This is a genomic window from Adlercreutzia sp. ZJ304, assembly GCF_011039075.1.
Lineage (GTDB): Bacteria > Actinomycetota > Coriobacteriia > Coriobacteriales > Eggerthellaceae > Adlercreutzia_A.
Genome location: NZ_JAAKEG010000001.1, coordinates 1 through 230686 on the forward strand (window position 1 = coordinate 1; position 230686 = coordinate 230686).

212 protein-coding genes, 14 tRNA genes and 1 other RNA gene (1 of these 227 cut by a window edge) are annotated in these 230686 nt (G+C 46.5%); 182 read left to right on the top strand and 45 right to left on the bottom strand.

Translation table 11 applies throughout. The annotated features are described in order from the left end of the window. Positions 1 to 28 precede the first annotated feature (28 nt). Both G7Y46_RS00005 and G7Y46_RS09105 read right to left on the bottom strand, forming a co-directional pair. Complete coding sequence (locus G7Y46_RS00005; protein ID WP_241156980.1) at positions 29 to 973, bottom strand: IS110 family transposase; 945 nt, start codon at positions 971 to 973, stop codon at positions 29 to 31. Positions 974 to 982: 9 nt separating this feature from the next. Continuing rightward, positions 983 to 1144 carry a hypothetical protein gene (locus G7Y46_RS09105; RefSeq protein WP_241156981.1) on the bottom strand — a complete coding sequence of 54 codons (162 nt, stop codon included), beginning with the start codon at positions 1142 to 1144 and terminating at the stop codon, positions 983 to 985. Positions 1145 to 1633: 489 nt separating this feature from the next. On the opposite strand from G7Y46_RS09105, the gene G7Y46_RS00010 reads away from it, so the two are divergent. From G7Y46_RS00010 to G7Y46_RS00065, 12 genes are all read left to right on the top strand, one after another. Continuing rightward, a tRNA-Tyr gene (locus tag G7Y46_RS00010) sits at positions 1634 to 1718 on the top strand. Between the two features lie 73 nt (positions 1719 to 1791). After that, a tRNA-Thr gene (locus tag G7Y46_RS00015) sits at positions 1792 to 1867 on the top strand. Between the two features lie 30 nt (positions 1868 to 1897). Next, positions 1898 to 1974 (top strand) — tRNA-Met (locus G7Y46_RS00020). Between the two features lie 66 nt (positions 1975 to 2040). Further along, the gene (tuf, locus tag G7Y46_RS00025; RefSeq protein WP_165063029.1) at positions 2041 to 3243 is read left to right on the top strand and encodes an elongation factor Tu; all 1203 of its coding nucleotides are present in this window, start codon (positions 2041 to 2043) and stop codon (positions 3241 to 3243) included. A gap of 107 nt (positions 3244 to 3350) precedes the next feature. Next, positions 3351 to 3500, top strand: coding sequence for a 50S ribosomal protein L33 (rpmG, locus tag G7Y46_RS00030; protein WP_165063030.1), 150 nt, complete (start codon positions 3351 to 3353; stop codon positions 3498 to 3500). A gap of 29 nt (positions 3501 to 3529) precedes the next feature. Continuing rightward, positions 3530 to 3606 (top strand) — tRNA-Trp (locus G7Y46_RS00035). 108 nt (positions 3607 to 3714) lie between these two features. Further along, positions 3715 to 4389 carry a preprotein translocase subunit SecE gene (gene secE, locus G7Y46_RS00040; protein WP_165251535.1) on the top strand — a complete coding sequence of 225 codons (675 nt, stop codon included), beginning with the start codon at positions 3715 to 3717 and terminating at the stop codon, positions 4387 to 4389. 2 nt (positions 4390 to 4391) lie between these two features. After that, entirely contained in the window at positions 4392 to 4922 is a 531-nt protein-coding gene (nusG, locus tag G7Y46_RS00045; protein ID WP_165063032.1) for a transcription termination/antitermination protein NusG, read from the top strand. Positions 4923 to 5023: 101 nt separating this feature from the next. Beyond that, entirely contained in the window at positions 5024 to 5536 is a 513-nt protein-coding gene (rplK, locus tag G7Y46_RS00050; RefSeq protein ID WP_165063033.1) for a 50S ribosomal protein L11, read from the top strand. An 82-nt stretch (positions 5537 to 5618) separates the two neighbouring features. Further along, positions 5619 to 6329, top strand: coding sequence for a 50S ribosomal protein L1 (gene rplA / locus G7Y46_RS00055; protein WP_165063034.1), 711 nt, complete (start codon positions 5619 to 5621; stop codon positions 6327 to 6329). Between the two features lie 141 nt (positions 6330 to 6470). Continuing rightward, positions 6471 to 7505, top strand: a complete 1035-nt coding sequence (locus G7Y46_RS00060; RefSeq protein WP_165251537.1) for an NYN domain-containing protein — start codon at positions 6471 to 6473, stop codon at positions 7503 to 7505. A gap of 46 nt (positions 7506 to 7551) precedes the next feature. Then, positions 7552 to 9597 carry a Na+/H+ antiporter gene (locus G7Y46_RS00065; RefSeq protein WP_165251539.1) on the top strand — a complete coding sequence of 682 codons (2046 nt, stop codon included), beginning with the start codon at positions 7552 to 7554 and terminating at the stop codon, positions 9595 to 9597. Positions 9598 to 9653: 56 nt separating this feature from the next. On the opposite strand, the gene G7Y46_RS00070 is transcribed toward G7Y46_RS00065, so the two are convergent. Then, positions 9654 to 10952: an MFS transporter gene (locus G7Y46_RS00070; RefSeq protein WP_165251541.1), complete on the bottom strand. Its 1299-nt coding sequence runs from the start codon at positions 10950 to 10952 to the stop codon at positions 9654 to 9656. A gap of 252 nt (positions 10953 to 11204) precedes the next feature. Here G7Y46_RS00070 and G7Y46_RS00075 point away from each other — a divergent pair, with 252 nt between their 5' ends. Beyond that, on the top strand, positions 11205 to 12122 hold the full coding sequence (locus G7Y46_RS00075; RefSeq protein ID WP_165063038.1) for a DUF3320 domain-containing protein: 918 nt from the start codon (positions 11205 to 11207) through the stop codon (positions 12120 to 12122). Between the two features lie 22 nt (positions 12123 to 12144). Here G7Y46_RS00075 and ubiE read toward each other — a convergent pair whose 3' ends face one another. Both ubiE and G7Y46_RS00085 read right to left on the bottom strand, forming a co-directional pair. Beyond that, on the bottom strand, positions 12145 to 12888 hold the full coding sequence (gene ubiE / locus G7Y46_RS00080) for a bifunctional demethylmenaquinone methyltransferase/2-methoxy-6-polyprenyl-1,4-benzoquinol methylase UbiE (RefSeq protein ID WP_165251543.1): 744 nt from the start codon (positions 12886 to 12888) through the stop codon (positions 12145 to 12147). Further along, positions 12889 to 14229, bottom strand: a complete 1341-nt coding sequence (locus G7Y46_RS00085) for a coproporphyrinogen III oxidase family protein (RefSeq protein WP_165251545.1) — start codon at positions 14227 to 14229, stop codon at positions 12889 to 12891. A 148-nt stretch (positions 14230 to 14377) separates the two neighbouring features. On the opposite strand from G7Y46_RS00085, the gene G7Y46_RS00090 reads away from it, so the two are divergent. From G7Y46_RS00090 to G7Y46_RS00150, 13 genes are all read left to right on the top strand, one after another. Then, on the top strand, positions 14378 to 15346 hold the full coding sequence (locus tag G7Y46_RS00090) for a SurA N-terminal domain-containing protein (RefSeq protein ID WP_165251547.1): 969 nt from the start codon (positions 14378 to 14380) through the stop codon (positions 15344 to 15346). Positions 15347 to 15476: 130 nt separating this feature from the next. After that, positions 15477 to 16835, top strand: a complete 1359-nt coding sequence (locus G7Y46_RS00095; protein ID WP_165063042.1) for an amidohydrolase family protein — start codon at positions 15477 to 15479, stop codon at positions 16833 to 16835. Positions 16836 to 16838: 3 nt separating this feature from the next. Next, positions 16839 to 17039: a CASC3 protein CASC3 gene (locus tag G7Y46_RS00100; RefSeq protein ID WP_165063043.1), complete on the top strand. Its 201-nt coding sequence runs from the start codon at positions 16839 to 16841 to the stop codon at positions 17037 to 17039. A 9-nt stretch (positions 17040 to 17048) separates the two neighbouring features. Further along, positions 17049 to 17603, top strand: coding sequence for a twin-arginine translocase TatA/TatE family subunit (locus tag G7Y46_RS00105; RefSeq protein WP_165251549.1), 555 nt, complete (start codon positions 17049 to 17051; stop codon positions 17601 to 17603). A 2-nt stretch (positions 17604 to 17605) separates the two neighbouring features. Continuing rightward, positions 17606 to 18391 carry a twin-arginine translocase subunit TatC gene (tatC, locus tag G7Y46_RS00110; protein ID WP_165063045.1) on the top strand — a complete coding sequence of 262 codons (786 nt, stop codon included), beginning with the start codon at positions 17606 to 17608 and terminating at the stop codon, positions 18389 to 18391. Further along, positions 18392 to 18766, top strand: coding sequence for a hydrogenase maturation nickel metallochaperone HypA (locus G7Y46_RS00115; RefSeq protein ID WP_165063046.1), 375 nt, complete (start codon positions 18392 to 18394; stop codon positions 18764 to 18766). Between the two features lie 22 nt (positions 18767 to 18788). Further along, positions 18789 to 19439 carry a hydrogenase nickel incorporation protein HypB gene (gene hypB / locus G7Y46_RS00120; RefSeq protein ID WP_165063047.1) on the top strand — a complete coding sequence of 217 codons (651 nt, stop codon included), beginning with the start codon at positions 18789 to 18791 and terminating at the stop codon, positions 19437 to 19439. Positions 19440 to 19458: 19 nt separating this feature from the next. Then, positions 19459 to 20277: an NAD(+) synthase gene (nadE, locus tag G7Y46_RS00125; RefSeq protein ID WP_165251551.1), complete on the top strand. Its 819-nt coding sequence runs from the start codon at positions 19459 to 19461 to the stop codon at positions 20275 to 20277. Between the two features lie 34 nt (positions 20278 to 20311). Continuing rightward, a complete protein-coding gene (locus G7Y46_RS00130; RefSeq protein WP_165251553.1) occupies positions 20312 to 21496 on the top strand; it encodes a sensor histidine kinase in 1185 nt (394 codons plus the stop codon). Between the two features lie 9 nt (positions 21497 to 21505). Continuing rightward, a complete protein-coding gene (locus tag G7Y46_RS00135; RefSeq protein WP_165251555.1) occupies positions 21506 to 22198 on the top strand; it encodes a response regulator transcription factor in 693 nt (230 codons plus the stop codon). A 167-nt stretch (positions 22199 to 22365) separates the two neighbouring features. Continuing rightward, positions 22366 to 22653, top strand: a complete 288-nt coding sequence (locus G7Y46_RS00140) for a co-chaperone GroES (RefSeq protein WP_165063051.1) — start codon at positions 22366 to 22368, stop codon at positions 22651 to 22653. A 29-nt stretch (positions 22654 to 22682) separates the two neighbouring features. Next, positions 22683 to 24314 carry a chaperonin GroEL gene (gene groL, locus G7Y46_RS00145; RefSeq protein ID WP_165063052.1) on the top strand — a complete coding sequence of 544 codons (1632 nt, stop codon included), beginning with the start codon at positions 22683 to 22685 and terminating at the stop codon, positions 24312 to 24314. Between the two features lie 151 nt (positions 24315 to 24465). Then, positions 24466 to 25455: a putative manganese transporter gene (locus G7Y46_RS00150; RefSeq protein ID WP_165251557.1), complete on the top strand. Its 990-nt coding sequence runs from the start codon at positions 24466 to 24468 to the stop codon at positions 25453 to 25455. A gap of 907 nt (positions 25456 to 26362) precedes the next feature. Here the strand turns inward: G7Y46_RS00150 and G7Y46_RS00155 are convergent. Continuing rightward, a tRNA-Gln gene (locus tag G7Y46_RS00155) sits at positions 26363 to 26436 on the bottom strand. A 23-nt stretch (positions 26437 to 26459) separates the two neighbouring features. After that, a tRNA-Lys gene (locus tag G7Y46_RS00160) sits at positions 26460 to 26535 on the bottom strand. A 113-nt stretch (positions 26536 to 26648) separates the two neighbouring features. On the opposite strand from G7Y46_RS00160, the gene G7Y46_RS00165 reads away from it, so the two are divergent. The 35 genes from G7Y46_RS00165 to G7Y46_RS09115 all read left to right on the top strand — a co-directional run bounded on the left by G7Y46_RS00165 (position 26649) and on the right by G7Y46_RS09115 (position 64502). Further along, on the top strand, positions 26649 to 27074 hold the full coding sequence (locus G7Y46_RS00165; RefSeq protein WP_165060992.1) for a universal stress protein: 426 nt from the start codon (positions 26649 to 26651) through the stop codon (positions 27072 to 27074). A gap of 3 nt (positions 27075 to 27077) precedes the next feature. Next, positions 27078 to 28298, top strand: a complete 1221-nt coding sequence (locus tag G7Y46_RS00170; protein WP_165251559.1) for an MFS transporter — start codon at positions 27078 to 27080, stop codon at positions 28296 to 28298. Positions 28299 to 28344: 46 nt separating this feature from the next. Next, positions 28345 to 28788 (top strand): DUF4430 domain-containing protein, encoded by a 444-nt coding sequence (locus tag G7Y46_RS00175; protein ID WP_165251561.1) that lies wholly within the window; start codon positions 28345 to 28347, stop codon positions 28786 to 28788. A 359-nt stretch (positions 28789 to 29147) separates the two neighbouring features. Then, on the top strand, positions 29148 to 29384 hold the full coding sequence (gene infA / locus G7Y46_RS00180; protein ID WP_346773608.1) for a translation initiation factor IF-1: 237 nt from the start codon (positions 29148 to 29150) through the stop codon (positions 29382 to 29384). A gap of 70 nt (positions 29385 to 29454) precedes the next feature. Beyond that, positions 29455 to 29568, top strand: a complete 114-nt coding sequence (rpmJ, locus tag G7Y46_RS00185; protein WP_006363204.1) for a 50S ribosomal protein L36 — start codon at positions 29455 to 29457, stop codon at positions 29566 to 29568. 13 nt (positions 29569 to 29581) lie between these two features. Further along, complete coding sequence (gene rpsM / locus G7Y46_RS00190) at positions 29582 to 29953, top strand: 30S ribosomal protein S13 (RefSeq protein WP_165060980.1); 372 nt, start codon at positions 29582 to 29584, stop codon at positions 29951 to 29953. A 12-nt stretch (positions 29954 to 29965) separates the two neighbouring features. Continuing rightward, on the top strand, positions 29966 to 30361 hold the full coding sequence (gene rpsK / locus G7Y46_RS00195) for a 30S ribosomal protein S11 (protein ID WP_165060977.1): 396 nt from the start codon (positions 29966 to 29968) through the stop codon (positions 30359 to 30361). Between the two features lie 16 nt (positions 30362 to 30377). After that, complete coding sequence (gene rpsD / locus G7Y46_RS00200) at positions 30378 to 31004, top strand: 30S ribosomal protein S4 (protein ID WP_165060974.1); 627 nt, start codon at positions 30378 to 30380, stop codon at positions 31002 to 31004. A 29-nt stretch (positions 31005 to 31033) separates the two neighbouring features. Beyond that, a complete protein-coding gene (locus G7Y46_RS00205) occupies positions 31034 to 31984 on the top strand; it encodes a DNA-directed RNA polymerase subunit alpha (RefSeq protein WP_165060954.1) in 951 nt (316 codons plus the stop codon). A gap of 12 nt (positions 31985 to 31996) precedes the next feature. Further along, positions 31997 to 32578, top strand: coding sequence for a 50S ribosomal protein L17 (gene rplQ, locus G7Y46_RS09205; RefSeq protein WP_165251563.1), 582 nt, complete (start codon positions 31997 to 31999; stop codon positions 32576 to 32578). Positions 32579 to 32629: 51 nt separating this feature from the next. After that, on the top strand, positions 32630 to 33358 hold the full coding sequence (locus tag G7Y46_RS00215; RefSeq protein ID WP_241156994.1) for an energy-coupling factor transporter transmembrane protein EcfT: 729 nt from the start codon (positions 32630 to 32632) through the stop codon (positions 33356 to 33358). Positions 33359 to 33483: 125 nt separating this feature from the next. Continuing rightward, complete coding sequence (locus G7Y46_RS00220; protein ID WP_165251565.1) at positions 33484 to 35139, top strand: ABC transporter substrate-binding protein; 1656 nt, start codon at positions 33484 to 33486, stop codon at positions 35137 to 35139. A 23-nt stretch (positions 35140 to 35162) separates the two neighbouring features. Further along, the gene (locus G7Y46_RS00225; protein ID WP_241156982.1) at positions 35163 to 36146 is read left to right on the top strand and encodes an ABC transporter permease; all 984 of its coding nucleotides are present in this window, start codon (positions 35163 to 35165) and stop codon (positions 36144 to 36146) included. Next, positions 36139 to 37002, top strand: a complete 864-nt coding sequence (locus G7Y46_RS00230) for an ABC transporter permease (protein WP_165251567.1) — start codon at positions 36139 to 36141, stop codon at positions 37000 to 37002. The genes G7Y46_RS00225 and G7Y46_RS00230 overlap by 8 nt, the downstream gene beginning before the upstream one ends. A gap of 2 nt (positions 37003 to 37004) precedes the next feature. Then, positions 37005 to 37949, top strand: a complete 945-nt coding sequence (locus G7Y46_RS00235) for an ATP-binding cassette domain-containing protein (protein ID WP_165251569.1) — start codon at positions 37005 to 37007, stop codon at positions 37947 to 37949. Further along, complete coding sequence (locus tag G7Y46_RS00240; RefSeq protein ID WP_165251571.1) at positions 37942 to 38538, top strand: ATP-binding cassette domain-containing protein; 597 nt, start codon at positions 37942 to 37944, stop codon at positions 38536 to 38538. Before G7Y46_RS00235 ends, G7Y46_RS00240 begins: the two co-directional genes overlap by 8 nt. Positions 38539 to 38723: 185 nt before the next feature. Continuing rightward, positions 38724 to 41300, top strand: coding sequence for a leucine-rich repeat domain-containing protein (locus tag G7Y46_RS00245; protein WP_165251573.1), 2577 nt, complete (start codon positions 38724 to 38726; stop codon positions 41298 to 41300). 122 nt (positions 41301 to 41422) lie between these two features. Beyond that, complete coding sequence (locus G7Y46_RS00250; RefSeq protein ID WP_165251575.1) at positions 41423 to 43471, top strand: hypothetical protein; 2049 nt, start codon at positions 41423 to 41425, stop codon at positions 43469 to 43471. 87 nt (positions 43472 to 43558) lie between these two features. Next, positions 43559 to 45790 carry an InlB B-repeat-containing protein gene (locus tag G7Y46_RS00255; RefSeq protein ID WP_165251577.1) on the top strand — a complete coding sequence of 744 codons (2232 nt, stop codon included), beginning with the start codon at positions 43559 to 43561 and terminating at the stop codon, positions 45788 to 45790. A gap of 40 nt (positions 45791 to 45830) precedes the next feature. Continuing rightward, positions 45831 to 46454 (top strand): hypothetical protein, encoded by a 624-nt coding sequence (locus tag G7Y46_RS00260; protein ID WP_165251579.1) that lies wholly within the window; start codon positions 45831 to 45833, stop codon positions 46452 to 46454. 490 nt (positions 46455 to 46944) lie between these two features. Next, on the top strand, positions 46945 to 47853 hold the full coding sequence (locus G7Y46_RS00265) for a hypothetical protein (RefSeq protein ID WP_165251581.1): 909 nt from the start codon (positions 46945 to 46947) through the stop codon (positions 47851 to 47853). A 17-nt stretch (positions 47854 to 47870) separates the two neighbouring features. Then, positions 47871 to 48680 (top strand): hypothetical protein, encoded by an 810-nt coding sequence (locus G7Y46_RS00270; protein ID WP_165251583.1) that lies wholly within the window; start codon positions 47871 to 47873, stop codon positions 48678 to 48680. Positions 48681 to 48795: 115 nt separating this feature from the next. Continuing rightward, entirely contained in the window at positions 48796 to 52755 is a 3960-nt protein-coding gene (locus G7Y46_RS00275) for a DUF2089 domain-containing protein (RefSeq protein WP_165251585.1), read from the top strand. A 101-nt stretch (positions 52756 to 52856) separates the two neighbouring features. After that, a complete protein-coding gene (locus G7Y46_RS00280) occupies positions 52857 to 54014 on the top strand; it encodes an NADP-dependent malic enzyme (RefSeq protein WP_165251587.1) in 1158 nt (385 codons plus the stop codon). 11 nt (positions 54015 to 54025) lie between these two features. Beyond that, complete coding sequence (tmk, locus tag G7Y46_RS00285) at positions 54026 to 54718, top strand: dTMP kinase (RefSeq protein ID WP_165251589.1); 693 nt, start codon at positions 54026 to 54028, stop codon at positions 54716 to 54718. Next, entirely contained in the window at positions 54660 to 55868 is a 1209-nt protein-coding gene (locus G7Y46_RS00290) for a DNA polymerase III subunit delta' (protein ID WP_241156983.1), read from the top strand. The genes tmk and G7Y46_RS00290 overlap by 59 nt, the downstream gene beginning before the upstream one ends. Then, positions 55846 to 57261 carry a regulatory iron-sulfur-containing complex subunit RicT gene (ricT, locus tag G7Y46_RS00295; RefSeq protein WP_165251591.1) on the top strand — a complete coding sequence of 472 codons (1416 nt, stop codon included), beginning with the start codon at positions 55846 to 55848 and terminating at the stop codon, positions 57259 to 57261. Before G7Y46_RS00290 ends, ricT begins: the two co-directional genes overlap by 23 nt. Beyond that, positions 57261 to 58718 carry a nicotinate phosphoribosyltransferase gene (locus tag G7Y46_RS00300; protein ID WP_165251593.1) on the top strand — a complete coding sequence of 486 codons (1458 nt, stop codon included), beginning with the start codon at positions 57261 to 57263 and terminating at the stop codon, positions 58716 to 58718. Before ricT ends, G7Y46_RS00300 begins: the two co-directional genes overlap by 1 nt. 28 nt (positions 58719 to 58746) lie before the next feature. Further along, positions 58747 to 59649: a DegV family protein gene (locus G7Y46_RS00305; protein ID WP_165251595.1), complete on the top strand. Its 903-nt coding sequence runs from the start codon at positions 58747 to 58749 to the stop codon at positions 59647 to 59649. 20 nt (positions 59650 to 59669) lie between these two features. Beyond that, complete coding sequence (locus G7Y46_RS00310) at positions 59670 to 60596, top strand: DegV family protein (RefSeq protein WP_346773609.1); 927 nt, start codon at positions 59670 to 59672, stop codon at positions 60594 to 60596. 1 nt (position 60597) lies between these two features. Further along, on the top strand, positions 60598 to 61560 hold the full coding sequence (locus tag G7Y46_RS00315; RefSeq protein WP_165251597.1) for an NAD(P)-binding domain-containing protein: 963 nt from the start codon (positions 60598 to 60600) through the stop codon (positions 61558 to 61560). A 26-nt stretch (positions 61561 to 61586) separates the two neighbouring features. Continuing rightward, positions 61587 to 62543: a radical SAM protein gene (locus G7Y46_RS00320; RefSeq protein WP_165251599.1), complete on the top strand. Its 957-nt coding sequence runs from the start codon at positions 61587 to 61589 to the stop codon at positions 62541 to 62543. Positions 62544 to 62766: 223 nt separating this feature from the next. Further along, positions 62767 to 63330 (top strand): C40 family peptidase, encoded by a 564-nt coding sequence (locus G7Y46_RS00325; protein ID WP_241155965.1) that lies wholly within the window; start codon positions 62767 to 62769, stop codon positions 63328 to 63330. A 118-nt stretch (positions 63331 to 63448) separates the two neighbouring features. Continuing rightward, positions 63449 to 63523 (top strand) — tRNA-Thr (locus tag G7Y46_RS00330). A gap of 775 nt (positions 63524 to 64298) precedes the next feature. Further along, positions 64299 to 64502, top strand: coding sequence for a type II toxin-antitoxin system HicB family antitoxin (locus tag G7Y46_RS09115; protein WP_241156984.1), 204 nt, complete (start codon positions 64299 to 64301; stop codon positions 64500 to 64502). Between the two features lie 223 nt (positions 64503 to 64725). On the opposite strand, the gene G7Y46_RS00340 is transcribed toward G7Y46_RS09115, so the two are convergent. Beyond that, complete coding sequence (locus tag G7Y46_RS00340) at positions 64726 to 65316, bottom strand: TetR/AcrR family transcriptional regulator (RefSeq protein WP_165251601.1); 591 nt, start codon at positions 65314 to 65316, stop codon at positions 64726 to 64728. 120 nt (positions 65317 to 65436) lie between these two features. Here G7Y46_RS00340 and G7Y46_RS00345 point away from each other — a divergent pair, with 120 nt between their 5' ends. From G7Y46_RS00345 to pyrE, 7 genes are all read left to right on the top strand, one after another. Beyond that, a complete protein-coding gene (locus G7Y46_RS00345; RefSeq protein ID WP_165251603.1) occupies positions 65437 to 65850 on the top strand; it encodes a hypothetical protein in 414 nt (137 codons plus the stop codon). 32 nt (positions 65851 to 65882) lie between these two features. Then, a complete protein-coding gene (locus G7Y46_RS00350) occupies positions 65883 to 66503 on the top strand; it encodes an HXXEE domain-containing protein (RefSeq protein WP_165251605.1) in 621 nt (206 codons plus the stop codon). Positions 66504 to 66920: 417 nt separating this feature from the next. After that, positions 66921 to 68297, top strand: coding sequence for a putative DNA modification/repair radical SAM protein (locus G7Y46_RS00355; protein WP_165251607.1), 1377 nt, complete (start codon positions 66921 to 66923; stop codon positions 68295 to 68297). Further along, positions 68294 to 69127 (top strand): TIGR03915 family putative DNA repair protein, encoded by an 834-nt coding sequence (locus tag G7Y46_RS00360; protein WP_165251609.1) that lies wholly within the window; start codon positions 68294 to 68296, stop codon positions 69125 to 69127. The genes G7Y46_RS00355 and G7Y46_RS00360 overlap by 4 nt, the downstream gene beginning before the upstream one ends. Positions 69128 to 69273: 146 nt before the next feature. Continuing rightward, positions 69274 to 69651: a transfer-messenger RNA gene (gene ssrA, locus G7Y46_RS00365) on the top strand. Positions 69652 to 69716: 65 nt separating this feature from the next. Next, positions 69717 to 70154: a GNAT family N-acetyltransferase gene (locus G7Y46_RS00370; protein WP_165251611.1), complete on the top strand. Its 438-nt coding sequence runs from the start codon at positions 69717 to 69719 to the stop codon at positions 70152 to 70154. A 29-nt stretch (positions 70155 to 70183) separates the two neighbouring features. Then, positions 70184 to 70867 (top strand): orotate phosphoribosyltransferase, encoded by a 684-nt coding sequence (gene pyrE / locus G7Y46_RS00375; protein WP_165251613.1) that lies wholly within the window; start codon positions 70184 to 70186, stop codon positions 70865 to 70867. A 102-nt stretch (positions 70868 to 70969) separates the two neighbouring features. Here the strand turns inward: pyrE and G7Y46_RS00380 are convergent, their stop codons facing one another. Genes G7Y46_RS00380 through G7Y46_RS00395 form a run of 4 tightly spaced genes read right to left on the bottom strand, consistent with a single transcriptional unit; the run spans position 70970 to position 73711 of the window. Next, positions 70970 to 71386 (bottom strand): hypothetical protein, encoded by a 417-nt coding sequence (locus G7Y46_RS00380; protein ID WP_165251615.1) that lies wholly within the window; start codon positions 71384 to 71386, stop codon positions 70970 to 70972. 27 nt (positions 71387 to 71413) lie between these two features. Further along, on the bottom strand, positions 71414 to 71884 hold the full coding sequence (smpB, locus tag G7Y46_RS00385) for an SsrA-binding protein SmpB (RefSeq protein ID WP_165060873.1): 471 nt from the start codon (positions 71882 to 71884) through the stop codon (positions 71414 to 71416). Positions 71885 to 71894: 10 nt separating this feature from the next. Next, a complete protein-coding gene (locus tag G7Y46_RS00390) occupies positions 71895 to 73421 on the bottom strand; it encodes a M42 family metallopeptidase (RefSeq protein ID WP_165251617.1) in 1527 nt (508 codons plus the stop codon). Between the two features lie 8 nt (positions 73422 to 73429). Next, positions 73430 to 73711, bottom strand: a complete 282-nt coding sequence (locus G7Y46_RS00395; protein WP_165060868.1) for a hypothetical protein — start codon at positions 73709 to 73711, stop codon at positions 73430 to 73432. Positions 73712 to 73939: 228 nt separating this feature from the next. Between G7Y46_RS00395 and G7Y46_RS00400 the strand changes: the two genes are divergently transcribed. The 10 genes from G7Y46_RS00400 (at position 73940) to G7Y46_RS00445 (ending at position 81137) form a co-directional block, all read left to right on the top strand. Then, positions 73940 to 75730: a L,D-transpeptidase family protein gene (locus G7Y46_RS00400; RefSeq protein WP_165251619.1), complete on the top strand. Its 1791-nt coding sequence runs from the start codon at positions 73940 to 73942 to the stop codon at positions 75728 to 75730. Continuing rightward, the gene (gene murI / locus G7Y46_RS00405) at positions 75727 to 76611 is read left to right on the top strand and encodes a glutamate racemase (RefSeq protein ID WP_165251621.1); all 885 of its coding nucleotides are present in this window, start codon (positions 75727 to 75729) and stop codon (positions 76609 to 76611) included. The genes G7Y46_RS00400 and murI overlap by 4 nt, the downstream gene beginning before the upstream one ends. Before the next feature lie 33 nt (positions 76612 to 76644). Beyond that, positions 76645 to 77253: an RdgB/HAM1 family non-canonical purine NTP pyrophosphatase gene (rdgB, locus tag G7Y46_RS00410; RefSeq protein ID WP_165251623.1), complete on the top strand. Its 609-nt coding sequence runs from the start codon at positions 76645 to 76647 to the stop codon at positions 77251 to 77253. A gap of 43 nt (positions 77254 to 77296) precedes the next feature. Then, positions 77297 to 77372 (top strand) — tRNA-Arg (locus G7Y46_RS00415). A 29-nt stretch (positions 77373 to 77401) separates the two neighbouring features. Then, positions 77402 to 77478, top strand: a tRNA-Pro gene (locus G7Y46_RS00420). A gap of 95 nt (positions 77479 to 77573) precedes the next feature. Beyond that, positions 77574 to 78416, top strand: a complete 843-nt coding sequence (gene thiM / locus G7Y46_RS00425; protein ID WP_165060856.1) for a hydroxyethylthiazole kinase — start codon at positions 77574 to 77576, stop codon at positions 78414 to 78416. Next, a complete protein-coding gene (locus G7Y46_RS00430; RefSeq protein WP_165060854.1) occupies positions 78413 to 78715 on the top strand; it encodes an MTH1187 family thiamine-binding protein in 303 nt (100 codons plus the stop codon). Before thiM ends, G7Y46_RS00430 begins: the two co-directional genes overlap by 4 nt. 1 nt (position 78716) lies before the next feature. Then, positions 78717 to 79412, top strand: a complete 696-nt coding sequence (locus G7Y46_RS00435; protein WP_165060851.1) for a thiamine phosphate synthase — start codon at positions 78717 to 78719, stop codon at positions 79410 to 79412. 34 nt (positions 79413 to 79446) lie between these two features. Continuing rightward, entirely contained in the window at positions 79447 to 79650 is a 204-nt protein-coding gene (locus G7Y46_RS00440) for a DapH/DapD/GlmU-related protein (protein ID WP_165251625.1), read from the top strand. A gap of 179 nt (positions 79651 to 79829) precedes the next feature. After that, a complete protein-coding gene (locus tag G7Y46_RS00445) occupies positions 79830 to 81137 on the top strand; it encodes an MFS transporter (protein ID WP_165251626.1) in 1308 nt (435 codons plus the stop codon). On the opposite strand, the gene G7Y46_RS00450 is transcribed toward G7Y46_RS00445, so the two are convergent. Beyond that, the gene (locus G7Y46_RS00450; protein WP_165251628.1) at positions 81107 to 82057 is read right to left on the bottom strand and encodes a LysR family transcriptional regulator; all 951 of its coding nucleotides are present in this window, start codon (positions 82055 to 82057) and stop codon (positions 81107 to 81109) included. The two genes, G7Y46_RS00445 and G7Y46_RS00450, sit on opposite strands and share 31 nt — an antisense overlap. A 251-nt stretch (positions 82058 to 82308) precedes the next feature. Here G7Y46_RS00450 and G7Y46_RS00455 point away from each other — a divergent pair, with 251 nt between their 5' ends. From G7Y46_RS00455 to G7Y46_RS00465, 3 genes are all read left to right on the top strand, one after another. Continuing rightward, a complete protein-coding gene (locus tag G7Y46_RS00455; protein ID WP_165251630.1) occupies positions 82309 to 83592 on the top strand; it encodes an MFS transporter in 1284 nt (427 codons plus the stop codon). Between the two features lie 200 nt (positions 83593 to 83792). Beyond that, positions 83793 to 86102, top strand: a complete 2310-nt coding sequence (locus G7Y46_RS00460; protein ID WP_165251632.1) for a molybdopterin-dependent oxidoreductase — start codon at positions 83793 to 83795, stop codon at positions 86100 to 86102. A 15-nt stretch (positions 86103 to 86117) separates the two neighbouring features. Next, positions 86118 to 86465, top strand: coding sequence for a 4Fe-4S dicluster domain-containing protein (locus tag G7Y46_RS00465; protein WP_165060833.1), 348 nt, complete (start codon positions 86118 to 86120; stop codon positions 86463 to 86465). Between the two features lie 550 nt (positions 86466 to 87015). Here G7Y46_RS00465 and G7Y46_RS00470 read toward each other — a convergent pair. Further along, the gene (locus tag G7Y46_RS00470) at positions 87016 to 87933 is read right to left on the bottom strand and encodes a LysR family transcriptional regulator (RefSeq protein ID WP_165251633.1); all 918 of its coding nucleotides are present in this window, start codon (positions 87931 to 87933) and stop codon (positions 87016 to 87018) included. Positions 87934 to 88111: 178 nt separating this feature from the next. Here G7Y46_RS00470 and G7Y46_RS00475 point away from each other — a divergent pair, with 178 nt between their 5' ends. Both G7Y46_RS00475 and G7Y46_RS00480 read left to right on the top strand, forming a co-directional pair. Further along, the gene (locus tag G7Y46_RS00475) at positions 88112 to 90349 is read left to right on the top strand and encodes a molybdopterin-dependent oxidoreductase (protein WP_165251840.1); all 2238 of its coding nucleotides are present in this window, start codon (positions 88112 to 88114) and stop codon (positions 90347 to 90349) included. A gap of 2 nt (positions 90350 to 90351) precedes the next feature. Then, complete coding sequence (locus tag G7Y46_RS00480; RefSeq protein ID WP_165251635.1) at positions 90352 to 90690, top strand: oxidoreductase; 339 nt, start codon at positions 90352 to 90354, stop codon at positions 90688 to 90690. 156 nt (positions 90691 to 90846) lie between these two features. On the opposite strand, the gene G7Y46_RS00485 is transcribed toward G7Y46_RS00480, so the two are convergent. Continuing rightward, positions 90847 to 91104 (bottom strand): hypothetical protein, encoded by a 258-nt coding sequence (locus G7Y46_RS00485; protein ID WP_165251637.1) that lies wholly within the window; start codon positions 91102 to 91104, stop codon positions 90847 to 90849. A 217-nt stretch (positions 91105 to 91321) separates the two neighbouring features. Here G7Y46_RS00485 and G7Y46_RS00490 point away from each other — a divergent pair, with 217 nt between their 5' ends. The 12 genes from G7Y46_RS00490 (at position 91322) to G7Y46_RS00545 (ending at position 103561) form a co-directional block, all read left to right on the top strand. Then, positions 91322 to 91681, top strand: a complete 360-nt coding sequence (locus G7Y46_RS00490) for a thioredoxin domain-containing protein (RefSeq protein WP_165060823.1) — start codon at positions 91322 to 91324, stop codon at positions 91679 to 91681. A gap of 432 nt (positions 91682 to 92113) precedes the next feature. Next, on the top strand, positions 92114 to 93307 hold the full coding sequence (locus tag G7Y46_RS00495; RefSeq protein ID WP_165251639.1) for an ATP-binding protein: 1194 nt from the start codon (positions 92114 to 92116) through the stop codon (positions 93305 to 93307). A gap of 341 nt (positions 93308 to 93648) precedes the next feature. Next, on the top strand, positions 93649 to 95136 hold the full coding sequence (locus tag G7Y46_RS00500; RefSeq protein ID WP_165251641.1) for an ATP-binding cassette domain-containing protein: 1488 nt from the start codon (positions 93649 to 93651) through the stop codon (positions 95134 to 95136). Between the two features lie 166 nt (positions 95137 to 95302). Continuing rightward, positions 95303 to 95376: transfer RNA gene (locus tag G7Y46_RS00505), tRNA-Gly, on the top strand. Between the two features lie 315 nt (positions 95377 to 95691). Beyond that, a complete protein-coding gene (locus G7Y46_RS00510) occupies positions 95692 to 96867 on the top strand; it encodes an MFS transporter (protein WP_165251643.1) in 1176 nt (391 codons plus the stop codon). 196 nt (positions 96868 to 97063) lie between these two features. Next, positions 97064 to 97492: an MOSC domain-containing protein gene (locus G7Y46_RS00515; RefSeq protein ID WP_165251645.1), complete on the top strand. Its 429-nt coding sequence runs from the start codon at positions 97064 to 97066 to the stop codon at positions 97490 to 97492. A 195-nt stretch (positions 97493 to 97687) separates the two neighbouring features. After that, positions 97688 to 98611 (top strand): substrate-binding domain-containing protein, encoded by a 924-nt coding sequence (locus G7Y46_RS00520; RefSeq protein ID WP_241156985.1) that lies wholly within the window; start codon positions 97688 to 97690, stop codon positions 98609 to 98611. Further along, the gene (pstC, locus tag G7Y46_RS00525) at positions 98612 to 99472 is read left to right on the top strand and encodes a phosphate ABC transporter permease subunit PstC (RefSeq protein WP_165060808.1); all 861 of its coding nucleotides are present in this window, start codon (positions 98612 to 98614) and stop codon (positions 99470 to 99472) included. After that, on the top strand, positions 99469 to 100437 hold the full coding sequence (gene pstA, locus G7Y46_RS00530) for a phosphate ABC transporter permease PstA (RefSeq protein WP_241156986.1): 969 nt from the start codon (positions 99469 to 99471) through the stop codon (positions 100435 to 100437). The genes pstC and pstA overlap by 4 nt, the downstream gene beginning before the upstream one ends. Positions 100438 to 100556: 119 nt before the next feature. Then, complete coding sequence (gene pstB / locus G7Y46_RS00535) at positions 100557 to 101297, top strand: phosphate ABC transporter ATP-binding protein PstB (protein WP_241155964.1); 741 nt, start codon at positions 100557 to 100559, stop codon at positions 101295 to 101297. A gap of 168 nt (positions 101298 to 101465) precedes the next feature. Continuing rightward, complete coding sequence (locus G7Y46_RS00540; protein WP_165251647.1) at positions 101466 to 102167, top strand: response regulator transcription factor; 702 nt, start codon at positions 101466 to 101468, stop codon at positions 102165 to 102167. After that, positions 102164 to 103561 (top strand): ATP-binding protein, encoded by a 1398-nt coding sequence (locus G7Y46_RS00545; RefSeq protein ID WP_241156987.1) that lies wholly within the window; start codon positions 102164 to 102166, stop codon positions 103559 to 103561. The genes G7Y46_RS00540 and G7Y46_RS00545 overlap by 4 nt, the downstream gene beginning before the upstream one ends. Before the next feature lie 17 nt (positions 103562 to 103578). Here G7Y46_RS00545 and G7Y46_RS00550 read toward each other — a convergent pair whose 3' ends face one another. The 3 genes from G7Y46_RS00550 to G7Y46_RS00560 all read right to left on the bottom strand — a co-directional run bounded on the left by G7Y46_RS00550 (position 103579) and on the right by G7Y46_RS00560 (position 107841). Next, positions 103579 to 104436 (bottom strand): NAD(P)-dependent oxidoreductase, encoded by an 858-nt coding sequence (locus tag G7Y46_RS00550; RefSeq protein WP_165251649.1) that lies wholly within the window; start codon positions 104434 to 104436, stop codon positions 103579 to 103581. A gap of 32 nt (positions 104437 to 104468) precedes the next feature. Further along, on the bottom strand, positions 104469 to 106619 hold the full coding sequence (locus G7Y46_RS00555) for a TRAP transporter fused permease subunit (RefSeq protein WP_165251651.1): 2151 nt from the start codon (positions 106617 to 106619) through the stop codon (positions 104469 to 104471). Positions 106620 to 106830: 211 nt separating this feature from the next. Beyond that, positions 106831 to 107841, bottom strand: coding sequence for a TAXI family TRAP transporter solute-binding subunit (locus tag G7Y46_RS00560; protein ID WP_165060788.1), 1011 nt, complete (start codon positions 107839 to 107841; stop codon positions 106831 to 106833). A gap of 206 nt (positions 107842 to 108047) precedes the next feature. On the opposite strand from G7Y46_RS00560, the gene G7Y46_RS00565 reads away from it, so the two are divergent. Then, the gene (locus G7Y46_RS00565; RefSeq protein ID WP_165251653.1) at positions 108048 to 108971 is read left to right on the top strand and encodes a LysR family transcriptional regulator; all 924 of its coding nucleotides are present in this window, start codon (positions 108048 to 108050) and stop codon (positions 108969 to 108971) included. A 38-nt stretch (positions 108972 to 109009) separates the two neighbouring features. On the opposite strand, the gene G7Y46_RS00570 is transcribed toward G7Y46_RS00565, so the two are convergent. After that, positions 109010 to 109360: a rhodanese-like domain-containing protein gene (locus tag G7Y46_RS00570; protein WP_165060766.1), complete on the bottom strand. Its 351-nt coding sequence runs from the start codon at positions 109358 to 109360 to the stop codon at positions 109010 to 109012. 321 nt (positions 109361 to 109681) lie between these two features. Here G7Y46_RS00570 and argS point away from each other — a divergent pair, with 321 nt between their 5' ends. The 13 genes from argS (at position 109682) to G7Y46_RS00635 (ending at position 121811) form a co-directional block, all read left to right on the top strand. Then, positions 109682 to 111412 carry an arginine--tRNA ligase gene (gene argS, locus G7Y46_RS00575; RefSeq protein ID WP_165251655.1) on the top strand — a complete coding sequence of 577 codons (1731 nt, stop codon included), beginning with the start codon at positions 109682 to 109684 and terminating at the stop codon, positions 111410 to 111412. 62 nt (positions 111413 to 111474) lie between these two features. Beyond that, a tRNA-His gene (locus G7Y46_RS00580) sits at positions 111475 to 111551 on the top strand. Positions 111552 to 111696: 145 nt separating this feature from the next. Continuing rightward, positions 111697 to 111772 (top strand) — tRNA-Lys (locus G7Y46_RS00585). 20 nt (positions 111773 to 111792) lie between these two features. Continuing rightward, a tRNA-Ile gene (locus tag G7Y46_RS00590) sits at positions 111793 to 111867 on the top strand. Positions 111868 to 112076: 209 nt separating this feature from the next. Continuing rightward, the gene (rpsA, locus tag G7Y46_RS00595; RefSeq protein WP_165060760.1) at positions 112077 to 113381 is read left to right on the top strand and encodes a 30S ribosomal protein S1; all 1305 of its coding nucleotides are present in this window, start codon (positions 112077 to 112079) and stop codon (positions 113379 to 113381) included. 23 nt (positions 113382 to 113404) lie between these two features. Next, on the top strand, positions 113405 to 114001 hold the full coding sequence (gene coaE, locus G7Y46_RS00600) for a dephospho-CoA kinase (protein ID WP_165060758.1): 597 nt from the start codon (positions 113405 to 113407) through the stop codon (positions 113999 to 114001). A gap of 71 nt (positions 114002 to 114072) precedes the next feature. Then, positions 114073 to 116226, top strand: coding sequence for an excinuclease ABC subunit UvrB (gene uvrB, locus G7Y46_RS00605; protein ID WP_165060755.1), 2154 nt, complete (start codon positions 114073 to 114075; stop codon positions 116224 to 116226). A 38-nt stretch (positions 116227 to 116264) separates the two neighbouring features. After that, positions 116265 to 117884 carry a DNA repair protein RecN gene (recN, locus tag G7Y46_RS00610; RefSeq protein WP_165251657.1) on the top strand — a complete coding sequence of 540 codons (1620 nt, stop codon included), beginning with the start codon at positions 116265 to 116267 and terminating at the stop codon, positions 117882 to 117884. Positions 117885 to 118140: 256 nt separating this feature from the next. Further along, the gene (locus G7Y46_RS00615) at positions 118141 to 118758 is read left to right on the top strand and encodes a tryptophan transporter (RefSeq protein ID WP_241156988.1); all 618 of its coding nucleotides are present in this window, start codon (positions 118141 to 118143) and stop codon (positions 118756 to 118758) included. Between the two features lie 42 nt (positions 118759 to 118800). Then, on the top strand, positions 118801 to 119640 hold the full coding sequence (locus G7Y46_RS00620) for an ATP-binding cassette domain-containing protein (RefSeq protein ID WP_165251659.1): 840 nt from the start codon (positions 118801 to 118803) through the stop codon (positions 119638 to 119640). Next, complete coding sequence (locus G7Y46_RS00625) at positions 119637 to 120473, top strand: energy-coupling factor ABC transporter ATP-binding protein (RefSeq protein WP_165251661.1); 837 nt, start codon at positions 119637 to 119639, stop codon at positions 120471 to 120473. The genes G7Y46_RS00620 and G7Y46_RS00625 overlap by 4 nt, the downstream gene beginning before the upstream one ends. Then, the gene (locus G7Y46_RS00630; protein WP_165251663.1) at positions 120473 to 121279 is read left to right on the top strand and encodes an energy-coupling factor transporter transmembrane component T; all 807 of its coding nucleotides are present in this window, start codon (positions 120473 to 120475) and stop codon (positions 121277 to 121279) included. Before G7Y46_RS00625 ends, G7Y46_RS00630 begins: the two co-directional genes overlap by 1 nt. Positions 121280 to 121334: 55 nt before the next feature. Then, positions 121335 to 121811, top strand: a complete 477-nt coding sequence (locus G7Y46_RS00635) for a YbhB/YbcL family Raf kinase inhibitor-like protein (RefSeq protein WP_165251665.1) — start codon at positions 121335 to 121337, stop codon at positions 121809 to 121811. Between the two features lie 97 nt (positions 121812 to 121908). Here G7Y46_RS00635 and G7Y46_RS00640 read toward each other — a convergent pair whose 3' ends face one another. After that, a complete protein-coding gene (locus G7Y46_RS00640) occupies positions 121909 to 122328 on the bottom strand; it encodes a YjdF family protein (protein WP_165251667.1) in 420 nt (139 codons plus the stop codon). Positions 122329 to 122546: 218 nt separating this feature from the next. Beyond that, positions 122547 to 122816: a type II toxin-antitoxin system RelB/DinJ family antitoxin gene (locus tag G7Y46_RS00645; RefSeq protein ID WP_165060726.1), complete on the bottom strand. Its 270-nt coding sequence runs from the start codon at positions 122814 to 122816 to the stop codon at positions 122547 to 122549. Positions 122817 to 123188: 372 nt separating this feature from the next. On the opposite strand from G7Y46_RS00645, the gene G7Y46_RS00650 reads away from it, so the two are divergent. Then, complete coding sequence (locus G7Y46_RS00650) at positions 123189 to 123545, top strand: MmcQ/YjbR family DNA-binding protein (protein WP_165251669.1); 357 nt, start codon at positions 123189 to 123191, stop codon at positions 123543 to 123545. A 193-nt stretch (positions 123546 to 123738) separates the two neighbouring features. Here the strand turns inward: G7Y46_RS00650 and G7Y46_RS00655 are convergent, their stop codons facing one another. Beyond that, positions 123739 to 125130 (bottom strand): hypothetical protein, encoded by a 1392-nt coding sequence (locus tag G7Y46_RS00655; RefSeq protein WP_165251671.1) that lies wholly within the window; start codon positions 125128 to 125130, stop codon positions 123739 to 123741. Between the two features lie 496 nt (positions 125131 to 125626). Here G7Y46_RS00655 and G7Y46_RS00660 point away from each other — a divergent pair, with 496 nt between their 5' ends. From G7Y46_RS00660 to G7Y46_RS00670, 3 genes are all read left to right on the top strand, one after another. Then, positions 125627 to 126208 carry an ATP-binding protein gene (locus G7Y46_RS00660; RefSeq protein WP_165251673.1) on the top strand — a complete coding sequence of 194 codons (582 nt, stop codon included), beginning with the start codon at positions 125627 to 125629 and terminating at the stop codon, positions 126206 to 126208. Positions 126209 to 126515: 307 nt separating this feature from the next. Further along, complete coding sequence (locus tag G7Y46_RS00665) at positions 126516 to 127337, top strand: MerR family transcriptional regulator (RefSeq protein WP_165251675.1); 822 nt, start codon at positions 126516 to 126518, stop codon at positions 127335 to 127337. 147 nt (positions 127338 to 127484) lie between these two features. Beyond that, positions 127485 to 128723, top strand: a complete 1239-nt coding sequence (locus tag G7Y46_RS00670) for an acyltransferase family protein (protein WP_165251677.1) — start codon at positions 127485 to 127487, stop codon at positions 128721 to 128723. 254 nt (positions 128724 to 128977) lie between these two features. Here the strand turns inward: G7Y46_RS00670 and G7Y46_RS00675 are convergent, their stop codons facing one another. Next, entirely contained in the window at positions 128978 to 129547 is a 570-nt protein-coding gene (locus tag G7Y46_RS00675; RefSeq protein ID WP_165251679.1) for an effector binding domain-containing protein, read from the bottom strand. 75 nt (positions 129548 to 129622) lie between these two features. Beyond that, positions 129623 to 130222, bottom strand: a complete 600-nt coding sequence (locus tag G7Y46_RS00680; protein ID WP_165251681.1) for a TetR/AcrR family transcriptional regulator — start codon at positions 130220 to 130222, stop codon at positions 129623 to 129625. 299 nt (positions 130223 to 130521) lie between these two features. Here G7Y46_RS00680 and G7Y46_RS00685 point away from each other — a divergent pair, with 299 nt between their 5' ends. The 3 genes from G7Y46_RS00685 to G7Y46_RS00695 all read left to right on the top strand — a co-directional run bounded on the left by G7Y46_RS00685 (position 130522) and on the right by G7Y46_RS00695 (position 133234). Continuing rightward, positions 130522 to 131820, top strand: a complete 1299-nt coding sequence (locus G7Y46_RS00685; RefSeq protein ID WP_165251683.1) for an MFS transporter — start codon at positions 130522 to 130524, stop codon at positions 131818 to 131820. A 192-nt stretch (positions 131821 to 132012) separates the two neighbouring features. Beyond that, entirely contained in the window at positions 132013 to 132558 is a 546-nt protein-coding gene (locus G7Y46_RS00690) for an SMI1/KNR4 family protein (protein WP_165251684.1), read from the top strand. Between the two features lie 220 nt (positions 132559 to 132778). After that, complete coding sequence (locus tag G7Y46_RS00695) at positions 132779 to 133234, top strand: DUF6756 family protein (RefSeq protein ID WP_165251686.1); 456 nt, start codon at positions 132779 to 132781, stop codon at positions 133232 to 133234. Positions 133235 to 133403: 169 nt separating this feature from the next. On the opposite strand, the gene G7Y46_RS00700 is transcribed toward G7Y46_RS00695, so the two are convergent. The 7 genes from G7Y46_RS00700 to G7Y46_RS00730 form a co-directional block, all read right to left on the bottom strand. Next, on the bottom strand, positions 133404 to 133598 hold the full coding sequence (locus G7Y46_RS00700) for a hypothetical protein (protein ID WP_165251688.1): 195 nt from the start codon (positions 133596 to 133598) through the stop codon (positions 133404 to 133406). A 268-nt stretch (positions 133599 to 133866) separates the two neighbouring features. Next, on the bottom strand, positions 133867 to 134094 hold the full coding sequence (locus G7Y46_RS09060; RefSeq protein ID WP_206214150.1) for a hypothetical protein: 228 nt from the start codon (positions 134092 to 134094) through the stop codon (positions 133867 to 133869). Between the two features lie 198 nt (positions 134095 to 134292). Further along, positions 134293 to 134976: a hypothetical protein gene (locus G7Y46_RS00710; RefSeq protein ID WP_165251690.1), complete on the bottom strand. Its 684-nt coding sequence runs from the start codon at positions 134974 to 134976 to the stop codon at positions 134293 to 134295. 7 nt (positions 134977 to 134983) lie between these two features. Beyond that, positions 134984 to 137632, bottom strand: coding sequence for a DEAD/DEAH box helicase family protein (locus G7Y46_RS00715; protein WP_165251692.1), 2649 nt, complete (start codon positions 137630 to 137632; stop codon positions 134984 to 134986). 3 nt (positions 137633 to 137635) lie between these two features. Then, positions 137636 to 139372, bottom strand: coding sequence for a site-specific DNA-methyltransferase (locus G7Y46_RS00720; RefSeq protein WP_206214151.1), 1737 nt, complete (start codon positions 139370 to 139372; stop codon positions 137636 to 137638). A 12-nt stretch (positions 139373 to 139384) separates the two neighbouring features. Continuing rightward, entirely contained in the window at positions 139385 to 142234 is a 2850-nt protein-coding gene (locus G7Y46_RS00725) for an ATP-dependent DNA helicase (RefSeq protein WP_165251694.1), read from the bottom strand. A 777-nt stretch (positions 142235 to 143011) separates the two neighbouring features. After that, positions 143012 to 143086 (bottom strand) — tRNA-Val (locus G7Y46_RS00730). 147 nt (positions 143087 to 143233) lie between these two features. Here G7Y46_RS00730 and trpS point away from each other — a divergent pair. From trpS to G7Y46_RS00810, 16 genes are all read left to right on the top strand, one after another. Continuing rightward, positions 143234 to 144286 carry a tryptophan--tRNA ligase gene (trpS, locus tag G7Y46_RS00735; protein ID WP_165060679.1) on the top strand — a complete coding sequence of 351 codons (1053 nt, stop codon included), beginning with the start codon at positions 143234 to 143236 and terminating at the stop codon, positions 144284 to 144286. Next, complete coding sequence (locus tag G7Y46_RS00740) at positions 144286 to 145176, top strand: fumarate hydratase (RefSeq protein WP_165060676.1); 891 nt, start codon at positions 144286 to 144288, stop codon at positions 145174 to 145176. The genes trpS and G7Y46_RS00740 overlap by 1 nt, the downstream gene beginning before the upstream one ends. After that, positions 145173 to 145721, top strand: coding sequence for a FumA C-terminus/TtdB family hydratase beta subunit (locus G7Y46_RS00745; RefSeq protein WP_165251696.1), 549 nt, complete (start codon positions 145173 to 145175; stop codon positions 145719 to 145721). Before G7Y46_RS00740 ends, G7Y46_RS00745 begins: the two co-directional genes overlap by 4 nt. A 6-nt stretch (positions 145722 to 145727) precedes the next feature. After that, complete coding sequence (locus G7Y46_RS00750) at positions 145728 to 147752, top strand: ABC-F family ATP-binding cassette domain-containing protein (RefSeq protein ID WP_165251698.1); 2025 nt, start codon at positions 145728 to 145730, stop codon at positions 147750 to 147752. Between the two features lie 58 nt (positions 147753 to 147810). Beyond that, positions 147811 to 148491, top strand: a complete 681-nt coding sequence (locus G7Y46_RS00755; protein WP_165060668.1) for a site-2 protease family protein — start codon at positions 147811 to 147813, stop codon at positions 148489 to 148491. Between the two features lie 3 nt (positions 148492 to 148494). After that, positions 148495 to 149286: a segregation/condensation protein A gene (locus tag G7Y46_RS00760; protein ID WP_165251700.1), complete on the top strand. Its 792-nt coding sequence runs from the start codon at positions 148495 to 148497 to the stop codon at positions 149284 to 149286. Beyond that, positions 149286 to 150020: an SMC-Scp complex subunit ScpB gene (gene scpB / locus G7Y46_RS00765; RefSeq protein WP_165251702.1), complete on the top strand. Its 735-nt coding sequence runs from the start codon at positions 149286 to 149288 to the stop codon at positions 150018 to 150020. Before G7Y46_RS00760 ends, scpB begins: the two co-directional genes overlap by 1 nt. Beyond that, positions 150017 to 150733 carry a pseudouridine synthase gene (locus G7Y46_RS00770; RefSeq protein ID WP_165251704.1) on the top strand — a complete coding sequence of 239 codons (717 nt, stop codon included), beginning with the start codon at positions 150017 to 150019 and terminating at the stop codon, positions 150731 to 150733. Before scpB ends, G7Y46_RS00770 begins: the two co-directional genes overlap by 4 nt. Before the next feature lie 92 nt (positions 150734 to 150825). Continuing rightward, positions 150826 to 152001, top strand: a complete 1176-nt coding sequence (locus tag G7Y46_RS00775) for a prephenate dehydrogenase/arogenate dehydrogenase family protein (protein WP_241156989.1) — start codon at positions 150826 to 150828, stop codon at positions 151999 to 152001. Next, complete coding sequence (gene aroA / locus G7Y46_RS00780; protein ID WP_165251708.1) at positions 151991 to 153313, top strand: 3-phosphoshikimate 1-carboxyvinyltransferase; 1323 nt, start codon at positions 151991 to 151993, stop codon at positions 153311 to 153313. The genes G7Y46_RS00775 and aroA overlap by 11 nt, the downstream gene beginning before the upstream one ends. After that, entirely contained in the window at positions 153313 to 154005 is a 693-nt protein-coding gene (gene cmk, locus G7Y46_RS00785) for a (d)CMP kinase (protein WP_165251710.1), read from the top strand. Before aroA ends, cmk begins: the two co-directional genes overlap by 1 nt. Further along, the gene (locus G7Y46_RS00790) at positions 154006 to 154881 is read left to right on the top strand and encodes a lysophospholipid acyltransferase family protein (protein ID WP_165251712.1); all 876 of its coding nucleotides are present in this window, start codon (positions 154006 to 154008) and stop codon (positions 154879 to 154881) included. It begins immediately after the preceding gene. Further along, entirely contained in the window at positions 154878 to 155714 is an 837-nt protein-coding gene (gene ispH / locus G7Y46_RS00795) for a 4-hydroxy-3-methylbut-2-enyl diphosphate reductase (RefSeq protein WP_165251713.1), read from the top strand. Before G7Y46_RS00790 ends, ispH begins: the two co-directional genes overlap by 4 nt. 74 nt (positions 155715 to 155788) lie before the next feature. After that, complete coding sequence (der, locus tag G7Y46_RS00800) at positions 155789 to 157108, top strand: ribosome biogenesis GTPase Der (RefSeq protein ID WP_165251715.1); 1320 nt, start codon at positions 155789 to 155791, stop codon at positions 157106 to 157108. Between the two features lie 3 nt (positions 157109 to 157111). Next, the gene (gene plsY, locus G7Y46_RS00805) at positions 157112 to 157963 is read left to right on the top strand and encodes a glycerol-3-phosphate 1-O-acyltransferase PlsY (RefSeq protein ID WP_241155954.1); all 852 of its coding nucleotides are present in this window, start codon (positions 157112 to 157114) and stop codon (positions 157961 to 157963) included. Further along, entirely contained in the window at positions 157963 to 158967 is a 1005-nt protein-coding gene (locus G7Y46_RS00810) for an NAD(P)H-dependent glycerol-3-phosphate dehydrogenase (protein WP_165060638.1), read from the top strand. The genes plsY and G7Y46_RS00810 overlap by 1 nt, the downstream gene beginning before the upstream one ends. Positions 158968 to 159238: 271 nt before the next feature. Here G7Y46_RS00810 and G7Y46_RS00815 read toward each other — a convergent pair whose 3' ends face one another. Then, positions 159239 to 159715 carry a methylated-DNA--[protein]-cysteine S-methyltransferase gene (locus G7Y46_RS00815; protein ID WP_165251717.1) on the bottom strand — a complete coding sequence of 159 codons (477 nt, stop codon included), beginning with the start codon at positions 159713 to 159715 and terminating at the stop codon, positions 159239 to 159241. Positions 159716 to 159825: 110 nt separating this feature from the next. Here G7Y46_RS00815 and rpe point away from each other — a divergent pair, with 110 nt between their 5' ends. The 5 genes from rpe (at position 159826) to G7Y46_RS00840 (ending at position 164270) form a co-directional block, all read left to right on the top strand. Next, positions 159826 to 160521, top strand: coding sequence for a ribulose-phosphate 3-epimerase (gene rpe / locus G7Y46_RS00820; protein WP_165251719.1), 696 nt, complete (start codon positions 159826 to 159828; stop codon positions 160519 to 160521). Beyond that, a complete protein-coding gene (locus G7Y46_RS00825; RefSeq protein WP_165251721.1) occupies positions 160518 to 161723 on the top strand; it encodes a cysteine desulfurase family protein in 1206 nt (401 codons plus the stop codon). Before rpe ends, G7Y46_RS00825 begins: the two co-directional genes overlap by 4 nt. 11 nt (positions 161724 to 161734) lie before the next feature. After that, positions 161735 to 162550, top strand: coding sequence for a histidinol-phosphatase HisJ family protein (locus G7Y46_RS00830; RefSeq protein ID WP_165251723.1), 816 nt, complete (start codon positions 161735 to 161737; stop codon positions 162548 to 162550). Positions 162551 to 162584: 34 nt separating this feature from the next. After that, the gene (locus G7Y46_RS00835) at positions 162585 to 163478 is read left to right on the top strand and encodes a Nif3-like dinuclear metal center hexameric protein (protein ID WP_165251725.1); all 894 of its coding nucleotides are present in this window, start codon (positions 162585 to 162587) and stop codon (positions 163476 to 163478) included. A 72-nt stretch (positions 163479 to 163550) separates the two neighbouring features. Beyond that, positions 163551 to 164270, top strand: coding sequence for a hypothetical protein (locus G7Y46_RS00840; RefSeq protein ID WP_165251727.1), 720 nt, complete (start codon positions 163551 to 163553; stop codon positions 164268 to 164270). 845 nt (positions 164271 to 165115) lie between these two features. On the opposite strand, the gene rpmB is transcribed toward G7Y46_RS00840, so the two are convergent. Next, the gene (gene rpmB, locus G7Y46_RS00845; RefSeq protein ID WP_165060618.1) at positions 165116 to 165307 is read right to left on the bottom strand and encodes a 50S ribosomal protein L28; all 192 of its coding nucleotides are present in this window, start codon (positions 165305 to 165307) and stop codon (positions 165116 to 165118) included. Positions 165308 to 165466: 159 nt separating this feature from the next. On the opposite strand from rpmB, the gene G7Y46_RS00850 reads away from it, so the two are divergent. The 7 genes from G7Y46_RS00850 (at position 165467) to pheT (ending at position 175222) form a co-directional block, all read left to right on the top strand. Further along, positions 165467 to 165814: an Asp23/Gls24 family envelope stress response protein gene (locus G7Y46_RS00850; protein WP_165060615.1), complete on the top strand. Its 348-nt coding sequence runs from the start codon at positions 165467 to 165469 to the stop codon at positions 165812 to 165814. A gap of 39 nt (positions 165815 to 165853) precedes the next feature. Continuing rightward, positions 165854 to 167485, top strand: coding sequence for a DAK2 domain-containing protein (locus tag G7Y46_RS00855; RefSeq protein ID WP_165251728.1), 1632 nt, complete (start codon positions 165854 to 165856; stop codon positions 167483 to 167485). Next, the gene (locus tag G7Y46_RS00860) at positions 167478 to 169679 is read left to right on the top strand and encodes an ATP-dependent DNA helicase RecG (RefSeq protein ID WP_241156990.1); all 2202 of its coding nucleotides are present in this window, start codon (positions 167478 to 167480) and stop codon (positions 169677 to 169679) included. Before G7Y46_RS00855 ends, G7Y46_RS00860 begins: the two co-directional genes overlap by 8 nt. Before the next feature lie 22 nt (positions 169680 to 169701). Then, entirely contained in the window at positions 169702 to 170295 is a 594-nt protein-coding gene (gene rsmD / locus G7Y46_RS00865; RefSeq protein WP_165251732.1) for a 16S rRNA (guanine(966)-N(2))-methyltransferase RsmD, read from the top strand. A 149-nt stretch (positions 170296 to 170444) separates the two neighbouring features. After that, positions 170445 to 171533, top strand: coding sequence for a hypothetical protein (locus G7Y46_RS00870; protein WP_165251734.1), 1089 nt, complete (start codon positions 170445 to 170447; stop codon positions 171531 to 171533). Positions 171534 to 171664: 131 nt separating this feature from the next. Next, positions 171665 to 172726 carry a phenylalanine--tRNA ligase subunit alpha gene (gene pheS, locus G7Y46_RS00875; RefSeq protein WP_165251736.1) on the top strand — a complete coding sequence of 354 codons (1062 nt, stop codon included), beginning with the start codon at positions 171665 to 171667 and terminating at the stop codon, positions 172724 to 172726. A gap of 9 nt (positions 172727 to 172735) precedes the next feature. After that, positions 172736 to 175222 (top strand): phenylalanine--tRNA ligase subunit beta, encoded by a 2487-nt coding sequence (gene pheT, locus G7Y46_RS00880; protein ID WP_165251738.1) that lies wholly within the window; start codon positions 172736 to 172738, stop codon positions 175220 to 175222. A 99-nt stretch (positions 175223 to 175321) separates the two neighbouring features. On the opposite strand, the gene G7Y46_RS00885 is transcribed toward pheT, so the two are convergent. Next, the gene (locus G7Y46_RS00885; protein ID WP_165251740.1) at positions 175322 to 176134 is read right to left on the bottom strand and encodes an MBL fold metallo-hydrolase; all 813 of its coding nucleotides are present in this window, start codon (positions 176132 to 176134) and stop codon (positions 175322 to 175324) included. A gap of 159 nt (positions 176135 to 176293) precedes the next feature. On the opposite strand from G7Y46_RS00885, the gene G7Y46_RS00890 reads away from it, so the two are divergent. The 9 genes from G7Y46_RS00890 to G7Y46_RS00930 all read left to right on the top strand — a co-directional run bounded on the left by G7Y46_RS00890 (position 176294) and on the right by G7Y46_RS00930 (position 187829). Next, entirely contained in the window at positions 176294 to 179278 is a 2985-nt protein-coding gene (locus G7Y46_RS00890) for a molybdopterin-dependent oxidoreductase (RefSeq protein WP_165251742.1), read from the top strand. After that, a complete protein-coding gene (locus G7Y46_RS00895; RefSeq protein ID WP_165060558.1) occupies positions 179278 to 179859 on the top strand; it encodes a 4Fe-4S dicluster domain-containing protein in 582 nt (193 codons plus the stop codon). Before G7Y46_RS00890 ends, G7Y46_RS00895 begins: the two co-directional genes overlap by 1 nt. Then, entirely contained in the window at positions 179856 to 180857 is a 1002-nt protein-coding gene (nrfD, locus tag G7Y46_RS00900) for an NrfD/PsrC family molybdoenzyme membrane anchor subunit (RefSeq protein ID WP_165251744.1), read from the top strand. Before G7Y46_RS00895 ends, nrfD begins: the two co-directional genes overlap by 4 nt. Before the next feature lie 90 nt (positions 180858 to 180947). Continuing rightward, positions 180948 to 181919 carry a heterodisulfide reductase-related iron-sulfur binding cluster gene (locus tag G7Y46_RS00905; protein WP_165251746.1) on the top strand — a complete coding sequence of 324 codons (972 nt, stop codon included), beginning with the start codon at positions 180948 to 180950 and terminating at the stop codon, positions 181917 to 181919. A 12-nt stretch (positions 181920 to 181931) separates the two neighbouring features. Further along, positions 181932 to 184181 (top strand): molybdopterin-dependent oxidoreductase, encoded by a 2250-nt coding sequence (locus tag G7Y46_RS00910; protein ID WP_165251748.1) that lies wholly within the window; start codon positions 181932 to 181934, stop codon positions 184179 to 184181. A gap of 9 nt (positions 184182 to 184190) precedes the next feature. Next, a complete protein-coding gene (locus tag G7Y46_RS00915; protein WP_165060546.1) occupies positions 184191 to 185060 on the top strand; it encodes a DUF2064 domain-containing protein in 870 nt (289 codons plus the stop codon). A 53-nt stretch (positions 185061 to 185113) separates the two neighbouring features. Continuing rightward, entirely contained in the window at positions 185114 to 186424 is a 1311-nt protein-coding gene (locus tag G7Y46_RS00920) for a radical SAM protein (RefSeq protein WP_165251750.1), read from the top strand. Next, positions 186417 to 187391: a DUF169 domain-containing protein gene (locus tag G7Y46_RS00925; protein WP_165251752.1), complete on the top strand. Its 975-nt coding sequence runs from the start codon at positions 186417 to 186419 to the stop codon at positions 187389 to 187391. Before G7Y46_RS00920 ends, G7Y46_RS00925 begins: the two co-directional genes overlap by 8 nt. Positions 187392 to 187400: 9 nt before the next feature. After that, positions 187401 to 187829 (top strand): GNAT family N-acetyltransferase, encoded by a 429-nt coding sequence (locus tag G7Y46_RS00930; RefSeq protein WP_165251754.1) that lies wholly within the window; start codon positions 187401 to 187403, stop codon positions 187827 to 187829. Between the two features lie 43 nt (positions 187830 to 187872). On the opposite strand, the gene G7Y46_RS00935 is transcribed toward G7Y46_RS00930, so the two are convergent. Then, positions 187873 to 188319, bottom strand: coding sequence for a PadR family transcriptional regulator (locus G7Y46_RS00935; protein WP_165060538.1), 447 nt, complete (start codon positions 188317 to 188319; stop codon positions 187873 to 187875). 219 nt (positions 188320 to 188538) lie between these two features. Between G7Y46_RS00935 and glmS the strand changes: the two genes are divergently transcribed. The 12 genes from glmS to G7Y46_RS00995 all read left to right on the top strand — a co-directional run bounded on the left by glmS (position 188539) and on the right by G7Y46_RS00995 (position 202098). Continuing rightward, positions 188539 to 190404: a glutamine--fructose-6-phosphate transaminase (isomerizing) gene (gene glmS, locus G7Y46_RS00940; RefSeq protein WP_165251756.1), complete on the top strand. Its 1866-nt coding sequence runs from the start codon at positions 188539 to 188541 to the stop codon at positions 190402 to 190404. Further along, positions 190404 to 191000: a holo-ACP synthase gene (acpS, locus tag G7Y46_RS00945; RefSeq protein WP_165251758.1), complete on the top strand. Its 597-nt coding sequence runs from the start codon at positions 190404 to 190406 to the stop codon at positions 190998 to 191000. Before glmS ends, acpS begins: the two co-directional genes overlap by 1 nt. Positions 191001 to 191015: 15 nt before the next feature. After that, positions 191016 to 191921, top strand: a complete 906-nt coding sequence (locus G7Y46_RS00950) for an NAD(P)H-hydrate dehydratase (protein ID WP_165251760.1) — start codon at positions 191016 to 191018, stop codon at positions 191919 to 191921. 160 nt (positions 191922 to 192081) lie between these two features. Continuing rightward, positions 192082 to 194091, top strand: coding sequence for a hypothetical protein (locus G7Y46_RS00955; RefSeq protein WP_165251762.1), 2010 nt, complete (start codon positions 192082 to 192084; stop codon positions 194089 to 194091). 63 nt (positions 194092 to 194154) lie between these two features. Further along, positions 194155 to 194718 carry an elongation factor P gene (gene efp / locus G7Y46_RS00960; RefSeq protein WP_165060523.1) on the top strand — a complete coding sequence of 188 codons (564 nt, stop codon included), beginning with the start codon at positions 194155 to 194157 and terminating at the stop codon, positions 194716 to 194718. Positions 194719 to 194893: 175 nt separating this feature from the next. Beyond that, on the top strand, positions 194894 to 196780 hold the full coding sequence (gene accB / locus G7Y46_RS00965) for an acetyl-CoA carboxylase biotin carboxyl carrier protein (RefSeq protein ID WP_165251764.1): 1887 nt from the start codon (positions 194894 to 194896) through the stop codon (positions 196778 to 196780). Further along, positions 196781 to 198133, top strand: a complete 1353-nt coding sequence (gene accC / locus G7Y46_RS00970; protein ID WP_165251766.1) for an acetyl-CoA carboxylase biotin carboxylase subunit — start codon at positions 196781 to 196783, stop codon at positions 198131 to 198133. Further along, the gene (locus tag G7Y46_RS00975; protein WP_165060516.1) at positions 198130 to 198483 is read left to right on the top strand and encodes an Asp23/Gls24 family envelope stress response protein; all 354 of its coding nucleotides are present in this window, start codon (positions 198130 to 198132) and stop codon (positions 198481 to 198483) included. The genes accC and G7Y46_RS00975 overlap by 4 nt, the downstream gene beginning before the upstream one ends. A 3-nt stretch (positions 198484 to 198486) precedes the next feature. Further along, a complete protein-coding gene (nusB, locus tag G7Y46_RS00980; RefSeq protein WP_241155952.1) occupies positions 198487 to 198939 on the top strand; it encodes a transcription antitermination factor NusB in 453 nt (150 codons plus the stop codon). Beyond that, positions 198929 to 199201, top strand: a complete 273-nt coding sequence (locus G7Y46_RS00985; RefSeq protein ID WP_165251768.1) for an exodeoxyribonuclease VII small subunit — start codon at positions 198929 to 198931, stop codon at positions 199199 to 199201. Before nusB ends, G7Y46_RS00985 begins: the two co-directional genes overlap by 11 nt. Further along, complete coding sequence (gene dxs / locus G7Y46_RS00990; protein WP_165251770.1) at positions 199194 to 201077, top strand: 1-deoxy-D-xylulose-5-phosphate synthase; 1884 nt, start codon at positions 199194 to 199196, stop codon at positions 201075 to 201077. Before G7Y46_RS00985 ends, dxs begins: the two co-directional genes overlap by 8 nt. A gap of 301 nt (positions 201078 to 201378) precedes the next feature. Next, positions 201379 to 202098, top strand: a complete 720-nt coding sequence (locus tag G7Y46_RS00995) for an EcsC family protein (RefSeq protein ID WP_165060507.1) — start codon at positions 201379 to 201381, stop codon at positions 202096 to 202098. 110 nt (positions 202099 to 202208) lie between these two features. On the opposite strand, the gene G7Y46_RS01000 is transcribed toward G7Y46_RS00995, so the two are convergent. Both G7Y46_RS01000 and G7Y46_RS01005 read right to left on the bottom strand, forming a co-directional pair. Continuing rightward, positions 202209 to 202505, bottom strand: a complete 297-nt coding sequence (locus tag G7Y46_RS01000; protein WP_165251772.1) for a type II toxin-antitoxin system YafQ family toxin — start codon at positions 202503 to 202505, stop codon at positions 202209 to 202211. Beyond that, entirely contained in the window at positions 202502 to 202795 is a 294-nt protein-coding gene (locus tag G7Y46_RS01005) for a type II toxin-antitoxin system RelB/DinJ family antitoxin (protein ID WP_165060425.1), read from the bottom strand. The genes G7Y46_RS01000 and G7Y46_RS01005 overlap by 4 nt, the downstream gene beginning before the upstream one ends. Before the next feature lie 422 nt (positions 202796 to 203217). Between G7Y46_RS01005 and G7Y46_RS01010 the strand changes: the two genes are divergently transcribed. Next, positions 203218 to 204168: an Abi family protein gene (locus G7Y46_RS01010; protein ID WP_165251774.1), complete on the top strand. Its 951-nt coding sequence runs from the start codon at positions 203218 to 203220 to the stop codon at positions 204166 to 204168. Here G7Y46_RS01010 and G7Y46_RS01015 read toward each other — a convergent pair. Both G7Y46_RS01015 and G7Y46_RS01020 read right to left on the bottom strand, forming a co-directional pair. Continuing rightward, complete coding sequence (locus tag G7Y46_RS01015; RefSeq protein WP_165251776.1) at positions 204157 to 204453, bottom strand: type II toxin-antitoxin system YafQ family toxin; 297 nt, start codon at positions 204451 to 204453, stop codon at positions 204157 to 204159. The genes G7Y46_RS01010 and G7Y46_RS01015 overlap by 12 nt on opposite strands. Continuing rightward, a complete protein-coding gene (locus G7Y46_RS01020) occupies positions 204450 to 204743 on the bottom strand; it encodes a type II toxin-antitoxin system RelB/DinJ family antitoxin (RefSeq protein WP_165060425.1) in 294 nt (97 codons plus the stop codon). Before G7Y46_RS01020 ends, G7Y46_RS01015 begins: the two co-directional genes overlap by 4 nt. Positions 204744 to 205119: 376 nt before the next feature. Between G7Y46_RS01020 and G7Y46_RS01025 the strand changes: the two genes are divergently transcribed. Continuing rightward, positions 205120 to 206277: a Fic/DOC family N-terminal domain-containing protein gene (locus tag G7Y46_RS01025; RefSeq protein WP_165251778.1), complete on the top strand. Its 1158-nt coding sequence runs from the start codon at positions 205120 to 205122 to the stop codon at positions 206275 to 206277. 434 nt (positions 206278 to 206711) lie between these two features. Here G7Y46_RS01025 and G7Y46_RS01030 read toward each other — a convergent pair whose 3' ends face one another. The 3 genes from G7Y46_RS01030 to G7Y46_RS01040 all read right to left on the bottom strand — a co-directional run bounded on the left by G7Y46_RS01030 (position 206712) and on the right by G7Y46_RS01040 (position 208820). Beyond that, positions 206712 to 207005 carry a type II toxin-antitoxin system RelB/DinJ family antitoxin gene (locus tag G7Y46_RS01030; protein ID WP_165060425.1) on the bottom strand — a complete coding sequence of 98 codons (294 nt, stop codon included), beginning with the start codon at positions 207003 to 207005 and terminating at the stop codon, positions 206712 to 206714. A gap of 189 nt (positions 207006 to 207194) precedes the next feature. Then, on the bottom strand, positions 207195 to 207533 hold the full coding sequence (locus G7Y46_RS01035; protein ID WP_165060422.1) for a P-II family nitrogen regulator: 339 nt from the start codon (positions 207531 to 207533) through the stop codon (positions 207195 to 207197). 15 nt (positions 207534 to 207548) lie between these two features. Next, positions 207549 to 208820 carry an ammonium transporter gene (locus G7Y46_RS01040; protein ID WP_165251780.1) on the bottom strand — a complete coding sequence of 424 codons (1272 nt, stop codon included), beginning with the start codon at positions 208818 to 208820 and terminating at the stop codon, positions 207549 to 207551. 198 nt (positions 208821 to 209018) lie between these two features. On the opposite strand from G7Y46_RS01040, the gene G7Y46_RS01045 reads away from it, so the two are divergent. The 3 genes from G7Y46_RS01045 to G7Y46_RS01055 are packed head-to-tail and all read left to right on the top strand — an operon-like array spanning position 209019 to position 211774. Continuing rightward, positions 209019 to 209267: a TIGR03905 family TSCPD domain-containing protein gene (locus tag G7Y46_RS01045; RefSeq protein WP_165251782.1), complete on the top strand. Its 249-nt coding sequence runs from the start codon at positions 209019 to 209021 to the stop codon at positions 209265 to 209267. A 4-nt stretch (positions 209268 to 209271) separates the two neighbouring features. Beyond that, positions 209272 to 210573, top strand: a complete 1302-nt coding sequence (locus G7Y46_RS01050) for a threonine/serine exporter family protein (protein WP_165251784.1) — start codon at positions 209272 to 209274, stop codon at positions 210571 to 210573. Positions 210574 to 210583: 10 nt separating this feature from the next. Beyond that, positions 210584 to 211774, top strand: a complete 1191-nt coding sequence (locus tag G7Y46_RS01055) for a bifunctional 3,4-dihydroxy-2-butanone-4-phosphate synthase/GTP cyclohydrolase II (RefSeq protein WP_241156995.1) — start codon at positions 210584 to 210586, stop codon at positions 211772 to 211774. A gap of 55 nt (positions 211775 to 211829) precedes the next feature. On the opposite strand, the gene ahcY is transcribed toward G7Y46_RS01055, so the two are convergent. Next, a complete protein-coding gene (ahcY, locus tag G7Y46_RS01060) occupies positions 211830 to 213092 on the bottom strand; it encodes an adenosylhomocysteinase (RefSeq protein ID WP_165251787.1) in 1263 nt (420 codons plus the stop codon). A gap of 155 nt (positions 213093 to 213247) precedes the next feature. Here ahcY and G7Y46_RS01065 point away from each other — a divergent pair, with 155 nt between their 5' ends. Continuing rightward, positions 213248 to 214564, top strand: coding sequence for a glycosyltransferase family 2 protein (locus tag G7Y46_RS01065; RefSeq protein ID WP_241156991.1), 1317 nt, complete (start codon positions 213248 to 213250; stop codon positions 214562 to 214564). Between the two features lie 14 nt (positions 214565 to 214578). Here G7Y46_RS01065 and G7Y46_RS01070 read toward each other — a convergent pair whose 3' ends face one another. Further along, on the bottom strand, positions 214579 to 215319 hold the full coding sequence (locus G7Y46_RS01070; protein WP_165251789.1) for a phosphoribosyltransferase family protein: 741 nt from the start codon (positions 215317 to 215319) through the stop codon (positions 214579 to 214581). Between the two features lie 511 nt (positions 215320 to 215830). On the opposite strand from G7Y46_RS01070, the gene G7Y46_RS01075 reads away from it, so the two are divergent. The 9 genes from G7Y46_RS01075 to G7Y46_RS01115 all read left to right on the top strand — a co-directional run bounded on the left by G7Y46_RS01075 (position 215831) and on the right by G7Y46_RS01115 (position 226918). Continuing rightward, positions 215831 to 216754 carry a transporter substrate-binding domain-containing protein gene (locus tag G7Y46_RS01075; RefSeq protein ID WP_165251791.1) on the top strand — a complete coding sequence of 308 codons (924 nt, stop codon included), beginning with the start codon at positions 215831 to 215833 and terminating at the stop codon, positions 216752 to 216754. 105 nt (positions 216755 to 216859) lie between these two features. Then, the gene (locus G7Y46_RS01080) at positions 216860 to 219790 is read left to right on the top strand and encodes an insulinase family protein (protein WP_165251793.1); all 2931 of its coding nucleotides are present in this window, start codon (positions 216860 to 216862) and stop codon (positions 219788 to 219790) included. A gap of 55 nt (positions 219791 to 219845) precedes the next feature. Continuing rightward, a complete protein-coding gene (locus tag G7Y46_RS01085) occupies positions 219846 to 220178 on the top strand; it encodes a hypothetical protein (protein WP_165251795.1) in 333 nt (110 codons plus the stop codon). A 55-nt stretch (positions 220179 to 220233) separates the two neighbouring features. Beyond that, positions 220234 to 221208, top strand: a complete 975-nt coding sequence (locus tag G7Y46_RS01090; protein WP_165251797.1) for a histone-lysine N-methyltransferase — start codon at positions 220234 to 220236, stop codon at positions 221206 to 221208. Positions 221209 to 221226: 18 nt separating this feature from the next. Further along, positions 221227 to 222807, top strand: coding sequence for a methionine--tRNA ligase (gene metG, locus G7Y46_RS01095; protein WP_165251799.1), 1581 nt, complete (start codon positions 221227 to 221229; stop codon positions 222805 to 222807). Positions 222808 to 222810: 3 nt separating this feature from the next. Then, positions 222811 to 223809, top strand: a complete 999-nt coding sequence (locus tag G7Y46_RS01100) for a TatD family hydrolase (RefSeq protein WP_165251801.1) — start codon at positions 222811 to 222813, stop codon at positions 223807 to 223809. Beyond that, on the top strand, positions 223791 to 224414 hold the full coding sequence (locus G7Y46_RS01105) for a flavodoxin family protein (protein ID WP_165251803.1): 624 nt from the start codon (positions 223791 to 223793) through the stop codon (positions 224412 to 224414). The genes G7Y46_RS01100 and G7Y46_RS01105 overlap by 19 nt, the downstream gene beginning before the upstream one ends. Further along, positions 224404 to 225345, top strand: a complete 942-nt coding sequence (gene rsmA, locus G7Y46_RS01110) for a 16S rRNA (adenine(1518)-N(6)/adenine(1519)-N(6))-dimethyltransferase RsmA (protein WP_165251805.1) — start codon at positions 224404 to 224406, stop codon at positions 225343 to 225345. The genes G7Y46_RS01105 and rsmA overlap by 11 nt, the downstream gene beginning before the upstream one ends. 94 nt (positions 225346 to 225439) lie before the next feature. Next, entirely contained in the window at positions 225440 to 226918 is a 1479-nt protein-coding gene (locus G7Y46_RS01115) for a ribonucleotide reductase subunit alpha (protein WP_165060387.1), read from the top strand. Positions 226919 to 226962: 44 nt separating this feature from the next. Here G7Y46_RS01115 and pheA read toward each other — a convergent pair whose 3' ends face one another. Beyond that, positions 226963 to 227814: a prephenate dehydratase gene (pheA, locus tag G7Y46_RS01120; RefSeq protein WP_165251807.1), complete on the bottom strand. Its 852-nt coding sequence runs from the start codon at positions 227812 to 227814 to the stop codon at positions 226963 to 226965. Between the two features lie 275 nt (positions 227815 to 228089). On the opposite strand from pheA, the gene G7Y46_RS01125 reads away from it, so the two are divergent. Next, on the top strand, positions 228090 to 229412 hold the full coding sequence (locus G7Y46_RS01125) for a hydrogenase small subunit (protein ID WP_165251809.1): 1323 nt from the start codon (positions 228090 to 228092) through the stop codon (positions 229410 to 229412). After that, positions 229409 to 230686 carry the 5' portion of a nickel-dependent hydrogenase large subunit gene (locus G7Y46_RS01130; RefSeq protein ID WP_165060378.1) on the top strand. Its footprint extends 396 nt past the window's final position, so 1278 of the gene's 1674 nt are visible here — the first part of the coding sequence; its start codon is at positions 229409 to 229411; its stop codon lies beyond the right edge, outside the window. Before G7Y46_RS01125 ends, G7Y46_RS01130 begins: the two co-directional genes overlap by 4 nt.

Genomic DNA, 230686 nt, shown 5'->3' on the forward strand with positions numbered 1-230686 from the left:
TGATCGGTATTGAGCAGGTAGAATGCTCTTAGGTCAGCGTCCCTTCGCTCATGCGCCCGAGCGCCCATATCCAGCATGCCAACTCGCGCGCAGTGGCCACGTTGGCCACAACGGGACGCTTATGCAGATCGATGGTGAAGTGCTGCCTTCGATCGACCAGCCGCCTTACGCCTTGCGCCGCATGGTTCGATATCGAGGTCGGCACGGAATCGTCGTAGAGACCGCGCTTCCGCTCCTTGGTGGCACGCGTGTAGTGCCAGCTCGCATCCACGAGGAGCTTCCGCAGATGTGAATTGCCGGCCTTGGTAATGCCACCCCGGCACACATGCTCACCTGACGAGTGCTCCGAAGGGACGAGTCTTAACCATGAGGCGAATGCGCGGGCGGTTTCGAACCGTGAGAACACGCCCGTCTCGACCACCAGGAAAAAAGCGGTCATGGTCTCGATGCCCTTCATGCATCGAAGCGCCTCTACTCGCTCATGCCAGTGTGGCTTCTGCGTGTATTGGCAGATCCTCTTCTCGATCGCCTTCTTCTGAGCTTCTATGTGCCGAACTTGGGAGATGTAATAGTCAAGCGATTCCTGCGCTGCTGCATCAGGAAGCTCTATGCGCCTGATCCATTCCCAGTGGGCGCGTGTCCACGTGCCGCGACGTTTGCCTTCCTCTGTGCATTCGCTCCAGACCCATCCCCAGCGGATGAGCAGATGCGTCAGGCGATGTTTGGCGCGCGTGAGGTCGTCTCGGATATCTTCCAGCACGCGGGAGAGATTGCGGGCGCCTTCGGTCTCCATATCCGGCACGAACACTTCCACGATATTGTGCGCCATAAGCTGTCGCGCCAGAAACTCCGCATCACTGCGGTCGTTCTTCTTGCGCTTGTCGGATGCGGGTTTGTGCATCTTGGAAACTGCCCCGACGATACAATCAACCTCGAGTTCCCGAAGCGAGCGGACAAGGTGGAACCCCGTCACGCCGGACTCCTAAACTGCTTTCGGGGATTCGAACTGAAGTATCCAGCTTGCCACTTCCGCAGGTTCATAGCCGAACTTCTGCGAACGAACCTCGCCCGTGATGGAGTCAAGTGCGACCGCAGTGATAGAACGCGCGTGGACATCAAGACCGATTGAAGTAACATGGTTCATGGTGAGCCCCTCTCATATATGTGGCAACCTAGCTGGTTGCCGGTTTTGGTTAGACAGAACCATTATCAGCCTCGACCCACGGTTATATGAATAGACGATATGAAGCAGGGGCTCACAATGTTCTACTCATATCGTCTTATTTTTTGAATGCTGTTAGCGGAGACATTTTGTACGGTGAAAGGTATGGATACACCCGGGGGCGTGTTATGGCTTGACACCCGGTTTTCTCTAACGTATCATTCATTCGCTTGGTTTGTTGCTCAGTTGTAACTTTCCGGGCGGCAGCTTGAAAATTACACATGAATTTTCAAACGCTTTTTGCTTGTACGGCACAAGATGTGCTGTGCAGGATTAATTTTTTTGAACCTGCACAGTGCGGCTTGGGCAAGGAAAGCCAATGCGTATACGAGGGAGCAGCCTTGAGTGCTGTGACCGAGAATACGGCATTGAGCTTGACGAAGCACAAGATGTGCTGTGCAGGTTCAAAAAGGGCGTGTGCCCGAGTGGTTAAAGGGGACGGGCTGTAAACCCGTTGGCTATGCCTACCTAGGTTCGAATCCTAGCGCGCCCACCATTTTCTTTTGAGCCTTTTAGGTGCGCATGATGCAAAGTCTGACGCAACATGTGTGCATAAAAGCGGTCAAATTGCCTGTGTAGCTCAGTCGGTAGAGCACTTCGTTGGTAACGAAGAGGTCACCGGTTCAAGTCCGGTCGCAGGCTCCATTAAATCTGCAATTATAAAGAGATTAAAATGGCGGTGTAGCTCAGTTGGTCAGAGCACACGGTTCATACCCGTGGCGTCACTGGTTCAAATCCAGTCACCGCTACCAAGAAAGCCCGCGTCCGCTAAGGACGCGTTCCTATGTAAAGTACAGAATTTCCTACAAGGAGGAAAAATGTCAAAGGAAAAATTTGAGCGTTCCAAGCCGCATGTTAACATCGGCACGATTGGTCACGTCGACCACGGCAAGACCACGCTGACAGCAGCTATCTCCAAGACGCTTTCTTCCAATGATGGTAGCCATGGCACTGCTAAGGCTGACTTCACCGCATTTGAAGATATCGACAAGGCTCCTGAAGAGCGCGAGCGCGGCATAACCATTTCTATTGCTCACATCGAATACGAAACAGACACTCGTCACTATGCTCATGTTGACTGCCCCGGTCATGCTGACTATGTAAAGAACATGATTACCGGTGCTGCTCAGATGGACGGTGCAATACTTGTTATTGCTGCTACTGACGGTCCAATGGCTCAAACTCGTGAGCACATCCTGCTTGCTCGTCAGGTAGGCGTGCCTTACATCGTAGTCTTCCTGAACAAGTGCGATATGGTTGACGACGAAGAGCTTATCGAACTTGTTGAGATGGAAGTTCGTGAACTGCTTGACAGCTATGAATTCCCGGGAGACGACACCCCGATTATTCGCGGCTCTGCTCTTAAAGCTCTTGAGGGCGACAAGGACGCACAGGACAAAGTTTGGGAGCTTATGGATGCTGTAGATTCCTACATCCCCACTCCCGAGCGCGATGTAGACAAGCCATTCCTGATGGCTGTAGAGGACACCATGACAATTACTGGTCGTGGTACTGTTGCTACTGGTCGTGTAGAGCGCGGCGTTCTTCACATGAACGACCCGGTAGAAATCGTTGGTATTAAAGAGACTCAGGAAACTGTTTGCACTGGCATTGAGATGTTCCGCAAGCTGCTTGATGAGGCTCAGGCTGGCGACAACATCGGTGTTCTACTTCGCGGTATTAAACGTGAAGACATCGAGCGTGGTCAGGTTCTTTGCAAGCCCGGCAGTGTGACACCGCACACCGAGTTTGAGGGTCAGGTATACATCCTAACTAAGGAGGAAGGCGGACGTCACACTCCATTCTTCGATGGTTATCGCCCGCAGTTCTACTTCCGTACCACCGACATTACTGGTGTAGCTCACCTGCCCGAGGGCACCGAGATGGTTATGCCCGGTGACAACGTAACTATTACTGGCGAGCTGATTCACCCGGTAGCTATGGAAGAGGGTCTGAAGTTTGCTATCCGTGAGGGTGGTCGTACCGTTGGCTCTGGTCGCGTTACTAAGATCATCAAATAACAACGTATAACGAGAAATCGGGTCGTAATTTTAGAATTGCGACCCGATTCTGCAGATTCATGTGTATAATCGCAAGCTTGCGATAAGATTGCGTAAAAGGAGTATTCATGCGAACGTTGGTCACGATGGCGTGCACGGACTGCAAGCGCCGTAACTACACGACCACGAAGAACAAGCAGAATAATCCCGAACGCTTAGAGTTCAAGAAGTACTGCAAGTGGTGTCGTAGCCATACAGTACATCGCGAGACTCGTTAGTGTGAAGGATTTTTTTGTAGACAGGCAATAGGCCAGTAGCTCCAATTGGTAGAGCGGCGGTCTCCAAAACCGCATGTTGGGGGTTCGAGTCCCTCCTGGCCTGCCAGCTTGCATCACGAGCAGCTTGAGGGCTGCTTGTTTGGCGTTATGAGACGGCTTCGAAGTGCAGTCGCGAAGACGTTTTCCATAAAAAGACTGCAAAGCAGAGGAACACATGGCTAAGAAATCGAAAACCCAAAAGGCAAAGGCATCGGCTGCACGTCAAGCTAAGAAGGCTGAACGTGAGCAGGAGTCTATTGAGGCTTCGGAAAATACAAAGCCTGAAACCGAACAAGCTGCTGAAAGCGGTGCAAAGAAACGTGGTCTTTTGAAGAAGGACAGCACCGAGGAAAGCAAGCCTGAGAAGTCGAAAGCGGCTTCAAAGGGTTCCGATATAAAAAAGGCAGACAAACCGAAGAAGAAGCATTTTCAATTCCTTCGCGATGTGCGAGCAGAGATGAAAAGGGTTACGTGGCCTACAAAAAAAGATGTGGGTCAGTGGACTGTCGTTGTTGTTGCAGCACTAGTTTTCTTCGGTGCCTATGTAGCCATCCTTGATAATTTAATTATTACTCCGGCACTTATTGGTGTATCTAGCATCGAGGCGCCAGAAGTAAGTAATGAATTAGACAATACTGGTGGCGGCGGTAATGTTGGTTTGAATGTTAGCGATGGTTCAGACCAAGGCGCAAGCTCTGATGCTACTTCCGAAGGCGAAACTAGCGAAACTCAGGATGCATCTGCTGCCCCTGAATCTGATCAGGGTGCAACTGAGGGCACAAGCGAAGGCGATTCCGGTGCAGAGGCACCCGGAGCCGCAACGGATAGCGAATCTTCTCAGGAAGGCTAAGCATGTCTAAAAAATGGTATGTGCTACACACCTATTCCGGATACGAGAATAAGGTAAAGAACAACCTTCTGACACGTGTTGAGACTATGGGTCTTGAGAACAACGTATTCAAGGTTGAAATACCTACTGAGCGAGTTGCCGAAATACGTGATGGTGGTCGTCGCAAAGAGACTGAGAAAAAAGTTTTTCCGGGTTATGTTTTGGTGAAAATGGAAATGGACGACCGCAGTTGGGCGGCTGTCCGTAATACTCCCGGAGTAACTGGTTTTGTGGGTAGTCAGGGCAACCCAAGCCCTCTTACTCGCGAAGAGTACAATAAGATTATGAAACGTACTAGCCAAGATACTCCAAAGCGTACATCTACTACTCTTGAGGAAGGTCAATCGGTACATGTTACCGACGGTCCTCTGAAAGATTTTGATGGTATTGTGGCAGAAGTAATGCCCGATGCCGGGAAAGTACGCGTTATGGTTTCCATCTTTGGTCGTGAAACTCCTGTGGAGCTTACATTTGATCAGGTGGCAAGAATTTAAGGTTGAATATTCAGCGTGGTCGTGCCCTAGTGGACAGGGGCTTCTCGCGGCGACGCAGACTATAGATTTGTATTAACGATAAACGAGTTAAGGAACTAAAAATGGCTGACAAGAAAGTTACTGGCTTCATAAAGCTTCAGATTCCGGCTGGTCAGGCTAACCCTGCTCCTCCGGTTGGTCCTGCACTTGGCGCCCAAGGCGTTAACATTATGCAATTCTGCCAATCATTCAATGCGCAAACGCAAGATCAGACTGGCACTATTATTCCTGTTGAGATTACGGTATACGAAGACAAGTCTTTCACTTTCATAACAAAGACTCCTCCGGCTGCTGTTCTTATTAAGGAAAAGCTGGGTATTGAGCATGGTGCTGGTATTCCGCAACTGCAAAATGTAGGCACACTGACCGATGCACAGCTGACTGAAATTGCTGAAATCAAACTTCCCGATCTGAATGCAAACGATATAGATGCTGCAAAAGAAATTATTGCTGGTACTGCGCGTTCAATGGGCGTGCGCATTGAGGGTCGCGAAATGAAGAAAAAGTACGAAGTAACTCGTAAGTTGGCAGCTCTTTTGAAGGGCGAATCTGTAGACGATGGTGCTTCGGCATAGTAGGGTTAATGTAACGCAAGTGCGTTGCGTACATATGAAGTGGAAGGGTTCTGCCCGCCATTACCACGAAAGGGATTAAAAAATGGCTAAGAAATCAAAGAAGTACAAGGCAGCAGTTGCTAGCGTTCCTGCAGAGGAGCTTACACCGCTAGAAGCGATGAAAACTGTTAAGGAAATTGCTACTGCCAATTTTGATGAAACTGTAACAGGCGACTTTCGTTTGGGCATCGATACCCGTCAAGCCGATCAACAGCTGCGCGGTACGGTTAGTCTTCCGAATGGCTCTGGCAAGACTGTGCGTGTTGCGGTTTTTGCTGAAGGCGATGCGGCTAAGGCTGCACAAGAGGCTGGTGCCGATATCGTGGGTACCGACGAGTTAACCGAACAGATCAATCGCGGCGAGTTTAATTTTGATGCTGCTGTTGCTACGCCCGATCAGATGGGTAAAGTTGGCAAGCTTGGTAAGGTGCTTGGTCCGCGCGGTCTTATGCCGAACCCGAAGTTGGGTACTGTTACCAACGATGTTGTTAAGGCTATCAATGAACTTAAAGGTGGTCGCGTTGAGTATCGCGCCGACCGTTTTGGCATTGTGCATGTTGTGCTCGGTAAGGTTAGCTTTACCGCTGAGGCTCTTGCTGAAAACTATGGCGCTGTATACGATGAGATTATACGTATGAAGCCTGCAGCTGCTAAGGGCAAGTATGTAAAGTCGATTGCAGTATCTTCAACCATGAGCCCCGGTGTTCGCGTTGATTCTAGTGTGCAGCGTGCATATACGGAAAGCGCTGAATAGTCAGCCATATAGCGCGAAAGTATATGAGCCTGAAAAGGTAGCAAAGACATAACGGATTATCAGAAGGTCGCAGATGTTTGCGACCTTTTGTTATGATAGGCATATAGGCAGCTATTGCAAAACAAACATACAAGGAGCCTAATGGATCGCAAATCTTCAAGCGACAACAGATTCGCACTTCTCATAGATGCAGATAATGTTTCAGCACGTTATATCAAGCCGATTCTTGATGAATTATCAAAATATGGAACCGTTACAGTAAAGCGTATATATGGCGATTGGACGCTTCCACTGCACTCTAAATGGAAAGATGCATTGCTGGAAAATTCAATAATGCCCATCCAGCAATTTGGCTATACGCAGGGCAAGAATGCAACTGATTCAGCCATGATAATCGATGCTATGGATTTGCTTTACGGCGAGAACTTGGATGGGTTTTGTATTGTAAGCAGCGATTCTGATTTTACGCGTTTGGCAGGTCGTCTGCGAGAGAGTGGTCTTACTGTAATTGGTATGGGCGAAAAGAAAACACCAACTCCTTTTAGGCGCGCTTGTGACGTTTTTACAAATTTGGAATTGCTGGCTGGTCCTAGCTCTAAGCAGGGCGGCGTAATGCATAAACAAGATGTTGAACAAGCGGTTGTTGATATTATTACCGAAAATCTGAACAACGGAAAAGCTACAGGACTTGGCGAAGTGGGTAGCCGTATGTTGAAGCGCTATCCCGACTTTGACGTGCGAAACTATGGCACGAATTTGCTTAGTAAGCTGCTGGACGAATTCGACCGCGTCAAGATAACAAAAGACCATAGCAATGTTACTGTTGAATTAGTAGAAAGCACTAAGCCTGAAAGTACGGCTGAATATAGCGAAGACATATCGGATGACGACACGAAAAAGGAACCAGATGAGCGCAAACGCGCGCGCCGTCGCCGCTCGCGTAAGATAATGGCGGAACAAGAAGAAACTCCACAAGCATATATTTATAAGTTGGTACGTGAATCTGGCACAGAAGGAATTCCGCTTGCGTCGCTTGGCAATAAAGTTCGCGATCGTTTCAAAGATTTCAAAGTGCGAGATTTAGGTTTTGCCCAGATGCGGCGCTATGTTGCCAGCGTGGGCGATTTTGAAATAATGAAAGAAGGTCGTTCAATTAAAGTGCGATTAGCGCAGTAAGTAATTATTCCAAAATATTATTCGAATTTATCGAGAGGAGAAATGCGTGGAAACTCTGACGCTTGTATTATTCCTGACAATAGCAGTATTGTTGTCTGCTGTAATAGACCAAGTTGTTCCGCGCGTTTCGCTGCCTCTTATTCAGATTGGTCTTGGGGTTATTATTGCAATATTTGCCAGTGACACTATAACGATAGACCTAGAACCTAACCTGTTTTTGGTGCTATTCATTGCGCCGTTGCTATACATAGAGGCAAAAAACGCCGATAGAATGCAATTATGGGTAAACAAAGCCCCAATTTTATCCCTAGCTATTGGTTTGGTTATAGTAACTGCTGTAATAATTGGCTTTGCGCTGCATTCGCTTATACCGTCTATTAGTATTGCGGCGGCACTTGCGCTTGGCGCGGCATTGGGACCAACAGATGCTGTGGCTGTCACCTCGCTTTCAAAACAGATATCTATACCCGAGCGCCAATGGGGAATACTTAAAGGCGAACTGCTGTTAAACGACGCTTCGGGCATCGTAATGTTTCAATTTGCGCTAACTGCAGCGGTTACGGGAGCGTTCTCTATAGCAGATGCGGGCGTGTCGTTTTTGGTGGAATTTTTCGGGGGATTAATATGCGGCGCTGTATTGGGTTATGTAGCGAATTTGGCGTTGCGTAAGTTCCGCGATTTGGGAATAGAAAGCGCCACTTTCCATGTGTTATACGAATTATGCGTGCCATTCATAGTGTATTTATTGGCGCAATCTATCCATGTTAGCGGCATTATTGCTGTTGTAGTTGCTGGTCTTTTGAACGTAATAACTCCACGCACAAACAGTCCCTCTATTGCGCGCATGAATATTGTTTCTAGCAATGTTTGGCAAGTTTTGTCATTTGCGCTAAATGGCATTGTGTTTATTTTGCTAGGAACACAGCTACCTGCATCTATGCGCTATGTGTGGGCAGACGAGACGCTCAATAATTTTTCGCTAATTGCCTACATTTTGTTTATTACGCTAATTTTAATGGGCGTGCGATTTGTTTGGTGTATATGTATGGAATTGTGGCATGCGCGCCGCCCCGGCAGAAATGGTGGTGAACCGTACAAATTCAGCCGCACAAACGCTAGAGATGCGCTTATAACTACACTTTGCGGCGCTAAAGGCACTATTACGCTTTCCATTCTATTTACGATGCCAATATTTATGTCTACGGGAGCTCGTTTTCCCGAACGTAGTTTACTAATTTTCTTAGGTTGCGGCGTTATATTGATTACGCTTTTGCTTGCTACATTTGTGGTTCCGCTGGTTGCGCCCAAGAAAGAACGCAAGCAATCTGAAATTGATGCGCGCCATAACTATTTTGAGGTACTGAGAGACATTCTGCGCAACGTTATAGAAGAGTTGACCGCGCAACAAACCAAACGTAATCGCAGAGCTACTAGGGTAGTCATTAAAAGCTATCAGGATAGGCTTGAAAATACTAAGAATATGATAGATGCCAACGATGGCTCTATAGTTGCGTTGCGTCTGCAGGTGCTAAATTGGGAAGAAGAGCATACGCTAGAACTTATGGAACAAGGAATTGTAAGTTCTGATGTTGGGTACGAATTCTTGGGTCGCTTAGAGCGTATGGAAAAATTGATAAAGCACGGAGCAGGGCAGCGATTCGATGCTAAGAAGTGGGTATCGCATATTAGGATAGCATTTGTGCGAATGCGCTTGGCAATAGTGCGCCAATTGCCCGATTCAAAACTGACAGACAATGGCGAGGAAATGCGTCGTTTGCAGGAAGAGGCGGCGCGTTATGTGGTGGAAGTTCTGAAGGCTGAAATGCAAAAAAGCACTGTTGCAACTGAAGACGCAAGTAAGTTAATTATGGAATACGAGGCGAGTATTGCGGCATTGAATCAGTCGCGCACAAGCGTCACTACTTCAATTCGTGTGGTTGATGAGTCGGATGATATAAGGCGCTTGGCTTACCAAATAGAGTTAGGGCAAATTCAGCATATGTTTGAAGAAGGTCGCATAAGCAGGCAGGAATCACGCAATATGCGCGATAACGTTTTCCTTATGATGATGGATTTGGAAGATAGAGTTTAACGCGCAATTATAAATTGTGTAATTTGCACTTTATTGCTTGTAGTGGTGGGTGCGTTTTATTTTGGATATACGATACGCGCTGATATATAGGCAGTTATAAGGCATAAAATTACGGCGCAAATTGTAGCAGTGAATCCTAGAGTTTCGCTTAGAAAGCCCCATGCAACCGAGAGTGCGCCGTTACCTATGTCTACACCAAGCATAAAAAGCGCATTTGCTGCGCCCCAGCGATCGGCTGGGCTAAAGCGCACGGCAACTGTCTGGTTTACGGGTACAGCTAGACCCATACACAGTCCAAAAGGCAGCCCTGAAATATAGAAGATCAGTTCGGTTATATCTCCAAATGCGCCCATAGTGCATGCCAAAAGCATTGCGAAACATACAAGACCAGCCACTACAGCAACTTCCATAATATGAATTGGTGCAACTTTATCCATGAAGCGACCAGATGTTAAGCGCACTATAATCATAACTACGGCTGAAGCTGTATAGAAAATACCCGGGTTGCCTACGTTCAAAGAATTGCCCAACAGCCCCATGTAGAAAATGTTGAATGAAAACGCACCGCACATGAAAAGGATGGGTACTGTGCCCGGCAGCGCTTTTGGTTCAAACACGCTATCAAGTACACGATGCCAGCCGTGTAACTCTTGCTTTTTGGCTGCATTAGACGTTTTTGTCTCTTTGTTAGCGGTTCTGTTTTGCTCTTGGCGGACGCGGTATTCGGATGTGGCGGGAAGTTTGTATGGGTTGTTTTCGTAGCGAATCAACAAGCTAAGTACAAACGCCAAAAGACTGCATGCGGCGCATCCAAAATAGAAATTTTGTGCCGGGTCGGTAGATACAAGGAAAATTGCAAGAGCTGGTCCTATAGACATAGATACAGCTTGACCTAATCCGTAGTATCCAATGCCTTCCCCCATACGCGAAAACGGAAGCACATCTGCTGCGGCGGTTGCGGTAGCTGTTGTGGCTGCTGAAAAGCCTGCACCTTGCAATATGCGCCATAGAACAAAAGAAGCACCGTCATTGGCGGCAAGAGGACCAACACAGCCAACAAACATAACGATTGCACCAGCCATAATAACGATACGTCTGCCGCGCGTGTCTATAACAGGACCGCTTATAATACGCGCTACACCGGCTGACACCGAAAAACATAGCGCGCCTATTCCGGCAAGCCCGACAGAGCCGCCAATGCGTTCAAGATAAACCGAAGTGCCAGCGTTTATGCCTTGTCCCACGAGAAATGTTGAAAGCGTGCATGTAAGAATTAAAATGAAAATGGGCGACCAAAGCCCTTCGCGTATACCAGATGGTGTTGTGCTTTTAGTCGTATTCGCCTTGCGTTCCATTAGCTAATATCCTTTTGTAGCGCATTGGCATTAGCGGCGCAATTGTGCTGATAGTAGCGCAGCGCTAACTAATACCTTATATGTAGGTTGCTTATAACAATTGTATGCTAGAACCCGAATCATGTAGTTAAAAATGTCAATTGACTATATTTGTTTGTATCCATGCTTATTCGGCGGTTTGATTTGATATTTATTGACTTTGGTTGTATTACGAAATTAACATGCTTGCATGGTATTTTGTAAGGAGTAAGCATGGGTGATAGATTCGAAGTTTCTGAATTAGAAGATGTACTAGAGCTGCTAGAGCTTGTTGAAGAGGGTAGCGGCAAAGCCATCGTTACTATGGGTGGCACCGAGCGTTTTGTCGTTATGACCGCCGAGCGTTATCGTGCATTAAGCGATGGCTACAGGCGCGAAAAAGAGCGTGCAGAAGAAGCTAACGAGCGCATTCGCGCGGCACAGACAGAAATAGAGAATGCCCATGCTCAAGTTGCGCGTGCAAATAGTCGAGCGGATGCTGCAGAAGCTGCACACACTGTACAAGTTTCTGCAGAAAACACAGCTGCGCATGTAGCACAAACATTTTCACCTGCGCAAAACCTTGGTGGTAACGCCAAGGAATACAAAACCGCTAAACTGCCCAACACTCCCATAGATTCCGACGATTATCAGCGCAGTATGTGGCAAGAAGCCATAGTAGAGCGCATGCGCAAAGTTATAGAGGCTGAAGCTCCGGTTGAAAAACAGCGCCTGTTCAACACTGTGCGCGCTAGCTTTGGCATAAAGCGCAGCGGTCGCGATATTCAATCGCATAATGAATGGCTGTTCAATCGCAAGATTAATGCGAAACAAACTGAATTTAACGGTTGCACATTTGTGTGGCGTGGCGATCAAGATCCGAAAACCTACTGCATATTTCGTCCCACCGACGAAGAGTCTAATCGCCAAATAACAGAGTATCCGTATCAAGAATTGGTTGCGGCAATACTTGCTGCACTGAAAAGCCAAGAAAAACTAACCTACGAAGATTTAATAGAAGCTACCATGCGCTTGCTAGGCTATAAGCGCAAAACGAATCGCGTGCGCGAGGTTATTGGTGCAGCAATAGAGCAAGCCGGTGAAAATGGCACTATTCGCGTATTCACTGACGGTACGTTTCGTGTGGTGTAGCAGCTAGACTAGCCTTGCGGGTTTATAAGGGCTTGTAAGCTGTATGTACGGCTGCTATGCCGCCTGTGCAGTTTACCCATGCAACATCTTTAAACCCAGCATCTTCCATCATTTTTGCAAGGCTTTGCTGATCGGGAAATGCGCGAATGGAATCTCCTAAGTAGACAAATCCTTCGCGCTCTCCCGCAATAAGACCGCCCCAAAAAGGAATTAAGTGGCGCAAGTAAAAACCATATAGTGAACGCCAAATTGCATTTTTCGGCGTAGAAAATTCTAGGCAAGTAAGGCTTCCGCCCGGCTTCAGCACACGCAACATTTCGCGCAGCGCCAACGGACGGTCGGGCATGTTGCGTATCCCGTAAGCCACTGTTACAGCGTCAAACTGCTCGTCTTCAAACGGTAGCGCTTGCGCGTCGGCAACCATGAAATCTACTGGTACGCCGTCTGCGCGTCCATCTGCAAAATGTTTACGTGCAACTTCTAGCATTTCGGGTACTAAATCGGTACACATTATATGTGCCGGTTTTTTCGTGCGTGCTATTTCGAAAGTAACATCACCTGTGCCTCCTGCCACGTCAAGCACACGTGCGTCACTATTAATGGCAGCCATCTTTGCCATTTTATGCAGCCACGCTTTATAAGTTCCAAAACTTGAAATGGCGTTAAAGCGTTCGTATTTAGGCGCAATGTGCGAAAAAATCAGCTTCACACGTGCGGATGAAATCTCTGATGGTGCCTCTGCTCCTGTTGCGGTATCTATGCTCATCTATTCGTCCATGTTCGTATATATTGTGCCATTTCCAAACAGCAGCTGTCTTTCAGACCCCGAAAGTTCGGCTCGTGCTTGTTCGCGCAAATTATTCATACCGCTTAAGAATTGTCTGTACATTACTAGCACCAAATAGCGCCCCATTTCGGTCAAAGTCAATTCATCTTTGGTATCAGTTGCAAACGCGCCATTTAGTCGCATGAATGCCATTTCAGCCGGAAGCCCGAATTCTACTGATACACCAAATTCGTCGCGGAAAGCGCGTTTGTCAAACCGCAATCGATACAAATTCAAAAGGAAATTGTATCGCATTAAATCGCGCTTGCTTAGCGTCGATTTTCCCATAATAGGCATGCGACCTTCCTCAATATGTCGGTTATAGTCGCTTATGCTGAAGTCGTTTACATACAGCGCACCTGCCAAGTGTGTTATAGAGCCGCTGCCTATGGCGGGATAATCCACATAAGATGTTTGGTATTCGTCATGTATTAAGGCGTGGTCATCGCTTCCGTCGGCACCTAAGCGGTTGAATGTCCATACAGTTTCGCGGCGAAATAGCGGATGGGCACCCTCAGCTAAAACTCCATCTATTATGCGGTAGAAGCGCAGTTCGCGTTTCCAATCCATTTTTCCCAGCGTGCGGTTCATATTGTCAGCTGTAGCGCCAGATATATAAAGCGGCGAAAACGTTGTCTGCCTTGCTCCGCACATGGCTATGTGCTCCAAATCGGCAAATAACATGTCTTCAGTTTGTGTGGGAAAGTTGAAAATCATATCCACATTCAGCGAATCGAAATAGGGCACAGCTTGCGCTATACGCTCCATTATTACTTCTCCGCTGCCGTATTTATAGTAGCGATCCATAGTCTTTAGAAGTTCATTGTTGAAGCTTTGTACGCCCACCGATAGCCGCTGTACGCGTCCATGCATTTTATCTAGCCATGGCTGTACTAGATGATTCGGATTTGTCTCACTTGCCACTTCCTCGATATTCCACGTATCGCGCGCCAAATCAAGCGTTTCGCATAGCTCGTCTAGCATTATTGTTGGCGTGCCGCCGCCTACGTATATGCTTTCTATGTCATACCCTAAATCTCGCAGCATCAGCATCTCTTTGCGCATGCTTTCAAAGTAAGGTCTGGCAACCTCTTCACGATATGTATACCTATTAAAGCTGCAATAAGGACACAATCTTTCACAAAACGGCACATGCATATAAAGCATGTAGCGCCTATTTTCCTCCGGTTTTGGCATGAATGTTTCCGAAGTTGGCTTCAATGTTAGTGTGTGCCGCGTCATAGTTTTTACAAGTTTTGTTAAAAAGCGTTCGGATAACACACTATCTCCTAGTCCAATCGATTAATTTCAACACAAGATTTGAATTGTAATTGTATGTTTCGCGTTTTCGCAATATCTGCGATTTGCTTTTATGTATGGAATGTAAAATGATGAACGCATATTCACGAATAATAGGAGAAACATCGAAATGTTGAAAAGCTATAAAAAATTTGTAGGCGCAGTTCTTGTTGCGTCATTAACTATGTTTGCCATGGCTGGGTGTTCGCAGTCGCAACCGCAGCAGGAAACTGAAACGGATGTGGTGGTAATAGATACTACAGACACATCGGGCGGTGTTGCTGCTACGGTAAACGGTGTGGAAATTGGTGAAAATGCAGTATCTGCCTACATAGATAATTTCCGTCAAACAAACGATTTAACTGACGACGAAGCTTGGGGCAGCTATATGGGTCAGAACGGCTATACGCCAGAGTCGCTTCGTGAAATAGTTGTAGATAATTTTGTGAATGAGGAAATAGTGCGCCAAGCTGCTAAGGAAAACGGCATAGAAGTAACCGATGAAGATGTTGAGGCTGCATTCGAACAAGCTAAGAAAAGTGCTGGTAATGAATCTAGCTGGCGAATTGCTCTGAAATATTCCGGTATGACAGAAGACCAATACAAAGACAGCTTGCGTCAGCAACTTCTGCAGCGCGAATTGTTCTATAAAGCCACTGGAACAAGTCAGCTTGACTCTACGGTTTCGCAAATAACCAGCACGCTGCGTCAGTCGGGTGGGGAAGAGTTGGCAAATCTGATAGACCGCGCTTCTGCGAAGATGTCTGAGTCAACAGATACTCAGAAAGTAAAGGCAGACGATGAGTTGGTGCTTAGTCTCATAAAAACCTACGAGCAAGACTACGCTAATGCCGAATCGCTAGATGGTATTCCTGCTGATGTGGTGGTGCTTTATCGCACTCAAGCCGACTCTGTTGTGCAAAATCAGGCGTTCGAAGATTTTATGAAGAAGTATACAGATGCTGCCGATGTACAAAAGAATGGCTTACCTGAAGGGGCTACTTATAAAGTAGAGGTTATTGTTGCAAGCCCAAATGAGACGACAGAGGACCAACCGGCAGCTGCTGAAGGCGAACAAACAGATACGGCTTCCGAATAAACCCAATAAGATATAAGCAGGCACAACTTTTTGTGCCGAAAAAACATTTCAGTTTGTGCGCGGGTGTTCGATTGATGCCCGCGCTCTGTTATCATTCTACGGAAAAGAAAAACGCATCAAGCGAGGTTCAATGCTCATCACTGCGAAATATGTATTCCCTATTACAAGTGAGCCCATATTGGATGGGGCGGTGCTTGTTCGGGAAGATCGAATTGCAGATATAGGCGATCTAAATTCACTACGTCTGCGCTATCCCGATGAAGACGTGGAAGATTTTGGAATGGCAGCCATAATGCCCGGTCTTATTGACCTGCATACACGTCTTGAAAAATCGGTATTGCGTGGTGTTGTGGCGGATAAACCTTATTCTGAATGGATTATGGCGGTTCTCGATAGAAGCATTCAGTTAGAACAGTCTGATTGGTATGATTCTGCAATTCTCGGTGGGCTGGATGCTCTTTCGTCGGGCATTACCACAGTGGTTGACATAACCAGTACAGGCGCTGCTGGTCGTGCGGCGCAAGAACTAGGGCTTCGCGGTGTAATTTATCGCGAAGTGGGCGCAATGGATAAAATGCGTGTTGATTATGCTATGCATTCTGCCCAGCGCGACATAAACCGATGGAAAGAAGATTTCGACCCAGAGCGCATAACGGTAGGAATTGCACCTGCCGCTATATATGCAAACCATCCGTCTGTTTTTCAGCGTGTTACCGACATTGCTATTCGTGACGATTTGCCGGTGGCTATGCGCTTGGCTGGCAGTCGTGAAGAATATAACTTCGTAATGTATGGTTCATCTATGTTTGCTGTAGACAATATGGATGAAGAAGTTCGCGGGTACGTGGAAATTCCACCTTGGCTGCCATTTGGTGTTACCCCTGTGCGCTATGCGCTAAATTGGGGTGCGTTCGATGCGCCTAATGTTTTACTGATTCATGCTGTGCATGTAACCGATGAAGATATAAAGAAGCTTCGTGAATTTGATGTTGCCATATGTACATGTCCTAGCGCCAACGCAAAACTGGGCATGGGCGTGGCTCCTTTGTCGCAATTCTTGAAAGCTGGTCTTCGCGTTGGTTTTGGTACCGATTCGCCTGCGGCTACAGAATCTACCGATATGTTGTCCGAGATGCGTATGGGGCAATTGCTGCACCGCGCAAGCGACACCAGCCGCTTCATAACAAGCCAAGAGATTCTGGAACTAGCAACTATAGGCGGCGCTAAGGCTTTGCGGCAAGAAGATAAAATAGGCTCTCTTGAAGTGGGAAAACTGGCAGATATAATAGCTGTAGACTTATCGGCATCGCACCAATCGCTAGATCAAAACCCAATATCTGCCTTGGTTAGCACCTGTACTGCCAGCGATGTATTAATGACCATGATCGGCGGCAAGACGCTATACGAGAAAAATAATTGGCACGTGAACGTTGAAGTAGCGAAGAATATTGCGCGTGTTATAGAAATTCGCGCTAAGCTGAAAGCGTAGGCAATGGGCAAATCTAGCAAACATAAAATGACGCGCCAGCAACGCGAGGCGAAGATAGAACAAGCCAAGCAACGTGAAGCTGCGATAAAAGCTCAAAAAGAGCGCTCTGAGCGCATAAAAAAGATATTCACAGTGGTGATATGTGCCATTTTGGTACTGGCTTTGGGCATACCCACTATGGCTATCGCGGTTTTAGGAATGTGAGGTTAGCCAGTGTTCGGTATAGGTGGTTTTGAGTTATTCCTCATCCTTCTATTCGGATTCCTTATTTTTGGGCCTGATAAACTGCCTGAAATTGCTAAGACTGTTGGGCATGCCATAGCAAAATTTAGGAATGCTCAAGAAGAAATGAAAGGTACTTTAAGCACACAGTCTTTTATCGATAAAGATTCTGATGCGCCACTAAAAAATCCACTAGAAGTTATAGAGCAGGCTGCAAATGAGGCGCAGAGTAAAACGCGCACAGCACAGGCTGCTGTAAGTGACGCCACAGATAAAGCGGCAGAAAAACTATCGGAAAAGTCGGTTAGTTTTGCGGAGCGTAAAGCAAAATACGATCGCGAACGTGCCGAGCGCAAGGCTGCCGAGGCGGCAGCTGCCGAAGCTGCCAAAGCGCAGGAATCTGCTGAAAAAGCTGGTGTGTCTGAAGAAAAGGTTTCTGATGCCAAGCAAGATCCAAAAACCGATGTGGCTGTAAAAACTGCAACTTCTGTTACCGATGCAACTAGCACCAAAAGCGCCCAGTCTATTGAGGAGGTGGCAAAGTAGTCATGCCTATAGGTCCTGCAAGAATGCCCCTCTTTGATCATTTAGGTGAATTGCGCATGCGTCTTGTACGTATAGTGGCTTGCTTAGCGGTTGCTGTATGTATCTTTTATTTCGCAGCGCCGGCAATGGGTCAGTTCTTACTACTGCCAATTACGCCCTACATTCCGGTAGATGTTGATACCGGTTGGGCAGAAATGATGGCGCTAGATCCGTTCGAGGCGTTTGCGGTAAGGTTCCAAATAGCATTATTTTTCGGCGTTGTAGCAACATCGCCTGTTATTTTGTGGCAAATTCTTGCGTTCTTTCTGCCTGCCCTAAAGCCGAAAGAGCGTAAGTGGTTTATGCCCACATTTGTTATTGCTGTTGTGCTTTTTATACTTGGAACCGTGTTTTGCTACACCATTATATTGAACGCAGCATTTCAGTGGCTGACCGAGCAGGCGCAAGGCTTGGGTTATGTTGCGCCTAGAATGTCATCTTACATAGATATAATCATCAAATTTGAAATAGCTTTTGGTATAGCCTTCGAGTTGCCTCTAATCATTTTCTATTTGGTTATATTCGATGTTATACCATACAAAAAATTGCGTTCTAGCTGGCGTATCGTCTATGTATCGTTGATGATTTTGTGCGCCATGGTAACTCCAGATGCCTCACCTGTAACAATGCTTCTTATGTTTGCTGCGATGGTGGCGCTGTATGAAGTTAGTTTGCTGCTTGCGCGTATAGTGCTAGCAAAACGCATAAAGCAACAAAACGAAGAATTAGCCGCAGAGGAAGACGAATAAGTGCACGAATTGGGCATAATGACCGGTGTTTTGGATGCCGCAAAAGAAACAGCCAAAAATGCCGGAGCTACTCGCTTGTTGGAAGTTACATTGCGCATAGGAGATATGACTGAAGCCATTGAAGATGCGCTTGTGTTTGCTTTTGAGGCACTAACCGAGGGCGATCCTTTCACAGAAGGTGCCAAGCTAAATATTATTATGGTGCATCCGAAAAGCCGCTGTTTAGAGTGCGGTGCAGAATATTCTCACGATCGATTTAATATGTTTTGCCCTGAATGTGATAGTTTTGCAACCGAATTACTAGAAGGTAAGGAATTGCAGATAGATTCCATTGAGGTAGATTTACCCGAAGATGATGCTTTAGCTAAAAATTAGCTGTCAGAGGAGTTTTGCTGTTATGCAGATAGATATGAAACAACCCATTCTGGAGAAAAACGACGCTATAGCTGCCCAGTTGCGCCAGCGTTTTGCCGATGCGGGCGTGTTTGTACTGGATTTGCTTGCAAGCCCCGGGTCGGGTAAAACATCTACAATTCTTGCCACGATAGATGCGTTGCGCGACGAATTCAACATAGCCGTTATTGAGGGTGATATAGCTAGCAGCGTAGATGCTGAAAAGATTAAGCGCCAAGGTACATCGGCTGTGCAGATAAATACTGGCGGTGCATGTCATCTGGAAAGTGCGATGATAAAGCGTGCTGTAGACGTGTTAGACCTTGATAGGCTTGACTTGATAATAATTGAGAATGTGGGCAATTTGGTGTGTCCTACCGATTTCGATTTAGGCGAAAATGCCAAGGTTATGATTTTGTCGGTTCCTGAAGGTGATGATAAACCGCTTAAATATCCGGGTGTCTTTCAGGTATCTGATGCAATTGTGCTTAACAAAGTTGACACTATGCCTGTATTCGACTTTAACGAGCAAGCATTTCGCGATGAGGTTCATAGGCTAAATCCTACGGCTCCAATCTTTCCTATAGCTGCTACAAAGGGCAGCGGTGTAGAAGAGTGGGCATCGTGGTTAGCTGAAAAGATTCGTGCAATTTAGTGCTTTATAGGGGTTTAACATGCAGATTGCCGATATATACGAGGCGTGCAAAGATGCAACTGCAAGTTTTGTGCACAACGCTGGGTTTACGCATGTTGTTATAGGTCTTTCTGGTGGTATAGATTCCAGCTTAGTAGCCACAATAGCCGTAGATGCGCTGGGTGCAAACAATGTGCATGGGGTGCTGCTTCCGGGTCCTTATTCTAGCGATCATTCCGTAAGCGACGCAAAGCAGCTATCGGAAAATTTAGCAATAGACGCTATAACTATTCCAATTATTGAACCCTACAATGCTTTCGCGAAAAATATATCAGACGCTACTGCGTCGCCTTTTGACGGCTTAGCATCTGAAAACACACAGGCGCGCTGCCGCACAGTGGTGCTTATGGCGCTTTCCAATATGTATGGTTGGCTTATGCTGAACACTGGTAATAAATCGGAAGCTGCTATGGGCTATTCAACGCTGTATGGTGATGCGGCGGGCGCTTTTGCGCCTATTGGTGGTATATACAAGACGCAGGTATATCAGATGTGTGAATGGCGTAATAAGCAGGCACTAGACGCAGGCGAAATTGCCCCCATTCCGCGTAATGTAATAGAGAAACCTCCGTCTGCGGAATTGTCGGTGGGACAGTTGGATGAAAAGGCGCTTGGCATAGACTACAAAACGCTAGATACTATTTTGATAGAACTGGTTGAACATAATGCCGATGTGCAATCAGTTGTAGATATGGGTTTTTCTAAGGCTCGGGTGCAAAACATTTTACAGCGTTTTGAAGCTAATGCGTTTAAGCGTGCTATGGAACCGCCATATCCGAGCGTGCAATTCTATGAATAAGCACAGGTTTAGGTTATACCTTCGCGATGTGCCCATGAGCGGTACGGATTGGCTTGTGGATGCCGTTATAGCATTAGGTGCTTTTGGATTTGGTCTTCTTCAGATGAGCGCCTCGGCTAATCTAATGATTCCCGATGATTTTATACGGCGCTTGCTTGGGGTCCGCACAATAACGCTTTCCGGATGGGGAATATTAATGGTGGCGCTTACATGCATTCCTCTGACGGTACGCCGACGTCTTCCGTGGGTTGTGTTTGTGGTTACAACTCTATTGTGGGCGTTTTTTGAAATGCAAATGGGTGCCACAACGCTTTCGCTTGTAGGTCCGCTAATTGCATTGTTTACCGTTGCGTATGAATGCACCAAATATGAAGCCGCATTGGCAGGCGGTGTGTTGTTAGTAACAGTTGCGGGTTGTGCGTTTTTTGCTCCCACATCTTCACTTGCAATGCTTATGCTGGTGCAGAACACAGCCATAGTGGTGGCTGTTGCCTTTGCCGGGTTTGCTCTTCATGCTAGACAAGATTCTGTGAAGGCGCTGGCTGCTCGCGCTGCCGAAGCTGAGCGCACACGTGAAATTCACGCTGAAAAGCGCGTGGAGGAAGAACGGCTGCGCATAGCGCGAGAAGTGCACGATATAACAGCACATTCGTTGTCTGCTGTAAGCATACAGTCGGCGGCGGCTGCTGCGCTTATACAGACAGATCCGGAGGCAGCCAAACACGCTTTAGACAACATTCGCAAAACTTCTAAAGATGCGCTTTCGGAAATGCGCGGCATGATTGCTGTCTTGCGTGATGGCTCATCAGATGCTGACATACAGCCCATGATGGGCATAGATGAATTATCTGGTTTGAAGGATTATTTGGAAGAGGCTGGATTGGCGGTATCGCTTCGCGTAGACGGGCGCAAAGACACTCTGCCGGCTTACATAAGCATGGCGCTTTATGGCATATCGCGCGAAGCGGCTACTAATATAGTTAGGCATTCTCATGCAAGCAAAGCGTCTATCAGCTTGACGATTAATAGTGATGTTGCAATGCTCGATATTGAAGACGATGGTTGCGGAATTAAATCAGATGCGCCGATGGGTCATGGAATTGAGGGCATGCGAGAGCGGGTAAAAGTCCTTGGCGGAACGTTCTATATATCGCCTAGCAATACGGCGGGAACTAAGATAAGTGTACGTATTCCAGTGGCGCGTGTAGATATTCACTAGGTGAAAACAATGGATGATAAACAAATTCATGTACTAATAGCAGACGATCAGGAACTTGTTCGCAGCGGATATCGGGCAATATTGGGAACGTATTCCGATATAGATGTGATAGGTGCTGCATCTGATGGGGATGAAGCTGTACGAATGGCTCAACTCATGCGACCAGATGTGGTGCTGATGGATATACGTATGCCCGGAAAAGATGGCATAAGTGCTACGCGCGATATAGCGCACAACCCATTGTTGTTGGGCACGCATATACTTGTATTGACAACGTTTGATGTAGATAGGTATGTCTACGATGCGCTAGAAGCAGGCGCAAGTGGGTTTCTTTTGAAAGATGCCGATCCTGATGAAATAGTGCATGCTATTCGCGTTGTTGCTGCGGGGGATGCGCTTATTCAGCCAAGTGTGATGCGCCGTTTAGTGGAGACATTTGCGGCTACGGGGAAACGAGCAGTATCTTTAGGGAATGCGGAGTCGAATGCCTTGTTGGCAACATTGACCGACAGAGAGCGCGAGATTCTTACATTGGTAGCGCGCGGGCTTTCTAACGAGCTTATCTCTAAAGAACTATTCATTTCGCCAGCTACGGTAAAGACGCATCTTGCGCGCATTATGTCGAAAACAGATTCTCATGATAGAGCACAGCTTGTGGTATTTGCCTACGAAAGTGGACTAGTTTGTCCGGGGACTTTGTAAGATTAACGTTATCTCTTGTAAAAAATTCGCCTTTTAATTAGCAATCGGAGGCTTTGAGTGCTAATATATACACCACTTTAGCACTCGGTATTCTTGAGTGCTAATTTTTAGAATTAGATATTGGCTTAACTTTAGATTAAGAAACGTGACCAAAGAAGGAGTCAAACATGAATCTTAAGCCGCTGGGTGATCGTGTCATCATTAAGCAGGACGAAGCTGAAACTACAACAGCATCGGGACTGTTTCTAGCTGGTGACAGCAAAGAGAAACCGCAGACTGGCACCGTTCTTGCTGTGGGAGAAGGTCGTCTTGACAAGGATGGCAACCGTATTGAGGTGCCCGTAAAAGTGGGCGATCGTGTGGTCTATAGCAAGTATGGCGGAAACGAAATTTCTTGCGACGACGAGGAAGTACTAATTGTCCGCGCAGATGATATTTACGCTGTCTTCGCGTAGTTAATAAATAACCGAAAGGATATAAGAATATGGCAAAAGCAATTACATTTGAGCAGGATGCGCGTGCAGCACTTGGTGCGGGCGTAAAGAAACTTTCCGATGCTGTTAAGGTAACTCTTGGACCTAAGGGTCGCTATGTTGCGCTTGAGAAGTCTTATGGTGCACCTACCATTACCAACGATGGCGTAACTGTTGCTAAAGAAATAGAGCTTGAAGACCCTATTGAGAACATGGGCGCTCAGCTTGTACGCGAAGTTGCAGTAAAAACAAACGATGTTGCAGGCGATGGCACCACAACTGCTACCTTACTTGCCGACATTATTGTGTCTGAAGGTCTAAAGAACGTTACTGCTGGTACCGATGCGCTAGGCATTCGCCGCGGTATTGAAAAAGCTACCGATGCTGTTGTAAACGCCATTAAAGATGTTGCAACACCGGTTTCCACAAAAGAGCAAATCGCTAATGTAGGCACAATTTCTGCTGGCGATGCTGAAATTGGCGAAAAGATCGCTGAAGCTATGGATCGCGTTGGTCACGATGGCGCTATTTCGGTTGAAGAGTCGCAAACATTCGGCATCGAAATGGACATTGTGGAGGGCATGCAGTACGACCGCGGCTACATCAGCCCCTACATGGCTACCGATATGGAAAAGATGGAAGCGGTTTTGAAAGACCCTTACATCATGCTTACCGACCAGAAGGTCAGCAACGTGCAAGATTTTATTCCGCTGCTAGAAGAAGTTATGCGCAGCGGTCGTCCACTGTTCCTAGTTGCTGAGGATGTTGATGGCGAGGCTTTGGCAACGCTACTTCTGAACAAACTGCGCGGCACGCTGAATGTGGTTGCAATTAAGGCTCCTGGCTTTGGCGACAGGCGCAAGCGTATTTTGGAAGACATAGCAGCTGTTACTGGCGCACAGGTTATTGATAAAGATTTCGGCATGACACTTGCTGATGCTTCTATCGATATGATGGGTACTGCTAAGACTGTAAAAGTTACCAAGGACAATGCTCTTATTGTAGATGGCGCTGGCAACAAGGCTGATATAGATGCGCGCGTTGCTCAGATTAAGGCTGAACTAGAGCGCACCGAAAGCGATTTTGACCGCGAGAAACTGCAAGAGCGTCTAAGCAAGCTTTCTGGTGGCGTTGCGGTTTTGAAGGTTGGCGCTGCAACTGAAAGCGAACTGAAAGAAAAGAAGAGCCGCATAGAGGATGCGCTGCAGGCTACTCGTGCAGCTGTTGAAGAGGGTATTGTTGCCGGCGGCGGCGTAGCTCTTATAAACGCTATTCCTGCACTTGATGCCATTAATGCCGACGATGACGAAAAAGTTGGCGTGGCAATTATTCGCAAGGCACTTGAAGCCCCGATGCGCGCTATTGCTGAAAACGCTGGTTTTGAGGGCTCTGTTGAGGTTGCCGAGGTTAAGAAGGCTGAGGCAGGTTGGGGTCGCAATTACAAGACTGGCGAGTGTGGCAATATGATTTCTATGGGCGTGAACGATCCTGTAAAGGTTACACGTACCGCTCTACAGTCTGCTGCATCTGTTGCATCTCTTATCCTTATAACTGAAGCAACTATTAATGAAATCCCGGCTGAAGGTCCCGATCTGAGCGCTTTGGCTGGTGCTATGGGTGGCGGCGGAGCAGGAATGTACTAAGAGCCACCAAAGGAGCAAAGCGGTGCAAGCTTGCGTGCGCAATGCTCAGTTGTTCACACAGATACAACAATAAGGGTCCTTCGGGACCCTTATTGTTGCGGGATTGTAGCACGTCGCGCACGTTACTTTTTTATTGAGATAGAATCCAATTATGGACAGTTTTCTTTATATAGCAGAACATGTTTTAGGGCACTCGTTTGAAGATACACTCTATCTTGTGCCGTTTTTATTCGTTACCTATCTTCTTATGGAATGGCTTGAGCACAAGACCGGTGCGAAAACTCAAAATGCTATACGACATGCCGGGGCTGCAGGGCCTGTGATAGGTGCATTTCTTGGTGTTGTGCCTCAGTGTGGTTTCTCTGCAGTTTCCGCTACTTTATATGCGGGACGCGTTATTACGCTTGGCACATTGTTTGCAGTATTTCTGTCAACGTCCGACGAGATGCTACCGATATTCATAGCTGAACAAGTGCCACCCAATACCATTTTGTCTATCATGGGCGCAAAGGTAATTATTGGCATGGTAATGGGATTTATTGTAGACGCAGTTCTGCGTCTAGCCAGACGCGACAAGCAAGATCTTCGCATACACGAATTATGTGAGCACGACAATTGTGGTTGTTCTGGTGACTGTGCCACGTGTACTGCGAATCCGCAATTAGCTTATCAGCATGCAGATGATTGTTGTAGTGATTGCACCCACGAGCATCACCAGCACGATCATAGTCATGATGCTGGCTGGAAGGGCATACTTGTATCGGCTCTAAAGCATACGGTGCAGGTAATGGTGTTTATTTTCTTTATAACTATAGTGCTCAATGCTGTACTTGAAGTGGTTGGCGAGGATATTCTAGGTAACTTTATGGAAGCTAATCCTGAATTTGCCGTGTTTGCTTCGGCGCTTGTTGGGCTTATTCCCAATTGTGCCGCTAGTGTAGTAATAGCCGATTTATACATTGAAGGTGTGCTTGGTGCGGGGGCTATGCTTGCGGGGCTTTTAGTATCGGCAGGTGTGGGGATTTTAGTACTTGCACGCGCAAATCGTCATTGGAAGCAAAATCTTGCCATAATAGCAGCATTATATGTAACAGGAGTTTTCTGGGGCCTAATAACGAACGCCCTAAACATAGTCTTCTGATTTGGATACGAATAGTGCGTTGTATTGCCACGTTTTGAACTTCAATAATGTCTGGCTTAAAGAGCGCATCTTAGACATATAGGCAAAAGTGTGTAAGAATTCATGCTGTTTTCCCTGTTCAGATACCAAATAGATGCCTTTTAAGTCGATGCTGCTCGACTTTCATATAGGCAAAAAGTGCGCCTAATTCTTACTTGACACCCCTGTTCATAACTGACTTTTTCTAGGAAAAAGTCAGTTATGAACAGGGGTGAGCAGTGTCTATCTCAAAATGCAGCATTTGCAGCAGCAAAATGTCAAAGAACAAATTCACTAAAGCAGGAAAGCAGAGGTGGAGATGCACCTTATGCGGAGGCTCTAGCGTTAGGAGAAACGATACCTCCGCAAGATGGCTTAAAGTGTTTGTTGGATGGCTTTTGGATAAACTCTCAACACCCCGGACGCTAGATTACGATTCAACTCATCCGCATACTAGTTCAAAAAAGTTAGAAAAATGGTCAAAACTTCCGACTTTCCATGGTCATAGTGCCACATAGCTAACTTGAATTGTGGAGAACACTGGGCAAACAGGGTTCTTCAATTCCATTTTGATTCGTAATTGGCGTAATTTGGCATTGTAGACTGTGGAAAGTCGGAAGTTTTGACCACTTTTCGCCTAAAAAGTGACGAAGGTAACACACGGTCTGGTTTGGTCAGAGTTCCACAACAGCGCGCCCTATCCATATGCAATCGACTGAGCCTTACACACTTTTCTGCCTATATGCCGCATCATATTGAACTGCTCTAAGACCAAGTTGTCTTTTGGATGCGGATAGTGCGTTGTATTGCCACGTTTTTGAACCGAATTGGCTTCGTCCAATGAAGAGTTCAAAATAAGTGGCAAGACGACGTGCTAGACGTATTCAAATGGCTGGGGTACCAGGATTCGAACCTAGATAGCTGGCACCAAAAACCAGAGTCCTGCCGTTGGACGATACCCCAGCGAAGCATTCCGCATAAAGAAATGGTGGGCCGTGAGGGAATCGAACCCGCGACCTTGGGATTAAAAGTCCCCTGCTCTACCAACTGAGCTAACGGCCCAAACCTTTTGCGGACGAACCGTTATTTTATACGTGTATGTCAATGTGGTCAATCGTAGTTACGGTAATATGATCAGAATAGTTGGCGAAAAAACACGAAAGGGAGGGTCATAAATGTGGTGTAACAAGATTTTAGTAGCATATGATGGCTCGGCTGCATCGAAGCGCGCGCTGAATATGGCACTTGGCATCATAAGACCCAGCGAACATATAGAGTTGGTGTTCGTACATGTAACGCGCATGGCGGGAGTAGGCACTATGACTGCCGGAGTTGATACCGTCATTGCAAATGATGCGCAAGATATTCTTGAAGAATTAGAACTTATCGCTAATAACATACCGAATTCCGTCGAAATAAAGCTGCTTGTGGGCACTTCGCCTGCAGATCTTATAGTTCGTTGTGCACGCGAAGAAGGATGCGATCTTATAATTATGGGAAGTCGTGGTCGCGGCGGCGTTAAGGGATATCTTGGCAGTGTTAGCTATGCGGTTACAAAAGAATCTCCTATAGCAGTACTTATCGCGAAAGAGGATGAATGATAGATGTCTTCTGCGTCATCTAAGGAATTGTGGACGCCATCTTTTCTAATAGGAACATTTGCGAATTTCACAATAACACTTAATTATTTCATGCTTATGGTTGTTATGACCGCCTATGCGATGCGTGCCTACAGCGCACCCGAATCGCTAGCGGCATTTACAGCTAGCATATTCATTATTGGTACTTTATTTGCCAGACTTGTTAGCGGTGCAGCTATGGAGCGCGTGGGCAGGAAGCGTCTTTCTATTATAGGCGCGGTATTCACCATCGTTTTTACTGCACTTTATCTTGTGGGCACAGATATCTTACTCTTGCTTTGTATTCGATTTTTGCATGGCTTTGCTTATGGAATATTCTCTACTTGTATGGCTACGATAGTTACCGCCATAGTGCCGCCAACTCGTAAGGGAGAAGGTATAGGCTACTATATGTTGTCGGTTACGCTCGGTGCGGCTATAGGTCCATTTGTGGGGATTCTTGTATCGAATCATTTCGATTTTCGGGTGTTGTTCATTTTTGCAATTGCCGCTGCTGTGATAGCGCTAATTTTGGCGGCGCTAATGCGCGTGCCTGCTACTAAACGCTCTCAGACAAGTTTGAAAGCCGCTAAACCTATTCCAACACAAGCGCCGCAAAAACTAGGTTTGCTCGATAAGATTATAGAGGTTGGGGTGCTTCCAATTGCAGGTGTGGCTGGATTGGTGTACTTTGGCTATTCGGCTTTGCTTACCTTCTTAACACCGTTTGCAGAAACCATGGATATGACCCGCGCAGCTAGTGTTTTCTTCATTGTGTATGCAATCAGTATGTTCATAACTAGACCATTTACCGGTAAAGCATTCGACCGCTATGGACCAAGACCAGTTATGATTCCAGCATTTCTATCGTTTGCTCTTAGTATGGCTGTATTGAGCGCTACTACAAACGATTGGATGCTTTTAGGCTCGGCGCTTCTTGCTGGTTTTGGAGTAGGCACTGTGCAATCGTGCGGCTTGGCAATGGCGGTGCGCGTCACATCCGACACTCGTTTAAGCTTGGCTAATTCAACTTTTTACATAATGCTAGATTTAGGAGTTGGGGTAGGACCGCTATTGTTAGGATTACTGGTACCGCTTAGTGGGTATCGGCTTATGTATTTATGTCTATCAGGTCTTGCTATTGTGGCGTTTCTCCTATTTCTGCTTATTACCAAAAAGGGGAATATGTCCCAAAAAGCAATATAATTCGAATGCACATGCTGTTTGCGTTTTGCAATAAAGGAGTGGTTTGATGAAACAATTTAAGCGATTTGGTATATGCCTTGTAGCCCTAGTAATGTCTGCGTCAATGTTTCTGTTCGGATGCGCAAGTGGCGCACCTAGCGTGGAAGACATGGATCAGGACACGAGAAATCCCGTTCCTGAGAGTGCTGTAGAAGCTGGGGAAGTAGTACATGTTACGGTGGAAAATCCTGACGGAGAAGAGCCAATAGCCGATACTGATGTGAAAATAAAAGACGGTATGACTGCCTTAGGTGCGCTTACCGAACTTGATATACAGGTGGCTACGGTTGATTCGTCTTACGGTCCGTTTGTAGAAATGATTGATGGTATATCTAATGAGGGTTCTAATGGTTGGACTTACTCTGTCAATGGGGAAATGCCATCTGTATCGGCTGGAGAATATGCGGTATCTGCAGGCGATAAGGTTACATGGACTTATTACAAAGCCTAGTTTATTTGCTATTTGTGGTTTATTTTAATGCGCTCGTTAGCTTAGATGCTTGCGAGCGCATCTGTATTTCTGCTAACATCTCTTTTGCCGACAAGGCGGCAGCGTTTGCTTTTCATGCAATGCGAATACCTGGCGACCTAAGCTTTGTCGCACGTACTGCGGCAACGTCTAAGATTTTAGGTTGCGCGGCTTTAAGCCGCTAGCCTGACAAGCAGGTTCTAAAAACCAGCACCGCCGGTTTCATTTTTTGTGCGCCATTTTTTCAAATTCTCATTCAAAATACAGAAGTTTTTTGTTAGGATAGATAGCTGCTGCGTATTCGCGGCAAAACGGCGGGTGATAAAGCCCGGAAAACATGAATGCTTTGGAGGACACTTTTGGCTAAAGAAGATGTTATCGAGCTTGAGGGCACCGTTAAAGAAGCGTTGCCGAATGCAATGTTTAAGGTGGAGCTCGAAAACGGCCATGAGATTCTGGCACACATTTCCGGCAAAATGCGTATGCATTACATCAAGATACTTCCGGGGGATAAAGTTACGGTTGAACTTTCCGTATACGATTTGAACCGCGGTCGCATTACTTACCGCTTTAAATAACAGCCTAGAAAATAATCGCCAGCGGCTGGGCGTGGAATATAGAGAAGACGCATAACCGAAAGGAATTGAAATGAAGGTACGTCCTTCGGTCAAGAAGATGTGCGACAAGTGCAAGATCATTAGGCGCCATGGCAAGGTGCTCGTAATTTGCGAGAACCCCCGCCATAAGCAGCGCCAAGGTTAAGGGGGTTTATAACATGGCAGTACGTCTTGTCGGTGTTGACCTTCCGCAGAGCAAGCGCATCGAAATAGCCTTGACCTACATCTACGGAATCGGACTCACCACATCTAAAGAGGTTCTCGCATCCACCGGTGTTAATCCTGACACTCGTGTGAAGGACCTGACGGAAGAAGATTTAGCGAAACTACGCGACTACATTCAGGCTAACCTTAAAGTTGAAGGCGACCTGCACCGCGAGGTTTCTCAGAACGTAAAGCGCTTGATGGAGATTGGCTGCTATCGCGGTCTTCGCCATCGTAAGGGTCTTCCCGTTCGTGGGCAGCGCACCCATACCAATGCGCGCACGCGCAAAGGTCCGCGCAAGCAAATCGGCGGTAAGAAAAAGTAAGCGAGGAGCATAATGGCAAAGAAAAACGTTACAACGCGCGTTAAGCGCTCTGAGCGTAAGAACATTGCTGTGGGTGCTGCTCACATCAAATCTACGTTCAATAACACTATTATTAGCATCACCGATCCTCAGGGTAATGTGATCGCTTGGCAGTCTGCTGGTACAGTTGGTTTTAAAGGCTCTCGCAAATCTACGCCGTTTGCGGCACAGATGGCAGCTGAGGCATGCGCCAAGGTGGCTATGGAGCACGGTCTTCGCAAGGTGTCCGTGTTCGTTAAGGGTCCGGGCAGCGGTCGCGAGACAGCCATTCGTACTCTTCAGGCTGCAGGGCTAGAAATTGCTAGCATTCAAGATTGCACACCCATTCCGCACAACGGCTGCCGCCCCAAGAAGCGCCGCCGCGTGTAACTGAAAGGATCTATTTATGGCAAGATACACAGGAGCGGACTGCAGGCTGTGCCGCCGCGAAGGGTGCAAGCTCTTCCTGAAGGGCGACCGCTGCTATTCCGACAAGTGCGCCATGGAGCGCCGCGCTTATGCACCGGGTGATGCTGGTAAAAAGCGCATTAAAGAAAGCGAATATCGTCAACAGCTTCGCGAGAAGCAGAAGACTAAGCGCATTTACGGTCTACTAGAAAAGCAATTCCGCCATTATTACGACTTGGCAAACCGTGCCCAAGGTATTACTGGTGAGAATCTGCTGCGTATTCTTGAAAGCAGACTTGACAATGTTGTGTACCGTCTTGGTTTCTCCAAGTCGCGCGCAGAGGCGCGTCAGCAGGTACGCCATGGTCACATTCAGGTTAACGGTCGCAGGGTGGATATCCCATCGTTTAGAGTGCGTCCGGGCGATCTGGTTTCTGTTGCACCTAAGGCACGCGACATGCTAGTTATCAAGAGTGCTCTTATCAGTAACGAGCGTTCGGCAGTTCCGGCATGGCTGGAGGTAGACATAGAGAAGTTGCAGGGCAGCGTGCTCTCACTTCCACAGCGCGATCAGATCGACTCCGACATTCGCGAACAGCTCATCGTCGAACTTTATTCGAAATAATCGCGGCTATTTAAGGAGGCTACCCGAACATGACAGAGTTCATGAGGCCTACTGTAACAACGGAAGAAGTGAACGCCACAGTAGCTCGCTACATCGTAGAACCATTAGAGCGTGGGTACGGTTCAACTCTCGGCAATTCTATGCGCCGCGTGTTGCTCTCGTCTCTTGATGGGGCAAAGGCTACTGCTATTCAGATAGAAGGTGTCCAGCACGAATTCACTACTGCTGAAGGCGTGATAGAGGACATAACCGATATAGTATTAAATGTTAAGGGTTTGGTATTTGCGCAGCAGGTTGATGATGTGGAGGAAGCCACAGCTCACGTTTCTGCGGAAGGACCTTGCACTGTTACTGGTGCCGACCTACAGGTTCCCACCGGGTTTACGCTTATTAACCCAGAGCATGTTATAGCTACTGTTGCCGACGGTGGTCAGTTTGATATGACTATTCGCATTGGTGTTGGACGCGGTTATGTTTCCGCTGACAACAATAAGCGTACTGAAGATCCTATCGGCATAATCCCTGTGGATTCGCTGTTTAGTCCGGTAAAGCGCTGCACTATGAATGTGGAAGACACTCGTGTAGGTCAGCGTACTGACTACGATAGGCTGGTACTTGAGGTAGAGACTGACGGATCTATCACTCCAGCCGATGCGGTCTGTCAGGGAGCAAACATAATCAATCAGTATATGGGCGCTTTCCTTGCGCTCGGCGACCACGACGAGGAAGACGAGGTGGAGGCAGTCTCCATCTTCGCTCCTGAGGGTACTGAGAGTAATGCAGAGCTAGATAAGCAGATTGAAGATTTGGACTTGTCGGTCCGTTCCTACAACTGCTTAAAGCGCGCTGGTATACATTCGGTGCGTCAGTTGGTGGAATTCAGCGAGAACGATCTGCTGAATATTCGCAATTTCGGCGCGAAATCTATCGAGGAAGTGAAAGATAAGCTTATCTCGATGGACTTGAATTTGAAACTATAGGAGCGAAGTGTTATGAGACATAAGTATAAAGGGCGCAAGCTTGGCACCGATTGGAGCCACACAAAAGCTATGAAGCGCAGCTTGGTTCAGGCACTGTTTCTGAACGATCGCATTAAGACTATCGATAGCCGCGCGAAGGAAATTCGTGGCGATGTCGATAAGATTATCACTTGGGCTAAGCGCGGCGATTTGCATTCTAGGCGTTTGGCTATTGCTGCTCTTGGTGGCGACAAAGAACTTGTTCGTGAGATATTTGAAAAAGTCAACCAAGGCATGTTCGAGGGTCGCAATGGTGGCTACACTCGTATTATGAAGCTAGGTCCGCGCAAGGGCGACAATGCGCCCATGGTTATCATGGAACTCGTGAACGAGACTGTTAAGCCCAAGGCTGAGAAGAAGGCTACTTCTGCTAAGAAAGCGGCTCCGAAGAAGGCTGCTCCTAAAGAGACTGCTGAAGAGAAAGAAGCCGCTAAAGAGGCTGAGGAAGTGCGCGCTGAGGAAACTGAAGAAGTGCGTGCTGAAGAAGCTGAGGCTGAAGAAAAGGTTGCCGAGAACGACGAGGCTGCCGAAGAGAAAGTTGAAGAGAAAGCTTAATAGCATTTGGCTGCTATCAGCATCTCTACATACATTGCAGGTAATTCGAGCGTGCATCGCTGTGATGCGCGCTCGAAAATTATTCTGCTACTAATTTATTCAGTCTGTTTATTTTTCATAGATTCTTGGATTGGGATGGGCATTGCCGCTGTAGCGCTGGTTGCGGTTTTGCTAGCATCGCGTATCCCTGTTGCGCGTGTATTCGGGATAGCGACGGTGGTGTATGTGTTAGCGGCATTCACCATTGTGGCAAATGCGTTTCTTTTTGAATATGGCAGTTTTACTTTTACGATAGACGGTCTAATCCGCGGCTGTTTTTTTGCGATACGCATTCTTTTGCTTGTTTGGGCAAGCCTAATAGTTTGTTTTACATCCACATCCACTCAGCTAACCGACGCGCTAAATAGTTTTCTTAGTCCGCTTCAAAAATTGCGCGTTCCTACTGACGATATATCAATGGTTTTTAGCATAGCTATACGTTTTATCCCTGTTACAGCTGAGGAATATATGCGAATACGTGATGCTCAGTGGTCGCGCGGCGCTCCGTTAAATGAGGGGTCAATTATTGGGCGAATTAAGGCTCATATGGCTATTCTTATCCCGATGTTTGTGGGCTTGTTTCGCAGAGCCGATAGGCTTGCAATGGCTATGGATGCTAGGTGTTACGGCATGCCGGGTGTTAAAAGAACTCAACTATCCGAGACGAAATTTTCACCTAGCGATGGCGTGCTAACCGCGCTGGGGGGCGCACTTCTTATTGTAATGGCAGTCTTTTTATAACCAGTTTTTCTAGCCAATTCTCTAATTCTTAAAAGATTGTATGCAAATGCGAAGGTAACATGCTAGAATCAGCGGTGTTACGAAAAACGAAAACGTAACATTCTTAATGGAGGGAAGTGGATAGTATGGCTCGCGGAATCACACGTAGGAGTTTTGTGGGTGCAGCAGGCGCTGGAATTGCGGCACTGACCGCATCGTCGCTTCTGGGTTGCAGTAGTTCTAGTAATGCAAGCAGCGCTGAGCAAACGGCTAAAAAGACGAACGAGGTAACAGTTTCCATGACTACAACCTCTGAGCCCGAGGCGGGGTTTGATCCTCTGTTTAGCTGGGGCTGCGGAGAGCATGTGCACGAGCCGCTAATTCAATCTACCCTTATAACAACAGATACCGATCTTAATTTTGTAAATGATTTGGCAACATCTTATGAGTGTTCAGAAGATGGACTTACGTGGACTTTCAACATTCGCGACGATGTAAAATTCACCGATGGAGAACCCCTTACAGCACATGATGTAGCCTTCACCATAAATGGCATAAACTCTAATGAAGCTGCGCAAGCTGATTTATCCATGATTGATACGGCTGTGGCTACTAGCGATACTTGTGTGCAGCTGCATCTGAATAAGCCCTATAACGCTATGTTGTACACGTTGGCTGTTGTTGGAATTGTGCCAGAGCACGCATATGATGCAGCCACATATGGCACAAACCCCATTGGCAGCGGTCGCTACATGTTGGAACAGTGGGACAGGGGTCAGCAGGTTATTTTGAAGGCTAACCCCGATTATTATGGCGATGCGCCTTTGATGGAGCGCCTTATTGTTGTGTTTATGGGAGAAGATGCTTCACTTGCCGCCGCTAACTCCGGTCAAATTGATGTGGCTTATACTGCTGCCACAATGGTCGATTCTGCGCATCCTACAGGATATGAAGTATTGAATTGCGAATCGGTAGATTCGCGCGGAATATCGCTACCTGCTATTTTGGCGGGTGATAGCCGGGTAATAGAAGACGACATGGTGATAAGCGCTGGCAACAATGTTACAAGCGATATTGCCGTTCGTCGTGCTATTAATTTTGGAGTAGACCGGCAGAAGATGATAGATAGCGTTTTGAATGGCTACGGTAGTGCTGCTTATAGCGTGTCTGACGGTATGCCGTGGTACAACCCCGATATGGAAGTGTCTTTTGATGCAGAAGCCGCGAAGAAATGTATGGAAGATGCCGGGTGGGTTTTAGCTAGTGACGGCATTTATGCAAAAGATGGGCAGCGTGCAGCTTTTGATTGCTATTACAGCGCTAGCGATTCGGTGCGCCAAGCGCTGACGAATGAATTTGCGAATCAGATGCGTGATATAGGCATTGAGGTTAATCCTGTTGGGTCGGGGTGGACTTATGATGCATCCGGTATATATGCGCACCAATATAGCGACCCTGTGCTTTGGGGATGGGGCTCGAATAGCCCGGTAGAGGTATATATGCTTTACTATGGCGATTCGTCTGGCAATTACGCATGCTACAAAAACGCACAAGTAGACAAGCATTTAGATGCTGCCTTAGCTGCTACCAGTGTGGATGCGTCGTATCCTGAATGGCAAGCGGCACAATGGGATGGTGTGGAAGGCGTTGCTCCGCAGGGTGCTGCTACATGGGTATGGTTATGCAATGTGGATCACCTATATTTCAAGCGCGAAAACTTGGTAGTAGCTGCTCAGAAACCGCATCCGCATGGACATGGGTGGTCGCTCGTGAACAACGTGGATAAGTGGTATTGGGAGTAAGTTACTCGCTTGAAGGTTACGATTTGAGTCGGATTATTTTTTGGAATATTGGACGGTTTTTGCTGCTGATGGTAGCAGTATCTGTTGTTGTGTTTACGCTGGTATCGGTTTCGCCGGTTGATCCTGTGGCAGCTAATGTTGGACAGGCAGCTCTTGTGGGAATGTCTGACGAGAAGCGTGCGGCGCTTGATGCCTATTGGGGTCGCAATGTGCCGCTGCCCGAGCGTTACCTATCGTGGGGTAGTGCTCTTCTGCAGGGCGATATGGGCACATCACTGCGATTCAATGCGCCCGTTGCAGACGTAATAGCAAATCGTGCGTTAAATTCACTTTTGCTGATGAGCGTTGCGTGGCTAGTAAGTGGCGTGCTTGGCTTTGCTCTGGGCGTTTTGGCGGGCACGCATCGCGACACATTCTTAGATCGTGCAGTTAAATCATACTGTTTCGTTTTGGCGGCAAGTCCTACGTTTTGGGTTGCGCTTCTTTTGCTAATAGTATTTAGCGTGTGGCTGGGCTGGTTTCCCATAGGTTTTTCGCAGCCTATAGGAAAATCTGCAGCTAGCGTTACGCTTGGCGATGCGCTTTATCACTTGGCATTGCCGGCAATTACTCTTTCTCTTGTTGGCGTAGCGAATGTGGCGCTGCATACCCGCGAAAAAACAATCGATGTTATGAATTCGCCGTATGTGCGTTTTGCTCGCACGCGCGGGTTGACCGAAAGGCAAATAGTGCTTCGTCATGGACTGCGAAACTTGGCGTTGCCAGCGATTACTATACAGTTCGCTCAGATTGCCGAAATATTTGGCGGTTCGGTTCTTGTGGAACAGGTATTCAGTTATCCCGGGCTTGGGCAGGCTGCAGTGGTTGCCGGAATTGGCGGAGATGTTGCGCTGCTTGCTGGTATTGCTCTGGTTTCTGCTGCTCTCGTGTTCGGTGGAAATGCTTTGGCAAATATTCTTTATGGAGTGATTGATCCGCGAATAAGAAAAGGGCAAACGCATGGCTGAGGCTGTGGCGAACATACTCCACGTGCCTAAGCGCAATCGCGTTTCGAATAGGCGCTTTATGCTGGTAAGTGTTGTGTTGGCGGCGGCTGTGCTGATAGCTATAGCCATATGCGGCGCAATGCTAATGCCTGAAGCTATAAAAACCGATTTCACGCAAAAAAACCTAGCGCCTTCACCCGCGCACATTTTTGGCACCGACTGGATGGGTCGTGATATGCTAGTGCGTACCATCGCGGGTTTAAGTACTAGCATTTTAGTGGGGCTTATTGCGGCGTGTGTCTCGTCGCTTATTGCGCTAATTCTGGGCACTATTGCTGCTCTTGGTGGTCGTCTTGCCGATCGCATAATCACATGGCTTATCGATTTACTTATGGGTGTGCCGCACATTGTGCTTCTAATTCTTATCTCGTTTGCACTTGGTAAAGGTTTTTGGGGCGTAACAATTGGAGTTGCGTTAACGCATTGGGCTTCGCTTTCTCGCGTTATACGTGCCGAAATTCTACAATGCCGCGAATCTGGCTTTGTTGCTGTGGCGCGCAGGCTAGGAGTGTCGCGCATAAAAATAGCTGTTCATCACATGCTTCCTTATGTGCTGCCGCAATTTATTGTGGGGCTAATTTTGATGTTTCCGCATGCTATATTGCACGAGGCTGCCATCACATTTTTGGGCTTCGGATTGTCGCCAGAACAGCCCGCCATTGGCATAATTCTTTCTGAGTCTATGTCGTATCTGTCGGCTGGTATGTGGTGGCTTGCAGTATTTCCGGGGCTTGCGCTTATAGGTATTGTTATGCTGTTCGATATAGTTGGGTCTGGCATACGTCGCATGGTCGATCCGTCTAGCGCTCAGGAGTAAATGTGGATACGACGCAGCACTCGCAAAATCATATTTCTGCGGAATTTCACCATCATCATTCGCATGGGGCGGGGTCGCTGCATTGCGGTGGGCATCATCTGCTGCAAATAGAGGGGCTTACAGTTTCTTTCAAAATGTATAAAGAAACAGACAGTGGGCTGCGCGGGTATCTGAACGCCAAAAAGCATACTGTTCAGGTAGTTCACAACTTAAATTTGTCTGTTCACGTTGGCGAAGTGGTTGCGGTAGTTGGCGCATCCGGGTCAGGTAAAACTTTAATGGCTGATTCGATAATGGGTATTTTTGAACCAAATGCGGAAATCTGCGGAACCATTTGGTTTGATGGGAAGCCACAAACCGCTAACAGTTTGGCTGCTTTGCGTGGCAACGGTATTTCTCTTGTGCCGCAAAGTGTGGATAGTCTTGATCCGCTAATGCGTATTGGCAGGCAGGTGCGTGGCGTTGCTCATGGCTCGGCAAGTCGCGCGAACAAGGCGCAACGCGCACAACTTCAAAAGCGCCTATTTAAGCGGTACAAATTGGCTTCGGAAGTGGAGCAAATGTATCCTTATCAGCTATCGGGCGGTATGGCGCGCCGCGTACTTTTGTGCTGTGCGCTAATGGAAGAGCCGTCGTTAATTGTGGCAGATGAGCCAACGCCCGGGCTAGATTTAGATCTTGCCGTGCGCGCCATGGACGATTTTCGCGAATTTGCCGACGCGGGTGGGGGAGTTTTGCTTATTACGCACGATATAGAGCTGGCTTTACGTGTGGCTGACCGCATTGCTGTGTTCAAAGATGGCACAATTGTAGAAGAAACGCCATCGGCGAATTTCCGCTCTGAAGAACTTTTGCAGCATGAATTTACGCGCGAGCTTTGGCGTGCGCTTCCAGAGCATGGTTTTAAGGTGTCATCGGGCAAAATTGAAGGTGAAGAAAATGCTTGAGGCGCGCAATGTGGTGTTTCGTTACGGGCACGATAAGCCAATTTACGATAACTTTTCTGTGCAAGTGAAGCGGTCGGAGCGGCTATATTTGGATGCTCGGTCGGGTTTTGGTAAGACGACGCTGTGCAGGCTTCTTGCGGGCTATGAACAGCCTGAAGCAGGAGGAATATACATAGATGGCGACCCACTTCCGCAGCGTGGCGTTTGCCCAGTTCAACTGATAGGGCAGCACCCCGAACGCACGCTGGATGCGCGCATGCGTATGCGTAACAGTTTGGCGGAGGCAGGCAGCTATGATAAGGCGTTGCTTGCACGTTTGGGAATACGTAAAGAGTGGCTAAGCCGTTTTCCGCACGAATTATCTGGTGGTGAATTGCAGCGGTTTTGTATTGCGCGCGCCTTAATGGCTAATCCTAGTTATCTTATTGCTGATGAAATATCTACCATGCTTGATGCGGTTACGCAGGTGCATATCTGGAATGTAATCTTGGAAGAATGCCAGCGCCGAGAATTGGGTCTAGTTTTTACTACGCATTCTAGGTCGCTAGCAGATCGCATTGCCACCCGCACATTGTGTCTTGAATCGTAGCGGCAATTAAGCCTAATCTGTTGAAATCGTGAAGGGCTCTGCCCATTCTCAAATTTATGCTTGCATTTTGCTTTGCGCGAGGCGTATAAACTGTTCAGCCTTAAAAGGCATCGGGTAATACAACTTAACCATCGCTTTACTTTGCAGTGGGATGCAAAAGATGGTAAGAAAAGGGACAGATTGTTATGCGGAAAGATTTTATGCTCAAACGGGCTGCGTGTGTAGTTCTATCTACAACTTTAGCTTGCACGTTTTGCCCTTATGTTGCTTTTGCGTCAGAAGATAACGCAATAGACACTGTGCAGCTGCAGGCAGAATCGAAGATAAGCACAACTGAAATAGAGCCCAGCGAAGATGTTATACACGCAAGTGTGTCTATTGATAAAAGTGCGCCTAAAGCTATGTTTAGCTACAACAATCTTATCTTCCAAATAAATGAAGATGCGGAAAACACTGTAACTTTGCTCGGTTTTGGTGCAAAGCCACAAAACGTGCTAGAAATTCCCGAAACTGTAGTGTATGGCAATGTTGAATATATAGTAACGAACATTAGTACGCTTGCGCAAATGGGGGGGGGGTTCTGTGATTCTGCGCTAGAACCTAGCGACCCCACAGAAGCTCAAAAATCTTCCAATTCCGATAAAAATTCAAACCCTTATATAACCGAATATTATGCAGATGCCGAAAAAGCGGCAGATGTAAGCTCCATAACCATTCCTGCCACAGTTCAATCAATAGATGTGGCATTCTTTCAGCTATTTCCTAATGCCGCAAATATTGAAGTGGCGGCAGACAATCCCAATTATCAAAGCTATAACGGCATTGTTTTTAGTGCCGATTTATCTAGCCTCACCCTCGTCCCGGAGGGTATAGAGGGCACAGCCGTGCTCCCCACAGAATTGACCAACGTCCCTGCTTGCGTCTTTTCCCGTTGCACCAAGCTTTCGGTCATAACTGTTCAAAATGGGGGCACGGCAACATCTAGTGCCTATGTATCTTCGGGCGGTATCTTATATACAGCTGATAAAACTACTCTTGTGGCTGCTCCTGCTGGAATTGGCGCTAGCGTAGTTATAGACGAAGAATGCACAGCCATTGCGCAAGGAGCCTTTGTTGGAAACAAAGACTTGTCCACAATAATTGCAAAAGGCAATGTTGCGAACATAGCCACAGAAGACAAAACGCACCTTGGTGCATTTGATGCGCAAGTTGTATCTGGCGCAACAGTGGTACTTTCCGCTAACTCAGACCGAAGCGTTTGGGAAAAAGCTGGCTTTGTAAACTTTGAAGAACCGGTAAGTGTAGGAGATTCAGTTACCCCTGATGCGGACGGTCTTGCGTTTACGGTGCTTCCTAACTACACGTTATCGTGCTATTGGGCAGGAGATAAAGCGCATGTGCCTAGCACACTTGTAATACCAGATTATGGAATTATTAAGGGTGTGCCTTATAACATCTCTGCAATAGGAGACGAAGCGTTCGAAGGTGCTTCAAATTTACAAGCCGTACAATTGCCAAAGACAATTGATTCAGTAGGCAAGCGCGCTTTTGCGAACTGCGAAAATCTGTCTTACGTAGAGCTAAATGCTTCAATTACTGCGCTTCCAGCGGGCGTATTTGCTAACACCTCTCTTGCAAGTGTGGTGTTGCCAGCATCTATCGAATCGATAGAAAGCGAAGCTTTTGCGGGAGTAAGCAACACGACAATAGTTCAGTTAGGCGCAATTGAAAACATTGCAGAAGATGCCCTTGAGGGTGCGTCGAACGTAGATGTGTACGTGCCTTATAACAGCCAAACTGAAACCTATATGTGGAACACATCTCTTCCTATTCAGAACAACCATGTAATTCCTTATGGCATTAAGTTTGCAGATGGAATAGACAGTCTGCAAACAGGGGACGAGGTTGAACTGTTTGGAGCGGGCGGATATCTGTATGCAACAGGTAAAGTAAAAGCAAACATAAGCTATGACGCAAACTGCATTAGTATTGACACTAAAAACAATACTCTAAGTGCAAAGCGAGACGGTGCGTTTACTGTAAATGTAGACTTGTCTATTACAGTGCCGGAAGTTTTGCCTACAGGAACAGAATATAAGAATGTAAAACTAACTCCTGCATCATACGGTGGGCAGGCTTCCAGCGCACCAGCCCAAACATCTACCATACATAGAAGCGTTCGCGCGCTAAATGAAACTCTTAGGGGTAGTGTGTCAACTCCTAAAGTTGCAGCGGAAGATATGCTGTCTATTACGGTTCCTATCTATGTAACATTTGGTGGGGATGAGGGTGTTGATGTATCAAAGGAAAGCAATCTTGCGCAGCCTATAACTACAGAGACTTTTATCAGGAGTAACGGTGCTGCATGCACACTTGAGAGTCTTACATGTGTGGAGGCAGAAGCGGGTAGCGCGCAGAAAGTCTTAAAGACAAATGCTGGCACGCTTGATGCACAATCAGATCTGTTTAGCATTCTTGGAAATGGTGATGCATCGTCTGTCAATTTTGGCTACAGCGCAAATAACACGCTTGATAGTACAGCCCTTACCAGCATTCAAGATACATTCACGTTAGCTGCATCTTCTGCAGCCTTACCTACAGAACAAAAATTCTCATATCGTCTAAACCTAAGCAGCGGTGGTGCATCAATTAAGACCAGAAGCGAACTAGAAAGTTCTCTGGGAGCAATAGATAAAACAAAAACTCACCCTCTAGTCTTACTTACTTTCACATTTAAGAAAGCCGACACCAACACAAACTAATAGAAGGGTACGCGTTATGGCTTACAGAAAGGGCATCAGTGTATGTCGAAGTGCTCGCGCACCTGCATACACCTAATAGGGCTAACAAACACAAAGCTTATGGAAAACAAGCAAGAGGAAGAATGGACACAATTATGAAACGCATATCTTTGGCAAAGCGGAGTGCAAGTGCTTTTAGTGCACTTGCTCTGGCTGCCACGATGGTGCCTCTAGCTGGGGCAATACCGGGGGCAGAAGTTGAACAAGCTTATGCTGCTGCCACTCCGGGTAAGCAAATGAACATAACTGCTCCTATGTCAATTGAGTTTGGAAGTAGCGCCAGTCGCATATCGGCAGATGCCAGCAATGCTACAACTACATTTAAGCTTCAAAATAAGGGCGAGATTGGCATGGCTGTAAGTGAGCTGAATTATTTGGCTCCCAATAAATGGAAAGAAGCTAATAATTTTATCTTAAAGGCAAAAGATGAAGGGCAGCCACTTGGTCTTGATAAAGATACTGACCCTACGCTATTTACCATGTGGGAGGGAAATGGTGCCAACCCCGGTGATGCTACCAAAACCATGAAATTTGACTTTGCCACAGTAGGTGATAAATCTATCAAATGGGGAAGCGGCGTACCAAATACTATAGACACTATGATAGATGTGCAGCCATCCAACGAACAGACTTGCACTCTTTATATGGATCTAGCAAGCTCTAATGCTAAGTTAAATACTAATGCTGCAGTATCGAACTCTTATACCTCGCTCGGAAGTGTGAAGTTCACATTTAGTGAATGCTCTACTGTGGGCGATCTTACTGGCTTAAATACCGAACAGTTAAAGACACAAGATTTTTATCTTAAAGACACAAGAAGCGATGCCACCATTACAAAAGATCAAGTTTTCTCGCTTGACCAAGTAAGTCGCGCTTCTGCAAGTATTAGTAAGTATCAGTACGCCAATGGTGATGGTAACGTAGTTAGCAATTCGCCTTATTATGGTTGGTACAAGGCTCTGCTTCAAAGCGATATTGATGAACATAAAGATGCTGCTGACTACGAGAAAAGAGTAAACCCGACAAGTGGATATGAGTGCCGTACACATTGGGGATCTCATAGCAAGAATCTAGCTGACAACCCTAATGTTGCTCCATATCATCCAGCAAATCGCGATTACGCTACATATGATGTTCGTATTATTGGTCTTTTGCATGATGATAAAGCTAATGTTACAGCGGGCGCAAAAAGTAACAACGAGAACGATTTAAAAGAGGGTTCTAAGGCTGGTATTACATTCCAGTTTGTATACATCATGGATGAAGGTGATGCGGCGGCTTGGACATATGGTAAGGCACTTTATGGACCATTTCGTTCATGGGGTTATCGCTTTAATTATTCCGATAATGTGAACGAAGGTAGTGCTGAGAATTGGAGCGTTAACGACGGCTCTACTAACACCAACTATTCAGGTTGGGCTGACTCTGAACTTCGTGAACGCATGAACCAAACTTACAGTGTTGCTAAAGAAGGTCTTGCCAAGACTTATCGCGAAAAGTATTCCGCAAACTATGATGTTTGGACACCTGAACGAAATACTGGCATTGCTAACAAGGAAAAGACAATTTATGATTTGGCGCCTGCAGCTCTAACTGAAAAGATGGTTCCTGTTGTTAAAAAAACTGCGCAATTCACTGGAGAATGCACATCAACAACTTCAGTTGAAGGCGAAAATACAGTTACAACTAACAAACAAGAAGGACAACTCACATACACTTCAGACAAAATGTTTTTAGCTAGCTATGTTGAGTTTAGTGGAGATACTGGCGGTGTTGGAGAAAAAGATAGTACCACAACTAAATGGGATTACAACAAAGCTTTGCTTTCCGGTAGTGACGGATCTCAATATGAGTACTATCAAAGTATTGGTATTGCTCCGACCTCTGCTAATGTGAATCTCACGAAAGTTTATCAGTGGCAAGTTGATAAAAATATACTTGCGCCGACCGTTGATGGTAATGGTCCAGTTCGTGATGGTGTTGGGGGAGGTTCACGTAAGGATGGGTTATGGAATACGCGTTCTTTGTACCCCGGAACTACATTTAAAATTATACAAATAGGTGCGGGTGGTTATTTTGGATGGAACTATGTTGGGAATGGTATGGGTGTCTGTCCCTGCTTCTGTCTCTAATTTCTAAATAAACAAGCCTGCTGAGCTAATGCTCGGCAGGCAAATCTTGGCATGCAATCAAACAACTAGAAACAAGGCGATTTTGCAATGAAAGATACTAGAGGTATACATAAAAAGCGTTTAGGGTATCGCTATGCTTTCGCAGGTGCGGTCGCCTTGGCATGCACATCTGTGTTCTTTGGGGGTGGATGCGCTCAGGCTGCATATGCAAATGAAATGCAGTCGATTTCTACAATGGGTGTGTGGGTTGACCCCAGCCGAGATGCTAGTGCGTTTAACTCTGAAACGAGCATGGCAACACCCTGTGCAAGCATAGATATAGAGTCTGAAGTTAGAGTTTGGACCCAGTCAGAAGAAGATGCAAACACAAGCACATCTGCAGGAAACGCTTCTGCTTCATCCGAGTTAGCTTTGTCTTCAGAAGTAGGTATATGGGTAGATGTTTACGAACGTGAAAGCGGCAACACTGTTGCTGGTAATGCTTCCGCAACAACAGAACTAGAAACATCCACCAATGTTGGTGTATGGGTTGAAACAGAAGAAGACCCTGACGCTGGTAACTCTGCAAGTGGCGTAACTGGTACAACTTCTGATTCTTTAACTATCCAGTCTGAAGTTGGTATTTGGGTTGATATTCCTGAAAGTGAAAGCGAAAGTGGCAACACTGCTGCTGGCAACACTGCTACAACAACAGAACTAGAGACATCCACTAATGTTGGTGTATGGGTTGAAGCAGAAGAAGACCCTGACGCGCCTAACTCTGCAAGTGGTGTTACGGGTACGACTTCGGATGAACTAATTGTTCAATCTGAAGTTGGCATCTGGGTTGATATCCCTGAAAACGAAAGCAGCAATGGTGTTGTAATAACAGAACTAGAAACATCAACAAATGTCGGTGTGTGGGTTGAGGCTGAAGATGATCCTGACGCTGGTAATTCTGCAAGTGGCGTAACTGGTACAACTTCTGATTCTTTAACTGTCCAGTCTGAAGTAGGCATTTGGGTTGATATTCCTGAAAGCGAAAGCGACAACTCTGCTGCTGGCAATACTGCTACAACGACAGAGCTTGAAACATCCACTAATGTTGGTGTGTGGGTTGAAACAGAAGAAGACCCTAATGCGGGCAATTCTGCAAGTGGTGTAACGGGTACAACTTCAGACGAGCTGACTGTTCAATCCGAAGTAGGCATTTGGGTTACACCTGATAATGGCAACAGTTCGTCTGGTGTATATGACCCAACTACATCGCCGACACTTGATGTATCAACTAATGTTGGCGTTTGGGTAGACCCGGTTGGAGATGCTACATTTGAGGGCGAAAATACAGCATCGCCTCAAACTACGCTCGGTATTCGCCTTAGTGTTCCAGATACTTTAGATGTGACCCTTGATCCAAATGTTGGTACAGACTCAAGTGCGGGCTGGCAAGGAAGCGACGCGTCCGGGAACACTACTTGGGACCCGAGCAGTTCTACTAGCGAAGTTGATAGCGGAACAAAACTAGGCGATGTGCTGCACGCAGCAGGCACACCGCAGCGACCGGGGTATCTCTTTGGTGGTTGGTATACAGACAAAGAATGTTCGCCCACCGCAAAGGCAGACCCGGATACGTTAGTTACAGAAGATATGCCTCTATATGCACAGTGGATTGCAATAACTGATGTAGAAGTCCCGATAGACGTACATCTAAACATCAAGCAAGACAGCGCAGATACATTCACTGTAACAACCGATAAAGACACCAAGTTTGAAAGCAGAAGTTCGCTTCCTGTGCAGATTGACAATGTGTCTATTAAGAACGACGCGCAAACTTCAACGCGCACGCAAAATGCAAAGGATATGCTTGGCAGCAGCGATATAAGCAATGTGAAGCTTCATGTTGCGGCTGCGCAAAGCGATGACACTTACGAGCTAGCGGTAAAAATAGACGAATTAACTGGTCTTGCAACACTAGATATAACGAACGACACGAACAGGGCAGTTTATTCGCTTCCGCTAAGCGATGCTCTGTCTAATGCAGGCGCTTATGAGGGCGCTTCTAAGCTAGTTATTCCTGCTGCCACATTCTACGAAAAAGACGGTGTAGCCGTTAAAGAGGCAGATGGCTCTTGGAAGCTAGACGAGGGCACCTTAGACGTTCTTTATGCAATAAGCGGCTTTAACAGCAACACTTTGAGCTATTCGGCTGACTCTGTAGAGATCGCAAAGCTTGTCTACACGATATCTATTCAAGGTGACCCAATAGATACAGAGGTAAAGCTGGTAAGTGAATCGGGCGGCATGGAAGATGCTCCATCAATTCCGGGCGCTGGGAACTAGGGCAAATACAACTTATAGGTAAATGATAGACGGGAAGAAGATGACAGGCGATATAAACAACAATACACAAAAACCTAATGTATCAGGGCGTGGCATGAAGGTGCCGGGTGCAGATAGAGCGCCGCAAACGACAGCGCCCAAGCAGCGGGTACGCACGTCAAGCAAGCCTCCTAAAAAGCGCACAGTAATAATAGTAATAGCGTGTGTGCTGGTGGCTCTTCTTGTGTGGCTTTTGATATGGCTGTTTGCATGCAATGGGAATAGCCTGCTGGATAAAAACGCAAGGTCGGGACAAGCTCCGTATAAAACTCAAGAAGAGATGCAGGCTGAACTTGACCGCACGGTTGAAGAGGGAATGTTTAACATCTCCATTGCAAGCGTTATTAACTTTGCAGATGGCACATCTTCTGGCACCGCCTACATCGAAAACGTACCGGGAAATCAGTACATGATGCAGGTAAAGATTACGGATGACGAAACCGGAGAAGTGCTATACGAATCGGGCATTCTTCAACCTAATCAATACATAGAAAACATCACTCTTGCACGCGATTTAGATGCAGGAAGTTATAACGCTACAGCCACATTTACCGCACTTGATAAGACAACTTATGAAGAGGTAGGTCAGGCTGCCGCAAAGATAACTCTGAATGTAGAGGGCTAGGGGCGGAATGAAGGGAGAGAGCGGGGATATGCGCTGGAGTGAGCAGGCTGTGGAGAGAGCGGGAATATGCGCTGGAGTGAGCAGGCTGTGGAGAGAGCGGGGATATGCTCAGTCGCTCTGCAGTCCTCGCTCTGCAGAAATGTTCACAGAACATTTCTGTTCGCTGCGGAACTCGCTTTGTGAGCACATCCCCGCTCTCTCTCCAATTCCCTGAAACGCTTTCAAAAATGTTTCACGTGAAACATTTTTAAGAACAACACGGTAACAAGCGGATAGGGAATCCGCTTCTACATAGAACCTTGACAATCGAATAGAGGATTAAGTTTGAGCATGAAAAAAGCGTCGGAGCTAAGGGCACTGCACCCCCTTCGGACGCTTTTAATAGCTGAATTATATCGCATGTTGATCCCGGTATTGGGGAATCTTCTATTCGGTTGTCAGGGTGCATAAGCAAGGACAGATGGCTTTGAAGAATAAAGGAGGAAAAGCCATGAAGAAAACAAGTAAGTTAATAGGTGCATTGGGTCTAAGCGCCGCCTTGATCGTAGGCACAGCACTACCGGCTTTCGCTGTCGATGAACTGTCGGATGGTATTTTAGAGAAGTCTGATAATCCTAATATCGACAACACTACTAGCTCTACTGAAACTACAGGCTCAGCTGATACAACAGTAAAACTGAGCGCTGTGAACACTCAGATTAAGGCAACTGTTCCTGTTCAAATTGCAGCTTATGGCACAATTGGAGGCGGTGCCTTAATAACACCTCGCGAATACGCCTATACCATTACTAATGAGTGTGACAACAGCGCAAAACTGTATCTAACGGGTATAGATGCAACACTGCTTTCTGATACTCCTACTGAGTCTACAGGTGTATATAAAGTTGACTGGACTGCTAGCGATAAAACTGAACTAAGTGCGGCTGGTGCCCAAGTTACTCCGCAGTCAAATACTGTGGATGCTTCTGTAGTGGGAGGAACTAGCGGAAGTAACGCAACACTTCAGCCTGAGTATGGTTCTGTATATGTTCAACTTACAGCAGGTCAACTAAGCAGCAAGTACAACAATGATGCTGATACCACCAATGACGGAAAAACTTACAAAGAAGGTAAGAAATATATCGATTATGGTAAGCAAACCACTGTGAAACTTATTCATACTTCAAATTACAGTACAGAAAATAATGTAAATATAGAAATGGATTCTAAAGACACGGAGGGTGCCCAGATTGGTCTTCGTTTAGAGGGATACAATTCGCAACTTACTGGTCTAGAACCAGACAAACTGATTGAATTGATGAAAATTACATATACCGTTCAAGCTTCTGCTGCTTATGTAGGCGATATGGATATGCATACTACTGATACGAATTTTGACTATGTTGGCAAGTTAGCTTAGTCGAAAAGTAGCTTGATATGTCGCGCGATATGGGACAACAAGATAACAGAGACACGCATCGGGTAGTAAGCGATCGCGCGAACACCTATGGGATGAGGGCATCTGGATTTAATTCAGGTGCCACATCCTCTGGTTACTATCAGCAGCAGCCATATACGGTGCAATCGCAGCAAGCGCCTCAGCCTCAAACTCAGCCGCAGCCGCAGCCGCAGCAACCACCGCAACCGCAGCAACCGCAGCAGCCGCAATGGTTCCAAGGACCAGATGGCACGCAGTATATTCTGGGACCAGACAACAGGCTATATCCTGTTGCGCCAAGCGACGCTGCACCCAAACCCAAAAAGCACAAAGCAGGCTTTTGGGTGGCAATAATACTTTCAATTGTGTGCATTGCGCTAGCTGCAATAGTGGCATTCAACATGTGCACTGAAAAGCCTAAACGGTCAGGCGAACTGGGCTCTGTTGCCGGCATGAGCGAAGACGAAATAAGAGACGAACTAGATAAAGTTGTACAAGCAGGCATGTTCGACATATCTATTGCCTCTATGGCTCAGTTTGAAGACGGCACAAGCAAAGGCGATCTGAAAATAGAAAACCCAGCAACTAACCACTACTTAATGAAAGTAGATATCACGCGAGACGATACCGGGGAAGTTATCTATTCAACAGACATGATAGAGCCGGGGTACATGATCTATTCGGATGCGCTTTCAAAAGACCTAGATGCTGGCACGTATCAGTGCAGCGCAACTTTTACGGCGTATGACGAACAAGAAATAGAAGTAGGCAAAGCATCAGCCAAAACAACAATAGTAGTTAAAAACTAGCGAAACAAAGAAACAAAGAATGCTGTGCATATAGCACAAGGCGTGTGTTTGTGTGCCATATACAGGGCATTCTTGCAAAAGAAGGTATAAGGGAAAGCGATTTAGGGAAACAACTATGAAAACACTCGCTAAAAAGATTGTATCGTGTATGGTGGCTGTGGTGCTCGTCTGCTCGTTTGTTCCTGTGTCTGCTATGGCAAACAGCGCTGACATAAACGATGAAGGCATAGGCGAAAAAGCAAGCATAGTAAGTACAGATGCAGCTGTGGCTGACACCACTGTGTACCTAAAAGCTGTCGATACGTCTTATCAGATAGATCAGGTATCGGGTAGTGGTGTTTGGCTTGAAGGCGAAGATATGTGGGTTCATACCGCCTATGGCGATGAAAGCTGCAATTCTTATCTTGTTAGTTGGTATAGGCAACCCTATAAGCTAGATCCTAACGCAACAGATGAAAATAGTTATATAGCTGGCAGCGTAGAGACGCTTGTAGAAAATCATGCGGTAACTACACATACCGATAAATTTGTATTCAATAAATCGTGGGATAAGTCTATAGACCCTACTCAATATAAGTATGTTTACTGGGCTGAAGTGTCGCAGAACGTAAACGGCACATGGATTCAAGCAAAAAATACAGCTGAGCCAAGCGATATAACGCGCATGGTAGCGCAGTGGTGGACAGGACCTTTATACGACAAGTACGACGCAATAAATCCTGCAAATCCGGGAGACTGGACTTGGAGTGCGTGGGGTGCGGTAGATAGCACAATAGGTGCAACCGGTCTTTTCCCGAAGAGCGCTGAACTTCAAAGTGAAAGCCTAGCTACTAGCCCAGTTTATACAGACATTACATCGGCTGTGCAGGCGAATGAAAATGAACAGGTGTTTGGCGCATGGGATCTGAATATTGTTCCGGGAGAGGATGCAGACGGTGCGTTCATTAACAGCATCCGCATGACAACGGATGTTACAGACCATGCAAAAGATATTCTGGACGCGCTTGCAAACGGCGAAATTTCTGCCGATCAAGCAAAGGCAAAACTGGAAGACAGCTTAAAGCTGTGCAGTTATAAAGAAAACAAATTGGAAAATATACAAACGAAGTATCGCATAGAGCAAGAAGGTGCGGTTTTTCGCGCTTACTTAGACTACTTTACCGATGATGCAGCCGCGCAGGCATCGGGCAAGCTGGGTATGGTTGTGTTGGTGGGCACAACGCAGCCCTCTGGTGTAGATTCACACTATGTAACTTTAGTGGTTAACAAAGACGCAAGTGGAAATGTAAACGGTACAACCAGTGTGTCTGCCGGACAGCATGTAGTATATGAAAACCAGTCGCCTACTTATAATTTTGAGCCAGATGCAAAATATTATGGCGAATATAAAGTTGAATATGCCGATGCAACAAATGGCGGCGCTTGGACAACTTTAACAGCGGGAACAGATTACACATCTGGTGCGAATTTCGTTATGCTTGGTGTGGCAGGTGCAAGCGGAGATGTAGTTCCCACTCTTTCCGTTTATAAAGCCGATCTGCGTATAACGGTAGAATTTAAAGAGATAACAACACCGCCTTCAGCTGATACTGAATACGATATAACGCTTTCCAAAATTGGTGGAGCTAGCACAGCGCAGATTACATTCATTGGCTCCGATGGGCGCGAAGTTGTGCTTGCAGCACCGGGTAGTGCTGGCGCGTTTCCAGCTGATGCTGTCGGTATAGAGGTAGCGCCGCCTGAAGGTTTTAGCGCATCGCATGCGATAGTAACTTGGGCAGACAATTCCACCGAGACGATAAGTTTCAACAACAATGCAGCGCTTATTAGCTACTTGCAATCGGCGGCTAGCATTGAAATAGTGCTAGAACCAAGCACTTTAGAGCCTAAGTACGTAAACGTAACTATAGATTCTGCTGTGCGCGCATATTTCGACAACATAGATTCCAATGGTGTACAAACTGTAGAAATTGGCGGTACAGCGTCGTTTAATGTTACGGCACCTGCATGGTCTACAATTAAAAGCATAAGCGTTAGTGCAAGCGATGGCAGCGCTGTGTCTAGCAATAACGTGCGTGTAGGTGGCATAGGGGAACAAACTGGTTCACTTGTAATCTATAACGTAGCGAAGAATTTGCGTGTAAGCGCGCAGTTTGAATACGAAACTCGCAAACTTATAGTGCCCGCTGCATCTGATGTAATGGGCGCAAGCAGCATAGATAAAAGTGGCACTTACAATATATCAACCGATCCGAATAATCCGGCGAAAGTTACCGTGCGTTTAGATGCGGGCTATGAACTTCCCGCGACAGGTGTGGTGCTTACGGGCAAGCTAGGCGGACAAGATATAAGCATGCCGGCTGCTGCTGTTAAGCAAAGCGATGGGTCGTATGTAGTGGTTGTTGACTTGGGTAGCCCTACTGTGTCTACTGCTCCGGGAAACTGGGATAAAGATGCAGGCATTACTGTGAACATAGCGCCTACAAAGATGCCTGTTCAGGAAGTGTTTCACAAGATTAATACCAGCGTATATGCGGGGCACGAGAATTTCGGCAGCATAACGCAGTCATTTGATGTAAGCGATAACTCAGATGCCTTAGTGGAAATTTTCCCCAAGGACGACTATGTTGCAAGCGTTACTGTGGATGGTTTCGCCATAAAAGCGGTAGAGGCGGGCGGCAGTAGCAGCGCTAACATAGTGTTCTACAACGGCACTAACGAAAACGATGCTGAGCACTACGGCGCGCCAGCTCTTATCATAAAGACAGTTATTGCCGACTATAAAGTTCAAGCGAGTTTTGCTCATAAGACCAACATATCAAGCGACCAACAGCCGCCCGATGGCGGCTATCGCGATACGGTTGATATTATTAGCAATTGCGATTCTAGCCAAGGAACTATAGAGCCCGGTTCTATTGCAAGCGTATATAAAGACACAACAAACAAGCTTACTGCAATTCCGGCAGAGCGCCACGAACTTGATAAGCTGGTAGTAGATGGGGTATGCGTGTTCTATGATGGCGCCCAGCTAAAAGATGACCCAGATGCGCTAAAGCAGGCAGCAAGTGCAGGCGTTACCTTTGATGCCAGCCAGCAAAAATACTGCATAGAGCGCGATGGGCATCGCGACTATTTCAGCGTGCAATACAACGAGCAAACCGGTAGCGCCGAAGTTGTATTTAGCGAAGTTCAGGCAAACCATGATTTAAGTGCCGATTTTGCGCGCTTTAAAGAAGTAGATCTTTATGTTGATAGCGAAGGCGGTTCGGTATTTGCCGAAGGCAAGGTAGACGGCTTGAAGCAGATGCGTTGGAAAATACGCAAAGACTTGGAAGTTTATATAACACCAGAGGATGGATATGGTGTGTCTTCAGCCAAACTAATAACAACTGAAGGCGATGGTAGTACCAAAGAAACCGACATATCAAACAGCTTAGAAAAGGTAGCTACATCTTCTGTATCAACAAGCACGAACAATAAGCTTCTATCTGATATGGTGGGCGTAGTTACAGGTGCTGAAAAAGCATATGCGGCAGCTAGCGCTACATCTTATAAGTATGTGGTGCCGTCTTCTCTTATGACCCAGATGGAAGGTGAAAGCGCAATTGTACGTGTTGCGTTTGCGAAAGACGATACAACTAATGTTCTGCATTCTGTGAAAGTTGACGTTAGGGAAGGCGCAGGCTTTGTGCAGGACGCAAATGGCAACAATGTAAAATCGGCAAAATTTAGTGTACGCCATGCCGATAACCTAACATTTACACTGGTGCCTAGTTTAAGCACGCCGTATGCCTATGTGCAAATTGGAAACGACAATCGCATATATTACGGCAATGCTAAGCAGGTAACTGTTCAAAATGTGCAAGCCGATACGCAAGTTTATATAGACTTTGTAAGCATTCCTTATGCGGGTGACAACAATTCTGGTACACGCGCTTTAAAGCACTTGCAAAGCCTTGCCCGCACGGGCGATTTAAGCGCACCGCTTGCTTTCGGTCTTTTGACGGTTGCTTTTGCGGCTTGTGGCATAGCAATGCTTGCGTCTAACAGGCGGCGCAATGGAGAAGAAGACTAACTTTTAGTGGCGCATCCTTGCGGTTCGCAGAATGTCATATGGTGGTGTGCGGTATAATCGCAGACGCTAGATAACATTTGCAAAAACGCAGGAAGAAGACCATGGGTATAGCAGAAGAGTCACTTGAAAAACATGAGCAATGGCATGGAAAAATAGATACAACTCCGAAAATGAATATTGCCACGCGGCACGATCTTGCGGTGGCTTATACGCCGGGCGTTGCTAAGCCTTGTGAAGTTATAGCTGAAAATCCGCAGGCGGTGTATGACTACACGATAAAGGCTAATACGGTAGCTGTAGTAACCGATGGCAGCGCGGTACTTGGGTTGGGCAATATTGGTCCTAGGGCGGCGCTGCCTGTTATGGAAGGCAAGTGCGCGCTGTTCAAAACTTTCGGCGACGTTAATGCGTTTCCGATATGCCTAGATACGCAAGATACTGATGAAATTGTTGATGCGTGCATAAAACTAGCGCCTGTGTTTGGCGGAATAAATCTTGAGGATATATCTGCGCCGCGTTGTTTCGAAATAGAAGAGCGCCTAAACGATGCGTTGGATATACCTGTTTTTCACGACGACCAGCATGGTACTGCTATTGTTGTACTGTCGGCATTAATAAATTCGCTGAAGCTTGTGGGCAAGCGCGTAGAAGATGTGCGTGTGGTTATGAGCGGTGCGGGTGCAGCCGGTATTGCAATAGCGCGTCTTCTTCTGTCGTATGGTTTTAAGAACATAATAATGTGTGGTAGCCGCGGAATAATATCTTCGAAGTTGGAAGGTATAAATTCGGCGCAGCGTGCAATGCTAGAGGTAACAAATTTGCAAGATATGTCAGGTACGTTGGCAGATGCAATGGTGGGTGCCGATGTATTTGTTGGGGTAAGTGCGCCCGGTGTGGTAACTCGCGCAATGGTGGAGCATATGGCAGATAAGCCAATAGTGTTTGCTATGGCGAACCCCGTGCCTGAAATATACCCGGAAGATGCGCTGGCGGCGGGTGCTGCTGTTGTTGGTACTGGTCGTAGCGATTTTCCGAATCAAGTAAATAACGTTATAGCTTTCCCCGGCATATTTAAGGGAGCGTTGCAGGCGCGCGCGGGGCGGATAACCGAGCCTATGAAACTGGCTGCTGCAAAAGCCCTAGCCAACCTTGTAAGCGAAGATGAGCTATCAGCAGATTTTGTTATGCCTGATCCGTTTGATCCGCGTGTGGCTGAAGCTGTTGCCGCTGCTGTGCGTAAATGCGCAGAGAATGCTTAAGGAATTCTATATTGGGTGGCTTTTTTATAACTTTCGAAGGCGACGATGGTGTAGGGAAATCTACACATGTGCATCTGCTTGCTGAAACCTTATCCAACATAGGTTTCGATGTGCTGTGTCTGCGTGAGCCCGGCAACACATCTATAGGTGAAAAGCTGCGCGACGTGTTGCTTGACAGCGGCAATTCCGAGATGGTTCCAGAGTGCGAGTTGCTTATATATGAGGCGGCGCGCTCGCAGATGGTGCGCGAGGTTCTAATTCCTGCTTTGCAGGCTGATAAGGTGGTCATATGCGATCGCTTTACCGATTCTACATTGGCTTATCAAGCTGCAGGGCGCGGTCTTTCCGCTGAATTTGTTGAAGCTGCTAACAATTTTGCTACTGGTGGCTTGCAGCCAGATTTAACAATACTGATGGAATTGCCAGACACTTCAGAGAAGGTAAGGCGCATTGAAAAGCGTGGTGCTAGCGATAGGCTAGAGTTAGCTGGGGCAGATTTTCATAACCGTGTAAGCAATGCCTTTGCGAATATGCCCGGTGCACATATGCAGCGAATTGTTAGGGTTGTTACGGAAGATGATGAAGAGGAAACGGCGAAGCGCGTTATAGAGCTTGTGTGTGCACGCATGGGTATAGAGGCTACACATGATGCAAGCGCTGCGTCAAACATTGGAGATGGGTGTGAAAGAGGCGCGCGTGGCTGATGCGTTTGAGAGCATACTTGGGCAGCCGCAAGTACGCGATTTGCTTCGCACTAGCGTTCGTTCAGAGCGCATAACTCATGCGTATCTTTTTACTGGTCCTGCGGGTTCGAACAAAACGGCTACGGCGTATGCACTAGCGCGTGCGCTTTTGTGCCCCAAAGGGGCAAAAGGTCCGGGCGGCGGTTTGTGTGGTTATTGCGATAATTGTTCTCGTATTGTTCGCCGCACGCATCCCGATGTTCACTTTATAGAACCGGCTGGCATGAACGGGTGGCTAATAGAGCAAATACGCGAAATAGCATCCGACGTTGCTCTGGCACCAATACAAGCTAACATCAAGGTTTACATACTTGATAGGGTAGATCTTATGGGAGTAGCGCCCGCTAATGCGTTCCTAAAAACATTGGAAGAGCCACCCGATAATGTTGTGTTTATTTTGATGGGGCGCACGCGTAATTCGGTTCTGCCTACAATTGTATCGCGCTGTCAGGTTATTCCGTTTCGCCATATCCCGCCGACCGAGGCTGCGGGCATTGTTAGCCAGAATACAGGTGCGCAACCGCAACTCGCACGGCAGGCGATAGAGGCTTGCGGTGGATCAATTTCGGCTGCCGTGGCTTTTCTGCGTGCGTCGGGAAATGAACGTGTTGGTTTTCGCGCCAAGGTGCTAAAAATCTTAGCTGATATAGATACGGCAGACGATTGGCATATCATTCGCCACGCACGCGATCTGGTGCAGCTATCAAAAGCGCCGCTAGATGCTGTTCGCGTGCAGCTTGAGCAAGAAATTTCTGCGAATGCCGATTTTCTGGAGAAGTCGGCTATGCGCCAGATAGAAGCTCGCAATAAGCGTCAAATGTCGGCGAAGACGCGTGAATACCTGAATCAAACAATTGATATTGCAATATCTTGGTTGCGAGATGTGCTTGTGGTGTGTGCAGGTACGCCTGAACTTGTTATTAATACTGACGTTATGTCCGACATACAGGCAGTTGCCGTTGCCGCTGATGTGGCTTCTGTATCGCGTGCGTTGGCTTCTGTAAGTCAGCTTTCGGGCATGCTGTCCTATAATGTATCTCCAGAAACATGCATAGATGTTCTACTTTTAGAAATAAAGGATGGTTTGAATGGCACTGGTAGCGCCAGTTAACCTTGCATATAACGTGCATACACTTTGGTTTAGCCCTGAAGGTTTAGACCTAAAGGCAGGTGACAAGGTTGTTGTAGAAACCGCACGCGGCTTAGAGTTAGGCGTGTGCGCAAGTGAAATTATCGAGGTTTCTGCCGAGGATATAGAAAATCTGAAAAGCCCGCTTAAGCCTGTTAAGCGCATAGCTACGGATGAAGATTTGCAAAAAGCTGAGGAAATGGAGCGGCTCTCGAAAGAAGCTATGGTGGTATTTCGGGAACTCGCGCGTGAAACTAGCGAAGATATGCATCCGGTTTCGGTGGAGTATCTGCTAGATGGCGATAAGGCGGTGTTTTACTTCGAAAGCGAAGCCCGCATAGATTTTCGTGAATTGGTGCGCAAACTTGCTGCGCGTTTTCATGTGCGTATCGATATGCGACAGATCGGCGTTCGCGACGAAGCGCGCATTGTGGGAGGATTGGCACACTGTGGGCAAGTGGTTTGCTGCAAGCGATTGGGCGGCGAATTTAATCCGGTGTCTATTCGCATGGCGAAAGACCAAGATTTGTCTTTGAACCCGCAGAAGATATCTGGTTTGTGCGGCAGATTGATGTGTTGTCTGCGTTACGAAAACGAGGCTTACTGCGACTTTAAGCAGCGTGCGCCTAAACTTCGGGCTCCTATTCAGACGCCCGACGGGGAAGCTAGGGTAATAGAATTTGATGTTCCTCGCGAAGTTATAGTTCTGCAGATTGATGAAGAAAAACCTATAAAGGTTCCGCTTGCAGCATTTGAACCTGCTCGGGATGGTAAACGTCCAAGTGTTGTAGGTGCCGAGGCGTGGGAGGACGCTAAGGGAAAAAGTACAGAGTTGTTTAGTACTACTGCAAGTTTTGAGATATCAAAATTTACAGGTAACGATAAATTGGCTATAGCGGGCGAATTGCACAGGCCACATTCGCAAGTTGAGCCCAGCGCGGGCATACTGGGTTCTTCGGTTGATACGCACAGAAAGCCTCGCAAGCGTAGTGGACGTGCGTCTGCGGTAGATCAATCGCCGCAGCCACAGCAAGCACCTACGAAGACCGATCCGAAAAGAATTCCGCGCCGTAGGCGTTCCACGAAAATATCAGGCGGCGAAATTCAGCGCGTTCAAAACGAAAACTCTCAGGCAGATTCGCCAAAAGTGCAACCCAAAAAGAAGCAGAAAGCATCATCAAATTCTCAGAAACAAAATGGACAGAAGCGACAAGTTTTGCGTCCGGGGCATAAATCTTCGTCGCTTTCGCATGCTGATGCCGACGATAAGAAGCAGGCTTTCTCGCATAAACAAAGGCGACCTAGGCGGCGCAAGAACGCAAACGAGGCAAGTGGCAATGCGTCTGGTGGCAACAAAAAGGGCGGCGATAAATAATGCGTCTCGATTGGGCTTTATATACCGATCTGTATCAAATTACGATGGCGCAGGCATATTGGGCTTCTAACAAAATAGACGACCAAGCTACTTTTACAATGTTCTTTCGCGACTACCCATTTAACGGTGGGTATGCTGTAGCTTGCGGAATGGAACAGCTAACTCAGATGTTGGCTGATTATAGTTTTTCTCAGGAAGATATTGACTATCTTGCTAGCGTGAAATCGCCAGATGGAACGCGCATGTTCGATGCGGATTTCCTGAAGTTTTTAATGGATATGCGTCTAAATGTAGATATTGAGGCGGTAGCTGAGGGCACAATTGTTTTTCCATATGAGCCGATAATGCGTGTCAGCGGACCTATTATGCAGTGTCAACTACTAGAAACAATGTTGCTTAACTGCGTAAATTTCCAGACGCTTATAGCCACAAAAGCTGCGCGCATATGCCGCGCAACACATGGAATGCCGGTGGCAGAATTTGGGTTGCGCCGCGCGCAGGGCACTGGTGGTTTGTGGGCAAGTCGCGCTGCGTTTGTGGGCGGCTGCGCTTCAACTTCCAACGTGCTTGCTGGAAAGCTTTATGGAATACCAGTGTCGGGTACGCATTCGCATTCGTGGGTAATGTCGTTTGAAAGCGAGTTGGAAGCGTTTAGGGAGTATGCCCGCTCTTTTCCGTCGAACTGCACGCTTTTGGTTGACACCTACGATGTTGAGGAAGGCGTGCGCAATGCAATAAAAGTTGGGCTAGAGATGCGCCAGCGCGGCGAAAAATTGTCAGGAATACGCATAGATTCTGGCGACTTAGCGTGGCTTGCTAGGAAAGCGCGCAAAATGTTAGACGATGCTGGGCTGACCGATGTTGGCATTGTACTTTCAAACGATTTGGACGAGCGCACCGTAGAATCAATAATGGATGAAGGTGCACCTGTAAATGCTTGGGGCATAGGTACGCGGCTTGCTACAGGTTACGATCAGCCTACTCTTGGTGGCGTTTATAAGCTTTCGGCAATCAAGCCTGCGGGGTCTAACACATGGAAAGACCGGTTGAAGATATCTGAATCGGCTGCGAAGTTAACAATGCCCGGCGTGCTAAATGTGCGTCGTTATTTTAACGAAGATGGACATGTTGCAGGCGATATGGTCTACGATGTAAATAGTAAAATTGATGCATCTGAGGTGATAGTTGATCCGATGGATCCTCTGCGTCAAAAGCAATTGAAGGGCAAACGCAATGTTGTGTTGTTGCAGCCTTTTATTCGCAATGGCGCTATAGTTTGTGATAAGTCGTTCACCGATGCAAAAGTGGCACGAAACCGCGCCAGTGAGCAACTTGAAACTTTGGATGAAACGCAGTTGCGCATGTTGAATCCGCATACTTATCCTGTTGGTCTTGAGCGCGGATTGCACGAGCGCAGGCAAAACCTTGTAGCGCAACTTCGTTCTATAGACAGATAAAAGCCAACTGTTTTGAAAGCGAAATAAAATGATACGCATAATTACAGACTCGGTTGCATCTATTACTGAAGATACTGCCCGAAAGCGTAACATAGAGGTAGTTTCGCTGTTCGTTAACTACGACGGAATTGAACATGTAGAAACCGAAATGGACATAGATGGCTTTTATGAAACCATCGAACAGCGCATAAATAATATTCCTACATCTAGTCAGCCGTCTCAGCATGTTCTGGAAAGCATTTTGGAAGATGCAGCCATAGCGGGCGATAGCGTTGTGGGAATTTTCATATCATCTAAGCTGTCTGGTACTTTAGAAGGTGCGATACGCGCTGCACGCATGGTGAAATCGCGCAATATAAATTTCCAATGCGCGATGATAGATTCGACATCCGCCGGATCTGACGAGGCTTTTGTTGTGCTAGATGCTGCCGATAAGCGCGATATGGGTGCATCGTTTGAAGAAGTGATTGTTGCGGCTGAATTAGCGGTTATGCGTTCTAGGTTCTTGTTTATACCGGAATCGTTGGCATTTTTGCGTGCTGGTGGGCGTATAGGTGCAGCTTCGGCGCTTTTGGGAACCGTCATCCAGATTTCGCCAATTTTAACGGTGGTTGATGGCATGCCCGATACATTGGCAAAAGTTCGCACGCACAAGCGGGCGGTAGCTGCTATGGTTCAAGCATTTAAGAGCGACGTTGACGAGTACGGCTTGAAAAGGGTTGTAGTTCACTATATAGGCAAGAAAACAAAAGCGTTAGAGCAGTTGCTTGAGACAGTACGAGAAATATCTGGTACCGATGTGGAAGTGCATCCCGTAAGCCCCGTAGTGGGCGTTCATGTTGGACCTGCTATAGGTATTGCTTATGAATGCGTAGAATTTATTAAAGGGAAACTTACAAGTGATAATCCTGATCTTTCGGTGGCAGTTTAGACTAGCGCTAGGAGAAAATTATGCGTAGATGCAATTTAATAGTAGATTCATGTTGTGACCTGCCGGTAGAACTGCTAAACCGCGAAGGCGTTACGTTGTTGAAATTCCCCTATATAGTGGGTGAGCGCACATTTGAAGACGATATGTTTCAAACGCTTGGTGCGTCCGATTTTTACGATGCCATGCGCAAAGGCGCGCAGCCATCTACATCGCAGCTTTCGGTGCCTGTGCTTACGACCGCTTTTGAAGCGGCAGCTGAAGACGGAACGCCTACGGTGTATTTATCGTTCACAAGTGGGCTTTCGGGCAGTTTTAGTGTGGCTGAAATGGTGCGCGATCAGGTGCTTTCACGCCACGAAGGTTTCGAATTGTATTTGGTTGACACGCGCTTGGCGTCTATTGCTGAAGGCGTAGTTGTTTTTGAAGCGATAAATCAGATGGAAAAGGGGCTGACTGCCGAAGAGTTGGCACAGTGGGCAAGCGAGGCGCGCTATTTTGTCGATTGTGAATTTATGGTTGACGACTTAGATACGCTTCAGCGTGGTGGACGCATACCTTCTAGTGTGGCTGTGGCTGGTGCGGCATTAGATGTTAAACCGATGCTTACCATAGACACCGATGGCACACTGAAGTTGGTAGGAGTGGCGCGTGGGCGCAAAAAAGGCATAAAGCAGCTAGCTGAATATTACGCCAAACATGTTGACTTTAATGGGCGAGGCAATTATGTAATGGTTGGTAACACGGATTGCGAAAAAGATATGGCACGGCTTTGCGATTCGCTTAACAAAGGGGGCGAAAATCCTCTAATTATTAAATCTTCAATAGGACCTGTAATTGGTTCGCATGTTGGACCGGGAATGTTAGCAATAGCTTTTTGGGGAAGCGATCAGCGCGAGAATATGTCTGTAGCTGATCGTATAGCTAATCGCATAAGGAAGGCGGAATAGCGTGGGTGTTTATGCATATAGAGGTTGCGATAATCTTATAGAGGCTATTTCTCCCAGACTGGAAGAGGCTGGATGGCGCCGCGAAGGCGAACCCGAATTAGCCGATATGGTAATAACGTATTTCCCCACAATGAACGATTTGGAAGATTTATGCTTTGGCGATAATGGGCTTATGCAGGTTATGAAGCCGGGGTCGATGATAGTTGATCTTAGTTCGGTTACTCCTAATTTTGCGCGCGAGATGAATGCCATAGCTACTTTGTCCGACTTGAAGTTTGTTGAAGCCCCGCTTGTTGTTAAGGATATGACATTGGCGGACGCTTTTGCGCGCGACAATATTTTTTGCTTTGCTTCCGGTGAAGACGGTTGTGTTGTGGAAGCAAAAGATTTGCTGGATGCAATATTTTGCGAAGTAAAAGTTGTAGGCGGTGGTGGCGCGGCGCAGTTGATGCGTGCGGCAAATACCTTACAGACAGTGGCTGGTGTTATTTCGGCAATAGAAGCGCATGCGTTATTTATGGCATCGAAAAGGTCGATATCTAGCATTGAGATGGGCGAAATTCAGATTGAGTTTTCCGACTTTGGGGCCCAAGCGATAATACAAGCTATTCGCGATGAGCGCTTCGATAGCTCTTTTACTTGCGAAATGCTTATGGGTGAACTGTCGGCTGCGATAATGGCGGCTGACGATTACGAGCTAATAATGCCTCAGGCAGAATCGGCTATGCATTTATTGGAGTTGCTGGCTGTTATAGGCGGCGCTGATAAAGCCCCTGTGGCATTAGCGCTAGTATATGGCGAAGAGGCGGCGTGTGCTGCTAATGGGCTTGACTGGTCGAGAGCCGAGACGCTATACGCGCAGGAAGATGGCATATATTCAGAAGATGATTACGATGATGCCTTTGACGACTACGACGATAGCGACGATAGTGGTTCGATAGGCTTTGGCTATTCGGTAAACTAGTAGCAGTTTTCACGTATATTAACAGTATGTCTGAGCAGACTATTCCGCACGATTATTCACACTGTATGCTGTGCCCACGCGCTTGTGGGGTTAATCGGCGGGATGGGCAGCGTGGTGCTTGTGCATCTAGTGCTGTTATGACTGTTGCGCGTGTAGGTTTGCATGCTTGGGAAGAGCCACCTATAAGTGGAAATGTTGGTAGTGGCACCATATTTTTTACGGGATGTTCGCTGGCTTGTTCGTATTGCCAAAATTCTGCGATATCGCATGGTGGGTGCGGACAACAATTCAGTGTGGACATGCTTGTGCAGTCGTGTTTGTCGCTGCAGAAAATGGGTGCTATGAATGTGAATATGGTTACGCCGACGCATTTTGCTCCCAGTGTGCGGCTGGCTATAGGTGTCGCAAAAGATCGGGGGCTGCGATTGCCTGTGGTGTGGAACACCAGCGGATATGAAACAGTGGATGCTATACGTGCTAACAGCGGTTATGTAGATGTGTATTTAACAGATTATAAGTATGCAGATTCTAATCTTGCGGCTTCACTTTCTGGGGTAGCCGATTACGCAGATGTTGCGGCGGCGGCAATTGGGGCAATGATAGATCAGGTGGGGGCTCCTACATATGACGAATTTGGGGGCGTTCAGCGGATGGTGTCTGGAGTTGTGGTGCGTCACTTGGTGTTGCCCGGTCATGTAGATGAGTCGATTGAGGCTGTCCGGCGTGTTCATGAGGAATTTGGAGATAGCGTGCGACTGTCGATAATGAATCAGTACACTCCCGTATTGCCCCGCTTGGCGCAGCAAGGAAACAGTAGGGCTGCTGCATGTTTGCGGCGTTTTCCAGAACTTGCTAGATGCGTGAGCGATAGTGAATATGAGGCGGTACTAGATTTCGCTGATACAATAGGAATTGAAGATTATTTTTGGCAACAAGGTGTTGCTGCTAGCGAAAGTTTTATTCCCGATTTTTGTTGCGATTAGAGCTATTCTGCGTTGATTTGGTAAAAGCCAAATGTGTGTTTAATACAGAAAACCTGCACTCAATTGACTTAAAAAATACACATACGCTGGTATTTTGTGAAGAAAATGTTGCAAACCTGTAGTTGAATTGTAGGAATGTTGGTTCTGAAGGCAATGAAAGGCAATTGCAAGGTAGCCTTATTTGCGCAATTGTAGGCGAGGTTAGGATATCTATTTGTATTTAATGAAAAGGGTTAGGTCCCAATTCATAACGTTTTGCATTCTTCTAGCGCTTCTTCTTACTACTATGTTATATGTGTCTCAGTGGGCGGAATCTCCTCTTGTGCAGTTGGCGTTTGCCGATCCTGTTGCTGCAGCGGACGATAAAGCCAGCGGCGAAAATACGCTAGGAAATATGGTTGGAAGTCAGATTAATGGTGTTGCCGAGACTGCTAAGGTAGAGGCTTTGGTGTCTGTGGCTGAAAACAATATTGGTGCAAGATATGTGCGCGGCGGGCGCACGCCTTCTGGTTTCGATTGTTCTGGTCTTGTGCAATATTGCGCTGGCGAAGCGTTAGGGATTGAGCTTCCGCGCACCAGTTATTCTCAGGCACAATATGGAATAGATGTGCCAATGGATCAACTGCAGCGTGGAGACATTTTGTTTTGGGGTTCGCGCGGCGGTGCGCATCATGTAGGTATTTATGTGGGCGACAACACTTATATACATGCTGCCGGCAGAGGGGAAGGTGTATGTTATTCCACTTTTGATACCTATAAGCCATCGTTTGCTAAGCGAATAATATAGGCGCAGGCTATAGGCGCAGGCGCATTTTAGAGATTTTAGAGATTTCGAAAATTTCTACCGACGAATACTAAGTGTTGTTATCAGTTTCGATTATGTAGGCTATAATACAACCTTGTTTGCCAGCGTGGCTCAACGGTAGAGCAACTGATTTGTAATCAGTGGGTTGCGGGTTCGATTCCTGTCGCTGGCTCCAGAATTTATCGCAGGTCAAGTGAGATTTCTTGCTTGACCTGCTTTGCTTCTGATATTTGCGCAACCTGTTCAAATCTGCAGATTGCTGCGATATTCACCTATGAATCCGGCGAAGAAATTGCAGTCACATTTCCCGATCTAGACGTAGCTACCAGCGGATAGACAAACGAAGATGCTCTGCTTTCGGCACGTGAGCTTCTAGGATGTGTGATATAGGCAGAAAGGTGTGTCTGTTTTAGTCGATTGCATATGGATAGGGCGCGCTGTTGTGGAACTCTGACCAAACCAGACCGTGTGTTGCCTTCGTCACTTTTTAGGCGAAAAGTGGTCAAAACTTTCGACTTTCCACGGTCCTGAACACAAAACCCTGCCTGCTAAGGCATCAAAAAAGCGTCAAATTTTCTGTTTGCCCAGTGTTCTCCACAATTCAAGTTAGCCATGTAGCGCTATGACCATGGAAAGTCGGAAGTTTTGACCATTTTTCTAACTTTTTTGAACTAGTATGTGGATGAGTTGAATCGTAATCTAGCGTCAACTTTGAGAGAGTTTACCCAAAAGCCATCCAACAAACACTTTAGGCTATCTTGCGGAGGTATCGCTTTTCCTAACACTATAGCCTCCGCACAAGGTGCATCTCCACCTCTGCCTTCTTGCTTTAGTGAATTTGTTCTTTGACATTTTGCTGCCGCAAATGCTGCATTTTGAGACAGACACAGCTCACCCCTGTTTATAACTGATTTTTTCTTAGAAAAAGCTTGCCTGAACAGGGATGTCAAGTGAGAATCCTACACACTTTTCTGCCTATATGCCCAAACGAAGATGCTCTGCTTTCGGCACGCGAGCTTCTAGGATGTGTGATATACGGATTGGAAGAAGATGGCGAGGATATTCCCGAACCTACGCCTTTAGAGGCTGTGGAAATAGAAGCCAATGATATACGGAAGCTTGATGCCCTGATCGCCTCTTACGTATTATCTTAGGATTGAAGATAGGGAGATTTCGTCTAAGCCATAGCCGTTTTCTTGGGTTGTCCTGCACTTCGAGAGGTGGAAAGACTCTTGTTAATCGACTTTGTAGTGGTGTAGGTGTGACGACCGTTTCTAAAGCCATCTAATAGCCCCGAATCGAGCATGTGCGTGACGCGTCCGGCACTGACGCCTATAACCCGCAAATTGCGACCCCTCGCCAATCAGGAATCTTAAGCTATTCAGAAGGTTGGAGAAGGTTATTTTTTCCCGTATCTGACACGGCATTTAAACAGGAAAAAGCTAAAGTACGTGCCAACGGTACCAATTCTTCAATGGGCAAGGTCTGCTTGTCTTCATACCAATGACTATAGAAGCCAAGAAGTCCGCTTGTAACGAACTTAGATACATAAGGAAGCTCTTGAGGATTCACCTTTTCTTCCAAGGTGTTTGCAAGGAGCGGCATGAGTACGCTTTTAACACGAGATGTGAAGTACGAGGTGCTTTGCTGGCTAAGGAAAAGGCCGATGAGATCCCCGTGCTTCACATAGGCATTCATGACAAGATCTACGAGATCAGCATTTTTGCCTGAGTCAAGTGCATTTTGTGCGGTGGATACCATAGTCTCAATAAGGTTGTCCTCAACAGCGCGTTTTAAATCACCAACATTGTCGAAATACTCATAGAAAGTAGATCGGTTGACGGCAGCTTGTTCTATGACAGCGCTTGCCGTGATCGGATTCTCTGAATCTGTTTTCAAAAGGGTGATGTAGGCATCCATTAACCTTTGTTTTGTTCGGGCTCTTTTTTCAGGATTAGGTTTTGCCATCTGCTCTCCAAAAACCGACATTCTATTGGTTTTTGCTGGTTGATGAATCAGAAGAACCGGCGCATCATATAATCAACCAACACGATGTTGGATTATAGAACATCTTATAAGGAGTCCGCCATGCGAATGTGGATCGCAAAATACAATATTGAAGTGCTTACCTTTATTGCAGTCACCTTTATCGTTTGCGTTGCTGTATTCATGCCAACGTTGAGCATCATTCAGAAGTTCATCATCGGATTCTTGTGGCTTTTCACTATGCATGAGTGGGAGGAAGGGAAATTCCCCGGAGGATTCCTGAACCTCATAGGAGACAATCTTTTGAAGATTAAGGTGACTGATGAGTTGGCAGGACTATCCCGAATCCCTACCATGTGCCTCATCTTGGGATTTACTATCATCCCGTTCTTTTTCGACACCGCGTGGTGGCTCGTTATGCTTCCCGTATGTCTTTCCATCATGGAAGGCATCGTCCATATGATATCCTGTTTCGCCAGTTTCCCAAGATCATGCGTGGTCGTATGCTTGCGCTGATCCGTGGCGAAGCATAGGTTGGGAGTGCAATCATGACTTGGTGGGATCGTAGCAACATCTATATCCTCACTTTTGGTGGTATAGCTGTTCTTATCTACATGATCATCAATTGGGCTGCGCTCACGCCCTTACAGATCGCCCTTTCATTTTTCATATTCGGAATCACTTTGCATGAATGGGAAGAGACGAGGTTTCCTGGAGGCTTCTACAAGCTGATGACAGGAATGATTGGTGTCAACAATTCAGATCAAGCAAAGATAGAGTGTTCCCATGGGTGTGTGGTTATCGCCATTGTGTTTTTCGCATACATACCGTTTTTCTTCAACGGAGTCCATTGGCTTGCGCTGGTCCCAGCAATCCTCGGGATATTTGAATCATTCATACATATTGTTGGAATCAAGATCCACCATTTGAAGCATTTCTATTCTCCTGGAATGCTTACCGCATTGTTATTCTTATTGCCTCCTTCTATTTTCATCATCGTCTATGCAGCTCCAGGAGTAGGCTGGGAATGGGTGCTGACATTTGTTTATTATTTCGCAGTGTTTTTCTGCATGGAACTCGCCGTTTGGGGTGTCTTTGGCATAAAGCCGAAGGATTTTCCGAAAATTGCCAAGCGTGCTCGTGCTTATGTTCTTGGTAAGAAAAGTTAGAGGCATATCAAGCTAATTTTTATAGTGCTTTGATTCGGAAGTCGCCCGAACAAGGAAATCATTGCAGCGCGTCAAGTATTTGAGACTCTTCGAGAGGATTTTTGTCTGCTTCTTGGGTTTGAGATGAGTCTCTGCATCTTGTTCCATTGCTTCATCGTTCTCGCTTCAAAGAATACATATCCATCAGAGTTCGTAGCAACCGTGACCAAAAGCCTCATCGTGGGTGATATGCATTGCAAGCAAGGTAGGATATTGCCGCTTGTGGATAGGATAGTGGCTGCGCATGGCGCGAGCATGTGCATGACGTGTTCGGCACCAACCCTATATCCCTACTTTCGGGTTTTTTCTTGACTGTGTCGAAGCGCTAGGCTAATATACAAACATATATTCGTTAGAACAAATGTTTGTGGTGGTCGTATGGATGTTGTGCAGAAGCTTCAGGTATTGGCGGATGCCGCTAAGTATGATGTTGCATGCACATCTTCTGGCGTAAATCGTTCGGGAAAAAGGGGGCAGCTTGGTTCTACTAGCAATGCGGGGTGCTGTCATAGTTTTACTCCAGATGGGCGCTGCGTAACATTACTAAAAGTGCTTATGACAAATGTATGTATATACGACTGTGCTTACTGCGTGAACCGTTCAAGCAATGCTGAAATACAGCGTGTATGTTTTACCCCGCGTGAATTGGCTGACTTAACTATAGGCTTCTATAGGCGCAACTATATAGAAGGGCTTTTTGTAAGTAGCGGGGTTATAAAAAGCCCAGACGATACAACTGAATTAATGCTGCGCACGTTGCGCATTTTGCGTGAAGAATACAAATTTCGCGGTTATATACACGCGAAGGCTGTCCCCGGAACTTCACCAGAACTCCTAAATCGTTTGGGCCTTTTGGCTGATAGGCTTTCAGTTAATATGGAGCTTCCGTCTGAGCAAAGCTTGCGTCTTTTGTGCCCGCAGAAAAGCAAGACTGACATTCTTTTGCCTATGCGACAAATATCGGAATTCATTGCAGAAGATAGCGAATCGCGCGCTATGGTTCGGAAAAGTAAAACCGTTTATATGTCTACCTCAAGACCCAAACAAGCTACACGTGCATTTGCTCCTGCTGGGCAATCTACTCAAATGATAATTGGCGCTACCCCCGAGAGCGATTATCAAATACTTAACCTTGCGGCTTCGCTGTACAAGAAAATGCAGTTGAAACGAGTTTTCTTTAGTGCGTATTTGCCAGTGGTGCAAGATGTTCGCTTGCCTTCAAACGATGCAGTGCAGCTCAATCGCGAACATAGACTGTATCAGGCAGATTGGCTTTTACGTTTTTATGGTTTTCATGTAGACGAAATAATAGATGAGCAGAATCCGTTTTTGGAAGAGGGGGTAGATCCTAAAGCAAATTGGGCATTGAATCATCTAGATCATTTTCCCGTAGAGGTGAATACGTGCGAACAAGAGATGCTTTTGCGTGTGCCGGGCATAGGTGTTAGAGGTGCAAAACTGATAATGCGGGCTAGACGTCAAAGTACTCTTGGGGAATACGAATTGCGAAAGCTGGGCATTGCGTTTAATAGGGCACGCTACTTTATAACTTGCAATGGTACTTATTGCGGGCAAGGGTATGAATATAGTAGAGATTCACTTTTGGCTGCGCTGCAAAAACCTATAGAAGGCGGTCGCCACGGCAGACGCGCTGACCGTGCAATTAAAGGACAGATGAGTTTATTTGAGTCTTTAGCAGAAGTTACAGCGCTTCCCGAGAATAATACGCAAGCACTTATGGGGGCTTCTGCATGAGTGAAGTATGTTCATCTACTGTGGAAGTTTTTGATGATGTTGCCTATGTATATGACGGCACGTTAGAGGGTTTGCTGTCTTCTGTGTTTGAGGCTTATATTAATAAGGAAGACCCAGCAGATGTAGTGCCAGCTGGGCTCATTCAGCTAAGATTAGCTCAGCGTATATTCTCGGTTTCTACAAATTGGGAATATGCTGAAAGAGTTCGACGTGGCATAATTCGCAAATGTGGTAGGCGGACGTTTTTCCAAATTGCTAAAGCGTCGGTATCATCTAGGGCAGATGCTGGTGTATCGATATATAGATTTATTCGCTATGCGATGGACAAACATAAGGGGCGAAGCCAAGCTATATCTAACATATCGCATCCGGCGGTATCGCATTTGTTTGAAATAACTCGCAGCGTAGATAACGAATGCGAACACATAAGGCAATTTGCTCGCTTTGAACATTTGAAAGATGATGGTGTACAGGTATGGTTTGCAAAAGTTAATCCAAAAGATTCTGTTGTGCCGTTAGTGCTAGGTCACTTTGTAGAACGTTTCAATGTGCAGCCATTTATTATATTTGACGAGGTTCATGGTGTGGCAGGTGTATGGGACGGTATCAAGAAGCGCCTTGTTCAAACAGACAGTGCCGATATATTGTCTGTTATGCCAATGCGTTCGGCGACAGAAATAGATATGCAAGAAGCGTGGCGTACTTTTTATAGGTCGGTTTCCATAGATTCTAGATATAATCCCGAATTGCGCAGGCATTTTATGCCTATGCGTTTTTGGAGGAATATAACCGAAATGCAAATTGACGAAACAGGATTAAAGAAAATATAAGGTAGTAGTTATTTGCTTGATTTTGCACTTTGATAATAAGAAATAATTTGTGTTTTTAGTGGGCATGAAGCTGTTACATTTCGAAAACATTTTTATATTTATCTTGACTTCACCTGTGCTCGGCGTAGAATGCAATCCACACATCAGGGGCCGACTGGTTTCGACATGGTAGGTCTGAGATGAGGAGCAAGTCGTGGTCGTCTCGCCACGTTAAATAGGGGCAATGTCAAAGTTAATTGGCAAAACTAACACTTCTAAGGCTGGCTACTATATGCCAGCTGCCATGGCTGCTTAGATTCAGCCATCCGTCGAGCCTGAAACTTCCCCGATTCAGGTAAGACGTCAGATTAGGGGAATGCTCTGTATCACGTAGTCGGTATGGGTGCAGAAAAGATTGAACCGACTAGGGAATCTGACGCTCGTCTGCGAACCGAAGATTCCCGAATATTGAACGCAGACTAAGCTTGTAGAGCCTCATTGGGGATCTAGTATGGACCGGAGTTCGATTCTCCGCGGCTCCACCATAAGAGACAGACGCGAACACCTTCTGAACAGGGGTGTTCGCGTTTCTTTTGAGTGAGTGAGGCATATGAAATTTAAATTGAATGATTTTGCTGGTGCTAAAGAAGTACGTGAGCGCGTATTCATGCAGGAACAAGGCTTCAAGAACGAATTTGATGAAATAGATTCCGATAGGCGATGCATTCATATATGCGCATACGAAAATGACTCTCTTGTAGGATGTTCTCGCATTTTCCCGTCCGAAATGGAACCGAATACAGATACTATTAAAGGGAAGTGGGTATTTGGGAGGCTTGCTGTGCTTCCCGAGTATCGTAAAGGTGGGAGAGGGTCTGAAATACTTGCAGAATCTGAACGAGCTGCTAAAAATGCTGGTGCTACCGAGATACATTTACATGCTCAATGCAGCGCAATGCCGTTTTATGAGCGCAGCGGATATGCAGCATACGGACCCGTTGAATTCGACGAACATGTAGAGCATCGTTGGATGAGCAAAAAATTGTAAGCTACACGGCGCAAAGACAGGAGATTGTAATGGAAACATATAAACGTGAATTCATAGAATTTATGGTTGAATGCGATGTGCTGAAATTTGGTGATTTCACTCTTAAAAGCGGGCGTAAATCTCCTTTCTTTATGAATGCGGGGGCTTACGTTACCGGAGATCAGCTGCATCGCTTGGGATTGTATTATGCGCAAGCCATCAACGATCACTTCGGCTTAGATTTTGATGTGGTATTTGGACCAGCTTATAAGGGTATTCCGCTGTCTGTTATTACCGCAATGGCAATAAACGAACTTTACGGAAAGCAAGTGCGTTATTGCAGCAATCGTAAAGAGATAAAAGACCACGGTGATACCGGTGTGCTTTTGGGAAGCAACCTAAAAGATGGCGATCGTGTTCTTATAGTTGAAGATGTAACTACGTCGGGTAAATCTATAGATGAAACATATCCCATTTTGAAGGCTGCAGCAGATGTTCAGGTTGTTGGGCTTATGGTTTCGCTTAATCGCGAAGAGATTGGCAAGGGTGGAACTATTAGTGCTTTAGAAGAGGTTAGCGAAACATATAGTATGCCCACTGCGGCTATAGTTACTATGTCGGAAGTGGTTGATTATTTACTTGATCGGCAGATGGGTAATCGTGTTGTAATAGATGGCGAAATGAAAGCCTCTATTGATGCATATTATGAAAAGTATGGTGCAAAGCGGGCTTAGTTTTATTTAGTGTATTAATGCAATGCCGGTTCTACTTGCGTTGTTAATTGCGGTAATGTTAAACGCAATTTGAACCGGCATATTTGGGCAACTTTAGCGACTTTAACGCTTCTTCAGGAAACTAAGTTCTTCCTGTATGTCGCTCAATGTCTCTTTAAGTTCCACCGCCACTTGGGCACCTTCTTTGTAAATGTCATTCATATCGGCAGTTGCTTCAGCTACACCTTCGCGAGTTATGCCAAGGTCGAAATCGTCTTCGTCGTTTTTGCTCGACAATTTCGAATCAGATTTTGATTTGGGTTTATCGGTGGATACATCTTCGCTGTCTATAATTTCGTATTCACTCATATCAACATAATAGTATTCCTGTTCATTTCCGGCTTCGTCAATAATTATGAAGCCTATTTCGTTGTCTTCGTCATCGACCAAATAAGCGTATATGTCATCTTCTGCAATTTCCATTTCGAAGACTTCTTCAACAGTTTCTTCAGAGGAATTTACGTCGTTATCTTTTTCCATTGTTTACCCCTAATTCGTGGATGGTTTCTAGTTACGTGAATGATCTTTCAGTGCTCTGTCTATATCTCTTTTCATATCGCGTTCGCGCATGCTTTGCCGCTTGTCGTGAAGTTTTTTGCCGCGCGCCAGTGCCAATTCAACTTTAACAAGACCGTTTTTGTTGAAATATATTTTTAGCGGAACAAGTGCAAAACCTTTTTCTTGGGTCTTGCTAGCCAAATAACGTATCTGCTTTTTATGCAGAAGTAACTTACGCCGCCTATCTGGGTCAACATTGGCTATATTGCCGTTTGCATAAGGCGATATATGGAAATTTGAGAGCCAAGTTTCTCCGCGACGAATAAGCGCAAAGGCATCTGTTAGCTGGGCGTTATTATCTCGCAACGATCGAACTTCGGTGCCTGTAAGCTCTATGCCGGCTTCGAAAGTTTCCAGTATTTCGTATTCGTGAAATGCACGGCGGTTTTTGGCGATAGTTTTAGAATCCTGTTTAGCCATTTTTCTCCATCTATAATTCGGGACGCAGCGATTCGTCTTTAGGTTCGCACGCTTCAAGACTTGGGTCTGCGCCGGGAAAGCCCGCCGGTGCGCAAGCGCTGGTTTCGTTCATCACTTCGGCATCGCTTGCGTATTCGAACGCTACATTATCAAGGTTACGCGCTATATTTAATGTGCTGTCGCCAGATTCATCAGACAGCTCTGCGACTCGCGCCGCATCCATGGTGGGACCCGGCATAACATTTGTGCCCGTAATTTCACGGGTAAGCTTTTTGGTTTCCTCTGCCATGGCGATAAGCTCTTTCATTTCTTCGGTAAATTCTGCTGCACTACGCGCCACATCGTGGAAGCTACTGCTGCTTTGGTCGGGTTCATCTAGCGCATAGCTGTTTTCGCCAGCTTCGCCATCCGTTTCGCTATTTTTACGCATGCCACAAAACATGTCGTCTACGATATCTAAGCCAATATTGTCTATACCGGGAATGAAGCTTGAATCTCTGTCAAGGTTCATAGCGAAAGTTGTTATAAGCTTTATTGCATTTTGTACATCTTTTAGAGATATAACTTCGGTGGGTGTATGCATATATCGCAAAGGTATTGATATAAGCCCTGTAGGAATGCCGTCTTGCGATATTTGTATAGCACGCGCATCGGTGCCGGTAACAGACGGTTCTGCCTCAATTTGATATGGGATGTTCTTCTCCTTTGCGGCTGCCACTAAGCGCTCAAACACGCAGGGATTAATATTGGGACCGCGCGCTATGACAGGACCTTTTCCAAGTCGTATATCGCCGTATTTCGATTTGTCTATTCCGGGATAGTCAGTGGCGTGTGTAACATCGAAAGCTAGTGCAATGTCAGGGTTAATTGAATGTGCGCTGGTTATTGCGCCCCGTGTTCCGATTTCTTCTTGTACAGTTATTGCTGCGGTGAAGTCTCCGGAACTGCGACCAAGTTGTAGCAAGTTTTCCATTACTCTGCACGCAATGAATACTCCAACTTTATCATCGAAGCCTCGCGAAACAGCAAGACCATTGCCGTAGCGTTCGAACCCAACGCCATAAGTTATGGCATCGCCTATGCGAATACGCTGTTTAACTTCTTTGGTGGAAAGCCCTACATCTATTACCAGTTTGTCGAGTGGGGTAACTTGTTTCCTGTCGTCGGCTTCTATTAGATGTATTGGTTTTCTTCCTACAACTCCGCGCACTTTGCCAGAGGATGTGTGTACATCAACGCGCATTCCGGGCAATATTGCTGCATCTACTCCTCCGATAGACGCCACAGAAAGAAAGCCTTCATCGGATATGTAAGTTACCATCAGACCTACTTCATCCATATGCGCTGAAAGCATTAGAGAAGGACCGTCGTCGCGCCCATCTAGTGTTAAGTGGACAGAGCCCATGGTATCGGTGCTTATCCAGTCAGCTGTGTACGCCATGCGCTCGCGAACAATTTCGGCAACATGCTCTTCCGATCCTGTTGGGGAAGGCGTTTCAACCAGTTTTTTCAAGAATTTTATTTGCTTTTTCTTCATTTAGTCTCCTATACGCATCCGCGTTTTGTGTCGGTTTTGCGCCGTCGTGTGGGCTTTCGAAAATCCAGTTCTTGTTGCCCGTTTATTTGTTGAGAGTCGCCTCGTTTGCGGTCTATCTTATAAATGTTCCACGAAAGTGCTGTGTTTCCAAAATCTTCCAACATGTGCATGCGGGCATCGTGCGCGTTTGCTTTTGTTCCTAATCGCGCGCTGCTTTCAAACTCAAAAAGACCGCTTATATGTTCGGCGGCAGAGTTGAGCGATCTATAGTGAGCTATGTATGTTGCCATCTTGCTACTAACGCCATTCCTTTCGAGAAAAATACTGAGATTCATCTTATCATTTGCGCTGCATAATGCATCCTTATAGGTGTTATATGATGGATATGATGGCATGCTGTAAACATGCTGTATAAAACTGTTTTTGAAAAGTAATAAGCCACACACGAAAGAATCACACACCTAGGTTTGTATTTCTGTACAATGAAATAATTGTTGGACCGTGTTCGAAAGTGCATCATGGCTAAGCATTCAAAAGGAAAACATGTTGCGTCGTCTGTGAAGGGCGGAAATGCTGCTGAGCAGGCTTCGGTTTCTGCAGAGATTGCTGATTCGAAAGATGTTGAGGCGGCAAAAGAATCGGGTCTTGCTAGCCAATCTGAAGAACCCAAAAACTCTGAAAAAGTAGAAAACGCTGACGCGCCTGCTGTTGATGCGCCTGAGCAAGCGGTTGAGTTTGCGGCTTCGTCCGCTGACGCGCCTGCTGATGCGCCAGCTGTTGATGCGCCTGCCGGCACACCCGCTGGCACACCTGCCGGCACATCTGCGAACACCTCAGTGTCTTCGCCTGCACAGCCAGACCGTGGTGTGTCACCTTCTTCTGAAGCTGCGCAAGGAAAGCGTCACAATTTGCGTACAGCTCTTATAGCTAGCGCATGTGTTGTAGTTGTTCTCGGCGGGCTATATCTTGGTGGGGTGGCGTTGTTCTCAACGCATTTCATGCCAAACACCAATGTGGCAGGAATAGATTTTTCTTTAAAGACACCGCAAGACATGCAAGCTACACTTGATAATACATTGGCAAATCATACATTCAGCGTTGTAGGGAAGGGCTTGAACTTCAAGGTTTCTTCCGAGGATGTTGGGCTGACTTCCGATAATGCTGCCGTTGCGCAAGACATAATAAGCAAAGAAAACCCTTGGATGTGGCCGGTTGAAATTTTCAACCAGCACGACTGCACCGATTCTTTCACGGAGTCAATGCATGCAGATGGGCTTGATGCAGTAGTGTCTTCGCAACTGGAAGTTGTAAATGCCGATGCTGTGCAGCCTACAAATGCCACTATTGCATTCGATGAAGGCGAAAACAAATTTGTTTGTGTTGAAGAGATAAAAGGTACAGCTATAGACGCTGATGCTCTAAAAAATACGATTCTTGAAGGGCTACTACATTTAGAAGACAAAATAACATTAACCGATGCCGTGCTAGTTCAGCCTACTATCTTAGTGGACGATCCTCGCGTGCAGGCTGCTGCCGATCAAGCAAACGAATACGTGAAAGCGGAATTTGATGTTGTGATGTCAGACACTCCTGTAGTCCATGTTGATCCGAAGTTAACATCGCAATGGGTTTCGGTTAGCCCTGAGCTAGAGGTTGGGTTTGATGAAGCTGCCCTTTCCGCATGGGCGGCAGACGTTGCATCTGCTTGCAATACGGTTGGAAGTAAGCGCACATATACACGCCCCGATGGTAAACAGATAACGGTTTCGGGTGGCACCTATGGTTGGAAGATTGACCGAGATGCATTGGTAACACAGGTGACTGAAGCGGTAAAAGCAGGCAGCACTCAGCCGCTGACTGTTCCGGTTTTGCAAAGTGGTACTGGGTTTAATGGTTTGGGTGGTCAAGATTGGGGATCGCGCTACATCGATGTAGATTTGTCAGAGCAATATGCTCGTTTCTACGACAATGGGTCGCTAATTTGGGAGAGCGTTATAGTTTCAGGAAACCCAAATAAGGGTAAATCTACACCTACCGGGGTATATTCGGCAAATCAAAAAGCCAGCCCAACGGTATTGCGCGGGCGCATCCAAAGCGATGGAAAACCAGAATATGAATCGCCTGTTAAATACTGGATGCCATTTATAGGTAACTCGGTAGGATTCCATGATGCGTCGTGGCAATCGGCATACGGCGGTGGGCGCTATCTGACGAATGGTTCGCGCGGTTGCATCAACCTTCCATATAATGCAGCTGAATCGCTTTATGGCATTATAAAAACTGGCGATGTTGTGGTGGTACACGGTTGAGTACAGCGGAATTCAATTATGCCGATGCACCAATAGGAGTTTTCGATTCCGGGTTTGGTGGACTAACTGTTTTATCCGAACTTATACGGAAGATGCCCAATGAAGATATTTTGTTTGTGGGCGATTCTGCACGATGTCCATATGGTCCTCGTAATTTGGACGAAGTTCGAGGGTTTGTACTTCAGATATGCGAGTGGTTATTTCGCCGGGGATGCAAGCTGATCATAATAGCTTGCAATACTGCTACGGCTGCTGGTTTGCAGGCGGCGCAGATGCAATTTCCAATTCCCATAATTGGTGTTGTTGAGCCCGGAGCGCGGGCGGCGGCTCATGCTACACGAACGCGAAAGGTGGGTGTAATAGCCACTCAGGGGACGGTAAATTCTGGTGCATATGAGCGAGCCATTCATAATATAGATGCAGGAATTAATATCACTTCGCTTGCCACGCCTTCTTTTGTGGAAATGGTGGAACAGCGCTTTCGCGACAAGGATATTTGTGAGCGATTTGACGGCGAAGTGCCGCAATTGTTTGAAGATGAGACTTATAGGCGTGTTGTTGCGGATGTATTAGCGCCGCTTTGCAATGCGTCTATAGATACGCTTGTTTTGGGGTGCACACATTTTCCGATAATTCGCGATTTGATTGCAGATGTTATGGGTAATAAGACCACTTTGGTTTCTTCTGCTGAAGAGGCTGCGTGCGATGCGCAGGAAATTTTGCGCAGACGGGGAGAAATTGCCAACAACGGTCGCATTCCAAAGCGTAATTTTTACACAACTGGAAACGATGTGCGCGATTTCGAGCGGTTCGGCAGCTTGGTTTTAGGCAGACCTATGATGGGTGCTTGCCATTTGGATTTGCCCGAGTGTACCAATTAGAGTGTACCCATTAAGAAGAAAGGTAAGGGCGCTTTGAAGGTTTTATTAGCAACCAATAATGCGCATAAGGCAGACGAAATACGCAATGCGCTAAATTTTAAGGGTTGGGAATTTGTCACCTTGCGCGAAGCTGGTGTGGAGTCTGACCCTGTAGAGGATGCTGATTCATTTGTGGGTAACGCGCGCATAAAGGCACAGGCTGCACATGTTGCATCTGGGGGGATGTGCGTGTTAGCTGACGACTCCGGACTTGAGGTTGATGCACTTTCGGGGCAGCCCGGCGTTTATTCGTCGCGCTATTCTGGCTTAGATGGCAACGATGCTGCCAATAATGCACTTTTGATGAAAAATTTAGAAGGTATTCCGAATTATTTACGGACAGCCAGATTTGTATGCACGCTTGTTTTTTTAGATGCTGACGGTGCGGAAGTGGTTGCGCACGGTAAAGTGGAAGGTTATATAGGGCAAGAAGCGCGCGGCGAAGACGGTTTTGGATACGATCCGCTTTTTTACCCCATAGAGTTGGGTGGACAGTTGTCGTTTGCCGAAATACCACAAGAGCGAAAAAGTAGCATATCTCACAGAGGTCGTGCGCTATGTGAGCTTAAAGATAAGCTAGAGTTGGTTTATAATCGCGCATAGCGGTTTTACTGCACGGCGATTTTCACTGCTGAGAAGTGGAAGAGCGCCCATGGCTCAATGGATAGAGCATCGGACTTCTAATCCGGCGGTTGCAGGTTCGAGTCCTGCTGGGCGCACCACATTTTTGTGGTAGAATGCTTGTCTGGATCGGGACGTGGCGCAGTCTGGTAGCGCGCCTGCTTTGGGAGCAGGATGTCGCAGGTTCGAATCCTGTCGTCCCGACCATCTTTTTCTATCTCAATTAATGTAAGTTCCAAATTGTTCCAATCCGCCCATTAAAGCCGCCTGTTTTGTCAAAAAGAACAACAGGAGGAAAAATAATGGTAGATTCCGAAATCGTTCAGCTTATTGCAGCCGCTGTTCGCAGCGTGCGTGAATCGAATCAGCTTGCAGGTTCTGTTACCAATGGGGTAACTATGGATTTTGTTGCGAATGCGCAGCTAGCTGTGGGTGGATCTGCTGCTATGGTTTACCTTCCAGATGAAGCGGAGTTTTTAATAGAGGCTAGTGGGGCTTTCTACATAAATATGGGCACATTAATGCCAATATACGAACAAACTATTCCTGCTGCTACCAAGAAGGCTGCCGAACTGAACAAGCCATGGGTGCTTGATCCTGTAGGAATAGGTATTGGTAGCCTTCGTACAAAGCTGCTTTCCGACATGGCAGGTTGCAAGCCTTCTATTATTCGCGGAAACGCTTCCGAGATAATGGCCCTTGCGGATTTGTGGGGTTTGCTGGACGATTCTTCGGCGCGTGGAAATGTGCGTGGAGTTGATGCTACCGATTCTGTGTCGTCTGCTGCTGAAGCAGCGGTTGCTCTTGCCCGTTGGACAAGGGGTGCGGTTGCAGTATCGGGCGAAGAGGATCTTGTTAGCGACGGTCAGTTGATTGCACGTAGCTATGGCGGTTCATCGCTGATGGAAAAAGTGACCGGTTTTGGGTGTTCACTTGGTGGTGTTATGGCAGTGTATGCGGCATCTGCTAGCCCTTTTATAGCTGCGCTAGCATCGGTTGCGTTATATAACTTGGCGGGGTTGCGCGCTGCTCAAAAGGCAAGCACGCCCGCCAGTTTCAAGGCTGCTTTTATTGACGAGCTATTTTCTGCGGAAGCAGAAGATGTTGCCGGCAGTCAATTTAGAATAGAGAGGTGTGACGCATGAATGTATTAGTGGCTGTAGCGATAGCGCCTTTCGGCGTTGGAGACGAACTGTCTGAGGAAGTGGCGCAAGCTGTTCGCATTATCCGGCAAAGTGGGCTGCCGTATAGACTAGGTTCAATGTTCACTGAAATAGAGGGTGAATGGGATGAGGTCATGCAAGTTGTGAAGGATGCTACATTCGTGTTAGCGGAAAAGGGCATTCGTACTGAAGTTATTTTGAAAGCCGATTTACGTCCCGGCTTCACAAACACTATAGTTGAGAAAGTTGCTAAGGTTGACAACATACTAGGTGGTGAATAGTGTGGCTAAGCACGTAGATGTTTCAGCATATTTGGTATTAGGTCCCGAGAATACGCGCGCTCGTCCTGTGCCAGACATTGTGGCACAGGCGCTTGACGGTGGTTTTACATGTATACAAATACGTTCAAAAGAATGTTCAGCTAGAGAGCTGATAGAGTGTGCGCAAAAAACCGCTGAAGTTATAGCAGATGCTAGAAAAGCTAATGACGTGGCACTTCTTGTTGATGATAGGCTAGATGTTGTACTGGCGGCACGTGCGCGTGGAATTAATGTTGACGGCATACACGTTGGGCAAAGCGATATTCCGGTTGATATATGTCGGAAGCTTCTGGGTGCGAATTCGATAGTTGGTTTGTCGGCGCCTGCTGAAGAAATGATCGAATATGTGAAATCTTCTGAATTGTCTGCGGTAGATTATTTGGGGGTGGGACCGCTTCATCCGACCGATACAAAGCGCGATTGTGGGATGGATAGCGCTGGTAACATTTTGACTAAGAGCCTTGCTGATATATCGAAACTTGCGACAATAAGCCCTGTGCCCATTGTGGTGGGTGGCGGTGTGAAGTTGGCTGATATTCCTGCGCTGGCGCGTACTGGTGCGGATGGCTTTTTTGTGGTTTCCGCTGTGTGCTCGGCTGATAACCCTTATAAAGCCGCATGTGAACTTGTTAGCGCATGGCGTGCAAACAGTAACTAGAGGCGCGTTGTGAATCTGAAGTACAGATGGCGATATGCTGTCTTCTAGTCTTGAACCTGCACCTATACATATTGAAGATGATGTCTGGATCGGTTCGGGTGCCATCGTGTTGCCCGGCGTGCGCATCGGGCGCGGATCGGTGGTTGCCGCTGGTGCTGTTGTTACTAAGGATGTGCCCTCTATGACCGTAGTTGGCGGCATTCCTGCCAAACCCATTAAGAGGATTGCTACCAAATAGATGGCATAGAAGCTTGTTGGATAGCATTTGAACTTCCTTTTAACCATACGTATAAGTATTAATATTCCTATTAACTATAGCTAATAAAACTATTGAATACCTTTCTTTGCCTATTTAGATTGAAAATAAATGCAGATTAAAATTCAGAAATTATATTATTGGGCAGTTAAGGTTAGTTCATGGATCAGTCAAAAACTTTTCAAGGCAAACTTGCATCTTATGGTGTAGTGAATAGGGAATTATCTACCGGTGAAAGCTGGATGACATTTTGGTGCTTATTTTGTTTTTGCACAATGACTATGTATAACTCCATAAGGGTTACTCCGGTTTTAACAGATTTAGGAACGATTTTTGGTTTCACATTATCTAGTTCTGCATTTATTGTTTCAGCATTTGCAGTTGCTGGCTTAATCTTTGCTTTTCCAAGTGCGTGGATTATGAGAACTTTTGGCATCAAAAGTACGTTATTGGTAGCCGCTATTGTTTCAATTATTGGTACCGTAATGGGCTTATTAGTCTCCGACCCAACACTTTTTCTTTTTTCAAGAGCCTTAGAAGGCTGTGCATTTGGAATTGCTTCTGTAGTTGTACCAAATGTAATCCCTCGTATTTTTACTCCGGATAAGATGGGATTAGTTAGTGGTATATGGTCTTTATGGGTGACACCGGGACTAGTACTTGGATTTGTGACAACACCAATTCTGTTTACATCTTTTGGGTATTTATCACTTTGGATTGTTTCGTTGGCCCTAGAAGTTATATGTACTGTATGGTTAGTTTGTTGTGTGAAGTTGCCAGCTATTCCGAAAAATGCAATTGAGATGGAGCAAACATCAAAGAAAGTTACTTACAAGCATGTGCATTGGGTATCCACTTTAGCTATTGCTCTCTCGATGTTTTGTTGGGGTATTGTCTATGGAGCTGTAAACACGTTTTATCCCACCTATCTTCAGGTTGTAAAAGATATGCCACTAGCAATGTCGAGCATTGTTCCGTTGATTCTTGCATTGGTAACTGCTCCGTTCGGAATCATTTTTGGAATTATTGCAGGTAAAACTCGTACACGAAAATGGTTTTTAGTTATTCCTTATCTTGTGGCTGCTGTTTTGTATGCAACTATAGGATTTGCGGAAAACAGTAATAGTGTTGAGCCTTGGATTTTTGCAATCGGAATAGGTATTTGCGCGGGTGGTATTCCTATGGCTACCTATGCGTTAGTGCCAATCTTAGCTGAAGATCCTAAAAAAGCTGATTACGGAATGGCTGTTCTTGCATTTTCTTTGCAGCTTGCCAATGTTCTAATTGGGTTCTTTGGGGGTATTGTAGAAGCCTTAGGGTTTTATATGGCATCGCTGTTGGTGCTTGTTCCCTTCGCAATTTTAGGTGCAGTGATTGCTTTGGTATCAGTAGGTGATAAAAAAGCACTGGCAGAACAAGATCAAGAACGTATGGATGATCAAGTTTTGCTAAAAGAAGAGTTAGCGTAAATAGTTTTCTTCTTTATCTGTAATTGCGCTTCATCTTTGAAACACTGAGCGAAGGCTCTTAATGATTCGCAATCTTCAGATTTTGGATACAGAATACTCACGGGAAATTTTATATGAGACGTTTCCTTTAAAGGTATAGCCACAATATCATCATCAAGAATATTTTTAAGATGATTGAATGTAAAGTAAAGTGAGTTGTGATTTTTCATGAGCATCCTCATGCTTAAAACGTCAAGTAGTCCATATCTAATTTCTAGTTGATCCCATATGGGGCTTAGATATGACTTCATCACGTTTGAATCATTTGTCATAAACGGAGCTGCTGTAATAGTTATCTTTTCACCCTTTAAATCATAAATTGAGATCTGATCTCTTTTTGCTAATGGATGATCTTCAGGCAAAAAAATAGAAAGGGAATCTTCGTAAAGAGGGATTATGCAATAGGATTCTTTAAGAAAAGATTCATCGATATTAAAAAGTGTAGTTAAGGCAACATCGATGGTGCTATTTGTTAGTTCTGGAATTACTTCATCAAATTCTAAAGCCTTGAGAGATACAAAAATGTCTGGGTATCGTTTCGAAAATCGATTCAGCGCAGGAATTAAAAGAGAACGCGCTGCACCATATAAATAACCTAAAACAAAAAACTTTTCTAGTCCGGCTTTAGCTAATTCGATGTGGTCACGTGCAATATCATATTCGCGTACAATTCGGCTTGCGTGTTTTAAAAAAATGTTGCCAATTTTTGTTAGCTCTACACCGTTTGAAGCTCGAATAAAGAGTTTCGCATCAAGTTCGTTTTCCATATTGACAATATGTTTTGAAAGAACTGGCTGAGTTATATAAAATTCTCTAGCAGTAGTAGTGTAGTTCAGTGTTTCACTCAATCTCATGAATTCCCGAAGATCGCTTATTTTCATAATGATCCCCCTACTCATTATGAGTGATTGTAATCAATACTCCCTAAGTAATTAATTGTTACAAATTCATCTAGTAGTGTGCCATTGTTTTTTTGAATGGGCTATAGATAAAGCAATGGAATCAAAAAAATATTTTGTAGTTAGTCTATCAAAAGGGGGAAATCGCAAAGAATAGTTTTATTCATTCAGACTCCGATAGCATTGCGATTTTCTAATACTTATATCGCTTTTAGACTTACGAGGAGGTTTTTATGGCAAGCTCTAATACGGTCGATAAAAGCGCCTATGGAAATAATAAACTTGCACAATGGGGAATCGCAAATGACCAGATGACAAAGCTTCGTAAGTGGCTTTGCTTCTGGGTGTTATTTGCTTTTGGTGCAACCTGTGTCTATCAATGGCAAATGATGGCTCCCGTTATTGCTCCAATTGCAGAGGTTTTCGGTATAGATCCTGCTAATATGGGCTTTTTAATGTCTGTTTACACTATTGCTGGTTTAATCCTTGCTTATCCATGCACATGGTTGATGCAGCACTTTGGTATTAAATTTTCTCTATTAGTTACTGCCGTTTTGGCAGTTTTAGGAAACTTGATTTGCTTGTTTGCGGTTGATTCAACCGTCTTTTTAGTAGGACGCGCAATTCAAGGTTGTGGCTTTGGTCTTATAGCTGTTTTGGGTCCAAACATTATGCCTCGTTTGTTCCCGCTTGAAGAACAGGGTTTAGTAATGGGCATTTGGTCTCAATGGGTAACACCGGGTATTGCTATGGGTGCATTGAGTACTCCTATCCTATTCCAGGCATTTGGCTGGCAATCTATATTCTATCTTTCTACTGTTCTTACTGTAATCACCACTATTCTTTTGATTATCTTTGTGCAACTTCCATTAGTTCCCGAGAATCTTTTACGTGAAGATAATCTTGAAAAAGAAGATAAACCAGCATCGGCTAAAAAGATTTATGTTCGCGATGCAGTAATCGTTGGCTTTGGTTTTGTAGCATGGGCTACAGTATACGGTTGCTACAATAGCTTCTTCCCAACTTATCTTCAGCAGACACTAGGCATGGATCTCATGTCTTCTTCAATGACTACTTTGGTAACTGCATTAGTAACCATTCCGTCTGGTATCTTTATTGGATGGCTTGCAGATAAGATTCGTCAGCGCAAACTTATATTAATCATTGGTTATATTTGCACTGGTATTCTTTTCGCATTCTTTATTTGGCAAGATGCCGGATCCGTAGCACTTGCTTGGACTTGTGCGGTTCTCCTTGGTTTCATTTGCGCAGGTATAGTGCCGACGATGACTCGTGCAATTATCCCTGTTTTGGCACAGCGTCCAAAACAAACCGACTGGGCTTTGACTGGTATGGCGTTTGTGACCCAATTGGGATCTCTTATCGCCACTTTCTTTGCTACGGTTATGGTTGCAACTTCTTGGGGAACTGCTGGTATGGTTTATGGCATTATCGGTGGCTTAGTTGGTCTTGCAAGTATCGTCTTTGTTAAGAACGATCACAACATTGATGTGTAATTTGTAAACCATATAGGAAGAACTCGCTCTTTTTTCTTTTAAAAAACTCTTTTGGATTCAGCTCTTATCATCCCTTCCGATTTAATCGGAAGGGATTTTTTACTATAAGGTATTCCATTTAAGACTAATTAATCATAAATGTGCCGCCATATACTAATTGTGCTATCGGAGAATTTCATATTTTTTGGAGAGGAGAGAATATGGAGTCCGAGGAAAACATCAATGCTGAACATACGACGTACTTTGGTGTTGTTGAAGATCACTCAAATGAAGTTCCTCAAGATGATGCTACCGGACGCTTAAGTTCGTGGGAAGAGGATGGTTTTACCGTAATTCGCGCAAATGCACGTACTGCACCTGGTTGCCATAATAACTGCGGCGTTTTGGTATATGTAAAAGATGGAAAAGTGGATCATATTGAAGGTGATCCAGAAAATCCGCATAATCAAGGTCGTCTTTGCTTGCGTTGCCTTGCTTTACCCGAGATGATCTACCATCCTGATCGTATTACTCACCCAATGAAACGTGCGCGCGCTGACCGTGGTGAAGATAAATGGGAGCGCATTTCTTGGGATGAGGCGTGGGACATCATCTACGAAGAAATGAACAAAGTTATTGATAAATATGGCGCCCAATCTATTTTGGTCACTCAAGGGACTGGTCGCGATATTAATGGTTATTTACCATTGGCGGCTTATTATCTTGGTACCCCTAACCAAGGTATGGGATTCCTTTCAGGTGAAGCTTGTTATGCACCACGCTTTGCAAGTACTTCCATGAAAATTGGCGATTTCTTTGTATGCGACTATAGCCAATTCTTCCCTGATCGCTTTGACGATCCTCGCTGGCAGCCACCTGGATACATTCTGATTTGGGGCAACAATCCACTCGTTGCAAACTCAGATGGTATGCTTGGATATTGGGTTGTAGAGTGCATGAAGCGCGGATCCAAGCTTCTCACAGTAGATCCTAAACTTACATGGCTTGCTGGTAAATCTGAATACTGGTTCCAGCTACGTCCTGGTACTGACCTTGCGCTTCTTCTTGGCATGTGTAACGTTATTGTTGAGGAAGAGCTCTATGATGCTGAATTCTGCGAGCGCTGGACTTATGGTTTCGAGGAATTTTGCGAGCACGTTAAACAATATACTCCTGAATGGGCTGCTGAAGTTTGTGGTGTAGATGCCGAAAAGATTAAAGATGCAGCCCGTGCAGTAGCCAAGGCTCCGAGTGCCTGCATGCAATGGGGCGTTGCGGTTGATCATGCAACTTCCGGTTACATTACTGGTATGGCGTGCTTCGATCTCATGGCGTTAACAGGTAACTTCGAAAAACCAGGCTCAATGGTTAGTGCACGTCCGTGCTTTGGTGTTGGTGAAACATGGATGCCCGGCGATGGGTTGTTTGAAAAGATTCCACAACCTGAATGGGCTGTTGGACCTGAAAAGCGCATGAATCAAGATTACCCGGTACTTCAAGTTGGCGGAATGAAGAGTTCCGACATGGCTTTGAAGGCATTGGAGACTGGCGAGCCTTATCCTATCAAGGCTTGGTGGAGCCAGACTAATAATGCAGTTACAAATATGGGTGCTGAGCCCCAGCGTTTAATCCCTGCACTTAAGAGTACCGATTTTAACGTTTATGTTGATCTCTTTATGACCCCAACTGCTATGGCTGTTGCTGATATATTCTTACCAGCATGTACCTATGTAGAACGTGCAGGCATTAGTGGACATCAACCCTATCAAATAGGCGCTATCAAAAAGGCTATTGAGCCATTAGGTGAGTCTAAGTCCGACATGCAAATAATCTATGAACTTGGTCGCCGCTTTATGGGTGAAGAGGGCAGCTGGTGGAAAGACCCCGAAGAGTTCTTTGATTACGTATTACGCCATACTCCATACACCTATGATGAGCTTAAAGAGAGAACTTGGGCTTACCCGCAGTTTGAGTATCATAAGCACGAGACTGGTAAACTGCGTCCTGATAAGGAACCGGGTTTCAGCTCACAATATGGTCGCTATAATTTCTATTGCATTCCTATGGCGAATCTTGGTTTTGAAGCATTTGCAACTTATGAAGAGCCAGAGGAAAGCCCCGTTTCCACTCCTGAGCTTGCAAAAGAATATCCGCTCATACTTACCACGGGCGCTCGTCGTTGGGGTCTGTTCCATTCGGAGCATCGCCAGTCTCCATCTATGCGTCAAATCCATAAAGAACCATTGGTTATGATTCATCCAGAAACAGCCGCAGAATATGGCATTAAAGATGGCGACATGGTTAAGATCGAGAATCGTTATGGTTCTTGTATTCAAAAAGCAGAACTTTCTACTCGGTTGCGTAAAGGTGTTGTGTCTGCTGATCATGGTTGGTGGTTCCCTGAGCGTAAAGATGAAGAATTGTTTGGCATGATGGATGTAAACATCAACAAACTCTTGCCTATGAAACCTGGCAAAACAGGTCTTGGAAATTCCTATAAATCACAATTATGTCGTGTGAGCAAGGCTTAACAGGAGGGTTTTAAGATGACTTACGGTTTATTATTTGACTATAAATGGTGCACTGGGTGTCATTCCTGTGAAATCGCTTGCCAACAGGTTCATCATTTTGCACCAAAAAAAGTAGGCGAACAGGGTAAGCGTGGTATTTTGCCTTACGAGATTGGACCTTATGAGCTTGCAGAAGATAAATATCAATATGAATTTTTGCCAGTTCCTACCTCTTTGTGTGACCATTGCAAAGACCGTGTAGAAAAAGGCAAGCTTCCTAGCTGTGTTAAACATTGCCAAACTGCTTGTATTGAATTTGGCGAAATTGAGGAATTAGCTAAAAAAATGGATTCAGAAAGCATGGCTCTTTTTGTGGTTCACTAAAAGTGTTTTGAAACTTAAAGGAGTATCTGGAAAACTGCTTTAAATTTTCAGAACAGCAAACAATATAGTTTCTCTTAAACGAAGGGAGGGGTCGAAATATAGATCCCTTCCTTTTTCTTTAAAGCAAAACTTAAGGAAAATATACGGTTGAATCTAATTATCATCTCTTTGGTTACGAAAAGCTTTTTTGGTCCGCGATACTCCCGGAGGAGCTGGTGGCTTTGGGCGCTTGTATCCGCATTTTTCGCAGATGTAATCATCATCTGTCCAAGGCTCCTTGCACATAGGACATTGGAGTTCTATAGCGCGAAGTTTTTCTAATTTCCCACAGCGATTACAGCGTGAACATGGGTAACACATAAAATTCTCTGCTATCTATTTAGTGCTATCGTTTGGTTCAGTTCGTATCGAAGTGAAATAGCCGAAGATACATTTTCCATACAGATCTCCCAGACCAGAAATGTCATGTAAGTTGATTAGTTATCATTATGAGAAGAAAATCAATTTCTAGTGATAGTAATTTAAGATGGGCTATTCTAATCACAAATGATTAAGGGAAATTAATATCATCCTCGGAAAGCAGCAGTGTTTTGTATGCAGATACGAATTCGATGTCCGATTGGGTTATCTCAAGTTCACCTGAACGAACTAGTCCGAAAACGCTGTGCATAATCTTCTTGATGGGAATGAACCTAATATGAGCATTTCGATGGATCTCGTCAGTAAAACAACGCCACGAGAAAGAATCGCAAAGAAGCGCTAATTCGCCCTTGCTCAAGGAGCGTTCAAGCACATTGTTGTTGGCTGATTTCAATCTTATGGATTCAGGTTTCAGCTCCTTGAACAGCTCGTCGTATATCTCCACCGATGCGTCGCAGTCAAATATTCCCAAGGGCAGAGTCTTAAGGGACTCCCAGATAGGGTTTTCCGCGCCCTCAGGTAAGAGTCTGCCATGCACTACTATACCTATACGCCCTGAAGCAATAGGAAGAAAGCTGTGTGTAGAATCGAAATCAGGATAGATGTCAGGGGAGATGTCCGCGATCACAATACAATCGGGATCGGAGTCAAAATAACCAAGATCTGATAAACCGATCTCGATGATCTCGGCGTTACCGAGGTATCCACGATCAAGAAGTCGTGCACCTATCGAAACCATGCATGCATTTGTGAAAACGATTCTTCCAGAATAGTCACTCAAGATGTTTGCAAGAGTCGAGATGTCGTGAAGTTCAAGCATCGCCGCATCATACTCAGCGAGAATAAGTTTGGCATGCCTCATGAAGGCTTTTCCCTTGTCGGTAAGATGCGAGCCGTTTCTTCCTCGGTTGACCAATTTGCATCCGACTTCGCTCTCGAGAGCAGCCATAGCCCGACTGTAACCTTGTTGGCTGATATTAGCCAACTTCGCCGCTTCCGAAAATGATCGTACATCGTCGAGTGAAGCGAAATATCTCAAATGATCCATGCGCAAAGATTACACCTCTTCTCTTAGAGATATTAACACAACAACTTGTTGTAGAACGTTCCCAACACTGATTATTCCTGTCTTTGTATATCCCTTCTAGTCTTTAGAACAAGGCAATACTCAGGTGTGGATAGCCGCGGTCTAGACACATCAGTAGAAAGGAGAAATTGTGGAAGGAATGACGTTCGTCGAGCACAAAAAGCCTTTCCGATATCAGGAGGGCAACTTGACCGTAACTCGCGGTAGTGCTTGGTCAGCCCCCGGATGCCATCTCGGATGCGGTGTTCTCATGTATACCGATGCCGATGGCAAGTTGGTTAAAGTGGAGGGCGATCCTGAGAACCCCTTCAACCATGGGCGTCTTTGCGTGCGTTGTCTGGCTGTGCCTGATGCGGTCAACAATCTCGAGCGCATCCGAAAGCCGATGCGTCGTATGGGCGAGCGCGGCGAAGACAAATGGAAGGAAATGTCGTGGGATGAGGCATTCGATCTCATCGAAGAGAAATTCAAGTATTACAAGGAAAAGTACGGAGCTGAGTCTGTCACATTTTGGCAGGGAACCGGTCGTGATATCGCCGCATGGATCACACGACTTGCATGGTCATTCGGGAGCCCGAACCACGGTCCATCTCTGAACGGCCTTGCGTGCTATGCCCCTCGCGTGTATGGCTGTATCGCGCTTTCCGGCTCTTTCTGGGTGGGCGACTTCTCGCAACAGTTTGCCGATCGCTATGATAATCCCGAGTGGAAATGTCCCGATATCATTATGGTGTGGGGCAACAATCCGCTCGTAGCTAATTCCGATGGTGCCTATGGTCACTGGGTTACAGACTGCATGCGGCGTGGAAGCAAACTCATCACAGTGGACCCGAAGGTCACGTGGCTCGGCTCGCGTTCCGAAGTCATGTTGCAGATTCGCCCTGGCACCGATGCTGCTCTCGCACTGGCTATGGGTCATGTGATGATCGAAGAAGGAATCTACGATAAGGAGTTCGTGAATCTGTGGTGCTATGGCTTCGATGAGTATGCAGAAGTCGTCAAAGACTGGACTCCCGAGCGTGCAGCCGAAGTGTGTTGGACCGATGCTGATTCCATCCGTGAGGCAGCTCGCGTTTTCGCCAAGGCTGACGGTGCTTGCATCCAGTGGGGCGTGGCACTCGACCAGAAGGAAGAGGCTGTCACCGCATGTCAGGCAGTGGCTTCACTTCTGATGATTACGGGCAACATCGACAATCCTGGTGGTATGATCAAACCACCCGAGGTACTCATGTACCTGAATGGATGGGGATTCGATCTTATCTCAGAAGAACAGTATGCGAAAAGACTCGGTCCCGAGAAGTATAAGTTTTACAACGTGGGTGTTGTGGCTGCATCTGCCGAGTGCATGATTGAGGCCATGGAGACCGGAGAGCCCTATCCACTCAAGGCTGCATGGATCCAGACGACCAACCCGCTTACTTGCATGGGCGTCGATCCGCAACGCACGCTGGAGGCGTTCAAGAAACTTGAGTTCATCGTTGTTGTTGACCCGTTCAAGACACCAACGCTCATAGCGCTTGCGGACGTTGTTCTGCCGGTGGCTATGTTCCCTGAGCGCAACGGCATCCGCTGCGGTGATGGTGCTCAGCGCATTGAGACCATTAACAAAGCGATTGATGACCCAAGCCTCAAGTCCGACATGGAGATCAACCTAGAGCTCGGTCGTCGCTTGGCTCCGGATGCATGGCCTTGGGATAACGTGGAGGATATGTTCAGCGCTGTTTACGATTCGATCGGCATTACCTTTGAAGAAGCGCAGAAGCAAGCACCGGGATATATGCCCTTTGAGTATTATAAGTACAAGACAGGAAAACTTCGTCCTGACGGGCAGCCGGGATTCCCAACTCCGACAGGTCGGTTGGAGCTTTGGTCCAACATGATGCATTCCGTTGATCTGCCGCAGCTTCCTGTATTCGAGGAACCGGTTCCCGGTCCCGTGACTACACCGAATCTGTACGAGGAATTCCCGCTCGTGCTTACCACTGGAGCTCGTCGGTGGAATACGTTTCACGCAGAGAACCGCGAGAACAGGTATCTTCGTCGCATCCATCCTGAGCCCGCCGTTCAGATCAATCCTAAAGATGCTGAGAAGCTCGGTTTGAGCGAAGGCGAATGGGTATGGGTCGAAGGTCCCAAAGGGCTGTCCGGCGAGACCGGAAGGTGCAAGCGTGTTGTTGAGATTACACCGACCATTTTGGAAGGCGTGGTCAGCACCGACCATGCTTGGTGGCATCCGGAAGGCGACCCTGAGAAGCTCTACGACGTTTTTGATCTCAACGTCAACCAGCTCATGCCTTGGGGATGCGGACCTTCCGGTATGGGTGCAAATTATAAGTGCCTTCTATGCAAGATCTACAAAGTGGATGGAGGGGAATAACAATGGCGCGTCTTGGAATGCTTATCGATTACAACTGGTGCACCGGTTGCCATTCCTGTGAGGTGGCATGCCAGATGGAATACGGCTTTCCACCTGATCAGAGTGGTATAGCCGTGCATCAGGTTGGTCCTTGGAAGATAGCGGATAACGATTGGCAATATGACTATACGCCCACGTTGTCGAAACAATGTACATTGTGCGCATCGCGTCTTGCCGAAGGCAAGAAGGCAGCATGCGAACAGCATTGCCAAGCACAGTGTATCAAGATTGGGCCCGTGGAAGAACTTCTCGCTGTACTCGATACAGACGCTCAATCCCGTAAAGCACTACTTGTTATTTAATCTAGGATAATATCAATGTAACGAACGGAAAAATGCCGCGCATGCTCCTATGGGTTCTCGCGATGCAGAAGATACGTTAAAGCGGCTCTCGTTCCCAACTAGAGATGCGGTTGTCTGTGCCAAAGGGTTGATGTGATCTTTTGGCACTCTCGAAACCTATATCAAAACGTCGTTTTTAGCGTTTCTGCCAGATTGCAACGGATGATTCTGATTGCTCTCACAAAGTTTGCTAGCATGACAAGAATCAAGATAATCCCTATATAAGCTAGCAGCACGCCATAAGGGAACTGAACTAAAAAGTCCGAAAGGGGCTGCCGCCACACGTTGCTGCTGCCCGCCGGAAAGCTCGTGAGGAATGGCATCTAGGCGCGAAGCGATTCCCAGCGCAAAAAGAATGGTGCAGTATACAGGCAAGATATACAGTACCGCTAATATTCCTAGGAACCCTTTTCATAGCTCTAACCTGTCTAGCGATGAGGTAATACACAGTATCAATTTTGCAATTGTAAGCGCTTTGTTACAATTAAGTTCAAAGAGGTACTGAAGATATGCCGGTAGTTCCTTACGGACGAATATATGGAACGCCGCTTCAAAAGTTCTTTAGCGCCAAAACGATAACAGAGGAAGCTCCATGATTTATGAGATAACCGACAGTACCTTCAATCAAGAGGTGGCTGATAGCAATGTTCCCTGCGTAATTCTCTTTACTGCAGGCTGGTGTACCTTTTGCGGCGATATGGTTCCGCGTGTGGAAAACCTGTCAGATAAGTTCGACAACACCGTGAAATTCTGCATTGTGAACAGCGACGAGCAACGTGCCCTACGCATCGCCTTTGCCGTAGCTGCCGTTCCTTACATTGTGCTTATCTACAAAGGCATGAAGATTCCGCTTTTCGATGAGATAGTCACTGAAAAAAGACTGGAAGAGCGCATCATATGTGTTCTAAACGGCGGCGAGACTCCAACTGCCACGCCACTAAAACGGCTTTAAGCTAGCATTACTTTATGGAAAGATACTTTAATTATCCAATTATAGCTAGACCCCTGAGACAACTTAATGATTGAGTTTTTGAAACGTTGACGATTGTTCCGATTAATCATTGCCGGTCTTTCACAAAAGAGAGAATAGTAGTGTCAACTAAATTGGGGTAAGTTCAAGTCCACAAGTGGTAAATGGGGAGGCAATGGGGTGCCGCTTCCAACACGAAGACTGCATCGACCGCCACAGACACGACTTCGAGATCGTCGTGGATGGCGTGTCCTATTCCTCAATGGCTGATCTGGTTTGCGGACTCATTAAGTCAGAATGCGTTGATTCCGGTGAAAATCGGGGAGTCTCTTATTCCTAAATTATGTCAACGAAATGATATAATAGTTGAGTTCAATAAATTATGTCAACACATTGAGAATTATGGTGATTCGGATGATAGGCCGCCCAACATATATAGAGAAACTGCAACGCTGGAAGGATAGAGATGTCATCAAGGTTGTGACTGGCGTGCGCAGATGCGGGAAGTCAACGCTGCTAAAGCTCTTCGCTGACGAGCTCAGAGCCGAAGGCGTGAAGCGGGACCACGTCATCACATTGAACCTTGAGCAACTGGAAAACGAGAGCTTGCTTGACTACCATGCACTACACGATGAGGTGCTTAGCCGAGTGAATGACGACCAGATGCATTACGTCTTCATAGACGAGGTTCAAAACGTACCCGATTTCCAGAAAGCAGTCGATAGCCTCTATACCAGAGAAAACATAGACCTGTACATCACTGGCTCCAACGCGATGATGCTCGAAGGCACGCTTGCCACTCTGCTTTCCGGTCGCTATGTAGAGATCAGCATGTTACCGCTGTCCTTCTCGGAGTATGTTTCCACCAATACATCAGGCGAATCCTTGAGGCGCTTGTACAGCCGATACATCTCGCAGGGTTCATTCCCTGCCACGGTCGATTTCGCGCAGGACTCACTGGCTCTTCATGACTATCTGGAAGGCATCCTCAATACGGTGCTGTTCAAGGACGTGGCGCAGCGCTTGAATATTGCCAACACGCTTGGGCTCGGTTCCCTCGTCGATTTCATGTTCGACAACGTCGGCAACCTCACATCAGTGAAGGGCATAGCCGATGCGCTTGCATCGAATGGAACCAAGGTATCTCGCAACACCATCGACGAATATCTGTCAGCGCTGGTCAATAGCTTCATAATCTACTCAGCGAAATGCTTCGACCTTCGTGGAAAGCGACTGCTGAAACAGCAGCAGAAGTTCTATGCGATTGATATGGGGATGCGGCGGATGATCCTATCCAATCAAGTTCGCGATACAGGGCGTATCCTTGAGAACATCGTGTTCCTAGAGCTGAAGCGAAGATTCAAGTCGGTGCAGGTGGGGCGCATCGGGGATTTGGAAGTCGATTTTGTGGTTGAGGGCGATAGCGGGCGCGCATATTTCCAAGTAGCTGAGAGCATCTCAAGCGAGAAGGTGTTGGAACGCGAGCTTGCTCCTTTCAGGAAGATCGAGGATAACCACCCGAAGCTTCTGCTTACCCTAGATGATGTAGACCCGGTAAACCACGAAGGCATCATGCAGATGAATGTCCTCGAATGGATGATGAGGTAAGTCTACATTTCCTTTCCTAGCCCTTGGGTTGCAGTTCGAATCGCAATCAAGGACACGTTCTCAACTAAGTCCGTCGGTCAGAAGGTCGGCGGGCTTTTGTGAGCACCTCTGATTCCGTGATATAATTTTTTCAATATTCCAGCGGAGCCTTTGGCAAGCAACGCTTCGAGTAAGGTTAGGTGAATGAAGAACTAGCGATGCCCTTTTTGGGCGCCCAATTTACGACCTTTCTGTTTCATGGTCGCGCTTTGAAGGTGCCGCATCGCTGTGCGTTCTTAATCTATACAACCGCCAATCGTATGCCTGACCCTTGCGCGGCCTCCTATCAAAGGAGTGCTGCTATGCACCTGAATCTCTCCCATATAAGTTATACATATCCAGGTGCCAGTTTTCCGGCGCTCGACAGCATCAATGCCGTTTTCCCTCAAGGCTGGACTGGCATAATCGGCGATAATGGCTGCGGCAAGACCACACTTGCTCTCATTGCGGCACAACAGATTGCACCCATCTCGGGGTCTATCACGCCGTCGCTCTATGCGTCCTATTGCTCTCAAGATGCTAGCGTGACTCCATCGAATCTGTATGAGCTTGCAGACAACTGGAGTCACGAAGGGCGACACTTTCGGGAGCTTTTGAGCATTGACGAGGAATGGTTCTGGCGCTACGAGACGCTTTCTGGCGGTCAACAACGACGCATACAGATTGCGTGCGCATTGTTCTCTGCACCGGATGTTCTGGTGATGGATGAACCCACCAACGATCTTGACAGTGAGACTAGAACTATCATTAAGGAAGCTCTCGCTTCTTTTAAGGGAATTGGTCTTCTCATATCTCATGATCGCGACCTGCTCGATAGTCTTGTCTCGCAGAGCCTCATCTTTGATGACAGACAAGTAATTATGCGTCATGGAGGCTATACCAAAGCAACTGACCAAGCGGCAAATGACCGTATGTCGACGCTTAGGAGACGTGAAAAGGCTAAACGCGAGGTGAAGAGAATTGAAGTTGAGGCACAGCGCCGCCGACAAGAGGCTTCGCGACAAAAAGCCAAGCGCAGCGGTCGTGGTCTGGGCAATAAGGACAATGACGCGCGAGAACGTATCGGGCGTGCCATCATATCGGGAAAAGATGGCGTGGCAGGAAAACTCTCATCCAATATGGATCGAAGGCTTGCAAGAGCAAACGAATCGCTAGCTGACATTTATGTTGGTAAGCGCTATGAGCATCGTCTTGGGGACTGGGGGACCGTTGCTCGATCTAGTATTGTGTCGCATGTTGTGTCAACTACGCTGCAAGCTGGCGATTTTTCTGTCTATGTCCCTGAGCTTTGGATAGATTCGACTGATCATGTAACGCTCTCCGGTCGAAACGGAACGGGAAAGAGTCTCGTTGTGCACTACATTGTGAAATCAACCTCTCCCAACATCAAAGTTGCCTATATCCCACAAGGAATAGGTAAAGAAGAACGCGAACGTGCTCTCAAAATGCTTAGAAACTGCACTCCAGATAAACGCGGTCGTATTTTGTCTGTTGTGGCGCATCTCAATTCTGACCCTGAGCGATTACTCGATGGCAGCGAGGTCAGTCCTGGCGAACTGCGCAAACTATTGTTAGCTGAGCAGCTTATTAATGATCCCAATTTTCTCGTGCTCGATGAGCCAACCAATCATCTGGACATTGGATCCATTGAAGCCCTCCAAAACTTGCTCGTTCAGTTTCCGGGTGCAGTTCTGCTTGTTTCGCATGATGCCGCCCTGCTGGATGCCGTATCCGAAATAGAATGGAGTATGACGGGTTCAGAAAGCCGTTGGCAACTGGAGATATATTGAATCTTCGACTGTCATTATAACTCTCAGACAACGTGCAATGTTGCGTTTTAACCACAATACAATAGGAGTAATCGAATCGCAATCAAGGCACATAGGCGTCGCTTGCGATGTTTTGCTGAAAAAAATAGAGGCTTTTAAGGGGGTTGGAGTATAATAACTTCACATTGCGGGCGTGGTTCAATGGTAGAACTCGAGCTTCCCAAGCTCGCTACGCGGGTTCGATTCCCGTCGCCCGCTCCACAAGATCAATGTTAGCGTCGTCAATTCTTGGCGACGCTTGGAGAAATCCTCAATATCAAAAACCGATTTCTTTGGCTTTGCTGCAGCATGAATGATAGTGTTAAAGAAAAGAAGGAATAAACGCGCTGCTACCATATTGTTAGATAAAATCTAGTAATTGGTATATCCGCAAAGAATAAGTTTGGATGTGAATGGGTGAATCGTAAGAACGCTAATACAGAAAATCAAGAACAAGGTCCTAAGTCTGATACGGTTAACGGTCGGCGCATCGTTTTTGTATAAGACATGTCTTTGTGGGCTCGGTATTCGCACACCATGAATAAAACAACAAAAACCAGCATATGGTCTGTGCCTTATGTAATTTTATTGCTGGCAAACTTTTTTCAATCTACAGCTGCTTTTATGACTATGGCAACCTTGCCACTTTATGCAACGGTGCTTGGGGCTTCGGCTGCTATGGTAGGCGTGGTATCCAGTTCTTTTGCTCTATCATCGTTGTTGATTAGACCTATTGCAGGTCCGGCATTTGATAGTTTTTCAAGGCGACGAATGCTTATACTTTCTCAGGTAATTATTACTATTTGCATGTTTTTGTATGGTTTTGTCCAATCGTTAGAAGTACTCGTTGTTGTCAGGTTGTTCCATGGCATAGGGGTTGGATGCTCAGGTCCATTAGCTATGTCAATGCTTACCGAATACTTACCTAAAGATAAATTTGCAAGTGGGGTAAGTATTTATACCTTGGCACAATCTTTTGCTCAGGTTATTGGTCCTGCAGCTGGTTTAACGCTTATAGATTTAATAGGCTTTACGTGGTCGTATATATTGGCAGCTCTTTCAGTTTTAATTGCTATTATTGGGGTTATTTTTCTTAAAGAACCCTCTTATCAAAAACTGCCATATAAATTACGCTTTGATCGTATGTTTGCGCCTCAGGTAATTAGCAAGGCTATTGCATTAATGTGCATTTCAACTTCATTTGCATGTATGGGCTCCTATATAGTTCTTTACGGTCTTGAACGAGGAATTGAGAACCTTGGTTTTTACTTTATTGTTTATTCTTTTGGTTTAGTTATTACGCGACCAATTTATGGCAATCTGGCTGATAAATATGGAACTCCAAGGTTTGTTGCGGTCGGTGTCTTGTTCTTTTTAGCATCTTATATAGCGTTATCAGTAGCTACGGGTGTTTCGGGGTTTGTCATAGCTGCAATTCTCGGTGCGTTTGGTTTTGGCTGTTGTGCTCCACTTTTGCAATCGTTTGCTTTAGCTTCGGTATCGGCATCGCATCGCGGAGCTGCAAGCAATACCATGTTCACTGGTCTTGATCTAGGATCTCTTATAGGTCCGGTTATAGGTGGCTTTATTGTTGAAGGCATTTATGGACAAACGGGCAACATGGCTCTTGCTTACAGCAATCTATGGCTTTATATGCTTATCCCTGCACTGGGAACATTAATTCTTTCAATACGTTGGGCGTTTCATAAGTAGGCGTGCATCGCCTTCACAGACCGGACCCAATATATCCTGCAGATTGCAAGACAGACTTGCTTGCTTTTCGCTATAATTTGCTTGCGCTAATAATGCTTGTTTGCCGTAGTGCAGCGGCGGCAAGTCAAAATATTGTTGCACCGGGTATATCGAAGTAGCGCACGATATATCGCCTCTTAGCAAAGGAGTGTGCAACATGGGCGTGGTCAAAGCCGTTTGCACAAGCAATGTAAAAGGTATCCAAAAATCTGAAGTTCCTACAATAGAATTACGCGATAATTGGGGCGTTGAGGGCGACGCGCATGCGGGTTTGTGGCATAGGCAGGTAAGCCTTTTAAGTTTTGAGAAAATTGAAGAATTCAAAGCTCGGGGTGCCGATGTAGTGAATGGCTCATTCGGAGAAAACATTATTGTTGAGGGCTTTGACTTAAAGAATCTACCTATTGGAACGCGCTTTCGTTCGGGAGATGTTGTTCTTGAACTTACGCAAATTGGCAAACAATGCCATGCTCACTGTGCTATTTATCACAAAATGGGGGACTGCATTATGCCTCGTGAAGGGGTGTTTTGCAAAGTTATTCACGGTGGTGAAATTGCCGTTGGTGCTCAGATTGACATCGTGTAGCTTCGTATTAATTGTTTGTGACTGCAGTCAAGCTTTGTGGCTGCAGTCAAATTACTAAGCCTTTTCTACACACTGATTTTACAAATTCTTTGCAATTGCCTTACTTATGCCTGATTTTCTCCTGCGAATATGAACATCGTTTTTATTTGACTGTATTGAGCGGTTAAACAAGCTGTTCAATCGAAAGGAGAAACAGTGGTGAATAAAAAAGCGGGAGTGCTAGCTGTTGTTTGTACAACTTTTGCGCTAGCTTTTGGTGCGATAGCGCTAAGTGGATGCGGTCCGCAGCAGGCTTCAGAGGGCAGCAGTAACGGCGAATCTGCATCCTCGAATACAGACGAGCTAATTTCGGTGTATTCTCGCGAAGATGGATCGGGCACGCGTGGTGCTTTCATCGAACTGTTCGGAATTGAGCAGAAAGACGATAGCGGCAAAAAAGTTGACATGACTACAGACACCGCAGCTATTACGAATTCCACCTCAGTTATGATGACTTCGGTAGCAGGTGATCCAGCTGGTATAGGTTACATATCGCTAGGTTCACTAAACGACACGGTTAAGGCTTTGAACATAGACGGCGTTGAAGCTACAACTGAAAATGTCAAAAACGGAAGCTATGCTATATCACGTCCATTCAATATCGTGACTGGTGCTTCTCTTAGCGAAGCAGCGCAGGATTTTGTTAAATTCATTATGAGCGCCGATGGTCAGAAAGTCGTTTCCGAAAACGATTTCATCTCTGTAGACGACGCTGCAGCTGCTTATTCCCCAAGTGGTCTTAGCGGCAAGGTTGTTGTGGCGGGCTCATCTTCCGTAACTCCAGTTATGGAAAAGCTGGCAGAGGCTTACAAAGCACTTAACCCAGATATGGTTGTTGAAGTGCAGCAATCAGATTCTACGACTGGTGTAAACATGGCAGTCGAGGGTACGTGCGATATCGGAATGGCATCGCGTGAACTCAAAGATTCCGAAACTGCCGCTGGCGTAAGCTCAACAGCTATAGCGCTAGATGGAATCGCAGTTATCGTTGCACCTGAGTCTTCTGTGACTAATCTCACGGCGGATCAAGTGATGCGCATCTACACTGGAGAAATTCTCTCTTGGAGCGAGGTCGCCTAAATGCGTCCCGCGTCTGTTAAGGAGGCCGCAGCAAAAATTATGTTTGCTGCGGCTGCCACCATCTCAATTCTTGCTGTGGCTTTAATTTGTGTGTTTTTGTTTGCTAACGGTGTGCCTGCTATAGCCGAAATTGGACTGCCTGAATTTCTGCTGGGTACAACATGGAAGCCTAACTCGGGAATGTACGGCATTTTCCCTATGATAGTTGGCTCTATTTATGTTACGGCGGGAGCAATTATTATAGGTGTGCCAGCTGGTGTTGCCTGTGCTATATTCCTTTCTCGTTTTGCAAGTGGTAAGGTGGCTTCAGTTTTGGTGCCCGGCATAGAACTGCTAGCAGGTATTCCAAGTGTTGTTTACGGTTTCTTCGGTCTAATGCTGGTCGTTCCTTTCATTCGAAACACAATGCCCTCTCGCGGTCTTTCGCTTTTGGCGGCGGCATTCATTTTGGGAATCATGATTCTTCCAACAATTATTACCGTGTCAAAAAGCGCGCTAGATGCTGTGCCATCGAAATACTACGAGGGTGCACTTGCCTTAGGCGCAACACACGAGCGCTCGGTGTTCCGGGTTCTTGTTCCTGCGGCTGTATCTGGAATTATGGCTGCTATCGTGCTTGGTGTAGGGCGTGCAATTGGTGAAACTATGGCTGTGGTTATGGTCGCGGGCAATCAGCCTATTATACCCACATCCATATTTGAAGGTGTTCGTACTATGACTTCAAATATTGTGCTGGAAATGGGCTATGCTGCCGATTTACATCGCGGCGCACTTATTGCAACCGGCGTTGTTCTATTTGTTTTCATAATGCTTATTACCGCACTCTTCAATGCGATTAAGAAGAATGAGGTATCTCGATGATGGGAAAAAATGATACACCGCTTGAATTGTCGGCGGTAGGCGCAACTGGCGCAGCTGGCGCAAATGCGGTGGGAAATATGCCACCAATTTCAAAATACGACAACGTGTCGCCGCGCCATAATATGTCTGTGCGAATTGCGTCATTAGTTATGCGTGGTGTTGTTTATTTAGGAGCTATTGTTGCTACAGCGGTACTCCTGCTTATAGTTGGCTACATTCTAATAAACGGAGTGCCCTACATAACACCTAGCTTATTTGAATGGGAATACACTTCTGAAAATGTATCGCTTATGCCCGCGCTTATTGATACGGTGCTTATGGCTGCATGTTCCCTAATTATTGCAGTACCTATTGGTGTTGGAAGTGCAGTTTACCTTGTGGAATATGCTCCGCGTGGGTCGCGTTTTGTTCGCATTGTACGTATAACAACGGAAACACTTCAGGGAATTCCTTCGATCATATATGGTCTGTTTGGAATGCTCTTCTTTGTGACTGCACTACATTGGGGATTATCGCTGCTTTCGGGTGCATGCACATTGGCAATTATGATTCTACCTACAATTATGCGCACTACTGAAGAGGCGCTTTTAGCGGTACCTGATTCATATCGTGAAGGCGGTTTCGGTTTGGGCGCGGGGCGTTTGCGCACGGTGATGCGCTGCGTTATGCCCTCGGCGGCTCCCGGAATTACAAGTGGAATTATTTTGGCGCTTGGTCGATGTGTTGGGGAAGTGGCGGCACTGTTATTTACAGCTGGAACCATAGCGCAAATACCTAATTTTGTTGGGCAGGGTGCGTTTGCGTTCCTAGATTCTTGCAGAACACTTGCGGTGCATATGTATGTACTTGCAAGCGAGGGTCTTCATATGAACGAAACTTACGCTACGGCTGTTGTACTTCTTGTGGTAGTAACAGTTCTCAACTTAGCCGCAAATGTTGCTATAAAGAAATTGAGAAAGGACTAGATAATATGAACGACAATGGTGCTGCTGTGCTTCCGTCTAAAACAGAACCGAGCCGCACTGAACTAGACAGCCTAGTTAGTTTGGAAATTGAGCAAGAACTTGACAGTGCGTTCTCTAAAATGGAAGTAAACAACCTTAATCTGTACTATGGTGAATTTCATGCGCTTAAAGATGTTTCGCTTTCATTCCCTAAAAACGAAGTAACGGCGCTTATTGGACCGTCTGGTTGCGGTAAATCTACCTTATTAAAGACGCTTAACCGTATGAACGATCTTGTGGTGGGTTGTCGTGTAGATGGAAAAATTACACTTGACGGAGAAGACGCCTATCGCGATATTTCTGTTAACGATCTGCGTCGGCGTGTCGGTATGGTATTTCAACAGCCGAACCCATTTCCAATGAGCGTGTACGACAATATTGCGTTTGGACCACGAACTCATGGCATAAAAAAGCATGCCGACTTAGATGAGATAGTAGAACAGAGTTTGAGACGTGCTGCTATTTGGGACGAATTGAAGGATCGTCTTAAAAAGAGTGCGCTTGGGCTTTCCGGCGGTCAGCAGCAGCGTCTATGTATTGCGCGTGCTTTGGCAGTACAGCCTGAGGTGCTGTTGCTAGACGAATCGACCAGTGCGCTTGACCCTATTTCGACTGCAAAAATTGAGGAATTGGTAAGCGAATTAAAGAATGACTATACGGTAATTATGGTTACTCATAATATGATGCAAGCACTTCGCGTGTCCGACAAAACGGCATTTTTCCTATTGGGAGACATGGTGGAATTCGGGAATACCGACGAGCTGTTTACAAACCCCGTTGACCCGCGTACTGCTGATTACGTTTCGGGGCGCTTCGGATAGAGCAAGATGCCTTTTGGCATGCTTGGAGGTGTCTTTTATTGCATTTCGTATGTTTTGAGTAGTGTTGTTTTGCATAAACCTTACAATGGCAGTACGCACTATTGCGCTGCTGTGGTTTTACAATAAAGATGTGGATCGATATGCGACGCGTTAGGAGTTTTCTTTAGCATGCTCTACTACGTTGAAGATGACGAGCATATCCGCGATCTTGCCATCTACGCACTGCGTCAGGCGGGCTTTGAAACAATCGGGTTTGCTCACGCTAATGATTTCTTTAAAGAATGTTCAGTGGCTTTGCCTGATGCAGTGTTGTTAGATATTATGTTGCCAGATATAGATGGTCTTGAAATACTGCGCCGTTTGCGCGAAGATACGCGCACTCATTCCATTCCTGTCATGATGCTGACTGCGAAGGGTACAGAGATAGATACTGTATCCGGTTTAGACGCTGGCGCTGATGATTATCTAGCTAAGCCGTTTGGGATGATGGAATTAGTGTCGCGTGTGCGTGCGCTTTTAAGGCGTGCAAGTTCTTCTAGTGCAGCTAATATAAACATTATGTCGAACGCTGGCATAGAGCTTGACCTGTCTGCTCATACTGTCAAAGTCTGCGAAACTCCTGTGCAACTTACTCTTAAAGAATTTGAACTGTTGCATGCGCTTATGGCGAATGTTGGCAATGTGCTAAGCAGGGTGCAGCTTCTTGAGCGCGTTTGGGGTACTTCTTTTATGGGCAGTTCGCGTACTGTGGACGTGCATATTCAGACGCTGCGTCAGAAATTAGGAGCAGTTTGCAGCGACGCGGAAAATAGCATAGAAACTGTGCGCGGCGTGGGGTACCGCATGAGGCGTGAAGGCGATTCATCGTGAGCCAGCGTCGTCTTTCATCAACAGTAAATTCGCTTTTGCTGGCATTTACGCTTTCGGTTGTGCTGGCTTTAACTCTAGTTTTTACAGCTCTTTATTATTTTATATTTGAGGGCTTTGAAGAGTCGCGTCTTGAAAAACTTGCGCAAAACATTGCTAGCGAGATGAATGTCATAGATGAAAGTGAACGCTTGGCTTTGATGGATGCACAGGTGTCAGCTGATCTTCGCTATACACTTATTGACGAAAACGGCGAGGTTGTTTTTGATAGCGCACAGAGTCAGCTTAACAATGGTGAGTATATCCTTAAAGAACTAGACAACCATTCAAATCGTCCAGAATTTCAGGGTGCTGTACGTGAGGGTACAGCTTATGTAATTCGTTATTCGGACACACTTAAAAAAGATATGCTTTACGCTGCGGTTCGTTTAGATGACGGTGCAATTGTCCGTTTGGCGGAGCCGCGCGAGTCTCTTATTGCTTTTGCTGCAAGGTTTGTTGTGCCAATAGTGATAGTTATTCTTGTTGTAGCTGTATTGGTTGTTGTTTTCTCAAAATTGCTTACAAAAAGAATTATGCGACCTTTAGATAATATGGATGTAACTGAACCTTTGAAAGGCGAGGGGTATAGCGAAATGAGTCCGCTTCTTGCAAGAATAGATGATCAGCGATTGATGTTGGAGCGTCAAAATGAAGATCTTGCGCGCGCTGACAGCATGCGTCGCGATTTTTCCGCGAATGTGTCGCATGAACTAAAAACTCCTCTACAAGTAATTGTGGGTTATACAGAGTTGATGGAAGGCGGTCTTGTAAGCCAAGAAGATATTCCGAAATTTTCGCGCATTATTCACGAAGAAGCAGAGAATATGCGTAGCCTTATTGATGATGTGCTTACTTTGTCGCGCTTGGATAGCGGTTCAATTTCTGCGTCAAATTTGAAGGATGTTGATCTATTTATTTTGGCAAAACAGGTGGCTGATAGGCTTGCTCCAATAGCCAACAAAAAAGATGTCGATATTCGCGTTAGTGGTGAATCGGTATTTATTGAAGGTGACGAATCGCTGCTTGACGAGATGATGTCAAATCTAATTACAAATGCAATTCGCTATAACGTTGATAATGGATATGTTGATGTGATAGTGGGCGAGCGTGTTCAACCCGCAAAAGAGGCTGTCGTAGTTGTAAGAGATGCAGGTATTGGCATGCCAGAAGACGAACTAACCAAGATATTCGAGAGGTTTTATCGTATAGATAAAAGCCGCTCGAAAGAAACAGGGGGAACAGGACTTGGGCTTGCTATTGTAAAACATGCTGCACTTAGCCATAACGGGCAAGTGCAGGTGGAAAGCAAGCTAGGTCAAGGATCCACCTTCACTGTAACTATACCAATAAAATAAAAAGCAGCTTTTCTTTTTTAGCTGGCGGCTAGTCCTGCTGCCTTCATATACGATTCTAGATCGTCTTCCCATGTTGGCAATTCTGCCCCAAACATCTCTAGCATCAAGCTCTCTAATACTACATTCTCGGCAGTTTTTGGGTCGGCTTCGGGTACTAGTATGCTTTCTGGGTTATAGCCGGCTAACTCTAGTACTTTTGCTGCAAAATCGTATCGGCTAGCCTGACCGCGCGATGCAATATGGAATGTGCCCGTTCCACCACGTTCTAGGACTTTAATCATAAATTTGACATAGGTATCAACGCTTGTTGGGGCAGCAAATTGATCGGTGCGCGCCGGGCATTTTGCGCCTGCTTCTGCGGCATCTAAAACTTCTCTTAGGCGACCACCGCTTGTATGGTATAGCCAAGACGAGCGAATAATTATATGGTCTGATGTTATGTTTCTTACCATCATTTCGCCGGCGCGTTTAGATTTACCATAAGGTGTGTTTGGATGCGGATTATCGAATTCGTTTACGGGCTCATCTAGTTTGGAGGAATAAACATCGTCGGAGGAAACTTGTATGATGGTTGCCCCTACAGTATTGGCGGCTAGTGCAACATTGCGCGCACCGATGGCATTTACTTCGTAGGCTTTTACCCGGTTAGATAAACTGGTAGCATCGCGTCTAATTCCCGCGCAGTTTATTACGGCACGGGGTTGAATTTCCTCTGCAAACGCTTCTAAACGTTCGCTTTCGCATACTGAAAGTTCTGCATCAGTTCCCACAACTGTGAATCCTGCATTTTCTAGGCATGTGCATATCGCATTACCAATAAAACCTTTATTTCCAGTTACCCAAATTATGTTGGTATCGTTTATAAGCTCACTCATAAGTTTCCTCCGTGCCTTGTGTGCTCGGCTTATTAAGAGTTGTCAGTAACGGTTTCATCCAATTCCAAGTCATTCGATTTAGGTAGTGCATCTGTATTGCTAATTTCATCGGATAATGCAGAAGTGCTGTGATGCTTTTTAGACAGTATATATTGAACCGTACACATACCAACTATGATTACCAAACCGGCAATATCTGATACTGTGCCCGGAATCATCATACCCAGTCCGCCAATAGCTAATATGATGCGGAAAACTGGGTTTAAATGATGCTGGAATAGGGTATTGGTAAGTGCGCATTGCAATCCAAATACGCCGACAAGTGCCGTGCCTGTGTTAAGAAGAACTGCAGGCAAGGTTACATTGTCGCCCACAAGCAACAATATTGGGCTGAATGCAAAGATGTAAGGCACCACAAATTTTGCTATACCTAGTTTTGTAGCGTTAACCGCTGTTGCCATCGGGCGCGACTTCGCAATGGCGCTTGCGGCATATGCTGCCAGCGCTACTGGTGGCGTAATGTCTGCTGCAATTCCAAAGTAGAATACGAAGAAATGCGCACATATTGGGTCTATTCCGAGTTGAATTAAGATTGGTGCGCAAGTAGATGCCATAATGCAGTAATTTGCTGTGGTTGGTACACCCATTCCAAGAATCAAACAGCAAATCATAGTGAATATTAAGCCAATAATAATGAAGTCGCCCGCCATCAAAACTATAACGTTAATTATGGTTGAAGCTAGACCGGTTACTGTGATGCATCCGGCAATCATGCCAGCCATAGCGCAGGCAACTGCAACAGCAATTGTGTTTTTTGCTCCGGCAGAGAAAGCGTCAACAACCATTAATGCAGCAATTTTTACAGTTTCCATGAATACAGCGCCGAAACTTTCGCCTTCTGCGCGCTCACGCCAGCTGTTAAGCAAGAAGTTTATAAAACCTATTATGAATGCGCCGGCAATTGAGATAGCTGCGCTTGCCGCCATGGTGCGAGTACCAGAGGCTACAAGCCATACCAGAAGGACAAGAGGCAAAATTAGATAGCAGTTCTTAAGCAGGTAGGGAATAGTGGGAAGTTCACTTTTAGGGGTTCCTTTTAGACCTAGTTTCTTCGCTTCAAGATGTACTGCAATAAATATGCCGGCAAAATATAGCAAGGCAGGGATAATAGCTTTTGTTGCAACTTCAATGTAGGGGATGCCTATATATTCTGCCATTAGAAACGCAGCTGCACCCATGATGGGGGGCATGATTTGTCCGCCAGACGACGAGGCTGCTTCAACTGCGCCGGCAAATTCCGGCTTATAGCCAGTTTTTTTCATCATAGGAATAGTTACAGATCCTGTGGTTACGGTGTTTCCCACCGATGAACCGGAAACCATTCCGCATAAAGCCGATGCTATAACAGATACCTTAGCAGCACCACCGCTTGACCAGCCCGCAATGCGATTTGCTAGCGAGATAAAGAAATTCGCAATTCCTGTACGCTCTAGGAATGCGCCAAATATAACAAACAATACTATATAGGTATAGCAAACATTAATCGGCGTGCCGATAACACCCGATGTTGTATAGAACAGTTTTTGAACAACTTTGCGCAGCGAATTGTAGAAATCGGCGTTACTAGACGATGTCATCTGCCAGTAGAATGCGTATATAACAAGACACGCTACAACTATTATGATCGGAAGCCCCACGCAGCGCCGGCATAATTCTGCCAGTACAAGAATCCCAATTATACCCAGCGCTACATGAATAGGTTCAATGCGTGCTCCCATAAGTAGTATCTCGGTACAATTCATAGCGAAATACATAAATGCCCCGAAGCCTGCAAGCATTAACACTATGTCGTACCAAGGAATGTGATTTACGCGGTGATTGGTTTTACGTGCAGGATAAATCATAAATCCTATAACGATAATGAACGCCAAAAAACGAGCTAGACGCGCCTCGGCTTGTTCTGTAGATAACAGCGTCATACATATGCAATATACCGAGAATAGCACTAGGAAAGCTGTAACCACAATCTTTGGTACACCTTCCCAAATGCGCGTATTCGATTCTTTATCGTATTTGCGCATAACCTCGTCAGTGTCAATCGTGCCGTCTTTTACAACAGCTGGATCAAGTTCGGCGATTATGTCGTTAGTATCAGAATCCTTTTTCTTCTTGAAAAGAGCCATCCGCACGCCTCCTTTTCGTTAAATCTTTAAGCCTCGCGTAAACTCGTACGCTAAATTTGCCAGTTCTATTAGAAGTATCAGCAAAATGGAATCCTATTAGTTTTATGTTGATACTGCTTATAGAACTAAGTTGAGGGGTCGCGACTTAAATCGCGACCCCTCTTGTTCTCTAAAAGAGAGGTAATTATGAGTATTCAAGCAATTATATGGCTTAGCTTGCTACTGTAACACCCTGCTCTGAGAAGTATTTTGCAGCACCCGGATGATAAGGTACGGTGCTTATTGAAGCAGCATCTTCTAAAACAAGTTCTTTATACTTAGCATGTGCATCTGCATTGTTTTCAGCACCGTCAAAGATTGACTTCACGAAACCATAAACTGCATCTTCAGAAATAGAGTTGTTAGCAATAACAACAGCGCCAACTGAAACAGTTGTTACGTCGCCCTCTAGACCATAAGTGTCAGCCGGAATGACTGCCTTTGCATAATAGGGAGAAGCTTCGAGCAGTTTTGCTACATGCTCATCATCCATAGAAACCAGATATGCGGTCTTTGTGGTAGATAGGTCGGTAATAGCGGTTGTAGGTGCGCCTGCAACGATAAATGCTGCGTCAATCTTGTTGTCTTTCAGAGAATCGGTGGAATCGGCGAAGCTCTGATACACAGGAGAGATGTCATCAAGTGTTAAATCGTAAGCTGAAAGCACGTCTACTGCATTGAAATACACACCAGAACCTGCTGCGCCTACAGAAACAGTTTTGCCAGCAAGGTCGGCAACTGTCTTAATGTTCGGGTCGCAAGTTACAATCTGGACCTGTTCTTGATAAAGGTCAGCCACTATTGAGAAATCTTTGTATGCGGCATTTTCGAAAAGATTAGTGCCCTCATAAGCATATGCTAAAACGTCTGACTGGCAGAATGCAATATCGGCATCTCCGTCTTCAAGAGCTTGTACATTAGCTTGGCTGCCGTTGCCCGATAGTGCTGTAACAGCAACGCCATAATCGCCATTGGTTGCATACTGTGCAAGTACATTGCCGTATGCGTAATAAGTTCCCGACTCACCGCCGGTAACAAAACGCAGGTTAGATGATTCGCTGGCAGGCGCATCTGAACTTGCTGCGCTGCTAGAACCGGCAGAACCGCCAGAACAACCAGCAAGACCTAGAGCTAGCGCGCCAGCAACCACGGCCACTGAAAGCGCACGAAGTTTTTTCTTCATACTTGTTTCTCCTTTTCCCTCGTTAAGCACAAGTGGTCTGAAACGTGTGTTTCTAAACTAGAACTAGAAACCATGTTCTATTCACGCTGTATTTTAGCCGTAAAAGTTTGTTATTTTGTCGACATAACAAAGATGTAACAATATTTTTCGGTAGGATTACGAAAAAACATGGTTGCACATGTAGCGAACAACAAGCAGGAGGGCTAATGTCACTAGAGTCGTGGGATTGGTTTTTGCGGCTGGTCGAGAAAGGCACATTTACTCGGGCGGCAGAAGAATTGCAAATTCCGCAGCAGACGCTTTCAGCGCGTTTGGCTTCGTTGGAAAACGAGCTTGGGGGCAAACTCATAGATAGAACTACTCCGCTTACTCTTACTAGAGCAGGCGAGGCTTTTATATCTTATGCGCGTGAACAAGAGGCGTCGCGTTTGCGGATGTTGCGCCAAGTAAGCGAAGTAACTATTGGTGGTTTTGGCGAATTGAAGATTGGCATATCGAATATGCGCGGAAGGGTTTTGATGCCCCACATTGTAAAGCAGTTTCATCGAAGCATGCCCGGTGTGCGTATCAAATTGATAGAGGGCACCAATGAAGAACTTGTGCATTTAGCCGAGCGAAGCGAAGCTGACATAGTAGTGGCTAGTTTTGGGAATGTGCATCCCGGGGTGGCGGTGCGTCCTTTATATAAAGAAGAGATAGTTTTGATACTGGACCCACAACTTTTGGAATCTATTGTTGGCATGGAAGCTGAAAAAGCAATTACAGCCGTTGAAGAAAACGGTTTAAGTCTTCTTGACAATTGCCCGTTTCTTCTTGAAACCATCGATGACATTTCGGGAAGTATTGCGCGGGTCGAATTGCAGAAGGCTGGTATAAAGCCAAAAGGACTTGTAGAGTCGGAGAATATGATGACTCTTCTGGCAATGTGTGAAGCCGGGCTTGGCGGAGTGTTTTGTCCTACAAACATGCTAGATGCTACAGCGGATTTAACCGGTGGGCTTGCGCGAATTCATCTATCCGATGAGGCGTGCTACGAGATAGGCATTGGCACGCCTGCATCGGCGCAGCCTTGGATTCCCGCTCAGATGTTTGAAGATGTTATAGGAGCATTATTTGCGGACACACACTAGGCTCTGTGGCGTTTTATATGGTCAAAACTGCCAAAGCCTTAGCGTTCAACAGGGCGAGAGCTATCCATTATCCAATTAATCCAGCTTCCTTCATAGCAATACACCTCTGTAAACCCTTTAGATTCCAGCAAATCGCATGCCTCGTGGGCAAGCCCTCCATCGTGGCAGTAGATAATAATTGGGTTGTCCTTTTTAATGCCTAGTGCTTCTACGCTTTTTTCAATTATGGCAGCAACATCGCCACCTTCTTCTTTTGCTGCCATTAGTGGTACAGATTTGGCATTTGGAATATGTCCGTTTTCATACATTTCAATTGGTCGCACATCTACTATATGTATCTTATCTAGGTTTTCTAATACATAATCTGCATTAACAATCTTACTTGCCATTTTTGCCTCCTTTTTATTCACCGAGTGCGCTTTGAAATGGTGTTTTAAGGTTTTAAATAAGGCTATTCTAGTGCGATTTTGTTTTCATAAGAAAACGGGGTGTCAACGTATTATTACGGTTTGATGAAACTGGCTTATAATCGCCTTATCTTTAGTGTTGGTTGCGCTTCAAATCGTCGTGCTACCTGCTATAATGACCCGACGGAGCAGCGCTGATTTTACAAAATGTAAGTGATGCGTATTTTCTGGCGTTACGTTTTATTTTGTTAAGTGCGCATGTTCTAAATCTATGTAAGCTCAACTTGAATCGGAGTTTGACTAATGGAGATTCGTGAACAGCTTGAAAAGATATTTGAAACAGCCATTGAAGCTGCTATGGCTGATGGTTCTATTTCGTTGGAAGATTCAGCGGCTACTCCTGAACCTGCGCTTGAACGTCCGCGCGACGAAGCTAATGGTGACTGGGCATCTACGGTGGCTATGCGCACGGCAAAGTTGGCGCATAAAAGTCCGCGCGATATAGCGCAGACTATAGTTGACCATTTGCCCGAAAACAATGTTATTGAATCGGTGGAAATAGCGGGTCCAGGGTTCATTAATATACGTTTGGCTGATGCGGTATTGCAAAATGTTGTGCATACGGTGCGACAGCTTGGCGAAGACTACGGGCGTGGTACCATTGCAGAAGGTCAGCGCAAGATAAATCTAGAGTACGTTTCGGCGAACCCTACTGGTCCTTTGCATGTAGGGCATGGTCGCTGGGGTGCATTAGGCGATGCTATGGCGCGAGTTATGCGTCACGCCGGTTACGATGTTTACGAAGAGTTCTACATCAACGACCACGGAACCCAAATGGACGTATTCGGGAATTCTGTATCTGTGCGATATATGCAGCTTCTAGGTCACGACGTAGAAATGCCAGAACAGTGTTATGGCGGCAGTTATGTTGCCGACATTGCACAAGAGATAATAGACCGCGATGGCAATAAGTATGAGGATATGTCTGAGCAAGAGCGCATGGAGGCATTTCGCGAAATAGCCTATCAAGAAATGCTTGACTTGCAGCATAAAGTGCTTGGTCGTTTGGGTACTACTTTTGATTGCTGGTTTAGTGAGCGCAGCTTATATGTTGAAGACGAAAATGGTGAAAGTGCAGTATCTCGTAGTCTTAAAGCTATGGAAGACAAGGGCTATGTAAAAGAAGAACAGGGTGCCATTTGGTTTCGTTCCTCAGCGCTGGGGGATGAAAAAGATCGCGTTATGATAAAAGCCAATGGCGAGATGACTTATTTTATGAGCGATGTTGCTTATCACTACGATAAGAAAATGCGCGGTTTTGATCATCTTATAAACATTTGGGGCGCCGATCATCATGGTTATGTGAAGCGTTGTGAATGCATGTTAGAGGCTTGGGGCTGGCCGGGCAATTTAGAGATAGTCTTAGGTCAGCTGGTGAATTTATATCGAGATGGCGAAGCTGTGCGCATGAGCAAGCGCACAGGCGAGATGGTTACGCTCGAAGAGCTAATAGATGAAGTGGGTGTAGATGCTACGCGTTATCTCATGCTTTCTCGTTCGAGCGATCAGCCTATCGACTTCGATATTGAGCAAGCCAAGAAAAAAGATTCATCTAATCCTGTTTACTATGTTCAGTATGCACATGCGCGCATTTGTTCCATAATTCGTAAGGCTTACGAAGCGGCGGGGCAGGGCAGCACAGATGGCAAGTCTATTGCGCAATTGGCTGAAATTGTTGCACCAGATGGCTGCGATTTGTCAATGCTAACGCACAATACAGAGCTTGCATTAATGCGCAAAATGGCTGACTTTGGGAATTTGATAGCTTTGGCAGCGCGCGATCGTGAACCGTTCCGACTAACACACTATGCGCAAGATTTAGCATCGCTGTTCCATAGCTTCTATACCGAGTGTAAAGTGCTAACCGATAATGTAGAACTAACAAAGGCGCGTTTGGCGTTATGTGATGCAACTCGCATAATGTTGGCTCTTACGCTTAGCCTGCTTGGAGTAAGCGCTCCCGAGAAGATGTAGAAAATGCTTGCATAGATAGCAGCGCAAACGTATAATCCTACCTTGCGCGAAAACGCAACACGGTGGCTGTAGTTCAGTCGGCTAGAATGCCAGATTGTGGCTCTGGAGGTCGTGGGTTCAAGTCCCATCAGCCACCCCATAAACCTATTTTACGAGCCCTGTTTGAACTGCGAAGTTCGGCAGGGTTCGTTTTTCTCTTTGAGTACATAAAAAATATGAGGAAATCTGCTTGCATGAAGTGCGGTATTCGCCTACAATGTCAAATCGCTTTGTGTTCGACTGATGCGCCATTAGCTTAGTTGGTAGAGCAGGGGACTCTTAATCCCAAGGTCGAAGGTTCGAGTCCTTCATGGCGCACCACCTTTATTAAGTTCTGCTTTGGGCCCTTAGCTCAATGGTGGAGCAGAGGACTCATAATCCTTTGGTTGCAGGTTCGAATCCTGCAGGGCCCACCACCTTTTAAATTCATTAAATGTTGAATCGGTGAACGGCGTGTATACGCCGAAATTTTACATCGCGCAACAGACCTACGTGATATACTCGGAAGGCTTGTAAAAACATATAAGCAAATGAAATATTGGCCCCCGAGGAATGTAAGTTTCGACTGTATTCAAGACGACTGCTTATTGAAACGGGGTCCCTAAAAATCTGAAAGGGGTCCGTTTTGACCGAGATAAAGAACACGTCTGTTATCCAATTCGACGATGTATCTGATGATCAGCTAAATGCCATGATTGATGGCACCCTCACAGATTTCGACGAGGGAGATCTGGTAGAGGGAACTGTAGTGAAGCTAGAGCACGACGAAGTGCTTGTAGACATTGGCTTCAAAAGTGAAGGCGTTATTCCGCTGCGCGAGCTTTCCATTCGCAAAGATATTGATCCTTCCGAGATAGTAAACTTGGGCGATCATATCGAAGCTCTCGTTCTGCAAAAAGAAGATAAAGACGGTCGTCTGATTCTATCCAAAAAGCGTGCAGAGTACGAGCGTGCATGGAATCGTGTGGAAGAGAAATTCAAGGCTGGCGAAATTGTTACTGGTGAAGTTATTGAAGTTGTTAAGGGCGGTCTAATTCTTGACATTGGTCTGCGTGGCTTCTTACCTGCTTCTCTGGTTGATCTTCGTCGCGTAAAAGATCTTGATATGTATCTGAACACCGAGATTGAAGCGCGCGTCATTGAAATGGATCGCAATCGCAACAATGTTGTTCTGTCGCGTCGTGTGCTGCTCGAAGAGGGTCGCAGAGCTGAGCGTACAGAAATTCTTTCTAAGCTGTCTAAGGGCATGCGCCTGAAAGGTAACGTTTCTAGCATCGTAGACTTTGGTGCATTTGTTGACCTTGGCGGAATAGATGGTTTGGTACATATTTCCGAGCTGTCTTGGAACCATGTAAATCATCCTAGCGAAGTTGTAAAAGTTGGAGATGAAGTAGAGGTTGAGGTTCTAGACGTTGATCTGCAGCGTGAGCGCATATCGCTTGGCTTAAAGCAGACCACCGACGATCCGTGGATCGAACTTGTGGATAGCTATCCGGTAGGTACTATCGTTGATGGCGTTGTAACAAAGATCGTTCCATTTGGCGCTTTTGTTGAACTCGGCAGTTCTATCGAGGGTCTTGTGCACATTTCCGAAATGGCTTCTCGCCATGTTGAAACTCCAGCTCAGGTAGTTAAGCAAGGGCAGGAAGTGAAAGTGAAGGTTATGGAGATTAATCCTGACCGCCGCCGCATTTCTTTGTCTATGAAGGCTGCTGCTGAAGAGCTTGGTTATGAGATTGAGATAGATGAAACCGTAGCGGTTGATGAAGCGAAGTCTCGCCGTAAGAGCGAAGATGAAGAGTCTACAGAAACAGCTAATGTAGAAGTAGAACAGAGCGAGGAAGCTAATTCTGAGGCTTCAGTTGCTACAGAGGTTGTTGCAGAGCAGGAAGAGCCTGCTGCTGAAGGTTCCGCTGAAGCTGCTGAATAGTTAGGGAAGTGCAGGTATCGTCTGTGGAAAAGATCTTCGTAATCGGGGGCATGGGAGCGGGTAAATCTACCGCTCGTAAAGCGCTCACCGATCAGGGGTTAGATTTTATTGATCTTGATCAGGTCGGTCATGATGTCCTTAAATGGGAGATTGTGAAAGAAGAACTTACCGAAGCATTTGGTGAAGATATTTTAGGAGACGATGGCGAGATAGTGCGTTCGCGCTTGGCTGCTAAAGCTTTCCTAAGCCCCGCAGAGACTCGTAAACTCAACCGCATAACGATGCCTCGCATTGAAGAGTCTTATGCCGATATGATAGATGAACTAGAAGCTAATGGCTCAGAAGCGGTGGTTATTGAATATTCCGTATTCAAGAATCGTTCTACTTCGCTTGCTTGGTCGGCAGATATAGTTATGGCGGTGTTGGCTCCAATAGATATGCGGATTCAGCGTGCTGTGGCTTCTGGCTTCGAAGAAGGTGATGTTAGGCGTCGTATTAGTCAACAAATTACCGATGCTGAGCGTATTGAAGCTGCTGATGTTGTTTTCAATAACGATTCCACAAAGGAAGAGCTATATAACGAGGTTACTGCTTGGTGGATTAGACGTAAGCAATCATAGCGGTTCTATAGATTTATTAATTAACCCGGTGGAAGTGTATTTCCACCGGGCTTTTCTTTATCAGGAGCGCCATGTCTAGTCATCTGAAAAACATTGAAGGTACAGCTATGCAGGGCAAACTTAACCCGGATATGCTTGGAGGTGCGCCGCTTCGAGTGGTGTCTCCTTACGAGCCTGCCGGAGATCAGGTGCAAGCCATAGTATCTTTGGCAGATGGCGTAAATGAAAACTTGCGCTATCAGACGCTTTTGGGCGTTACGGGTTCTGGCAAAACCTTCACCATGGCTAAAGTTATAGAGGCTGTACAAAAGCCGACACTTATTATGGCTCCCAACAAGACGCTTGCGGCGCAGCTTGCAGCTGAGTTGCGCGAGTTTTTTCCAGACAATGCAGTGGTGTATTTTGTATCGTATTACGATTATTATCAGCCTGAAGCTTATGTGCCATCTTCCGATACGTTTATAGAAAAAGATGCTTCTATAAATGAGGAAGTTGAGAAATTGCGCCATGCTGCCACAAGTGCGCTTTTGTCGCGCCGAGACGTAATTGTAGTTGCGTCGGTTAGCTGTATATACGGTATAGGTAGTCCGCAAGATTATGCCGGTATGGCTGTATTCTTGGATAAAGATACGCCATCGGATCGTGATGAGGTTATATATGGTTTGATTGATATCCAGTATGACCGCAACGATTACGAATTAAAGCGCGGTACATTTCGTGTTCGCGGCGATTCGCTAGATATTTTTCCGCCCTATGCAGACAATCCAATTCGCGTTGAATTTTGGGGAGACGAAATAGAAAGCATAGATGAAGTCGATTCTGTTACCGGAGAGGTTTTAAGCAGTTTTCATGCTGTGCCTATATGGCCTGCCTCGCATTACGTTACAGCGCGTCCAAAAATGGATAAGGCGCTTGGCACGATTCGCGAAGAATTACGTCAGCGTTTAGAGCAGTTTAACAAGGAAGGTAAACTGCTTGAGGCTCAGCGTTTAGAAATGCGTACCAATTATGATTTAGAGATGCTAGAAACAATGGGTTTTTGCTCGGGTATAGAAAACTACTCACGGCATTTAGATGGTCGCGCTGCAGGAGAGCCGCCGTACACATTAATAGATTATTTTCCAGATGATTTTCTGTGCATTATTGACGAGAGTCATGTTACCGTGCCGCAGATTAGAGGAATGCATGAAGGTGATCGTTCGCGCAAAGTAACGTTGGCGGAGCATGGTTTTAGATTGCCTTCGGCTTTAGACAACAGACCTTTACGCTTCGATGAATTTGAAGATAGGGTTCCGCAATTTATATACGTAAGCGCCACGCCGGGCGATTATGAGGAAAAAGTTAGCCAGAAGCAGACCGAACAGATAATTAGACCTACTGGATTGCTTGACCCGGAGATAATTCTACGCCCTACAAAAAGCCAGATTGACGACATAATAGATGAAGCAAAACAGCGCGCCGAGCGTAATGAGCGCGTTTTGATTACAACGCTTACAAAGAGGATGGCTGAAGATTTAACCGACCATTTGCTAGACCGAGGCGTGAAAGCGCGCTATATGCATTCAGATATAGGTACGCTTGAGCGCGTTGAGATATTGCGCGACCTTCGCAAAGGCGAATTTGATGTGCTTGTAGGCATAAATCTTTTACGAGAAGGCTTAGATTTGCCAGAGGTAAGCCTTGTGGCAATTTTGGATGCTGATAAAGAAGGGTTTTTGCGTAACCACCGCTCTCTTGTGCAAACTATAGGACGCGCGGCTAGGAATGTTTCGGGTCAGGTAATAATGTATGCCGATAAGATTACCGATTCAATGAAGCGGGCTATAGACGAAACGCGCCGTCGTCGCGATATCCAAATGGCTTATAACGAAGAGCACGGCATAGAGCCTAAAACCATTCGCAAAAAAATAAATGACATTATGGATTCCATAGTGGAGGAATCGAAGGGGATTAGTGCGGAAGATATTAATCGCGAATTGGCAGAACTTTCGCGGGATGAAGTTATGCGCATTATTATGTCTATGGAAGAAGAAATGCAGGCAGCTTCTGCTGGTATGGATTTTGAAGAGGCGGCTCGTTTGCGTGATCAGGTTGTTAAATTGCGAACCACCGTTGACAATATGAGCGAAAAAGACGTTTTGGCGGATCTGAAAAAGAATGCACGCAAAGGTAGCGCGTATGGGAATAGAAAAAATGCGGCTTATGGTTCTAGTCGTAGAAGCTGATATACACGCACGCGGCATGTTTTGAATAGGATGAGCTAATGATAGATGAGATACATGTTCAAAATTTAGCTTTGATAGCCGATGCTAGCATTGAACCTTCATCTGGTCTTACCGTGCTTACTGGCGAGACAGGAGCCGGCAAGACAGCGCTTCTTACATCGTGCAAACTTTTGATGGGTGCGCGTGGCGAGCGTTCCTGTGTGCGTGAAGGAACGGACGAAGCGTGTGTGCAGGGTAGGTTCTTTATAGACGGCGATGCCGAATATGTGGTTGTTCGCCGCGTGTCTGCGGACGGTAAGTCGCGCGTGCAATTAAATGGACAAATGGTAAGTGTGGGAGAGCTTGCAGATGCGTTAGCTGCGAGCATAGACCTATGCAGTCAACACGATAGCCAAGAGTTGTTGAAAGCTTCAACGCATTTAAGGCTTTTAGATGCTTGGGCTGGCAATGAGGGGCTTGTAAGCGCATATGCGCAGGCTTATCAGCACTACTCAGAATGTTTTGCGCATTTGGAAGAAATACGTGCGGGCGGAAAAGCGTCTGCCGAGCAGCTGGAACAGGCAACATTTGTATTGCGTCAAATAGATGCCGTTTCTCCAGATGTAGGGGAATATGAAGAATTGATAGCTGCTTTATCTAAGGCTGAAAATGCCGAAGCACTAGCTCGCGCTGCCAGTGTAGCCAGAGAAGCGCTTTCTGGCGACGATGGTGCGCTTACGTATCTTGGGCAAGCCGTATCGTCGCTAGATGATGGCGCGCGCCACGACGAAACATTGGCGAAATTTGCCGATACTTTGCGTGAGTCTGTATACATTATTGAAGATGTTGCGCGAGATGTTGCTGCTTATGTAGATGGAATAGAATTCGAGCAGGATGCCCTTGATAGGATGCAGCAGCGTATTGCAGCATATCAGGGGCTTATGCGCGCCTACGGACCCACCGTAGCCGATGTGGTAGCGAAAGCCGATGAAGCGCGCGAGAAAATTTCGATGTTTGATAATTCCGAAAGTCTAGAGCTTGAAGCGGTTGCATCACTTGAACAGGCAAACGCGGCACTTGAACAGGCTGCTTTGGCTCTAAGTAAGTCTAGGCAGCAAGTTGCCATCGATTTCGCTTCTAAGATAGTTGACGTTATGGCAAATCTCGAAATGGGCAGCGCAGGTGTTGAATGTCAAGTAACATTGTTGCCACGCAATCAGTGGACTATGTCTGGTGCCGATAAGGTAGAGTTGGCTTTTCGACCGGCACATAACATGCAAGCACGTCCTTTGTCACGTATAGCTTCGGGTGGTGAGCTGTCGCGCGTATTATTGGCTTTGCATGTTGTTATGGAAGACAAAGACGAGGTATCTACTCTTGTGTTTGACGAAATAGATGCCGGTGTAGGTGGAGCTACGGCTAATGCGTTGGCTGATGTGTTAGTGCAGCTATCTTGCACTCATCAAGTGTTGGTCGTTACGCATTTAGCACAGGTTGCCGCGCGGGCTGACAAGCATTATGTAGTTCGCAAATATGAGCGCGAAGGCGTTGCTGAAACCGATATTCAGCTTGTGTGCGGACCCGACCGCGAACGCGAAATTGCACGCATGCTGTCCGGTAGTGTTACCGACACATCTATTGCCCACGCGCAAGAACTTCTGCAACATATTTCGAATTAATGCTTGCAAGACGCTAATACAGTGATAGAATCTGTCCAGCTCGTTAATCGAATGGAGATTGTGTTGACTACACTCTGCGGACATAAGGCATTACATAGCGCCCATAAGGCGTTTGCCTGCGCATGGTGGTGGCACAAGTCAAGATAGAACGGATTATCGAAGCTTAGTTGTCTACGCGCACAAATTAGGACCCTCGGTAATCCGCCGAGGGTCTTTTTTATGCGCTAAATCAAGTCTATTAAGAAAGGATAAGAAGATGGAAAATGCAACAGTTACAGATAAAACAGACGAAACACCGACGGGTCAGAGTCGCACGCAAACGGTAACTGCGCAAAAGCGCGAAGTGAAAGAGACTCGTGATAAAGGGCTTTCTGTACGAGATTTAATTCTAATCGCAGTTCTTTTGGCTGCGGGCGCGGTGTTAAAACTTACAGTGTCGTCTTTCCTTAGCTTTGGAGGAATGAAGCCAAACTTCATGATAGCAATGTATTGTTTGGCGATAATTCTTGTAAGACCGAATGTGGGTCAAGCCGCAATTATAGGTTTGCTTACTGGGCTTATCAGTCAAATTCCTATGCTCAACGCTACTCCGTGGGTAAATATTGCATCAGAAACACTAGGCGCAACTATATGCGGTTTGCTAATTCTTATTCCTATAAAAGCAGGCAAATTGGATCTGAATCCTTTAGTTACTACATTTCTTTCAACTGTAGTTTCGGGCTATACCTTCGCAATAATTGTGGGTCTTATGAACGGTCTTAATATAGGAGCCATTCTGATAACTTATGCAGTAATGGTGTTCGGTACTGCTTGTATTAATTGCGTTATCGTTGAAATACTTGCTCTGCCTTTATCTCGCGTATTGAAGCGCTAGAATTTGCAAGGTTGATTATCTAGTTAAGAACAAGGGCTGCAAATGATCTATCTGAAAGATTTTTCGTTTAAGTATGCTGAGCACGACAATTTCGCGCTGCGCGATATTAGCTTGATAATTCCCGATGGGTGCTTTGTTGGTATAACCGGTGCTGCTGGATCGGGTAAATCTACCCTAACTTATGCCATGAATGGAATAATTCCGCATTGCTATCCCGGAGACTTTTATGGCAGCGTTGTTGTGGGTAGTCTTGATACCGTTGAAGCCAGCTTAACCGACATATCGCGCTTGGTGGGAAGCGTGTGCCAAGATATAGATTCGCAAATGGTTTCATCGGTTGTGGAAGATGAAATTCTCTACGGGTTGGAAAATTTTGGTGTCGCAAAAGATGAAATACCATCGCGTGTAAGCGAGGCGCTAGAAGCGATGGGAATAAGCGATCTTCGAAGTCGCAGTATAGATTCTTTGTCTGGTGGACAGAAGCAAAAAGTTGCTTTGGCGGCGATAATTGCCTTGAAGCCGCGCATTTTGCTTCTGGATGAGCCTACAGCGGAATTAGATCCGGCATCGTCATTCAATGTATTCAGTTTGTTGAAGAATTATGCTACCGAGCATGGTATGACTGTTGTGGTGGTTGAACAAAAGATTGCTCTTTTAGCTGATTTCGCTGACAAGCTAGTTATAGTGGACGACGGGCGCATTCGTTTTGACGGAACGCCACAAGAGGTTCTTTCGCATTCCGATGAATTACTTGATATAGGCGTAAATGTGCCAAGGTCTACAAGTCTTATTAACCGGCTGCGCAAGCGCGGGCTTTATCGCGGGGCTGCGGTGTGCGATGTTGCGGATGCTGTGCGTGTATGTAAGGAGGTGCTGGCATGATAGAGTTTAAGAATGTTAGTGCTTCTTATGATGACGAAACACCAGTAGTCGATGGGCTTTCGTTTCAAATTTCCGATGGTGATTTTGTTGCGTTTGTTGGCACGAACGGGGCAGGGAAGTCTACCACGATGCGTCTTGTGAACGGTCTTTTGAAGCCCACTTGCGGGCAAGTGCTTATAGATGGCACTCCCACTACTAGTTTGCGCACTAGCCAATTGGCGCAGCGCGTCGGCTTTCTGTTTCAGAACCCCGATAGGCAAATATGCTGCAATACTGTGCGCGATGAATTGCTGTTTGGCTTTACTGCTCAGGGGGTAGACAGCGCACAGGCTATTCCCCGTGTTAATGAAATGATAGAGCGCTTCGGATTTGATGGAGATGCAGAGCCGTTTCTTTTGAATAGAGGAACGCGACAGCTGTTGGCTTTGGCATCGATTGTTGTTATGCGTCCGCCTACTATAGTGCTAGATGAACCTACTACTGGGTTGGATTATCGCGAATGCACAAAGGTAATGGATTTAATTTCCGAGCTTCATATGGCGGGTACAACTGTAATTATGGTTTGTCACGATATGGAAGTGGTTGGCGATTATGCCAAGCGCGTTATTGCTATGACAGCTAGTCATATCGTGGCAGATGGACCGACATTCGATGTGCTGCGTAACAGCGAAGTGTTGCAACGCGCGCATTTGTTGCCACCTCAGATAACTGATATTTCAATGAAGCTTACAGAAGATGTTCCAGAATTGCACCAGAGTTCTATTGCGTGCGCGGATACGCTTCAACAAATGGAAGACGCTATTGCAAGCCGGGTAGAGAAAGAGGTGCGCTAATGGCGAAGTTTTTGGAATATGTACCGGGAGACAGTTTGATGCACCGGATGAATCCGGTGGCTAAAGTGCTATGTGCACTACTTATCTCTATTGCTTGTTTTTGCACGTCGAATTTAGTATTTCTTTGCGCGGTGCTTGCGATTGATTTCGCTTTAGCCGCTAGTTGCCATATGACAAAACAAGCATTAGGACTTGCGAAGGCAGTTGCAATTTTTTCTATCATATTGGCACTTATTGCACTATTAACTACCTCTACTGGCACTCAGCTTGTGGCGCTTCCTTGGGGCTACATTGGTACAGGAAGTATTTTGGCAGCAATAACGGTTGTAATTCGCCTAGTTGCCTGCGCGGTGCCCCTGTTTCTTGTTATGTATGTTACTCAGCTAAACGATTTGGCAAATTCGTTTTGCAAAATATTGCATGTGCCGTACAAATACGCTTTTACATTCACAAGTGCTGTGCATTTTATACCTGTTTTTATGAACGACATGTCGCAGATAATGCAGGCGCAGACTGCGCGCGGGGTAGAATTCGATTGCGGCTTTGTGAAGAAGATTAGGCTAATGGCACCGCTGTGTGTTCCCTTGTTAATTAGTAGTGTGCGGAAGACTAATTCAGCCGCTATTGCTGCGGAAGTGCGAGGGTTTAATCTGCGCACGCGCGATAGTGGATTTAAGGAGTATCCATTTACTTTGGTAGATGTTGTATGTATTCTTGCTTGCGCTTTGTTAATAGTTGTAGCTGTTGCTTTGAACGTTGTGTTGCCGGGTGGTACTATCTTTATGAATCTGTTAGCAAGTTTCTAATCTTGCGACATGAACTCCCGTGCCCATTTGCCATAAAAACGAGGGAGCGTTTGTTGTGCATGAATTAAAGGTGACATCATCGCAATTTGAAAATGAAGGATGGATGCCAGATAGCGTGGCAGGTTATGCTGAGGATAATTCTCCGGAACTTATTATCGATAATATTCCTGAAGGAACTGTTACTTTGGCTATCGTAATGGATGATTTGGACCATCCGATAGTGAAAGGGTTCAATCATTGGATTGCATGGAATTTGGCACCAAACAATAGAATACCGGGATCAATACCCAAAGGTGCAACAATAGAAAACCCGATACATATTGAACAGGGAATAGGCTATGGAAAGCATGGTTATAGAGGACCTAAACCGCCATTTAATTGGAATCATAGGTACAGATTTATTGTATATGCGTTGGATACAAAGATTGATATAAGTGTTAATAGCAAAAAAGAAGAGTTGATGGAAGCAATTGAGGATCATGTTCTAGCTAGCGGTACGATAATAGGAAAATATCAAAGACGCCACGCATAGGACAGCCGACGGCAACTACGCCTGCCAGCGGCAAGCCTACAAGCACAGAGGACTTACTGCTGGCAATAGGGGCATAGCAAAAAAACCATACTACAAACTAGCGACCTTTACGCTTCTGTTTTTTCTTTTCCTGCTTTTGAGAGAAGCGCGCTGCCTGCGCTTCTCGCCTTGCTTGGGCACGGTAGGCTTTCGCTGCAACTTTCCTCTCTTTTCTAGCTTCTGAGAGAGCCTGCTGAGATTTGGTACTAACAGGATGTCTTGACAATTCTTTTGATGCTTCGCGCATGCGTCGTTTCGGGTTCTTCGTCACCTTAGGAGCTTTGGTTTCTGCGTTTCCATGGAAGCGAAGAGACTCCCATTTCTTAACAACAAACTGCAAAACTTCCTCATCCGATGGTTCTGCGCCGAAGACGATACGCGCGGCGGATAGCTCGCCGTCTTCCACATGTTCCACAACGCCGACCCAAAACTGACCGTCATGAAACAGGGTCAGAGTAGATGACACGCTGATCTGCATGGTTAATTCCCCCTTTATGTAGATAAACCATGCAGAGAAGGGACAACCAAGGAGGCAGGTTACTGATGCGGTTTTGCACGCCCACGACTACCCAACGGGGACTGTGTTTTTATCTCTGATGAAAGGTATTATACCTTTTTCGCCCTGCCCTCTATGTGGAGGATGAGTCGTTTGACATCTCTATTAAATCGAGGAGTGAAGTTAGGACGCAACATAGGCTATACACCCATCGCCTCAAACATTGCATCTACTGAATCATAACCAGGATCGCCCGATGCTATGATTGCCTTAGCTTCTTCTATGGCTTCACGCGACTCGTTGTTCGGTTTGGGATACTCCAGATTTAGGGGAATGCGCTGTTCTCGAACTATCTGACGGTAAAAAGCTCTCGTAACAGATGAGAGATCGAATCCGAAATCCTCAACAATGGAAGCCGCAGCAAGCTTTGTTGCTTCGTCCACACGTACTGTGACAGATGGTGCGCTCATAATAGAACTCCTTATCTTTTGTAAGACCATTATAGACTTATGTCTTACATAACTCAAGAATCAGTACTTAACGCATAACGGACATATTGAGCTTCAAGAAGTCCTAACCTAAACAAAAGCTTTTGAGAAGATTTGGTTAGCATTCAAATATTCTAAGTGAACAAAATCCATACTTTTTGAATCATAACCCTATATTCGCGTCAAAGCACGTCGTATCGACATTGCCGATTGCTTTGAAATTTCGGTATTAAGACTTCGTGTTAGTATACAAATCAACAAAGCGTTCGAGTGACGAGTATTTCACTTAAATCGGGCGCTTTAGTTTTTATATGAATAGAGCATTGGTATCTAGGGTTATAAGGTTACATCGTAATGAATAAAGATCGGTTAATTGCATGGATCCAAAAAACATATAACGTTGAGCCTGAGTATCTTTGGAGAAAGTATCCAAACTATGCGGTATTTCGCCACGGGCACAATGGAAAATGGTTTGCGCTTGTTATGGATGTTGAAAAATCGAAGCTAGGATTAGCAGGAACGGGCAAGGTAGACATACTTGATGTAAAAGAAGACCCGGGGCTTGTAATTGAAATGGTAAAGCATTCAAGTTTCTATCCTGCCTACCACATGAACAAAGAAAACTGGATATCAGTTGCTTTGGATGGCACCATAGACGATGACAAGATAGCATCAATGGTGAAGACAAGCTACGCGCTTACTTCTAAATAAAAAGCTTCCTAGTAAAGTAGCAGATCTTCAATGACTTTAGATTCTGTTTCCTTGTAATTGTGTTGCCAATCACGTTTGTGATTTCTGTCGGCACGACGAGCTGTCAGGTGGGCGATGGTGGTTTGAGTCGTTCTTAATGCCAAAACCAAAGTCCTAGACAATTCGTTCGTGCCGACTTTAATTTATGGTGCCTCTACTTCTGGTTTGTCATAGAAGCTGGAGTAGGAGCCTCAGAGGTTGTGGACGGAGACTCTGGAATAGGATACGAAGAAACAGGCGACTTTGGAGTCGTAGTTTCCTGAATGGGGTCATCCGAATCTGAGGATTCCTTCGACTCTATATTGTCAGGAGAAAAACGACGAGCGTTCCACATAGCCTGAATGATATAGCCGAGGACATATATGAATGAGGCAAGTGAAACAAGTGCGCCAAGGAAAGGAAGAATCGAAACAATTCCAAGCACGATGCCGCCAATGGCTGCAGCTCCGATGCGATTCATCTTGGGGAACACCAGACGCGATAGCGAAGCAGCTGCGAATGGAACTGCCACAATTGCCAGAACCACAAGCACAAGAAGCAATGCCAAAGCAATGGGGCTGGTAACGACGAAGCAAAGCAAGAGCACGAACAACAGTGGTGATACAAGAAGCGCAATCGCGCCGGTGGCGAATACGTGTCCTGCATGGTTGCGCGTCATGGCAGTTGCACCTTCGACAGGACGACGGAAAAGCCATGCCAGCACAATAGCAAACAGAATGGTTCCTACTAATCCTACGATTTTGAATAGCAGGTCTATGAATGTAGCGATTCCAAGCACTTCGCTTGCATCGACGGATGCGGCGGTGTCGGTTTCTTTCTCGTATTCAAGAGTGCCTATTTGAGCTGATTCAGAAACGATAGGCTCTATGCCCGATTCCGCATGGAGCGTGCCTGTTATGACGGCATTCGGACCTATCTCTATAACATTGGCATATATCGAAGCGTCACCATTAATCGTTCCGTTTAGAACGACCTTACTGCCTGAAAAGAAGCCTGCTGCGGCGTTGCCCGCAAAAGAGATCGCAGACCCCGCGCAGTACACTCCGCCTTCTGCCGCACAGTTAACAAAATCTATGTTTTGTCCGGCAACCGTGAAGTTGTTGTGGGTAGACACGTTGGTGAATTTCAAGTTCATGCCAGCTGCACGAACGCTGCCGCCCGTTTTCGAGTCGGAAACACTTAGGTTCATGCCGGCAATAATGATATCTCCGCCAGTTTCGGTGGAAGTAAGGTCAAGGTCTTTGCCCGCCCAGTAGAAATCACGATCAATCTTGTTTTCTGGTAGGGAAGCATAGCCATCAGTACTAACGAATGTGTTCCCGGCACTATTCTTCATTTCATCAGGAGATACCGCCCATGCAGTTCCCGCAGTAGAGAATGCCAGCAGCATGGCAAAGATGACAGCCATCGCCGCATTAGCGATTCCTCTGATTCTCAAACTGGTCTTTTCCATTGTATGGTCCCTTCTTGTTATGTTAAGGCGCTCAATTTGCCTTATTACTTTGAGTATTATTGCACTTTCGCCATGATGATGCAGAATGCCCATGCAGCACCTTTGTAAAAGGTCAGTGATAATTCACTAGAGTCTAAACACCTTTGCCACTTTATTCAAAAATAAGTTGAAGTCGAGCATTAGGAACATGAACATGGTCATATTTGCGGTGATTCTTCCGCTAATTGTCCTTGTAATGTTACAAGAACCGATATGGAGATTATTTTTTCTCTTGGATCGGTGTTTTACTTCTGCGAGCCCTCGAACGGTAAGGAATCGTCTATCAGAAGGTATGCGCAATGTACCTCAAGAAGTCGCTCATAATCCTGTTTTGGGTAGCTATAGCGGCAGCTCTGACTCCACCACTAGCCAAAATGAAAGGGAGCTAGAGCCGCAATTAGCACAGACCTCTTTAGAGGGGTCTGTCGATATCATTTTGCCAGCTGAATACTGCATCCGGTAGAATGACCGTAAGGCTGCTGCCCTGATTGAGGAATTGCTTGATTTGAGTAACGGATGTTTCTTGGAAGAGTCGGATTAGGGGGTTGCTATGTTGATGAGAGTGGTTCTTGTTTGTGGACCTTCTGGTTCGGGAAAATCCACCTACATTGCCGAAAACCTGTACAGGGATGCGGTGGACGTTATTGATTTGTATCAGTTTCAGGAGATGAAGTCTTACCCCTCTGGTATTCATGGTGTTCTGATGGTTAGGCTGTCGTATGCTTTTCTGGAGGATGCGGTTGTTGCCGCTGTTCAGAAGCACATTCTGCTGGAAACGGAGAAGCGTCGTCAGCGTGCGCAGCAAGGCGGGGCTATCTCATCTCTTCCGGGAGGACTGGTCGTTATAGAGGGTACTTACGTCAAGGCTCGCCGCCGCGCCGACCTCATTCAGGATGTGAAGACGGTGTTTGATGGATACGAGGACTGCGCGTTCGAGTGCGTTTGTGTCATTAATTCTCGCGGAAACAAGTTCATGCGTGCGGACTTTGAGATTCCTACCGTCGAAGAGGGGTTCGATAAAGTGACCGTTGTTGAGGATTTCGAGACTGAGACTCCTATTCCTGATTTACAGCAAATCGTGGATGCGCAGAAATCTATCGATAGGATTAAGGACGGATGCTTTTTTGAGTAGTCCAAAGAAAGACCAAAAGTGGAACAGGAAGTGAGAAGACGATTACTTCAATTGGACTAGATGTACACGCACGCTCTATTACTGCGGTGGCTCTCGACTCGCCTCTTCTTGATTAGGACTTACGCCTTCTTTGATTCCGATCACATGCACAAAACCCTCGAAGAGAAGAGGCGTAAGGTGCCTGCGATTTTGTAGAGAAAGCCAAGACGGTTCCGTCAGCCTCTATTGGGCGGGGCAATAAAAATCTCCTTGACTCTCCCGTTGCGGGAGGGACGAAGATGGTGCCAACGCGAGAGAAAGGCAAGGTATGTTTCGCATCGGCGAGTTTTCGAAAATGGCCATGACCACGGTGAAGACGCTGCGCTACTACGACGAGGTGGGGCTTTTGAAGCCGCGCGCGGTAGACCGGTTCACGGGCTACCGGCTCTACGACGCGGCGCAACTTGTGGATCTGCATCGCATCCAATCGCTTCGTCAGGCAGGACTTTCCATCGATCAGATCGCCCGCATCGTATCCGGAGGCGATGCGGAAGAGATACTGCAACAGCATTCCGCGGAGCTTGAGCAGGAAATAACCGAGCGGCAGACCATGCTCTCTCGCGTTCAATTCATTCTGAAAGAGAGCAAGGAGGGCACCATGCCATACACAACAACGGTAAAGCACATCCCTGAGCAGATCATCTACTGCAAGGAATATACGATGCGCACGTTTGCGGACTACTTCAAGGAGATGCCGGCGCTAGGCGAGAAGCTGCGCGCGAAGTATCCCGAGCTCAAGTGTGCTACGCCCAAGTACTGCTACACGGTGAACCTTGACCGCGAATGGCGCGAGACGGATAACCACATCCTCTACTGCGAAGCCGTGACCGAGCTGAAGGACGACTTCGACGGGATCCGCTTTATGGTGGCGCCCGCGCTCGACGTGGCGTCGGTGATGCACCAAGGGCCTTACGAGGACATGGGACCTGCGTTTGCCCACGCACTCGAATGGGTCGAGCAGAACGGATACGAAGTCGCCGGCGATCCCCGCACGAGCTACATCGATGGCATCTGGAACAAGGACGACATATCCGAGTGGCTGACCGAAGTGCAGATTCCCATCCGCCGTGTCTCAGCATCCCATGTGTAGGGAGAGTTGTTCTACACTTGGGCGGTAGTTTTCAAGTGTTCTATTATTGATTACGAGAAAACAGTTATTTCTTAGTGCTATCCTTTATGCAAAATTGTCAGTGAGCTGTAGCAAGATAAGGAGTGCAAGAAGAGTAAGGCTCTTTGCATGCAAGCAAAGAGCCAGTTTAAGGCAATGCCGGGAGAATATCACATAGAGATTCTTGCTCCCGGCAGCGAACAAAGCGGCGAGGGGACGGAGCATAGAGCAGACGTGCACTTTCTTCATCCGCGCGTAGGTTGGATAGACGCTGCTCGTGGTGTTGCCATGCTTGCCATTATCGTCGGTCACTTCTCGGCGTTCTTTTACGACAGTGTCGGCGCTGCCCGTCTCCTATTCGATCTCACGGACTCTTTCCACGTTCCCTTGTTCTTTATTCTAACCGGCCTCACCATGAGAACAGGCTGGATGGGCGCTCGAAAGTGCACGCGTCTTGCTCTTTCCTGCTTCGTCCCGTACATTGTAGCGGGTATCGTTTGCATCACCATGTGCTGTGTGTTCTGCAACGGATTCAATCTATACGGCAGGCTCTTCGGTTTCTTCTACGGTGCAGGCGCTTTCCGCGACTCGATACTGTGGGCAGATCCTGCGAACGTGGATGCGATAGGGCTTCTGTGGTTCCTCCCTGCCTTCTTTATCGGCAAGGTCTTCGCGAGCGCGTTGTCGGCGTTTCATCCCATAATAAGGGCATTTGTTGCTTGTCTGTTGTTCTTCGTGGGTGCTTCGACTTCCGCGTATCTGCTCCTTCCCTTCGGTATTCAGCAGGGAATGTGCGCATGCTGGTTCGTCACATGCGGGATGCTGGTATCGGAGTCAGGGCTTTTGGCGAAGGGTCCGCAAGAACAGAACCCGCTGTATTTTGTTTTGCGCGTTGTAGTCATCGCTTGCGGTGTCGCATATGCCGGTGCCTTATGCTTTGCCCTTTTGGAAGAGCCGATGTATTGCAACTCCGACTACCATAACGGCATCGTCGATATGTTTGGGAGCGCTTGCTGCGCCATCGCCGTCATGTCCACCGTCAAGGTCTTTTATCGACATCTGTCTTCCTTGTATGTACCTCTCTCTTGGGTAGGGCGCAACTCCATGGCTGTGTTCATAGCCCATGCGATAACTCTTGCTTGCGGGGACGATACAAAGTGGTGGTTGCACGGCATAGTGGCGAGTGGCGCCGACGCCCTTGCATGCTATGTCACCTTCATGGCACTGGATATAGTCATATGTCTTATGTTCGCATTTGCTGCGTCAAGGATAGGGTGGCTACACTGTATCGTCTACGGCAATCTGCCGCTTTCGTTTCTATCCTCTCCCAACAAGACAAGTAGGCAAGATACGGCGACAGGAGCCTAGTGCCGCTGTGAGTATCTCATTTGACCACTTCTACGTCTCCGTTTCTGCGGTGCTACGTTCGTTCTACAGAAACAAGGTCGTGCTTTGGATGATGGCAAGCGCATTGTTTACCCTTCCGCTTTCGTGGAACGACTGGATGCCGATATTGCTGCTCGATCCGCTTCCGCTGCCTTCCTAGGGTTTCGCCGGTGAGAAACCAAGTTTTTGTATCTATCAACTGCCTAGTGCGATGGGTTCCCGGTTAGTTCTACGCTTCATAGAATCCCAGTAGCCATCATGGTAGAAACAATTTCTGCCGCTTCATACTCATTGGCATTCTCGTCCATCCCCTGTACAGGAACCCAAATGCCGCATTCGTAATCTGGAGACTGAGGGTTGCCGGTAGAGTAGACCTCTAGCGTTGCGGTACCATTCGCCCGATACCTCTGGCCGTCGTTCGGGAACCAGTCCTTCCATACTGCAGTGTTCAGGGTCTGCAACGAATCGGGCATCGACCCCTTTGCCGTGAACACAGCCCAGTCACTTGCGGGGAAGGAGTACAATTCCAATCCTTGCGGCACATCGCCGTCCTGATACATTCCAGCAATCCAGTACTCGAATCCGTTCTTGGATTCTGCGCAGATAGCAAACATGCCGATCCCATTTTCTAGGATTGCTTTTTCGACCTCTGTCTCAGGCTTCATGGTCTGCCAAAGCCTTGCGTACTTTACAGCGTACTCCTTATTCCAGAACTCTGGACACTTCCGATAGCCTTCCTCCGGGCGAATCTCCGTATGGTACCCGATAAAGGTCATTGACGGTTTCGCTTCATAACTGACATTCATAGTACGATTTCCTTTCTTTTTGCTCGGCGAGAACTCCGACTCCAGATCGCACACCTTGCTAAAGCCCAGCTTCGCTCATTTCCCTTGCTCCTTCGCCGCCTCGGCAAAATGGGTTATGAACGCATGGATGCGTTCTGTAATCTGGCGCTCCTTTTCTGGATGGCGATCGCACTCCATGATGAGCGCTGATACGGGTGCGGTGTACGCGAGGGCGAGAAGCTGCGGGTCGCAGCGCTTCAGCAGACCCTTGTCCATCATGCCTGCGAAAACGTGCGTGAAGATGCGCTCAAGTCTTTTTAGGAAGTGCTCGGAGGCAAGTGCCTTTGCACGTTCGTCACGGTGCTGCTCGGCAAGTAAGAGCCTGCGCGTGAGCACGATTTTCTCGTCGTGGATGGTGAAGCCGACCATCTGTATCGACATCTCGACGAGCTCGTCGCACGAGCTTGGAATAGGAGGCAGGTTGTCTTCGGAGCCAAAGCTTTGGGAATAGTGGGCTTCGAGCGCTTCGAGCATGGAGATCCAAATGTCCTCCTTGCTGGCGTAATGCTTGTAGAGGGCCGATTTGCCAAGCCCGAGCGCCTGCGCAAGCTCGCGCATGTTCGTGCCCTCGTAGCCGCGTTGCGCGAACATGAAGAGTGCTTCGTCGAGTATCCGTTGCTTTGTATCTTTGGTCATTGTACTTTCCTCGTAAAATCTTGGCGAACGAAGGGTCGTTTTCGTGTATAGTGAACGAGCGGTCACTTTTTGTTCTGTCAACTGTATCAGATTGTGGATTGGATTGGCAATACGAACGAAGCGACAACATGAACGAAGAGAAACCGAACGAACCCATTGGGGACGTACTTATTGTGAACCCGTTAGGGACGTGTCTATTGGGCTGTGCCGAGAAGGCAATGACCTCGTCCCCAATGAGTTGTTGACTCTCCCGTTGCGGTAGGGGTGAGACTGGCGACATCGCGAGAGAAAGGAGAGGAATGTTTCAGTCCACAAAACAAACTGCACAAACAGCAAACCTCACGGCAGGTGGGCACGCGCTGCCCGCTGATTGGCTCGGACGCATCGTTCTCATCTGGAGCGGGTACGCCGTCTCAATGTTTGCGGGCAACGCTGCTAGCTATGCTGGCATCTGGTACGCGACCGAGACGACGGGCTCTCCTTTGAGTCTCGCGTTCCTCTACGTGCTGGCGTTTCTGCCCATGGGGCTGCTTTCGCCGTTTGGGGGTGTTGTGGCTGACAAACTAAATCGCAAGGTCATCATCGTGGTCTGCGATGCGCTTATGGCACTGACCAGCCTAGCGTTAGCTGCATGGACCTTCATCGCCGGTCCGAGTTTCGCTGCGGTCGCGCTGTACTGTGCCGCGTTCGGTTTCGTATCGGGATTCCGCACGCCGGCTTATAACGCAACCATGCCTCTGCTTGTACCCGAACGTCACCTCGTGCGCATCAACAGCATAGATACGCTGCTCGGCAGCATCTCAATGATTGCGGGTCCGGCGCTCGGCATCCTGCTGTACACGAGCTTCGGTCTTCAATACGTGCTCATCCTCGGCGGCTTCGGCGCTGCGGCCGCCGACGTCACGATGTTGCTTGCGGTGATTCCGCGCGACCACGGTGCGCATGAACAAGCGGGAGCGTGGGCAAGCCTCAAAGAGGGTGCATCCACCTTGGCGAGTCAGCGCGGTTTGCTCGTGTTGACCATCGGCGTGTCGCTTGGCATGCTGGCGTATGGGCCAATCGATTCACTGATGCCCCTCATGGTATACGACCATTTTGGAGGAGACGGGTTTGCGGCATCGCTCGTCGCCGCAGTCATGGGTGCAGGCTTGCTTGTCGGCTCGGTAATCCTCATGGCTGTAAACCCGCGCAGGAAGCTCGCACGTATAATCGTTGTATCTGCGTTCGTGGTCGGGACGGGCGCTTTGATAGCGGGCCTCGTTCCCAAGGGTGGCTATTGGGCGTTCGTGGTGTGTATCGGCGTGTTGGCCATCGCTTGCGCGTGGTTCAATGCACCCCTCATGACGCTTCTGCAGAAGAACATACCCGACGAAAAGCTCGGTCGCGTGATGGGGCTCTTCACGGCCATGAACGGGCTAGCCATTCCCGCAGGCACGGCGCTCGGAGGTCTTATCGCCGAAGTTACAGGTACGCCACTTTTCTTCCAAATTGATGGTGTCTTCATTCTTCTGCTGGCAGTTTCGATTGCCATTTCGAAGAGCGTGCGGAAACTTGATGCCGCTTCTTCCGATCATCCTACAGTTGAGCAGACATTGTAACTCCTTTAGCATGAACTCGGCGAAGGTCAAAGGGTACTATTATGGTCGGAGGGATTTGGTTCCGCTGGCTCCACGGGCATGAAGCATATGAGCGAGTATCTGTTGAGCACACCGAAACGGGAGTGACGGATACATATACCGATGATCATTATCGAATATTTACTCGATTGAATAAGAGCGGGGTGACGGGGAATGTATGAACAGAGCGTGGATTTATTAAAAAGACGAGGAATAGAATTAGAAAGCGGGCTGGCAGCTGATGAAATCGTACAGATAGAAAAGATCTATGAAATTGTATTCCCGAAGAGTCTGCGGGATTTTTTAATGGCTGCTTTGCCGGTATCGAACGGGTTCTATGATTGGAGGAACGGAGAGCAGAAGAACATCGAACGTATAAAAGATGCGATAAGCCGACCAATGAGGGATATTCATGATACGCCGGAAGAAGTTTACTGGTGCGAGGACTGGGGCGAAGAGCCGGCAGACGAAGAAGTTTTCAAAAGGGAAGTGATAGAAAGACTGAAAACGGCGCCGAAGCTAATACCAGTTTATTTTCATAGGTATATGCCGATGGTTTCCGATGAGAATCCGCCGATCATGTCTGTGTGTGGTGGGGATATCATATATTACGGAGCGGATATCCAAGATTATTTCGAGGTTGAATTCGATGGAAAAGACCAGGGTGCCATCGACTTTGAAAGTATTTGTCCGGTACCGTTTTGGACCGATCTCGTATAATCGATGACATCTCGTGCCATGATGGGCGAATATGTCATCTATTATCGAGATAAGGTCTATACCTATAAACATCATCGCGCTACCATATTTTGAGCCTTAACCTTAAGCTGTGAGTCCATTTGGCTACCTCGTCTTGGTTTTATAGGATGTTTGTACTGGTGGTAACTTCCAACTACTGTAACTTCAGGAACAAGGCGTAAACTATTGAGGGAGGCATATTATGCAGAAGTGCATTCGTGATGAAATCGAAAATACTATAAATGAAAAGTCGATCAACAGAGAATCGTTTCGCGAATGCCCCAAAACGAAATATAAAGAAGTTATAAATGGCTTCTATTATGCATTTGTTGATTACGATAAATATCCCAATATTGAATTAGATTATTGTTGGTTACATTTCAGAGATAAACTCATTAAGATAGACTGCATTAGTGAAAATATTGGTTGGGATTGTATGTTGGCGAAGATGAAAGAGTTGCAATCTTACAATCCAAGCAAAAGAATCTATCTGATCCTTTCCCAAGGTTGGGTTTACGAGGGATACATAGATAGCATAATCGGCGTGCTAAGCGAAATAGATGGCTTGTTAGAAGACTTTTACATCACCACCCCACAGTTTGATAAGTTAGCGGCGTACTGCAACGATGGTGAGTGTGTAACTCTCTATAGAAAATAATAGAGAGATCGTGCCCGAAATCCCACAAACCTTCAAAGAAGCCCAGAAATCAACAGGCAACTAAAAGACCAGCAAGTAAAAATATTTGCTGGTCTGGTGTTTCTGGTGGTCGCTACAGGATTTGAACCTGTGACCCCCGCCGTGTGAATGTCCTAAAAGCGTAAACACTTCAAAAAAATTTTGTCAGAACTTTATGTAAGAGCTTAACATGCAGCCTGACCTCGACCAACTCCACATCGACCACGAGTTCGCGCTCCTTCGCGCCGCCCTCGCTAAGCGCCTGCACCTCGTTTTGCATCTGCTTCATCGTAACGCGCATCTTCGCGCCCTCATCTAGGCTCTTGTCCTTGCTTCCGTGCGCCACATCGAGCCTGCGCAAACGCTCGCTTGCGGCATTAAGTCATCTTTTCAAATCGGTCTATAAATCAGAGGACATCAATATCTTTTCTGTTTCTGTCATGTCCTTTTCGATCAACGGGCACATGCTGTCTTTATACTTCAATAGATTCGCCTCATGCAAACAGGATAGTATTCTTGGAATGTACTGCGGTTTCACCAAGCCTATCTGCGCAAGAGTCTTAACACATTGCCTAGCTGCGATCGGTTTTTCGTCCGTTATATGTGCGAGGAAGTCAGACAGAATCGAAGCGGTTCTCGTCGTCCCACTGGGCGGTTGCCGCGAGTATATGCATCGCGCGATTTCTCACCAACGATTTTGTATGGTCAAGCAACGAGGCAAAGTCATCAAAATGCTCATACCACTCGTCTGTTTCTAGGCTATCGGATATGATTCTATCGGTAAAAGCGTAAGCATATTCATCATTCTTTGTTGTTAGCTTCGCAATGATATCTTCTTTCATCGCCATCCACCTCCAACTTACGAATTTTCATTCTGCTGCCAATAGTGCCATTCGTCGTGTCAGCTCGTGATTTCTTCGGCATAAGTTTCGGCAAATTTCCCACTGTGGAGCTTCGTCCGTCCTGAAACATTCGGGAAGGCTTGACCGTGTAACAAAAGACTGGGTAGCATCAACCACCCAGAAATCACACCGGCACAATTATCGTCTTGAATCACTGTTAGTTTGAGTCGCATCGCAGTCTGCCTTGCTTTGCTTCCACCACTTTCTCGGTACCATTTGCTCGTAGCCCTTTTCTAGCACCTCGACAAACCTATCAACCTCTCTAGCTTCATCGTGGTTCGGGAAGTACTTCCTTGTTATGCCGAACTGCGTTTCTGCTTCTTCGATAAAAGCCATGCATTTATCTATCGCTTCTTGCACTACAGAACACGATGCGTACGCATATCTGACCCCATCAGCAAGCAAATCAAGTTGTAGATGAGCAAGATGCTGGTTCCGGACGTCTTTGAATGCAGCATCGATGCAAGCTTTCGCTTCTTCGAGCTTCGAATCATACGAAGCCGGATCCCCAGCCTCCGAACTATAGCCATCAAAGCGCCTGAGAGTAAAGGTTTCATTACCACAAATGCTCTGCTTGTCTATTAGTCTAGCCAGTCTTATCGTGATTTCGTCCAGAAGCGAATCCTGCATCGTTACCATAAGAACCTTCGCTACCCTGTTAAACATAGCGACACGCTCTTCACTATAACCAAACAAAGCCCTGTGATAGTTATTAAGCGTCTCTATAACGAATAGCTCGTCTAAAAGGCAAGCCACAAGAATACCTATATCTCTTCCGTCTCCATTCCTGCGTTCGCTCTCTTTGAACAGGCTCGATTGCATATCCGGTCTACTCCTTATCGCCCTCTAACGATGCCACCCAATACTCAAGTCGTTCCTGCACGTCATCGGCAAACAGGTCGTTTTCCATAGCAAAATTACCAGGAATAACACGATACACATACCTACTACCCGCAGCTGTCTCTTCGGCCGCCCTAGCCTTTGCCTTAACCACTGGATCATCCAGTTTATTCTCGCCCTTGACTTCGATGATCTCCACTGTCCCATCTTCTCTAACAGCAAGAAAATCAGGGTAGTAGCTGCGCAAGCTCATAGACTCAGGGTCGTAATAGTTCACCATCAAATCACCCTGGCCGCTCGTAAACATACCCGTGAAGTACACCTTGTCTATGTCCTCGGCAAAGATATACTGCATGAATACCTCTTGTTCTGGCTTGGAGTCAAAGCAGTAGGTATCGGCATGGAAGCTCTTGTCGGCGACCTCAATGAACTGAGCATCATCCATTTCCTTGACCAGGCTAGGGTTAGCAGAGAACTCATAGTATTCCGCGTTCTTGGGCTTCCTTAACAAGGTTATCTCACGCGGCTCTTCAACCGTCTCTCCCCGCACCTCATACAAAGCGTCGAACACCTTGGGGATAATCACGTCGTACAAAATATCCTCATTGAAGTTTACAAGCTCAAGCACCTTATCTGCGCCATCAACGCTTCCGCGCAGCATCTTTTCAATCTTCACGCAAGAAGTCTCAGCCCCGATATAGCTTGCAATCTTAGGCACCAACGAAAACAGGCTATACTCGTAGTCATCCACCTTGCCAGAAATCTCATAGGTCTTAGCAGCAATGTCGCGGTCAATGCGCTTCTTCTCGGTCACAGTGGCGCGATACTTCTCCAGGTCAAGCTCATCCAAGCCGAAATCTAAAGGCGCATCCAAAGCCTTTTCAACAACTGCGTAATTATGCCTCAGCCTGCTCAGCGGAATCCTCACCTCTGGCAAAACGACACGCACCCTATATGTCTTCTTCTCCTTGGCAGTCGAGGGTTTCATCTCGCTTATCTCCATATTGAAGTTCTTCCTAAGCTCGTTGTCTAAAATCTCCTCATTTTCCTTGGAGAGAAACACCGTAGCCTCTTGCTGCACATCGGTAATCTGGCGCAAGCATCGCATAGTCGCCTGAAGCACGAACACCTTTGACTTGGGGGACCTATACATAGCCACCCCAAAAAGCGACCTGCAGTTCCACCCCTCGCGTCCTTTCTGCACGAGGATGATAAACTGCTTGTCATTGCCGCCAACGTTGGGATTGTCCAGGTTGTTAAAGGCGTGTATCTCCTCGTTTGTGGCGTGCTCGGTATTCACCAGAATCTTATTTGTATCAATACCAAGCTCAGCCAGCACCCTCTCAACAGCTGGTCGCACTTCCTCCTCTGCTTCCTCGATGCGCGATGCAAATATAGCAAGCTTGGGCAGAAGCCCTTCGTACTTGTTTTCGCCGTAGGTGTTCCAAAACTCGGTGATCGCAAAACGCAAAAACGCCTCGCTCTTCACGTTGTCATACCCAAGCACCCGCGCAGTCTTCAGATATCCGTGCTGGATAGACTCACGAAGCCCGTAGGCATACACCACCTCCGGCAACACCTTGTTATTGGCATAAGGCGTGCCCGTGTAATTGAAGCAGCCCACAACAGCCGTGCCCTGTCGCCTCAGCTCCTCATCAAGCAGGTTAATAGTGCGCCGCAGCGAGCTCTCACTCTTTTTATCCGTGAGTGACTTGACCAGTTCCTTGCCAAACAGGTGATGCGCCTCATCCACATACACGCCCAGCTGCCTAAGCCTCGTCAGCTTCGTGTATCGTTGATTGAATATAAGCCCCTTATCATCCCTGGCAAAATCTTCCCCATACACAGCAGCAAGCATCTCAGACGCCCGCTCAGACATCGCAGAAGGCATATCAAAAAGCCTATCCGTCGCTGTGTTCTCCTTGTGCCTCTGCTTGGCAATGATCTTCTGGTCGTTTGAAATAATCAAATTGAAGTCGGAATCATCAAGCGTGTTAAGTGTCGTTCCGGCATCCTCCAAAAAATGAACTTTCAGATTGCTATCTACTACAGAAACGTACTCTGGCGGCAACACCAAAGCCTTATCCATGCTCACTATCTCTTTGAGCGATTGCAGCACAGTTTTATCGGGCGCGAACACAAGCGCGTTATGGCAGAACCGCTCGTCCTTAGGAAACTTGTTCGCCAGTAAAAACTCGTAATAGATGCATGTCGCCATAAGAACGGTTTTACCAAGCCCCATGGTAAGCGCGTAGATGTAATTCGGATAAGGTTCGTCAGCTTTCTCCAGCTGCTTGAAAACTTCCTCTGTCTGCTTTTCGGAATAGATATCGAACAATCTTCCGCTCGCACGAAAGGCATCTTTCGAGTCGACAAACTTGCCCGTCTTGTTGCGCCACTCGTCAAACGCCTCGCGCACGCTCATGTTGCCCAAATACTCTTTGAAGAAGACATATATTTCGAATGCCTCGAACTGAGGTGGCCGCAAGTACGCATCAGCTCTCGTCTTACGGTCGTTATAGGCAAGCAGCTTCTTGGTTATGCCCTTATATCCTTTTTGAATCCTGCCTTTGTTGGTCTGGTAATACCAGATAAGCTGCTGATAAAAGGCAAGGTCTGTATCGTATTTGGTGGCCATACCTTACGCCTCCACCAATACTTCCAAAGACTCGCTCAAAAGGTCGGTTATCTTCACTTTTATGGTGCCAGCATCCTCAGGTACGGCGTACCTGCCGCTTACAAGCTCGTTCTTTTCGGGAATATCTTGCACGGCGGGCTCAAGCACCGCGCCGTCATAGTTCCAATCAATGAGCACGGAATCTACCAGCTCGCACCAATCGCTCACAGTCTCGCGCTCCATGCTGAGCTTCTGCATCAGGTTCAGTGGGTAGAAGCTATTTATAACAAGTTCACCATCAACCACCTCAACATCTGCTTCAGCCTCGTGCTTGAACTGCAAGTCCTGCTTGTCGCGCAGTATGTCGCATATCTCAACATCTAACTTGAACTCCGCCAACTCGCCTTCAAGCGATGCTTTCAGGTCTGGCTCATGCCCCATGCAAACAAGCGTAATCTTCTCAACAGGCTTGTTCGGATTCTCTGCCTTGCGCTCTTCAAATGTTCTGATAGGCAGATGTGATACAAAATCTCCCAGATCAGCTTTGGTGGCAATTCTATTGGTGGGCAGAATCTTCACCATACGTCCGTCAAGCTCACCGTCATATACATTGCCCTCATCCAGTTTCTGAATGTCTAACGCCTGAATGATGAGTTCTTTGGCCTCAACGGGATTACGGAAGAAGTCGTAATTGTTGACGTTGTAGACCTCAAAACCCGTGTAATAAGTCGTGCCGTCGGGAAGCTCTCCATTGAGTTCGTCGGCAACAGCCAAGAGCCGCTTCGTGGTCGTTTGGATGGCACCCATGTTAATGTCTGCGCCAAGGAAACGCCGTCCGTTTTGCATGGCAACCATTAAAGCAACTCCGCTACCCATAAAAGCGTCAAAAACAATATCACCCGGATCGGTGGAGCCAAGAATTATTCTCTCCAACAATTTGTAGGGTTTTTCTGTAGGGTAACCAACACGTTTTATTCCGTCGTTTGGATAACGTCCCGCAATGGCAAATTCCCACCAATCCTCAGGTATCTTTCCATCTGCAAGCTCGTATGTACTGGCCATAAAACCCGAACCCTTTAATCCTGCTTTGAAGTTGCCCGTAGTCTTTTCATTGTGTGCAACCCTTATATTATCGGCGTTAAACTTCCATGTCCCGCTTTTGCAATACCAGTAAATCGTATCGTGCTTCCTGTTGTATTGGCGCATTCCAGGCGACCCTGGACCGAAATAGCACCAGGCAATTTCGTTAATGAAGTTTGATGTGCCGAACACCTCATCCATGATCATTCTTAGTTGGTGATTTTTATGCCAATCACAATGCAAGAAAATCGAGCCATTATCAGCAAGCAATTCGCGCAATAAGATAAGCCTCTCATACATAAACTGGAGGTATTCGTCACTAGACCAGATGTCTCCATATTGCTTTTCTTCAAAAGACGAACTATCACCTTCGATATTATTACCTCGGAGTTTTATGGTCTTCTTGTAGTCAGCCTTAGAATCAAAGGGTGGGTCAATATAAATCAAGTCAACCTTGCCGCGAAACTCCTTCAGCAAGTGGCTCATAACCTGAAGATTGTCACCCCAGAAAAGCTTGTTCATCCAGCCATCCACAGGTTCGCCGTAGCTCTCTTTACGCTGCGCAGGGTAATACTGCGTGGACGTATACGGGTGCTTGCCCGTCCACCTAAGCTCGGGAAATCCCTTGATGACGGGTCGCTTGTCGAACTCGAAAAGCTCTCCCTGCATAGCCTCTGCCATCTTTCAACCTTCCTATCTAGAACAGTAGTGCCTGAAGTCACAGTTCTTACACAACTTGTAGTCTTTCGCCTTTGTCGAGTAGTCCTTGGCTAGTGCTTTGTGTGCCACCTCGTCAAATGTTTCCACTGTTCTCGCAATGGAAACCTCGTCCTTAGGGTAGCTCACCGTGGGCACGCCGTTTTCTTCGCCCGTGAAGTACACGTGCAGCTTGCTCACCTTGTAGTCGGTCTTTTCCTCAATTAGGTGCGCATACATCTGCAACTGTTCTCGGTATCGCTTCAGCTTGTCAGCACCCTTATACATGTCAGGCTTGCGTTCCGCCTTGAAATCCACAAGCTCCACGGTATCGCCCTCGCCGCGCACAAGATCTATCTTGCCCACTATTATGTAGTCGGGCTTCACCAGGCTCACAGGCACTTCCGCCTCGCGTATAAAATCCCACCTTCCACGCTGGTTTTCCATATACCGTGCCACCTGCTTCCTGGCAGCCTCCTTCTGAGGCTCTGCCAGATAAGCATGCTCACTCTTAGAAAGCGTCTCGTAGTTGGCGTTAAACCAAGCATCCATGTTCTCGGGCGTGATGGTGTCCGCCTCGCCGCGCAGTGCCGCCTTATGCATATCCTCTATGGTCTGATGCACCACCGACCCGAAGAGCGTATACGCGTTGCTGCCGTAAGTAAACTCCAACTCGTTATGGAACTTGTACTGCAACGAGCACCCCTCATACACGGCAATATGCGAAGTAAACGAGAGCATGGCTTTGAGGTTCTGTTCTTTGATCGCACTTACCTGAAGCTCCCGTGAAGCAGTCAGCGCATGCGGCTCGCACGCTGGCAACTCCTCAAATGCCGCCTCGAAGCACTTCGTAGGTTTTGCGGCGGTCGTCACTACCAACACGTCCTGAGCACGAGAAAACGCCGTGTAATAGAGCCGCCAAAAGTCGAAGTACTTGATGTCTTCTGTTGGCTCAAATTCGGCTCGCTTGCCGTAAACGTCTATTATTCCCTGAATAAACTCGGCTTGTGAGTTCTTTCGCGGTGTCGCATTGGTGGTGTCAACCACCACAACAGGAAACTCCATCCCCTTTGACTGATGAATGGTCATAAACGACACGCATCCGCTAGGCACGTACTCAGTCTCGTCCTCAAACTCACCGATACCTCCGCGCCACATGAACTTGAGGTACATGTCAAACAACCTGTCCAGCTCCTTCTCCAAATACTTAGGAGAAAGAAAGCTCACATGGTGCAGATACTCGTACCGCGCAAAAACACTGGTAAGAAGAGACAAGTTATGCAAGGGCCTCAGGTCATAAACGCCAGCACGAGTATCGGTGTCCAAAATCGTCCTAAATGGCTCAAACGCAAACAACTCGTAAATCAAATCAAGAAACCCGTGGTCTGCGTTCTCAGATAAGGTGTGATGTTCCTTCCCTCGTCGGCTCACATAGGCTCTCAGCTCGCGCGCCTCATCCGTAGCGATGTAGCTGTTTGCAGCCTCTATGCAACCATCCAAGTAACTCAGATACTGCTCGTCAATGTACTCGAATTTCCTATCAACCACTTTCACCAACAGCCCAGGGAATAAAAACAGCATAAGCCCCAAAGCCAACTTGATTTCCTCGCGGTCAAAAAACTCGTTCGACCGCGGCGAGTACACGTTAATGCCTGCAGTAGCGAAATCCTCAGCAAGCCCACGCACGCGATCGCTCTTTACAGACTTAAACAGAAACGCCACCTGATTGTAGTCCTCAATCTTTCCGCTTTCCTTTAGCTCGCGGACTAAATTTATGAGATGTTCGCTCCAATCCGAATCCTCTCCGCCAATCACGCTCACAATACTCGCATCGCTCACTTTAGAACGCACGGCTCTCAGGTGTTTCTCGTGCCTAAATCCAGCCCAATCGAACTTGAACTTTCTACCTTCGGTCTTTGTCATCCAGTGATCGTAGAACCCAACTATCTCTGGCCGCGACCTATAGTTCACATCCAGATGCACCACTTCGCAGTTCTTGAACTGGCTCGGAAACTGAATGATATTCCTGATAGTCGCACCTCGAAAGCGATACAGACCTTGGTCGTCGTCGCCAACGACGCAGAGATTCTCGTTATCCGCCGATAACATAAGCGCAAACTGTTCTTGGATGTAGTTCGTGTCCTGATACTCATCCACCATAACGTAGCTGATGCGGTTGCGCACCTCGCTCAAAAGCCCTGGATTGTCCTGCAGCATTCGGTAGCATTCATACTGAATCTTCGCAAAATCCAGCCAGTTGTTATCTTCCAGAAGCTCGTTATACAGACTTACAGCCTCAGCGATAGCTTTGATACTGTCGTCATCGTCTTCAAGGAGAGCATTCGCATCAATAAGTTCTTCGGATAAGTTGTTGGCCCATTTTGGGATTTCCGCTGATTGGTCCCAAACACCTCTACTGGCAGGCAGTGCTTCAAAGTGAGGTAACTGACGAAACCTCCAAAAGTTCCTAAAAACGAGGTACTGTTGATCGAAGTCATCGATAATACGATAGTTCTTCTTCAACGTGGAATACTCTATATTCTCGCTGATAATCCGCATACAGACCGAATGAAACGTGCCTATATACATATCTTCTGGGTTTATCTGTATGTCAAGTTCGGTAAGCTTGTTTGATATGCGGGTTATAAGCTCTTTGGCAGCCTTTTCCGTAAAGGTAACCACCATGATCTGCTTCGGGTCAACATGCTTCTCGGTGATAAGGTAAACAACACGTGTAACCAAAGTATAAGTCTTGCCAGTACCTGGTCCAGCGATTATAAGCAGTGGACCATCAGTGGTGGTTATGGCTTTGATTTGGCTATTATTGGCATTTCCGAAGTCGAACATCTACAGAACGTCTCGTTTCCTGGTGGATTTGAACTCAGCATTTTTCATTATCTCAAAGAACTTCTGCCTGAATGACCCGCGCAACGGTCTGCCACGGTAAAATTACCACAGCAACAACCAAATGGTATGTTCCTAAAAGAACAAAAGCCCCGTCCGAAAACGAGGTTCACAAGGCTCAGTATGAAAATATGTGCGCTTTACACTAGCGCCAGATACTTCTCGCCTCCAGCTACATCTAAGCTGCCAGACCTTATCATTCGTGCAAGTACAAGTATCGGTATGGAGGTCATTTTCCTCTTGAATCGGTGTTTTGCGGGATGAGGTGTCAACACCCCGGACGCTAGATTACGATTCAACTCATCCGCATACTAGTTCAAAAAAGTTAGAAAAATGGTCAAAACTTCCAGCTTTCCATGGTCATAGCGCCACATAGCTAACTTGAATTGTGGATGACACTGGGCAAACAGGGTTCTCCAATTCTATTTTGATTCGTAATTGGCGTAATTTGGCATTATAGACTGTGGAAAGTCGGAAGTTTTGACCATTTTTCGCCTAAAAAGTGACGGAGGCAACACACGGTCTGGTTTGGTCAGAGTTCCACAACAGCACTCCTTGCCCCTTTGCGATGGACTGAGCCTTACACACTTTTCTGCCTCCCCCTGCTTTGCTTTTGCAAGCTTCCGCACAGTGAGCATTAACTCTCATTAACCCAAATCTTACCAGCTGCAAGTGGCAAGAAAAAAGTCAGAGCGCATAACGCTCTGACCTGCTAATTTCTGGTGGTCGCTACAGGATTTGAACCTGTGACCCCCGCCGTGTGAAGGCGATGCTCTCCCGCTGAGCCAAGCGACCGAATCGACGATTTATTATACTGTTACAAAGCGCAGGCTTCAAGAGATTGTTCGCAAGCGAACATGCGGAATGACTGTGGCTAGCATAGCCGCCAGTTGTTTCGCTTAAATGCATGCGTGCAAAACAAAGACGAAACGGAGTTAATCAATGGCAAGCGATTCGCAAACATTTTTGGCACAAAAAGCTATGAGTGATAAGGTCAAGGTAGAGCTGTCTGAAAACCCATCCAAATTCACCATGCTAACAGGGGATAGACCAACAGGGCGACTGCACTTAGGGCATTATTTTGGAACCATAGTAGAACGCGTGCGGCTGCAAAATGCCGGCATTAAAACGAACGTCGTTATAGCCGATTACCAAGTTATAACTGACCGCGACACTACCGAGCACATCGCCGACAATGTAATAAATATGGTTATTGATTATCTGGCATGCGGAATAGACCCTGCGCGCACAATGATTTTCACACATTCTTCGGTGCCGTCACTAAATCAGCTAATGCTTCCGTTTTTGTCGCTTGTCAGCGAAGCTGAACTTTTGCGCAATCCCACAGTGAAGGCCGAGCAAGAGGCATCGGGTCACGCTCTTACGGGGCTTTTGCTTACATATCCGGTACATCAAGCCTGCGACATTCTGTTCTGCAAAGGCAACATAGTACCCGTTGGTCGCGATCAGCTTCCTCATATAGAACAGACGCGCCAAATTGCCAGACGCTTTAACGAACGCTATGCCAACGTGTTCCCAGAGCCGGTGGGTCTGCTTACGGAAAGTGTGCTTTTGCCGGGTTTGGATGGCAGAAAGATGTCTAAAAGCTACGGAAATGCCATTTCACTTTGCGCGACCGAGGAAGAAACGGCAAAACTTATTAAGAAAGCCAAGACCGACAGCGAACGCAATATAACATTTGACCCAGAGGCGCGCCCGGGTGTTAGTGCGCTGCTAACTACAGCTGCGCTTACTACAGGGCGTACTGAAGAAGATATTGCCGCCGAAATAGGCGACAGTGGCGCAGGCGCACTAAAGGCATACGTTACCGAAAGTGTGAATTCGTACTTAGCACCAATTCGCCAGCGCAGGCGCGAACTTGAGCAAGACATTCCATACATTAAAGATGTGTTAGCGCAGGGCAACAAACAAGCTAACGATATAGCAAAAGCAACGCTTGATGAAGTGCGCGAAGCTATGGGGATGCTCTACTGATGGGTGTCTCAAGTTCGCCGAATGCGCTTAATTCTAGCTTGGTGGCGCGTGCTGTGTATGCAGCCATACGCGAGTGTGCATCTACGTTGCGCCCCGATGTGCTTGAGGCTATACGTGCGTCGTGGCTGTCCTCAAAAGATGCTGGTGCCGACTCGCGTCAAACAAGCGTGCTTCATGCCATAATAGAAAACGCGCTTATTGCCGAGCGCGATAATGTTCCCATATGCCAAGACACCGGAACGGTTTGGGTGTGCTTGGAAGTGGGTGAGGAACTTTCTGTGCCGGGAGGCGTGTTTCGCGAAGTTAACGATGCGGTGGCGCGCGCCTACGAGGATGGAAAGTTGCGCATGAGTGTTGTGCGCGATGCCTTGTTTGATCGCTCAAATACGAACAACAATACGCCGGCATTTTGCGAGCTGCGTATAGTGCCCGGCTCGGGTGCGCTTCTTCATGTGTTGCTAAAAGGCGGCGGTTCCGACAATGCGTCGCGTGTATGTATGTTGTCGCCCGACGCTGGCGCTAGCGGTGTCGCGCAAGTGGTTATAAATTGCGTGCGCGAAAAAGCGGCTAATGCGTGCCCGCCGCTTGTGGTGGGTGTTGGTGTTGGCGCAACGTTTGACAAGGTGGCAGGCATGTCAAAACATGCGCTGCTTCGTCCTATAGGGTCGCCTGCACAAAGCGACGAAGCTGCTGCATTCGAAAGCGAACTTCTTGGCACAATAAATGCGTGTGGCATAGGTCCTGCTGCTTTGGGGGGCACACCCACGGCGCTAGCGGTGCATCTTGAAACAGCTCCATGCCATATTGCTGCACTTCCGGTAGCTGTAAATATGGGGTGCTGCGCTATGCGTTCAGCCACAATAGACTTAATGAAAGCCGACATAATATGACCTCTCCTATAAAACTGCAACTGCCGCTGGCGCATGAAGAGCTGGCGCACCTTAGTGCTGGTGATGAGGTATTGCTAAGTGGCAATATCTACACCATGCGCGATGCCGGGCATAAAAGGTGTATGGAATATTTGGAAGAGCACGGCAAGTTGCCGTTTAACCTAGCGGGGCAAACCCTGTTTTATGCAGGTCCTACTCCGCCTGCTGCCGGTAGACCTATAGGAGCTGTCGGACCCACAACGGCTTCCAGAATGGATTTTGCCACTCCTGCACTAATGCGCGCGGGAATAGTTGCCACCATAGGCAAAGGCAAGAGAAGCGAAGAGGTGGTGCGCGCATGTAAAGAGACGGGGGCGGTCTATTTTGCTGCGATTGGCGGCATTGCAGCGCTTTTGGCTGAATGTGTGCATGCATCTGAACTAATTGCTTGGGAAGATCTTGGTACCGAAGCTCTGCGAAAGCTGGAAGTGGTAAATTTTCCCGTTTATGTTGAAATAGATACAAAAGGCAACGATTTGTATCGCAATATAGAATCGGAGTCTTGATTACCGGTGATAATGCAGGTTGAGCATATATCAAAAACCTATCCTAGCCGTACTTTATTTAGCGATGTTACATTTCGGCTCGAACAGGGCGATCGCCTTGCGCTTGTTGGTCCTAATGGGGCTGGTAAAACTACGCTTTTGCGAATTATAACTGGGCAAATTGATGCAGATGAAGGTCGAGTTATATTTGCACGAGGGGCGCGTGTAGGCTATTTAGAGCAAGAAGCTATAGAGATGGGCAATGATGCCGTTTTTGATGAGGTCATGTCGGCTCAGTCCGAAGTTATGGAAGCCGAGAAGCGCCTTCGCGAATTAGAGGAAGCACTAGGCGATAGTCCAAGCGAAGCGCAATTAGCTGCTGCTGGGCGTGCGCGTGATGCATTTGAAATGATGGGCGGCTATACGCTGGAAGCTAAGGTGCGCGCGGTATTATTCGGTTTGGGCTTTGGCGAGGCAGATATGACTCGCAGTGTTAGTGAATTTTCTGGCGGCTGGCAAATGCGAATAGCGCTGGCAAAATTGTTAGTGCGCAACCCCGAAGTTCTACTTTTAGACGAGCCTACGAATCATTTAGATTTAGAGTCGGTGAAATGGCTAGAGGGTTTTTTGCGCTCATATGAAGGAACCGTTATTGTTGTTAGTCACGATAGAGCTTTCATGGACAACATGGTTGATCGTGTGGCTGAAATAGCTAATGGCTGCGTTGCGCTTTATAAGGGCAACTATTCAGCCTATATGAAGGCGCGCGAAGAGGCGCTAGAGCGGCTTCGAATAGAAAAACAAAAGCAAGATGAAGAAATAGAGAAACTAGAGGCGTTTGTAGAACGTTTTCGCTATAAAGCAACGAAAGCCAAGCAGGCGCAAGACAGGCTTCGCAAATTAGAGCGCATAAAGGAAAATCGTATAGTTTTGCCAGATGAGCAGAAGCATGTGCATTTCAATTTTAAACAGCCACCCCGCACGGGCGAAGAAGTGGTGCGTGCAGAAGGACTTGTGAAGCGCTACGACACTTGCGCGGTATACGATGGCATAGATTTCAACTTGTGGCGTGGCGACAAGGTGGCGCTTGTTGGACCGAATGGAGCCGGGAAATCTACTTTATTGAAGATGGTAGCAGGCGCAATATCGCCAGATGCTGGCACTATAGAGTATGGTGTAAATGTTAGCCTGACGTATTATGCGCAGCATCAATTAGAAGAATTACATGCGGGAAATACTGTGTTTGAAGAGCTCGATCGCGCTGCGGGTGCGTGGAGTATTTCGCAGGTAAGATCGCTTTTGGGTGCATTTTTATTCCGCGGAGATGATGTGGATAAGAAGGTATCGGTGCTTTCGGGCGGAGAGAAAAGCCGTCTCGCTTTGGCTAAGATGCTGGTTTCGCCAAGTCCGCTGCTTTGTCTAGACGAGCCTACTAATCATTTAGATATATCTAGTGTAGATGTGTTAGAACAGGCGCTTCAAGCGTTTGAGGGTACTTTGCTTTTCATAACGCACGATAGGCATTTGATACGCAGCGTCGCCAACCGGATAGTAGAGGTAAAAGATGGCAAACTTAGCGATTATGCCGGCGATTACGATTACTATCTTTACAAATCTGGACAATTAGACGGAAGCGATATTAGCGGAAATTCCATAGTAGACGAATTATTTGCAGATGAATTGCCGCCAGAAAAGTCAAAAGCAACCGCTTCAAAAGAAAGTACTTCCGCGCAAAAAGGTAGTGCGCCAAAAACTAAGGAACAAAAGCGCATGGAAGCCGAGGCTAGAAATAGGGCTCATGCTGCAACCAAAGAGATTAGAAAGAAAATAGCTGCGCTAGATTCTAGGCTTGCGCAATATAGTGCGCGTATGGCAGAGTTGCTAGAGTTAATGGCAGACCCAGATTTTTATATGAAAGAACAAGGTGCAGCAGATGCTATAGCAGAACATGCAGACTTGAAGCGCAAAATAGAGTCCGCTGAAGCGGATTGGTTTGAACTAAATGAACAATTGGAAGCCGAATTAGCAAAACAGGAAAAACGTGTAGGATAACTATGAGCTCTGCGTTTTGGTCTTCAATTTGTGCGGTAGTCGGTTAAACTATGAAACTATGAATACCGAAATAATAGCCTATTACATATGTGCAATTTTATGTTTTGTTCCGGCACTTGTTGTACATGAAGTGTCGCATGGTTTTGCAGCGTACAAGTTGGGCGATCCTACGGCGAAGCGCGCGGGGCGCTTATCGCTAAATCCGCTCAAGCATATCGACCCATTTGGTACTGTCATTCTGCCTCTAATTCTTATGATAATGAATTGGCCAATTTTTGGTTATGCGAAACCCGTGCCGTACAATCCCAGCTATTTCAAAGACCCGCGTAAAGGCGACTTTATAACGGGTATTGCCGGTCCTCTATCAAATCTGTGCATGGCACTTATTGCGGCGGCTATAGCGTGGGCGCTTTATGATATGTGGCCCATTCTCGCGCAAAGCGCCATTGGGTATTACTTTTACTACATGTTCCTACCCATGTTTTGCCTTATAAATTTATATCTGATGTTTTTCAATTTAATACCCATACCTCCACTCGATGGATCTTCCATCATTGCGCTTTTTATACCGGTGAAGTGGCTTCCAAAATGGTATTCCATACAGCATTATGCTTTCCCGATATTCATGCTGTGTGTCATAGCTATGCCATATCTATTCCACTTCAATCCATTTTCGTGGTACTTAGATGTTACTGCTGGTAATTTGGCTAATCTGATTTTCCCGTTCAGGATTTCATAGCACATGGCATACCGCGTATCTATAGAGAGCTTCGAGGGGCCTTTTGATTTGCTGCTCTATTTGGTCAGCCGTAAAAAGGTAGACATCGGCTCTATTTCTATAACTGAAATTGCCGATCAGTATTTAGCCGAAGTTGCCCACATGGAAAAGCTTGACTTAGATGTTGCCAGCGATTTTTTACTTGTGGCTGCTACGCTTCTGGAATTGAAGGCTCAGGCGCTGCTTCCAAAACAATATGATGAAGTGGAAGAAGATATTGCTCAGCTAGACCCGGGTGATGCACGCGAAATATTAGTGCAGCGCCTTATTGAATACAAGCAGTTTAAGAATGCTGCAGTGCAGCTAGATGCTCGTTTGCAATCCGAGAGCAGAATGCATTCGCGTCCGTTTGGACCGGATGCGCGCTTTTTGGGGCTTATGCCCGACTTTTTGGAAGGCGTTACCTTAGATTCACTTGGATTGCTTGCCTCTAATGCGCTTGCAAGACGCGAAAAGTTCTTACTTGAGTCGGAGCATATTGCGGCTAAACCTATTCCGGTAGAAGTTCACGTGCGGGCAATACATGCGCGTATACAATCAAAAAAGCATCTTAATTTCAGCGAATTGTTACTAGACGATGCGCGTCCACAACTAGTTGTAGTTACGTTTTTGGCAATATTGGAATTATATAAACGACAGATGGTGCGCTTGTCGCAAGATGAGCAATTTGGCGATATAGCTATTGATTACATCGAAGGATCCGGGGAATTAAACTTATCTGGCGAAGATGTGCTTACATCAGTAGGAGAAGATTGATGTTTAAGGGACCAGACACCCAAAATCTTGAAGGCGCAATAGAGGCAATGCTATTTGTTACTGACGAGCCGGTAGGAGTACTAACACTGGCAGATCAGCTGGAATGCGATGCAATACAGGTGCAAACCGCCCTTGATAATTTGGCGTTGCGTCTTAAAGAGGGCAATCGCGGAATTCAGCTGCGTGAAGTGGCAGGTGGGTGGCGCTTGTTTACACATCCGGCATACGATGAACTAGTAGAGAAATACGTGCTGTCGTGGGATACTCGAAAACTTTCAGCGGCAGCTATGGAAACACTTGCCATAATTGCGTATACACAGCCTGTTACGCGCCAAGGTGTGGCATCGGTGCGCGGTGTAAATTCCGATAGTACGATAAGTTCACTTATTGAAAAGGGGCTTGTGCGCGAGGCTGGCTCGGCTGATACTCCCGGTAATCCTACGTTGTATGCTACCACTCGTGCGTTTCTGGAAAAATTTGGCTTGCGTTCGGTTGATGATCTTCCCGATTTGAATGAATTTGCTCCCGACGAAGAAACAAAACTGCTAATAAGTGAACGACTTAGCGCTACTCGTCAGCAGCCAGAAGTTTCGGATGAGGCGGCTGCATTCATGGCTCAGCAGATGGTAGATAGCAATTTGTCAGAGCAACTAACAGATGCCATAGCATCTACACTTGGCGTGGTAGATAAAATAGACTTCGATTCTTTGGAATTCGATTTAGACGAAGAATGATGCGCCTTTCTAGATATTTGGCTCGCGCGGGTGCCTCGTCGCGGCGCGGAAGTGAACGGCTAATCTTAGATGGTCGCGTTTCCGTGAATGGGCAAGTGGTGCGCGAACTCGGCACAAAAGTTGACGAAGACAGTGATTGTGTATCTTTAGATGGCAAGCAAATCTTTATAGATGACAGCGCTTTTACGATAATGTTGAACAAGCCGACAGGTTATGTAACCACAATGCACGATCCGCAAGGTCGTCCTACGGTGGCAGAACTTGTGCCCATAAGCGCTCATCCGGCGCTATTTCCGGTAGGTAGGCTAGATTTCAACACAACGGGTTTGCTTCTATTTACAACAGATGGCGATATGGGAAATGCTTTGCTTCACCCAAGCCGCAATGTTGAGAAGACATACATTGCCCGTATATCCGGAAATCTGTCCGATGCAGGCGTTAGCCTTTTGCGCGAAGGCGTGTTGCTAGACGATGGTATGACAGCGCCAGCTAAGGTTGAAGTTTTACAGGCTGGGAAAAATCCACTTGTATCTATTTCTATACATGAAGGGCGCAAGCGCCAAGTGCGCAGAATGTTTAGCGCTATTGGTTGTCATGTTGAGGAACTACATCGGCTCTCTTTCGGGTCATTATGTTTGGATGATTTACAAGAAGGCTGTTGGCGCGAATTGACAGATGCCGAAGTGCATACGCTTTTAAATAATGCGCGTTAACCCATTTTCTGCTTTACCAAATTTCTTAGAATTTGTACGTGCCCAGTTACATGTTGTTACAATGGGTTATGCAACGAAAGGATGGTAAGGGTTTGCAAGACAACGCATATGAAAGCGAGAAAAGCGCACCGTTTAATGCTGTGGTTATAGTTGGTTTAGGTCTAATAGGCGCATCTCTTGCGGCGGCGCTTCGCAAAGCGTGGCATCAGATGTATTTGCTTGGGGTAGACGTTGATGGTAGGGCGTGCGTGCTGGCAAAAGAAAGAGGCTGGGTGAACGAGGCGTGCCGTCCAGACGATGCGCTCTTTACAGAATTTCTAGCCAATAAAGCCGATTTAGTTGTATTGGCTACGCCTGTAGCTGCAGTGGATGATTATATGCACATGTTGGCGGAGGCTAACTATGAGGGTGTACTAACCGATACAGTTAGTACAAAATCACACATGATTGAGGCTGCAAACAGTATTCTTCCAAACCCATCAATATATATTCCGGGGCATCCTATGGCAGGCTCTGAGAAGGCGGGAGTTGACGCTGCTAGATCCGATTTATACGAGGGTATAAATTGGATACTTTGCCCAGATGAAAACACCGATCCCGATGCTTTTCAGCAGCTGCACGAGCTTATATGCGGCATGAATGCTCGTGTTGTTTCGCTGCCGCGCGAAGATCACGACAACGCAGTGGCTATAGTTAGCCATGTGCCGCATATGGTAGCTTCAGCGCTAATGCAATTAGCACTTGCTCATGTAGATGAAAGTCGTTCGCTGATGCGTCTTGCGGCTGGTGGATTTAAAGACACTACTCGGGTTGCGGCTGGTTCTCCTGCTTTATGGTGTGGTATCGCTTTTGACAATGCCGACGCGTTGGCTAATGGATTAGCTGAAATGACTGATATACTGGCAAATCTGCGAAGTGCTCTAGTTGATGGCGATAAGGTGGGATTCACGCGAATGCTAGCTTGTGCCTCCGATGCGCGCCGGGAACTTCCCGCTGCTTGGGTTCCCGGAAGCGACCGCTTGGTTGAGGTTAGGATTCCGATGGTTAATCGCACAGGTGTTGTTGCAGAGGTAACAACCATTGCCAGTTCGGTTGGATGCAATATACAATCTATCGAGATAGATCATGTATCGGAAGGTAATGCCGTGCTTAGTTTGGTTCTTACAGACGAGGGTGATATAGGTCAAATGTCATATAAACTTGTAAGTGCGGGATATTCCGTTTCGTTCAGTCCGCTTTCTCCGAAGGAGCACAGCCATGTCGAATGACGCGAAAATGATTGAGCCGCTATCTGGGGCACTGACCGGTGAAATTAAAGTACCGGGAGATAAATCTATATCGCACAGAGCGGTGCTTTTATCTGCAATGGCAGAGGGCACGTCGCACCTAAGCGGTGTACTCGACTCCGAAGATGTGCGTTCATCCATTTCAGCTGTTACGCAACTTGGTGCAAAGGTAGACTTAAAGAAATGCACCGATGGCTCTTTAGAGGGAACCGTAACCGGATGGGGGCAAGCCGGTCCTGTGCAACCTGAATCGTCCATAGACTGCGGCAATTCAGGCACTACTGCGCGTTTGTTGATGGGTGTGCTTGCGCCTTGGCCTATAGAAGTTACGCTAACCGGAGACGATTCGCTTCGTCAGCGCCCAATGCGCCGCAATACTGCGCCTTTGATGAAAATGGGTGTGCAATTTAAGCCTGCTGAAGCCGATAGATTGCCTATAACAGAAACTGGATGTAGCGATATTCGCGCTATAACATACGATGCGCCAATGGCATCGGCACAGCTAAAAACAGCGGTTTTGCTGGCGGGTGTATACGCAGATGGCACAACGACTCTAAACGAGCCTGCACCTTCGCGCAACCATACCGAGCTTATGCTGCCTGAATATGGTGTGCCTACAACTGCCGGTACGCGGGTTGCAAAGGTTGAGGGTCCAACCGTTATGCATGCAAGCGATCTTAAAGTGCCGGGCGATCCGTCGTCTGCAGCTTTTTTGTGTGCGGCAGCTCTGTTGAAACGCGGAAGCGATGTTGTTGTCCGCGATGTTTCACTGAATTCTGCACGCATCGGTTTTGTTCGCACGCTAGAGCGCATGGGCGCCAATATTTCTGAACATATTGAAGGCTACGAGGGCAAAGAACCTTATGGCACTATTCATGTGAAATTTACCGATGCTTTGCGTGGTTGCGAGATACCTTCACAGCATTTTGCTTCCATATTAGACGAAGTACCTGTGTTAGCATTTGTGGCTGCACATGCCCGTGGCGTTACGGTATTTCGCGGTGTAAGCGAACTGCACAATAAAGAAACAGATCGCGTAAAGGCAATTATTGACGGCTTAGAACTTATGGGGATAGATGCGTGGGAAGAAGCTGAAAATTTGCTGGTTGAGGGCAATCCGAATTTGCAGCTGCCATGTGGACTGGTTTTCAATTCTTACGGCGATCATCGTATAGCTATGACATGGGCATTAGCGGGGCTATGCGGAAACACTCCCGTACAAGTTAGCGATTTTGATTGCATTGCAGTAAGTTATCCTAATTTTATTAAGAACATACAGAAACTGGTGAGCTAATGATAATTGCTATTGATGGACCATCGGGGGCAGGTAAGTCTAGCGTAGCGAAGGCTTGCGCAAAAACTCTAGGTTTCTCATGTTTAGATACCGGGGCAATGTATCGCTGCATTGCGTGGTTGGCATTGCAAAAAGATATACCGCTAGATGACGATGCTGCACTTGGTGAATTAGCGCGTGCATGCGATATACGTTTTGGGCATAGCGACGGCGACCCTATTCCAAAGACTGTATTTGTAGATGACAACGACGTTACAAGCGCCATACGTACATCGCAGATAGATAAAGCTGTAAGCCCGGTTTCGGCTGCGCCTTCGGTGCGCGAAGCTATGGTGCATCTGCAGCGCAAAGTTGGTCTTTCAGGCAATTTTGTAGTAGAGGGGCGCGATATAGGCACTGTTGTGTTTCCCGATGCTCAGCTGAAAATTTTCCTGACAGCATCTCCGGAAGAGCGCGCCCATAGGCGTGTTCGTCAAAATGCCGATAGAGGCGTTGGATCTATAGATTACGAGGAAGTATTGCGCGACATTATACGGCGTGACGAATACGATTCCAATCGCGCAGAGTCGCCTTTGTGTCCGGCTACAGATGCGCACATTATTGATTCGACTGAAGATTATATTGAAGACATTATCGCTAAGATATGCAGTATGGCGCACGCATGCATTCAAAAAACGGCTGAAGAGGTATAGGTGAGCCTATTTATCCCATATAAAGATATGTGGGACATGCCGCTTGGTGGCATGTCTGACGAAAAGCAGGTACCGCATTGGTTCGGAAATGCCGTTTACGTTGTTGTTGGTGGTTTGTGCAAGTTGTTGTTTCGCTATCGTGTAGATGGACGGCAGAATTTGCGGGCATTTCACAATGAGTGCGGTGTATTGGTTGTATGCAACCATACATCGTTTTTAGATGTGGCGTTTATATATCTTGCCGCGCGTACAAAACAGTGGGTGCGCATAATTGGGCGCGATACGCTTTTTAGGAATGCTAACGGTTTGCTGGGTCAAATTCTTTCACGTGTAGGTGCCTTTCCCATAAAGCGCGATTCAGCCGATCGTGTTGCTATAAAACGAGCTGCGCGCATGCTGAAAAACCGCGAAATTGTAGGAATACTGCCAGAGGGTACGCGCCGCGGAAAAGGTAATCTTGAGCCAAAGCTGCATTCGGGTGCAGCGTTTATAGCGCGTATGGGCAAAGCGCCTATACTGCCTATGACGGTGCGCGATGCAGAATACGTAAAACAGAAGGGTAGTCGAGTTCATTTTCCAAAAATAACAGTGGAATACGGTACGCCCATTTTGCTTTCCGACTTTGATTTTTTGCCTAAAGATGAACGCTTAGATGCGTGCTCTTGGTACGCCATGCGTGAATGCTTTGCTTTATCTAGGCGCATTCCCGCAGCCGAGGTGGACATGGTGGAATTATTTCCCGATTCAAAAGACTATGCAAATACATTTGCAGAACATCCCATACCCAAGCATACGTCAGAGGAAGTTGTAGCTTTGTATAAAGCCCAGATGAGCCCTCGGGTGCAAATCGCAGAAGTTGCCGAGGCGCAAGCGTGAAGGTAGTTTTGGCTGAACACGCTGGGGCTTGCTATGGTGTACAGCGGGCGCTAGATATGGCAGGAGAGGTATTGCGCACAGATGGTGCGTCCAATACGCTTGGACCTCTTATCCATAACCCGCAAGTGGTTGCAAATCTTGAAAAGCATGGGCTTCGGGTAGCTGAAAGTGTTGATGATGTATCGGCTGATACGGTTATTATACGCAGCCATGGCGTTACGCCGCAGGTTCGCCGCCAGCTAGAAGATATAAATGTGCGTGTGGTTGACGCTACTTGTCCGCATGTGTTGCGTGCTCAAAAAGCTGCCGAGCAACTTGCGCATGACGGGTGCCGTTTGCTTATTGTTGGCGAGCCGGGGCATCCAGAGGTTAGCGCCATACGTGAATGCGCACGCATAGCTGGCGCAAAAGTTGATGTAGTGCTGTCGCCCGACGATATACCGGATAACTTATATGCTCCGGTTGGGGTGGTAATACAGACCACGCAGCGTCGTGAGGTGCTTGATGAAATTGTATCGGCGCTGCAGAAGCGCAACATCGAGCCGATAGTTCGCAACACCATATGTTCGGCAACATCCGAAAGACAGCTTGCAGCTGCGCGCCTTGCAGAGGATATGGATGCTATGGTGGTTATAGGTGGGAAGAACTCTTCCAACACCACGCGTTTGGCAGAAATTTGCCGCACAATATGTCCGCGTACCTTTCATATAGAGTCTGACGAAGAACTCAGTCCTGAAATGTTTAGCGGCTGTAAGAGCGTAGGGGTTACGGCTGGAGCGTCTACTCCTAGCTACCAAATATCTCAAGTAGTGCAGATGTTGGATGCGTTATAGCTGTTTCAAAACGGACAACTGCATAGTTGCTTTCAATCCGCTAGACTATTAGTTTTAGTGAAAAGGAGTGTGAGATGCCGCAACCGATTGTCGCCATAGTTGGACGCCCAAACGTGGGTAAATCTACGCTGGTGAATCGTATAGCGCAAGTAAATGATGCTATCGTGCATGAAATGCGAGGCGTTACTCGCGATCGCTCTTATCACAGCGCCGATTGGAACGGTGTCGATTTTGCGCTTGTAGATACTGGCGGTATAGAACTTGCCACCGATGATGATTTTCAGGCATCTATACGTGCGCAGGCTTTTCGCGCTGCTGATGAGGCAGATGCAATAATCTTTTTAGTGGATGGTCGCACCGGTATACAAGCTGACGATGAGGAAGTGGCGCGCATTTTACTGCGCTCTAAGGCACCTGCTTTTTTGGCTGTCAATAAAATGGACACTCCCGGAGGTGTTGACGATGTATGGGAATATTGGCAGCTAGGAATGGGTCAACCTTGGGCTATTTCAGCCTTGCATGGTCATGGTACAGGAGACTTACTAGATGAGGTAGTGGCAGCTATTTCTCATTTGGCTTCTACTGAAGATGAAGATGTCGAGGAAGAAATAATCAACATTGCTGTTATAGGTCGCCCAAACGCTGGTAAATCTTCACTTGTGAATCGTCTAACCAACAACGATCGTTCTATTGTAAGCCCTGTAGCTGGCACCACTCGCGATGCTGTCGATACGCTAATTGTTCACAATGAACAAAAGTACCGCATAGTTGACACAGCTGGTCTTCGCCGAAAAAGCAAAATAGACGATTCGGTGGAATATTACGGCTTTGTGCGTGCTATGAGGGCAATTGACAGGGCTGATGTGGCTCTTTTAGTAATGGATTCTACATTGGGTGTCACCAATGAAGACCAGCGGGTTGCAAATTATGCAGCTGAGCGCGGATGTGCCATGGTGGTTGTGTTGAACAAGTGGGATATCGTGGTGGGCGCAGAGGCAAAGCTAAAAGTTCGCGAAGACGTGCAAGATGAGCTGAAGTATATAGATTATGCTCCGGTGGTGGCGCTTTCCGCTTTAACTGGCAAGAACGCTTTGCGCCTTTGGGATGCTATAGATGAAGCGTATGCTAATTATTCTGCCACTATTTCCACGAGTAAATTAAACACATGGCTTGCCGAAATTCGCGAAAGTGGTCATACCGTCACTAAAGGCAAAACCGTTTTACGTATTAAATATGTTACCCAAACATCTGCTTGTCCGCCCGATTTTGCATTTTTCTGCAATCGCCCAGATGTGGTTACTGACAACTATATTCGGTTTCTCGAAAATCGTTTGCGGCGCGAGTTTTCATTGGTTGGTACTCCCATACGTTTCAGATTCAAGAAGAAAGATTAATCTATGATGTCAGTTTTATTGTTGCTTTTATTACTATTCGTAATTAGCTATCTTTTGGGGTCTATTCCTTGGGGTCTTATTATTTCCAAGGTATTTTTTAAGACTGACATTAGAAAGCAAGGTTCAGGCAATATAGGAGCCACGAATGCCGTGCGTGCAATGGGCGCTAAAGGTGGAATTGCGGTTTTTGTATTAGACATGGGAAAAGGAATAGCCGCTGGTGCTTTAGCGTGGTTTGTCTTTGGTGAAATAATTGCAAACAATTTTACAAGTGATGCAATTCGAATATTTGCAATTATGTCAGGAAATGTTGTTACTGCAAATGCTGCGGTATATTCCGATCAGGTGAACTTGCTATGTGCATCGGTAGCGTTTTTGGGTTGCGTTGTTGGACATATATTTAGTCCTTGGTTGAAATTTCACGGCGGTAAAGGCATATCGGTGGCGTTTGGCTGCGAGTTTTTTGCATTAACTCCAATAGGGGCGCTAATCGATTTAGCTGTATTTATTGTTGGTGTTGCAATTTCTCGAAAGGTTTCGGTGGGCTCTATTGCTGCGGCTGTAGTATGTCCGTTTATCGCTGTATGGATATGCTGGAATTGCTGGTTTGCGGCTGTGTTTATTTCCATTGCTGCATTATTGGTTATATGGGCGCATCGCGGCAATATAAAGCGCCTACTAAATGGCGATGAACCGCGTTTTGGAAAATCTAGCAATAACGCAAAACGGATGGAAGATCAGATTGAGGCACTAAAGCCGCGCAGCCAACGCAGAGAGGAAGAACGTCGCGCAAAGAAAAGGGCGCAAGCTGCTGAAAAATCGGGAAACACCGATAAGCGAAAGGAGCAGCAATAATGCGCGTTGCTGTTATTGGCGCTGGGTCGTGGGGAACGGCACTAGCGCAGCTTTTGGCTAGTAAGGGGTATGAAGTTGCTCTGTGTTGCCGCAGACAAGAGCAGGCTGGGGAAATTAACACCAAGCACGTAAATTCACTTTATTTGGGCAATGTGTCGCTTTTGCCTAATGTGGTGGCTACTACAAATTTGCAAGCTGCTCTGCAAGATGCAATAGCAGCTGTAATGGTCACACCTTCGCGATATTTGCGCAATGCTGCAGAAAAAATATGCCCTTACATTTCCGAGCAACTTCCCGTGGTTATTTGTTCTAAGGGAGTTGAGGGGGACAAAGGAATTCTAGCAACAGACATGCTGGGTGACGTATTGGGAAATCCTAGTCGTTTAGCGGTCCTTTCTGGTCCGACACATGCTGAAGAAGTTGTTCGCGGTGTGCCTAGCGGGGCGGTATGCGCATCTATTAATGAAACCACCGCCGGTTTTTTCCGCGATCTTTTTGCTACGGATGCGTTTCGTACCTATACAACAGACGATGTTATAGGCGTGGAACTTTGTGGCGCTTTCAAGAATGTGATAGCCATAGCTGTAGGAATATCTTATGGACTAGGTTATGGCGATAATACGGCAGCTATGATAATGACGCGCGGGCTGGCGGAGATGAGTCGCATGGTTGTAGCATGTGGGGGAGAAGCACTTACATGTATGGGGCTTGCTGGTGCAGGCGATATGGTTGTTACTTGCACTTCTAATCATTCAAGAAATCGCAAATTTGGGCAGTATTACTTAGCTTGCGGTCGTAGTCTTTCCGATTTTGAAACTGATACACATATGGTTGTAGAGGGTGCACAGGCTTGTAAAACTCTACAAGCATTTCAAACGCGCCATGCGGTAGATTTGCCTCTAACTGATGCTGTGCGCAATATTATTTGGAATGGAGCTATACCAGAATCTGAGGCGCGCATTCTTATAGATAGACCTTTAAAAGACGAAATTTATGGGCTTTAGAAATATATGCGGGCCCGTTGGCGATAAGGGGAGAAAAACCAACGAGCCCGCTTTGTGCGCCTAGCGCACCTGCTTTGGACTGCCAAACAAGGTTTGGAGGAGAAGAGGATTCACGGGTAAATCAGTAGGCAGTCCTCCAGCAATACTTTCTGCTTTTGCGCTCTTGTTTTGGCAAGTTAATATTAGCTTGGTCGCTGTCAAAATTGGCGCATATATTCACTCGGTTAACTTTAAGATTAAACCTCGTTACGATGCTGAAAACATTGCAGAACTAAGCGTATCGGCGCTCTAATTCTAGGAAAGCACGGCGAAGTTGAGCATTTTTATCGTTCGCTTCAATGCGACCGCTTGTGGCGACTACTCGATGAGCTGGCACTAGTATCACAAGTGGATTTTGTCGTATTGCGCTACCAACTGCGCTGCTTGCTTTCGGGTGTCCTATTAATTGCGCCACATCTGTTGCTGTGCATGTTTGGGCATATGGAATTTGTAAAATGCGATTCCAAACTTTTAGTTGAAAATCGCTACCTTCTAGCAAAATTGGCACATCGAATACGGTGCGCTTTCCTGAAAAATATTCCATCAATTGATTTGCGCATTTGTTTGTTACGGCACTAGGTCGCTTTTCGCCTTCTAGCAATTGATTGCCTAATACCATGCGACATATATTATCTTTATACGCACCAATAGATACCGATCCGTATTCGGTTCGGTAGATGAAGAAGTTTCGCTGTGGAGCGCGATTCATACACATTCTCCTAACTTCCTGATGATTATATCTCATAGCAATATGTTCACTCTTTGTTTGCAATACATAAGCTAGAATGGAAAAAGCGACAGGCGATAAAGGGGTGCACTGTGTTTCAGTCTGTAAAGATATGTCCGTCAATACTTTCAGCCGACTTTACACGCTTAGGTCAAGAGGTTGATACGGTTGTAAACGCTGGTGCCGGATTCATACATATTGATGTTATGGATGGGCATTTTGTTCCGAACTTGACGATGGGTGTGCCTGTGGTAAAACAACTGCGGCAGCGCGGAAATGTGCCCTTAGATGTACACCTTATGATAGATAATCCCCTTGAACAGCTGCCATGGTTTTTAGATGCCGGGTGCGACATGATATCTGTCCATGCTGAAACGCTTGACTTAGATGGGTTGTGCCGCGCGGTGCAGATTATGCATGAAGGTGGCGTTTTGGCGGCTGTAGCTATTAAGCCAGCTACACCGACAAGTGTATTGAAGCCTGTTATAAAAGAGCTAGATATGGTGCTGGTAATGAGCGTAGAGCCGGGTTTTTCGGGTCAAAGCTACATCGAGGGTACCGATGCAAAAGTGGCTGAAGTTGTACGTATGTCTAATGCTGCGGGTTGTAGCCCTCTTATTCAGGTAGATGGCGGAATAGGAAAGACTACTGCTCCTTTAGTGTGCGCTGAAGGAGCTGACTTACTGGTGTGCGGAAATGCTGTGTTTGCGCAGCCCGATCCGGCGGCTTCCTTAAAAGCAATTCAGGAAGTTGGCGAAGCGGCTCGCTTGGAGGCGCTCAATTTATGAGCGATACAGCGGATTTCATTTACTTAGATTATGCTGCTACATCTCCGCTTTGCGAAGAAGCGCTATCTGCTATGCAGCCATATTTGCGCTCGGGTATGGGCGGCATGCCTCTTAACGCGAACGCCAATACGCTATACACAGCAGGACGTGTGGCATATCGTGCGCTAGAAGATGCTCGCAGACAAATTGCTAAAGACTTAGGAGCAAGACCAGATGAGATTATTTTCACATCTGGAGCCACCGAGGCCGATAATGCTGCGCTAATAGGAATTGCTCATGCTGAAGCTGAACGTCGCAACCATGCGCAAGCAGGTGTTTTTTCGGGGCATATCATTGTTTCTGTTATTGAACACGACGCTGTATTACAGGCGGCTGACAAGCTGTCTAAGCTAGGTTTTCAAGTTGAATATTTGAAGCCAACACGCAATGGCTTTATAGATGCGCATGCCCTACAGCGCACAATTCGTGAAAATACCATTCTCGTTTCTGTTCAGGTGGCTAATTCGGAAGTTGGTGCTATTCAGCCCGTGCGTGAACTGGCTGCTATTGCGCATTCCGTAGGCGCGTTTTTTCATACCGATGCTACGCAGGCGCTAGGCAAGCAAATGATAAATCTCCACGAATGGGGTGTGGATGCAGCTTCTTTTTCGGCGCATAAAATAGGGGCAATGAAGGGTGTGGGCGCTCTGTATTTAAAGGCGCGAACACCATTTGCACCTCAGGCGCTTGGGGGAGGTCAGGAAAACAAGCGGCGCAGCGGTACGCAAAATGTTTGCGGTGCCACAGCTTTTGCCGCTGCGTGCAAAGCTGCTATTAGTATGCAGGCTGCAGAGTCGGCGCGTCTTATGCATCTGCGCGATAAGATTTATAGTGCTATAGCGTCTATGGATACAGTCATTCCTACGGTTCAAATAAAGCCGGCTTCTTTAGACTATTTACCAAATATCGTTAATATGATAATTCCCGGCATAGAAAGTGAAACTCTTGTTCTGCGCTTCGATTCGCTTGGCATAGCAGTTTCTGGCGGTAGTGCCTGCTCTTCGCAGTCGCTAGAGCCAAGCCATGTTCTACGCGCTATGGGAATATCTAGCGACGATGCCCGTTGTGCGCTACGTGTATCTATGGGGCGCACTACTACTGAAAACGATGTGGAGGCGTTTTTGCAAGCTCTTCCAAAAGTTATACATTGGATGCGATCTTAGGTGGTTTTGCTATGCAACTTGTAAATACTCATTGTCATTCAAAATATTGCGGGCATGGAGCGGGGGAAATTAACGAATATGTTGAGGCGGCAAAACGCTCTGGTCTTACTACGCTAGCTTTCACTGACCACTATCCATTAACTCCAGCATTTGATCCGAAAGAATATTTATCGGTTCTGCCGCAGGATATGCCACTTTATGAGCAAGCCGTATTAGATGCGCGCAGGGAGAATCCAGATTTGGACATATTGCTTGGCGTGGAACTAGATTATTTGGGTGCCGATGAAGACAGAGATATAACAACAGCCGATCTTAGCCGATTCGATATTGTGTTAGGCTCGGTGCATTTTGTAGATCGCTGGGCATTTGATGATCCAGATCAGCGCAGCGTTTGGGAAGAAGAAGGGCAGGCTGATCGAATATGGCAGCGCTACGTCGATTTGTGGTGTGAAGCTGCGGCTGATACATCTTTGCGCTTCGACGTAATGTCGCATCCCGATTTAGCAAAGAAGTTTGCATACTATCCTTCATTTAATTTGCAGCCTATGTACGAGCGAATGGCTGAGGCGGCTTGTGCGGGCGATCGTATGGTGGAAGTTAACACTTCGGGTGCTTACTATGCTTGTGCGGAAATTTTTCCAGCTCCTGCGTTGCTGCAACAATTTTGTCGTGCTGGTGTTCCGTGCACCGTAGGCAGCGATGCGCACGATCCTAAGTATGTAGCGCGCGACATAGAGAAAGCTTATAGACTTATGTATGATGCTGGTTACCGTTACGTCACCGTTGTTACACAAGGCGGCGATAGGCGTATTATCCCTATAGAATAACTAATATATCTACGCGCAAGAAGGAGCGATTCAAATGGCAAAAAGTACAACTACTGAGGCTATTCAGAAACGCAAAACACCGCTTCCGGCTAAGCAAGCAAAACGGGTTACTGTAGCTTCGCTTGAAGCAGCGCTTTTGAAAGAATTTCCCGACGTTGATGCTGAATCTTGGGACACCACAGGCATCTATGTAGGGGAAGGTGCTATTCCTGTCACTAAGGTGGCTGTAGCGCTAGATCCTACGGTTCCTGCAATACTTCAAGCTGCATCATGCTCAGCTCAGGTGCTAGTTACGCATCATCCTGCCTATATTGAAGCGCCTGCTACATTTGCACCTGAAGTATCGTGTGCTATATCACCCGGAGCTGCGGTGTATGCCGCTGCTAGAAACGGAGTGGCGCTTATGTGTTTTCATACTGCCTTAGATGTAAGCAATAAAGCGCAAAAAGCACTACCTGCTATGCTGAACCTCGATTACAAAGGCAAAGTTTTACAGCCTATAGCTACTAGTAAGCGTAAAGGATATGGGCAGATTTGCACTGTTTTGAAGCAAGATGGAAAGGCTGTAACACTTGGTCAGCTGGGTGCTCGTTGCACATCTGTATTTGGGCGTGCGCCGCGCATCTGGGGCGATTTTAATGCCGGAGTAGAAACTGTTGTTACAGCTTGTGGTAGTGCTAGCAATATAGTAGAGGCATGCATTAAAGCCAATGTTCAATGTCTTATTTGCGGTGAATTGAAGTACCATGATGCCCTTGCTTTGTCGCAGGCAGGTGTTGCCGTTATAGAGCTAGGACACGATTTAAGCGAGCTTCCGTTAGTGGCTGTGTTGGCTGATTCTGTGGCTCATGCTGGTATCAGTCGCGATTCTATCCTTATAGTAGATCAGTCTAGTAACTGGGCTTATCCCGAGGCTATTCGTTTATAGGTAAATTCGTTTCGAAATATCACTTGGAATTGCCGTATAGTTAGCACTAAACCGTTCGATAAGGAATCGCTTATGGAAGCAAAAATAGATGACCTCGATCGCCTGCTAGAAGTTCAGAAGTACGATCTTGAGTTATATAATCTGAAAAAGCAGCTTACAGAATTACCCCAGCCTAAGGTTATTGCAAACGCGCGGACCAAGCGTACTGAATTGCAAAAGAAGGCAGACCAGATTGGCGCTCTGAAAAAAGATGCTACTAAGCGATTGCTTCGCGTGTGCGATGAGGATGAATCGCTTGTAAAAAAAGAGCGAGGTGTTCAGGCTGCCATAGATGCTGCAGGCGGAGACTACCGCAACATTGAAGCTCGCTCAAAAGAACTTGCCGGTATAGCAAAGCGCAGAAATACTCTGTCTGAGAACAGGGCAGAAATTGAAGCTGAACTGGCAAAAATATCTGCTTTAGAAGCGCAGGTTTCAAATGCTATTCAAAGCGTAGAGCGTATAGAGGCTCAAACCGTTGAGGAATATAGACGTGAAGGTGGGGCTATTCAGCAAAAAGCAATAGACTTAGAGCGGCAGCGCGATTTGCTTTTTACAAGCATAGATGGTTCTCTAGTGGAGAAATATCGCAAAATTGCCGAGAGGCTCAAGGGTATTGCAATAGGCGAATTGCAAGAGAATCGTTGTGGTGTGTGCCGCTCTGCGATAGAGGGTGGTCGTTTGATTGATTTGCGAAATCAAGCGCCGCTTGGAATTTGCCCATCGTGTAGTCGCTTGCTTATTATTCGCTAGAACATGCATTGAATGTATCAAAATTGAAAGAGGCTACGTTTAGAAGCTGTGCAGTTCTCGCTTCGCCTTTCTGGTTTTGCTGATTGGTATATAGACAAAAAAGTGTGTAAGGCTCAGTCCATCGCCAATGGATAAGGAGTGCTGTTGTGGAACTCTGACCAAACCAGACCGTGTGTTGCCTTCGTCACTTTTTAGGCGAAAAATGGTCAAAACTTCCGACTTTCCACAGTCTATAATGCCAAATTACGCCAATTACGAATCAAAATAGAATTGAAGAACCCTGTTTGCCCAGTGTTCTCCACAATTCAAGTTAGCTATGTGACGCTATAACCATGGAAAGCTGGAAGTTTTGACCATTTTTCTAACTTTTTTGAACTAGTATGCGGATGAGTTGAATCGTAATCTAGCGTCAAGGTGTTGAGAGTTTACCCAAAAGCCATCCAACAAACACTTTAAGCTATCTTGCGGAGGTATCGTTTTTCCTAGCACTAGAGCCTCCGAACAAGGTGCATCTCTACCTCTGCTTTCCTGCTTTAGTGAATTTGTTCTTTGACATTTTGCTGCCGCAAATGCTGCATTTTGAGATAGACACTGCTCACCTCTGTCCATAACTGACTTTTTCTTGGAAAAAGCTTACCTGAACAGGGATGTCAAGTGAGAATCCTACACACTTTTTTGCCTATATGAAAGTCGAGCAGCATCGACTTCAGAGGCATCTATTTGGTATCTGAACAGGGAAAACAGCATAAACTTTTACACACTTTTTGCCTATATGTCTGCTGATTACTATTGGCAAATAAAAAAGGACCTGCGGGTCCTTTTTTAATGCTGTATTTACGCGAGAGCTATGCGCGCTCTACTTTTCCTGCCTTCATGCAGCTGGTGCAGACATGTGCTTTGCGCACTTTGCCTTTAGCATCACGAATAGTAATTTTTTGTACATTCGGACGGAAAACGCGATTGCTTACCCTATGCGAGTGGCTAATGCTGCGACCTGCAACTGGGTGCTTACCGCAAACTTCGCAAACCTGTGACATGTTCTTCTCCTATAAGCGCATGGCATTTAAGCCGTCTTGTCGATAGCTGTACAACTATAGCACAGCATAACGCCCAACAGTGTAAGATTTTCCGCTATACTTATCTGAAAAGCGACATGCCAGCGCCATATTGTTGCGCATCCTATAGGAAGGAGCCTAATGGCTGAGGTTATTCAAGGGAATCTGCACGTTGCGAACGACGTGTTGGCGGATATAGTTGGAAACGCTGCTATGGAATGCTACGGTGTTGTTGGTATGACGGCACCTAATGCTGTAGACGGCATTGCTAAGATACTTCCAAAATCGCGTTTACGCCGTGGGGTTGTAGTAACACCAGAAGATGATGGCGTGAAAGTAGATCTTTACGTTGTTATTGAATACGGCACCAACATCCAGACGGTTTCTCAAAACCTACGCGATCAGGTAGCTTTTGCATTGAAGGAATATGCTCGCGTGCCCATGAAAGATGTAGAAGTGCACGTACAAGATGTTAAAGTGCGAGGTTAATCCGTCTACTGTAATACAATAAAAAGGAGCTTCATACAGATGCCCACCACATATTCACCGCAGCAGATGCTTTCCGCTATTGCTTTCGCTAGTCGCGTGCTAGAGGAACGCAAAGAAGAAGTTAATAGGCTAAATGTGTTTCCTGTGCCCGATGGAGATACGGGCACAAACATGTCGCTTACCATAAAAAGCGTAGTTGATAATATACAGTCACTTTCCGCCGATGCTAATAATCTTGAAGTATTGAAGGCTATAACAACTGGCGCTCTTATGGGTGCGCGCGGTAATTCTGGCGTTATAACGTCGCAAATATTGCGCGGCTTTTGCGAAGGCACTGTGGGTCACACTAAGCTTTCTACTGAAGTTTTGCACAATGCTTTTGCGAAGGCTGAAGAGGTTGCCTTTCAAGCTGTCCGTAAACCAGTTGAGGGTACTATCCTTACAGTTCTTCGCGATAGTGCCGCAGCTGCTGCAAAGGCACATGAAGACCGCCTTACAATAGATGATGCGCTAGAGGCTATAGTGGCTGAAGCGTATGCGTCTGTGCAGCGCACACCCGATTTTCTTCCAGTTTTGAAAGAAAATGGTGTAGTGGATGCCGGTGGGTTTGGGCTTGCAATTCTGTTTGACGCTTTTATGGCATCTTTGCTTGGAAAGGGCGAGCCTGTAGGTATTGCGTTTGGTATTCAGTCAGATGCAGCTCCTAAAGTTGAGATAGAGCAAATTAACGATTGGGAAGATGCTAACTTCCGCTATTGCAACGAATTTTTGGTCGATTCTGATACGTTAGATATCTCTGATGCTTTAGATTTCTTGGCAACTATGGGCGATTGTGAATTGTGCGTGGGCTCTACACCGAAATTCAAGGTTCATGTGCATTCTAACGAGCCGAATAAAGTTCTTGAGTATTTCTTAAATTGCGGTCAGATATCTGAAGTGCATATTCATAACATGGAATTGCAGTCGGCGGATCGCGCGAAAAAGATTGCTAATGAAGAGGTGACAGAGCGCAAACCTATTGGTGTTGTGGCTGTTGCGAACGGCAGCGGTAATGTAGAAATACTTAAAAGCTTAGGTGTGGATAAAGTGGTGTCCGGCGGACAGACCATGAATCCATCTACAAAAGATTTGCTGGATGCTGCAAATTCAGTAAATGCGAATGCTGTTGTTTTCCTGCCTAACAATTCAAACATAATAATGGCAGCTCATAGTGCCTGCGAGCTGTCCGATAAGTCTTGTGGCGTTGTTCCCACTAAGAGTGTTCCGCAAGCGTTTGGTGCTATGTTTGCGCTAGATTCTGAAGTTGGGTTAGAGGAAAACATAGAAGCTATGAGCGAAGCCGCGGCAGATGTGCTAACTGGTGAGGTAACTACCGCTGTGAAAGATTCAAAAGATGCCGATGGCAACCCCATAAAAACAGGTGATGTTATCGGCATATCCGATGGCTCTATTTGCGCCGTTGGCAGCGATGTAGCAAATGTCATAATGGATCTTTTGGCAAAAATGAATGCCGATGATTACGATACGTGCACATTGCTTGCGGGCGATGCTATGACCGATAACGAATTACACAGCATAGCCAAGCGCATAGAAGATGCTTACTGCGAATTAGAAGTAGATGCTCAGCGCGGCGATCAACCGCTTTACCCGATGGTTCTTTCGCTTGAGTAACACCTCTGCAAGACCGTCCGATATCCGTCTTAGAGCAACGCTTGCTTTCGATGAGTCGATAACTTCGGTAGCGGGGGTTAGTTCTAAACGTGCTTGTGAATTACAGCGTATGGGTATGCGGCGCGTGCGCGATTTGCTGCAGAATTTTCCACGGCGCTACATAGATATGAGCTGTGTCTGTAAAGTGGCTGAAGCACCTATTGGGCGCATGGCTACCATTGCGGGTGTTGTGCATGAAGTAAAACTAAAAAAGCCGAAGCCTCGGTTGAAGTTAGTTGAAATTTCTGTCATTGATGAAACCGGTGTAATAATCGTTACTGCATTCAATCAGCCTTGGTTGAAAGATAAGCTGCATGCAGGAGAGCGTGTGGCTTTATCGGGGAAAGTGGAATTTGATTACGGTTTCAAGCGTATGACAAATCCAATAATTGAGCATGTGCAAGGAGAAGTTAGTGGGCTTATACTTTCTGTTCATCCTACTGGTGGCGGTATAAGTCAAAAACAAATGCGCTCTTTAATACGTTCAGCTTTGCAAATTACCTCAGGTGCGCTAGACCCGCTTCCGCTCGAACTTCGCCAGAAGTATCGTCTTATGTCGCGACAAACGGCGCTTCGCTGTGTACATTTTCCCCATACAATGCAAGAAGCTGCGCAGGCGCGGCGCAGATTAGCGTTTGAAGAGTTGCTGTATGTGCAGTTATTAATGATGACTGAAAGCGCGAAGAGGGCAGAGGGGCTAGTGCCGTGTTCGCACACAATTAATGGTAAGCGCGTGTTGCAGCTTTCGGATGCGTTGCCGTTTGAGCTGAGTGCAGGACAGGAGAAGGCAAAGCGCGATTTGCTGCATGTTATGTCGAAGCCTAGCTTGGCAAACCACATGATTTTAGGCGATGTTGGAACAGGCAAAACGGTAGTGGCTGCATTTGGTATGGCTGCTGCGGTAGATTCTGGTGGTCAGGTGCTTATGTTGGCTCCTACCGAGGTTTTGGCAGAGCAGCATGCGCGCACTTTAGGAGATCTGTTTGCATGTGTGGGTATACGTGTAGGCTTGCTAACTGGCTCTACTTCATCAAATGATCGCATGCGTATTTTGAACGACTTATCGTCGGGAAATTTAGATGTGCTTATAGGAACGCATGCACTTATGGAAGATGATGTAGTGCCTGCAAATTGTACATTGGTGGTTATTGATGAGCAGCAGCGCTTTGGTGTAGATCAGCGTGCTAGTTTATTGTCGAAAGGCGCAGCGCCCGATGCTCTTTATCTGACAGCTACACCTATTCCGCGTACTATGGCGCTTGCGCTTTTCGGCAATATGACTTTATCTTATATAAAAGATAGACCAAAAACGGGTTCAGGTAGGCAGACTTACGTGCTTTCTCGAAGCGACAGGGGTAAAGCATACGATGCGGCTAAAGAGGCGCTAGCACAAGGTCAGCAGGTGTATGTGGTGTGTCCACTGGTCGGATTGAACACACAAGAGCGCAACGAGGCAGCGCAGCGACATTCCCACGATGAAGACGATTTTGATTTTTACCCACAAGTTACTATCGAAGGCGCACACGGTGATCCAGATGCGTCTCTTACAGCGGCTGTTGAGGAAGCATCTTTTCTTAGCAGAAACGTATTTCCTGATTACCGTGTAGAGCTAATGTATGGTGGTATGCCCTCAGATGAAAAGCGTGCAGTTATGCAGCGCTTTGCGAATGGCGAGGTCAATGTTTTAGTTACCACTACGGTAGTAGAAGTGGGTATAGATGTTCCCAATGCAACGGTTATGATAATTGAGGATGCCGATAGATTCGGGTTGTCGCAGCTTCATCAATTGCGTGGGCGCGTTGGTCGTGGCGATAAGCCCGGTCAGGTGTTTTTGGTTTCCGCCTCTAAGAAGGAAGGGGCAATTGCGCGTTTATCGGCTTTGCAGCGCACCGATGATGGTTTTGAACTTGCTGAAGAAGATTTAGCTATGCGCCGCGAAGGTGATATCTTAGGCAACAGACAATCTGGTGCATCTGCGCTTAAACTTGTGAATGTAATACGCGATGCGGCTATGATAGAAGAAGCGCATAATAGTGCTGCGGCTATTTTGCAAGCTGATCCGTATTTGCAGGATAGCGAAAATGCGGCTCTAGCGCGCGAAATGCGATCTATTTTCACTGGAGAACAATACGAATACGCAGTAATAGGTGGCTAGTTTATCTCAGAGAAGGTGCAAAATGGGTGATATACGTATCATAGCGGGAATACATGGCTCTCGCCGTATAAAGGCACCCGATTCGGTTGCTCGTCCAACAACCGATCGTGTTCGCGAATCGCTTTTTAGCAGCATTGTCAGTTTACGCGATGGTTTAGATGGGGCGCGTGTGCTAGATGCTTATGCAGGGTCGGGCGCGCTAGGTTTAGAGGCAATGTCGCGCGGCGCGGCGTTTGCCTGTTTTGTGGAGCAAGACTTTAAAGCCATAAAAATAGTACAGGGAAACGCTGAATCGTTGGGATATGGCGCTTCTGATGTGTGTACTGTACAAGCAAATTCTCTAAACGCTGTCAATTTAGAGTCGAAATTATCAGGACTCGGTTTATTTGATGTGGTGTTTCTAGATCCGCCGTATGCCTACAATGCGCACGATGTGCTAGAGCCTATAGTTACTCTTGTTAATCGGGGTATTATTGCTAAGGATGCTCTGATAACTTACGAACACGATGCATCTGTGAATTTAGAAGCCATTTTGCAGATGCTAAACTTTCCGCTAGCTTCTATAAAGCGAAAAAAGTTTGGAAAAATAGCAGTAGATATCTTGGAATACGTATAAATGAACAGCAGAAATGCCTTCATCAAAGTTAAACCGTGTTTTTTCGATACAATATATTGCGTAATACGATAATATGGACAACTATCTGTATTGTACTTGTGCACAATGTAAATGCAACCTAGTGGAAGGGAACGCGAAGAGGGTTGTCTTTGACATTCGCTAAAAAAAGCATGTGCATTCTAATCGCAGTTGCCTTTGCGTTTTCTGCGAGTGTCGCTCCTGTTCCTATAGCATTTGCCGACGAGGATCCTAATGCTGTGCTTGATGCAGCACAGGCTAAACTCGATGAAATATCTAATGAATACAATGAATTAAGTTCTGAAGTTAATGCTTTGCAGTCGCAAATTGACGAATTAGCCGATCAGGTGCTTGCTGCTCAACAGGAAATGATTGAGGGTCGCAAAGCGCTAGGCACAACAGTGCTTTACGAATATCGCGGTGGCTCTGTATCTGCTTTGTTAAACGTATTAATGGGTTCATCCGATATTTCAGAACTTACGCGCAATATGAATTATATTAGCCAGATTATGGATCATCAGGCTGAAGAAATAGAGGTTCAAAAAGACCTGAAAGAGCGTTTCACAAAAATTTCCAACGAACTTACCGTGCAAAAAGACGAACAAAATTTGAAACTAGAAGAGTTGGCTACAAAACGCGAAGAAGCTACTAAGGTGGTTGAGGAAGCTAGCGCGCGCGTGGAAGAGAACAATGCACGCATTGAACAAATGCGCAAACAGGCAGATCAGTTTATATGGGGTGGCGTGCAGGAAGACAATAAGGCACCACAAGCAGATGTGCCCGAGCAAAACACTCTCTCAAACGAAGAAAAAACCGAAACCCAACCGAACAACAACAATACCAATAACAATAATGCTAACACACAGACTGCTCCTAGCGATGTTGCAAATTACCGCACCGTTGTATCATCTGCATATGGCGGGTGGTCTGATAAAAATACGCCAAACCCCGGCACTACAGCTAATGGCTCTATTTGCGACGATAATTCTATGGGTATAGCTATTCCTATGTCTTGGAGCAATCGCGGGAAGTATTATGGTCGTACTGCCGAGATAGTATGGAACGGGCGCGTTGTGTATGCCACAGTGAACGATTGCGGCAATATGGATAAATATGGCTGCGAGATAGATCTGCAACCCGGAGTATGGAAAGCGCTTGATCCTAACTGCACAACATGTGCTCAGTGGGGGCACAGAAAAGTTAAGTATCGTATTCTTTAGCGGATAAATTCTGCTACAGGCGCACACTTGCGTTATAGTTATCCAAACAGGAATCCATAAACATTTCGGACCTGCGCGCCTTTGCGCCATTGGGTTCGTTTGTCATATATTGCGGAAGGCTGGGTTGTTACATGGCGTTAAAAGATGAACTGCGCAAACTTGAACAGGACACTCTTTCCAGTGTTGAAAATGCATCAACCTTACAAGATTTAGAAACTGTGCGCGTTGCGGTGCTGGGCAAATCGGGTTCTTTGACCGGTTATCTTCGCAACATGGGTAATGTTGCTAAAGAGGAAAGAGCTGAGGTTGGTAAAGCGGTTAATGCTGCGCGTCAGGCTGTTGAAGAGGCAATAGATGCACGTAGGGCTGTTTTAGAAGTCGCAGAGATGGATGCACGTATAGAAGCGGGTGCTGTTGATATAACGCTTCCCGGACGCTCTCAGCAAATAGGTTCGCGCCATCTTATAAATCGCATTATCGATGAGGTGTCAGACATATTCTTAGGTCTTGGATATACCGTAGGTGTTGGACCAGAAGTAGAAACCGATTATTACAACTTTACCGCGCTGAACGCTCCGGCTGATCATCCAAGTCGCAGTATGCAGGATACATTTTATGTGCGCGATATGTCTGGAGATTCGGCGGCAGTACGCGGAGAAAGCGATGTGTTGTTGCGCACGCAAACTTCTGGAGCGCAGGTGCATGCAATGGAAGATAAGCCCCTTCCTATATATATGATTGCGCCCGGTAAGGTATATCGTCGAGATGTGGCTGACCCTAGTCATTTACCTCAATTCCACCAGATAGAAGGTTTGGTGGTCGATAAAGGTATTACTTTCGGCGACTTAAAAGGTACGCTTGACCACATGTGCAAACAAATATTTGGTAGCAATCGTAAAACACGCTTTCGGGCGCATTATTTTCCGTTTACCGAGCCATCTGCCGAGGTGGATGTAAGCTGTGGTGTATGCGCAGGCGAAGGGTGCCGCATGTGTAAGGGCACCGGTTGGCTTGAAATATTGGGATGCGGCATGGTAGATCCCAATGTATTACAAATGAGCGGTATAGATCCTGAAATATATTCGGGCTTTGCGTTTGGTGTAGGGGTTGAGCGCATTGCCTGCTTGAAATACAACGTACCTGATTTGCGCATGCTGCTAGAAGGCGATATGCGTTTCCTGCGTCAGTTTTAGGGGTTAAATATGCTTGTATCATTAAAATGGCTTAGCGAATACGTTAACGTACCACAAGATTTGCAAGCTTTTTGCGATAGGCTCGATCTTACGGGTACGGGCGTTGAGGGTGTTGAACATGTAGGCGATGCTTTTGCAAATATCGTTACTGCGCGTATTGTTAGCAAGCAAAAGCACCCCGATTCAGACCATATGTGGGTATGTCTTGTAGATGTAGGTCAAAATAACACAGACGATTCTGGCAATCCGCAACCGCTGCAAATTGTGTGTGGGGCTCAAAATTTCAACGAGGGCGATCACATTGTATGCGCGTTGGTAGGCGCTGAGCTTCCCGGCGACATCAAGATAAAAAAGAGCAAACTTCGCGGTGTTGTTTCTATGGGAATGAATTGCTCCGAGCGCGAACTTGGTCTTGGAAATAATCATGATGGAATAATGATTCTTCCTCAAGATGCCCCTGTAGGTGTTCCCTTCGCAGAATATATGGGTAAAAGCGATACTGTCTTAGACCTTGAGATAACACCAAATCGTCCGGATTGTCTGTCTATATGCGGTATGGCGCGCGAGGTTGGCGCAATGTATTCTACTGATTGGAAAAATCCGCTGCCGGATGCGGCATCAAAGATTGTTATAGAAGGCGAAGCACCTGCAAATGCTGTAACTGTATCTATTGAAGATGCAAAGCGTTGCCCTCGTTATACTGCACGCTTGATAAAGGGTGTCAAAATAGGTCCGTCACCCGATTGGATGGTTGAGCGTCTGGCTGCCATAGGGCAGCGCTCTATCAACAATATAGTGGACGTAACGAACTATATCTTGTTTTTGTATGGTCAGCCGCTGCACGCATTCGACTGTGCCAAGTTGGCTGATGCAAACGGAGACGTAAATGTGGTTGTGCGCGCAGCTAAAGAAGGCGAAAAATTAACGACGCTTGATGGGCAGGAGCGCACGCTTACAAGCGATATGACCGTAATAGCAACACCTAGCGCCGGTGCTGTTGCTTTGGCGGGTGTAATGGGTGGTCTTAGTAGTGAAGTTACCGATAATACGGTGGATATATTCCTAGAAGCAGCTACATTTGAGGCTGGGCGTACAAGCCGTACAAGTCGTAATCTGGGGCTAATATCTGAAAGCTCGATGCGCTATGAGCGCGGCGTAGACGATCACGAAATGATTGAGCGCTCTGCCGCCGCTGCTGCGCTAATGGTTGAAGTTGCAGGCGGTAGTGTTGTGCCGCTAGGTAAAGGCGGATGCGGATATATTGATGAATGGCCGCAGGTCAGTCAGCCAAAGAATTTGAAATTCCGCATGCAGCGCTTCAAAGAGTTTGTTGGTGCCGATATTCCGCAAGACTTTGCCGTAGATGCTCTTCGTCGTTTAGGCTGTGCTGTGGAAAATTCAACCGATGATGTTTTGGATGTGGTTTCACCCACTTTCCGCCCCGATCTCGAGCGCGAGATTGATCTTTACGAAGAGGTTTTGCGTCTTTGGGGAATGGATCGAGTGGCTCCTACTTTGCCTGCTAGTGCTAAGCGTGTTGGTATGCGTACCAAATCTCAGGAGATAAGTGCAAAAGTGAATGAAGTGCTGCGCGCTAGCGGCATGAATGAAACTATGACGTATTCGTTTGCTGAACCTGGCGATATGGCGCGTCTGCGTTTACCTGAAGATGCGCTTGGCATGGCAGTTCAGCTGCTTAATCCACTGAATTCCGATCAGTCGATAATGCGCCAGACTATTTTGCCGGGTCTGATGCGCTCTCTATCGTATAACTTAAGCCGAGGCGTTCATAATGTGCAGTTATATGAAATTGGTACTGTTTTTTCTACGTCTGAAGGACGCAAAAAGCCAAAGGAACGCACAAAAGTAGTAGGCGTTATGGCGGGTGCCATGGGAAATAAATCATGGAATGTGGAATACGCTTCTTTCGATTTCTTTGATGGAAAAGGCGTGCTTGAAAGTATTGCGTATGAATTAGCATTGCCAAAAGTGCGTTTCCGCGCGCTTGATTGCGAAAGCGCGCCGTATTTGCAACCCGGTCGTGCTGCCGAGATGCTATCGGGGGGCAATGTTGTCGGATGGGTTGGAGAAATCCATCCTCTTGTCTGCAAAGAATTTGATATAGATACTGTTGTGGTTGCATTTGAACTAGACATGAATGCGCTGGAAAAATCTACACAATCGGCGCGTCCATATGTGGATGTGCCAGCATTTCCGCCTATTGAGGTAGACCAGAATTTTGTAGTAGGTGAAGATGTTACGCACGAGAAACTTGTACAGGTTATGAATTCTGCTGGTGGTAAGCTACTAGAAGATGTGCGCCTGTTCGATGTGTATCGCGATGATGAGCGTGTTGGTGTTGGGAAGAAATCGATGGCTTATACGCTTACGTATCGCGCCGCCGATCGAACGCTAACAAGTGAAGAAGTAGAGCGCGCACACGAGCGTCTAGTGAATAAGGTTGTCGGTGCAACTGGCGGTGAAGTAAGAGGATAATTCGCTTTGATGTGCGCTATGCGTGAAAGCCAATGATTGCGCTCAGAAGCTGCGCAGCGTTGGCTCCATCATCCGCTTTCGCACATAGCGCGCATCTTTCTATATAGATATTGTTAGCCCGTCCATTGCTGGCTCTACGCGACCATCGTATTGTTTTAGATATTCAATTAGTTGCGCATAGGTTATTGGCTCGTCGTAGTGCATGCACATATGGGTTAGATATATCTTTTTTGCGTCAAGACTGAAGCCCTCAGCTATGCATTCTTGTATGGAGTGGTGGTCGTTCGGATTCCAATTTCGTTTCCAAAACGTGGCATCCATAGCCAATATATCTACGCCGTGAATACGCTCGGTGGTTTCAGGAGGAAGAGGTCCTGTGTCCGATGCGTAAAACAGGCGGGTATTGTTTGTTTCTATAAGGTATCCGTATGTGCCCGGGGCATGCGTTACCGGAAGCGCTGTATATTTCACGCCATCGAATATATGCGAATCAAATGGTTCTAAAGAGTGAAAATCTAAGCAATAATCCATGTAGTGGAATTCGCCAACTATGCCTTGTAGCGCTTCAGGCGATGCATAAATTGGCAATTTTTCGCCTGCACGTTTTAGCTGTACGAGATATTCATATTCACCAAGTCCGCCTATATGGTCGAAATGGCAATGAGTAAATAAGATTTCGTCAACTTGCTTTATGCCTTCTCGCAGAAGTTGGTGGCGGGCATCGGGTGGAGTGTCGATGGCTAGGCTGGATTGCACACCGTTGTTGCCTATTTTGCGCACCATAGCCCCGCAGTCTCCGCGCGCAAGCTTTGGATTATTTCTTGCTTCTTCGCATGCCGGACAATCACAGAAAAAAGACGGTACTCCGCATCCTGCAGCGGTTCCCATAAATGTAAAAGTGTAATCTGCCATAAAAGACCCTCCTTTTATGCCCGATTATAGCCGCATATAGGAAAAGAATTGGTGCTAATCTAGTACATAGGTCACTGTGGTCGCTATAATAATCGAAGCATGCACACAACACGTGCGTTTGTTGTCGTGCCATAAGAAACGAGGAGAAGAGGAAGGTAGATGGCCGAGAATCCAAGCATTTTCGACGAAGACGTGCAATGCATAAAGTCGCTTTGCTATTTCTGCCATGCGAACTGCGGCGTGCTCGCTTACGTCAAAGATGGCGATGTAATTAAGATCGAGGGTGATCCTAATTACTCAAGCCAAGGCGGTCTGTGCTGCCGCGGAACAAGTGCTCTGCTTCATGTAAACCATCCTGCTCGTATAAACCATGCATTAAAGCGTGTGGGCGAGAAAGGTGAAGGGAAATGGGAGCAGATACCCTACGATCAGGCGATTCAAGAGGTTGCCGATAAGCTAAATCAGATCAAAGCTGAATCTGGAGCCGAAGCTGTGGCATCTGCGGGTGGCACCACGCGTACCGACGACTGGGCGCGTAGGCGCTTCCTTAACCAGTTCGGTACACCTAATGGCTTCCATAACGCGCTGCTGTGCTGGATTCCAACCTTCATGGCTGAAACTTGCGTTGCTGGTTGGTCGCCGTTTGAGACTGATTTGGGTGCTGCGCGTTCTCTTATTTTATGGGGCATGAATCCGGCTGCTTCCACTTTGGGCGGCATGCACGGATATACAGATCTGAAGCTAAACGGCATGAAGATGATAGTGGTTGATCCGCGTTATTCTGAGACTGCATCTAAAGCCGATTTGTGGCTGCCGCTGCGTCCCGGTTCTGACGCTGCACTTGCTTTAGCTATGCTGCATACCATCATTTTTGAGGGAATGTATGACATCAACTTTGTTACCGAATGGTGCGAAGGTTTTGACGAGCTGCAAGATCACATGATCGATTACTCGCCTGAATGGGCTGAGCCTATCACATGGCTGCCGGCGGAGAAAATCCGTGAAGCTGCGCGCATGTATGCAATGAATCGTCCGGGCTGCATTCAATGGGGTTGCACGTGGGATCAAAACGGTTCCACTTCCACTACTGCAAGCCATGCTCTTGCGCTTATCCGCGCAATTTGCGGTAACTTAGATATTCCCGGCGGCGACGGTATGCCCGGTCCTGCGCTTAATTTCCTAACTGATGAAGAGCTAGAGCTTAATGAGCTGCTTCCCGAGGAAGTGAAGAGCAAGCAGATTGGTTCTGACAAGTTTAAGCTGACTAGCTGGCCCGGATATCAGATAATATCTGACAATGCGGTGCGTAAATGGGGCAAGACGCTTCCAACCGAGTGGTTCTGCGAGGCTCATGGTCCAAGCATCTTTAAGGCGATCCTTACGGGCGATCCGTATCAGGTGCGCGCTCTAATTTGTAACGCTACAAACCCCATTAACTCTTACGGCGATGCGAAGATGACGCTGGCTGCTTTGAAGAAAGTAGAGTTTTTGGTAGTTGTTGATTATTGGATGACTCCTACTGCTCTGCAAGCCGACTATATATTCCCGGCTGCTGGTGCGCTTGAGCGTCCTACTATCATTACACACTATGGTGCAACCGACTCTTTGATGGGTGGTCGTCGTGCCATACAGCCTAAGTATGATCGCCATACCGATATGGTGTTCTGGCGCAAACTTGGTCTTGCCTGCGGTCAAGATCCAGCAAATTGGCCATGGGAGACTGAAGAAGAAGCGTATTGGGCTGTTATCGAGCCTATGGGACTTCCAATCAATAATTACAACGAGTTTGTTGACAATGTACGTATGTACTTCCCGCCGCTGCATCAGACAAAGTACGTTCAAAATGGTGGTTTCTGGACTCCTTCTGGCAAGGTAGAGTGCAACTCTTCTATCCTGCGCGAACTAGGATATTCCGGTATGCCAATTTACACAGGTATGGCTGAAAGCGAACTGACAACACCTGAAGTTGCTGAAGAATATCCTATTGTTCTAACCACCGGTGGTGGTTTTATGCCATATCACCATTCCGAGCACTTCCAGATGCAGGGAATTCGTTATCTCTATCCCGATCCGTATTTCTGCATCAACCCCGACCTTGCAGATAAGCTAGATATCAAGCAGGGCGATTGGTGTTGGATTGAAACACGCCGCGGTCGTATTAAGATGCGTGCTGGTGTAGAGCCTATTGTTGACCCGCGTGTCGTTATGTGCCCGCGTGGTTGGTGGTTCCCCGAGCGCGATGGCGCGGCTGATCCCGACAATCCGTTTGGTTGCCTAGAGTCGAACGTAAACACTTTAACGTCTGTTGACGATTGGGATTGCGATCCTATGGGCGGTTCTTGGAACAACCGTGGTTTGATGTGCAAGGTGTACAAGTGCGGCGATCTGGATAATGTATTCCGTTCAGAAGACGCACAGTTCTCCATTCCGGGCTCGGCTAAAGAACCCGGCATTCATATGACTTATTCGGAGATGAAGACTTGTCGTGAGCCTATTCCGTTTGAGAAGCCTGCGCCTACTAAAGAAGTGCCCGAGGGCTATGTTTGGACTTGGCAAGACGATCAGCTTTACCAGAAGGGTACCGGTTTCAAACTGGATGAATCTGGTTGGCTAATCGATCCGAAAGATAAGTCTTATGTAGATGCATACACCGGATGGCACTACGATGCTAACCAACAGTGCCTAGTTGATACGTCAACCGGTAAGAAATACACGATGGATCGTCAAGAGATTCAAGAATTGGCTGGAGTGCGTCTGTATCCCGGCACGGCTGAGGCTCCGTTTGAGATTACTAGCCAAGCTCTTATTTGGGACGCCGAAAAGGGCTACGCAACGTTTGCTGGTGCTAAGGGCGAAGGCAAGATTTTTAACCCCGATACTCAGTGGGTTATGGGAATAGAAGACAATGTCTATTATGACCAGCATATGGGTTATGCATACGATCCTAATGAGAACAATCTTGTAGATATGGAAACCGGTGCACGCTACACCATGTCTTATGAGCCAATTAATGCAGGTGTGGCTGAAGCTCATGTTGAGGCTGATGCTGCGGCAGCTGCAATGGCAGACGCGGGCGATTATGCGGATGCGCAGGCTGCGGCTGAGGCATCTGATGAAATAGCTGCGGCGCAGGAGGAGGAATAATGACAAGATACGTCATGGTCATAGATCAGCGGCGCTGCATTGGGTGCCAATCCTGCACCGTTGCTTGCCGCACATGGAACGAGCTTCCGCTCGATATCATCTATAATCCGGTTCTAACTGAAGGCGTTAAAGGCGAATGGCCTAACGTTCATCGTAACTGGATTCCTACGCTGTGCATGCATTGCGAGAAGCCAGCTTGTGTTCCTTGTTGTCCTACTGGAGCTAGCCAGCAAGATGACGACGGCACTGTCTGGATTGATTACGACAAATGCATGGCTTGTCTTGCATGTGTTAATGCGTGTCCTTACGGCATGCGTGATCAGTCGAAGCTGCAACCTGCATTGCATCGCTTTGTGCGCAAGTGCACTTTCTGCCGCGATCGTCGCCAGAATGAACCCGGTCGCGATCCGTATTGCGTACAGACTTGCCATCAGAAGGCTCGTATCTTTGGTGACTTGGATGATCCCGAATCAGAAGTATCGAAACTTATCGGCTCTGTAGAGACATTCCGTCTTCTCGAAGATATGGGTACTGGTCCGCAAATTTACTACATTCCTGACCTTGGAGGTACGGCAAAATGAGACATCACTTTTGGAAATGGCCGATACCCGTTTATCTGTTCCTCGGAGGCTTGGGCGGCGGCATCTTCTGCCTCTCAGCTGTTCTATCTCTCATCTTGTTTCCGGGAATTGAGGCGGTTCCTACGGCTTTGGCATGGCCGTGCTTCATCGGTATCTGCTGCCTTGGCTTTGGCTGCTTGATGTTGGTGGCCGACCTTGGGCAACCTATGGTTTTTTATCGCGCGTTTGTAAAGAGCACAAGCGTTCTTGCTTGGGGTGCTAGATTGCTGACTGTATGCATGATTTTTGGTCTGCTTTGGTTTGTAAGCTATGTGCCTTGGGATTGGTTTAGACCAGTCGCTGACCTGTTCGTCTTCTTCCGCGGATTAAACCTTGCTATTGCTGGTATCGCAGGCACTTGCATCATGCTATACACTGGCATCTTCCTGTCTACCTTGAAATCTCATGCATTTTGGGCTACTCCGGCATTGCCAGTGCTGTTCACCATCTCTGCTCTTTCTACCGCATGCGCAGCCATAGCGCTGTCTATTGGATGGTGGCCCGCAACCACTTCTATATTTACAGAGGCTGGAGTAATGAACATTCTTGCATCTCAAGAGTGCAAGCACATTCTGCATACTGTAGATGTTGTTTTGGTTGTTTGTGAAATAGTGGTATTACTTGTTATGGTGCTTTCTTTCTTGGGTGCTGGCAACAAGACTGCAAATAAGGTTGCTCACAAGTGGGTACACGGTTCTTATGCACTTGCTTTCTGGGGCGGCATGATAGCGGTTGGCTTGGTTTTGCCTGAGCTAATGTACATATTCCTTGATGGCACCATTGCATCAAGTGTTATTGCTCCTGTGTTTGTGCTTTTTGGTGGCTGCCTGCTTCGCTTTATGGTGGTCAACAGCGACGAGCGTGCACCGCTTCCGGGTGAGAATGAATACTTCAACAAGGTTGCTAAGCGCGATGCTGAGTTTGTTACAAAATGGACTTACGGAGAAAATATCTACTAAGATAAACATTTCGTATGTTGCAGCCTTAATAGGTTGAGTTGTAACGAGGAGGGGACCAAAAGGTCCTTTCCTCGTTTATGGGGGGCTTCTGTGGTAGATTTTGAATTCATTGATGCATTGACCGGCGATAAAGTTGGTCTTATTTACACGCAAGGGCAAGCTGCTCTCGCAAAAGTAGATGGCAATGTGCCAAATTGTAAATCTATATTTTTCTCCGGTTGTTCGCTTTTGAATTATGCTATGCCGTTAGTTCCAGCAATTTATAACACCTTGCTAGATGCTGGGGAAGTTGATGGATTATCGGTTTTGTGCTGCGGCAAAATACTAAGTTATGAACCTAATGGCGATGTGTTGCGTGCAAGTTTTGAGGATGAACTGCGCAATGTTGTTGCCGCAACAAGCATAAAGCGGTTCGTTTGTGCTTGTCCAAATTGCGTGAAGGCACTTCGCGATGCATTTTCTAAAGATGTTCGCACGAAAGATATCGCAATAGATGTTTTACCGCAGACACTTGCTGATATCGGCTATAAGCTAAATCCCAAAACATGTGCTCGACTGATTAAAGGGGATGAAAATGCGGAGGTGCTATTCTGTCCGCACGATTCTTGCCCAGATAGAGAGTCCGGCGATTTTGCACGTGGATTGCGGGCTCTTATACCAGATGGTATGTGGGCTGATCCTAAACATGCTTGGAGACGATCTGTTTGTTGTGGGTCATTGCCGCGCGCTGCAGGAAAATTTAAGCAGGCTGATAAGTGTGCCGACATTAATGGTCGCGAAGCGCTAGAAGTAGGCTCTGACGCAATTATTACGGCATGTATGAGCTGCGATTTCCAACTAAATATGGCACAGCCTCATATTCAATGTGTTCACTATTTGGAAATGCTATATGATTGGCGCATAAATTGGTCGCAAGTAGGCGACATGATGAAACTACGCTTTTTGTTTAATGATACATTAGGAGTCATAGATAGCTCTAATACTCAGCGCTTGTTTGAGGGTATGAGTTCGTCTGTTCTCGATAATGTTGAGGACGATTGTGATGAGTGTAGAATCGATTAGATAGAGCGGCGAATGTCTGAGAATATACTGAAGACAAATTGTCATTTCTGTGGATACCTTTGCGGATTGTTGGCAACTGTTAAGGACGGTCGAGTAATTAATCTTGAGCCCGATCCAAGTCGCTATCCTTACGACGAACGCATTTTGGCTGGTTGTCATCGCTGGAAAAAGAATCTGGACATTTTAGATGGTGCCGATCGGGTGAATTATCCCTTGAAGCGAACAGGGGAGCGAGGATCTGGTCAGTGGATGCGCGTATCTTGGGATGAGGCGCTGGATGATATCGCAAATCGTCTTAGTGCTTTGAAGCAAGAATATGGTGCAGGCGTTTTAGCTTCTATGATAGGAGGACCGCATACATCGTTTTGGCCGCTGCATAGATTTATGACTTTGTTTGGTTCGCCGAACAATATGGGGATAGGGCAAATTTGTTGGAATCCTCGTATCTGGATGGATGTAATAACATTTGGATGGACGGTGGAAGCTGACATACGCCCAGAAACCGGGTGTGTGTTTATTTGGGGAACGAATCCTGCCGAATCTGACAATTCAGTATTTTGGCGCACCCTTTTGAAAGTTGGAAAATCGGCGGACACGAAGCTGGTGGTAATTGATCCTCGTTTGACACGTACTGCGAAAGCTGCTGACTTATGGTTGTCGCCCAAACCGGGGACCGACTGCACACTGGCTCTATCGATGTTGAACGTGATAATAGAGCACGAACTATACGATAAGCAGTTTGTTGATGAATGGTGTCATGGTTTCGATGAGCTGGTTGAGCATATTAAGCCTTATACGCCAGAATATGCTGAGAGTATCTGCGGCATCGCGGCTGAAGATATATGCAAAGCGGCATCTTGGTTCGCAAGCCTTGCTCCTAGCGCTTTAATATCTGGCAGAGGTATAGATCAGGTGGGTCAATCTGTAGCGCCAACACACAGAGCAATTTGTTGTTTGCGGGCTATAACTGGCAATATAGATGTTCCGGGTTCTTGTGTTATAGCCGAAGGTAGCGATTTTGTAAGCGAAGCCGATCTTGAGCTAACGCTTCAACACATGGATGAGTTATCCAAGTTGTGCCTGAATACAAAGTATACGCCTCTGCAATGTTATGAGGGCTATAAGCAGGTGGAAGCGCTGACCGAGAAAGCAGGACGAAAGCTGCCGGTTCGATATCTTACATCAGCCCATCCCGATTTGGTTTTGCGCGCTATGGAGACATCTGAGCCGTATGCGGTTCGTGCTTTAATAGTAGAGGCTACAAATCCACTACTCACATATGCTGATACGCATCGTGTATACAATGCCCTTATGGGACTCGACTTAATTGTGGTGCTCGATTATTACATGACTCCTACCGCTCAAATTGCTGACTATGTGCTTCCTTCAGCTGCTGCTATTGAGCGACCTACATTTCAGGCACATGGAGGGGTGGGAAATATTGCTTATGGTGGGGCGGCAGCTGTAAAGCCTTATTATGAAAGAAAAACTGACTACGACATATTCCGTGCCTTGGGTATTAGATTAGGGCAAAAGGAAAATTGGCGTAGCGCTACATTTGAGCAAGCGTGCAGTCAAACTTTGGCTCCTGCTGGAATGTCGTGGGAAGAATACTGCGAACAGGGGTTGTATTTTAGACCACCGGGTTATATGAAGCATTTAATGACCGATGATGAAATGCGTCCATTTGGTTTTGCTACTACTACTGGCAAAATAGAGCTTGCAAGCGAACTATTACCAAAATTGGGTGGACAGAGATTGCCTGAGTCCGGGCATGCCAGACAGCTTTGTTCGTCGGAGTTCATTACTGAAAAGGAATGCGATAACTGGATGCATCTATATCTGATTACGGGTGGCAGAAAGCAGCCCTACAACGCTTCTATGTATATGAATATTCCATCTTTTAGAAAGATGCGTCCTTATCCTGAAGTAGAAATGAATGAAGTTACGGCGAATAGGCTTGGGGTTAAACTTGGTGATAGTGTAATATTGGCAACTGACAATGGGCAAGCCGCTTTCAAAGTAGTAATTGCTTCTATGGCAGATGATTTAATTCATGCCGATTACGGTTGGTGGCACCCCGAATGGGGAGATGATGGTCGATTGGGTGGAATGTGGGAGAGCAACATAAACTGCTTGACATCGTGTTCGCTTGATCAATCGGAGGCTCTTATTGGTACATGGTCGTACAATGCGCTGGATTGTATGGCAAAGAAACTAGATAAAGTACTTAGCTGGGATGAGCCGAGTACCGATATGTAAGGAGATAACGTGGCGGATAGAAAGCAGGCGCTTCTGGTTTTTAGCAAACCTCCAATTCCCGGAATGGTTAAAACTCGCATGACTAAAAAAAACGGTGGATTTTTAACCGATGAACAAGCTGCGCAATTTTTCAAATTATGCCTATACGATGTGTGCGAAGCAAGCATGCAGGCTTTGATGGAGCTGCAAGCTGAAAATGATGCGCTAGTTGAATCTGATCCAACAGCCGATCGTATAACCTACGATTTCTTTATATCTACAACACCTGAATCTAACTTACCTATAATGCGTGATACGTTTGATGCTATAGGTCCTTGGCCGATGGAGATACACTACATAACAGATTCTGGTGCAACGTTCGATGATCATTTTGATGATGCATTTCACCAAATATTTGAAATGGGATATGAGCATATAGTATCTGTTGGTGGCGATATTCCCACTATGCCAAAATCGCACGTTACTCAGGCATTTCAGTGGCTTGATTACTATCATGCACAAGGAACACCCGGTTTTGTGTGCGCACCGTGTCAAGAGTGTGGCACCTCTCTTGTAGGCTTTTCGAGCGATACTCCGATAAATCATCAAGGAGTCTATTACAACAAAAATGGTGTAGCTGCCTTAGATGCCTATATGGCGAAAACGGCAAAAATGAACATCCCCGTTTCTTATTTTTCGCCAATTGCCGACATTGATGAAAAGGTAGATTTAGCACACGCCATATCTTGCATGAGAGCAATAGAGCAAGCTGCGCAATATCAACATGAGCTGTTTATTCCAAGTCGCGTGCTTCGCTGGGTTGACTTTATGGGAATTACTGTAAGCACGCCGCCTAATGAAGAGCATGATCCGCGTCAGTATATCGACTCTGAAAATTAGGAATTTACCTAGAAACTTTAACATTACAAATTCGCTATTGAAGTAGGGAAAATTTGAGAAGAGAACTTCACAAAACAGGGGCTCTTTGTCCAACGTGTTTGAAGGAATATCCAGCTGAAGTGTTTGCCGATGATGACGGCGTTGTATGGATGGGTCGCACATGTCCTGAGCATGGTTACTTAGAAACTAGGATGTGGCCCGACGCACAACACTATGAATGGTTGCGAACGCATGCCTTTCCAAAAGTTCGTCCTGCAAACCCCGAGCCTATAGTTGATGCGTGTCCGTTTGGGTGCGGTACATGCGCACGTCACCAACGGCGCGGCACGCTGCTTGAAATAGAAGTTACCCGTAACTGCAATTTGCATTGTCCGGTATGTTTCGCCAGTTCGGAAAGTGGGGAATACGATCCTACTTTAGAAGAAATAAGCGCGATGTATGATGCGATAGAAAGCGCGGTCGGTCTGGACGGAGCTGTGCAGTTAACCGGTGGTGAGCCCACTACTCGTAAAGACTTACACGAGATTATATTCATGGGTCGCAGCAAAGGCTTTTGGGGTATAGAAGTAAACACAAACGGACTTGTTATAGCGCAGCGATCTGGGTATTTGGAAGACTTAGTGGCTGCCGGTCTTACTGGGGTTTATTTGTCATTCGACGGGCTTACGGGTAATGTTTATGAGGCTACATGTGGGCGCGACATACTAGATGTAAAGTTGCGCGCTATTAAGCGATGCCGCGAAGTGGGTATTCAAGTTGTGCTGTCAGTTGCCGTAGTTGCCGGTTTGAACGATGGTCAATTGGGCGATATTCTTCGTTTCGCTATGGAAAACTCTGATGTAGTAGCTGGCATTGCGTTGCAGCCCGCGTTTACATCTGGACGTTTTGATGCGCATCGTGTTAAGCCTATGAGTTCGGGTGATGTAATTTTTGCTTTGGCGGAGCAGTCTGATGGACTCTTAGATGTTCACGATATATGGCCGCTAGGTTGTTCTAATCCGCTTTGTGACACAGGCGTATTCTTGGTGAAAAGCGAAGATGCCGAACATGAAAGCGGCTTTTATCCTGCTACGCGCAGAATGACTCAGACCGAATATGAGCAAGGCTACAGCCCAGATTCGCCGCAAGGATCGGTATTTTTAGACATACTTTATAAAAAGGGTGTTCAAGTAGAAGATGGTATATCAATTATCATAATGAACTATATGGACGCATTTAGTATGGATACGCAGCGTCTTCGTGAATGTTCAATGATGGTAGCGATGCCCGATGGGCGCGCTATTCCGTTCTGTTCGTATCATCTTACCGATACGGCGGGTCGGCGAATATATCCGCCATGGTGCAAGGAGGATATAAATGGCTGATTATCGTATTAAGCATAATCCTGACGTTTGTGTGAAGTGCGGGCTGTGTGTGGCATTTTGCCCATGCGAGATGCTGGGTATAGGAAGCGACGGATATCCTACAGTTTTAAATATAGACGAATGCGTCGGATGTATGACTTGTTCGGGGAATTGCCCTAAGCGTGCTTTGTCCGTAGAGGCTACAGGAGATTCTTCATTCGACCCATTCAAGGACGAGCCGCGTGCTAAACCGATATCTTTAGAGACGCAGCAGCTTTACGAGCAATGGCAAGATATATCAATGGAAAAACTTGGTTTACGCTGGCAACCTGTTGCGGTTAGTCTTATAGAAAAAGATGAATTACTGCCAGACGTGCCTATGCCTGCCGAGAATTTGCGCTTCTGCCAAGCGATGATGGCAGCTAGGAGGGGTGCTAGTATTTTGATGCCACCTTTCCGTCATTCTTGTCCGGATGGCACATCCATTTTTGGGATGACCGGTGTGCCTGAAAAGCTGGCAACAGGCGAGATATATGTGCTTTTTCACAAACTTGTAAACGCTGAAGCTGCAGCCCAAATGGTAGCCGAGCGACCTACGCTGCCACCGCATAGTCGCCGCGCTACGTATGTTGCGCCGCTTGCAAAAACGCTGCGCAAGCCCGAAGTGGTTGTGTTTACGGGTACCCCTGAACAGATGATGTGGCTATGTATGTCTATGAGCTACTACACTGGGCATCGTTTTGATTTTCATGCAAGTGGTTATAACTCTATGTGCGTAGAGGCGGTTTTGTACCCCATGATGGAAGACCAGCCTAACATTACATTTGGTTGTTATGGGTGTCGCGCGGCAAGTGATATAGGTGAAGATATGATGTTTATGGGTATGCCTACATCTGCTATGCCTACAGTCGTTCGCGGATTAACTGAATTGGCTAAGAAAGCCATTCCGGATTCGCGCAACAAGATATATGTCCCACCTATTATGTAGTGGTGTCCTATGACTGCACTATTTACTTTACGTTCTGCAGCTGAACTCGATCGTCAAGCGCTTGAATTGATGCTTGGCATGGAAGGTATGGATACATTTGATAGCTTAGAAGGTGTTACGGTTGCAGTTAATGAAGCCGATGAAGTGGTAGGCTTCATTCGCATTGCGATAGGGGAAAACGGCAAAGCATATGTAAACCCTGTAGTAGTTTTTCCGACTTGGCGCGGGTATGGCGTAGGAAGTTTTTTAACCGATGCGGCTTTGGCACAATACGGTGAGCTTCGTTTGGTTTCTCGCGGTGCTTCGAAGCCGTTTTACGACAAGATGGGCTTTCAATGCTGCGATTGGAGTTTAATTGTGCATGGGGTTTCTGAGGACTGTGATAATTGTAGCTGGCGCGAAGAATGCAGACCACAGCCGATGAGGCGTATGTTGTAAAACTGAATTTCTCGATAATAAAAAAGCCCGTATGCGGGCTTTTTTACTCTTCATACATTGGGTGCGAACATTCAGGTGTAGGTGGAAGATCTATTCCCAGTGCGGTAGCTGCTTGAGCACGCAATTCTTGAAGCGTTAACGTATAGCAAGCCAATGCATCTATCCAGCGCCGCAGGCACTTATAGCCTTTATCTGTAAGGGAAAACATGCGTTTCGCTGAACCTTCTGCCGGCATTTCCCATTCCGATGTAACAAGCCCAGATTCCTCCATACGTTTAAGGGCACGATAAATTCCTGTTGCATCTGGCTTCTTGCCGCCAAACATTGGAGAGCCGGCAGCTTTTTGCACAATAATATAGCCATGCATAGGCTTTTGATACTGTGCCATTATTATAAGTATGGTCGGTTGCGACAATCTATTGAGCGACTTACCTAATTCGGCGCATTCTTTAAGATCTTCGTCGGATCTTGGATGACAGTTGCCCCACATAATGGATGCCTCTTCTAAAGTGATTTGGTCAGTAACATATAAATTAAATCATAAATATTATCAGAGAGCCAATATTTTATTTCTGAAGGGTTTGAATAGTGCGATATTTCAAAAATGCACATTATGAAAATATGCACTATTAACACTTTTGACATTGATTGTGCGGTACTAAGTGATTCCATTACAATGCTTGCATACCTATTTGAAAGTCGGTGGAATATGTGTGGGATAGTCGGTTATACAGGAAATAAACCTGCGTGTAACATACTTCTTGAGGGGCTTAGTCGCCTAGAATATCGCGGATACGATTCAGCTGGTGTGGCTGTTCAAGACGAAGATTCTACTAATGTGGTCTGTAGGCGAGGCAGGGTGTCAGAACTTCAGGCTTCGCTTAATTCTTTAGATATACAGGGGTTTTGTGGCATTGGACACACCAGATGGGCGACGCATGGTAGACCATCAGAGGCTAATGCGCACCCGCATACTTCATGCGATGGTCGCATATCTATTGTTCACAATGGCATAATTGAAAATTTTGGGGAATTACGCGAGAGTCTTGAAGGCGCAGGGCATCACTTTAGAAGCGATACAGATTCTGAGGTGGTAGCGCATCTTATTGAAGATGCATACAAGAAATCGCTGCAAAGAGAATATGACAACAAGTTGCTTGCTTTTGTTGATGCTGTTTCAGAGGCTACATCGCACTTGGTCGGTTCTTATGCGCTTGCTGTTATGAATGATGATTTTCCTTCTGCTATTGTGGCTACTAGGAAAGATTCTCCGCTTGTAGTAGGCATGGGTGAAACGGGGGCATATGTTGCATCCGATGTTATAGCCATGCTTGATTCCACGCGCAATATTCAAGTACTTTCAGATTATCAACTAGCTCTGCTTACCCCTAACTCAATAACGTGTTTTGAACAGGGTAGCGCGGGCTTGAACGAAATTGATGTGCCAATTACTTATATAGATTGGGATATTGATTTGGCGGAAAAAACTGGATATCCCGATTTTATGCTGAAAGAAATTTATGAGCAGCCTAGAGTAATTCGCGATACTCTGGCAGGCAGATTGGTAGGCAATAGCGTTTCTATAGATGAACTTACATTAAGTCCTGAAGAGTTAAATCTGATAGATCGCGTATACGTTATAGCGTGTGGCACCAGTTACCATGCTGGTCTTATAGCAAAAAACTTGATAGAGGGTTGGGCGCGCATTCCATGCGAAGTTGAAGTTGCTAGCGAATTTCGCTACAGAAATCCAATAATCACGCCTACTACACTTGTTGTTGCGGTTTCGCAATCAGGTGAAACAGCTGATACATTGGCTGCTATTCGCGATGCACGAGTGAAAGGTGCTCGTGTTTTTGGTATAACGAATGTTGTGGGCAGCCCTGTGGCGCGCGAGTCTGATGGTGTTATTTACACAAAGGCGAACAAAGAGATAGCTGTTGCGTCTACAAAAAGTTTTCTTGGACAAGTGGTGTCGTTGACGCTTTTGGCTATGCTGTTAGCGCAAACAAGAGGAAAACTAACAAGCGCTCATATTCGTCAGCTTTATAGCGAGTTAGCCGATACTGCTGAAATGGTAGAGCGCATTCTTTCTGACACGACTGATATAGATAAGGCTGCACAAGCTTGTAAAGATGCGACAAGCGCACTATTCATAGGGCGCGGAATGGGTGCTGCTGTAGCTCATGAGGGTGCTTTAAAGCTGAAAGAAATAAGCTATTTACATGCTGAATCGTATGCGGCAGGTGAAATGAAGCACGGACCTATTGCGCTTATTGACGAGGGTTTTCCCGTAATAGCCATAGCAACGAATTCTCCTACATACGATAAAGTTTTGTCGAATTTGCAGGAGAGCCGTGCGCGTGGTGCCATGGTGGTGGCAATCGCTACGGAAGGTGACGAGGATATAAAATCTCATGCCGACTACGTAATATATATTCCGCATGTTCGCGATGCATTAAGTCCCATTCTTGCAAGTGTTCCGCTGCAGCTTTTCGCGCGTTCTATTGCTTTGTCGCGCGGATGCGATGTAGACCAGCCGCGCAATCTCGCTAAATCTGTGACGGTGGAATAATGGCTAGATCGAAAAAAGTACAAGCTGCTATAGACGATGCAATGTCGATGCATGTTGCAGAAGGTCAGGTTGGATTAGGCGTCGATATAGTGGAGGTTTCCCGCATTCGCGAAATATTGAAGCGCTCTCCGGCGTTTTCGCGAAGAGCTTTTTCGCAAGAAGAGCAAAACTACTGTAATGCTACAGCCGATCCGGCGCTACACTACGCTACTCGATTTGCTGCTAAGGAAGCTGTAGTGAAAGCTCTTGGCACGGGTTTTGCTGAAGGTATTGGAGTTCGCGATATTGAGGTTAGAAGATCCAAAAACGGAAGACCATTTGCGGTGCTTACAGGAAACGCCAAGCGAAAAGCAGTTGATATGGGTGTTAGGGAAATTCCTATATCTTTGTCGTATACAGCAACCGATGCTATTGCTTGCGCTATAGCAATAACCGAGGCTTCCATACGCGCCGGCGAGAAGCGAGTTGATATGACAGAAGAACTTTCGCGTCAGTTTAAGGAAGCGCGGGGCATGCTAGATGAAATTCCTGCACAAAAGTCTGAATGTGTAAATTCGTCAGTGGTTATCCCAGATGCTAAATTTGCTAACTTATAGTATTAGGGATTATGAATGAACGTGCGTATAGAACAATACACAGCTGAAAAGCTTAGTTCGCTTCTTCCTCATCCTAAAGTTGATGCTAATAAGTATTCACGCGGCAAATTAACAATAGTGGGCGGCGCTAGTGTGTATCCCGGTGCTGTATGTTTGTCGTCAGTGGCGGCGCAGCTTATGGGAGCGGGATATGTTGAGGTATTTTGTTCTTCGGAATCGGTGCCAATCGTTCAATCTTGGCGACCCTCGGTTGTAGCTAGGGATTGGGAAACTTTTGATGTGTCAAAATTGAGCGCGTCGCATCATTTTGGCGCTTGTTTAGTGGGACCCGGAATAGATGCAGGCGATGCGTGGCAATTGTCAACTGTGCTTTCCATTGTTGAAAAGGCGCAAGTGCCGCTTATTGTAGATGGAGGGGCGATATCTGCTCTATCCACTGTTGCGGGTATTAAGCTTGCGAGTCAGCGAAACATACACAGCGTTCCTCTTGTGATAACTCCGCATTTAGGCGAGGCAACCTATATGGCAGATGCTTCAGGCATTTGTGTGCCAGACACCGATTCTGACATGGATAAATACGCTTCGTTTAGTGCCAAGTTATCCGATGCTTTTAATGCTGTTGTTCTGCTGAAAGGTCCTGTTTCTTTCATAAGCTCGCCTGGCACGCCAAGCTGTACACCTTTGGTGTTTTGTATGAAGCAAGGGACATCATCTCTTGCGAAAGCGGGCAGCGGCGATGTATTGGCTGGCATGGTAGGATCGCTTCTAGCGCAAGGTTTAGAAGACATAGATGCTTGCGTTTTGGGTGCTACGCTTCACGCGGAAGCCGGCAGGGCAGCTCAGGCAAAATTGGGAGACATTTCGGTATGTGCAGAAGATGTGGCGTTTAATATACCTGACGCTATACTTTGCTGCAGCTAATTCTATTTTCTGCAAGTAGTTTTGTTTCGACTAATGTAGCGTAATTCTCTTAATGAACGCTTTTGCTAAACACTCGATATTTGTAAACGTTGTGTAACGTAGGCTTTTCCTTTATTTGATTAGGTGTCTAATGGTTTAGTCGCGTGTATAATAAGCACAAATGGCTAATTATCAAGACAACCCAAATATTAACGGCGATCCGGATAGCATTACGCTGCGCGAGTTGGAGCCAATGAACTCCAACCCTTATGTGCACTTATCTTTAGACATGCTAACGGGATCTCCTTCTGCTGCCGAAAAAGAACAGCGCAAGCGTCAGCATGAAGCTGAACGCCGTGCGGAAATTGAGCGTCAGAAGAAAACGAAAAAACACAAGCCGCAAGAAGTGCGACAGAAGCCTGCCGAACCTTCGTTGCACGTCATAATTGAAAAAGCAATCCCTGAGGTTTCTGAAGACGATTTCTTTGATGATTACGATTATGAGCAGGATTACAATCAAGACTACGATCAGCAGCCAGTGCGTGCAGCTGCTCACGGTCGCGACACGCGGGATCAAACTCGTAGACCTCAACCGACTCGCGATTATAGGGATACACAAGATCTTCGCGAAAATCGCCCAGAGCAACGCATTGCCTACGATCGCGTGAATCGCCAAGAGCGTACTTGGAATAAAAGCTACAGTCACAATGTTGGTGCATTAGAGCAATTCGCGTCGAAGTTTCCGTCTATACCTAATAATCTTATGTATGGGGTAGACGAGCCTGAGCCGTCTGCGCCGGCTTCAGTCGTGTTGCCAAATGGCGGATGGAATGCGCAAATGCAATCTGCCTATTCACCACATGGCGCATATCCTTCTTCCTATGGTGTAGGACAAGAACCTTATGGTTACGATAATGGATATGTATCTCAACCGGTTTCTGGGCGCAGCGATGCTATCCCTGTATCTTCTGAGCCTTCTATATCTGTTGATAGTGCTAACAAAGTTAGTAAGGCTGACGGAGGAAGGCGTACAAATCACTCAGATACATCTAGCGGATTTATAAAGCGTCCTTGGTCTGAATCGGCTTTCAATGCGCATACTGCAATGGCATCGGCTTCTTCTGCTGCATCAGCGCCTGCTGCTTCTGCAACAAAGAAGGCTGTTAACAATCCTCGCGAGGCTATTGGTAGTACCCAGCCGCAGGTAGCTAAGACAGCTTCTGCAGCAAAATCGCCTAGCATAAGTATTCCATCTTCAGCGTTATCTGGCGGGTCTGTATCCGGTGCATCTAGAACAGAAAGCCGACCATTCCCGTCTGCCTCTGCTGCCGATTCATATACTGTTCCTCGGGGTATGGGTTCTTGGAAACGTAGCGCTGCTGCGGTTCCGCGTGATATGCCGAACAATCCTCGTATCAATACGCAGGCAAGTACCGTAAGTATAAAAATGGCACCTACGCCTGCTAATAACAATGCCAGCACAGGAAATCTGAATGCAGGTCGTGAATCTCTTAACAATGTAGATGCTAAGGTGCCTGCGAAGGGGCAAACCTATGATACCTCGCACATAGATGACTCCATTGGAGACTCGTCTTTGTTTGACGAAGCACCTGTGTCTATTGCCGATGGTATGAAAAAAGCTGATAAAAAGAGAAAACGCAGACGCAGCATCATAATTGCTGTTGTTGCTGTGCTTGTTTTGGCAGCTGCTGTTGTTGCATTCCTTATTTATAGCGGCACTTTAAAGCTTGACGCTATTGTGCCGGCAGCGTCATCATCCCAGCAATCTTCTGCGCAAATTTCATCTTCGCAAAATTCTAATGGAGCGGCTTCATCGGGATTAAGTTCGTCGAAGTCTTCTAGCAATGCCGATCAGTCGGGTACAGTTATTTATGAATATACTGCTACCACATCTGATGGAATATCTTACACGGTAAACGACACGGTAACTTTTAACGCAGAAGGAAAGTGCCAAACTACAAAAATGGTACTTGGTTTCCCCGACGAAGCATCATGTAGCGATTTTCTTAGTAACTTACAGCGCGACTATGGTAGCGCCTATAGTCTTGATAGTCAGGACGGCGCCAATGCTACAGTTACTATTGATATTAGTTCGCTTAAATTCGATCGCGAGGAATACGAAGATGCTTTGCGCTATAGCGTTGAAGATCTTACCGTGCTTAAGAAATAAGCTATTGATTATGCTTGCTGTATAATCTTGCAAATATGCTTAAAAGTAATTAACGGAGGGAAGATGGCAACAATATCTACAGCCGATTTCAGAAACGGCATGTGCATTATTTTCAACGGAAAGATGTACACCATAGTAGAATTTCAACATGTAAAGCCCGGTAAAGGCTCTGCATTTGTTCGTACAAAGTTGAAAGATATCAAATCGGGGCGCGTCATAGATAATACGTTCAACGCTGGCGTTAAATTGGAAAATGTGCGCCTAGAAACAAAGAAACTTCAGTATCTTTATAACGATGGTACCGATTATCATTTTATGGATAATGATACTTATGAGCAAATGAGCATGCCTGCCACCGATGTGGGAGATGCGGCTAAATGGCTGAAAGAAAATGACGAAGCATCGCTTTTGTATGCGGGCGATGAGCTAATTTCTGTTGAGCCTCCTATGTTTGTTGAACTTGAAGTTACGCATACGGAGCCGGGTTTTAAGGGTGATACTGCAACGAATACCACAAAACCTGCAACACTGGAAACTGGTATAGAACTTCAGGTTCCGACGTTCATCGAAATAGGCGATGTGCTGCAAATAGATACACGTGATGGGCGTTTCATAAAGCGTGTTTAATGCTCAATTTGTTATGTATTAAAATCGATAAGACCCGACATTGCTCGGGTCTTATGTTTATTTAGGCGTTATTCCGTGCGCCGCTCTGTTTTTCTGGCTGATGTAGGCTACGGGTCTTGTCTTTGCACTATAATATGAAGTTCGAACTTTGACTTTGTAGAAGGAGGTGCGCAACTTGGCCAGATTACAGATCATGGACACCACGATCCGCGACGGCCAGCAGAGCCTCTGGGCTACGCGCATGCAGTTAGGTGATATGCTACCCATTCTTCCCAAGATGGATAAGGTGGGCTATTGGGCCATCGAAGCTTGGGGCGGCGCCACTTTCGATACATGCTTGCGCTTCTTAGATGAAAACCCATGGGAGCGTCTGCGCTCAATTAAGGCCAACACACCCAATACTCCGCTTTCAATGCTTTCTCGCGGTCAGAATTTGGTCGGATATAAGCATTATTCACGTGATATCGTTTTTCATTTCATACAATGCGCTCACAGAAATGGCGTTGAAGTATTTCGCGTGTTTGATGCGTTGAACGATATACGTAATGTGGTTGATAATGCTGAAGCTATAAAAGAGTGCGGTGCGCATTTTGAAGGCGCGATAAGCTATACAATTAGCCCAGTACACACGCTTGATAGCTTTTTGGAATACGGTCAGCAGCTAAAAGAGCTTGGAGCCGATTCTATTGCCATCAAAGATATGGCTGGTATGCTTACGCCGTATCGCACCGAGCGCATGGTGAAGGCATTTAATGCCGAAATCGGGCTGCCGGTGCATATTCATTGCCATTATGTAGGCGGTATGGCTCCAGCGAATATCATTAAAGCGGCAGAGGCTGGTGCGGCTATAGCCGATACAGCTCATGCTCCACTTGCTTTTGGTAATAGTCACCCTGCGGTTGAAATGATTGTAGCCGCTTTCCAAGAGAGCCGCTACGACACTGGGCTAGACCTAGGGCTACTTTTTGAGATATCTGAGTATTGGGAAGAAATTCGCAAACGCAATCACTACAAGCGCGGTGTTTCTTCGCTTACGCATATGAAGGTATATAGCCATCAAGTTCCCGGTGGCATGATGAGTAACCTTATGAGTCAGCTAGAGGTACAAAAAGCCACAGAGCGTCTGCCGGAAGTTATGGCTGAGATTCCAAAAGTACGCGCTGAAGTGGGTTATCCGCCTTTGGTAACGCCGCTTTCTCAAATAGTTGGCACACAAGCTGTTTTTAACGTGCTTACCGGTAAGCGCTGGTCGGTTGTTTCAAAGGAAATGAAAGACTACATTTGTGGTTACTATGGCAAGGCGCCGGGGCGTATGGATCAAAGTATCGTGTCGAAGGTTGCAGGCAGCGCCGACATACTTGATCCAGATGTTGCACCGGGCAGTTTGGTTACTACAACATATGATCAAGTAGCAGAAGAAATAGGGGATTTAGCTCATAGCGAAGAAGATGTGCTTATGTATGCTCTTTTCCCGAACGAAGCACGTACTTATTTAAGCAAGCATCGTACATCTGAGAAAGTTGATTTCTTGCTAGAGCAGGAATCTAGCGGTACCAAGGAGGACGATTACGTGGACATAAATCAAATTCGCGAACTGGTAAAAGTTGCCGAAGAAAGCGGAGTTGGCGAAATAGTTGTTGAAGAAGAAGGTGTGCGTATTGCAGTACGTATGCCCGGTGAGGGTGGTGCGTCTGTTCCGGTGGCGGCTCCTGTGTTGGCAACTCCTACAGTTGCTGCTGCGCCCGAGGCACCTGCGCAGACAAAAGCAGCAGAACAGCAACGTCCTTCTACGTGGTATGCGGTTAGTGCTCCTATGGTGGGAACGTATTATGAAGCTCCAGCTCCGGGGGAACCGCCGTTTGTAAAAGTGGGCGATGAAGTGGCTGCTGGTGAAACGCTTTGTATTGTAGAGGCAATGAAGCTAATGAATGAAATTACTGCCGAAGAGATGGGTACTGTACGCGAAGTTTGTTTGGATGATGCTACTCCTGTCGAATTTGGCACTGTTCTATTTTATATAGAGCCACATGAAGTTATGACAGCTGTTCCGGAGCAGGCATAAATGTTTGAGAAGATTCTTATAGCGAATCGCGGTGAAGTGGCTTTGCGCGTAATGCGTGCCGCGAAAGAGCTCGGTGTGAAGACTGTAGCAGTTTACTCTACAGAAGATGCTGATACGCTTCCAGTTAGATATGCTGATGAAGCAGTATGTGTTGGTCCGGCTCCTGCCAATCAGAGTTATCTGGTCATTTCCAACATTATTGCTGCAGCAAAAAACACTGGGGCGCAGGCAATACATCCCGGCTATGGCTTTCTAGCTGAAAATGCCGATTTTGCACGGGCATGTGTTGATAATGAATTGGTATTTATTGGACCGTCTGCAGAATGTATAGAGCGCATGGGCGATAAGGCTACAGCCAGAGAAACCATGATGATGTGTGGTGTGCCAACAGTGCCCGGCTCTGAAGGTGTTTGCGACAGCGTGGAAGAGGCAAAACGCTTTGCTGATAGCGTTGGCTATCCAGTGCTTATAAAAGCTACAGCTGGTGGTGGCGGCAAAGGTATGCGGGAAGTACACGATCCGGCTGATTTAGAAGCGCAGTATAAGGCTGCACGTACTGAGGCGGGCGCGGCGTTTGGCAACGACGGTGTTTATCTTGAGAAGTTGGTTTTGAATCCAAGGCATGTAGAAATACAGGTTTTGGCTGACAACTATGGCAACAATATTGCTTTGTGCGAACGCGACTGCTCTATCCAGCGCCGGCATCAAAAGCTTGTGGAAGAAGCTCCGTCTCCGGCTCTAACAGAAGAGATACGTAGAGCGATGGGTGTTGCTGCGGTAAAAGCAATGCGTGCGGTGGATTATCGCAATGCTGGCACGATAGAGTTTTTGCTGGACGAACGCGGCGAATTCTATTTCATGGAGATGAATACGCGCGTACAGGTTGAACACCCTGTTACTGAAATGATTACTGGTGCCGACATCATTAAAGAACAGATTCGTATTGCAGCAGGTGAACCTATTAGCTGTGCAGATCGCGCTCCATTTTCGCCTATTGGGCATGCTATAGAGATGCGCATAAATGCAGAAGATCCCGACCATAGCTTCCGTCCGAACCCGGGAACTATAACGAAGTTCGCCATACCCGGTGGTCCGGGTGTACGGGTTGAGACATATGTTGGTGAGGGGTCGCGAATATCGCCTTACTATGATTCTATGGTCGCGAAGCTGATTGTGCATGGTCAAGATAGGTCTGAAGCTATAGCTCGCGCTAAGCGCGCTTTGGATGAATTCCAGATAGAAGGAATAGCCACCACTATTCCATTCCATAAGCGGGTTATGGATAATGCCACATTTATTTCTGGTGGCGCGACTACGTCGTTCATACCTACCGAAATGGGGGATTTACTATGACTGAAAGACTGAACTCCAACGGGATGACAATAGCACCGGGTGTCGTTGACACTATTATTGCTATTGCTGTTGAAGAAGTTGATGGGGTAGCGTCGCTTGGACAAAATGGCGGTTCGTCTTTGCGTTCGGCTATGTTTGGCAAGCAAATGCATTCGGGCATAGAAACGCAAATACTTGAAGACGGCAAGCTAAATATAACGCTTCATTTAGATGTTAAATATGGTTATGTGTTGCCAGATTTAGCCGCTAAAGTGCGTCAGTCGGTTAGCGATGCGTTGTCGATGCAAGTGGGTGCCGAGGCAGCTAACATAGATATATACGTGGACGGCATCTCGTTCGATCAGCAATAGATTATGGCGCGACAACATGAAAGAACCCTTTCGCGTAAGGGTGCGCTTCAGGTACTTTATACTGGAGTAATCAGGGATAAGTTGGCATCTCAGCTTCTTGCAGATGGAGATATCCTATGCTTAGAGCGCCCGTTATCCGATTATTCGGTTATGCTTGTACAAGGCGTGGAAGAACATATAAAAGAGATAGATGGAAGACTAGCTAGCATTTCAGAAAACTGGTCAGTAGAGCGCATGCCTATTATGGATAGGAATATCTTGCGGCTTGCAATGTATGAAATGCTGTATGTCGATGATGTGCCTACATCGGTTTCTATAAATGAAGCTGTAGAGCTTGCAAAAGAATTTGGCGGCGAAGACGATAGTCCGCGATTTGTGAATGGAATGTTAGGGCGTATTGCTCGTCAGATGGAAGCTGAAAACGAAAAGGCGGATGCGGAGGTGCATGATGCCTGAAGATGCTGGTTCGTTTTCATCTGTAAAGGAGCGATTAAACGAGATAGTTGACGAAATTTCAAGTGAAGACATTTCGTTGGATGATGCATTAACGTTGTATGAGGAAGCTGTGAAACTTGGATTGGCTGCATGCGATTTAAGCGAAGCTGATTTAAGTGAAGTGGAGAACACTGATGAGGCTCTAAATGATGCAGTTTCGCTAGAGCCTGTCCGTGAGTCTGTAACAGATGATGTTCCCTACACTGGAGTAGAACTTGGCTGAACAGCGCATACTTGATTGTATTAAAACTCCAGCCGATCTTCATTTGCTCACCGAAAGTGAGCTAGGTATTTTAGCCGACGAAATTCGTCAGCAGATAATTGATACCACATCGAAGACCGGTGGTCATGTTGCGTCTTCATTAGGCGCAGTAGAAATAATACTGGCATGCCATAGTTTGCTTGACGAGCCGAATGATAAGCTTATTTTTGATGTAGGTCATCAATCGTATGCCCATAAACTTGTAACGGGCAGGCTTGATAAGTTCGATACGCTTCGAACTTATCATGGCTTGTCAGGATTCCCGCGTCCAAGCGAGAGCCCTTACGATGCGCATCCATCAGGTCATGCGTCTGATTCTCTTTCTGTAGCTTCGGGTTTTGCGAAAGCGAAACTGATGCGCAAAACAGATGAAAAAATTGTGGCAATAATAGGAGATGCGTCGCTTGCGGGCGGTATGGCTTTTGAGGCGCTAAATTATATTGGCACAGAGCAGTTGCCTATGGTAATCATCCTAAACGATAATGAAATGTCTATTTCGCGCAACGTGGGTGCCTTAATGAAGCATTTTGGTAATATTCGCGCCAATAATGCATATCGCAATACACGTGAAATTATGCAGGAAAAGCTTGAATCGGGCGGTTGGTTTAGTAATGCGTTTGCGGAATTTGGTAAGCGCACAAAAGATTCAATGAAGCATATGTTTCTGCCTGAATCTATGATTTATGAACAGCTAGGTATAGTTTGCACGCCGCCTTTAGATGGGCACAACATTCACGAATTGCGCGCCATGCTAAAACTGGTGTTAGAGACGGACGGTCCTGTGCTGATGCACGTCGTAACCAAGAAAGGCGCAGGTTACGAACCGGCTATGGCAGATCCAGAACGATTCCACGGGGTAGGACCATACGATCCAAAGACTGGTAAGAGTGTTGCCTCTGCTGCATCGGGTATTAGTTATACTCAGGCTTTTGGCGATGCTTTGGTGCAAGAAGCTAAATGTAATAACCGCGTGGTAGCTATAACTGCAGCTATGGAAGGTGGTACTGGTCTTAAAGAATTTCACCGCGAATTTCCTGATAGATTTATAGATGTAGGCATTGCTGAAGAGCAGGCAATTGGCATGGCAAGTGGTATGGCTGCTGCGGGAATGAAACCGGTTGTTGCAGTCTATTCAACATTTATGCAGCGCGCTATAGACCAGATGATAGTAGATGTAGCACTTCCCGAATTGGATGTTGTTTTTGCGCTTGATCGCGCGGGTGTAGTCGGAAGTGATGGACCTACGCATCATGGGGTTTTTGATATTGTGTATGCGCGCATGGTGCCAAATATGCGCGTGTTTGTTCCGTCTGGTGCAAATGAATTGGCTAGTGCTGTGCATACGGCGCTGGCGATAGGTGGACCTGTTGCAATTCGTTATCCACGGGGAAAAGATGCGTCTTGTACCAAGCCCGATAAGCCAGAATTGTTGGATGTAGGCAAAGCTATTGTGCGTCGTGAGGGTAGCGATGTAGCAATACTTGCATTTGGACGTATGGTGGAAGTGGGAATTTCAGCAGCAGATTTACTTGAGAAGGCGGGTATATCTGCGCGAGTTGTTGATATGCGCTGGGTGAAGCCGCTTGATGCAGACGCAATAGCTAAGGCAGCTAAAACTAAACTGATAGTAACAATTGAAGAGGGTGTTATAAACGGCGGCGCAGGTGAAGCTGTTTTAGATGAGCTTTCTGCATTAGAGATGTACGCGCCTGCGCTTGTAATGGGCATTCCCGATAGTTTCATTATGCAGGGCAATGCAGAATTGTTGCTGTCAGAAATTGGTTTAGATGCTGAAGGTGTGTCTTCTGCTATAAAGGCAAAGCTGACACGTCTGTAGCGGCTCTCGAATTTTCAGAACCAAATATGAGGCAATGCGAATACCGATAGGGTAATAACCTTAACGGTTTCAGAGCGGCGAGGTTTGTACCTAGCCTTTTTACGTGGTGCAAATTATTTTATGCTGTGACTTTATACAGGCGAGCTTTGCGAAATGTTGTAGGGTTTTGCGACAGGTTCTTACGCTGGGTTAGCTAACTTGGCGTGGGTAGTCAGATGATACCTAATGATGCAATGATTCAGCGAGGTATAATACTTTTCAGGTGTATTACAGTAGTCAATAGCTTTTAGGAACAAAAAAAATGGCAGAAGAAGAAAAACTAACCGAGTTAAAAGCGGGGCAAATACTCAATACTGTTTATCAAAAGGCTTTGGATGGCATTCCGAAGGTAAGCCGTTCGGTTGATGAGCTTGCCGACGATTATCTTAGCAAGCATGTATCACCGGAAACAGCAGCAAAAGCGCTTGTTAAAAATCAAGTGACGAAGTGTGGTACATCTGGATTTATTACTGGTTTGGGTGGACTAATTACGATACCCGTTGCGATACCGGCGAACATAAGTAGCGTTATGTATGTCCAGCTCCGTATGATTGCGGCTATTGCAAAGATAGGCGGATATGACATCTATTCAGATCAGATACAGACAATGATCTATATGTGTTTGACTGGTGCTGCTATTACCGATGTTGTTAAGGAAGCTGGGATTAAAGTTGGCGAGAAGACCCTTGAAGCAGCAATTAAGAAAATTCCCGGCGAAGCGTTGGTAAAGATTAACCAAAAGATCGGTTTCAGGTTCATAACGAAATTTGGTGAAAAGGGTATTATCAACCTTGGTAAGCTTGTGCCGCTGGTTGGTGGCGTAATAGGCGGCGGTATGGATGTTGCAACAACCATAGTTATAGGGCGCAATGCGATAAAGATGTTCATTGACAATGAGACGCCACTTGGAGATTTGCCAAGTGAAGATGATGTTACTAGGTTGGAAGAAATAGACATAGCAGATGACAGCGGTTTAATTTGAGGAACGACTTTTGGTTAACGTAACTAGGATTCTACAGGACAGATGTAGGATCGCAGCCTCATGCCTTGCTGCCAAAATTGATATCGAACGAGGTCGTCGTTTTGGGTATATTAGCGGAATAACTCGTTATGCGTGCCTGTTCGTTCCAAGTATGCAACGCCATTGTCCACTATCCATATAAGCAGCCAGTCGCCGGCATTGCATACGTGACATTCACGATGCCCTTTCCATAAGCCTTTTAGAAGGTGCATGTTGTGATGTTGCTCAAGTATTTTAGTTGACTCGGCGGTATTTTTGGCGATCAGGCTTACGACTGTGTTTAGCTTTGCGATATCAGCATGCCTCTTTAAGAGTTTTTTGATATCGCGAAGATACGATGGAAGAGGTTCAATCTCAAGCGCACTCATTCGTCTACCTCGCTTGCAATGAATGCCATCATTTCTTCCGCAGACTTGAAACGATGTCCGGTTCCACCTTTTGCGATGATCTTCTCCGCTTCTTTCATGGCGGCTATTGTTTCTTCGTTGGGTACTTCATTCGAATAGCCAAGGTCGAGCGGAATGGCGTGGTCGCGAACCATCTGTTTGTAAAAGGCTCTGGTGACTCCAGAAAGATCGAAGCCGTAGTATTCCGCAACTGCCGAAGCGTCACGTTTTAAATCGCTATCTATTCTCATGGTTAAAGTTGCGGCAGCCATAATATCCTCCTTATACGTACTGACAAATATATAGTAACGTATGTGCAATCTACTACAAGGAGAAAAGTAATCATACAACCAAAATAATCATTTAGCGCTGCGATAGCGCTGCGATATGCGATCGATGTGGTATTTGGGGAGCTCAACCTTATGTTAAGCTCCCGTGGCGGCAAATAAAGGTGGTTGAGTTTTAAATCACCCGGTCCCTGACATCTGCGTTGTTATCTCGATAGATTGCTTTGAGTACCCTTGCAAATAACTTTTGCTGATTGCTGGCACCAAAACAGGCATTAAAATCGAGCGAGGAAAGGCTTTCCGACAATCCAGCAATGTGCTATCATATCTAGTAGCAAACCCGCCGGCCTCTGCACGCAAGTGCATGCTCACTGGCGGGTCTTTCTGTATTTTAATATGGGAGACGATTGGAATACGCTAAGCCATATCTGAACCACGAGGAACAGGCTGACAAGCTTGTTGGCATGGGGATGGGCGGATCCAAAGCCGACATACTGGGACGCTTAGAACAGGTGGGCTATTACAGGCTTAGTGGCTACTGGCACGATTACAGACAATTGGACGGCAAAGGGTTTCGGGTAGGAATCACGATAGACACCGTGTGGTCCGATTACGTTTTCGATCGACAGTTCAGACTTGCGGTGCTGGATGCTGTCGAGCGCGTCGAGATATACACGAGGGCGAGGCTCGCCCATAAGCTTGCGCGCGATACGGGCGCATTCGGTTTCGATATTCACGAGGGGCTTCCCCGTCTGAGTGAGAACGATTATAAGAAATTCATCGACAAATGCAGGTCTAAGCATAGGAGCTCTCGTGAGCCGTTCGAGGTTCATTTCAGGAATAAGTATGGGGACGCACACGACATCCCGCCCTACTGGATACTAGTGAACACCATGGACTTCGGGCAGATGCTCACTTTGTACAGAGGCGCAAGCGTCGAGATTAGAAACGAGTTGAGCAGCGAGCTCAGTGTGTCGGCAAGAGTGTTCGAGTCGTGGCTCGTCGCATTGAACGTTGTGAGGAACATCTGCGCACATCATGGCAGACTGTGGAACAAGGAGCTTGGTGTCAAACCTGTCATTCCGAAGCATGACATTCGTTGGCACAAACCATACGAGGTCCAGCCGTACCGCATGTTTTCAATACTAACGATCTTGGGCTATCTGCTCGATTATGTTGCGCCGAGCACGTCGTGGCACACTAGGCTGATAGACCTGCTTGACAGGCGCAGCGCTGATAAGCTGTACCGCATGGGATTTTCTGAGGGCTGGCAGGAATGTCCTTTCTGGAAGCCATATGTGATGGATTTCGATGATGGGGATGGTCGTGCAAATGAGTCTACTGCATCAGCGGAATAACTCGTTATGCGTGCCTGTTCGTTCCAAGTATGCAACGCCATTGTCCACTATCCATATAAGCAGCCAGTCGCCGGCATTGCATACGTGACATTCACGATGCCCTTTCCATAAGCCTTTTAGAATGTGCATGTTGTGATGTTGCTCAAGTATTTTAGTTGACTCGGCGGTATTTTTGGCGATCAGGCTTACGACTGCATTTAGCTTTGCGATATCAGCATGCCTCTTTAAGAATTTTTTGATATCGCGAAGATATGATGGAAGAGGTTCAATCTCAAGCGCACTCATTCGTCTACTTCGCTTGCAATGAATGCCATCATTTCTTCCGCAGACTTGAAACGATGTCCGGTTCCACCTTTTGCGATGATCTTCTCCGCCTCTTTCATGGCGGCTATTGTTTCTTCGTTGGGTACTTCATTCGAATAGCCAAGGTCGAGTGGAATGGCGTGGTCGCGAACCATCTGCTTGTAAAAGGCTCTTGTGACTCCAGAAAGATCGAAGCCGTAGTATTCCGCAACTGCCGAAGCGTCACGTTTTAAATCGCTATCTATTCTCATGGTTAAAGTTGCGGCAGCCATAATATCCTCCTTATACGTACTGACAAATATATAATAACGTATGTGCAATCTACTACAAGGAGAAAAGTAATCATACAATCAAAATAATCATTTAGCGCTGCTATAGCGATCGATATGCGATCGATGTGGTATTTGGGGAGCTCAATCTTATGTTAAGCTCCCACGGCGGCAAATAAAAGTGGTTGAGTTTTAAATCACCCGGTCCCTGACATCTGCGTTGTTATCTCGATAGATTACTTTGAGTACCCTTGCAAATAGCTTTTGCTGATTTTTGGCACCAAAACAGGCATTAAAATCTCTTTATTTCAATTTACTACAAAATATTGAAATAAAAAAGGTATACTGAGATTCGTGTTTCAAAAAGAGAAAGGCGGGCATGGGGCGTTCGGGCGAATATGTGAGCAATTTATCTGGTGAGATAGCATACCGTTCTTTTAGACCGGCACCGCTTCCTCTAGAACCTCAAATTGCATTGGACGGCGACGATCTCCGGCTTCTCCTTGCCGCTTCTCGCCGTTTGCAAGAGTTAGACACAATGGCTCAGTTCATTCCGGATGCGCAACTCTTCGTGTCGCAGTATGTGCGCAAGGAGGCGCTTGTCTCATCTCAGATCGAGGGTACCCAGTGTACGCTCGACGATCTGCTCGATCCTGAGGTTGAGAGCAATGCCGACTTAGATGTTGAGGATGTTGTCTGCTACACGAAAAGCCTCTGGCATGCGATTGACCGTCTTGACGAAATGCCTCTTTGCAACCGTTTGCTCTGCGAGGCGCATGCTCGGCTGCTCGGTAACGGGCGGGGCTCCGAGCGTAATCCGGGTGAATTTCGACGTTCGCAGAATTGGATCGGCCCGTCGGGGTGTACGCTGAAAGATGCACGCTATATCCCGCCTAACGTCGATGACATGATTGACTCGCTTGCCAACCTAGAGCGCTACATCAATGCCGACCCTGAAATTGATCCGCTTATTCGTGCGGCTCTTATCCACTATCAGTTCGAGACGATCCATCCTTTCCTTGACGGCAACGGCAGGATCGGACGCATGCTCATCTTGCTTTACCTCATCGATCAGGAAATGTTGCACAGCCCAGTGCTCTATGTTTCCTACTTTCTCAAGCGCAATCAAATTGAGTATTATGACCGCATGGGTGAAGTGCGGCGATCGGGCAACTACGAGCAATGGATTCGCTTCTTCCTAGAGGCCGTGAAGGCGGCCGCTGAAGATGCCCTTGAATCAGCGCGCACCCTCGACCGTCTACATCGGGAAAGCTGGGAGATCGTAGCGGCACAGCGTGCGGCGAAGTCGCTCTCCAGCGTGCTCGAATACGTGGAGAAGCGCCCCATCATGAGCATTGGGCGTTGCGCGAAGGAATTGTCCTTGAGCTACAACACGGTTGCTTCGGCGGTACGCAAGCTGTGCGCTCTCGGGATTCTGAGGGAAACCACCAACGCTTCGCGCAACCGTGTGTTCGCCTACGAGAGCTACCTAGCTGTTCTTCGACGAGGAACCGAGCCGCTCGGTGGCGACCGATAATGGTTTTAACAAAGACTGATGTAGCTCCCGGCTTCGGGACCCTCCGTCACGTACAATTTGCTTATAATGGATTTCTTATTTGTCTACCTACATTCACAGATAGAAGTACCACATGGGTAGGACTGTCAACAAAAATCCTCGACGCGGCGGTCGAAGCCGCCTACGGCGTTAATTTCGACGGCGACGAATAGAAGAAGTCGCGCACTTGTTTAAGCTCTATACAGAAGTCACAAAGGAGACCAGCTATATGAAGTCAAGATCTGATTCGTAGTTATTTGAAGATTTGTTAGCACGTTCGTTTTATTGGAAATCGCACTTTGACAGCTGAATATTGAATGCTTTTAGGCGCAATAAACCAAGCCCTTCCGGGCAGCGCATGATGGTAGGTTATCAATGATCCTATTTATCTGGGTCGTAGGGCATCTCAAGCGCACTCATTCGTCTACCTCGCTTGCAATGAATGCCATCATTTCTTCCGCAGACTTGAAACGATGTCCGGTTCCACCTTTTGCGATGATCTTCTCCGCCTCTTTCATGGCGGCTATTGTTTCTTCGTTGGGTACTTCATTCGAATAGCCAAGGTCGAGCGGAATAGCGTGGTCGCGAACCATCTGCTTGTAAAAGGCTCTGGTGACTCCAGAAAGATCGAAGCCATAGTATTCCGCAACTGCCGAAGCGTCACGTTTTAAATCGCTATCTATTCTCATGGTTAAAGTTGCGGCAGCCATAATATCCTCCTTATACGTACTGACAAATATATAATAACGTATGTGCAATCTACTACAAGGAGAAAAGTAATCATACAATCAAAATAATCATTTAGCGCTGCTATAGCGATCGATATGCGATCGATGTGGTATTTGGGGAGCTCAACTTTATGTTAAGCTCCCGTGGCGGCAAATAAAGGTGGTTGAGTTTTAAATCGCTTCGTCGCCGGATTCGCCGGTGCGGATGCGTATTACCTCATCAACTGGGCTAATAAAAATCTTTCCGTCGCCAACTTCGCCTGTGCGTGCTGCATTTTGTATCGTTTGCACAATGCTCGCGGTGTCTGCATCATCAGCCACAATTTCGAACTTTACTTTAGGAACCATGTTAAGTAAAACTTCTGTTCCGCGGTAATACTCTTTCCAGCCATGCTGATTGCCGCAACCGTTTACTTGGCTTACTGTCATGCCTTTTACGCCCGATTCAAACAGAGCATCTTTTAGTATTTCCAGTTTTTCCGGTCTTACTATTGCTGTAATTCGTTTCATATCTGCGTTGCTCCTTTAATCGAGTCCGATATATGCCGGATATGCAGATTCGCCGTGTTCTGCAACGTCTAAGCCTTGTGCCTCGGCTTCATCGCTTACGCGAAGTTTACCGTGGAATACAAGTTTCACTATAAGTCCTAGCGTTATATCGCATATTCCAACAAACGCTACCGTTATTGCAATGCCTAATATCTGGCTTCCCAAAAGCGACCAATCGCCTGTGTAGAATAGTCCGCCAAAATCTGTCCATGATAGCTCTGGTACGCAAAACAAGCCGGTCATTATGCCGCCCACAATGCCGCCTACGCAATGGCATCCGAATGCATCTAGCGCATCGTCGTAGCCAATTTTTGGCTTTAGCCAAGATATGGCGAAATAGCATATAGGCGACACAGCTAGTCCCATAACAATCGCTGCCCAAGGTTCAACAAAGCCAGCCGCTGGGGTTATAACAACAAGACCAGCAACAAGACCTGTGCAAGCACCTACCAGAGTTGGTTTTTTAACACGTATGCGCTCCACTAAAATCCAAGATACAACGCCTGTGCCACTTGCACATACGGTGTTGACCAAGGCTAAAGCAGCAATTCCGTCAGCTGCAAATTCACTTCCGGCGTTAAATCCAAACCAGCCAAACCATAATAGTGCAGCACCAAGCGCAATAAATGGAACATTGTGGGGTCTATAGCTCATAGCGCCGAATCCTTTTCTGCGACCAACCATTACGCACAACACAAGAGCTGTAAGACCAGACGATATGTGTACTACATCGCCGCCAGCGAAGTCGAGCGCGCCAATCTTATCGCCTATAAGCGACCCGTCTCCACCCCAAACCATATGAGCGAGTGGGGGATATATTAGTATTGTCCAGCATACGATAAATGCAGATATTGCGCCAAAGCGCATACGTCCTGCAACGCCACCTGTAATTATTGCAGTAGTAATCATGCAAAATGCCATTTGGAATACCACGTCTGCTATTGCTGGATACACTGCATCCTCTCCGGGCGCTTCTGCTTCAAGTAACATGTCGGTTGTGTTGCCTAGAAGAAACAGCTGATCGAAACCACCAAATATAGGGTTTTCTCCACTTCCGCCATAGGCAAAAGACCATCCGCATACCGTCCACGTTATGGCAACAATTCCAAGTGCTGCAAAAACCATCATCATTGTATTGCCGACATTTTTGCGGCGGGATAAACCACCGTAAAAGAATGCTAGACCCGGTGTCATAAGTAATACCAGCATCGCGCATATCAGCATGAATCCCGTATTCCCGGTATCCATTCTCAACTCCTTTATTACTGTTTTACTGGGACGCTTTTGATAATGCCACCAAAAAATTTCGCATTTAATGTCGTGCTTTGATGTTTACTGAATTGAACGAACTTTTTAACAATTAGGAATGCTAGCTGTTACATGGCAGAAACACATTGTCTTGGATAGAATAGAGCAAGCATGTTTTGAATATACTAGGAGGCGTACATGTCTGAATATACATATAAAACACGTGGCGTATGTGCTCGTCAGATTGATTTTGAGATAGATGGTGATGTATTGCGCAATGTAAGATTTACAGGTGGCTGCGACGGAAATCTGCGAGCAATTTCCAAGCTAGTAGATGGCATGCCAGTTGATAATGTTGCATCTTTATTGGAAGGTAACACCTGCGGACCTAAGTCTACAAGTTGCGCCGATCAGTTGGCTCAAGCTATTAAACAGGCTAAGGCGTAAATAAATGCTACCCGGCCACACAGCTTCTGCGGCTCCTATACCTCAGTTTACCGATTCAGAATCGGTTGCGCTGAAGGTGCTTCCGTGTTTGCTAGACATTGGCGAGAGCATGATTTTGGCAGGTGCTGATGTAAATTTGGTCGAGTTGCTTGTGCGCCGTGTGGGCCATGCTTATGGTGCCGTGAAAATGAACGTATTGGTAATAACTGCATCAATAATAGTAACTATGACCATGCCGGATACGCGCGAATATACCCAAACACGTCGTATTGAGAACGCCGGCGAAACCGACTTTGCAAAATTGGAGAAATTGACAAATCTCTGTATTGAATCGTATCAAAAACCTATTCCACCAGATGAATTGAAGCGTCGCTTTGAAGAAATTCGGAGTATAGCCTTCCCGAAATCTTTTCTGTTTGTTGGTGGTGTAATTGCTTCTGCTAGCTTTGCTGTTTTCTTTGGTGGTTCAATCCTTGATGGTGTGGTTACGGCGGTATTTGCTGTGCTTATGTGCCTTATGATTGTGTATTTGAAGCCAATTACTCCAAACACTATTGCGTTCAATTTTATGTCTTGCGCTATAACGGGGTTGTGTATTGGGGCTGCGTCGTTGTTTGTGCCTAATATGTCTGTTGACATGGTAATCATAGGCGTGATAATGCTTCTAATTCCGGGTGTAGCTATGACAAATGCCACGCGCGATATGATCTCGGGCGACACTATATCCGGTGTTATGCGCTTTGTTGAAACAATTTTGTGGGCAGCGTCTATCGCTCTTGGATTTATGGCATCTCTTTGGATAATGGGTGTACAAACCAGTGAATTTATATCGAATGCGCCGCCGCTGATTTCTTTTATAGCGTGCATTCCTGCAACGTTTGGTTTTGCCCTGTTTTTCGACGTGCGCAAAAGCCTTCTTGCTATTACCACCATAGGAGGCGTAATTACATGGGGCATTTATCTGCTGCTTAGCGAATACGTAAGCGCCGATGCGTTTACGCCTACATTTATTGCATCGTGCTTTGCGGCAATATATTCTGAGGTTTTGGCAAAGCGGTTTAGAACGCCCACATCAACTTTCTTCATAATATCGGTTATACCTTTAGTTCCGGGGCGTGCTTTATATTTCACTATGAAATGTGCACTGTTGGGTTCATGGGCGCAATTTGGCGACTACGGTTTGCTTACATTGCAATTCGTATTGGGCATTGCGCTAAGCATAAGTGTTGTTTGGGCTATATCTCGCACGTGGTCAAACTTTAGAAATGAAAGAGATAAGAGATATTCGCAAAAGAAAGCAGGGTAGAGTGTCTAAAATTGAATACGATTCAATAGAACAAGCTCTGGAAGATTTGCGGGCGGGCAAAATCATTCTTTGCACAGACGATCCCGATCGCGAAAATGAAGGCGATATGATATGTGCCGCTGAATTCGCCACCACTGAAAATGTGAACATGATGGCAAGCGTGGCAAAAGGTTTAATTTGCATGCCGATATCAAAGGCAATAGCTGCAAAGCTACATTTGCCGCAGATGGTACGCGATAACACCGACAATCACGAAACAGCGTTTACCGTATCTGTAGATCATATAAGCACAACTACGGGAATATCTGCCGAAGAGAGAGGCGTTACAGCAAGGAAACTTGCAGATGCAGCCGCTATTCCGTCCGATTTTAGGCGACCCGGGCATATGTTCCCTCTTGTTGCTCGGGCGGGCGGCGTGTTAAAGCGCGAAGGTCACACAGAGGCAACAGTCGATCTTATGAGGTTGGCTGGTTTAACTGAGGCGGGTTTATGTTGTGAAGTGATGCGCGATGATGGGCTAATGATGCGCTCTTCTGAACTTCGCCAGTTAGCGAATAAGCTTGGACTGAAGCTTATCAGTATTAAGCAGTTGCAAGATTACAGAAAACGCCACGATAAGTTAGTGGAGCGTGTTGCCCGTACCAAGCTTCCCACAAAGCACGGCAACTTCGAGGCTTTTGCATATCTTAATCTGCTTAATGGCGAACACCATATAGCGCTTGTTAAGGGCGATATTGGAAATGGTGAAGATGTGTTAGTGCGTGTGCATTCCGAATGTTTAACAGGGGATGCATTTGGTTCGCTGCGTTGCGATTGCGGCGAGCAGCTTGCGTGCGCGATGGATGCTGTTGAATCTTGTGGACGCGGAGTTGTGCTATATATGCGTCAAGAGGGCAGAGGTATTGGTCTTGTAAACAAGCTGCGAGCATATGAATTGCAAGATGATGGACTAGATACACTAGACGCGAATTTGGCACTTGGTTTCCGGGGCGATGAACGCGAGTATTATATTGGCGCACAAATTCTTCGCGATTTAGGGATTAAAACAATGAGGCTTCTTACAAACAATCCCGATAAAGTTTACCAATTAAAAGATTTTGGCATTGAAATTATAGAGCGCCTACCTATTGCAGTTGATGCCAATGAATTTGATCGGAAATATCTGGAAACAAAGAAAACCCGAATGGGGCATATTCTATAAGACGGGATTTATTCTGTAACCCCGGCATTAGGAGAGTGCCGGGGTTACGGTGCCTCTAAACAGTGCCTATTTGCCAACTGTTCATATATTCAACTTGTGCGGGGGTAAGCGTGTCAATATGTACCCCTAGTGCTTCAAGTTTTAGTTGCGCTATGTGCTCGTCAATTGCTTCTGGAACATCGTAGACTTTCTTTTGCATATTTTTAGCTTGGTCTAATAAGTATTCGGCGCAAAGTGCATGATTGGCGAAGCTCATGTCCATAACATTAGCAGGATGTCCTTCTGCGCCCGATAAATTCACCAGCCTGCCCTCCGCCAAAAGAATAATGGTGCGGCCATCTGGCATAGTGTATTCATCTACAAGTGGCTTTAGTGTGGTTTTCTTTATGGCTTGTTCTTCTAGCCAAGGAATATTGATTTCGGAATTGAAATGTCCTGAATTACAAATGATTGCGCCATCTTTCATGTTTTCAAAACATACATCGTCTATAACATTTAGGTTGCCGGTTACGGTAATCCAGATATCAGCCACTTTTGCAGCCTGTTCGCGTGGCATTACTTCAAAGCCATCCATATACGCTTCTAGTGCTGCTGTGGCATCCACTTCGCATACAACAACTTTACACCCCATGCCTTTTGCGCGCATGGCAAGACCTTTTCCGCACCAACCATATCCGCTTACTACTAAAGTGCGACCTGCAAGCAGGCGGTTTGTAAGACGAATTACGCCATCTAGGGTAGATTGACCTGTGCCATAGCGATTATCGAAGAAATGCTTGGTTTTTGCATCGTTTACGGCAATTACGGGGTAGGCTAGTTCATTTGCTGCTGCCATAGCTGCCAAGCGTATAACGCCTGTGGTTGTTTCTTCTGTGCCACCAATAATGTTTTGAAGCGCTTCGCGGCGTTTTTCATGAATGCGCCCAACTACATCTCCGCCGTCATCCATTGTTATTTGCGGTTTGAAATCTATTACTGTGTCAATATGCTTGTAATACGTTTCGTTGTCTTCGCCGCATATTGCATATACCGATACTCCGTAGTCGCGTACAAGTGCGGCGGCGGTATCGTCTTGCGTAGAAAGTGGATTAGAAGCACAAAGACGCACATCTGCGCCACCCGCCACTAGTGTGCGCATCAAATTTGCTGTCTCTGTAGTTACGTGCAAGCAAGCTCCTATACGAACTCCCTCTAGCGGGCGTTCTTTTTCGAAGCGCTTGCGTATCAGCGCCAGTACTGGCATATCTCGGTCTGCCCATTCAATACGTGCGCGACCCGCATCTGCAAGTGTTATATCTTTTATATCGCAATCTCTCATTGCATTTCCTCTTCCGTGCTTTTACCTAAGTGCTGCAAGCATACATCAAACTTACAATTTCGACACATTTTCTATCTTTAGGGGATGTATCAGATTATAATTTAGCCGTTTATTTGTTTGAAGACTTTTATTTGCCGTTCGAAGTAAGGAGAAACGTGTTCGAACAACTTGCCGAGGCGATGGCACGGCTCTCGTTTGTCGATACGTTCAATTTTTGCGTTTTTGTCGCTTTTACATGCTGTTATACGTATCAGCTTTTTTATGTATTTGTTGTGCTTACTCGCCGTGCTCCAAAATGTGTGGCAAAGCGCAATCATAAGTTTGCCGTTTTAATTGCAGCTCGTAACGAATCTGCTGTAATAAAAGATTTAATTCAATCTATAAAACAGCAAAACTACCCATCGGAATTAATAGATATTTTTGTTATAGCCGATAATTGCACTGACGATACGGCGGCTATAGCGCAAAACGCAGGTGCTAATGTTTTTGAGCGTTTCAATACTGAAAAAGTGGGGAAGGGATACGCGCTAGACTACGGTCTGAAGTCTATTTGGTACGATTTTCCCGATGCAAAGCACGAAGCATATTTTGTTTTCGATGCCGACAATGTGCTTGATGCGAATTATTTTCGCGAGATGAATGCCACTTTTGATAGCGGCGCTAAAGCGTCTACCAGCTATCGCAATTCCAAGAATTTCGATTCGAATTGGATTTCTGCCGGTTATGGCACATGGTTTTTACGCGAGGCGAAATTCCTAAACCAAGCGCGTCTAACATTGAATACATCTTGCGCAGTTTCTGGTACCGGGTTTTTCATTTCAGCTGACATTCTTAAAGCAGCAGGCGGCTGGAAATGGCACCTGCTAACTGAAGATATAGAATTTTCGACTGATTCTATTATAGGCGGTGTGCGTATAGCGTATTGTCCTACTGCGGTTTTGTATGACGAACAGCCCACTACATTTCGCGATTCATGGAATCAGCGTTTCCGCTGGGCAAAAGGTTTTTATCAGGTGTTCGGTCGCTATTCGGGGCGCTTGGTTAAAGGTGTTTTCAAAAATCCGAAAGGGTATCGCTTTGCGTGCTATGACATGCTTATGACACTGGCTCCCGGTATGTTGTTGTCAATAATTACTGTAACGCTAAATGCCATAATACTTGTACTTGGCGTTACCGGCATAATGTCTACCGGCATAGCCGTTATGAGTTCGCTCTCTAGTATTTTCTTCTGTTTGTTCAACTACGTTATGATCATGTTTGTATTTGGCGTGCTTACAACTTTTGTAGAGTGGAACAGCATACGTGCCACCACCGCACGCAAAATTGGCAGCATGTTCACATTCCCTCTGTTTATGCTTACATACATTCCTATCGCGTTAGTTGCGCTAGTGAAAAAGGCAACATGGAAACCAATTAAACACACTATTTCGGTCGATGTGTCGGAATATTCGGAGCGCAGAATTTCCGCTTAGTGGTATTGGTTGCTCTAATCAAGTACGCGCCCAAATGCCAAAGCGTATATTTCTTTGTAGCCAGCACGGCGCAAACAGTCGGCGGCGGCGTATAGGGTAGATCCTGTTGTACATATGTCGTCAAATACGATAACTTTGCGGAAAGTGGGAGATGCGGGCGCAAGTTTAATGGCTGAAGACATGTTTGCGAATCTTTCTTTGCGCGATAAATTGCGTTGGTCAATCGATTTTGGTGGCATAAAAACTCCGACGCAGTCAAGCTTTGCAACGTTAGCCAGCGTGCATGCTAACTCTTGTGCATGATCGAATCCGCGTCGTTGGCGGGCTTTTATAGTGTCAGGTATATAGGTTATAACGCAATCATTTTTCCAGTCGGGTGATATATAGCGCGACGCTATGTTTGCTATGGTGTAGGCAAGGCGGCGCTCTCCCTTGTCTTTATATGTTTTAACTATGCGTTTCACTGCGTTGTCTGCCACCATTGCATATGCCATGTTGTTAAAAGGTACACTTTCTCTGTTTGCGCTAGCAAGCATTAACGGTGTGCATTCGGTGCATTGTGTTCTTCCGTATGGTGCTCCACATATTGGGCATGCCAGATATGTATCTATATACGGTAACTTTTTCAGGCAATGCTCGCATATAAGCATGCCCGGTGCGTCGCATATTGCACAACGTGTCGGCCATATAGTTTCTGTGGCTATATCCGCGGCTACATGCAGCGCATTTTTGAAAAATTCTATTGTATTAGTCATAGTTATTTCGAATTCTAGATATGAAATCTTGCATCTAGTACATAGTTTTGCGACATGTATTTATACGGAATTACAGTGAATATAATTACGTTTGCGTAATGAATTTGATACCAAATTCAACAAAATGCAAGTTCTATTGATATACATATCTTGCAAAAATCTTGCAGCTTGGTTTGGTGTGTATCTAATTCGCGCATTCAAACCGCGCTATAATTATCGAATATGCTTCCTTGGGTCTGTAGCTGCGGGATGTTCGCATCCTTAGTCCATGGCAGATGCGGTCGAAAGGATCCACGTAAAGCGGCTTTATAAGTCGCTGAGCATGGCGTATTCTAGAAGTAAGTCGCACCGCCCGTTGACTTTCCGCGATAAGGTGTCGCGGCGGGCGAGAGGTTCAAGCGGCAACGCGTAGACCCGGTGTGCGTGTGTGGGGTCAAAGGCTAGGTCAGCTGAGGAAGCTAATTGTTATGCGAGCAAACCTAAATAACAGGTGTTGCTGAAAGGAAGATGCATGAAACGTTTACGTGCTGCAATAGCTATATGCTTGGTAATCGTGATGGCTTTTGCACTTACGGGATGCCAACAGCAAGAATACAAACCCGAGCTTGGCTCTGCGCAGGTCCAGCCTCCTACTATTGGAGAAGATGGTGTTTTGCGCGTTGGTGTGAACACTAACAAGTCTCCGCTTGCCGGCATGGGTAACGACAAGATAATAGGTATCGATGTAGATATAGCGGCTGCTTTGGCTGACGAATTGGGTCTGAAGGTCAGCATTGTCGATGTTGGCAATAGTCCTGATGCTGCTCTAGAAGACGGCACTGTAGATATTGTTATGGGCATTGATAGTGCAGAGTCTCTTGAAGGTGTTTGGTTATCTTCTCAATATCTACCAACTGGTGTAGCGCTGTTTGCTTTGGAAGGCAGCAATGCTAAAGTTCCTACAGCTGATAGTAAGCCATCCATTGCTGCGCAGGTTTCCTCAAAAAGCGCATGGGCTGTTACCAATGCGTTTGGCGAAGAAGCTCTTTCTTCGGCAAATGATTTAACAAGTGCTGTTAACCAGCTCCAATCAGGTCAGGTTGACTACCTTGCATCTGATGCTGTTATAGGAATGTATGCCGCTAATCGTACAGGTGCTAATGTTGAGATAGTTGCTTTAATTGATAGTGCTAGTGGTTACTGCGTGGCTCTCTCTGAGTCTAATACCGAGCTACAAAAAACAATAACAGATTCGCTGCAAAACTTAATTTCTAACGGTACTGTGGGCGTTATAGAGCAAAAATGGTTAGGTGCTGAACTCGATTTGGATAGCGTGGCGCAGGCTGAAGTAAAGAAACAGCAGACAGATAATGCCGAAGAGCCAGCCGCAGGAGCAAACTCAAGTAGTTCATCTTCTAGCGCAAGTTCTTCTAGTTCATCAAGTTCTGCCGCTTAACTGTTCTTGCGAAAATTTTGTATTGTGCAGTTTTGAAATGGTAGCTGCGGATTGCGTAAACACTAAGAATTTATAACTTAAAGTGTCTGATCGGAGGCATTAAAGATGGTTGATCTGGGCGATCGTATAGCCGAATATGCACACAAGTCTGGTTTTCAGGTTGTAGAAAGCCAGAAAGTACACGAGATAGATGGTGTTGCGTATCGTATGGTGCATACAAAAAGCGGCGCCCAGCTTCTATTTTTGCAAAACGAAGACAACAATAAATCTTTTTCTATAACGTTCAAAACACCCGCCGCAGACGATACGGGCGTTTTCCACATACTGGAACATTCGGTATTGTGCGGATCTGACAAATTTCCAGTAAAAGAGCCATTTGTTGACTTACTCAAAGGCTCTATGCAAACTTTTTTGAACGCTATGACTTTTCCGGATAAAACGATGTATCCGGTTGCGTCCACCAACGATCAAGATTTGTTGAACTTGATGGATGTTTATATGGATGCAGTGTTTCATCCGCTTATATATAAGAAAAAGGCGATATTTGAACAAGAGGGTTGGCATTTTGAGCTATCCGACGCGCAGCCTGCGCAGCTGGAATATAACGGCGTTGTATTCAACGAAATGAAAGGTGCCCTGTCAGATCCAGATTCAGTTTTATACGACACTCTTTCCGCTGCATTATTTCCTGACACTACTTATAGATTCGAGTCGGGTGGAATTCCAGCAGCCATAGTTGATCTAACATACGAGGACTTTCTGGAAACTCATGCAAGGCATTATCGCCCCGATAATAGCTACATAATTTTATATGGCAACGTGGATATAGAACGAATACTTACATTTTTGGATCTTAATTATTTGTCTCCTTTATCAGAAGTTGAACGTAAGGTTTTAGCTCCGAATCCTATAGGCACTCAGAAGCCTGTAATTAATACTAATGTATTACGCCAGATGGTAACGTCGCCTGAAAACTCATGCGCGGCACTTGGTTTTGTTGCGGGGGATTTTTCGGATCGCGAACAGCTTATCGCCACAGATATTTTGGTTGATGCGCTGCTTGGCTCAAATGAAGCTCCTCTAAAGCGCGCTATATTGGATGCACAAATTGCCGATGATTGTATAGCTTACTTAGAAGATGGTATAGCTCAGCCATTTGTCATGTTGGAAATAAAGGGCTTGCGCGAGGGAGCGGTTGAGCGTTTTGGCAGCATCCTTCGCAAGAGCGCGCAGGCGTTGGCATCAGGTGGTTTAGACCACGAACTAATAGAAGCCTCGCTTTCGCATGCTGAATTTGTTATGCGTGAACATAATATGGGATACGCCGATGGTGTGGTTTATTCAATAGCCGTTATGTCTGGATGGTTATACGATGACGATATGGCGCTAGATAACATACGTTTTGAGGCTGCATTTGCCAGCTTGCGCGAAAAGCTAGAGCATGGGTATTTTGAAGAACTTATTTCGCGATTATTCTTAACAAACAATCATTATGCACAAGTGGAAATTGTGCCTGTTCAAGACAATGAAGACGATGTGCTGCGTGAGAAATTGCAAAAATACCAAGCAGCTATGGAAGATGATGGTTTGCAAGCTATCGCTAATAATGTAGCATCGCTTCGGCTGGCGCAGCAATCTTCCGATACGCCAGAGGCTCTATCTACGCTTCCGCGTCTCAATATTAGCCAGATAGGTATAGTGCCGCCAGAACCGAAATTTGAGCTGGATACCTCTACTTCTATTGCATGTTTGCGCCACCATATTCCGTCGCATGGCATAGCTTATTTCTATAGATATTTCCCTCTAGATGGAATAAGTTTTGACGAACTGCCTTACGTAGGGCTGCTCTCTATGCTGTTAGGAAAACTGGATACTAGTGCGCATACTGCTGCCGAAATAGATCTTTTGAGCCAAGCTAAGCTGGGCAACTTGAACTTTTTTGCAGAGGTTCACGAACACATAGCTGATAATAACTTTAGTGCAAAGTTTGTAGTTTTCACATCGGCATTGGCGCAGAATTGCTCGTATGCAGCCAGTATTGCTGATGAAGTAATGCTTCACACCAACTTTCACACATACGAAAAACTCCGCGATATTCTTATGCAGAAACGAGTGGCTATGGAGCAAGGTTTTGCCTCGGCGGGCAACGCTGTGGCATCGCGCAGAGCCGCATCTTATTATCTTCCAGCTGCATGCGTGCGCGAACAGTTTAGCGGAATAGATTTCTATCGTTTTCTGAAAGAACAAATAGAAAATTTTGAGGAAAATAAAGAAACACTGGCAAATAAATTGCATGAAATTGCTCGGCGTATATTTACCGGAAATAATTGTTTACTTTCATTTAATGGCGAAGATGCAGATCTTGATAATTTCCTGAACGCGCATAAAGAATTTGAAGCACAGTTTAGCGATGTGAATAGCGCATCTTCTGAGGCGCGTTTGCGGGTGCCCAATCTTGTAGATAAGCATGAAGCATTTATTGTTCCAAGCGATGTTTCGTATACAGCACTTGTGGCTGACCGTAGACAAGTTGGAGAATATTCAGGTGTTTGGTCTGTAATTTCCCGCGTGCTTACTTACGGTTATTTGTGGCAGGAAGTGCGCGTATTAGGAGGAGCATACGGAACAGGATTTAGTAGTACCATAACCGGCTTATCCAGTTTTACATCGTATCGCGACCCTCATCTTGATGAAACTGTGCAACGCTTTAAGGGTTGCGCTAGTTGGCTTGCTGAATTTGCTCCCAATGAAGAGGAATTTACTGGATTTATTGTAAGTTCTGTGGCGGGTATGGATGCGCCGCTTAAACCGCGAGAATTGATGCGCAGGCAAGACGGTATGTATTTCAGCGGATACACGCCAGAGTTGCGGGCGCGTTCGCGTTGTCAGATACTGGAGTGTACAGTTGAAGACATACGCGCCTTTTCAAGTGCTATGGAAAGGTTATGTCAATCTGGACATGTGTGCTCCGTTGGTAATCGAGACATACTTAAGTCCTCTAAATTGGAATTTGAACTAGTCGATCTTATTGGGTAATTTGGGGACTAGCTCCTTTTCGCTTATAATCTTTTCTCCCGGAAAGAGGCGAGGAATGGCTGATAAGGCAGATTTTAAACATATTAAAGTTACCAAAAGCGATGACGATATAGTTATAGTTGCGGGCGCAGTAAACGCCGATGCGAAAAACGTTAGCGACGCGCCTAGTAAAAATATTAGCAATGCGTCTAGTGCAAGCGCCAACGTAAGCGCCAATGATGTGCCTAGTGAAAAAAAGAAACCAACAGCTAAGCCGAAGAACAAGGAATATGAGCAAACTTCACTAGCCGATATTGAGCAATCTAAGATGCCGCTTACGCAGAAGATAATCATTGCACTAGCGGTAATAGCGATAATTGTGTTCGCAATCTGGTATGTGATATTTTGACTTAAAATGCAGCAGTATATGCAATACAAAAATGCAGTAGAGATGGATGGAAATTGTGGCTGAGCAAGAAGAAAAATATTTTACAGAACAAGAAGATGTAGAAGTAGAGACTCTAGACGAATTTGAAGAAGTCGTACAGGGCGGTACTTCTGCTGCCCTTAATACAGAAGAAAGCCAGCAAGAGGCGGAATCTCCAGCTGAAAAGAAAGGTCCAAAACGCGGCAAGCATTCAAAAGGTGAACCTGAGCCTCCTGAATATATAAAGCGTTCGCGAAGAATGCGCAAAATATTACTTGTAATAATAATTGCATTGGTTATTTTGATTGTAGCCGGCTGCGTTTTAACATACATGCTAGTCGATACCGCACGTAACGCCGCATCTCAACAGGCTCTTACCTCTATATCTGATGTCAACTCTTTAGAAGATGGCGATGAAGCTAAAGATGCATCTACATCTACGTCGAAGCGCACTACTGTTCCAGATTTAGTTTCGCTTTTGGGTATGAATCTTGATCAGGTAGTTGCAGAGCTGCAGCACGGTGCTCAAGTTAGCGGAATGACCGAGGTTAATGAGGAAGGTAATCCCGTCAAAATGCAAGTTAGCATTGCCTTGTCTGACGAGCCTGCCGATACTCGTTCTGGTACTCCTAGTGTTTACCTCGATTTGGACGAGGCGGGCAACGTAATAAAAGCAGGCTATTCAGTGGCTACGGCTTCTATTGGGTACGGCACACTTAGCTTTGCTGATGCTGTACAAAATGAACGAATAATAGAAAAGACTATAGAGGAAGCGGGGCTTACGGTTGCCAACCAAAGCGCCGTGCTTCCCGAGGATAAAATGGCATATTCAACATATGCTAGCGACGGCACAACGCTTACGCGCGAATACTGCGAATTTTCTGGCACTGGTAGTGCGGGGGGCGCAGAATATACATGGCAGGCTTCGCTTTCATATGATTACAATATGGCTAATGCTACAGGCAATCTTGCCGATACTATCCGTACTATATATGTATATGTCAGTGCTTAGGTCTTCAAGGAGTTACACATGTCTAAGGGTACATATTCTGTAACCACGCCTATCTATTATGTAAATGCAGCGCCACATCTTGGCACCGCTTATACAACTATAGCCGCCGATGTGGTTTCTCGTTATCAGCGTATGAATGGCTACGATGTTGCGTTTGTCACCGGAATGGACGAACACGGGCAAAAAGTAGCCGATACCGCTGCCGATCACGGAATGACACCGCTTGAGTGGTGCGATTCTATGGAGCCAGCATTTCGCGATGCATGGGATATGCTAGATATAACATATACCGATTTTGTGCGAACCACCGAGCCGCGCCAAGCGAAAAGCGTGCAACAGTTTTGGCAGAAGCTCTACGACGGTGGATATCTTTATAAGGGTTCGTATGACGGATGGTATTGTGTACACGAAGAAACGTATTACGCCGAAAGCGATTTAGAGAAAAACGATGAAGGCGAATTCGTTTGCCCAGATTGTAAGCGTCCTGTGCAGCGTGCCGGCGGAGAAGAGAATTGGTTTTTCAAGCTTAGTGAGTTTCAGCAGCCGTTGCTTGATTTGTATGAGAAGCGTCCAGAATTCATCCGTCCTGAAACACGTCGAAATGAAGTGGTTTCATTTGTTGCTGGCGGCTTGAAGGATTTATCTATATCTCGCTCTACTTTCGACTGGGGCGTTCCTCTTCCGTTTGATGATGGGCATGTTGCATACGTGTGGGCAGACGCGCTTATCGCATATATGACAGGTATAGGTTACGCAGATGACGCGCGCGCTGGCGAATTTGATAGTAGATGGCCTTTTCAGTATCACTTCGTTGGAAAGGATATAACACGTTTTCATTGTGTTATATGGCCCGCGATGCTTATGGCGGCGGGCTTACCTGTGGCTCATACCGTGTTTGGTCATGGTTTTCTTCTGACCAAGGGCGAGAAAATGTCGAAAAGCAAGGGCAATGCTTTGCGTCCGGCAGAACTTGTAGAGATATTTGGGGTAGATGCCTACAGATATTACTTTATGAGCGATGTGCAGTTTGGTGCTGACGGTTCCATATCTATAGAGCGTATGGTGCAGGTATACAATGCCGATCTTGCCAACACTTGGGGAAATTTGGTATCGCGCGTGGCAAACATGACAAAGAAATATTTTGATTCCGTTGTTCCTGCGCCCTGTGCAGATTCCCTAGATAATCCATTGCGCGAAATAGCAGATACTTTATACGCAAAATACGATGCTGCTATTTCAGATGTAGATTTTACAGCTGCGACGCAGGCGGTTCAAAAACTTGCGCATAGGGCAAACGAATACGTAGAGGAAAGTGCTCCATGGAGCTTGGCGAAAGACCCCAATAAAGCCGATCAGCTAGCATCTGTTATATACAACACGCTAGAGGCTATTCGAATAATAGCTTTGTTTATGCAGCCATTTATGCCAAACACATCTTCTGATGTGTGGCAGCGTATTGGCGCTGGAGATATTGCGGGTATAACAGATATAGAAACGGCATCAAAGTGGGGTGGACTTAAGGCTGGCTCTCAAGTTCAAGTAGGGGATCCTCTATTTCCGCGCTTAGATGCTGATAAGATTGGCGAAGTAGAGGAATAGTTTATGGACGACATCTCTAATGAAGAGCCGGAGTTCATAGACGAATATTTTCGCAAGAAACCGAAAAAGCACGGGCGTGAGTGGAAGGTGGTTGATGCACCGTATCTTTTTGCGCCCGTAGCAGATACGCATGCGCATTTAGATATGCTTCGAAACCCCGCTCTTGCGTTGGCTAGAGCCGGTGTGCACAATGTTCAGTTTGTAGAGGCGATGGTAGACCCGCTTGGAAGTGAGGGCGAAATAACCTTTAGCGACCTTGATGGTTGGATACAGCAAGCCCAGCTATATATCAGGCAAATGTCTACCCGCATATGCGGTCAGGGTTGGCACAGTGTTCCTCGTGTTCGTATATCTGTAGGCGTGCATCCGCATGTTGCAAAAGACTGGTGCAGTGCTGCGCGCGCTAATATCTTGACTAAGTTATGCGATAAGCGCGTAAGTGCTGTGGGAGAAATAGGGCTCGATTATCACTACGACTATTCTCCGCGCGATGTGCAGCGCAGCGTGTTTGCAGAGCAAGTTCAAATAGCAAATGAGGCGCACCTGCCAGTAATATTGCACGTGCGTGAAGCTTTTGACGATGCTTATTCCATCATGCAAGAAATTGGATGGGCTAGTGCAGGTACGCTGCTGCATTGCTATACATCCGATGCGCAAGAAATTGTTCGTTGGGTAGAAGCGGGCTGCTATGTGGCATTTGGTGGTGCTTTCACATTTAAAAAACTTGATCAAATACGTCAGGCTGCAAAATTGGTCCCAAGCGATAAGCTGCTTTTAGAAACTGATGCGCCATTTATGACACCTGAACCATTTCGCGGTATAGAATGTGAGCCGGCTCATACAATTTGGACTGCCGAGCGTGTTATGGAAGAGGTAATTCCCAATTCTACCGATGTGCAGCGCCGCGAATTACTGGAAAGAATTTTTGAGAACTCTACGGATTTGCTTGATAGAGAACCTACCGAATGGCAAAGGGGCAGTATATGCACCGCACAATTATAGTTGGCTCTCCACGTTCTGACGGGCGATGCGCACATTTGGCTCAAGAGATATTTGATGCTTGTATAGATGAATGCCCCGAAGACGGTGTGTCTTTGGTATCGGTTTCCAGTATCGATGTATCTGGGTGTATGGGCTGCGATGGTTGCAAGCAGACGCTTTCAAAAGATTCCGCTTCGGTTCCTGCGTTTCCTGAAAAAGGAGATCCGCTAGAGCCGCAAGAGCGCATACGCAAAAGCGACTCCCAGCGTCATGTTTGCGTAATAGCTGACGATATGCCAGAAGTGCGTAAACATTTAGATGCAGCTGATGAACTTATAGTTGTATCTCCTGTTTATTTTGCAAGTGCGCCAGCACAACTAAAAGCATTATTAGACAGACTGCAACCGTATTATTGGTCGGGGGTTCGCAGGCAAACTGCAAAACGTCCACTAACATTGCACGTTGTTGGAGAAGGCGGAGATCCGCATGGTGTAGAACCGCTTATTGGGTGCATTCGTTCAGCGTTTTCTGTGGCTGGTTTTAAGTTGTGTGAAGTGCTTGATTGGCGTGGCAAAATTGATGAGCAAGGCAATGTTTTAGAAGATGCACAAGAATATGAAATCTAAAGTGTCTTCGTTGGCATCTCCGTCAGCAACGACGGATGTGCTAAGGCGTTTTGCGCTTTCGCCAAAGAAACAATTTGGGCAAAATTTTCTTATTAATGATGCTATAGTGCGAAAAATTTTACACTTGGCTGAAGTTTGCCAGAGTGACGACATAATAGAAATTGGTCCCGGTATAGGTACGCTAACATGCGCTTTAGCGGCTAATGCACATTCGGTTATATCTGTTGAACGCGATGCCGATTTACTAGATGTTCTTGGCTACACCATGAATGATGCGAAAAACTTCCATTTAATTATGTGCGATGCACTAAATGTTAAAGCAGATGCAATATCTGATGCCGTTGCACACTTGTCAACTTTTGATACTGATTGCAAATTGCCGTCTAAGCTGGTGGCTAATCTTCCGTATGCTGTGGCAGCTACAGTGGTGCTTCGCTTTTTTGAAGAGTTTTCTTTTATAAAGAGCGCTACTGTAATGGTTCAGCGGGAGGTGGCAAATCGAATGCAAGCGCGTCCTGCCACGAAGGAATATGGCGCTTACACAGTGAAATTGTCGCTATTTGCGAAACCTAATGGAAGCTTTTCGGTTTCTGCTGGTAATTTTTTGCCTGCACCTCGTGTTGAAAGCACCGTTATACGATTAGACAGATTCTCGCCGAAAGACGAAAGCGGCAAGCCGTTTTCTGCAAATGTTATAGCTGCTGCGGCTGATATGGCTGATGCAGCATTTTTTGCGCGCCGAAAGACCATAGCAAATTCCACTACGGCGTATTTTCGCGCTAATGGAGCAAGTGCGATAGCGCAAAAGGTACCAGAAATTCTAGAAGCTGCACATATTGACCCGCGCCGTCGCGGTGAGACACTTGCGCAAGATGAATTTCTAGCTTTGGGCAAAATAATTGCGCTTAATGTATCTGAACAAGGTGTGTAATAAACATTTGTTCGGTACATACTTTTCCCCTATGAGTTAGAATGTTCAAGAAAAACAACGCGTATAACATGTATGCAGCAAAAGGGTGATTAACGTGACTGATAACGAATCGAGCATACCAAGGCGCGAAGATGATTCGCAAAGCTTTACAAAAGATTATTTAGACCGCGCTAAGGCTGCGTGTGATGCAGGCGATGCGGTATTGGGTATGTATCTTTATATGGCAGCATTTGAAGAGGCGGCCTGCGGAGAAGGCGCTCCTAGCGAAGATGCTTTGACCGGTTTGAAAGAAGCATGGGCATTGGCTTGCACTCACAAAGAACGTTCTTTAGCCGAATATATTTTCGAGCGTTTAGAGCCTTATCTTTCAGCTGAAGAAATTACCATTTGCGCTGAAGCCTTGCATGGTTTGGCGTTAGATAAGCTGGAAGAATTTGGGCTTTCTCGCGAAGATTTGGAAGACATGGCGCACGCCATAACTGAAGATTTATTAGATGGGGAAGAGCCTATCATCCATATTGAGCGCATTGCAGAGGATCGTATTCCTCGAAATTCAACTGCGCTTTCTGCAGTTTCCGATACTTCGGATAAGAAATCAAAAACAAAAATCATATTGGCTGGTGCGGCAAATATTGCAAAAAATAAGCCAGCTAGTTCTAATGAAGAGACGCTAGATTATTCCAATATTGCTGGTTATATTAATGCTATAGGTGCCATGCGCGATTTGGGCATAGGTATGCGCAACGACCCAGACTTCAAAAGTCTGCTAGACATGCTTAATAGCTTGCATGGTTTGCCTAAGAAACCTGCGCTAGATACTATTCTATTTAGATCGCCTGCTCGCGAAGATGTAAACAGCTTTATGATGGCTACACTAGGCGAATTGAATATGCCTACTGTTCATATGCGCATGGAAGAGAGCTATCAAGGCTTACCGCTTCTATGCGTAAGCGCTCGTGCTGTAGATATTCCGAATAACGGCTCTCTTCATGATATTTTTCAGAAGGGTGGCGTGCTGGTACTAGAAGACCTAGATTTTTGGGCATCTCCGGTAACTGACGAGGGCGACGATGGAAATGCCTTTTTTATGATGCAGCTAACACGTGGGGCGCGCGAAGCGGTTAACCTGATTCGTTTTGCCGTTGAAAGTCCAGATGTATACGTTATAGCTACCTGCACCGATATCGATGGTATAGATAGCTTCTTCATGGAGCTTTTAGAACCCATGTCTCTTGTGGATATAGATTTACCTACAGCTGAAGAGCGCATTCAGATATGGGATTATATCGCCGAGAAGCACCCGTCGATTAGAGGTATTAATCGCGCCGATCTTGTCAGGTTGTCCTCAAATATGTCGCGTATTGATATTTATGCGGCGGCTAGGGAAGCTGTTGAAGATGCTTACAAGGCAGGGCTTATGCTGCGAAGGTATCAGCCGGTTACGCGCGAGAACATTTTCGACAAGATAGCAGCGTATCAGCCGCTTGAGTCTAGCGAGTACGCAGAGTTAGAAGACGAAGTAATTCGCGACTTTCGTCGCGACCTCGGGCATATTGATGACATACTAGATTAAACGCCGCTTGTTCGCTTTGCTAATTAGCGAAGCGAACGGGCTGGTTAAATTACAGGGTATGACCCCAATACCTTAACTTCGCGCAATTTCAGTCGTAAGCAAGAAAGCGCTGTTTGTACATCTAGGTCGATGTCTTTGCCGGAAAATTCCATGAAAAACATGTAGTCGCCAAACTGCTGTTTAAGTGGTCGTGATTGAAGCATGGTTATATTAATGCCAGCATAGGCAAATTCGGACAGTATCATATTCAGGGCACCAGCTTTGTCTTCGCGCAAGAAAAGAGCCAATGTGGTTTTGTATGTTTTGCCGACAAGTTGCGCTGCGGAACCCGGGCGACCTATTAAGGCAAATGCAGTTTGGTTGCCCAGATGATCTTCTATGTCCCTTGCAGCAACAACGCATCCGTGCAGCTTGGCGGCATACTCGTTTGCGATTCCTGCTATGGTTGCATCGGTTGCTGCTAAGCGCGCGCTTTCGGCAGTAGAAGGCATAATCATAGTTTCGCGGCTTGGAAGATGCTCGTTCAAATAGCGCCTGCATTGCGCAAGACCCTGTGGGTGTGAAGCCACCGTGCGTATATTATCTATAGAAGCATCTTTTGCAGTAACCAGACAGTGATGTATGTCAATTACCGTTTCAGCCAAAATGACCGCAGATGAGCGAAATGCGAAATTGTCAAGCGTAGCGGTTACAGGACCTTCTAGTGAGTTTTCTTTGCCTACAACACCAAAGCCTGCACGTCCGCGATCTACGCAATTGAAGACATCGTCAAATGAGGTGCACTCTATAAGTTCAGGGTTATCTATTCCTAAAGATGCTGCAAAAACATCAGCCGCCTCGTGTGTATATGTGCCGCGAGGACCTAGAAATGCTATTGTCTCATTCAACTCTGACATGCCATCTCCTTCAAACAATAAGACCAGCATTGTATGCTCAAAATAGACGGCTAAATAGTTTAGCGCAAAAGCGCGGCGCGTTTATAAAGTGATCTGTTTGGCTGTTTATCATGGCGGGAATAATCAATGTTACACATTAATACATCTGTAACATTTTCGGGCATTTACACCGCGATTTCAACCTAATTGGTGGCTGCCGCGTGCAGGTTAAAGCGAAAATAAGCAAAATGGTAACAGTTGTAAAAAGACGAGGGCACCCAAGGGAGGTGTTACACATGGTAGATCAGGCCACGACTACGGACGCATTTGGCGTGCTGGAGTCACGTGGGGTTAGCCGCCGCAGCTTTATGAAGCTTTGCGCTGGCGTTGCTGCCGCGGCAGGTTTGTCGCAGCTGGCTATTCCGCGTGTTGCCGAAGCGCTAGAAAAGTCTGTGATTGGAGCCACGTCTGGTGACTTATATCCGGTTATTTGGATTGAAGGCGCATCGTGTACGGGATGTACGGAATCGTTTGCTCAGATCGAGACACCCGATGTGGCGTCGATAGTTCTTGATGTAATATCACTGAACTATTCTGAGACTCTATCCGCGGCTGCCGGGTATTCCATGGAGGAAGCAAAAGCGCAGACTATTGAAGCTGGCAACTACGTATTAGTGTACGAAGGCGCGGTTTTAGAGGGATGGAATGGCAATGCGCTGCGCGTAGCAGGAGAGACTGGCAACGAGGCGCTTATACACGCTGCGGCATCCGCGAATGCGGTCATGGCTGTTGGCTCATGTGCAGTAAACGGCGGTTGGTGTGCTGCTTATCCCAACCCATCGAAAGCTATGGGCGTGCAGCAATTCTTAAAGAAGGAAGGCATCAATACTCCAGTTATTAATGTCCCCGGTTGTCCCGTTAATCCCGAGTGGATAATGCAGGTTCTGGTGGATGTTGTGATGCTGGAAGATCCGTCACTGGTTAAGCTGAACAGTTTCAACGAGCCAGCTGATCTATTCGATCAGACCATTCATGACAATTGCCCCCGCCGCGGTCATTTTGAAAATGGCGAATTTGTTTACAAGTTCGGCAGTAAGGAAGAAGCACTTGGTTATTGCTTGTATCCTCTAGGATGTCGCGGTCCGCAAACAAAGTCTCAATGCCCTGTAACACTGTGGAACAATCGTCGTTCTTGGTGTGTTCAGGCTGGCGCTCCTTGTATTGGATGCTGCGAGGCTAATCCGAACGATCCGGGCGACAACTGGGTACAGGTAAATACTCCGTTCTATCAGCGTTTCCGCGACTTGCGTGTTGGCGATTTCAAATTCCAACCCGAGCCTGCTGCATGGATTCTTACCGGTATCGTGGCGCTTGCGCTTGTGTGCCATGGTTTCGGCATGAAGAAGACTGGACGTATGGACGGTGGCGCACCGTTTGAGGCTATCCGTAAATGGGATAAGGCGCATCCAGAGCAATCAATTGGCACATATGCCGATCCGAATGAAGGCGGTCCTGTTATCAGTTCTGAACTGACTCAAGAGAATACGCATCATGCAGCGCCTTCGGCAGAAGCTATGGCTGCTGATATAGAAAATACAGCGGGAGGTGAGGCGAAATGACGCGTTCGATCATTGATCCCATAACCCGTATTGAGGGCCATCTGCGCGTCGAGATGGAAGTTAACGACGGCGTTGTATCTGATGCTTGGGTATCGGGTGGCTGCTTCCGCGGTATGGAGCTTGTTGTACAGAATCGCACCCCTGAGGATGCGGCTCAAATCGTACAGCGCATCTGCGGCGTTTGCCCGGTTTCGCACTCGCATGCATCGTCTATTGCGGCTGAGAAAGCCTACGGAATTACCATTTCTAACAATGCGCGTATCATCCGCAATCTTATTGAGGGTGCGCAGTTCCTGCATTCTCACATTCTGTGGTTCTATAACCTTTGCGCTTTAGACTATGTAAATCCTCTGAATGCTCTGAAGGCTGATGTGGCTTCTACATACGATCTTGCGCAAGAGGTTGGCACGTCGATAAACACCGACTTCAAGCTGCTGAAAGAAAAGCTAGAGCGCTTTGCTGCTAATGGTCAGTTGTCAATTTTCTCTGGCAACTGGTTTGACTGCGACAATGGCGAGGGCTACAAGCTTCCTCCCGAGGTTGACCTGATCTGCACTTCTCACTATCTTGAGGCGCTGAAGATGCAGGCTCGCGCCAGCGAGATAGCAGCTCTAATCGGTGGCAAGATGCCTCATGTTATGACTATCGTACCCGGCGGTACTGCGTTTGTTCCCACCGAGGCGAAGCTTGACGATCTGTGGGCAATGGCAAACGAGATTTATAACTGGGTATCTACAACCATGATTCAAGATACTCTGGCTTTAGCACCGTTCTATCCTGAGGTTCTGAAATTTGGCAAGGGCTGCGGTCGCTATATTGCTTGGGGTGTTTTTGAGGGTCCGGAATGGCCCTATGGTGGCGACTATACCGAACAAATGGTTAACCGCTATCTGCCCATGGGCGTGTTAGATGAGAAGCTTAATATTTCCAATGTGGAAGAATCGCTTATCACTGAATATATGGGTCACTCTTGGTACGTGGGCGATTCTACCCACGAGTCACCCTATTTCGTGACAGAGCCTGAATTCTCTGAGTACAACGTTGAAGATCGCTACACTTGGGTGAAGTGCCCGGCATACGACGGCAAGCCGATGGAAGCTGGCGGTTTCGCTCGTATATTGGCTGCTTACAAGCGCGGTGTACCTTTCATCGTAGAAAATGTAGACAAGATGTTAGTGGCGCTTGGTGCAAAGCCCGGTCAACTAACCGCTCTGCAGTCTACACTTGGTCGTACCGCTACTCGCCAAATTGAGACTCTCTACATTGCGGGTCTT

Bases quoted from the DNA above. Each gene is read 5' to 3' on its own strand.
- G7Y46_RS09105 (WP_241156981.1), bottom strand. From the start codon at position 1,144: ATGAACCATGTTACTTCAATCGGTCTTGATGTCCACGCGCGTTCTATC.
- tuf (WP_165063029.1), top strand. From the start codon at position 2,041: ATGTCAAAGGAAAAATTTGAGCGTTCCAAGCCGCATGTTAACATCGGC.
- rpmG (WP_165063030.1), top strand. From the start codon at position 3,351: ATGCGAACGTTGGTCACGATGGCGTGCACGGACTGCAAGCGCCGTAAC.
- secE (WP_165251535.1), top strand. From the start codon at position 3,715: ATGGCTAAGAAATCGAAAACCCAAAAGGCAAAGGCATCGGCTGCACGT.
- nusG (WP_165063032.1), top strand. From the start codon at position 4,392: ATGTCTAAAAAATGGTATGTGCTACACACCTATTCCGGATACGAGAAT.
- rplK (WP_165063033.1), top strand. From the start codon at position 5,024: ATGGCTGACAAGAAAGTTACTGGCTTCATAAAGCTTCAGATTCCGGCT.
- rplA (WP_165063034.1), top strand. From the start codon at position 5,619: ATGGCTAAGAAATCAAAGAAGTACAAGGCAGCAGTTGCTAGCGTTCCT.
- G7Y46_RS00060 (WP_165251537.1), top strand. From the start codon at position 6,471: ATGGATCGCAAATCTTCAAGCGACAACAGATTCGCACTTCTCATAGAT.
- G7Y46_RS00070 (WP_165251541.1), bottom strand. From the start codon at position 10,952: ATGGAACGCAAGGCGAATACGACTAAAAGCACAACACCATCTGGTATA.
- G7Y46_RS00075 (WP_165063038.1), top strand. From the start codon at position 11,205: ATGGGTGATAGATTCGAAGTTTCTGAATTAGAAGATGTACTAGAGCTG.
- ubiE (WP_165251543.1), bottom strand. From the start codon at position 12,888: ATGAGCATAGATACCGCAACAGGAGCAGAGGCACCATCAGAGATTTCA.
- G7Y46_RS00090 (WP_165251547.1), top strand. From the start codon at position 14,378: ATGTTGAAAAGCTATAAAAAATTTGTAGGCGCAGTTCTTGTTGCGTCA.
- G7Y46_RS00095 (WP_165063042.1), top strand. From the start codon at position 15,477: ATGCTCATCACTGCGAAATATGTATTCCCTATTACAAGTGAGCCCATA.
- G7Y46_RS00100 (WP_165063043.1), top strand. From the start codon at position 16,839: ATGGGCAAATCTAGCAAACATAAAATGACGCGCCAGCAACGCGAGGCG.
- tatC (WP_165063045.1), top strand. From the start codon at position 17,606: ATGCCTATAGGTCCTGCAAGAATGCCCCTCTTTGATCATTTAGGTGAA.
- hypB (WP_165063047.1), top strand. From the start codon at position 18,789: ATGCAGATAGATATGAAACAACCCATTCTGGAGAAAAACGACGCTATA.
- nadE (WP_165251551.1), top strand. From the start codon at position 19,459: ATGCAGATTGCCGATATATACGAGGCGTGCAAAGATGCAACTGCAAGT.
- G7Y46_RS00130 (WP_165251553.1), top strand. From the start codon at position 20,312: ATGAGCGGTACGGATTGGCTTGTGGATGCCGTTATAGCATTAGGTGCT.
- G7Y46_RS00135 (WP_165251555.1), top strand. From the start codon at position 21,506: ATGGATGATAAACAAATTCATGTACTAATAGCAGACGATCAGGAACTT.
- G7Y46_RS00140 (WP_165063051.1), top strand. From the start codon at position 22,366: ATGAATCTTAAGCCGCTGGGTGATCGTGTCATCATTAAGCAGGACGAA.
- groL (WP_165063052.1), top strand. From the start codon at position 22,683: ATGGCAAAAGCAATTACATTTGAGCAGGATGCGCGTGCAGCACTTGGT.
- G7Y46_RS00150 (WP_165251557.1), top strand. From the start codon at position 24,466: ATGGACAGTTTTCTTTATATAGCAGAACATGTTTTAGGGCACTCGTTT.
- G7Y46_RS00165 (WP_165060992.1), top strand. From the start codon at position 26,649: ATGTGGTGTAACAAGATTTTAGTAGCATATGATGGCTCGGCTGCATCG.
- G7Y46_RS00170 (WP_165251559.1), top strand. From the start codon at position 27,078: ATGTCTTCTGCGTCATCTAAGGAATTGTGGACGCCATCTTTTCTAATA.
- G7Y46_RS00175 (WP_165251561.1), top strand. From the start codon at position 28,345: ATGAAACAATTTAAGCGATTTGGTATATGCCTTGTAGCCCTAGTAATG.
- infA (WP_346773608.1), top strand. From the start codon at position 29,148: ATGCTTTGGAGGACACTTTTGGCTAAAGAAGATGTTATCGAGCTTGAG.
- rpmJ (WP_006363204.1), top strand. From the start codon at position 29,455: ATGAAGGTACGTCCTTCGGTCAAGAAGATGTGCGACAAGTGCAAGATC.
- rpsM (WP_165060980.1), top strand. From the start codon at position 29,582: ATGGCAGTACGTCTTGTCGGTGTTGACCTTCCGCAGAGCAAGCGCATC.
- rpsK (WP_165060977.1), top strand. From the start codon at position 29,966: ATGGCAAAGAAAAACGTTACAACGCGCGTTAAGCGCTCTGAGCGTAAG.
- rpsD (WP_165060974.1), top strand. From the start codon at position 30,378: ATGGCAAGATACACAGGAGCGGACTGCAGGCTGTGCCGCCGCGAAGGG.
- G7Y46_RS00205 (WP_165060954.1), top strand. From the start codon at position 31,034: ATGACAGAGTTCATGAGGCCTACTGTAACAACGGAAGAAGTGAACGCC.
- rplQ (WP_165251563.1), top strand. From the start codon at position 31,997: ATGAGACATAAGTATAAAGGGCGCAAGCTTGGCACCGATTGGAGCCAC.
- G7Y46_RS00220 (WP_165251565.1), top strand. From the start codon at position 33,484: ATGGCTCGCGGAATCACACGTAGGAGTTTTGTGGGTGCAGCAGGCGCT.
- G7Y46_RS00230 (WP_165251567.1), top strand. From the start codon at position 36,139: ATGGCTGAGGCTGTGGCGAACATACTCCACGTGCCTAAGCGCAATCGC.
- G7Y46_RS00240 (WP_165251571.1), top strand. From the start codon at position 37,942: ATGCTTGAGGCGCGCAATGTGGTGTTTCGTTACGGGCACGATAAGCCA.
- G7Y46_RS00245 (WP_165251573.1), top strand. From the start codon at position 38,724: ATGCGGAAAGATTTTATGCTCAAACGGGCTGCGTGTGTAGTTCTATCT.
- G7Y46_RS00250 (WP_165251575.1), top strand. From the start codon at position 41,423: ATGGACACAATTATGAAACGCATATCTTTGGCAAAGCGGAGTGCAAGT.
- G7Y46_RS00255 (WP_165251577.1), top strand. From the start codon at position 43,559: ATGAAAGATACTAGAGGTATACATAAAAAGCGTTTAGGGTATCGCTAT.
- G7Y46_RS00260 (WP_165251579.1), top strand. From the start codon at position 45,831: ATGACAGGCGATATAAACAACAATACACAAAAACCTAATGTATCAGGG.
- G7Y46_RS00265 (WP_165251581.1), top strand. From the start codon at position 46,945: ATGAAGAAAACAAGTAAGTTAATAGGTGCATTGGGTCTAAGCGCCGCC.
- G7Y46_RS00270 (WP_165251583.1), top strand. From the start codon at position 47,871: ATGTCGCGCGATATGGGACAACAAGATAACAGAGACACGCATCGGGTA.
- G7Y46_RS00275 (WP_165251585.1), top strand. From the start codon at position 48,796: ATGAAAACACTCGCTAAAAAGATTGTATCGTGTATGGTGGCTGTGGTG.
- G7Y46_RS00280 (WP_165251587.1), top strand. From the start codon at position 52,857: ATGGGTATAGCAGAAGAGTCACTTGAAAAACATGAGCAATGGCATGGA.
- G7Y46_RS00290 (WP_241156983.1), top strand. From the start codon at position 54,660: ATGATGCAAGCGCTGCGTCAAACATTGGAGATGGGTGTGAAAGAGGCG.
- ricT (WP_165251591.1), top strand. From the start codon at position 55,846: ATGGCACTGGTAGCGCCAGTTAACCTTGCATATAACGTGCATACACTT.
- G7Y46_RS00300 (WP_165251593.1), top strand. From the start codon at position 57,261: ATGCGTCTCGATTGGGCTTTATATACCGATCTGTATCAAATTACGATG.
- G7Y46_RS00305 (WP_165251595.1), top strand. From the start codon at position 58,747: ATGATACGCATAATTACAGACTCGGTTGCATCTATTACTGAAGATACT.
- G7Y46_RS00310 (WP_346773609.1), top strand. From the start codon at position 59,670: ATGCGTAGATGCAATTTAATAGTAGATTCATGTTGTGACCTGCCGGTA.
- G7Y46_RS00320 (WP_165251599.1), top strand. From the start codon at position 61,587: ATGTCTGAGCAGACTATTCCGCACGATTATTCACACTGTATGCTGTGC.
- G7Y46_RS00325 (WP_241155965.1), top strand. From the start codon at position 62,767: ATGAAAAGGGTTAGGTCCCAATTCATAACGTTTTGCATTCTTCTAGCG.
- G7Y46_RS00340 (WP_165251601.1), bottom strand. From the start codon at position 65,316: ATGGCAAAACCTAATCCTGAAAAAAGAGCCCGAACAAAACAAAGGTTA.
- G7Y46_RS00345 (WP_165251603.1), top strand. From the start codon at position 65,437: ATGCGAATGTGGATCGCAAAATACAATATTGAAGTGCTTACCTTTATT.
- G7Y46_RS00350 (WP_165251605.1), top strand. From the start codon at position 65,883: ATGACTTGGTGGGATCGTAGCAACATCTATATCCTCACTTTTGGTGGT.
- G7Y46_RS00355 (WP_165251607.1), top strand. From the start codon at position 66,921: ATGGATGTTGTGCAGAAGCTTCAGGTATTGGCGGATGCCGCTAAGTAT.
- G7Y46_RS00360 (WP_165251609.1), top strand. From the start codon at position 68,294: ATGAGTGAAGTATGTTCATCTACTGTGGAAGTTTTTGATGATGTTGCC.
- G7Y46_RS00370 (WP_165251611.1), top strand. From the start codon at position 69,717: ATGAAATTTAAATTGAATGATTTTGCTGGTGCTAAAGAAGTACGTGAG.
- pyrE (WP_165251613.1), top strand. From the start codon at position 70,184: ATGGAAACATATAAACGTGAATTCATAGAATTTATGGTTGAATGCGAT.
- G7Y46_RS00380 (WP_165251615.1), bottom strand. From the start codon at position 71,386: ATGGAAAAAGATAACGACGTAAATTCCTCTGAAGAAACTGTTGAAGAA.
- smpB (WP_165060873.1), bottom strand. From the start codon at position 71,884: ATGGCTAAACAGGATTCTAAAACTATCGCCAAAAACCGCCGTGCATTT.
- G7Y46_RS00390 (WP_165251617.1), bottom strand. From the start codon at position 73,421: ATGAAGAAAAAGCAAATAAAATTCTTGAAAAAACTGGTTGAAACGCCT.
- G7Y46_RS00395 (WP_165060868.1), bottom strand. From the start codon at position 73,711: ATGGCAACATACATAGCTCACTATAGATCGCTCAACTCTGCCGCCGAA.
- G7Y46_RS00400 (WP_165251619.1), top strand. From the start codon at position 73,940: ATGGCTAAGCATTCAAAAGGAAAACATGTTGCGTCGTCTGTGAAGGGC.
- thiM (WP_165060856.1), top strand. From the start codon at position 77,574: ATGGTAGATTCCGAAATCGTTCAGCTTATTGCAGCCGCTGTTCGCAGC.
- G7Y46_RS00430 (WP_165060854.1), top strand. From the start codon at position 78,413: ATGAATGTATTAGTGGCTGTAGCGATAGCGCCTTTCGGCGTTGGAGAC.
- G7Y46_RS00440 (WP_165251625.1), top strand. From the start codon at position 79,447: ATGCTGTCTTCTAGTCTTGAACCTGCACCTATACATATTGAAGATGAT.
- G7Y46_RS00445 (WP_165251626.1), top strand. From the start codon at position 79,830: ATGGATCAGTCAAAAACTTTTCAAGGCAAACTTGCATCTTATGGTGTA.
- G7Y46_RS00450 (WP_165251628.1), bottom strand. From the start codon at position 82,057: ATGAAAATAAGCGATCTTCGGGAATTCATGAGATTGAGTGAAACACTG.
- G7Y46_RS00455 (WP_165251630.1), top strand. From the start codon at position 82,309: ATGGCAAGCTCTAATACGGTCGATAAAAGCGCCTATGGAAATAATAAA.
- G7Y46_RS00460 (WP_165251632.1), top strand. From the start codon at position 83,793: ATGGAGTCCGAGGAAAACATCAATGCTGAACATACGACGTACTTTGGT.
- G7Y46_RS00465 (WP_165060833.1), top strand. From the start codon at position 86,118: ATGACTTACGGTTTATTATTTGACTATAAATGGTGCACTGGGTGTCAT.
- G7Y46_RS00470 (WP_165251633.1), bottom strand. From the start codon at position 87,933: ATGGATCATTTGAGATATTTCGCTTCACTCGACGATGTACGATCATTT.
- G7Y46_RS00475 (WP_165251840.1), top strand. From the start codon at position 88,112: ATGACGTTCGTCGAGCACAAAAAGCCTTTCCGATATCAGGAGGGCAAC.
- G7Y46_RS00480 (WP_165251635.1), top strand. From the start codon at position 90,352: ATGGCGCGTCTTGGAATGCTTATCGATTACAACTGGTGCACCGGTTGC.
- G7Y46_RS00490 (WP_165060823.1), top strand. From the start codon at position 91,322: ATGATTTATGAGATAACCGACAGTACCTTCAATCAAGAGGTGGCTGAT.
- G7Y46_RS00495 (WP_165251639.1), top strand. From the start codon at position 92,114: ATGATAGGCCGCCCAACATATATAGAGAAACTGCAACGCTGGAAGGAT.
- G7Y46_RS00500 (WP_165251641.1), top strand. From the start codon at position 93,649: ATGCACCTGAATCTCTCCCATATAAGTTATACATATCCAGGTGCCAGT.
- G7Y46_RS00510 (WP_165251643.1), top strand. From the start codon at position 95,692: ATGAATAAAACAACAAAAACCAGCATATGGTCTGTGCCTTATGTAATT.
- G7Y46_RS00515 (WP_165251645.1), top strand. From the start codon at position 97,064: ATGGGCGTGGTCAAAGCCGTTTGCACAAGCAATGTAAAAGGTATCCAA.
- pstC (WP_165060808.1), top strand. From the start codon at position 98,612: ATGCGTCCCGCGTCTGTTAAGGAGGCCGCAGCAAAAATTATGTTTGCT.
- pstA (WP_241156986.1), top strand. From the start codon at position 99,469: ATGATGGGAAAAAATGATACACCGCTTGAATTGTCGGCGGTAGGCGCA.
- pstB (WP_241155964.1), top strand. From the start codon at position 100,557: ATGGAAGTAAACAACCTTAATCTGTACTATGGTGAATTTCATGCGCTT.
- G7Y46_RS00540 (WP_165251647.1), top strand. From the start codon at position 101,466: ATGCTCTACTACGTTGAAGATGACGAGCATATCCGCGATCTTGCCATC.
- G7Y46_RS00550 (WP_165251649.1), bottom strand. From the start codon at position 104,436: ATGAGTGAGCTTATAAACGATACCAACATAATTTGGGTAACTGGAAAT.
- G7Y46_RS00555 (WP_165251651.1), bottom strand. From the start codon at position 106,619: ATGGCTCTTTTCAAGAAGAAAAAGGATTCTGATACTAACGACATAATC.
- G7Y46_RS00560 (WP_165060788.1), bottom strand. From the start codon at position 107,841: ATGAAGAAAAAACTTCGTGCGCTTTCAGTGGCCGTGGTTGCTGGCGCG.
- G7Y46_RS00565 (WP_165251653.1), top strand. From the start codon at position 108,048: ATGTCACTAGAGTCGTGGGATTGGTTTTTGCGGCTGGTCGAGAAAGGC.
- G7Y46_RS00570 (WP_165060766.1), bottom strand. From the start codon at position 109,360: ATGGCAAGTAAGATTGTTAATGCAGATTATGTATTAGAAAACCTAGAT.
- argS (WP_165251655.1), top strand. From the start codon at position 109,682: ATGGAGATTCGTGAACAGCTTGAAAAGATATTTGAAACAGCCATTGAA.
- uvrB (WP_165060755.1), top strand. From the start codon at position 114,073: ATGTCTAGTCATCTGAAAAACATTGAAGGTACAGCTATGCAGGGCAAA.
- recN (WP_165251657.1), top strand. From the start codon at position 116,265: ATGATAGATGAGATACATGTTCAAAATTTAGCTTTGATAGCCGATGCT.
- G7Y46_RS00615 (WP_241156988.1), top strand. From the start codon at position 118,141: ATGGAAAATGCAACAGTTACAGATAAAACAGACGAAACACCGACGGGT.
- G7Y46_RS00620 (WP_165251659.1), top strand. From the start codon at position 118,801: ATGATCTATCTGAAAGATTTTTCGTTTAAGTATGCTGAGCACGACAAT.
- G7Y46_RS00625 (WP_165251661.1), top strand. From the start codon at position 119,637: ATGATAGAGTTTAAGAATGTTAGTGCTTCTTATGATGACGAAACACCA.
- G7Y46_RS00630 (WP_165251663.1), top strand. From the start codon at position 120,473: ATGGCGAAGTTTTTGGAATATGTACCGGGAGACAGTTTGATGCACCGG.
- G7Y46_RS00640 (WP_165251667.1), bottom strand. From the start codon at position 122,328: ATGCAGATCAGCGTGTCATCTACTCTGACCCTGTTTCATGACGGTCAG.
- G7Y46_RS00645 (WP_165060726.1), bottom strand. From the start codon at position 122,816: ATGAGCGCACCATCTGTCACAGTACGTGTGGACGAAGCAACAAAGCTT.
- G7Y46_RS00650 (WP_165251669.1), top strand. From the start codon at position 123,189: ATGAATAAAGATCGGTTAATTGCATGGATCCAAAAAACATATAACGTT.
- G7Y46_RS00655 (WP_165251671.1), bottom strand. From the start codon at position 125,130: ATGGGCATTCTGCATCATCATGGCGAAAGTGCAATAATACTCAAAGTA.
- G7Y46_RS00660 (WP_165251673.1), top strand. From the start codon at position 125,627: ATGTTGATGAGAGTGGTTCTTGTTTGTGGACCTTCTGGTTCGGGAAAA.
- G7Y46_RS00665 (WP_165251675.1), top strand. From the start codon at position 126,516: ATGTTTCGCATCGGCGAGTTTTCGAAAATGGCCATGACCACGGTGAAG.
- G7Y46_RS00670 (WP_165251677.1), top strand. From the start codon at position 127,485: ATGCAAGCAAAGAGCCAGTTTAAGGCAATGCCGGGAGAATATCACATA.
- G7Y46_RS00675 (WP_165251679.1), bottom strand. From the start codon at position 129,547: ATGAATGTCAGTTATGAAGCGAAACCGTCAATGACCTTTATCGGGTAC.
- G7Y46_RS00680 (WP_165251681.1), bottom strand. From the start codon at position 130,222: ATGACCAAAGATACAAAGCAACGGATACTCGACGAAGCACTCTTCATG.
- G7Y46_RS00685 (WP_165251683.1), top strand. From the start codon at position 130,522: ATGTTTCAGTCCACAAAACAAACTGCACAAACAGCAAACCTCACGGCA.
- G7Y46_RS00690 (WP_165251684.1), top strand. From the start codon at position 132,013: ATGTATGAACAGAGCGTGGATTTATTAAAAAGACGAGGAATAGAATTA.
- G7Y46_RS00695 (WP_165251686.1), top strand. From the start codon at position 132,779: ATGCAGAAGTGCATTCGTGATGAAATCGAAAATACTATAAATGAAAAG.
- G7Y46_RS09060 (WP_206214150.1), bottom strand. From the start codon at position 134,094: ATGAAAGAAGATATCATTGCGAAGCTAACAACAAAGAATGATGAATAT.
- G7Y46_RS00710 (WP_165251690.1), bottom strand. From the start codon at position 134,976: ATGCAATCGAGCCTGTTCAAAGAGAGCGAACGCAGGAATGGAGACGGA.
- G7Y46_RS00715 (WP_165251692.1), bottom strand. From the start codon at position 137,632: ATGGCCACCAAATACGATACAGACCTTGCCTTTTATCAGCAGCTTATC.
- G7Y46_RS00720 (WP_206214151.1), bottom strand. From the start codon at position 139,372: ATGGCAGAGGCTATGCAGGGAGAGCTTTTCGAGTTCGACAAGCGACCC.
- G7Y46_RS00725 (WP_165251694.1), bottom strand. From the start codon at position 142,234: ATGTTCGACTTCGGAAATGCCAATAATAGCCAAATCAAAGCCATAACC.
- trpS (WP_165060679.1), top strand. From the start codon at position 143,234: ATGGCAAGCGATTCGCAAACATTTTTGGCACAAAAAGCTATGAGTGAT.
- G7Y46_RS00740 (WP_165060676.1), top strand. From the start codon at position 144,286: ATGGGTGTCTCAAGTTCGCCGAATGCGCTTAATTCTAGCTTGGTGGCG.
- G7Y46_RS00745 (WP_165251696.1), top strand. From the start codon at position 145,173: ATGACCTCTCCTATAAAACTGCAACTGCCGCTGGCGCATGAAGAGCTG.
- G7Y46_RS00755 (WP_165060668.1), top strand. From the start codon at position 147,811: ATGAATACCGAAATAATAGCCTATTACATATGTGCAATTTTATGTTTT.
- G7Y46_RS00760 (WP_165251700.1), top strand. From the start codon at position 148,495: ATGGCATACCGCGTATCTATAGAGAGCTTCGAGGGGCCTTTTGATTTG.
- scpB (WP_165251702.1), top strand. From the start codon at position 149,286: ATGTTTAAGGGACCAGACACCCAAAATCTTGAAGGCGCAATAGAGGCA.
- G7Y46_RS00770 (WP_165251704.1), top strand. From the start codon at position 150,017: ATGATGCGCCTTTCTAGATATTTGGCTCGCGCGGGTGCCTCGTCGCGG.
- aroA (WP_165251708.1), top strand. From the start codon at position 151,991: ATGTCGAATGACGCGAAAATGATTGAGCCGCTATCTGGGGCACTGACC.
- cmk (WP_165251710.1), top strand. From the start codon at position 153,313: ATGATAATTGCTATTGATGGACCATCGGGGGCAGGTAAGTCTAGCGTA.
- der (WP_165251715.1), top strand. From the start codon at position 155,789: ATGCCGCAACCGATTGTCGCCATAGTTGGACGCCCAAACGTGGGTAAA.
- plsY (WP_241155954.1), top strand. From the start codon at position 157,112: ATGATGTCAGTTTTATTGTTGCTTTTATTACTATTCGTAATTAGCTAT.
- G7Y46_RS00810 (WP_165060638.1), top strand. From the start codon at position 157,963: ATGCGCGTTGCTGTTATTGGCGCTGGGTCGTGGGGAACGGCACTAGCG.
- G7Y46_RS00815 (WP_165251717.1), bottom strand. From the start codon at position 159,715: ATGAATCGCGCTCCACAGCGAAACTTCTTCATCTACCGAACCGAATAC.
- G7Y46_RS00825 (WP_165251721.1), top strand. From the start codon at position 160,518: ATGAGCGATACAGCGGATTTCATTTACTTAGATTATGCTGCTACATCT.
- G7Y46_RS00830 (WP_165251723.1), top strand. From the start codon at position 161,735: ATGCAACTTGTAAATACTCATTGTCATTCAAAATATTGCGGGCATGGA.
- G7Y46_RS00835 (WP_165251725.1), top strand. From the start codon at position 162,585: ATGGCAAAAAGTACAACTACTGAGGCTATTCAGAAACGCAAAACACCG.
- G7Y46_RS00840 (WP_165251727.1), top strand. From the start codon at position 163,551: ATGGAAGCAAAAATAGATGACCTCGATCGCCTGCTAGAAGTTCAGAAG.
- rpmB (WP_165060618.1), bottom strand. From the start codon at position 165,307: ATGTCACAGGTTTGCGAAGTTTGCGGTAAGCACCCAGTTGCAGGTCGC.
- G7Y46_RS00850 (WP_165060615.1), top strand. From the start codon at position 165,467: ATGGCTGAGGTTATTCAAGGGAATCTGCACGTTGCGAACGACGTGTTG.
- G7Y46_RS00855 (WP_165251728.1), top strand. From the start codon at position 165,854: ATGCCCACCACATATTCACCGCAGCAGATGCTTTCCGCTATTGCTTTC.
- rsmD (WP_165251732.1), top strand. From the start codon at position 169,702: ATGGGTGATATACGTATCATAGCGGGAATACATGGCTCTCGCCGTATA.
- pheS (WP_165251736.1), top strand. From the start codon at position 171,665: ATGGCGTTAAAAGATGAACTGCGCAAACTTGAACAGGACACTCTTTCC.
- pheT (WP_165251738.1), top strand. From the start codon at position 172,736: ATGCTTGTATCATTAAAATGGCTTAGCGAATACGTTAACGTACCACAA.
- G7Y46_RS00885 (WP_165251740.1), bottom strand. From the start codon at position 176,134: ATGGCAGATTACACTTTTACATTTATGGGAACCGCTGCAGGATGCGGA.
- G7Y46_RS00890 (WP_165251742.1), top strand. From the start codon at position 176,294: ATGGCCGAGAATCCAAGCATTTTCGACGAAGACGTGCAATGCATAAAG.
- G7Y46_RS00895 (WP_165060558.1), top strand. From the start codon at position 179,278: ATGACAAGATACGTCATGGTCATAGATCAGCGGCGCTGCATTGGGTGC.
- nrfD (WP_165251744.1), top strand. From the start codon at position 179,856: ATGAGACATCACTTTTGGAAATGGCCGATACCCGTTTATCTGTTCCTC.
- G7Y46_RS00910 (WP_165251748.1), top strand. From the start codon at position 181,932: ATGTCTGAGAATATACTGAAGACAAATTGTCATTTCTGTGGATACCTT.
- G7Y46_RS00925 (WP_165251752.1), top strand. From the start codon at position 186,417: ATGGCTGATTATCGTATTAAGCATAATCCTGACGTTTGTGTGAAGTGC.
- G7Y46_RS00930 (WP_165251754.1), top strand. From the start codon at position 187,401: ATGACTGCACTATTTACTTTACGTTCTGCAGCTGAACTCGATCGTCAA.
- G7Y46_RS00935 (WP_165060538.1), bottom strand. From the start codon at position 188,319: ATGTGGGGCAACTGTCATCCAAGATCCGACGAAGATCTTAAAGAATGC.
- glmS (WP_165251756.1), top strand. From the start codon at position 188,539: ATGTGTGGGATAGTCGGTTATACAGGAAATAAACCTGCGTGTAACATA.
- acpS (WP_165251758.1), top strand. From the start codon at position 190,404: ATGGCTAGATCGAAAAAAGTACAAGCTGCTATAGACGATGCAATGTCG.
- G7Y46_RS00950 (WP_165251760.1), top strand. From the start codon at position 191,016: ATGAACGTGCGTATAGAACAATACACAGCTGAAAAGCTTAGTTCGCTT.
- G7Y46_RS00955 (WP_165251762.1), top strand. From the start codon at position 192,082: ATGGCTAATTATCAAGACAACCCAAATATTAACGGCGATCCGGATAGC.
- efp (WP_165060523.1), top strand. From the start codon at position 194,155: ATGGCAACAATATCTACAGCCGATTTCAGAAACGGCATGTGCATTATT.
- accC (WP_165251766.1), top strand. From the start codon at position 196,781: ATGTTTGAGAAGATTCTTATAGCGAATCGCGGTGAAGTGGCTTTGCGC.
- G7Y46_RS00975 (WP_165060516.1), top strand. From the start codon at position 198,130: ATGACTGAAAGACTGAACTCCAACGGGATGACAATAGCACCGGGTGTC.
- nusB (WP_241155952.1), top strand. From the start codon at position 198,487: ATGGCGCGACAACATGAAAGAACCCTTTCGCGTAAGGGTGCGCTTCAG.
- G7Y46_RS00985 (WP_165251768.1), top strand. From the start codon at position 198,929: ATGATGCCTGAAGATGCTGGTTCGTTTTCATCTGTAAAGGAGCGATTA.
- G7Y46_RS00995 (WP_165060507.1), top strand. From the start codon at position 201,379: ATGGCAGAAGAAGAAAAACTAACCGAGTTAAAAGCGGGGCAAATACTC.
- G7Y46_RS01000 (WP_165251772.1), bottom strand. From the start codon at position 202,505: ATGAGTGCGCTTGAGATTGAACCTCTTCCATCGTATCTTCGCGATATC.
- G7Y46_RS01005 (WP_165060425.1), bottom strand. From the start codon at position 202,795: ATGGCTGCCGCAACTTTAACCATGAGAATAGATAGCGATTTAAAACGT.
- G7Y46_RS01015 (WP_165251776.1), bottom strand. From the start codon at position 204,453: ATGAGTGCGCTTGAGATTGAACCTCTTCCATCATATCTTCGCGATATC.
- G7Y46_RS01020 (WP_165060425.1), bottom strand. From the start codon at position 204,743: ATGGCTGCCGCAACTTTAACCATGAGAATAGATAGCGATTTAAAACGT.
- G7Y46_RS01025 (WP_165251778.1), top strand. From the start codon at position 205,120: ATGGGGCGTTCGGGCGAATATGTGAGCAATTTATCTGGTGAGATAGCA.
- G7Y46_RS01030 (WP_165060425.1), bottom strand. From the start codon at position 207,005: ATGGCTGCCGCAACTTTAACCATGAGAATAGATAGCGATTTAAAACGT.
- G7Y46_RS01035 (WP_165060422.1), bottom strand. From the start codon at position 207,533: ATGAAACGAATTACAGCAATAGTAAGACCGGAAAAACTGGAAATACTA.
- G7Y46_RS01040 (WP_165251780.1), bottom strand. From the start codon at position 208,820: ATGGATACCGGGAATACGGGATTCATGCTGATATGCGCGATGCTGGTA.
- G7Y46_RS01045 (WP_165251782.1), top strand. From the start codon at position 209,019: ATGTCTGAATATACATATAAAACACGTGGCGTATGTGCTCGTCAGATT.
- G7Y46_RS01050 (WP_165251784.1), top strand. From the start codon at position 209,272: ATGCTACCCGGCCACACAGCTTCTGCGGCTCCTATACCTCAGTTTACC.
- ahcY (WP_165251787.1), bottom strand. From the start codon at position 213,092: ATGAGAGATTGCGATATAAAAGATATAACACTTGCAGATGCGGGTCGC.
- G7Y46_RS01070 (WP_165251789.1), bottom strand. From the start codon at position 215,319: ATGACTAATACAATAGAATTTTTCAAAAATGCGCTGCATGTAGCCGCG.
- G7Y46_RS01075 (WP_165251791.1), top strand. From the start codon at position 215,831: ATGAAACGTTTACGTGCTGCAATAGCTATATGCTTGGTAATCGTGATG.
- G7Y46_RS01080 (WP_165251793.1), top strand. From the start codon at position 216,860: ATGGTTGATCTGGGCGATCGTATAGCCGAATATGCACACAAGTCTGGT.
- G7Y46_RS01085 (WP_165251795.1), top strand. From the start codon at position 219,846: ATGGCTGATAAGGCAGATTTTAAACATATTAAAGTTACCAAAAGCGAT.
- metG (WP_165251799.1), top strand. From the start codon at position 221,227: ATGTCTAAGGGTACATATTCTGTAACCACGCCTATCTATTATGTAAAT.
- G7Y46_RS01100 (WP_165251801.1), top strand. From the start codon at position 222,811: ATGGACGACATCTCTAATGAAGAGCCGGAGTTCATAGACGAATATTTT.
- G7Y46_RS01105 (WP_165251803.1), top strand. From the start codon at position 223,791: ATGCACCGCACAATTATAGTTGGCTCTCCACGTTCTGACGGGCGATGC.
- rsmA (WP_165251805.1), top strand. From the start codon at position 224,404: ATGAAATCTAAAGTGTCTTCGTTGGCATCTCCGTCAGCAACGACGGAT.
- pheA (WP_165251807.1), bottom strand. From the start codon at position 227,814: ATGTCAGAGTTGAATGAGACAATAGCATTTCTAGGTCCTCGCGGCACA.
- G7Y46_RS01125 (WP_165251809.1), top strand. From the start codon at position 228,090: ATGGTAGATCAGGCCACGACTACGGACGCATTTGGCGTGCTGGAGTCA.